The organism is Flavobacterium branchiicola, from assembly GCF_018383905.1.
Taxonomy (GTDB): domain Bacteria; phylum Bacteroidota; class Bacteroidia; order Flavobacteriales; family Flavobacteriaceae; genus Flavobacterium; species Flavobacterium branchiicola.
The window spans coordinates 1-193,252 of the sequence record NZ_JAGYWA010000002.1 but is presented as its reverse complement, the minus strand read 5'-3'; the positions used below and the strand labels follow the sequence as shown (position 1 = coordinate 193,252).

Genomic DNA, 193,252 nt, shown 5'->3' with positions numbered 1-193,252 from the left:
CTCGAAATGACAAAAATAGAGTTTAAAAACATAACGTTTGTCAGGCTGAGCGTCCCGTCCCGACGTTTCGGGATCGGGAGAAGCCCGCGCAAAGTTAAGACACAAAGCATGGCACGCCCAGTTTGTCATTTCGACGTAAGGAGAAATCACACAAGTGAGGACGCACTGTTGTCGAGTTTCGAGTGTGATTTCTCGTTCCTCGAAATGACATACTATGTGGATTTACTTTGCGGGGCTTCGACGGAGTTTATCCTGAGGAACGAAGGGCTCAGCCTGACAAAACCAAGAAATAATTAAAAATAAAAAAAAGCTATAAACAAGCATAGGAAAAGCCTAAAGCTTAAAGCAATAAAAAAAAGCCTAAAGCAATAAAAAAATAATGAAATACTACAGTTTAAACCATAATGCCCCAAAAGTTTCTTTTCAGGAAGCTGTAATACAAGGATTAGCGAGTGACAAAGGATTATATTTCCCAGAAAACATCACGCCTCTTGATCCTTCCTTTTTTGATAAAATCGAAAGTTTAAGCCACGAAGAAATTGCTTATGAAGCAATTAAACAATTCGTTGGCGACGAAATACCTGCAGAAAAATTAAAAGAAATCATCGCTGATACTTTAGTTTTTGATTTTCCTGTGGTGAAAGTAGAAAACGGAATCTACTCGTTAGAGTTATTCCACGGACCGACAATGGCTTTTAAAGACGTTGGAGCGCGATTTATGTCGCGTTGTTTGGGATATTTCAATAAAGACAAAAAAGACGCTAAAAACACCGTTTTAGTGGCAACTTCCGGAGATACGGGAGGCGCAGTTGCAAGCGGATTTCTTGGTGTTGATGGTGTAGATGTTGTTATTTTATATCCATCAGGAAAAGTGAGCGACATTCAGGAAAAACAATTGACGACTTTAGGACAAAACATTAAAGCGCTTGAAGTTGATGGTGTCTTTGATGATTGTCAGGATATGGTGAAAAAAGCGTTTTTAGATGAAACTTTGGCGCACAAAAACCTGACTTCGGCAAATTCTATTAATATTGCGCGTTGGCTGCCACAGATGTTTTATTTCTTCTTTGCTTACAAAGCGTTGAAGAGCCAAAACAAACCTTTGGTTTTCTCTTGTCCAAGCGGAAACTTCGGAAATATCTGTGCTGGAATTATGGCAAAGAAATTAGGTTTACCAATTGAACATTTTGTAGCTTCTACAAACGTAAACGACACCGTGCCAAGATTCTTAGAAAACGGAAAATACGACCCGAAACCTTCTAAAGCGACAATTTCTAACGCAATGGACGTTGGAAACCCAAGTAACTTTATTAGAATTCAGGAATTATACAATAATGATTTAAAGGCTTTTGAAAAAGATTTCTCTTCGTACAGCTACACCGATGAAGAAACGCTAAAAGCCATGAAACAAATTTACAACACCGACGGTTACATCGCAGAACCTCACGGCGCTGTTGGTTATTTAGGTTTAAAAAAAGAGCTTGAAAAACACCCGAACGCCATTGGTATTTTCTTAGAAACCGCTCACCCAATTAAATTCTTAGATGTAGTTGAACCGGTGCTAGGAATCACGCTTCCTATTCCAACACAAATTGAAAGTGTTATTAATGAGGAGAAAGTGAGTGTGAAGATTGGTACTTATGAGGAGTTGAAGAGTTTCTTGGGGTAATCAATTATATCATCATAAACAAAACGACTGGAACTTATTTTCAGTCGTTTTGTTTTTTAAGTCAATATTTATTCAATATCAAATTTAAAAAATCTAGTAAGAAAAAACCATATATTTGAAAAGTAAGAAAAACATAATAAACCTTCGCTTTTCTATCCTCTTTTAGGTGTATATGCGAAAGTTTCTTTTGCCTATTAAATGAGTTATGTAATATTTTATGATAAGTAAGACTGTTGAAATTAATTCTGGAAAAAATATTATTGACATATCATTTGATGATTTAGTATTATGTCTAAGAATTTCTAAAACTATTATAGCTGATTTTTATGATGATAGTTTAGGAACTATGGGGCGTTATTTTGTTCTAAATTCTGATTATGACAGAGATAAATACATTAAAAATCTAAATGATGTATTGATTGATGGAACTGATGAAATTATTCTAGAAAAAATTATCGACTTTTTAAATTTATTTAATTCAGGTATCTATTGCGTTTATACCCGTGAGTCTAACTTAGATTATTACAAAATTCGTTATGATTATTCTAATGTAGAAGGTGCTTTTTATCATTATAATTACACTGTTGATTTTCGCAATCTAATGTTTACACAACCTTCTACAAGTATTTCAAGAGAAAGAGTCGATTATTATAAGGAGCTAATTAAATCTGGTTACAAACCAAGAGTCCTAATTATAAGCCACAATAATTTAGAGGGTATTTCTGGTTATTATATTAATACTGAATTTATACTTGATGGACACCACAAACTATTAGCATATTCTGAATTACGTGTCCCCTGCAATCTCGTTTGCATCGAAAAAGAAAGTATGGAAGATGATATTTATAAAAAAAATCTTTTCAATTCATATTCATATTTTCTAACTGAAGAGCTAAAAGCTGAAATTATTGGTAATAATCCAAAAATGTACATTGAAAATTCTGAGGAATCTGTAAAATATAATATTGAATTTGATAATTATTTAAGAACATTTCAAAAATGCATTTCTGGAGATGTTTACAAATTAATATTTAAATCTATTAATTCACTTAACAATGAAGAGAAAAAATGGGGATTGAGTAAATTAAGAATTATTGAAAAAAAAGATTTTTTAAAAGAAAAATTAATACTGTGGAATGTAATCAACGAACACCTTTCTCTTTCCTATCGTGAAATAAAATCTAAAGAAGAATTTAATTATTTTGTTTTGGAAACTTTTGGAAGATCATTAGATGATATTGAGAAAAACATCACATAACAGCAACTACAAGGGATTTGGGCAATTGGCTTAATGGAAAGTTGGTTTTTGTATTTGGAATGATTTGACAAATCCGAAGAATGGGTTTAATTTAGTACCTGAACTGCCCCCGCTAGCGCGAGCGTCTCGCTCGTGAAGGCAAAGAAATTCAAAAACCAATTGGAAGTGCACGAGCGGGACGCTCGCGCCAGCTGAAGGAAAAGATAAACTACAACTAATATAACAAATCAAATGAATCGAATTATACTTATTGGAAATGGATTTGATTTAGCTCATAATATTAAAACTAGCTACAATCATTTTATTGATGACTACTGGGAAAAAGTAATGCAAAAATTACGCAATGAAGTTAACGGAAACATTACAACGTATCTAAATGTATTCGAAACTGAGGAAATTAGAATTGATAATGTTCCTGGTGGTCCTTATAAAGCTGGAGATTGGGTAAAAGGAAATAGTTTTAATGATTTAGTTGAAATTTTAGAACAAAAAAATCTTACATTAATATTCAAAAACAAATTTCTAGAAATATTAACCCGAAGGAAAAAAGAAAGAGAGTGGGTTGACATCGAAAATGAATATTATGATTTGTTAAAGGATTCATTTAAAAATGAAAAATGTACTTACGCAATAGAAGAATTAAATAAAGATTTGAGACAAATAAAAGATTTACTTGAATTGTATTTAAGAGATGTAGAAGATGAATTTGTTGCAAACTTTGGAAACGAAACAAATGATATTAAATTAAAAAAAAGCATTGGACAGAAAATTTATTCTACATTAAAATTAAGAGATTTTACCGAAACGTCAATTAATAAAAAGGCAGAAATTGAATTTCAAAAAATTCATAAGGATTTAAAAGCCTTAAAAGATGATTTGGTTACATTGTCAGAACTAGATGAAAAAAACCAAAAAATAATTTCAAAAATTGGTGTAAATGCAACTGTCACAGATATTCGAAAACTACTTTTATCAGATAGCGCTATAAATTATTTTGAACTAATACCAGACGAAACATTATTTCTCAGTTTTAATTACACCTCTACAGAAGAATTATATTTAAATCAAAATCAATTTGATTCGTTAAACTTTAACAAAAATACTGCTATAAGCACTATTCATATACACGGAACAACTAACCAGTATGACGGTAATCAAGTTATCTTCGGATTTGGGGATGAGATTGACGAAGATTACAAGTCAATTGAGAATTTGAATAATAATATTTATCTCGAGAACATTAAGTCTATTAAATATCTGGAAACTGAGAATTATAAAAAGCTACTAGAATTTTTAAATACGGGAGAATATCAAATTTTTACTTTTGGTCATTCTTGTGGAATTTCAGATAGGACATTATTAAACACACTTTTTGAGCACAAAAATTGCTCATCAATAAAACCTTTTTATTACAGAAAAGAAAATGGAAATGATAACTATAGTGACATAGTTAGAAATATTTCTAGAAATTTTAATAGCAAAGCAATTATGAGAGATAAGGTGGTAAATAAAAACTATTGCGAAACGTTATCATAAATACTAGTTCTCTCTAGCAATAGAACATAAAAAAGAGACCTCATCAAAGGTCTCTTTTTTGTTTAATATATTTTCAAAAACGTTTATTTCTCATTCAATAATTTTTCCAAATACTCCACTTTATCTTTTTCAGCTTGCCCCCGCTAGCGCGAGCGTCTCGCTCATGAACGCAAAGAAATTTAAAAACCCAATTAGAATGGGCACGAGCGAGACGCTCGCGCTAGCAAAGAGGATAGAAATCTTCTCTTATCAAGTTTTAAACCACAAATTATACTGATTTATTTTTAGTCTAATTGGTGTTTTTTTATTTAGTTATTTATAAGGAAAATTATTATGTTTGAGACTTAATATAATGCAAATTCATACAAAACAAGCCTAAACTATTTAACTGAAAAATATGATCAAAAAGATAGTAAATTTATCATTCTTAATTATCATTTTAATATGCACTCTTTCATGCGAAAAAGACAAACTTAAAATGCAAATAGTTGGAAATAACAAATCAGACACATTGATTTTTGATTCCAAAGACACTTTAATAACACATGGGATTTTAGATAGTATAATGCTTACCTCTTATGCTAGTCATGAATTTACAATAAATAATTCGAAGCCAATAAAATTTAAACTTTCTAATAAAGATGGAATTTTAAATACTAGCAAAAATGAATTTATATTAATGGATATAGAATTTGCTTCTGAAGGAACAGAGATGGATCCTATGGAAATTGGAAAAATAGAATTTAGTTCGTACGTTCTAATTGATTCTTTTTTAATTTGTAAAAAAAGATTTGAAAATGAATTGAAAGATCCAATAAAATTAAATATGATTATTGATACTATTTCTGTTAGCAAAAATGGGAATTATACAACTACTGATTACGAAAGAGATTATTCTTCTCAGTATGACGAAACTATTTCAGCTCCATTTTCAGGATTTAAAAAGATTGGATCACAAAATATTTTTATAGAAAAAGTCTGGGATTATGATCTTAATCAAAAAATTCCTGAAGAAATTTCTGTACAGACTAGAAGTGATGCTGCCAATAATTATGTTCAAAAAAGAAACAAAACAACAATAGTTATTGCTAAAGATTTTTTAAAATATGCAACAATAATGGTTAGCGAATATAGCGTAATTGACATCAAAGAACATCTAAAGGGAAAATCTAAAATAAAGTAAAGGACAAAAAAAGAGACCTCATAAAAGGTCTCTTCTCAATTTAATATATCTTCAAAAAGGATTATTTCCCGTTCAATAATTTCTCCAAATACTCCACCTTATCTTTTTCAGCTTGCACCAAACGTTCATAAAGTTCAACTACTTTATCTAAAGGACTAAAAGTACAATTTGTTGCAAAAATACTTCCTGTTGTAACAACATTATCATGAAAACTATTAAAGTAATTAATAACGCCTTCATCTGAAAAGTTTTTAATGGCTTCAACAGAAACTTCAAGAGCTTTTGCAATTTCTGAAAGTCTTTCTTCGTCTACAGTTTCGCTGTTTTCAATATTCGAAATAGTCTGCTGGGTTATTCCTAAAGCAAGTGCAAGTGCTTCCTGCTTCATATCTTTAAGCTCTCTGATACGGCTTATATTTCTGCCGATATGTTTTGGTTTTATTGCTGTACTCATAATTCAAAGATATTTAAAATTCTTAAACGAAAATAGATTTGGGTAAAAAACAAGCTTCCATTTGTAAGATACTATTTACAATTCTTAAAAAACATATGTTTGGGACGCGGATTATACGGATTCGTTATCACGAAGACGCGGATTGAAACGGATTTTAAAATACATAAACCGTATAAATCCGCTTCCGATAACTCTGGGGACGGATTAATACTGATTTAAAAAAAATCCGTGTTAATCAGCGTTTTTGCGAAAGCAAATCCGTTTAATCCGCGTTCTAATTTACAAAGCCTTACTTCCTCGTTCCCAACAAATACAAAATCTTTGTAGGTCCGGACTTTACTTTCTTTATTTCCCAATTAAAGTTTTCTTTATTGTTTAAATTAGAAACCAAAGCATTCATTTCGTCAACAGAATAGGTTCTTAAAGAAGAAACAACGCCGTCCCAGAGAATCAAAATGGGCACAATCGGAATAAGATACGTAAAAATAATTCTGCCAATATGAAACGGTCTTATAAAAGGTGTTGAAACTAAAACACTAATTGGCGAAAAGATCATTGCCGTAATACTCTGAAAACTTCTCTCCTGCCCTTCAAAAATCGCAATAGAACTGTTGGTATCAATTGCATTTTGCAGAATCTGCTGGGCATCTTTTGGTTTAAAATGATGAAAGGATAAAAACTGCGTTCGAAGCCCTTTTAGGTTTTCGGGCACGTTTCTGGCATCGATTGAAGTTTTTACAAAATCGAAATTGTCGGCTTGTTTTTGTGTATGTTCGAATGCTGGAATATTTGGAAAATAATCCGTGAGGAGAATTTTTAAATCGGGATTGTCTTTTCTCAATTCAGTGTCGAGCCAGATAAGTCCGCCGCCGCCACCCGAAGCGAGATCAATAATTTGATTGGTTTGGCTTTCTTTTAATCCTTTTTGAATTACCGGAACTATGCCTTTGTACATTGCCGTTTTATTAGCCAAAAACTGCAGAAAATCAGTTATATAATTTCTAATAAATTCCGGAAGCCATTGCTGATCTTCAAATTCAAACAGGTGTATTCGGCTCATACTTTTTTGCTTTTTGGTTTTATACAAATTTGAAGAATTTTATTTAAATATTTACGTACATAAATTAAAATTTCAATTGCCTCCAGCTTTAGCTGAAGGTTTTATTTTTACAGCATAAATTCGGCTTTAGCCAAAAAATATAAAAGATTAGGCTAAAGCCAATTTTCTGATGTAATTTTGTTTCTCCAGCTAAAGCTGGAGGCAATTCAAATATTCTTGGCTAAAGCAAGAAACAATTCAAAACATTTTATAAATAACATGATTACAAAAGCATTACTCGAAGATATTCCGGCATTAACCACTTTAATCAACTCGGCTTACAGAGGCGAAACCTCAAAAAAAGGCTGGACAACCGAAGCACATTTACTGGAAGGAAAAAGAACTGACGAACAGGAAATGACCGAAATCTTCCTAGATCCAAAAAATACAATTCTGAAATTTACAGAAAATGATAAAATTATTGGTTCGGTTTTATTGGTGGAGAAAGGACATCAATTATATTTAGGAATGCTTACCGTTTCGCCCGAACTTCAAAATAGTGGAATCGGAAAAAAGCTTTTGGCTGAAGCCGAAAATCATGCTAAATCTTTAGGCTTAAATAGTATTATTATGACGGTTATTTCTGTTCGCGAGGAACTTATTGCCTGGTACAAACGTCACGGTTATGCAGATACCGGTAAAAGAGAAGCTTTTCCTGAAAGCGGTGTTCATGTTACGGTTTCAGAAGAACCTTTGGAGTTTATATATTTTGAGAAGAAGCTGGTTTAGGGTTTATTCCGCAGAGAATTGCGCAGAGGTTCGCTAAGAGTTTTAACCACTTCGTTTGTCATTTCGACTGAAAGGAGAAATCGCACCAGGAATTCCGCAAACAGAATCGCCAATCTTTGTCGAGCTTCTAGTGCGATTTCTCCTTTCAGTCGAAATGACAAAATTGAGATTAAAATCATGGAAAAAACAACAATTTGATTTCATAATAAAACAATAAAAAATGAACATACGCTTTTTGCCTAAAAAAGATAGTAAATCCTCTGTTTGGAGTGGCGGATTGACCTATGAATATATGATTTATCCTGAAACAGCAAACTATGCTGAAAGGGATTTCATTTTTAGGATAAGCAGTGCGACAATAGAGGAAGTTCCGTCATTGTTTACCCAATTTAAAAGCTATCACCGTTACTTGGTTATGCTTGATAACGATTTAAATGTTGAAGTAAATAAAGAGCAAAAAACATACGAGAAATATGAAATCATGGAATTTAATTCAGCTGATGAAGTAACTTCATATACAAAAGGCAATGATTTTAATTGGATGGTTTCTGAAAAAACACCTCATCACAAACTGAAAATAACAAATGGTAATGAGAATTATAATGCTCCAATCATACTATTATTTTCTTTGGGCAAAACAGTTATTAAAATTAATGAGAATTCATACGATCTAAATCCTCATGATTTATTAGTGATTGAAAATCCAGAAAAGGAAATTATAATGCTTCATTTTTCTAATGACTGCCTTTCTGGGATATTGGATTTTTAAGACATACAGTTTGTCATTTCGAACGAAGAGAGAAATCGCACCTGGAATTCCGCAAAGAGAATCGCCAATCTTTGTCGAGTTTCTAGTGCGATTTCTCCTTTCAGTCGAAATGACAAAAATGAGAATAAAACTGCGTGAAATAAAAACTTAGCCCCTTAGCATCTTAGAACCTCAGCCCCTTAAAAACTCCTCTTAATCTTCGAAAGAAACTCATGCGAAACCCCTAAATACGAAGAAAGATTCTTATTATTAATCGTACTTATCTTTTGCGGATAACGCTCTTTAAAATCAAGATAACGCTGTTTGGAGGTTTTATTAAGAACATCCAAAAGCCTTTGCTGAATGGCAATATTGGCACTCTCGATCATTAAAACATGAAATTGCATCAGTTTGGGAATGGCTGCAAATAACTGTACTTTTTGGGTTTTATTAATGACTAGAATTTCGCTGTCTTCTATCGCTTTTATATTGTATGTGGTTGGTTTTTGATGATAGAAACTTTCCAGATCACACATCCATTCGTTTTCAAACGAAAAGAAAATGACGGTTTCTGTTCCGTTTTCATTTAAGATATAGGTTTTAAAAGATCCTTTTAAGATGAATCCTTCATAACTATTATTAGAATCCTGAATTTGCAGAAACTGATTCTTTTTGAGTTTAATAAGTTCTGCTTTTGAAACAATACAATTCCATTCTTCATCTGTAAGCGGAATTTTTCGCTCAATGTTTTTTCGTAGTAGGTTGGACATTTTTGTGGTTTTGATTTTGGAAACTTTTTTCACTATAATCAACTACTTATTAATCACTTAAATAAATGTAATCGATTACGCAAAAGTAAACTATTTATACATTTTTGTAAATTTAGAAGTGTTAAAAAAACACATTCTACAATTTTTTTTACAAAAGTTTGAACTTGTTCAACTTTTTTGATTCAAAATATAAGCAGATTTGTACTGTTAAATTTTTTATTAACTACCAAACTTAAATTATGAAATCAAAATCAGTTTTTTCAATGTTTTTAATGACATTGGCTATCGGTTTTACAGCGTGTAATACCGAAGAAATTGCTTCTCCAACCACAGAAGCAAGTATCGAAACAACAGCAACAGTCAACGCTCCGTCTACAAATAGTATGACTGCCAAGATTGGAAACTGTACCCAAGTTCCGGGATGGGCATCTCAAAACGGAAACACTACCGGAGGTGGATCTTCTGCCGAAACAACTGTAACTACTTATGCACAGCTAAAATCGGCTATTGAAAGCAGTACAGTAAAAGTGATTAAAGTGTCGGGAACTATTACGGTTACGACGAGATTGTCGTTTCAGGATCAAACCGGAAAAACGATTTATGGTGCCAACGGTGCAAAATTGGTTTCAACAAATCAGACTAAAGATGCTTCCGGAATCATCAACATTAAAAGATGTAAAAACATCATTATTAGAAACCTGATTTTTGAAGGTCCGGGTGCTTACGATACAGATGGATGGGACAACGCTATTCTGGACGAATGTACAAACGTTTGGGTGGATCATTGCGAATTTAGAGATGGTGTTGACGGGAACTTCGATATCAAAAACAAATCGGATTATATCTCGGTTACGTATTCTAAATTCCATTATCTAAAACCACCAAAAGCAGGAGGTTCAGGAGGATCTGACGATCACAGATATTCTAATTTAATTGGTTCAAGCGATGGTGCAACGGGTGACCGTGGAAAATTGAGAATCACTTTTGCAAGATGCTGGTGGGCTCCGGGTTGTAAAGAAAGAATGCCAAGAGTTCGTTTTGGACAAGTGCATATTGTAAATAGTTTCTTCAACAGTACGGTTAGCAATAAATGTATTGCAGCAGGTTTTGAAGCAAATATTCGCGTAGAAAGCAATGTTTTTGAAGGTGTAAAAACGCCTATCGATTTAATGACTGGTTATACTGCCGTTACAGCTACAGACAATGTATTTACAAGTACATCAGGAAATCAAGCCGGAAGCGGAACTGCTTTTACTCCACCCTATTCTATTGTAAAACTGGACAAAACTGCTGTTAAAGCAGATGTTTCTGCTAATGCAGGAGCTACTTTAGGTGGTAATGTTTGTGGTTCTTTCTAGTAGATTTTTATTTGCCACTAAGGCACTAAGCCACTAATTTTTTTAATCTCGCGGAGACGCAGAGTCGCAAAGTTTTATATTCTTTGCGCCTTTGTGTCTTTGCGAGAATTTTTTCAGGGTAACAAGCATCTAACTTTTTTATTTCACGCAGATTTCAAAAGATTTAAGCAGATTGAGCAGATGATTTTTAAAATTAATCCGCTATAATCTGCCAAATCTGCGTGAAAAAAAAAACCATTGTAATTTCTAGTTTTTGCCACTAAGGCGCTAAATTTTTTTTATCTCACAGAGTATCAAAGCTTTATATTCTTTGCATCTTCGCTCCCGATAGCTATCGGGATTGCGAGATTTTTTTCAGCGTAACAAGCATCTAACTTTTTTATTTCACGCAGATTTCAAAAGATTTAAGCAGATTGAGCGGATGATTTTTAAAATTAATCCGCTATAATCTGCCAGATCTGCGTGAAACAAAAATCATTGTAATCTTTTAATCTGTGGCAAAAAATTTCAGGCTTTTCGATTTATATATTGTGTTAGACGCACTGCAGTGCGTCTCTACAGAAAATCTTTCCTTTTTAAAGAACCAATTCCTCAAACAATCTTTGAATTGTCTTTTCTAAATCCTGACACAAACCCGGATGAGGTCTTGACGTTTGTATGGCTGAACTTCTAATAGCCGTTAACCATCTAAAACGTTCCGGAATATCAAATTCGGCGATTGGACCGCCGTCTTTGGCACCCTTAGCAATTTTTTCTAATGAAGTTAGGTTACATTCTAATTGCTCGATGTCGAAATCGGCAGAAAGGGCTTGTATTCTTTCTTTATTTAAATGAAAAAGAACCTTTATAAATTTGGCTTTTTTGCAAAACAAAATGATTCCGATATTCAGGAATTCTTCGCGCTCTACCCTTGGCACAACACGAATCACAGCATATTCGTATAAGTGATTATCTTGCATTTTGAGCCTGGTTTACAAATATTTCTGAATTGGCTAATCTTGTCTTTAAAAACTGCAAATACACATTTCGCAAGCCTTCTGGAGTTTCATCTGCATCTTCCCATTGCAACCAGTCTAGTGGAATTGTATTGACAATTTCTTCTAAAATTTCCGGAGTCAAAATCGCTTTAAACTCGGCATCAACTTCTTTTAAAAGCGAAGCTTGAGGCAATAAAACGTGATCTTTTATCAATGCAAACGGACTCTTAGCGTGTTGTTCCCAATTATGCCACGAATGATGAAAGTACAGACAAGCGCCGTGATCGATCAGCCATAATTCTTTATGCCAAATCAGCATATTCGTATTTCTGAACGTTCGGTCTACATTGGTAATGTAAGCATCCAGCCAAACAATCTGCGAAGCTAGTTTTGCATCGACAGTTGTAACAACGGGATCAAAAGTAATTGCTCCAGATAAAAAGTGAAGCGCTAAGTTTAATCCCTGACTTCCTTGCAGTAAATCCTGAATTTCTTCATCACCTTCCGTTCTTCCAAAAGCTTCGTCTAGGTTTGCGAATACCAATTCTGGCAGTTGCAATTTTAAAGCTTTAGCAATTTGTCCGCCTACCAATTCGGCGATTAGGGCTTTTACACCGTGTCCGGCACCTCTAAATTTTAATACGTATTTAAAATCGTCATCGGCTTCTGCGAGTGCTGGTAAAGAACCGCCTTCTCGCAGCGGAGTTATATATCTGGTAACGTTTACCGTTCTAAGATCGAAATTTTTCATAGTACAAACTTAATGATTTTAACTGCAAAGAGCGCAAAGAATTACGCTAAGAACGCAATTTTAAACCATATAAGTTATATAAGAAAATTTAAGTACGGACTAAATAAATCTCGCAAAGTCGCAAAGACGCAAAGAATATAAAACTTTGCGAATCTGCGACTTTGCGAGATTAAAAAATGCTTTGCGAACCCTGCGTAATTCTTTGCGCTCTTTGCGGTTAATTCTCTAAACTCAAAAAAGCTTTTCCAAGATATTTGATAATTGTAGAAGCCGTAAAAGATTCAGAACCTGTTTTTGGCAAAGCTAAATCGGCTGTTAATCCGTGGAGATATACACCAAGTTTTGAGGCGTATTTTGGTTCGTAGCCTTGCGCAAGAAGACTTGTAAGGATTCCTGTTAAGGTGTCGCCGCTTCCGGCGGTTGCGAGTGCGGCGTTTCCGGTGGTGTTTTCGTAGACTGAAGTTCTGTTTATGATGAATGTTGGGGCGCCTTTCATGACGACTATGACTTTGTATTTTTCTGAAAAAGCAATTGTTTTCTGAAATTTTTCAGAATCTGAATTCCATTTTCCGATTAAGCGTTCCAGTTCTTTAGGATGAGGTGTAAGAATGGTATCTTCGGGAACTAATTCCAGCCAAGAAAGATTTTCTGAAATAATGTTTAGAGCGTCGGCATCGAGAACTAAGGGCGTTTTGTTTACTCTTAAAAATTCGAATAAAGCCTTTTGTGTACCAAGCTCCTGCCCTATTCCCGGACCAAATCCTACTGCTTGCGGAATTAATGGAAGATGAATACTGGTTATGAAATTTGTATTTTCATCTGTTAACACCATCACTTCCGGAATGCTGATTTGCAGGATTTGATAGCCACATTTTGGTACAAAGGTTGTTACAAGTCCGCAACCCGATTTTAAGCAGGATTTTGAAGCCAGAACTGCTGCTCCTATTTTGCCGTAGCTTCCGGCAATAATCACGGCATGACCTTGCGTTCCTTTGTGTGCTTTGGGATCTACAGGTTTATATAGTTTTAGAATTTCTTCTTTATTGATTAAATACGGTGATTTCATTCTTTAACTGGTGTTAATTTTTAAACACATAGAATCATAGCTTTTCTTTACGCAAAAAGGCGTTTCACTTGTTTAAATAAACATAGCTAAACTTGAAAAACTTGATTTATATACTAAAGTTACATAAAAAATTGATAACCTGAATCTTCTTTAAAACGGTCATCCCTAGCCCTGATAGAAGCGACATCCTTTTTGTTTTTTCTTTAAAAACAAAAAGATATAGCGGATAGCAGGAAATAGCTCCTAATCATTGCGAAATTTATAATTTAAGGTATCTAAATTTGATATTTTTTAAATAGATTTGCAAAACAATTATATAAACACAACACAATGAAAAATACTGCGCTTACGCACATACATGAGAGTTTGGGAGCGAAAATGCTACCTTTTGCCGGTTACAATATGCCTATTACATACGAAGGCGTTAATGCTGAACACGAAACAGTTCGTAACGCTGTGGGCGTTTTTGACGTTTCGCATATGGGCGAATTTTTGTTAACAGGACCAAATGCTTTGGCTTTGATTCAAAAAGTAACTACAAATGATGCTTCGACACTAACTATTGGTAGAGCGCAATATTCTTGTCTTCCAAACAATGAAGGTGGTATTGTGGATGATTTGATTATTTATAAAATGAAAGAGGAAGAGTATTTACTTGTTGTAAATGCTTCGAATATAGAAAAAGACTGGAACTGGATTTCGTCTCACAATGATTTAGGGGTTGAAATGAAGAATATTTCTGATGATTATTCTTTATTGGCCATTCAGGGACCAAAAGCGGTTGAGGCAATGCAGTCTTTAACTTCTGTTGATTTATCTGCTATTACTTATTACCATTTTGAAGTAGCTGATTTTGCCGGTTTCAGCGATGTTATTATTTCTGCTACTGGTTATACTGGTTCTGGCGGATTTGAAATTTATTGTAAAAACGCCGATGCAGAAGCGATCTGGAATAAAGTTTTTGAAGCAGGTGCTGCTTTTGGTATTAAACCAATCGGTCTTGCTGCACGTGATACTTTACGTTTAGAAATGGGATTCTGCTTGTACGGAAATGATATTAATGATACTACTTCTCCTCTTGAAGCTGGTTTAGGATGGATTACTAAATTTACTAAAGATTTTACTAATTCTGAGGCTCTTAAAAAACAAAAAGAAGAGGGTGTTTCAAGAAAATTAATTGCTTTTGAAATGCAGGAACGCGCAGTACCAAGACACGATTACGAAATTGTAGATAGTTCTGGAGCTGTTATTGGTGTTGTAACTTCGGGTACAATGTCTCCTTCTATGAATAAAGGAATTGGATTAGGATATGTTACGGTTGCAAATAGCGCTGTTGACAGTGACGTTTTTATCCGAATCAGAAAAAATGATGTTCCGGCTAAAGTGGTAAAATTGCCTTTTTATAAAAAATAGTCTTTGACTAAAATATATTTTAAGTGCATTGCAATGTAAAAGTTGTAATGCACTTTTTTTATGCCGAAATAAAAATGGAGACAAATTTAGAATAGCAGGTTTGTCAATTTTATGTCGTTCACAGATAAAATCTTTTTGTTGTCGATATTCTGAAAAAATTGCTGTCTTTTTTCAAAAAATTACCGTAATTTTAGTCTAAACCCAGACTTTTTATTTATGAAAAAGATTTGCCTGTTTTTTTTGTTGACTACGACTTCACTATTTTCTCAAAATAGCGCGGAAACTTGCGGGATATTAAATAAAATAAATGCGCTAGTTCAGTCTGAGCATATTCGGCCAAAACCGGTTGATGATAGTTTGTCTGTTTTTGTTTTTGACAATCTGATCAATGAACTGGATCCTTCCAGAAATATCTTTTTTAAGAGTGAGTATGATGAGATGTCTGCAAAATATCGTCTTAATCTGGACGACCTCATTTTGAGTAATGATTGCAGTTTTATAACTGATATTACTTCTAAATATAAAAACGGACTTATCAGAACCAAGGAAGTTCTGGAGAAAATTCAGGCCGCCCCTATGGATTATAATAAAAAAGATACGATACGTTTTTATAAAAAGTCTTTTCCGTTTTATCTAAAAAAAGAAGATATGGAGAAGGTTTGGTCTAAAAAAATTCGTTACCAAATTTTAGATGAAATTGCTGACTCGAGTGATGATTTGGATTCGATTAAAGCAAATCTACCTTCAATTGAAGCTAAATCTAAAAAACTGATTTTGTCTAATGAAATCTGCCGAATCAGTACGCTTTTGGAAACTAAAATTAATCAGGAGGAAAATCTTTATAATTATTTCTGCACGTACTTTGATCCGCATACGGCTTATTTTAGCGATGATTCAAAATCAAGTTTTGTGGCTTCGTTATCAAAAGAGCATTTATCGTTGGGAATGACAGTAAACCTGAATGAAAAAAACGAGATTATTGTTGAAGAGGTTGATCCTAATGGCCCTGCTTATCAAACCGGACTTATAAAAAAAGGAGATCAGATTGTTTCTATTTCGAATCAAAAAGAGACATTAAAGGTTTCCTGTGCGTCTCTGGAATCTATTTCGACAATGATTCTTTCTGAAGCTAATAAAAGCATCACATTAACGCTGAAAAGAAACTCAGGTAAAAATTTTGAGGTTTTTATCGAAAAGCAGGTTATGAAAGATGAAGATAATTCTGTTTACAGTTTTATAATTGGCAAGGACAGTAAAATTGGTTATATCAAAATTCCGAGTTTTTATGCCGATTTAGATGGCAAAAGCCGAAAAGGCTGTGCTGATGATGTGGCACGCGAGGTTATGAAACTGGAGCGTGATAATATCAAAGGATTGGTAATTGATTTGATCAACAATGGCGGCGGATCTATGGAAGAAGCCATAAAAATGGCCGGAATGTTTATTGATTATGGTCCAATTTCTATTGTTATAGATAATAAACAGGAGAAATCAATTATAAATGATCCTTATAAAGGCTTAATTTATAGAGGCCCTATTGTTATTTTGGTTAATAGCAATACAGCATCTGCAAGCGAGTTTTTCTCTTCTATAATGCAGGATTATAATCGTGCTCTTTTAATGGGAAGCACTACTCTGGGGAAAGCGACCATGCAAACGATTCTTTCGCTTGACGAAAATAAAAACACTGATTTTTTAAAAATTACAATCAATAAATTTTACAGAGTAACCGGGAAAAGTCATCAATATATTGGTGTTAGGCCTGATGTTGTTCTGCCGGAATTTTATGAAGATGTTTACCAAAAGGAAAGTGACTTTCCTACTGCAATAAAAAACGATAGTATTGCGCCGTTAAAATACAGACCGTATTTAAAACGAAATCTTATAGACAAATTGGCTAAAGATTCGGCTATACGTCTTACCGATAACTATTATTTTAATGACATTAAAAAGATAAACCTTAAAATTGATCAAATCGTAAATACACCCAAAGCTGAGGTTCCGATGACTATAGATGCCGTTTTTAAACAAAAAAAGATAGTCAATTCACTTTGGAAAGAAATTAACTCTTTTAATGAAGACAATAATCCCCTGGATGTTTATAATTCTACTGTAAACCAGTTTTTACTTGGCGTATACCCAAATGAGAAAACGACAAATCAATATCAAATTGATAATTTAAAAACGAATCCTTATCTAAACGAGGCGGTAAATGTTATCAATGATTTTAACGCTATGAAATAGGAGTTTCTTTTTGTTTTATTCGTTTCAGGTTTCAGGTTTCACGTTACTCACTTTGAAAAAAAATTGGTCTGAAAAACTTCATCAATTACACAACGCAGCAAACTTGAAACCTGAAACCTGAAACTTGCAGCTCCACAACATTCCATAAAAAAAGAATACGATTGATTTTGGAGAAATAAGGAATAACTGTATTTTTGCATCACAAAACTAAAAATTAGAAATGGGAAGAGCGTTCGAATTTAGAAAAGGAAGAAAAATGAAACGTTGGTCTGCAATGGCCAAAACATTTACCAGAATTGGTAAAGACATCGTTATGGCTGTTAAAGAAGGCGGCCCTAACCCTGACGCCAATTCTAGATTAAGAGCTGTTATACAAAATGCGAAAGCGGCCAACATGCCTAAGGACAATGTGGAGCGCGCGATAAAAAATGCGAGCAATAAAGATACTGCCAACTATAAAGAAATTTTGTTTGAAGGATATGCACCTCACGGAATCGCAATCCTGATTGAAACTGCTTCTGATAATAACAACAGAACGGTAGCAAACATTCGTAGTTATTTTAATAAATGCAACGGTACAATGGGAACTCAGGGTTCTGTTGAATTTATGTTTGACCACACTTGTAACTTTAGAATTGCAAAAGGAAATCTTGATCCGGAAGAATTAGAACTTGAACTAATTGATTTTGGTGCCGAAGAGGTTTTTGAAGATGAAGACGGAATCTTAATCTACGCTCCTTTTGGAAGTTTTGGTGCTTTGCAAAAAGAATTAGAAAACAGAGGTCTTGAAATTTTATCTTCTGGTTTTGAGCGTATTCCTCAAATCACAAAAGAATTGACTGAAGCACAAATCGCTGACGTTGAAAAACTAATAGAAAAAATCGAAGAGGATGATGACGTTATGAACGTTTATCATACTATGAAAGAAGAATAATCTTTTTTTTTAAAGAATATACAAAAGCTCTGAATTTTTCAGGGCTTTTTTGTTTTAACTTACTTTTAGTTTTTAAGTTCAGATAAAAAATTATATTTGCCGACATCAGAAATAAATTAATTTAAATCTTCATTTATGCAATCGTCAAAATTTATGAAATTTGCTGTTATTGCTCTGGTAATTTTATTTATTGTTATCAGCGTAATAAGCTAAACAGAGCCTTCTGAAATTCAGGAGGCTTTTTTTTTTGCATCTTACAAATCAGTTTTTCTTTCTTTCAAATCGTATAAATAATTTAAACTTCAGAGCGCTCTGAAGTTTTTTTTTGCCAAAATGTGGAATCCCGTAAAGAAATGAACTTCAAAATATTTAGATTTGGCAAAATTTTAACAAGTAATATTTGGTTTTTTATAATAAAATTACTACATGTAATTTATAATTATCTTATAACCAATTATTTGTTAAACAGCCCAAATTTGCCCTAACATATAACCAAACCTACTAAAAATTGAAAAAAATTACTTCGAAGTTACCTTCTTTCTTATTATGTTTAGTTTTATTTCTTGTAAGTTTTAATAGTACTGCAGGTACTTACATCGATACTACAAGTAGCCCGAAAAAAAATATTATAACTAAAAATATTTTAGATAATAAGGCACCAATATTTCCAAGTACTTCTACTTATTACAATCAAAATCGAGAAAGCGAATTTACAGATGCTTACCTTACTAAACGCTTTACAGTTTCTGAAGAGACAAATGAAGATTTAAAAAAGGCACAGGCTACTTTTGCGGAAATTGATAAAAACGGTAATCTTACTGATTTTCTCGATCCAAAAAAACTGTCAATGTTACCTTTGGGTATAAAAAAGACCATTGGTGGAGTCCAGTATATGTTAGGTTTAAGCGGTGCCAAGTTTACTCCCGAATATACAGAATTAACTGCTTTTGTCAGGATTATTCTGCCACAGATTGATTCTAATGGAAAAGCCCGACAACTTTTTTTCGGCGCTAATAATATTAGACTTTCTCATAAAGGAGGCTTAGTTGGTGATACCAATTTGGTTTTGCTTGGTGATTTTGCCGTTCCTATTCTAGGCAGTAAAGCAATATTGGTCTTGAAAGGTGGAATGAATATGGCTACCGGAAAAGTTGATAACAAAACATTTGTGACTATCGATTGTAACGGTTTTAAGCAACTTGGAATTTCGGCAGATGTCGAGTTTTCAAGAAGCATGATTGTTCCTGTTGACAATAATAATGTTGCCAGTAAAGATCTTAAAGCAAAAGTAACATCGAGTTTTAAAACTACAGCATCAAACTGGAATGATATCTTAATAGATTTGTCAATTCCAAAATTTCAAATAACCAATTTCCCTGCATTTTGTTTTCAGGTAAAAAATGCAAAAATGGATCTTAGTGATCTTAGAAATCCTGAAAAGACAGTTTGGCCTGCTAATTACCAGAAGAATTATTTGATTCCCGGAAATGAATCTTTGTGGAGAGGTTTTTATGCTTCTACTGTCGAAATCACACTACCCGAAGAATTTAAAATTAGAAAGGAACAAAAAAGAATAGTCTTTTCCGGAAAGGATTTATTAATTGACGGAATGGGAGTTTCCGGTATTTTTTCTGCTACTAATATCATTAGTCTTAGTCAGGGATCAGCCAATGGATGGTCTTTTTCTCTAGACAGTATTATTCTGGGCTTTACAGCAAATAACTTAGTTTCGGGAGGTTTTGGAGGATCGCTTGTTCTTCCTTTAACCAGTAATGCAGGAAATTGCAAAAAAGGTTCTACCGTTGCGCTTGCCTATACTGCGATTATTAATCCTGTTGATAATGAATACCTTTTAAAAGCTGAGGTTGCCAAAAACATTTGTTTTTCGGCATTTAAAGCGACTGCTAATATAGAGAAAGGTTCTTACATTGAATTAAAAGTAAAAGAAGGTAAATTTTTGCCTAAAGCACTATTGAATGGTAACCTTACCTTAAAGACTGCGATTGTAGAAAAAAGTGAAGTTGACCAAAAAGCAGATGAAGCTGCAGAAGAACAGGCTCTAAACAGAACTCCTAAAACCTATTTAGTAACCGATGTTGATGGTTCACTAAAAAATGGTGTTTTTTCTACTAGCGAAGTTCTTAAAGCTGAAAAGCAAAAAGAAGCAGATGCTAAGAAAAAAGCTGAAGAAGAAGAAGCTAAAAGAAAGGAAGAGGCTGGTGAAGTTGATGAATCTAAAAAAATTGTTTTATTTGAAGGGATAACTTTCCAAAACCTTCAATTACAAACGGTCACTCCTGTCATTAAGACCGATTATTTTGGTTATAAAAACAATTATGATGAGGACCCTTCTTCTTCTAAAGTAGCAAATTTCCCCATTACTATACATGAAATTGCTTTAATAGCAGATGATAATTCGGCAACTTTAAGAGTTGATTTATCTGTTAATTTAATGAAAGATCAGTTTAGTGGAAGAACCAAATTTGATCTTGTCGGAAAATTTAATGAAGCAGATGGTATTCAAAAATGGAAATTTGATCATGTAAAATTTGAAAGAATTGATTTAGCCGCCGATATAGGCGGGGCCAAATTTGCAGGAAGTATAATCATCATGGATGATGATCCCGTTTATGGTAAAGGCTTTAAAGGAAATTTAAAGGCTGAATTTAAAGGAGGAATAAAAGTTGAGGCTAGTGCTATTTTTGGAAGAAAAGATTCTTTCAGATATTGGTATGTAGATGCCATGGCCGATGGTCTGAACATTCCGTTTGGTGCCTTTGTAATTAAAGGTTTTGGTGGTGGTGCCTATTACAACATGAAAAAAGAGGGCTTTAGCTCCAGTTTTACAGCATCGGGAGTTAAGTATGTACCAGATGAACCATCATCGTTAGGTATAAAGGCCATGATTCACTTTGCCAATGCAGCAAGACCGGATGCATTTTGGGGTGGTGCCGGTTTCGAAATTGCATTTAATGATAACGGAGGAATCAATAGAATCAGCATTTACGGAGAAGGCCATGTTATGAAGGATTTTGGATTCCCGGTACCTATAAACTCATTGAAAGAGAAATTACAAGTAGTGGTAGAAAAAGAAGGCACTTTTACTAAAGCGGCTTTGGATGCGCTTAAAGAAAGTAACTTAACCGAAGCCTCAAAACAAGTTTATCCTGATGCCGTAGTGGGTCAGGCCGGACTTAATGCCTACGCGGCTATTGAATATGACTTTACTTCAAAAACGCTTCATGGCACATTTGATTTGTATGTAGATGTTGCCGGAGGTTTAATAAAAGGTCGTGCCTCTCAGGGCAGAGCGGGTTGGGCAGTTTTACATTTTGCTCCGGATAAATGGTATATCCGTATGGGTACACCGACTGACAGATTAGGATTAAAAATGGCTCTTGGTTCGATAGAAGTTGAAACCGGAGGCTACTTTATGATTGGAGACGATATCCCTGCAAGTCCGCCTCCACCAGATATTGTTGCCAAATTATTAGGTGTAGATGTTGCAACTCTGGATTATATGAGAGATGAAAACAGTGTTGCTTCTGGTAAAGGTTTTGCTTTTGGTTCCGATTTTAGCATCAAAACGGGAGATCTAAGCTTTTTGATGTTTTATGCCAATTTTCAAGCCGGATTTGGATTTGATATTATGGTAAAAGATTATGGAGAAGCTCAATGTAAAGGATCCGGGCAAATTGGTATTAACGGTTGGTATGCCAACGGTCAGTCCTATGCCTATCTTCAGGGAGAACTTGGAATCAATATAAAACTATTCTTTATTAGAAAGAAAATATCAATTATAAAAGGCGGTGGTGCAGTCTTACTACAAGCAAAATTACCAAATCCTGCATGGATTCGTGGTTATATGGGCGGCTACTTTGATTTATTAGGTGGTGCTGTAAAAGGAAGTTTTAGATTTAAACTCGAATTTGGTAGCCAATGTGAATTTACAACTAATAATCCGCTGGAAGGTTTAAAAGCAATTGCCGATATTACACCTGCAGAGGGTACAAAAGATGTAAATGTTTTTACTGTTCCGCAAGTAGGTTTTAATATGCCTGTAAATAAAAATTTTGTTATTGAAGATGATAAAGGAGTAAGAACATATCGCTTAAAACTAGAAGAATATACTATTAAAAAAGATGGTGTTCCGGTTATAGGATCATTAACATGGAATCAAACTAATGATTTAGTGAGTTTTAACTCTTTTGAAATATTACCTCAAAATTCTGATTTAGTACTAAATGTTAAAGTGAGTTTTCAGGAAAGCGTAAATGGCACCTGGAACACAGTATACGATCAAGGGCAAATTGCAATGGAAAGTGAAACCAGAAAGTTTACAACTGGCACTGCACCAAATAACATTCCTGTAACCAATATTGCTTATTGTTATCCTGTTTTTGATCAGAATTATGTGTATCCTAATGAAAGTAAGAAAGCTTATATCGTTTTAAAGATAGGACAGACTTATTTATTTGATTTAAAACCTGGTCAATCACAAAAAGCATTCTATACAACCGGAAACAAAACAAGTGAAAGTGTAATAACTTACGATTCTTCGCAGAAAAAAGTGAGTACCGACTTCCCTGTTTTACAAAATGTGAAAAAGTATAATCTTACTTTAAAAACATTGGAACCAAAAGCTGATGCCAATAATAATTTATCACAAAGCTATACAAAACAAGAATCAGCAGAAGGTACCGATATTGATGTAAAAAGTAATAAACTTACCGAAACGATTGTTGGCGGTGACGGTGTAGAACTTTTACAATATAATTTCAATACAAGTCAGTATAATACTTTCCAGGAAAAAATGGCTGCAAAAAGACCAAAACAAACATTGGTTGAAATTATATATGCAGATGTACATGCCTTACAGTCTATTAATACAGCAACAGAACCTTTTGATGAAATAGAATTAATTGGTAATGCAAAAAGTTTAAACATACCATTGGTAAAAACTGAAGCAGTATTAGATGATAATTATTATAAAAATGAAATTTATCCATTAATTTATAAAGGGTATCCTTTAGAAGCCGATTTAACATTTAACAGAAACACCGATATATTAGGAATACCTCCTGTAAGAGGAGTAGAAATTCTAACATGGTATCAGGATTATATTATCAATAATCCGACAAGTTTTATGTTGAAGGAGTACCTTCCTTATCGATATAATCTTCCTTTTTATTACAAAACTGACTTCGTGAATCTAAGATATAAGGTGGTAAACAAATATCTAAATACAGTAAATCCAGTTATAGCAACAAAGTATAACTATATAATTAATGGAATATTTCCTTATATAAAAGAAGGCAATTACAATTTAAAATTGAATTATACGCTTCCCGGAGGTCAACCAGGAACAAGTTCAATTTTTACTTTCAATAAAACAAATTAATATGAAATTTCAATTTTTAATTACCTTTCTTTTAGTAATCATTGGTAATTGTCAGGCTCAGGATAAAACTTCTAAAGAACCCGTTTCTACAGAAAAAAAAATAGAAATACAAGTTATATCAAGAGTTCAGAAAGATCGAATCTTATTACGTTGGGCAGTCACTGACCCAATGGCCTGGAAAAAACTGAATAAATATGGCTATACATTAGAAAGATATACGGTAACAAGAGATAATAAAACTTTGGAGAATCCGGAGAAAACCATTCTTGCAAAAATAATACAACCCGAACCACTTGAAGCCTGGGAAAAAATTATAGAAACTAATGATGATGCAGCTATTGTTGCTCAGGCAATTTATGGTGAGGATTTTACCGTAACGGGTGCCGATAATATGCAATCCATTGTAAATATTTCTGAAGAGAACCAACAACGCTTTACGTTTGCCTTATATATGGCTGATAAAGACTATCAGGTTGCAAAAAAAGCAGGTTTAGCATTCGAAGATTTGAGTCCGAAGCAAAACGAAAAATACATTTACAGAGTTTCATCAAACGTTCCAGAAACAGAAATGAGTATTGCATATGGCGGTGTATTTGTGGGGTTAAAAGAATATGAACCTTTGCCAAAACCTGTTGATTTAACTGCCAATTTTACTGACAAAAAAACGATGCTAAGCTGGAATTTTAAAATGCTGGCTCATGCTTATGGAAGTTATTATGTAGAACGTTCTAGTGATAAAGTAAATTTTAAGAGAATAACAGACAAACCTTATACAAGTCTAAGTCAGGGAAATCCAAATAACAGTCAAATTTTTTATATAGATTCTATTGCTAATAATACGCAATATAGCTATCGAATTCAGGGAATTTCTTCATTTGGAGAATTAGGCCCTTACTCTCAGGTGGTTTCCGGAAAAGGAAAATCTATTTTACAATTTGTACCTCATCTTACTGTTAAAGAATTTAAAGATGATACTACGGTAAATCTAATTTGGGAATTTCCTGAAGAAGGAAACAATGAAATTACTGGTTTTGAGCTTCGACGTTCTGACCAGGATGATGACAAATATGTAACTGTTATTAAAAATATTGCTCCAAAAGCCCGAAATGTCGTTTACAACAAACTTTCGGCAACCAATTATTTTACATTAACCGCGATTGGAAAAAACGGAAACAGCAGAACCTCTTTTCCAATGCTTGTGCAACCTGTGGACTCCATTCCACCTGTAAAACCTATTGGCTTAAAAGGTACTATTGACAGCTTAGGAGTAGTCAAAATAACATGGGATCCTAATAAAGAAAAAGACCTGATGGGATATCGTATTTACAAAGCAAATAACCCTAATGAAGAATACAGTCAGATGACTATAAGCCCTAGCGAGCCTAATACATTTGACGATAAAGTAATACTTAAAAGCTTAAACAGTAAAGTGTATTATAAAGTTATTGCTGTAGATAATCATTACAATATGTCCCCTTTTTCAGATCCGTTAATTCTGAAGAAGCCTGATGTAATACCTCCTACCTCACCTGTTTTTGTAAAATATGAAATTACCGATGGGGCTATTTTTCTTGAATGGATAAACAGCCAAAGTGAAGATGCCGTAATTCATCAATTATACAGAAAAGAAAATGATCAAAAAGACTGGACATTAATTTTTGAAACTAAAAATAAAGAAGAAAATTATCAGGACAAAACGGCTCTTGAAGGCAATACGTATCAATATGCCATTTTTGCAAAAGATGAAAGTAACCTTGTTTCAAATCCTTCGCCAATGGTTCATTTATTTGTTCCTAAATATGCTGTTATGCCTTCTGTAAAAGGCTTTTTTGCTCAGGTAAACAAAACAACAAATACTATTGATTTATCATGGGATTACCCAAATACTGAGGTTGACAGTTTTGAAATTTATAAAGCTTCAGATAAAGATGCTTTACAACTAATTCAGGTCGTACAGGGAAAAGTTAAAACTCTGTCTGATCCCACAATTACAATCAACACAACTTATAAATATGGTATCAGGGCTGTTTATAAAGACGGAAGAGCATCAAAAATGGATTTTTTTACTTTAAAATTTTAGCACTTTAAAATTTATCAAATTAAATACATTATAAAAAAACACTCAATACTTACTATAAGAATTCAACTAAATAAATGTGTTGTAATTATTGAACAGGAATAAGCGAATGAAAAAAAAGTATCTTTTATTTTTTATACTTCTTAGTATTAAATTTTATGGTCAAACCTATAATTTTAATATTACGTATGGTCTTTTGTGTAATACATGCTGGCAAGGTCCCACCGGACCTTCCTATAATTCTTATAGTGCAAGCAATTTTCGTTGGACTATAACAAATAATGCAGCTATAATTGCAAAAGATACCGATAATGGCTATGTAGATTATGGCAAAATTGTAAAAAACTATGCCAATGTAAATATAGCAAATGGCAATACAATTAAGGTAGCCATTAATTCCAACGGAATGTTTCATACAGAAGATGGAACCGGGTTTACCTGTAATACCAATACAAGCGTCTCAAAGAAAATCGATGATCTAATTGCAGATGGATCAGTAGGGTTCTCAGACTCTCCTTGTGGACTAACTTCCCGCATTAGTAATTTTATTCCAAACATCGCCATAAAAAATCTGGATACTCAAAATCCAACCACAATATGTGCAGGAGCTCAGCTTAGTTTAAGCGCCTTTTCGACCAATGATACCGGGATTTTTCCTGCGACAGCCTATCACTGGCAATATTCAGTTGATCAAACTACGTGGACAGATCTTCCAGCTAATATAAATAATACCCCTAATCCTGTTTTCTCGATTCAGCAAATCTTAAATCAAAACCATGCTTCCTACCTCAAAAAGAAAATTTATTTTAGATTAGGATATGTGAATCGTCCTTTTACAGCCCCTTTTGAACTTACATATTCACCATGTGCTCCTGTAATAACATCTGTTACATATGAAGGTCCTAAATGTAGTCAGGATCCAATTCAGAGTGTAACGGTTACTTTTGACAGACCTTTAAATACATCTATCGGTGAGAGTTTGGATAGAATTAAAGTTGTACAAGTTCCTTCAGAGATACAAACTAATGAGTATATAGACATCACCTCTTTTGGTCCTAATAACACCTATACTTTTAAGAATTTAACGCAAATAGAAAACGGTAAAACCTATAAAATTGTTTATCAGGCAAAAATTACCAATCCTTTAAATCCTAACGACAAAGGACTTGCAGGTTTTATGGAATCTACCCTTCCAGACGGATATTTTACTTATGCAGATCCTACAAAAGTAGAATTTAAAATAACAGATCAAATTCAACCGAGCTGTGCTGGCGGTAATGATGGAGTGATCGGGATTGAGGTTAAAGGTGGAGCAAAAGACTATAAATTCTATGTTGATGGAACACTCACTACTGCCATTTATAACGCTGCCAATAATAAATATTACATAAATGGATGTAAAGCCAAAACCTATGATATAAAAGTTACAGATAAATTCGATTGTATTGATAAAACAGCTATGTAATAATATGAAAGTACTTATGATGTCTAATTACTCTAAAAAAAATAAATCATGATAAAAACTCTTTTTTTATTATTATTTATAACACTTTCTGTTAAAGGAATTGCCCAAGAACCAACTTACTCCATAAAAGTAAGCTTCACAGGGCGGTTTTTTTGTGAGTATAATAGCTTTAATTGGAATTTAAGCAGTGGCTCTGACTTAATTGCTTATCATAGCGATATAAATGATACACAGGATAAAAATTTCACTAATGTAAAAAATTACAGTTCATTTAATTTTTCTTTAGAAGCCAGTACTTCTGTAGAACCCTGTGCATCAGCTATAGAAGAATGTTTAAGAAATACTACCATTTCAGCTTCAGCCACAGATTTAATAAAATTTTCTTCATTACGATTAGGTGGTTGCGATTTTATGGTAGGTATTTCTGAGTTTACACCTAATGTTTCTATAAAAAATTTAGACTCCACGAATCCAACAACAATTTGTGCTGGTTTTCAATTAGGTTTAGCTGCATTTCCATATGGTTTTCCTAATGAAGCTTACCATTGGCAATTTAGTTTAGACAATATTACATGGAATGATGTTCCCGACCAAATAGTAGGAATTCCAACTAATAATACCCCTACAACAAATTTTACTATACAACAGATTCTGGGAGCAAATCATAAGGATTACTTAAACAAAAACATTTATTTTAGATTAGGTTATTACCAGGACAGAGCCTTTACAACACCACTGGTCTTAACTTATTTGCCATGTGCTCCTGTGGCAGTAAAAACAGAGTATAAAGCTCCCTCATGCAATGGCGACAATATTCAAAAAATTGATGTTTATTTTGAGGAACAATTAAAGCAAAACGAAACCCTCTCTCTTATCTATTTAAAAAATACTGACCCCACAAAGACAACTCCGCTTTTTGCTAATACAGCACCAATAACTTCTTTGGTATATGATAATATATCTGGATTGTACAAATATTCATTTACCAGCCTTGGAAAGTTAGAAGAAGCCAACGAATACATTGTTGAATATCAGGCTAGCATGAATTCAGTCCCTTCAGGAACATTAAAAGCCTTAGATACTTTTACCTATACAGATCCTAAAAAAGTAGAATTTAAAATAAGTGATCAAATTCTACCAAGCTGTTTTGGAGGTAATGATGGAACGATTGAGATTGAGGTTAAAGGCGGAACAAAGGACTATAAATTCTATGTTGATGGAACTCTCTCTACTGCCATTTATAATGCTGTCAATGATAAATATTACATAAACGGTTGTAAAGCCAAAACCTATGATATAAAAGTTACAGATAAATTCGATTGTATTGATAAAACTGCAGACGAGTAGTGACAAATTTTAAAACATTTATCAATGTACAAACAAATAACAAACTCAATTAACGAATACCAAAATATCCTGAATGCGAAATAGTAATAAATATGACGTCTATAAAAAATTAATAGTAGTATTAATCTTTTTATGCTCGATCAATATGGCACAAGCACAAGCAAAAAAGTATATAATGTTCTTTGCTGGTGAAATTTCATACCCTGAGTGTAACTGTAATTATGCTAGATTTCGACTTGAATATAATGGAGTCCATTTAGACCCAATAGGCGGGCAGAAAGTAGAAAGTGGTAGTTTTTTAATTTATGATAAGCGTCCAACATACTATGAAATACTTCTGTATCAACCAGATTCAGAAATGTGCAGTGGTTATTGTCATGATGGCTGGGAGTATCATGTTGGAGGTAATATTACTGCTGATTGTACACCTATGACAGACTATAACGGAATGTACATGATAACCGATCAAGTATTAGTTGATCCTGGCATTAACAATAGTTTTTGTGAAACAATAGCATTAAAAGCTACTGGCTGTACAGGTCCACAACGCTTCTTTTGGGAATACAGAATAGATGGTGGCAGTTTTGTAAAAACAAATATAAGTACTGCATTTGATGAAACATTTCAATTCGTTAAATCAAATTATATAGCATCAACCTACACTGGAAATATAGATTTTCGTGTTGTTATAGATTCAGATCCTACAACAACAGGAGAAAATGTTTATTCAAATATAGTTTCTTATAATGTAATTCCGTGCTCTCCTGATTTAGATAAAAAACCCGAAGCAAGTAAAACTACATGTACTTATAATCAAGACGGAAATGTTATTTTGACATTCAGCAGAGAATTAGTCACTAATGAAAGCTTTAAATTTAACTTTTATAAAACACCTAGTAATGCACTTATTCCTACTCCGAGTTATACAGTTGATGCTACAAAAAAAATATACACTTTTACAGGTTTGGCACAAGGAGACTACTATATAGTATATCAAACCTTTCTTAATTCGCAGTACTCAAGTACAAATAAACTCCCAAACCCTTCCTTTACAATATCTCCTCCAGATGCTGTATACTTTGAAGTGATTGAAAATCAACCACTCTGCAAAGGTGGCAATGGAATGCTTACTATAAAAGCCAAAGGCGGGACTTCGCCCTATTACTGCCAAATAAATTCAGAGTCTGAAATTGAGTTTACTTCAAGCTTAGATATCAATAAGCCAGAAGGCACTTACCTTATAAAAGTTAGAGATAAATATACCTGTATTGATACAACCGCAAATGACTAAAAAGATGAAAAAAATTATATATTTATTAGTGTTAATTACTAGTTCAGTTAGTTATTCTCAAAGTGGAATTAGACAAGCTATACTTTCTGACCCTGCTGCTATTAATACAATTACGGGTAATATTACTAATTCTTCCGGCTATAACCTGTCAAGTGGTAGTATTACACTAGATCCAATAACTGGTGGTAAAACTGCCGGTGCCGGACCTTATACTTATACCTGGGAAAAAGGAACTACTACTTATCCGGGAACATCTAATAGCCTTTTTAATCTTGGGCCAGGAACTTATACTGTAACTGTTACGGAAAATAAAGCTTGTGTTAAAACTGAAAAATTTCTAGTAACTGAGCCAGATGACCTTGTCCCTAAATTTACAGGCGAAACTTTTATTTCCTGTTATGGGGGATCTACTACTTTAACAGCTGATGCTGATGGTGGTTTTCTTACTAAAAATGGATCTTATACTTTTTCATGGAAAATAACATACACTGATAATACAACAGAGACTAAAGCCGGTCCAGTTGTTACGGGTAAAGCCGGTATATATGAGCTTACAGTTTTTGATAATGCCAGTCCTCAAAATGCAAAAAGCAAAACCATTACTGTTACACAAAATCCCGCTTTAGGTATTAGTAATTTAATTAGAACTAATGTAACCTGCAAAGGTCAAAGTGACGGAACAATAGCATTTACGATAATAGGTGGAAGCGGTGCCTATAACATTACATGGACAAATAGCAGCGTTACTATTCCGTCAAGATTTAATTTGCCAAAGGGAATCTATAAATATACAATTACTGATAAAAATTTTGCTACTTGCACCTTTACTGGTGATATTGAAATTAAAGAGCCGACAGCTCCATTAGCTGTAACACCTTCGGTAACACAACCAAGTCTTGCCAATAATGATGGCGAAATTAAACTTACTCCTTCCGGAGGAATTATCGATGGTGAAAATGCAACTTATACTTATAAGTGGTCTAAAGATGGGGATCCTTCATTTCCTTCTGACGATGTAGCTCAAAAACAAAAATTAGGAAACGGTAGTTACCATATTATTGTTACATCTTCTTCAGGATGTCCTTATCAGGTAGATGTAGTATTAGAAGCTTTAAATATAAAATTGATACAACAAACTAATGTAAAATGTCACGGAAATGCAACTGGTTCTTTAACTGTGCAAGGAGCCGGAGGAACAATTACTTCTAATTATGGCTATCAATGGTATAAAAATGGTATAAAAATTACTGGAGCAACTACTAATACAATTACAGGACTAACTGGTACTGCCCCATCTGGAGATATTTACACTGTCGAAGTATCTGACGACAAAACTACAATAAGTGGTTCTTATACAATAACAGAACCTTTGGCCCCACTTACGGCAAAAATTATTATTGCGCAAAAAAAGGACGTTTCTTGTAATGGCGGAAGTGATGGTGCAATTGCAATTAACGTTTCAGATGGTACTCCGGGATATACTTACTTGTGGAGCAATAATAGTATTGTTAAAGATCAAAATAATCTAAAAGCCGGATTTTACTCCGTTACTGTAACTGATTCTAACGGGTGTTCAACTTCAATTACAAACATTGAGATTAAACAACCAGATCCAATAGTTATTCCTAACGCAACTATAACCAAAGTTAATATCTATGGACAAAGTACAGGAGCAATTACATTGCCATTAATCACTGGTGGTAATGGTGGATATACCTATAAATGGACTTATGATCTGGATGCTGCATTTAAAAAAACTACAAAAGATATTTCCGGGCTTGCAGCTGGTTTTTATACCCTTGAAGTTCGAGATGCTAAGGAAAATGCAGCTGACAATGCAGGTTGTATTGCAACCAGAATTTTTGAAGTTGAGCAGAATCCTGATTTAATCGTTTCATTACAAGAAACCAAAAACATTCTATGTTATGGAGATGCAAATGGAGCAATTAAAGTTAATGTAATTGGAGGAGTTACTGATTATACTTATGAATGGTACAAAAACAATGTAAAAATTACCGGAGAAACCCAATCATTCATAGAAAATATTGGATTTGGTTTGTATCATGTAATTGTAAAAGATGCGGTTGGTTCTTCAAAAACTGCTACTGCTTACAATTTAAAACAACCAGATAAATTAATGGTTTCTTTAGATAATAAAACCAATGTTTTATGTTACGGAAATTCAACTGGTGTTATTAATATTAATATTACAGGGGGCACAACAAGCAGCAAACCTTATTCTATTCAATGGAAAAAAGACGGTGTAGATTATTCTACAGACGAAGATTTAGCTTCTCTGGGATTTGGTAAATATAATTTGGTGATCACCGATAATAATTTATGTCAGACCTCTTTTAGCACTGATATAGAAATTACTCAACCTGCCGCTCCATTAAAAATAACAACTTTAGAGGTAAAAAATTTAAGTGGTTTTGAAACTAAAAACGGAAGTATCAAAGTTGAAATTTCTGGAGGAACTGAACCATACATTTATTCCTGGATCAATCAAACTACAAATACAGCAGTTTCTGGAACTACGATGATCGATAAATTAGAAATTGGCACTTACAAACTAACTATTACTGACGCAAATAGCTGTGTAACAGATGCGTCATATACCTTAATTCAACCTGATAAATTACTAATTACCTCAATCACAGAAACAGAATCTATAAAATGTAATGGATACAAAGAAGCTGTTTTAAAAGCGACAATAACCGGTGGAGCACCAATAGGAGTTGCTGATACTGATAAAAACTATATTTATAAATGGTATAATAATCTAAATTCAACAGTAGTAGTTTCAACAACTAATCCTTCAGAAAGTTTGATTGCGGGCACCTATTATTTAGTAGTTGATGACGGATTCGGAAATAGTTATACTTCAAATAAAGTAGTGATCAATGAGCCTACACCAATTAAAATAAATTTTGTTCAAACAAACGTTTCTTGTAAAAATCAACATGATGGAGCAATTTATATTACTACATCCGGAGGTACGGGCACGCATACTGTAACATGGAGTAAAACTTCTGATGCTGATCCTAATTCTATAAGCAATCTGTATGCTGGTAATTATTCAGTTACAGTAAGAGATGCAAATAATTGTAGTACAACTCAAAATTTTGTTATTACAGAGCCGCAAATATTATCGATTAGTAAAGTTGTTAAAACACCTCCATCTGCTGTTGGTGTAGATGATGCTAGTATTGCAGTTACGGTTCAGGGTGGTACTGCTAATTATAATTTTCAGTGGTATGATCAAAATATGAATTTAATTTATACCGATAGTAATAAAGCTTCAAACACAAGTATCTATAACATATACGCGGGTCAATATTTTATTAGTGTTACTGATGCCAATGGCTGTCCTATTATTGCCAGAGATTTAGACAAAGTTGATCCTTTATTTATTGATGTTGTACAAATAAATACAGTACAATGTCAAGGCGCAGCAACGGCCAGTATTAAAGCCTTAACCTCTGGAGGACTTCCGGATTACCGATATAAATGGTATGAAATTAATAATCCTACTATTATTGTTGGTCAAAACGAAACTTTAACAAACGTAAAAGCCGGAACTTATTATGTTATTGCAACAGATTCTTTTGACAAATCTATACAGAGTCAGAATATTACAATTACAGAACCTACTTTATTAACCAATTCTCTTTCTGCCGATTATATTCGCTGTGGAGATGGTAAGGATTGGACCATTGTCTCAAATGCCTCTCAAGGAACAGCTCCATATACTTATTTATGGAATACGGGTGCAAAAACACCTAATCTTGTAGATACTGTTTCCGGTACGTACACCTTAACTGTTACTGACAAAAATGGCTGTACTGTTGTCAATACAATAAATTTAATAACACCGGAACACTTAGATGCATCAGAAAAAATAAAAATACCAACCTGTTATGAAGGTTCTGATGCCACAATTGTGGTAACTCCTATCGCCGGAACTGCACCATTTAAATACTTATGGAACACAGGCGAAAAAACAAATACCTTAAGCAATGCTGCTGCAGGAGAATATACAGTTGAAATTACAGATGCCAGAGGTTGTATTATTTCCAGAACGTATTCAATTGTAAACCCACCAAAAGATGTGATTTATTTAGGTGAAGATGTAACCCTGTGTTTTGATCAGACTTTGACTATCAACGCCACTATCGATGATGATAAAGCAACTTATGCCTGGACATCAGATAAAGGTTTCAAAAGTACTCAGGCAATGATTACGGTTTCTCAACCTGCTAATTATACCGTCGTGGTAACAAATAAACTGGGTTGTACTGCTACTGATACCATTAAAATATCAAGTCAGCAAACTGCCATAAGTGCCGAGTTTGCTGTTTCAAGTCAGGTATTTAGAAACGAAAAAATTATAATTGTTGATATCAGTAATCCTGCCGCAGATAAAATCGAATGGGTATTCCCGGCAAACGCAACTGTAATTTCTAAAAACAGTGATTTTGCTGAAATCAGTTTTAGTGAAGCGGGCGAATATGATATTACACTAAACACCACAAAAGGAGACTGTACAGCCTATCAAACCAAGCAAATTTTGGTTACCGAAGGTGAATTTGAAGAAAATAATCCAGATGAAACAATCAAAAATTTCGATTTGAAAATTTATCCAAATCCGTCAAATGGAATTTTTACAGTAGATGTTACGCTAGATAAAATTATGCCGGCAAATATAAAAGTCTATAACCTGAACAATAATCTGCTTATAGATTCAAAAAGCGATAGTGGCAAAAGTAATTACCTGTTTAATTTCAGTTTAACCGGACTTCCATCAGGAATTTATTTTGTTCTTTTTGAGTCGCAACAGGGAAGTAAACTGCGAAAAATCATTATTCAATAACATTTCATTTATCAAATAAGTAAAATATCAATTTCAAAAAATATTGAAAATCAAATATTCAAGCTGATTTTCAAGTAAGGCAAATAATGATTTTAAATAAACTAAGATTAAATATAATATTGCTCTTCTTCTGTGCTTTTGGTTTTTCGCAAAACTTTAATATACAGGAAGTCGGAAAAGCAAAATTGATAAATGTATCCGGAGGAGCATCTGCCAACAGCGTGTTCTACTCCGGAAATGCAGCCAGAGATCCGTTTAGTTATTTTCTAAACGGAAACATCAATTTCAATGTCGCCGGATTATATAATATTCCATTTTCATTTTCCTATACCAATCAAAAGTTCGGTTATGGCAAACCTGTTTTAATGAATCGTTTAAGCATTCACCCGTCTTATAAATGGATCACGGCGCATATTGGCGATGTCAGTATGACTTTTTCACCATATACATTAGCAGGACATCAGTTTACAGGATTTGGTGTCGATTTAACGCCACAGGGAAAATTTAAGGTAAGTGCCATGTACGGAAGGCTTTTAAAAAGTAACGAATATAATAGTGTATATCCGGATATTCTCCCTGTTTACAAAAGATTCGGCTACGGATTTAAAACTACTTATACTTTAGAAAAAGTCAATTTTGGTTTGATTTTCTTTAAAGCTAAAGACGAAATAAACTCCATATCCAATCCTGTTCCTTTTGAATTGGGTGTTTCTCCAAAAGAAAATGCAACAGTAAGTCTTGAAACTACTTTTAAGCTTTTTCAAAAATTACAAGTTCACACTGAATTTGCGAACAGCAGTATTACCGAAGATACCCGCACAGCTGATGGAACAAAAGCCAAAGGAGTTGCTGCATTATTTTTAAGCCCGAACAATACAACGGCAAGTTACAGCGCTTTCAAAGGTGATTTGGCTTATCCTGCCGGAACAGGAACTTTAGGTTTGGGATACGAACGAATTGACCCAAATTACAGAACATTGGGAGGTTATTATTTTAATAATGATTTAGAAAACATTACCATAAACGCAACACAGACTATCTTTAAAAATAAAGTCTCACTTTCTGCAAACTTTGGACTCCAAAAAGATAATCTGGACAAACAAAAAGAAAGCCAGATGAAACGATTGGTCTCTGCCATAAATGTTGATTACAGAGCCAATGAAAAACTGAATTTTAACGTCAATTATTCCAATTTTCAATCCTATACCAACAGTCGTAACCAGTTTGATTACATCAATCAGGTTTCTAACTATGATTATCTTGATACCTTAAACTTCAGACAAGTCAATCAGAATGCATCGCTTGCCGTAAATTATTTGCTAAAGAATGAAAAGACCATTAAAAAATCTATTAATGCTAACTTTTCTATGCAGGATGCCGTAAACCAACAGCAAGGTCACACCATAGAAGGCGGTAAAACAACCTATTACAACTCTGGAATATCCTACAGTATTGGCTATCCGGCAATAGATCTAAATTTAATTGCCTCATTAAACAATACCTACGGAAAAACAGATTCCGGCAAAAGCCTTATCATTGGGCCTACAATTGGTGCAACAAAACTATTTTATGATAAAAAATTTACCACTTCGGCTTCAACCAGTTACAACACTAGTTATATAGACGGAGACAAACAAAACGATATTCTGAATTTCAGAGTAAACGGATCATACATTTATCTTCAAAAACACAATTTTAGTGCAGGAATTATTTCATTGTTCAGCAATTCAAAAACGCAAAAAAACAATGATTTAACGGCAACCATTACCTACGCCTACTCTTTTGATAAAATAAAATTGCGTCCAAAAAGAGAACCAAAAACCGAAGAAGCACTAGAAGATGTAAAACTGGAACCTGTACTTAAAATAAACTTTAACGGAAGAACTTTTGAAGGTACACGTTACGAAATAACTGATGAATTACAAGAAATGCAACTTGCTCTGCAACCATTACCTGCTGAAGAAAACAGCAAGCTGGAAAACCTTTTAAACAACGCTAGACTGGCCACGGACGAAAAAGATTTTAAAGAAAAAGCTTTAGACTATCTTGATGCCTATGCAATTGAAGCCGAAACAGTAAAAAAATACAATGAGTATTTTATCGAGTCGGCACAAAAACTCGAGAACGACATGAAACGTAAAGATGAAAGTCTCGAAAATGATTATTCGATAGCTATTGGAAGAGTAAACAGTCACGTTTTACACGGTGTTAATGAAGCTGATGTTGCCAATAAAACCGCTTACAAATCATATCAAAAATTAGTTGAAAGAGCTGAAAACAGTCGTAAAAAACTAATCAACCACAGATGGATGTTTAAAGAAATCGAAAAACTGGCAAAAACTTCCACTTCTGAAATTCAGCAAAATCAATATGCTGCTGATTTCAATAAAGAAGAAATTGAAGAAGCCTTTAAATTGATTAAATCTAAAAAGACAGCTGCCGAAATTACAGAGTCAATCGAAGTAAAAATGATTCCGTTCTATCATGATCTTGCCGTAAAAAATGCTGCAAATGATGAAGTCGAGCTAAAACATATTCAGAACTAAAGACATAAATAAGATATCAGAGAAAATAATGGATAAATCTCAACTACCCCAAATGATAAAAAAAATACACTTATACCTGTTATTACTATGTTCCCTTTTAGGCTCAGGTGTTTCTGCACAAACTTATCCTGTTCGAATAACCACACAGCTTATACAGCCCTCACCTATTTATCTGAGCAGTTATGCTGATGCCACAACAATAAACAGTCCGATTAAAATACAATTGGTACTGAACGATTTGACCATATCAAATCGTCAGGTACGATTGAAGATTTATTTTCAGGGTAACGGAATTGCCTTTAATACAAATGATTTTGTTGTAGGCGCAAAACCATTATATCTTGAAGGAGGATTTCCGCTCCAATTAACAAATGTTGATTTAGCACCTTATTTTGAATATCAGAATTTATTAGGTATAAACCCTAATCAATACGCTCAGCCATTACCTGAAGGAATTTATAATATTTATGTTGAGGTTTATGATTTTGCAACCAATAAAAAACTATCCAACAAAACGGGCACTACAACCATTATTTTCCAGAATGAACCACCTTTTCTGAACCTGCCTTTGAACAATGCTTCGATCATGCAGCAAAACATTCAGAACATCGTTTTTGGCTGGACACCAAGAAGTATAAACGTTAGCAATGTTGAGTATGAGTTTTCGTTGGTCGAAATTTGGGACAAATACACTCCAGTTCAGAATGCCTTTGCGTATTCTCCGCCTTTATATACAACCACTACCAGAACAACATCATTACAATATGGCATAAACGAACCTCAGCTAATTCCCGGTAGAAAATATGCGTGGCGCGTAAAAGCAAAAGCATTACTTGGGGCTGAAGAAATTGGCGTTTTTAAAAACAATGGTTACAGCGAAATATTTTCATTTGATTATGAAGTATATTGTACCGCACCTTTAGGAATTAAAACTGAAGGTATTAGCGAAAATCAGGCTAAAGTAAGCTGGAGCGGAAATATTGATAATTTTGATTATCAGGTAAAATATCGTGAAAAAAATTCAGGATCTGAGTGGTATAGTCTTGTAACTCCAAGAGAAAATATCGCCATTAGCAATTTAAAAGCAAATACAACTTACGAATATACTGTTGGTGCATCTTGTGATGCTGGAAAATATACACACAGTACTATTAAAGAGTTTACAACACTTGTTAGAGACGAAATTGCTTTTCAGGGCTGTGGCATAAAGCCGGATCCAAAAGATTTAGCTAACAAAACACCACTAAAAGATTTATTTCCTAATGATGTTGTAACAGCCGGAGATTTTCCAATCGTAGTACTACATGCAACAGGCAATAATGGTACATTCTCTGGTGATGGTTATGTAACATTACCATTTTTAGAAAAATTCAGAAATTTAATTGATGCTGCAGATGCCTTAGCCGGAGAAAATGAAAAAGGCGAGTCAAAAGGAAAAATCGGCGAAAACACTCGTATCCGAATTACGTTTAACAACATAGGAATTAATACCGATTTCAAATTAATTTCCGGAGAAATCATTGCTAGTTACGATCCCAATTGGAGTAGTATGGCAGATTTAGATGGTGTATTTAATGATGTATTTGGTAGTGATGGAAAATCATTAGAAGTTAAGGTTGATTATGAGATAAAATCAGCTGTTTTAAATCCTGATGGTAGCACAACCATAACCGGAACCGATGGACAGATTACAACTGTTCCAAAATCTGTATATAATCAAGTTTATACAGATAATAAAGGAAAAACCGTTACTATTCCTGCAAATGGCAAGGGTGAGCCAATTATTACAGATCCTGCCCCAGGTGGTAAAGCAACTGCCGCAAATACCAATGGAGTATCATCTAGTGGTGAAATAACACAAATATATACTTCTAATGCTAAAATAACCTTTAAAAACAGCACAGATAGTAAATACGCTTTTGATGTTAAACCAAGTTCAGGTTCACAAAAACTAATCGATACTTACGAGAAAATCCCTACCAGTGATGGCGGTGTATATAATGTAAATTATAAGGCTGTATCAGATATAAACGGTCCGGAAACTTTTATCGCTACAGCTGTATTTAAAAACGAAACAACAAAAGATGATATCGTTTTTAAAACTAATGCAGGAACTGTAGTTGATGCTAAGTGGAATAGCGATACTGAAGCAGAAATAACTGTTGAGCAAACTTTAGCCTTCTCTAAAGAAAGTATTATTGCTACAGTAAAAGGCACACCACAGAAAGATCCAAAAGATGCTACTAAAACTATTGAAGGTAAATCTGATATTGCCGGTAAAATAAACGTTTGGCAGCTGGAGAAAAAACCTGTAATAAATGTAACGATCTTAAGCATAAATAAGGCAAGTGTTCCAACCGCTTCGGTAATGCAGGATTCTTTAAACAGTATCTACAATAAAGTCGGAGTAGAATTTAAAGTAACCTCGCAGAATGTCGCCATTAAACCATTACCCGATGTAATTGATTGCGGAGACAGTAATATTGTTAATGTCTATACCAATGCTCAAAATGAAATTAAAAACCAGATAGAATCAAGTTCTACTTTCACTTATAATGACGAAACCTACTACATTATTTATACCGGTAAACTAGGTGGAAGTGGATATGATGGTTTTATGCCTCTGGGAGGTCAGTATGCTTTTGTTTTTGATAACAAACTAAGAACAGCCGCTCACGAATTAGGTCACGGTATTTTTGGCCTTAAACATCCATTTACTGATATAAAAGATTCCAAAAAAACCAATCTTTTAATGGATTATGGAACAGGAACTGTGCTATCTCACAACGACTGGGATATCATTCATAGTGGCGGATGGAAGTTTTATGGTTTCCAGAAGAGTTCTTCGGGGGCGCATGTTGAAGTTGGGAATATGGAACAATTGTACGCTAACTTTAAAAACACAGATGGATCACTTACTTTTTTAACACCAGCCGGAAAACCTTTTACCATTAAAGAACCAATAAGCAGTGTTGGATTCTCATACTTTGATGATAATTGGTCACCCGATAAATCTAACTTTGAAAATACTATTTTCCCTATTGGTACATTAAAAAGGTTCACCCTCGCTAATGGCAAAACATATTCAATTGCCCATCCGATGAAAGATTCCGACATAATAAATTTAGTCGGATATGCTGAAATCGATAATAATGGACAGGTAATTACAAATAAATTTTATATAGATAAAACAAGTTTTGATTTAAAAAATAAAAATATTATCGTAGGTATTCCTGCAATTGAAAAAGGTCAACTTCTCTTTAAAGTTCAAAAAGTAACTAATTATACAGATTTAGATGTAGCTAAGGATAATTATGGCAACGGACCACAGAAAAAAATATTCTTTTTAAAAGATTATATAAAAGAACTAAAAGGAGCAATAAATATTCCGAGTTCAATAAATCCACTAGATGCAAATGAACTTTATTTTTTAAGCGAATTCAGTAGCGATTTATATGGAATAAATGCTCTTCATGCAATTCGTATTGCTTACTTTTTACGAAATAATCCTGATTTAATTAACTGTTTGGGTTATGCAGAAGACCAGATAGGAAAAGATGTTACCTTAAGATTTAATAAAAAGATTAGAGATGGCTTACGTGCATCAATGTCAAAAAATCAAGGAACAACCAGAGTTTCGATCCCTGTTTTTTATGCTGACATATCAAATAATGTTAAAAAAGACATTTTTACTTCGACAGAATATTTAGCAAGTTTAGATGAACTTCTTTATATATACTACAATGATCTTAAAAACAAAGGAAATGTTACCACTGATTTATCATTAGAGGATTTATCAAATGTAATAAATGGTTTAGGTCGAGAATGCTTAATGAGCAATATTCCTATCAAAAAAAGACTAGAATTTCTTAAGCAATATAAGACCTGGAAATTTTCAGATTCAAAAGAAGATATGCTTCTTGAATTATTAATTAATATAAGACCTGATGATATCCCTGAACTACTAAAGGGATTATCAGCGAATGGATATGAAATATTAAGAGGATTATATGGAGATATGAGTGGTGATCAAGAGTATTATTACACATTATTAGCCATAATATCTACTTATGTTGCAGATCAAAAAAAGGATACCCCTGAGGCACGTAACCTAAATGGAGCTTGGAAAACTGGTGAAGATGCAGATAAATACGTATATGTATGCAAAGATGCTGCCCATATTTTAACGTGTAATGTTTTTGTAACAGAATTGGATAAAACTAACGGAAAGATTACAATTACATTCAGAGATTACTCACATTTAGTTAATGATAAACCTTTTCATAGAACAATAAGTGTAGACCCTTTCGAGTTAATTCGAGTTAAATTTGAGAATGATTTTGATATTAAAAATACTAATGGCAAAGATATAAAAGAAGGTGACGATGCTATAGTACCTGCAATTTATCTATACTGGATAATGAAGCAGCAAGAAAATAAAACGTCAGATGTACAACTTAGAATTGCTTTAGATATATTAGCAATAATTCCAGCAGTAACAACTGCAAATCCTGGACTTGTTTTATTAGTCGATGCTGCAGTTGCTGGTGCCGACATTGCTTTTCAACTTTCTCCAGATGCCATTAAAAACATAGACAATCAATATTTAAAAAATCTTGTTAATCTATGGGATGATGCCTATATGACTTATTCACTAGGCAGGCTTTCTGGACAAGTAATTAATGGTGCAAGAGGTGCATCGAAAATAATTTTTAATAAAGAAAACTTAGCAAAAACGATAACCCGTGCTAAAGGTATTCCTGGTGAACTTAAAAATATTAGTAAATCCTTTTATAATATTTATAAAGCAATTATAAATATTGAAAACATCAGCATTGTTGGTACAAAAAAACAAATTTTTGAAAAAGTAGTTTATGGAACTTATGTTGAATTGACCTTAGCTGATAAATGCACTAGTGTTAACGAGTTTAGTTTATTATTACAAAACGATAACGTAATTATAGGTGTTAATGCCAAAATGGCAAATGGAGCAAGTTATGCCCAAGGTGTAAGTGTTGCTAAGGTTGCTGATGTAAGTGGATCTTTAGTTTTATCCGAGTTAAGAACTTTACCTGCCAGTTATACTGGTGCAACCAAGGTTGTACAAATAATTAAAGATATTAGCATTGCAGGAAAAGGAATTCAAACTATTGAAATTATTAGCACTGATGTAGGTCAGTTTTATGCCAGACCGCTTCTAATAGCCTCTTCGGAAACTAACTTTTTGACTTCAGTAGAAAAAAATTATCCGACAATATTTAACAAAATTAAAGCTGATCCTTCATTAAAAAATAAATTTGGAGTCGATTTCAAAGATGCAAATAACGCCATTTTAAACGAAATCGAAGATGTTGCGCATTTTGATGATGATTACGATTCTTTTGTAACATTATGGAAATCTGCCAGTAATAGTGAATTATCAAATGCTTTAAAAGATATTGATAAATTTAAATCTTGGTGGTACCCAAATAAAGCAAAAGTTAACAACGAGTTTTTCATAAATCAAAAAGCTTTTGAACTATCACTAAACTCTGAATATTTAGAAAAATTACATTTAGAAAAATTACCAAGTACTGTCAGAGGTCAATACTGGAATTACTACAAACAAGGCCAATGGGATAAACTTGAAGCTTTGGCAAAAGAATATAAAATAAATTATGATGCGAAAAACAATGCATTATGGCCTCCAGCAAATGGAGGATATGGTCCATTGGTTAAAAGAGCACCATATAAAAATGAGGTATTTGATAGATATGGCGGTTCATTTGGAGATTTACCAGATGGAACCCCAAATTTAGGAGGAGTCTATACAAGTCCGATGTTTAATGGTAAACCTTATGATTTTGATGGAAGAGCATTAAACATGGAAAAAAACGAATACGATTTTTACTATAAAATAACAATCTTAGATCCATCCAAATTTGAAATTGCAACTAACAGAGCAATTCCTTGGTTTGGAAAATTTGGTAAGGCTGAACAAACTTTATTTAAAATTAAAGAAATGGATCCTGTATCCGGATATCCTAAAACATGGTCACAATTAGCGAAAGAAGGGGCTGTCGAAATACAAGTTATAGAATCTCCAAGCGGAAAATTCACATCTTGGGTTGGAAAAGGGAAAACAATAGTCAAAACGACAGCTGCGATCGGAAATACTCGTAGTCGATTAAAAGATTTAGGCTTAACAGATGAACTTGCTGATAAAATTGTGAGCAAAAATAAATCATTAAATTTGTCAGAAGCAGAAGAAAAAATATTATTGGAGGATTTAAAAAACAACACCACTTTAATGGAGGTTGTTACAAAAGATCCCGAAAATGGTATTGAGGGCTGGAAAATATTTACTGATAGTAAAAAAGCATTTTGCGAATAAATTATGATACAACTAAAGCAAATTAAACATTTAAGTTTATTTAAAAATCTAAATAAAAAAATTGAACTTAAATTTACAGGCTGGGAAGAACCTAATAGAGGTCAGGAGCTTTTATATTACTCACTATTCATCAACGGTATTGATAAAACTGAAGAATTATTCTCAGCAAAAAATATTCAATGCTTATTAAATGAAAAAATTGAAATAGAACATCCGACCAAAAACTTTGCTTTTATCCCATCTACTGATTTTTATCTACTTAATACTTTAGATTATACAAAAAAAAGTCTAAAAGTATATTTTAGAGAAAACGGCAATACAACTATAGATAGATTGGTGGGAAGCTTTTTTTATCATGAAAAACACTTATTAATTAATAAAAGGAGTTTAGTTTTAACAGATTTATTAACTCTGGAAATCAAAAAAATAAAATTTGAATTTGATATCAATATTGAATGGGCTTATTTAATTAATTCAAGACAAATTCAAGTTATTCAGTCATTTTCTAATATCTGTTTTATATATGATTTAGACGAAGAAAAAGTTATAGATAAAAAAAACATTGCCGATGAGTTACAATTTCCAAATATATTCAGATGGATATATAGAGGTCAAGACTATAATACAAATCAAGTAGAAATGGAACTACTTCAAAAAACAAATAACGAATTTACAAGTACTTATTTTAAAATAAACTAAATGAAAAATATAATAAAAAGATTCTTTCTTTATTTATTACTATTATCAAGCATAATTGTAAACGCCGGACCTGGAGATCCTTGTCCTCTGGCAACATTAGTAAATGATTTATCTACTTCTAGTGCTGAATTTAAAATTTTAATTAAAGAACATAATAGTTTTGATGCGTGGTTAATTCTAAATAATGAAGCTCCAATTCTTAGAACTAACATTGATGAACTAAAACTGGTCTCAAAGAATTTAGATGAAGTTAAGAATGCTGGTGGATACTTGAAATGGAAGTCTTTAAAAGGTGTTGCTATTGTTTATAACAATTTTGGAAAACCTATAGATTTTGGAGGTGATATTTTAAAAACAGCTGGAATGAAATTAAATATTTTAGGGAGAGTTGGTCCAACTAACAACACAATTGGAACACTACAATTATTTAATGAACTAAAACTAAAAGGTGTTCCAGAAAATGAAATGTCGGGATTATTTCAAAATATACCTAAAGAATGGAATGAGCTACCCGTTATGGAGCAAAATACAAAATATTGGAAAGAGATAAATAAAGTATATATAGATAATATAATTGCAAGTAATGGAGATATTAGATTTATACATGATCCAAGATTACCAGTGAACATATCCAATCTTGTATCAGATATCAAAAACTCTAAATTTAGAGAAAAATGTGAAAAGGAAGGACTTGTTAAAATAAGAACATTTATGAACATGGAGTATGAATACTTACTCTCCAAAGGTTATATTCTTCAAGAAACAGGATTAATGATTAAACCATGATAGAAATAGACTATAACAATTTTGAAAGTGATTGCCATGAAGTTTTCGGCAAATATCTTCTTAAATTTAATTTTAAAGAAATTCATTTTGAGGAATTAGAACTTGAAAAAACATATGAAAATGAATTTTGGAAAATTAAAATATCTATGATTTCTGATTTCCCTCACATTGGAGTTTCATTTGAATTTATGTCAAAAGATGATCATCATATGACAAACAGTTTATTAGAAAAACTAATAAAAGTCGACAGAAAAAAAACTAGAGAAATCTACGACAAACTATTCAATAAAGACTATTATAAGAAATCAGGCAATGAGCAATATAAAATTGAAATGTCATTTTGTGTAGAACTTTTAGAACTATCTTATATTCCGTTAATGAATGGCAGTTTCACATATAATGATTATAAAAAACATATATAATTAAATTCTTTTTTACTTATTATTACAACGATCTATTGAGAACAAAGATAGAGAGAAGGGATACTTAAAGTATGATGCTCTCTAGGCAAGATTTAAATATTCCAAATTTTAATTAATATTCCAGATAGTATTCCGTCTAAATGTTTACAACAATATTTTTATTTGAACTCCTTCTAAACTAAAACCAAAAACATCAAAAAAAACTATTTACTATTATATTTGCATCACCTCAAATTAAAAATTAAATAGAACATGCAAACATCAAAATACACAAAAATAGCCGTAGTAGTACTTGTGCTTTTGTTTTTAATATTAAGCGTAGTCAGCTGTAGTACTCATACACATACTCACACCTATACACCAGCACCATCAGGCAAAAAAATACCGCCTGGACAAGCAAAGAAAATGAATGGAGATAAAAGTGCAAAAGCATATGCTCCGGGACAGCAAAAGAAACACTAACGAGAAAGCCTTCTGAAATTTCAGAAGGCTTTCTTTATTTTAAAAAATTAGGCAAGTTATTTTTTTGCAGAGGCTTTTGTTATCTTCAGCAAATAAGTTCCCTCTGGTAAATCCCCAATATTAGAAGCATTACTTCCTGTTATTTTTCTCCCTTGCGAGAAAACCTCAACCGTTTTAGACTCTTTAACTGTTTCCGTTAAATTTACAGTATTAGAAGCAGCTGTTTTTACAGGCGCAGAAGATGTTGCTGTTACTACTTTTTTTGCAGCATTTGAAGCCTGAGCAATTTCAGTTTTGTTAGTACTAGCTGGTTTCGAACTATTATAAGATTCCAAAACCTGTTCGCCGGTCATCGCAACATTATAAATCTTAAGATCATCAATATCGGCACTAATTGTCACCGTTGTATTGATTTGTCCTAACCTCAAAATATAACCTTTAGTTAAACGCTGAACTCCATCCACAGCCTTCAATAATTCGCCATTACGGTATATTTTAGAATTAGTACCATCATAAGTAAGATTATATTGGTACCAAACTTCTTTTTGAAGCGGAACCGAAACAATAACATTATTACTATCTCCCCAACCCACCAGACTCACATCTGAATTTCCTGAAACTGCCGGTTGCTGCAATAATCCAAAAAACTGTCCATTTACGGCAGTTCCATACCCAAAAATATAATTGGCTGAGGTTATCGAATTAAATCTCACCCAAAAAGAAATTGATCTTGGTTTATTTTCCTGAGGAAGCTCCCCTATTACACCCTGTAAAACTTTGTTTGTAAGTCGTTGCGCTTTCTTAGCCTCTCCCATTCTGTCATTTACAAAATTAGGACTTCCCAAAAGTGAAATTGTATTATCAGTACTGTTTAAAGTTCCGTTGAAAGTAAATTCCTGAACCGGATTTTGAGCATTGGTCGTTAAAAAAGTTACAAACATTATAGTAAGTAATAATTTCTTCATATTTACAATTTTATGGGGTTATAAGGGGTTTTCAACAGTTTTAAACGACACAGGAATAAGCACAAACAAAAAATCACTTCATTATAAATTTCAGCAAACATCAAACATTTATAATTAGTAATTTCAAAAATTTTGTTAAAACTATAAATTTAATTCAAAGCTACCAAACACTTTACATACATAAGTACGATATTCCTATTTAAATTATAAATAAACAGAAAACAAGCAACTTCTGGGCTAACATTTGTAAAAACATTTTTACAAAAATATATTTACGATACATTAGAACTAAAAATCAAAAAGCCCTCTGGCTTTCAGAAGGCTTTTTCAACTATTCAAAATGCTTACTAAACAAAAAAACTAACTAACTATTTTCTACTAACCAAAATCTTATTTAGAAGATACTTTTTTTGCCGGTGTATTTGTTATTTTCAGCAAATAAGTTCCTTCTGGCAGGTCGTTAATGCTCATTGCATTATTACCTATTATCTTTTGTCCTTGTGAGTAAACTTCAATATTTTTTGAGACTGCAATATCACTGGTTGTAATTATTGCGCCTGATGGTTTTGTTGTTGCTTTTGCAGTTTTCGCTGCCGCAACTGTCTTGCCAACTTTTGCTGCTGGCGCCACTGTCTCAGCTACTACAACCACAGTTGGTTTAGATCCTTCATAAAGTGCTGCAATCTGCTCATCTGTCAATGCAACATTATAAATCTTTAAATCGTCAATATCCGCATTTATACCGACAGTTGTATTTATTTCTCCTAATCTAAAGATATTACCTTTGGTAGATCTGGTAATACCGCTTACAGATTTCAGCATTTCACCATTTCTAAATATTTTAGATACTTTTCCGTCGTATGTAATGATATAATTGTACCAGGTTCCTTTTACTAATGGCGTAGAAACAATAACATCGTTACTTGCTCCCCAGCCTGCCAAACTCAAATCTGAATTTGAAGTTGCTGTACCTTGTTGCAATAATCCACAATATTGTGCATTGTAAGCAGTTCCGTAACCCCAAATGTAATTTGCTGAAGCAATATCATTTAGTTTTACCCAAATACTCACAGTTCTTGAACTATTATTTTGAGGAAGATTATCAATCACAGCTTCCAGGCCTTTATTAACCAGTCGCTGAGCTCCATTGACATTTCCCATTCTATCGGCAACAAAATTATTTGTGCCCATGAATGAAGTTGTATTTGCAGTATTATTTAAAGTACCATTGAAGTTAAATTCCTGAATTGGGTTTTGCGCATTAACATTCAAATGACTTACAAACATCAAAGTAAGTAGTAATTTTTTCATAATGATAGATTTAGGGGATTAAAAACAACTGTGTTATTTTAACACTGCTAAACTATATTTTTATGCATTTTAACAGAAATTTTTCCGATAACTAACCTAAATAATCGTTTAAATAACCAAAATTGATAATTTTAAACGCTTAATTGTATTTCCTTATACTTTCAGGAATACTATTAAAATAATAAACATACCTCAATCAACCAATCAGTTTCTTACGTATAAATACGGTATTTTCAATTTATCGTGATTTTTTACTATTGAAAGAATTTTCTGCTTTTTAAGTATTAAGCATAAAAAAACTCCATCGCTTTACGCTGATGGAGTTTCTGTATTTTAAAAAATAGATATCTCTATTTTACAAATTCAATTTTTTGAACTTCTTCTTCATTGATACTATCAAAGAATCCTTGTTCGTTCATCCAGTCGTCACTAAATACTTTACTCATATATCGTGAACCATGATCCGGGAAGATTGCAATAATATTACTGTCTTTTGTAAACTCACCTTCTTCTGCATATTGTTTGATTGCCTGCATTACTGCTCCTGATGTATATCCAACAAATAAACCTTCTTTTCTGGTAATTTCTCTGGCTGAGTGAGCACTTTCTTCATCGGTCACCTTCATGAACTTGTCGATGATGTCAAAATCTGTAGCAGATGGAATTAAATTTTTCCCTAAACCTTCTATACGGTATGGATAAATTTCTTTGTTATCAAATTCTTTTGTTTCGTGGTATTTCTTCAATACTGATCCAAAAGCGTCAACTCCAAGAATTCTGATATTAGGATTTTGCTCTTTTAAGAATTTTGCTGTTCCTGAGATAGTTCCTCCGGTTCCGCTGCAAGCAACAAGGTGGGTGATTTTTCCGTTGGTTTGTTCCCAAATTTCAGGACCTGTAGTGTTATAGTGGGCATCAATATTTAATTGATTGAAATATTGATTAATGTAAACCGAGCCTTTTGTTTCTTCATGCAGACGTTTTGCTACATTATAGTATGATCTTTCATCATCTGCAGAAACGTGAGCGGGACACACATACACTTTGGCTCCCAAACTTCTCAACATGTCAATTTTATCCTTAGATGATTTTGAACTTACTGCCAGGATACAATTATAACCTTTTATAATACTTACCATTGCCAGACTAAAACCTGTATTACCCGATGTGGTCTCAATAATAGTATCGCCTGGAGATAGTATTCCTTTTCTTTCGGCTTCTTCAATAATATATAACGCTATTCTATCTTTTGAGGAATGACCTGGATTAAAAGCTTCTACCTTTGCGTAGAAATTTCCTTCTAACTCTTCGGTGACTTTATTTAGTTTAATAAGTGGGGTGTTACCTATTAACTCTAAAACATTATTATAAGCGTTTATTTCTTCTTTCATAAAAAAATAGTTAATCGAAGGCATTTTAAAATAACCTTGATAGGTTGCAAATTTAACAAAAAATTTCTAATTAGCTTTTAATTTTTTCTAAATCTAATAAAAAACTAAATTCCTTTGCTAAGTCTTTTAAAGCCTCAAAACGTCCTGAAGCCCCACCATGACCCGCATCCATGTTAGTATCTAAAAACAAAAGATTTTCATTTGTTTTTAAATCCCTTAACTTAGCGACCCATTTAGCAGGCTCCCAATACTGTACCTGAGAATCGTGCAATCCCGTTGATACATACATATTAGGATATTTTTGAGCTTTTACATTGTCATAAGGTGAATAAGACAACATATAATCATAATATTCTTTTTTATTTGGGTTCCCCCATTCGTCATACTCTCCGGTAGTTAGCGGAATACTGTCGTCCAGCATTGTTGTAATAACATCTACAAAAGGAACCTGAGCTATAACTCCATTGTATAGTTCTGGTGCTTCATTTACAATCACACCCATCAAAAGTCCTCCTGCAGATCCACCTTCAGCATAAAGATGTTCCGTTGAAGTATATTTCTCGTTTATTACAAATTTAGAGCAATCGATGAAATCTGTAAAGGTATTTTTCTTTTTTAACAGTTTTCCGTCTTCATACCATTGTCTTCCCAAGTCTTCTCCGCCTCTAATATGAGCGATTGCGTAAACAAATCCGCGGTCTAACAAAGAAAGTCGTGTCGAAGAAAAATAGGTATCCATAGTAATTCCGTACGAACCATATGAATAAAGCAACAACGGATTTTTACCATTTCTCTCCAATCCTTTTCTGTAAATCATCGAAATTGGCACTTTTACACCATCTCTGGCCGTTGCCCAAACTCGTTCTTCTACGTAATTTTCTTTATCAAACTTTCCTCCTAAAACCTGTTGTTCTTTTAAGATTTCTTTGGCTTTAGTTTTCATATTAAAATCAATTACTGACGATGGTGTCGCAAGTGATTGATAACTATAACGCAAAATATCGGTATCAAAATCAATATTTGTTGTAGTGAATGCACTATAAGTTTCACTTCCAAAAGGCAAATAATAATCTTCCTCTTCCTTATTCCAAGGCATGATTCTGATATGATTTAAACCATTTGAGCGCTCTTCAACTACTAAATAGTTTTTAAAAATTTCAATATCTTCTAATAAAACATCTTCTCTGTGCGGAATTATATCAACCCAGTTTCTTTTTGCTGTTTTATTTTCAGGCGTTTTCATTAATTTGAAGTTTGTCGCCTTGTCTTTATTGGTCAAAATATAAAACGAATCTTCAAAGTGTGAAATACTGTACTCTAAACCACGAACACGAGTCTGAAAAACCTCAAATTCACCATCAGGATTATCCGAATTCAGGATTCTGTATTCCGTTGTCAATGTACTTCCGGAACCAATTACAATATATTTTCTTGATTTTTCTTTACTTACCGAAACATTAAAAGTATCATCGGTTTCATTAAAAACCAAAACATCATTTTTTGAATCTGAGTTTAATTTATGTCTGAAAATTTTATCTGCTCTTAAAGTAACTTCATCCTGTCTGGTATAAAAAACAGTTTTATTATCATTTGCCCAAACAGATCCGCCTGTAGCATTTTCAATTTTCTCCTCTAAAATCTCGCCTGTTTCAAGGTTTTTAAACTGAATGGTATAGATTCTTCTTCCAACAAGATCTAAACCAAAACTGGCAAATTTGTTATCAGGGCTTATACTTAAACCTCCTAATTTGAAATAAGCATGTCCTTTTGCCATTTCGTTACAGTTGAATAAAATTTCTTCATCTGCCGAAAGGCTTCCTTTTTTTCTGGCAAAAATGGGGTAATCCTGACCAGTTTCAAAACGGGTAATATAAAAGTAACCATTGTAAAAATAAGGAACAGATGAATCGTCTTCCTTAATTCTCGCTTTCATTTCTTCATATAAAGACTCTTGTAAATCTTTAGTATGCGAAGTCATTTTTTGATAATAATCGTTTTCTTTATTCAAATAATCAATAACTTCAGGATTTTCGCGGTCATTCAGCCAAAAGTAATTATCGATTCGGGTTTCTTTGTGTTTTTTAAGTTTTTTAGGAACTTCTTTAGCCTTTGGAGCCTGTATATCGTTTTGCATTGATTTAATTAAGCATTAATTTTTTATTCAGAGAGGCAAAAATACTACAATCACAACAGAACCTAAATTAATATTTTCATAAAATATTCTATTGTTATCAAACAGCAATATAGTAATTTTGTCTGAAATAATTTAAAAATCGACAAAAAATGGACTTAATGGGAATGATGGGTAAACTTAAAGAAACCCAACAAAAAATCGAAGATACAAAGAAACGTCTTGATACCGTGTTAATTGACGAGCAAAGCGCTGACGGATTATTAAAAATTACAATTACGGCAAGCAGAAAAATCAAAACAATCTCTGTTGATGATTCTCTTTTGGAAGATAAAGAACAATTGGAAGATTATTTAATTGTAACGCTAAATAAAGCAATCGAAAAAGCTACAAATATAAACGAAAGAGAACTTGACGCCGTTGCAAAAATGGATATGCCAATGATTCCTGGGATGGATAATTTGTTTAAATAAGATGATAAGGTTCTGAGGTACTAAGGTACTAAGGTTCTAAGGTTCTAAGATTCTAAGGTACTGAGATAAAAAAAGACGCGTAATGCGTCTTTTTTTATCTTATGAAGAAAGCCTAAGTACCTCAGTCCCTTAGTACCTCAGAACCTTTGTCCCTTTGATCAAATTTTCGAAAATATCTCCATCACATACGTATGCATCACTTCTTTATAATCCAGATGTGTTACGATTCTCAGTTTATTATGACCTAGAGAACTTATTAAGATATTCTTTTGTTTCAATTTTTCAATTAAAAGTGTGTCGCTGTAACCTTCTGCTAAAGAAAAAATCAAAATATTCGTTTCTACGGGTTCAACAGCTGAAATCCAGGATTTAGTACTTAAAATTGCACCAATTTCTTTAGCACGTCTATGATCTTCTGCAAGTCGCTCGATATTATTGGCTAAAGCATACAATCCGGCTGCTGCCAAATAACCAACCTGACGCATCCCTCCACCAAGTATCTTTCTGATTCTCAACGCTCTATGAATATCACTTTTACTTCCAAGCAAAACTGAACCAATTGGAGCACCTAATCCTTTTGACAAACAAACCGAAATAGTATCGAAAATTGCTCCAAATTCCTTCGGATTCTGTCTTTTAGCTACCAATGCATTCCAAATTCTCGCTCCATCTAAGTGAAACTTTAAATTATTAGCATCGCAAACTTTTTTTATTTCTCTTAAATCTTCTAATTCATAGCAGGCACCGCCACCTTTATTAGTCGTATTTTCAACACAAACCAAACTTGTTAACGGGCTGTGGTAAAATTCAGGATCGTTTATAGCCGCAGCAACCTGTTTTGCATTTATCATTCCTCTGTGTCCATCAAGTAAACAACAAGACACTCCACTATTAAATGACACCCCTCCTCCTTCATAATGATAAACATGCGCATATTTATCCGCAATTAGCTGCTCCCCAGGCTGAGTATGAAGTTTAATTGCTGTTTGATTTGCCATAGTTCCTGACGGAAAAAAAAGTCCAGCTTCCATACCAAAAAATTCGGCTACCCTAGATTCTAATTCGATAACAGTAGGATCTTGTTTGTATACATCGTCGCCAACCTGTGCGTTAAACATATACTGTAACATTTCGTATGTAGGTTTGGTAATGGTATCGCTAATTAAATTTATTTCCATATATAAAAACTATATCTTTTTTGGACAGCAAAATTACATATTACTGTTAGTTATTGGTCGCAAGTTTTAATAAATTTTAACTTCCGACTTACAATACAACCAAATTAACGTAATATTTATAAAAAACATATAAAATCTTCTCTAATAATTTAAAAAATGATTCCTTATTTTATATCATCACTGTATTCTAATTTTATGCTGTATTCTAAAAACTAAATCTTATTTTTGTATTACGAAATTACGCATTAATTTTTTGAAATAAACTAACGTAATATCTGCAAAAAACATATAAAACTATTTATAAATTTATGACAACAGCCGAACAAGTAAAAGGTATTGTGGAGCGCCTTGGTGCGTTGAGGAGGTATCTTTGACGTTGATGCCAAGCTAATCGAAATTGCAAACGAAGAAGAAAAAACTTTTGCACCTGATTTTTGGAACAACGCCAAAGAAGCAGAAATCATTGTAAAAAACCTTCGAAACAAGAAAAAATGGATTGAAGATTATGACAAAGCAGTTTCTCTTACAGATGAGTTACAGCTTGCTTATGATTTTTATAAAGAAGGAGAACTTACTGCTGAAGAACTAGACGAGCAGTACAACATTACTCAGTCTCATATAGAAAACATCGAGTTCAAAAACATGCTTTCTGACGAAGGCGACAGCTTAAGCGCAGTTCTTCAAATTACTGCCGGAGCAGGCGGAACTGAAAGCTGTGACTGGGCAGGAATGCTAATGCGTATGTACATGATGTGGGGAGAAAGTTATGGTTATAAAATAAAAGAACTAAACTTTCAGGCTGGTGATGTTGCCGGAATCAAAACGGTAACATTAGAATTTGAAGGAGATTATTCTTTTGGTTATTTAAAAGGAGAAAACGGTGTACATCGTTTAGTAAGAATCTCTCCTTTTGACAGTAATGCCAAACGTCATACCTCTTTTGCTTCTGTTTACGTTTATCCGTTGGTAGATGACAGTATCGAAATTGACATTAATCCTGCCGATATCGAAATTACAACTTCACGTTCAAGTGGAGCCGGAGGACAAAACGTGAATAAAGTTGAAACAAAAGTTCAATTAGTGCACAAACCAACCGGAATCCAGATTCAGTGTTCTGAAACGAGATCTCAGCAAGACAACAGACAGCGTGCTATGCAAATGTTACGTTCTCAATTGTATGAAATTGAATTAAAGAAACAACAAGCACAACGTGCCGATATTGAAGCCGGAAAAATGAAGATTGAATGGGGTTCGCAAATACGTAATTACGTTATGCAACCTTATAAATTAGTAAAAGACGTTCGCACAGGCTATGAAACCAGCGATGTTGATGGCGTAATGAACGGAAACATCGATCCGTTCCTGAAAGCATTTTTAATGATGATGGGACAAAAAGAAGAGGAATAGTTTTTTTTAGTAATCAGTTGCAGTTTACAATCTCAATTCAATTGGAAAGCGAACTTGAAACGTGAAACAAAAAAAACGTGAAACAAAAAAAATAAACAGTTATGATAAAATGGGCAGATGTAATTCATTTTACAAATAAAGGAAATCCGGCTCCGGAAAAAAGAGTGGAGAAAACTGAAGAAGAATGGAAACAAATTCTTACTCCTGAAGAATTTCAGGTAACACGTTTAAAAGGAACTGAAAGATCTTTTAGCTCTGAATTATGCAGTTTATTTGATCCTGGAATTTACGAATGTAAATGTTGCGGAACTGTTCTTTTTGATGCCAGCGAAAAGTTTGAATCAGGAACTGGCTGGCCTTCATTTACACAACCAATAAAAGAAAATGTTATTGGTTATCATGCCGATAAATCCCACGGAATGATTCGTGTTGAAGTTGTTTGCAATGTTTGCGATGCACATTTGGGACATATTTTCCCCGATGGCCCTGAACCAAGTGGATTGCGATATTGCATCAATGCACTCTCTCTTTCCAAAATAAAAGAATAAAAACAAAAGCGATTCCTTCTCAAAAGTGAATCGCTTTTTTTTACCACATAAATCACTTCTAAATAAAATTGTAAGACACTGCTTATCAATTAGTAAAATTTCTTTTGCAAGATCATTTTCATTGACATTAAACTCATTTCACTTAACTTATTCAGCAAAAACAGCAAACTCAAATTACAGAACTTACAGTAATTTAATAGGTAAAATGTTAATTTTGTAATATTTAAACTATTATTTTAAATATTTTTCAAAAAACATAAAAAAAACATTAGGTAATTAAAATGTTATTTATTTTATTTGGCAAAAATTAACCTCAAATTCTATTAATACATTAATGAAATCCTATTCAATTCAAGAAATTAATGAAGTGATTAATGGCGTAATCTACGGCACTACTTCTCAAAGCATAACTGCAACAGAGCAACTGGAAAAAGCTACAACTTCAGAAATCTCTTTTATAGGAAACAAAAAATACGAAAAATACTGGTCTGCATCAAATGCATCCATTGCTGTTGTTAACGAAGACATTTCAATTGAACCCGGCGAAAATCGTGCATTTATCAAAGTAAAAAATGCCGACTTAGCAATGTCACAAATTTTAGCCCTTTTTGCCCCACCTACTCCAATCTTTCGTTCTACTATTCACAAAACAGCAACAGTTGATGAAACTGCAATAATTGGCGACGGAGCCAAAATTGGCGCAGGTTGTTATATTGGCCCAAAAGTAGAAATTGGCGCCAATGCAACAATTTACCCTAATGTTACCATTTTAGACGAATGCACGATTGGTAGAAATACCGTAATCTGGTCCGGAACTGTAGTTCGTGAGCGTTGCCATATTGGAAACGATTGCATTATTCATCCAAACGCTACTATTGGTGCTGATGGTTTTGGATTTCGTCCATGTAAAGAAAATGGCTTAGTTAAAATTCCACAAATCGGAAACGTAATTATTGGTAACGGAGTCGAAATTGGTGCTAATACATGCGTAGATCGCGGAAAATTCAGCTCAACAATTCTTGGTGATGGCTGTAAAATTGACAATTTAGTTCAAATCGGACATAACAGTAAATTAGGAAAGTTTTGCATTATGGCTGGTAACAGTGGCTTAGCCGGTTCTGTAACTTTAGGAAATGGCGTTATCATTGGCGGAAGCGCCTCTATAAAAGATCATACTACTATTGGCGACGGTGCTGTAGTTGGAGCTGGTTCAGGCGTAACCTGCGATGTTCCGGCAGGAAAAACCATGCTTGGATATCCCGCAGTTGAAGCTCGTGATGCTTTAAAACAATGGGCCATTTTAAAACGAATGGTTTGCGATTCAAAAAAATAACCTCATTATAATTTAAATACGAAAGCAGAAGTTAATCTTCTGCTTTTTTGTTTTTAGGAAGATGGAGATTATTAGAAATAAAAATTACACATATTTAAAATATTCTGTTTATTTCAACGGATTTTGTAAATTAGCCAACACTATTTTGTAAAATTAATATTATATCATGGATTTAAACTTCAATAAAAACGAAGATCACAATAAACTATTACTTTCAGACCTAAAACATAAATTTGCCAAAGTAAAACTAGGCGGTGGCGAAAAACGTATTGAAAAACTACATGCCGAAGGAAAAATGACGGCTCGTGAACGTATCGCGTATTTATTAGACGAAAATTCAGAAAATATTGAAATTGGCGGTTTTGCCGGTGATGGAATGTACAAAGAACACGGCGGATGTCCTTCGGGCGGCGTAGTGATAAAAATAGGCTATATAAGAGGCAAACAATGTATCGTTGTTGCCAATGATGCAACGGTTAAAGCCGGTGCCTGGTTTCCTATTACAGGGAAGAAAAACCTTCGCGCTCAGGAAATCGCAATGGAAAACAGACTTCCAATTATCTATTTAGTAGATAGTGCAGGAGTTTATCTCCCGATGCAGGATGAAATTTTCCCCGACAAAGAGCATTTCGGACGAATCTTTAGAAACAATGCCCAAATGAGCAGTATGGGAATCACTCAAATTGCTGCCGTTATGGGAAGTTGTGTTGCCGGAGGTGCCTATTTACCCATTATGAGTGACGAAGCGCTAATTGTAGATAAAACAGGCAGTATTTTCCTTGCCGGAAGCTATTTGGTTAAAGCAGCAATTGGAGAAACAATCGACAATGAAACTTTGGGTGGCGCTACAACTCATTGCGAAATCTCTGGTGTTACCGATTATAAAGCTAAAGATGACAAAGATGCTTTAGACAAAATAAAAAATATTGTAGATAAAATTGGTGATTATGACAAAGCTGGATACAGCAGAATTAAAGCCGAAAAACCAGCATTAGAACCAAATGATATTTACGGAATCTTACCCAAAGCCAGAAACGAACAATATGATATGATGGAAATCATCAATCGTTTGGTCGATAATTCTGAATTTGAAGCCTACAAAGAAGGTTATGGCCAATCCTTAATTACCGGTTATGCCAGAATTGATGGTTGGGCCGTAGGAATTGTAGCTAACCAGAGAAAAGTGGTAAAAACTAAAAAAGGCGAAATGCAATTTGGCGGTGTTATCTATTCCGACAGCGCTGATAAAGCAACCCGATTTATTGCCAATTGCAATCAAAAGAAAATTCCATTAGTTTTTTTACAAGACGTTACCGGTTTCATGGTTGGATCAAAATCTGAGCATGGCGGAATTATTAAAGACGGAGCAAAAATGGTAAATGCCGTAAGTAATTCGGTAGTTCCAAAATTCACTGTTATTGTCGGAAATTCTTATGGAGCAGGAAATTATGCTATGTGCGGAAAAGCCTATGATCCTAGACTGATTTTTGCCTGGCCAAGCGCCGAACTTGCTGTAATGGGCGGAACTCAGGCTGCAAAAGTATTGGCACAAATTGAAGCTTCTTCGCTTAAAGCGAAAGGAGAAGTTGTAGATGAAGCTAAAGAAACAGAACTTTTTAATAAAATAAAAGCCCGTTACGACGAACAAACTTCACCTTATTATGCTGCCTCAAGATTGTGGACAGATGCTATTATTGATCCTCTTGATACCAGAAAGTGGATTTCGATGGGAATTGAAGCTGCCAACCACGTTCCTATTCAAAAACCATTTAATTTAGGTATAATTCAGGTTTAATTGATTTCGATATTCGCAAACAAAAGTTAAATTAAAAGTAAAAAACTTATTTTCAGATACTTAAAAATAAATATCTGATTAAAAATTAGTAACTTAGTTAAAAATTTTTAATCACGTAAGTATCATGGAAAATGTAAAAAGTTTGAATAAATGGGCAAATTCGCACACTTATTTACCAGTAGATTTAGTACGTATTGTATTGGGTGTTTTTTTATTTATGAAAGGAGTTTCATTTGTAACGAATGTCCAGTATTTACATGATTTAATTTCTCCTATTGATCAATTCGGTGGTGGTATGTTTCTTTTACATTATATCGCTCCAGCCCATATGATTGGAGGAATAATGATTGTTTTTGGGCTACTCACCCGCTGGGCAATTGCAGCTCAATTACCAATATTATTTGGTGCCGTTCTTGTTAATTTTATGGGACGAATGCATTCTGAAAGCTTAATTCTCGCAATAGTAATTTTATTACTTTGCATATTTTTCCTTTTCTACGGAGGAGGAAAACACTCTGCTGACTATTACTTTAAAATGCAGCAATAAACTTTTTTCTTATCCTCAACTTCATATGTAAAAGTTGAGGATAATTATAAAAAAGCGACTTTTAAGAAGTAATTGGCACTTAAAATTTCTTTTATTGTGTTTTATGAACTAAATTCGCCCACATGAATTGGATTCGTAAAGCCTTATTTTTTGTTTCACTTTTGTTCTTAGCCTTTTTTGCTGTTCAGGCAAACGAGCTTCCTGTGCAAAAAATTGAAACACAAAAAACAGATTCCAATTTCACAAAAGAAACGCCAGATTCTTCTGCTTTCATCCAACCGCAGGCAAGTTATCAATTTGCTGCAAACATCAAAACAAATCACCCGGGTATCGTCAAATGCTTTGATTCTTTATTGCTAGTTGTTCCTCAACATAAAGCGGTAAAATCAAATACTAACTTTGCCAATCAATTTTCGACTCAGAGCAAAAAGATCTTATTAATGCTCTATCCCTTCCATTTTTTTTGGTAGATAGCTGAAATTTCAACGCTGAAGAATTCCTTCTTCACCATTTTTAAACCGTTTTCTATCTGGAAACCGTTTATTATTTCATATTATTTATCAAATTTAAAAACATGGAAACAAGTGTAACCATAATTGGTATTGTGATCGCGATCATAGTAGCCATTCCCGTATATTTCTCAGCACGATCGAGCGCTGCAAACAAAACGAAAATCCTAAATATTAAAAAGAAATTTAATCCGACACATCCGGATGATTTTGATTTAACAGAATCCCAAAGCAATAAAACGCTTACCATCGATCAAAAATTCAGAAGATTTATTTTGATGAATTTTAATCCAAATCAGCAAGAAGCAACCTATTTAGATTTAAAAACGGTTTCTTCCTGCAAATTAGTTTTAACCGAAGATGGAAAATCAGATACAATTTTAAAAATTGATTTTGAATTCCAAGAAAAAGATTCACCTAAAAAAATCACAATACCATTCTATGATTTTGATGATGATCGCATTAAACAAATAAGCGCCTATCAAGATCATATGTTTGCAAAAAAATGGCTTAAAATCATCCAAGATTCTATTTCACGTTAGTTATTTAATTCACTAAAGAGACTCAATTTTGAGTCTCTTTTTTTTATGTATATATGATATTTGTCATTTTATGCCTGAGCCTGAAATAGTAATTTTGATATAAACTTAATCCGTCTTTATGAAAATTTCCTTAACTCAAAAATACAATGTACCGGGACCAAGATATACGAGTTATCCAACGGTACCTTATTGGAATGAAGCTGCTTTTACGGTTGAAGAATGGAAAGAATCTTTTCGAAAATCATTCGCAGAAAGCAATTCTGAAAACGGAATAAGTTTATACATTCATTTACCTTTTTGTGAAAGCATGTGCACCTTTTGCGGCTGCAACAAACGAATTACAAAAAACCATTCGGTTGAGGAAAAATACATTCAGGCCGTTCTTAAAGAATGGAGTTTATATTGCAATTTACTTCCCGAAAAACCACTTATAAAAGAAATACATTTAGGCGGAGGAACTCCTACCTTTTTCTCTTCTGATAATTTAGAGCTTCTTATTAACGGAATCTTTACTTATGCGGGTAAAGCCGAAAATCACGAATTTAGCTTTGAAGGACATCCTAATAATACAACCTACGAACAACTTAAAAAACTTTATGATTTAGGCTTTCGCCGAGTAAGTTTTGGTGTTCAGGATTATGCTGAGAAAGTACAAAAAGCAATTCATAGAATCCAGCCTTTTCATAACGTTGCGAAAGTAACTTTTTGGGCAAAAGAAATTGGTTATAAATCCATTGGTCATGATATTATATTTGGATTACCATTTCAAACCATCGAAAATATCGTTGATACAGTAGAAAAAACAAATTCTTTAAAACCGGATCGTCTGGCTTTTTACAGCTACGCTCATGTACCGTGGATAAAAGGAAACGGACAACGCGGATTCAATGAAGAGAATCTTCCTAAAGACGCTGAAAAGAGAAAACTATACGAGATCGGGAAGCAATTACTTTCTGCAAATGGTTATCATGAAATTGGTATGGATCATTTTGCACTGTCTTCAGATAGCTTGTTTCATGCAGCACACAACAAAAAGATGCATCGTAATTTTATGGGCTACAGTGCTTCAAAAACACAGCTTATGATTGGTTTAGGTGTTTCTTCTATCAGTGACAGCTGGTATAGTTTTGCTCAAAATACAAAAACTCTTGAAGACTATTATCAATTAATAGACGCTGATCAATTACCGGTTGTAAAAGGACATATTTTAAATGATGAGGATTTAATCATCAGAAAGCACATTTTAAATTTAACCTGTGAACTTGAAACTTCCTGGAGCAAAGAATCTTTATATTTTAAAGAACTTCCGGATGTATTGATGGCTTTAAAAGAAATAGAAAACGATGAATTAATCGTAATAGAAGATAATACAATCAAAATTACAGAAGCAGGAAGACCTTTTGTTCGTAATATCTGTATGGCTTTTGATTTGCATTTAAAAAGAAAGTCTCCGGAAACAAACCTGTTCTCAATGACAGTTTAATAACTGCTTAATGACATTCGGGAGTTCCCTGAACAAACAAACTCATGTTTGACGGAGATATATAAGGAATTCCCAATCCTAAACCTCTCAAAATAAAAAGTACACCAATTAGTACTGCAACATAAGGAATTGCTTTTTGAATTTTATTTCGAAATGGCAGTTTTAATAATGAATGAATGTAAACAACGATTGTCATTAAAGGGAGAGTTCCTAATCCGAACAATAACATATACATGACACCCAAACCGGCACTCTGCATCGCTATTGCCCCAAATAAAGCCACGTAAACCATTCCGCAAGGCAAGAAACCATTTAATAAGCCAATTGTAAACAAAGATTTATAGCTTTTCTTTTTAAACTGACTTCCTAAGCTGGATTTTATATTTGAGATTATCTTGTAAACTGGTTTTGAAAAATTATATTTTGAGAATATTTTTTCCGGAATTACAACCACAAGAATCATTGCAATACCAATAAATATAGACATTTTCTGTTGCATTCCGGCAAGAAAGAAGCCTCGACCAAGCAACCCAAAGATTAAACCAATTGTGACATAAGCGGTTAATCTCCCTAAATGATACGTTATAATCTGCGTTACTTTCTTAGCCTGATTCTGATGGTCGACAGGCAACATCATAGCAATAGGTCCGCACATACCAACACAATGCAGACTACTGATAAGACCTAATATGAAAGCAGAAAACAACATTTTATTTAATTTACGTAAATCACTTCTTTCGTTAAGTATTTTTTACCCTCATACTGCCATTCCATATTAACACCCCAGCGTCCTTTAATCAATTTATTCTGCGGAATATGCAACGATGAATTTGTCAGTGCAAGTTTGGTATCAAAATCAAACTTTTTATTTGAGGGTCTGTATAATAAAACATTACCTGTAATTTTATTACTCACAAAAGTTGCAGGAAATGTAACAGTCAAACCTTCTCCATTGTATTTTACAACAGGTTTATGTTGTAAGTCATGGGCATTTTGAATTCTCGCCATTTCTTCCTGAAAATGAGTGTCATGTTTGTAATATTCTTCTACAACCAAATCGTTATCATATTTGCTGTTTGATTGTACTTCAAAAACAAAATATAAAATAAATGTCATAAACAATGCAAATGCAATGACAATTCCGGTTCCCCAATTAATTTTCATGATACTATAATTTTAATTAAAACTTCGTGGTCCTAAGAAATTTGTGGTCGTTGTTTCGAGTAATTCTTCGCCGTTATAAATGCCAATTTTTACATTGGTTTTATCACTTTCTAAAAGTGCTTCATTAATTTTAATAAACAAAGTTCCTTGCGAAATACCTTCTTTAGCTACTTTAAAATGAGTTTTTCCAACATTGCTAATTTCTCCTTTTTGATCAATTAACTCAAAATGGATATCATTGTAGTCTTTCATCGTTTTGTTTACAATTTTATAGGTGTAAACATTACTGATTTTGTCGCCTTCATGTTGAAAAAGTTGCCCCGGCAAGCGTAAAATAACCGCCTGAACATCTGTTCTTAAAAACAACATTCCAACAAAGATACTTAACAGAATAAACAACACCGCTGTATATCCTTTCATTCTTGAAGTAAATTTGAAAGGTTCTTTTTTAGTGATTTCATCTTCTGATGCATAACGAATTAGACCTTTTGGCAATCCAACAGATTCCATTATATGATCACATTCATCGATACAAGCGGTACAATTAGTACATTCCAGTTGTGTACCGTTTCTAATGTCAATTCCCATAGGACAAACATGAACACACTGAAGACAGTCAATACAGTCTCCCTTTCCGGTTAAGACTCTGTCTTCTTTTTTATTAAATTTTGCACGCCCTTTTTCTTTTTCGCCACGCACAAAATCATAAGCAACATTAATCGATTTATTATCTAGCAGTACTCCTTGTAATCTACCGTAAGGACAAGCTATAATACAAACCTGCTCACGAAACCACACAAAAACAAAATAAAAAATACCGGTAAAAATAAGAAGTGCAATAAAATTACTTGACTGTTTAATTGGTCCCTGCTCTATCATTAAGAATAAGGCATCGCTACCAACTAAATAAGCCAGGAAAACATTTGCAATAACAAAAGAGATCACGAAGAAAATCGTCCATTTTATGACTCTTTTTCTAATTTTCTCAGCATTCCATTCCATTCTGGCTAAACGAGACTGAGATCCTCGATCACCATCGATCCAATATTCAATTCGGCGAAAAACCATCTCCAAAAATATGGTCTGAGGGCAAATCCATCCACAAAATATCCTTCCAAAAACAACTGTAAACAAGATTATAAATACAACGCCAACAAGCATTGAAATAACAAACAGGTAAAAATCCTGAGGCCAAAAGGGGAATCCAAATATATTAAAACGACGTTCGATAACATTGAACATCATAAATTGATTTCCGTTTACTTTAATAAACGGGTTTATTAACAAAATAGCCAGCAAAACATAGCTGACAATTTTGCGGTAATTATAAAATTTACCAGACGGTTTCTTAGGGAATATAAATTTCCGATTACCGCCTTCGTCTATAGTTCCTATGGTATCTCTAAAAGCTTCGTCTGGTAAATTTGACATGATATTCTAATTATTTTTTAACTTCAGTGGTATCTTTTTGTGTGCTTGCAGCTGCTGCATCGGTTTTAGGAGCGCTATCGTCTACCCAAACTTCACCTTCTGCTTCTTTTGGATCTTTAGGATTACTTCCCTGTAAAGACAAAATGTAACTTGCTACTTTTTGAATCTCTTTTGGTTTTAAAGTTCCTTTCCAGGCAATCATTCCTTTACCGTCACGTCCTCCGTTTGTAATCGTATGGAAAAGATTTTTAACTCCTCCACCCAAAATCCAACGATCATCTGTAAGGTTTGGTCCAATTTGTCCACCACCGTCAGCACGGTGACAAGCAGCACAATTCGTTGTGAAAATTTCTTTTCCGGCTTCTAAACTTGGAGCATCAGTTAATAAGACTACTGTCTTTTCATCCATTAAATCCGGAGCAGTTTTAAGATATTCATCAACATCTATTTTTGCCTGTGCCATTTCTTTCTTCAACTCCATTTCCTGATCATCACCTCCAAACATCTCATATTTTGCAAAATAGATCACTCCAAAAATGATACAGATATAGAATAAATAAACCCACCATGGCGGTAAATTATTATCTAATTCTTTAATTCCGTCATAATCATGATCCATTAATAAGTCACCTTCTCTTTCCATAGGCTGCGTTTTAGTCAGCTTATGCATTAGATCTTTGTACCAGGTACTTTCTTTAAGACTTAGACTTTCCTCGTAATCAGCTTTTGCTTTTTCTTCCGGCGTCATCAATTGATATAGAACTCGATTGACTGCACTTAAAGTAATTTCTATTGCAATTAAAATAAATAGAAAAACTAGCAAAAAGACAGAAACCATTGGAAACTTAATAAATGCAGGTTTATCTCCTGAATCTATAAAATATTCCATCAAAGCAAAACCGATGAAGAAAATTAACGGTACTCTTATGTATGCTGGGAAAAACTTTTTCATTGTTGTCTATCTTTTGAAATTATACTACTTCCTTCATCCAAAGGTATCTGACTCATTTCCTGAATTTTATCTTTTTTATATGTAAACACCCAAAAGCCAAGTCCTACGAAAAAGAAAAAGAAAATCAAGAGAGAAATAATCGGGTACACTTCAATACCCGATATTGTTTCCATATTGTGTTTTATTTGTTCAAACATAATGCTGTTATTTAGAAGTTTCTTTTACTTTAATATCAGTACCAAGTCTTTGAATATAAGCAATCAGGGCAACGATTTCACGTTCGTTCATCGGAATGAATTTTTCGCCTTTTGCAGCTGCTTTCTTTCTACTGTCTTCATAACTTTTTACAAAGTCAGGATCACTTTCTAAGCTTTTTTCAATTTTTACTGCCTGCTCTCTTAATGTTCGTTGCGCATTTGCAACTTCATCTGCAGAATACGGCACTCCTAAAGTGACCATCACCTGCATTTTTTTCTGAGTAAGTGATATGTCCATTGGCTTGTTATCAAACAACCATTTATAGCCTGGCATGATTGATCCGGCAGATGTACTTTGTGGATTCCACATGTGGTTAAAATGCCAGTTATCATTGTATTTTCCACCTACTCTCAATAAATCAGGACCTGTACGTTTAGATCCCCATAAAAATGGATGATCATAAACAAACTCTCCAGCTTTTGCCTGAGGTCCATAACGTTCTACCTCACTTCTAAAAGGTCTAACGGATTGTGAGTGACAACCCACACAACCTTCTCTGATATATAAGTCACGACCTTCTAATTCAAGAGGTGTATAAGGTTTCACACTTGAAATTGTCGGAATATTTGATTTTACCATAATCGTGGGTACAATCTGAATAACTCCTCCAATTAAAATAGCAATTGTTGCTAAAATGGTTAACTGAATTGGTTTTCTTTCTAACCAAGAATGGAATTTTTCACCATTCAATCTGCTACTTCTTATTGTTTGTAAAGCCGGAGCCTGAGCTAATTCATCTTCAATTGTCTCACCAGCTTTTACCGTCATGATAATATTGTAAACCAGCGTCAACATACCTATTAAGTATAAACTTCCCCCAATAGCTCTCATCCAGTACATTGGCATAATTGCTGTTACGGTTTCAAGGAAATTCCCGTAGGTTAAAGTTCCGTCCGGATTAAATTGTTTCCACATTGAAGCTTGTTGAAAACCTGCCACATACAATGGAATTGTATACACGATAATACCTAAAGTACCAATCCAGAAATGGAAATTTGCCAGTTTCTTAGAGAATAAGTTCGATTTTGTCATTCTTGGAATCAACCAGTAGATAATACCAAATGACATAAATCCGTTCCATGCTAATGCTCCCACGTGTACGTGCGCTACGATCCAGTCAGTATAGTGCGCGATAGCATTTACATTTTTAAGAGAAAGCATTGGCCCTTCAAAAGTTGCCATTCCGTAACCTGTAATTGCTACTACAAAGAATTTTAAAACCGGTTCTTCACGAACTTTATCCCACGCACCTCTCAAGGTTAATAATCCGTTGATCATACCTCCCCAAGATGGAGCAATTAACATTACAGAAAACGCAACACCTAAATTCTGTGCCCAGTTTGGAAGAGCAGAATATAACAAGTGGTGAGGTCCTGCCCAGATGTATATAAAGATTAAAGACCAAAAGTGAATAATTGATAATCTATAAGAGTAGATTGGACGATTTGCTACTTTAGGAATGAAATAATACATTAAACCTAAGAATGGAGTTGTCAAGAAAAATGCAACCGCATTATGCCCATACCACCACTGAACTAAAGCGTCCTGAACTCCGGCATAAACCGAGTAACTTTTTAATCCGGAAACCGGAATCTCAATATTATTAAAGATATGTAAAACGGCAACAGTAACAAAAGTGGCAATGTAGAACCAAATCGCAACATATAAATGGCGTTCTCTGCGTCGAAGCATCGTTCCAATCATATTAATCCCCATTACGACCCAAATAACTGCAATTGCAATATCTATTGGCCATTCAAGCTCTGCATATTCTTTTGAAGAGGTATACCCTAATGGTAATGTAATTGCAGCTGCTACAATAATAAGCTGCCAACCCCAAAAATGCAGGTTACTTAAAAAGCCACTAAACATTCTGGCTTTTAGTAATCTTTGCATCGAATAATACATTCCCGCAAAGAAAGCATTACCCACAAAGGCAAAAATTACAGCATTAGTATGCAACGGTCTTAAACGACCATAACTAAGCCAGGCGATCCCATCTGTTATGTTGGGAAAAAGGTACATGACCGCAAGGGTCAGTCCCACTAACATACCTACTACTCCAAAGAGAATAGTGGCGTAAATGAATTTTTTTACAATTTTGTTGTCGTAATAAAACTGTTCCATTTCCATAATTATACTTGTTTTTCTTCGGTTGGTGAATTATTTTTCTGGGGAGTAATTTTTGTTTCGTCGTCAAAAAGCATTCTGACAGAGGGTGTATAATCATCATCGTATTGACCGGATCTAACCGCGACGATGAAAGCAATAAAGAAGCCTATTGCTACACAAATACTAACTGAAATTAAGAGATAAATTACACTCATACCATAAATTTATGTTAACAAAATTAGCGGGTTACCGGGGTATAAAATATGATAATTATCATAGTCAGAAGACTAATGTTAAATTTAGTAAAAAAACTTTTCAGAATTATTTATAATCGTTATAAATTACTCTTACTGAAATAGTTAGACATAAAAGTAACAAAACTAACAATTGTAATTGTGCTTAACGGCATTATTATAGCAGCTACCAGTGGTAGGAGATTTCCTGTAATTGCAAACCCAAGCCCTACTATATTGTATAGAAGCGACAACCCAAAGCTCATTTTTATAATCAAAATAGACTTATGAGAAAGTCCTAAAAAATAATCTAGTCTTGAAAATTCACTGGCATCTAAAATTGCATCGCAGGCAGGTGAAAAAACATTAACGTTTTCTGAAATAGAAATTCCAACATTACTTTGAGCCAAAGCTCCGGCATCGTTGAGTCCATCCCCTACCATCATTACATTCTGCCCTTTTTCCTGCAGTTTTTTTATGAATTCGAGTTTCTGTTCCGGCTTCTGATTAAAAACCAATTCGGTATTTTTTGGTAAAATAGCTTCCAAAGTAGCTCGTTCTCCATCATTGTCACCAGATAGTACCTTTATCACGTATTTTTCACTCAATGTAGAAAATAACGTTCTTAAGCCATCTCTATACTGATTCTGAAAGTTAAACTCGCCATAATAAACATCATTAATTTTTATATGAAGTGCTGTTTTTTCAATTTCTGAAGCCTCTTTTTCAGGCCCGCCAACAAAACTTGCCGAACCTATTTTAATGGTATTATTTTCTGCTGAAGCTAAAATTCCTTTTCCCGTTATTTCCTGAAAATCATCAATCTTAATTCTTCCTGATTCCGGCAGAAAATCATACAACATACGGCTTAAAGGATGATTTGATGCTCTAAGTACATTTTTTATAAGTACCTGATTTTCATCAGAAATCGTCGTACCTTCATAGATAATATTTGATTTTTTGTTGGTTGTAATTGTCCCTGTTTTGTCAAAAACTATTGTATCAACTTTTGCCAACTGTTCTATTACCAAAGCATTTTTGAGATACATTTTTTGTTTACCCATTATTCTCAGGATATTTCCAAATGTAAACGGAGCAGTAAGTGCCAATGCACAAGGACATGCTACAATTAATACGGCAGTAAAAACATTAAATGCGGTATTGGCATCAATAAATATCCAGTAACCAAATCCTGCAAATGCAATCAATAATAAAAGAGGCGTAAAATAACGGCTGATTTTATCGGTTATCGTTTTGTGTTTTTGATCTACTTTTTTCTGGAAGATTTCATTGCTCCATAATTGTGTCAGGTAACTTTGCGAAACAGAATGTAGTACTTCCATTTCTATTACTTTACCGATTTGTTTTCCTCCGGCAAATACTTTGTCTCCTGATTTTTTGGTAATTGGAACTGCTTCTCCGGTAACAAAACTATAGTCTATTTCTGCTTTATCACTAATCAGTATACCGTCAACCGGAATTAATTCCTGATTTCTGATTAATAATCGGTTTCCTTTTAAGACATCATATATAGGAACGCTTTCTTCGGATGCATCGGTATTAATTCTTGTAACTGCTATAGGAAAATAGGATTTAAAATCTCTTTCGAAACTTAAAAAACTATAGGTTTTAATTTGGAACATTTTCCCTAGCAACATGAAGAAAACCAACCCTGTTAAACTATCAAAAAAGCCTGAACCGTAATTCATAACAATATCAAAAGTACTTCTGATGAACATTACGATAATTCCTAATGCAATTGGAATATCAATATTCAGCATTTTTGATTTGATACTTTTATAAGCCGAAACGTAATAACCGCTTGCAGAATACAAGAAACTTGGCAACGCCAGAACAAAAATCAGAATTCTGAAAAAAGGCTTATAATTATCTAACCAAAATTCTTTAATTTCAAAGTATTCCGGAAAAGACAACAACATGATATTTCCAAAACAAAAGAAAGCAACACCCAATTTATAAGTCAGACTTCTGTCGACATTGTTTTTTCCTGTTTCGTAATTTTCAAGACTTATATAAGGTTCATAACCTATTGAGCTTAATAAGTAAGCGATTTCTTTAAGGGAAACTAAATCTGAATTAAAGGTTATTCGAACTCTTTTTTCAGGAAAATTTACTTGTGATATATTAATTCCATTTTGGATTCGGTTTAAATTTTCAAGAATCCAAATACAAGAACTGCAATGTATGTGTGGGATATTTAAAGAAACTATAGAAGTATTTCCTTCCTGAAATTCAAGTACTTTTGAAAGAATGGTTTCATTGTCCAGAAAGTCATATTTACCGGCAATATCCTGAGGAGTGGCACCAGGTGATTTTTCAAAATCATAATAACAGGTTAAATCGTGAAGACTAAAAATTTCATACACAGTTTTACAACCATTGCAGCAGAATTTTTTTTCATCGAAAGTGATTTCTTCATTTTTTGGAATGGTAAGTCCACAATGAAAACAACCTAACTCACTCATAATTTGTTTCTTTTTTAATGTAACAAATATTCCAAATAAGAAGCGATTATAAATATGACATTTATCATATTAAAATGAAATAGAATTCTAATTTAAGAAATAAAAAGAAGCAAAATACAGGTGTGAAATTTTTCTTCATTTTTTAAGGAATATTACTGGGAAAGAACCCGAATATTGGTTAATTTTGCAGCAAATATTTTTGCTATGAATAAATGTGACCAATGTATTGTAAGACAGCTTTCTTCTCTTAAAGCCCTTAATAAAGAGGAAGTTGTAAAATTGGCTAGTAGCAAAACTACTTATACCATAAAAAAGGGTGAAGCACTTTTTGAAGAAGGTGAAGTTACAAATGGTGTGTTTTGCGTAAAAGATGGTGTAGGAAAACTTTCTAAACTAAGCGCAAACGGAAAAGACCAAATTGTAAAACTGGTAAAATCAGGCGAACTTTTAGGGCAACGCTCTATGATTAGTAATGAACCTGCTAATTTATCTGCAAAAGCAATTGCAGATATGGAGGTTTGTTTTATCCCAAAAGCCGAAATTCTACACTTTTTTAATCACAACAATCAATTTTCACTGAATTTGATGCAATCTGTTTGTGAAGACTTAAAAGAGTCTGAAAACGAAAAAATTGCTTTGGTTCAAAAAACCGTAAAGCAACGTTTAGCAGAAACCTTACTGCATTTGCACGATGCTTTTGGAGAAAATGCAGACAAAACACTTCAGGTACAACTTACAAGAGAAGAACTTGCAGGAATGATTGGAACGGCTACAGAAAGCTGCATCCGATTGTTATCTGATTTTAATAAACTGGAATTGATTGAGCTTGTTGGAAAAAAAATTATGCTTAAAAACATTAAGGCATTAAAGAAAATGGCGGAGTAATCAGAGCTTTTTTGCTTCGTTCCAAAAAACATCCATTTCAGCCAGCGTCATTTCCATTAAAGGCTTTCCTAATTCTCCTGCTTTGCTTTCTAAGTATTGAAAACGCTTAATAAACTTTTTATTGGTTCGCTCTAAAGCATCTTCCGGATTTACATTTAAGAATCGGGCATAATTGATCATTGAGAATAATACATCTCCAAATTCGGCTTCAATTTTATCCTGATCGCCAGCTTTGACTTCAACTTGTAATTCTTGTAATTCCTCTTGCACCTTATCCCAAACCTGATGTGGTTCTTCCCAGTCAAAACCAACACCTTTTACTTTATCCTGAATACGGCTTGCTTTTACTAAAGCAGGAAGACTTCTTGGAACTCCTTCTAAAACTGATTTTTTACCTTCTTTAAGCTTAAGTTTTTCCCAGTTTTGCTTTACTTCTTCTTCGTCTTTTACAACTGTATCACTATAAATATGTGGATGACGGTGAATTAATTTATCGCAAATCTCATTGCAGACATCGGCAATATCAAAATCATTTGTTTCTGAACCAATTTTGGCATAAAAAACAATATGCAACAGCAAATCTCCTAGTTCTTTTTTTACTTCATTTAGATCGTTGTCCAAAATGGCATCACCAAGCTCGTAGGTTTCTTCAATTGTAAGATGTCTCAGCGTTTGTAAAGTTTGTTTCTTATCCCAAGGACACTGCTCGCGCAATTCATCCATGATAATCAATAATCTTTCGAAGGCTTTTAATTGAAGTTCTTTGCTCATTTTTTTATTTTTTATATTTCTGCCGATTCTCTGTAAAAGTAAAAAATCCTGCTAAGAAAAACATCTTAACAGGATTAATATATTTAAAAGTATAGAACTACTATTCTTCTTTTTTAGCTTTTGCTTTCTTAGCTGCCGGAGCTTTTTTTGGTTTCTCTTCTGCAACCGGAGCTTCTTCTGCCGCTTCAACCGGAGCGGGAGCCAAATCAGTAACTAAACCTTTAGCCTGAAGTGTATTGTACCAGTTTAAAACTTTTTTAATGTCTGAAGGATAAACTCTTTCTTCATCATAATCTGGTAAAATTTCTTTAAAATAAGCATTTAGAGTTGCATTATCTTCTTTATGAGAGATCGCCTGACCTTTGTTTTCTTTAGTAGCAATTTTTTGCATTACTTCAGTCAATGGTTTTTCTCCTTCGTATGTATAAATTGAAATTTCTGATAATAAACTTACGTTACTTTTTAAGTTTACTGTAATTTTTTTTCCGTCTAATAATGATTCTGCCACAAAACCTGTACGAGTCTGTACTTTCAATACATATAAACCTGGTTTCCCAGAAATGGCTAAAATTTTGTCTAAATTCATGTTTATTAAATTAGTATTAAGAATTCTTCTATTATATCTTTTGAGTTCTAATTATTTAGAACATTTATCTGCCTTTTTTTGCAGCGGCAAATTTCATTCTGTACTCCTGAAACGTTTTGCCTTCTGTAATGTTTTTTAATTTCTTTTGAATCAAACGCTTTTTCAAAGAAGATATTTTATCGGTAAATAAAACTCCTTCGATATGATCGTATTCATGCTGAATAACTCTGGCAATTAATCCGTCAAAAACTTCTGTTTTCATTACAAAATCTTCTTCACAATATTCGATTGTAACAGTAGGTTTTCTATAAACATCTTCGCGAACATCAGGAATACTTAAACAACCTTCGTTAAAGCTCCACTCTTCACCTTCTTCTTTAACAATTTTAGCATTAATAAAAGTCTTTTTAAAACCTTTTAATTCTTTCTGTTCATCTGAAGCCAAATCGTCATCTTCGCTAAAAGGTGTTGTATCAATAACAAATATACGAATTGCCAGACCCACTTGTGGCGCAGCAAGTCCTACACCGTAAGCGTTGTACATGGTTTCATACATGTTTGCTATAGTTTCTTTTAGGTTTGGATAATCTGGCGTAATTGCCACACCTACTTTTCTTAAAACAGGATCACCATATCCTACAATTGGTAAAATCATTTGTGTTCTTTTATTGCATTATCTACTGAAAAACTGAATTTAGTTTCCCATAATTCAGCTGGCAAAAATAGTAAAAAATAGTCTACGAATAATCCTAAACAATATATAATATCGCATTTTTTGCCAGACTGTTAAAATCTCATCCATAATTATGCCAAATTAATTCGTACAATTCTTACCTTTGTTAGTAAACCTCTTTATATGATTGATCGAATTTCAAAATTTACCAATAGTGCTTATTTTTTAAATGCTTCAAAAGTAACTATTGCTTCTGTTGTTCCTGTATTGATTCTGAACTTTTTAGGACATTTTGAAATAGGTTTTACAATTGCTTTGGGAGCGTTTTACACCTATCCCAGCGACATTCCAAGTTCATTATCTCATAAAATAAAAGGACTTATTGTAGCTTCATTTATTGTTTCCGGAGTTAATTTACTAGTCAATCTTGCTTACCCATATCCTTTTTTATTTTATCCTTTTCTCGGCTTCTTACTCTTTTTATGTTCGATGATTTCGGTTTATGGGCAACGTGCAACATTGGTTTCTTTCTCTGCGTTATTATCAATTTCATTATCATTTGGACATTTACACGAAGGTTCAGAAGCTTTTGAATATTCCGGGTTTATTTTTTTAGGTGGAATTTTATATCTTATCATTGCGCTAATATTCCATTTTATTCAGCCTTATAAATATGTAGAACTTCAAATTGCTGAAGGAATAAAACTGACTGCCAAATATTTAAAACTAAGAGGTGATTTGTGGAATCCGGAAGCCAACAGAGAAACTATCATCGAAAAACAGCTGGCTGTGCAGGTTGAATTGAATTTGATTCATGAAGATTTGAGAAAAATGCTGATTGGCAATCAAAATACCTCCGGAACGACGGCTCAAAACCGTAAAATGTTATTGGTTTTTATTACACTGGTTGAAATTCAGGAACTGGCTTTATATACTTCTTTTGACCACAGTAAGCTTCAGGAAAAGTTCGCCAAGCACCCTGAAGTATTAAGAACGTACCAGAACGTAGCTTATAAATTGGCCTCGACTTTAAAAAAGCTTTCAAAAAATGTGCACCACATTTCTGTGTATGTAGATAAAAATGATTTGAAAAATGAATTAGACGCACTTGAATTTGCCATTTTTGATTACGAAAAGAGCTTAGGAAAAGAAGAAGCCTCCGAAGGTGTTTTAATGTTGACCAACATGCTGAAATATGCAAAAAACCAAGTTGGAAAAATCAAAATTATTCAGCGTGCTTTTTCACTTGCAATGCAGTCTTACAAACTGAAAGACAAAGATAAAGAACTCGAAAAATTCCTGACTCCGCAATATTACCCTTTGCGTACTTTAATAGAAAACTTAACTTTTTCATCTTCTATTTTCAGGCATTCTCTTAGATTGACGATTACCATTATGCTTGGCTTTTTTCTGGGCAAGATCCTTCCGTTTCAAAACGTGTACTGGATTTTACTAACGATCGTCGTAATCATGCGACCGGGTTACGGCTTAACAAAAGAGCGTTCTTACAATAGAATTTTCGGAACTCTTTTGGGTGGATTATTTGCTTTTGGAATTGTTTCGGTAATTCAGAATCATGTTGCTCTGAGTATTTTCTCAATTGTTTGTATGCTTTTAGGAATTTCGTTTACGCAGATAAATTATAAAATAAGTGCAACGTTTGTTACGATGTACGTTGTTTTTATATACGGAATTTTAACTCCAAATGTTGTAGAGGTTATTCAGTTTAGAATTCTGGATTCACTTACCGGAGCCATCTTGGCTTTTATTGCCAATCAATTTTTGTGGCCTGCATGGGAATTCATAAACACACCTATACATATAGAAAACTCAGTTCGGGCAAACAGAAACTATCTTAAAGAAATTGCCGATTTTTATAATAAGAAAGGAGAAGTTCCAACTTCTTATCGTTTAGCAAGAAAGAATGCCTTTGTAGAAGTAGGAAATTTAATGACTTCTTTTCAGCGTATGATGCAGGAGCCAAAATCAAAGCAAAAAACGCTTCCTTTAGTTAATAAACTAGTCGTTTTAAATCATTCGATATTATCAGCTTTAGCTTCATTGTCGACTTATATTCAGTCCCACCAGACAACATCGGCTTCAGAATCGTTTAATTATATTATAAAGACTATTTTATCCAATCTGGATCAGTCGATTTCTGTTTTGCGAAATGAGACTATAATAAATGATACTTTTTTTGATAAAGACGATGTTACACTGCAGTTTGAAGAACTTAAGCGAGTTAACTTTAAACGTCTGGCAGATGATGATGATCTGGACAAGGAAACGCGTCAGGCAAAAATGCAGGAAGCTCAAATGGTTATCGAACAATTAATCTGGATGAGTAATCTTGCTGAAAAGATTTTAAAAACAACGAAAGAACTTAAAACAACAAATCCAGATTAATTCATCTGGATTTGTTGTTTTATATAAGTAAAATTGAGCTTAATTACTAAGTTTCAAAACTTCTGAAGTATGTTTTCTAAGTTCTGCCAAAAGCTCTGGTTTATCATTTAAAGTTTGTCCGTAAGAAGGAATCATGTGTTTTAATTTAGCTTCCCATTCCGGTGTTTTAACCTGATTTGTAAAACATCTGCTAATCAAATCAACCATAATAGCCACTGCAGTCGATGCTCCCGGAGAAGCTCCTAATAAAACTGCCAAAGATCCATCATGTGTATTGATTACTTCTGTACCAAACTCTAATACTCCGCCTTCTTTTTCATCTTTTTTAATAACCTGTACACGTTGTCCTGCTTTTTCTAATTTCCAGTCTTTAGAACGTGCTGAAGGTAAATATTCACGGAGTGCCTGCATTCTGTCTTTTGGGGACTGGCGTACTTGCTCAATTAAATATTTAGTTAAAGGAATATTATGGTATCCCGCTGATAACATTGGGATTAAATTGTTTGCTTTTATTGATAATGGTAAATCTAAATAAGAACCGTTTTTTAAGAAACGCGTTGAGAATCCTGCGAAAGGTCCAAAAAGAAGTGCTTTTTCACCATCAATAACACGTGTATCAATATGAGGAACAGACATTGGAGGTGCTCCAACGCTTGCTTTTCCGTATACTTTTGCCTGGTGTTTTGCAATAACTTCCGGATTGGTACATTTTAACCATTGTCCGCTTACCGGAAAACCACCGTAACCGTTTCCTTCAGGAACATTTGCTTTTTCAAGTAAAGGCAATGAACCGCCTCCTGCTCCAATAAAAACAAATTTTGTATATGCTTTACGCTTTTGTCCTGTCGAAATATCGGTAATTTTAATTCTCCATGATTTATCTTCACGTTGCTTTAATTTTTTAACCTCGTGATTAAAATACAAAGTTACGCCATCCAATTTTTCAAGATAATTAAACATGCTTCTTGTTAATGCTCCAAAATTTACATCGGTACCAATTTCCATGTGAGTTGCAGCCAGTTTATCAGTAGCCGCTCTTCCTTCCATAACAAGTGGCATCCATTCTTTTAGTTTCTCAAAATCTGAACTATATTCCATTTGAGAAAAAATTGGATTGCTTTGTAAAGCTTCAAATCTTTTTTTAAGGTATTCGATATTTTTATCTCCCCATACAAAACTCATATGTGGAACACTTTTAATAAAATTTTCTGGAGATACTACTTTATTTTCTTGCACTAAATAAGACCAAAACTGACGAGAAATCTCAAAAGATTCTGCAATACTTATTGCTTTTTTAGGATCAATACTTCCGTCGGCCTTTTCTGGGGTATAATTTAATTCACAAAAAGCAGAGTGTCCGGTTCCTGCATTATTCCAGGCATCAGAACTTTCGGCAGCTGCCACATCTAATCTTTCGTAAATTTCAATCTTAATATCCGGCTGTAACTCTTTCAAAATTAATCCAAGAGTTGCGCTCATAATTCCAGCTCCAATAAGCACTACTTCACTATTGGAACGTATTGTATTGTCAGGCATAACAGTAATTTGTTTTTAAAGTGCAAAGGTACTTTTTTCAATTGCAAAAAAAAACTAATTTTTACATGATAAAAGTTAGAAAATCATATTTTTTTGTGAAAAAGTAAATTTCGTCAGAAATACACCTAAAAGCGGTTTGAAGAAAGATAATCCTGAAGCATAATCGTTGCAGAAATTTCATCGATCAAGCCTTTATTTTGACGTTGTTTTTTACTTAGTCCGCTGTCGATCATTGTTTGAAACGCCATTTTTGAAGTAAAACGTTCATCTACACGAATAACTTTCATTTCAGGAAAAATATTCGAAAAGTGAGTGACAAAACCTTTTATAATAGACGCGCTTTCAGATGGCTGTCCGTTCATTTGTTTTGGCTCGCCAATTAAAACTGCTTCGACCTTTTCTTTTGCAAAATAATCTTTCAAAAAATCAATCAAAGTATTGGTCGGAATGGTAGTCAAACCCGAAGCAATAATCTGCATTTCATCGGTAATGGCAATTCCGGTACGTTTTTGTCCGTAGTCTATAGAGAGGATTCTTGGCATTTTATAATTTTTATCAAAGATACTTATTTTAGCCTTTCTATTTCTATAGAAATACTTCACAAAAATTATCATCAAAACAAAAGTCCGTCTTGAGAAAACTCAAAACGGACCAGAACCTAAATATGTAAACCTAAAAAACTCTTATTTATCGATTAAATAATCGTCTGAAGAAACCTCTTTCCTCTTCTTCATCTTCCTCTTCTTGTTCTTCGTATTGAGCAAATTTCGCCTGAGATTTCTCGTGTTCAAAAATCAACTCCTTAATATATTCAACATAAGATCTCTTTTTTTCTTCCAGAAAACCTATTAAATATTTCTCACTAAATTCTACTCCGCTTGCGGCTTCAATTTGGAGTAACTTTTTGTACAATGGTTCAATATGCATTGCAATTACTTCTTGCGGAACGGCTTGCCTTCTTCCAAAAAAATTTACAACTGCGCCGTTTTCGTCTTTTGCGATTTCAAAATCGGTAATTACCCAATAGTAACGGCCCGATTTTGCCAGGTTTTTTACAATGGCATGAAAGTTTTTTCCCGCTTTGAGATTTTCCCATAGTACCTTAAAAATAACTTTTGGCATATCCGGATGACGAATAATATTATGAGGCTGTCCCATTAATTCATAATCCTCGTAACCACAAACATCAACAAAAACTTCATTGGCATATTCTATAATACCAAAAGCATTTGTTTTACTCATGATTACTTGTGTTTTATCCCATGAAACTTCTTTATCGATGACGGTGACTGGAGTTCGAAGTTGATTTTCCTGATTCATTTTTTACTGCTTATAATGTTGTTTGGATTGGTAAATTTTAATTCGAATTTCTTAGAATTAATCCGACAAAAATAAAACGAAGAAAAAATTCAAAATCTGATTTTTGTCATATTTTGATAGTAAAAAAACTTATAGTGGCTTTTTAAGTAAAACAGATTCTATATAAGTTGAATTTTTATTTATCAAATTACAAACAAAATGTTACACATATAACACTTTCAAAAGCTTTTACTTTTTTGCTTTTCTACAAATACGCTATCTTTGCCAAAAATTAAAACTTATGAATTCTTTACAGACTATAATAGAACAAGCTTGGGAAAACAGAGCTTTATTACAAGAAACTGCAACAACTGATGCTATCAGAGAAGTTATCGAATTGGTTGATGCTGGAAAATTACGTTGTGCAGAACCAGTTGGAGACAAGTGGCAAGTAAACGAATGGGTAAAGAAAGCTGTTGTAATGTATTTTCCAATTCAAAAAATGGAAACATGGGAATCTGGTATTTTTGAATACCACGATAAAATGTTACTAAAAAGAGGTTATGCTGAAAAAGGAATTCGTGTAGTACCAAATGCTGTTGCACGTTACGGAGCTTATATTTCTAGCGGTGTTATCTTAATGCCGAGTTATGTAAATATTGGTGCTTATGTTGACGAAGGAACTATGGTTGATACCTGGGCAACGGTAGGAAGCTGTGCTCAAATTGGTAAAAATGTTCACTTAAGCGGTGGTGTTGGTATTGGTGGAGTTTTAGAGCCATTACAAGCTGCTCCGGTTATTATTGAAGATGGTGCTTTTATTGGTTCTCGTTGTATTGTTGTAGAAGGTGTACATGTTGGTAAAGAAGCTGTTCTTGGTGCTAACGTTTGTTTGACTGCTTCAACAAAAATTATCGATGTAACTGGTGACGAGCCTGTTGAAATGAAAGGTTTTGTTCCTGCACGTTCTGTTGTAATTCCAGGAAGTTACACTAAAAAATTTGCTGCCGGAGAATTTCAGGTTCCATGCGCTTTAATCATTGGTACTCGTAAACCATCTACAGATTTAAAAACATCTTTAAACAATGCACTTCGTGAATACGACGTTGCTGTATAGATTTTAAAAAATCCAACATAAAAAAAATCCAAACTCCAATTTAACGTTGGAATTTGGATTTTTTTATTTAAAACCTTTTTGTATTTATTGTTTTTTCTGAAGTTTTAAAAGCTTAGCATATTTCATATAAGAGAAAAAACTCTGAATCATTGCAATTGATAATCCGTCGATACCGTTAAAAATTCCTTTCTTAAAAAAGTAACAACGCACAAAAGCTACCGTACCATTTAAAACCGGTTTAAAAGCATTTACTCTTTTTCCCTGATCAAATAATTGCTGAGCATGCCAACCTGAGTACTGGTTCTTTTTGGCAATAATCTGATCTAAAGAATCCCAGCCATAGTGCAAAATATGCACAGCTACTTTCTTCTCATTTTGAGTAATGATTTTCTGATGCACAATAGAATCTGACGGATGAGCTGTCTGTTTATTAAAAAAACGAACTTTGTGATCGGGATACCAGCCTGAAAAATCGATTAATTTATTTCCTAAAAAGTTTTTTACTCTAAAACTAAAAGCGTCGTAATTCCCTTCTAAATACTTTTTATTCAGAATAAATTGCTCTGCATCTTTATCCAGAAATTCATCGGCATCGAGATTTAAAATCCAGTCGTTTTTGCAATAAGGCAAACCATGTGTACGCTGCGGTCCATCACCCAAAAAAGCTTGTTCAACAACTATTGCACCTTTTTCTTTGGCAATTTCAACAGTACGATCTTTACTAAAAGAGTCTACAATAATAACTTCATCGCACACTTTTAATAAAGCATCAATACATTTTCCAATGTTTTTTTCTTCGTTGAAAGTAATAACCAAACCACTAATTCCCATCGTAAATTTTAATTTATTGACCACAAAAATATAACTTTTTACTTTAGTTTAATCTTATTACCGGCATCACTTGTACACTAACTAAAATAGTTTGTATTTTAGCCCCTAAATTGAATTATAAAAAAAATGAGAATATTAGTCATTCAGCAAAAGAGAATCGGAGATGTATTAACAAGTACAATAATCTGTAACAACTTAAAAACTAAGTTTCCGGAGGCTAAGATAGACTATATGTGTTATCCAAATTCTGTAGATGTTTTAAAAGAAAATCCAAACATTGACACTATAATTCCATTAACAAATAAGGTAAGAAAATCTATTCCATCTTTATTTAAGTTTATTTTTCAGATTAGAAAAAGAAAATACGATGCTGTAATTGATGTTTACAGTAAATTAGAAACCAATTTAATTACCTTGTTTTCTGGTGCAAAATATAAAGTTTCGTACCACAAATGGTATTCTAACGTATTTTACAATCATAGTTACGAACGTTTTGATGCCATTAAATCGGAATACGGTTTAGCAATCGAAAACAGATTATTGCTTCTTAAGCCATTTATTTCAGAAAAAATTACGGATGTAAAACCTAAAATCTTTTTAAAAGAATCTGAAATCGAAGAGGCAAAAAAACTTCTGAAAAGCTACAACATCGATACTCAGAAACCATTGATTATGTTTGGTATTTTAGGAAGCGAAGTTTACAAAACCTATCCTTTGGAAGGAATGGCAAAAATTATTGATTTTACTGTGGCTAAAACTAATGCGACTATTATTTTCAATTACATTCCGGATCAAAAAGAACAAGCCTTAGAAGTTTATAATTATTGTTCAGAAGAAACTAAAAAGCATATCGTTTTTGACTTATACTGTACAGAATTACGTCCGTTTTTAGCATTACTTTCACAATGTGAGATGTTGATAGGGAACGAAGGCGGCGCAGTAAATATGGCAAAAGCACTTGAGATTCCAACTTTTTCAATTTTTACTCCATCAGTAAGAAAAGAAACCTGGCAATTATTTGAGAATGAAGCTAAAAATGCTTCAATTCACCTAAAAGATCTTAAACCGGAAATCTACGAACAGCATACAGAACAATATATTAAGGAGCATACTTTTGAATATTATGCAGAATATCCGCTAGAACTTATGCTGGAAAAACTGGAAGCTTATTTTCAAGAATATAAAAATTGAAAAAGTAAATAGCATTCCAATGAATCAAAAGCAAAAATTATCAGTTCTGATTATTACGCTTAACGAAGAACATCGCATAAAATCACTTCTTGAAGATATTGATTTTGCCGATGAAATAATCGTTGTTGATTCTTATAGTACAGATCAAACGGTTAGTATTGTTAAATCATTTCCAGAGGTAAAACTAATCCAGAACACTTTTATCAATTATACTTCACAACGTAATTTTGCTTTAAGTCAGGCTAAAAATTCCTGGATATTATTTATTGATGCTGACGAACAACTAACTCCGGGTTTAAAAGCTGAAATTAACTTGGTCATAAATGATAAAAATGCTGCCAGTGCCTATCTTGTCTACCGTACTTTTATGTTTAAAAATGAGAAACTAAATTTTAGCGGATGGCAAACGGACAAAATTTTCAGACTTTTTAATAAATCGGATTGCAGCTATAATGAAGACCGAATGGTTCATGAAAAACTAGTTGTAAACGGAAGAATTTCTACCCTGAAAAACAAAATAATACATTATTCATATATTTCTTTCGCAGATTATAAAGAAAAAATGTATCAATATGGAATTTTTAAGGCTCGCGAAAAAATAAAAAAAGGACAAAAACCATCTTTTTTATTAATGGTATTTCATCCTTTATATACTTTTTTATATCAATTTATAATTCGTTTAGGCTTTTTGGACGGCGTTAAAGGAATCACGATATGTTATTTAAATGCTTATAGTATCTTTATTCGGTATAAAGAGTTAAAACATATTACTTCTTCCAGAATTTAAGTTTCTTTTTAAGACGCTTTTTTCTATAAAATTGCTCCTGAAAATCTGAGGTATATTTCCATAACGTTTCAAAAATTCTTTGCTCAGACTCTTCTTTGTAGAACTTTGCATATTCATTGCTCATTACCGCCACCATTTCTTTTAGCGGAGTCAGACGACACAAATTTTTCATACGCATTTCAAAAGACATCGACTGATGAAATTCCATACGGTTTAAATCAACCAGAAAGAAATCATAATTTCCTTCGGCATTCTTTTTAATCAAAGTATTCCCTGGCGAATGATCCAAAAATTCAATCCCTTTTTGATGAAGATCAAAACTGAATTTTGTGAATTGTCTTAGTATATTGTCGTGATCCGGAAAATCTGGAATTTCTACAAGTTCCCTGTAGGTTAAATCACAAACCAATTGTTCGCTAACATAAAAACTTTTCTCTAAACCTATAATTGAAGAAAACTCGGCAAATGCTATTGGTTTTGGAGTTCCAACACCAAGTTCTAATAATCGGTTTGCAAACTCGAAAGAACGTTTTGCTTTTGATTTTCGAAAATATTTGTAGGCTATTTTATTTATGAGATGCGGAACCTTAAACGATTTTATATTTATTTTTTGATTGTCTAAATCAAAAAGTTTTATCTGATTACGCTGACCAATGACAAAGTCTTCTCCTTTGGTATTAAAAAACTGAATATACTCCGTTAGAATATTTTCAAATTTTTCATATCCGCGATTTAATCTTAAAATCATAAAAATTGTTTCAGCAAATTTAGCTAGTTTTACCAACTAATAAAAACAATTTCACAGATAATGTATATAACCTTAATAAGTCTTGATAACTGGGGGCTCAACAAACATATTGCGTCAAGTCTGGAAAAACAAGGACATATTGTTCATCATATCGATTTCAATACCTTCAAATACAAATATCCTTCTGTATTGCATAAAGCTTATAACTTTATTTTAAAGGCGTTTTTCAAAACCAACTTAAAACACCTGCATTACGGAAAAGAAATTATAAATCAGTTACAGAAAAACAATCAGATTCAGGATGTTATTTTAACTATAAAAGGAGATTTTATTGATCCTAAAAGTATATTAGAATTTAAAAACTACACTAAAAAGTCTGTTGGATTTTTTAATGATAATATATATCGTTGTCCAAAAATCAAACGTGTTCTGCATTGTTTTGATGAAGTTTTTTCATTTGAAAAAGAGGATTGCGCCAATTTCAACTTAAAATTTGCCTCAAACTGGATTTATACTTCGAAAGCTATAGAAAATAGCGATCAATTTGATTATGATGTTTTCAATATTAGCTCAATAGACAAAAGACTGCCTATTTTAAAACGAATTGCAAACAATCTGGCCTTGCAAAATATAAATTTCAAGTTCATTATCTATGACAAAAAGAAAAATGACGAGGATAAAAACATTACTTATATCCGAAAACATATGCCTTTGTCTGAGGTAAATGATTATATCAGCCGCTCAAAAGTACTTTTAGACATTAACCGACTTGGCCAGGCGGGCTTAACATTCAGAGTTTTTGAAAGCTTAGGTTTGGAGAAAAAACTGATCACAACCAATACAGATATTAAAAACTACGATTTTTACAATCCGAACAACATCTTAATTATCGATGAAAATAATCCGGTGATTCCTGTTGACTTTTTTAAAAATGAATACGAAAAAATCCCGGATTCTATTTTAAAGAAATACACTTTGGAAGGCTGGAGCGAAATTGTTGTTTTAAATAGTTAACGAATCAGAGAGAAAGAAAAACATGGCAATCCATAATGGTTTCCTATGTTTGCAAAAATTTTAACCCAAACATAATCGTCACTATAAAATGTGATTCTATCCCTAAAAAGAAATGAATTTTACTCTTTACATTTATTTAATACCGGTATTAATTGCCCTGATTGTCTCTGTAATACTAACCAATAAAGTTGTAAAAATTGATTTAACCGAAATTCGTTATCCTGAAATTGATGGTTTAAGAGGTTACCTTGCTTTTTTTGTCTTTTTGCACCACAGTTATATCTGGAGATTTTTTCTGCAAACCAATGAGTGGAATGAGCCTGAATCGAATTTATTCAATCAGTTTGGACAAACTACGGTCGCTTTCTTTTTTGTAATTACCGCATTTTTGTTTACCGGAAAATTAATCAATAGTAAAACGAAACAAATCGACTGGACAGAGTACATAAAAGCACGTTTCTACAGACTTTTTCCTATGTACTTTTTCTCTGTTCTTATTATATTTTTCATTGTAGCGTATGTAACTAATTTTACAGCTCAGGTTCCTTTTCTTGAAAATTTAAAAAGCATTCTTTCCTGGATATTTTTCAATGTCCGCAAAGATCTTGACATTAACGGACTGGAAAATAGCCGTATTCTAAATGCCGGTGTAACATGGACATTGCCGTATGAATGGGCTTTTTATTTCTTATTACCGTTAATTGCTTTATTTTTTAAAATTAAAGTAAATTACAAAACCCTTATCGCATTTCTTGCTGCTGCTGCCATTACAATGGTTATTAATAAATCTTCATTAAGACATTTCATTCCGTTTATAGGAGGTATTTGTGTAGCATTAATAGTAGACAGCAAAAAGCTTGAAACGGTTTTAAAACAAAAAAAATATGCCGTTTTATCTATTATTTTATTATTGCTGTCGGTATACTTTTTTCATAGCGGCAGAAAACCAATTCCAATCATCATCACATCGGTTGTGTTTTTAATCGTTGCTTCAGGAAACAATTTTTTCGGACTTTTATCAAGTGCCTTTTCGCGTAAATTCGGGCAGGTAACGTATAGTCTTTACTTAGTACACGGTATTCTTTTATATGTCTTATTTAACTTTGTAGTAGGAATTGAAAAAGCAAAAGAACTAACCGATTGGGAATTCTGGCTTATTATTGCAGCTTCAGTTTTGCCTTTAATTTTTATTTGTCAGCTTACTTTTAAGTACATTGAAATGCCGTTGATGAATTTGGCAAAATCTAAAAAAACAAAACAATAAAATCCATTTTACTTCAATTATTACCTGAGCTTTTAATCTTGGGAAACTAATTGCGATAAATATACAGCGCCCAAAAAGCATTTATTGGCAAAATTCATAACTTTGCATTCCTAATTGAGTCTATTATAATTTACAATATGAACGAAGAAATCATCAAAGCATACGAAGTCATCAAAGAAGGTGGAATTATTCTTTACCCAACTGATACTGTTTGGGGTATTGGTTGCGACGCTACTAATCCTGAAGCCGTTGCAAAAATATACAAGTTGAAACAACGCGCAGAAACTCAAAGTATGATTGTACTGATGAATGGTGAAAAGATGATGTACAATGTATTTAAAAACATTCCTGAAGTTGCGTGGCAATTATTAGATTTATCTGAAAAACCAACCACTTTAATTCTGGACGAACCAAGAAATGTGGCACCAAACATTATTGCAGCCGATAATTCTCTTGGAATACGTATTGTAAAAGAGCCTTTTTGTTTTAAATTATTAGAACGAATGAAAAAACCTCTTGTATCTACTTCTGCCAATATTTCGGGACAACCAACTCCAATTGCTTTTAAAGATATTAGCCCTGAAATTGTAAATGGTGTTGATTATGTTGTGAATTTATATCACGATAAAATAGCCGGAAAACCTTCAACAATCATCAAATTAACGAATGATTCGCAGGTAAAAGTAATACGTAAATAGTATTTTTTTTGTTTCAGGTTTCAGGTTTCACGTTCTGCCGGAAAACCTGAAACCTGAAACTTGAAACCCTTTAAACAGTTTTAAGACTCTCAATCAGCCAGTCAATATCTTCTTTGGTATTATAATGGCTAAATGAAATTCGGAGATTTGGTAATTTCAAATCATCTTCTGAAAGCATTTCTTTTAAAACATGCGAAGGTTTTATACTTCCCGACTGGCAGGCACTTCCTCTTGAAACTGCAATTCCCTTCATATCCAGACTAAACAAAAGCATAGCCGTTTTATCTGAAGAAAAAGGCAGAATAATATTGATAATATTATAAAAATCATCTTTTTTACCATTAATTCTAAAGCCTGGAAAATGATTTTCGAGTTGCTCAATCAGGTATTTTTTTAAGTCCGTAATGTAATTTCTTTCCTCTTCGAGATTCTCATACGAAAGCGACAAAGCTTTTGCCATTCCGGCAATTTGATGAACTGCCTCAGTTCCTGCACGTAAGCCTTTTTCTTGTTCACCTCCAAAAATTAACGGCTGCAATCCTGAATTCTTTCTCACAAAAGCAAAACCAACTCCTTTTGGACCATGAAATTTATGGGCGCTTGCTACAATAAAATCAACGGGCGTTTTTTGAAGATCAATCTCGGTTTTACCCACAGACTGAACAGTATCGGAATGAAATAAAGCATTATACTGTTTACAAATAACACCAACTCTGTCTATATCCAAAACAACTCCTGTTTCGTTATTTACATGCATCAGACTTACGATTGTCTTTTTTTCCTCTGCCAATAAATTAGACAAATGAGTTAAATCTATGCTTCCATCAGCATTTATATTAACATAATCAACCTGAATACCATAATCAGATTCTAAAGCCATACTGGCATATAATACCGCGTGATGTTCGATTTTAGACGTAATAATGCGTTCTACTTTCAAATCTTCGACAGCAGAACGAAGAATCCAGTTATCTGCCTCAGTTCCTCCGGAAACGAAAATAATTTCCTGAGCAGTGCAGTTTAAATGTTTCGCTATGCTTTTTCTTGAAAGTTCTAAAATTGTCTTTCCATTTCGCCCGAAACTGTGCGTAGAAGACGGATTACCAAAATCTTCTGCCATAACTTTTGTCATTTCCTGAATCACTTCAGGCCTCATAGCAGTTGTAGAAGCGTTATCGAGATATACTTTTTTCATTGGTGCAAAGTTATAAAATATCAATTGTCTAATCTTAAATAACGTTTACCAAATTTTCACTATTTTTGACCCAAATAAAACGATGATGAAAAAAATTGCAAGCCTTATATTATTTGCGCTTTTATTAAATGGTTGCGACGACGGTGATCAAACGGTAGAAAATATAGATTTTACAGCCGTTACTGCTACAAGTTGCGATACTACCAACACTTTGATTTACAAACTCAAACCTCAGGAATCTCTGTTGTTGCAGATGGCTGCAAACAGCCTAAAAAACACCCCTACCACCACTGACACTTTAACTTATAATATTGATAATAGTGCATATCGTGTATTTTTCAGAGCGTATGATGGTACGATTTCTAAATCATCAATATGCGATGCAATCCCTCCTGCTTCTCCAAAAATAACTGACGAATGGTACGCAACTGGCGGTCAAATTAGAATTGCTACAAAAGCAGTCTATAAAGATCCCGCACCGGAAGACGGCCATACCGAAATTGTAGGATACAATCATAATATCATTTTTAGAGGAATTACTTTTAATAAACCAGGTCCCGAGCAGACAAACGATGAGTATGTTTTTGGTGACTATAAAACAACTATAAGTAATCCGGTTGTAGTTGCTTTTACAGATGAAGTAGCAAAATTCTGTGATGTACAATTGAAAGTTTACAACAATAATCTTTCAAATTCACTCGTTATTGAGAGCCTTGATAAAGACTTAATCAAAAACGAAAACACTCCGGTTGGAGTTCCAAGAACAAGTTTAATTAACTTAAACGGAACTACAAATAAAGTATTTTACAGAACATACAAGAGCAATATTCCGGAACCAATAAAGGACTATTATTGTACAAATCTTACTCCAACTTCTCCAACTGTAGATCAAACCTGGGTTGGTGTTGCGGGTGTTGAAAATGTAAGTGGAATTATCGAGGTAACAACAACGAGCAGTCTTAAAGTTTTCAAACATAAAGTTGTACTTAGAAATGTAACACTTAGTAAAGACAACAGTACTTTTAAACTTGCAACAGAATTTGTTTTAGGAACCGTAACAACTATTGCTCCTTAATAAAATTCCGAATTCAATCGCGTTTAAATTCGCACAAAAAAACAGCCGTTTTTTATTCTGATTCAACTACGAAATCAGCTTAAAAAACGGCTGTTTTTTTATACCTTAAAAAGAAGCTTTCTAAGACTAAAACATTTTTTATTTATTGTTTTGCCTAAAATAAACTTCGGTTGCACCAAGACCATATTTTTGATAATTGGCGTCCTGAAAATCTATTCCATCGTAACGGCCTAATAAAAAATCAAGTTCAGCTTTTAGAATTCCTTCGCCCACTCCATGAATAAAAACAATTTTTGGAATACGGTTTCTAATCGCAAATTCAATGTGTCTTTTTGCCGTTTCAGTCTGCAAAGTCAAAATATCATAATTTGACATTCCGCGTTTATTTGGAACCAGTTTTTCAATGTGTAAATCAAATTCAGGCGCCGAAACTTCTCGTTTATCTTTGCGTTCTTTAACAAAACTTCGCGGTTTTGGCTCTGTTTTCTCTTTTGAAATCTCATCTAAATTAATTCTTTTAATAGAATTCATTAAATTACTGGAATCATGAATTTTAACCAATTCATTGACAAAAAATGTCATCAAAAATCCATCCTCAGTTTCTATCAAAACTTCCTTGTTTTTTACCGAAACTACCGTTCCGTTAATAGCTTCGTCTAAAACCGAAACCTTATCTCCTTTAGTCAACATCCTGCTCCTCTTTATCTTGATTCTTACTTGGTGTTTTTGCACTCAGCTGCATCATTCCATACATAAAAACTACAATTGCAATTATCATGATATAGATATTTTTTTCTTCAGAAACCTGCTCGTATAATGCTACTCCAATCGCAAGAATCATTATTAAAATTTTAAACGCTTTCATTTTATTTTCATATAAGATTTCAAAAGTATGAAACTTTAAAATAGTAGTTCTTACTTCCTAATTAGTTATCGGATATTTTTTTGTAAAATTGCAAAAAACATTCCCATTGAATTTAGAGAAATATATGATCCCCTGCCTCTTCAAAAAGCTCTTCGGAATAGAGTGTCTTGGCTGTGGTTTTCAACGCTCTTTATTCTTACTTTTTGAAGGTGATTTTTCGGGTGCTTTCAGGATGTTTCCAGCCCTCTTTTCTACCCTTTTATTTTTCGTTTTTGTTGCTTTATATTTTTTAGACAAATCCAGAAATTACAAAAAAGCCGTTTGGAATGTCGCTTTATTCAATCTCATTTTTATGATTGGCGGCTACATTTACAAACACTTTTATATCTAATTTTTGTAAGAATTATTTTTTGATCTGATTGAGAATATCATTCATCATTTCGATTTGTACTTTTTGAATTTCGATTAATTCCTGTTGCTGATGCATGATCAAATGATCGATTTTATCATGAATCATTCTGATCTCTAATTCCGATTTCAGGTTAATCATATAATCCTTTTTTGCGCGATTTCGATCTTTCTCTTCCTGACGATTCTGGCTCATCATAATTACCGGAGCCTGCAATGCAGCAATACACGATAAAATCAAATTGAGCAAAATAAATGGGTACGGATCAAAACCCTTGTTTAGCAAAATATAGACATTTGATAAAATCCAGATCGCAATAAAAACCACAAACGAAATTATAAAAGTCCAGCTTCCTCCAAAATCAGCAACTTTATCGGCTATTTTTTGCCCAAAGCTTCTTTGTTCATTTTCATCTTCAACAATTGTTACGATTGATTTATCTTCTTTTAAGGATGAAATAACACTTTTTTCGAGATCAGAAAGCATTCCAATTTCCGAAGACAAATAATTCGAAATATACTTTTGTCTGTATTCATTTAATTCCTGAACCGAAATACAATCCGTTTCGCAAAAGTCAGGATGATCCTTAATAATCAGGCTTAAAATGGGATCATGAATTGATTTTCCGCAGATTTTTTCAGTTTCTGCAAATTCAAGATTAGAAATAGCGCTCTTAAAAGTTGAATTATTTTTCATTTAATTAAATTTTACAAGCTAATTTACGCAATAAACTTCTTAAGAATTAACCCGTTCGATGTAATTGAACAAAATTTAATTTTAACACATAGTAACATAGCTTTTCTTGTCCATAAAAGGCGTTTCACTTTTTTAAATAAACATAGCTATGTGTGAAAACTAGTTTTTTCTTTTGCCTTTTTTATTTAAAACTAAAATCTATTGTTTCTATGTGTTAAAAAATAATTTCACTCCACGAGGTTAAGAATAGTATAATTTGATCCGTTCCGAGAATTTTTTTTATATCACAAATAGTTGCGGCAACCTAAAATTTCTTTAGTTAATTCATGCCCTTATTTACAAAAAACGCCTTACTTTTAACGTTTCAAATTTCATATTCAATCCTAATAATTGTGACAAAAGATACTATCATACAAAATATCAAAGCTTTAAAAAGCCATTCTAATATAAACTACGGTATTAAAACCAAAACTGAAGATTTTACAGAGAAGCTTTTTTACACCCTTTTTGATTCTAATGCTGCTCTTGCCGAAAGCATAGATGAACTTGAAATTCGTTTTAAAGAAATTGCAGTTTTGGCCTGCAAAAAGCCAGAGAATTTATGCGAATCAATCTGGGATCGTTTCCTGGAAAAACTTCCGGGTGTATTAGAAAAATTAAATCAGGATGCTGAATATATTTTAGAGAATGATCCTGCATCAAACAGCATTGATGAAGTTTATCTTGGCTATCCAGGATTTTACGCCATTGCTATTTACAGATTAAGTCATGAATTGTATCAACTGGATTTATTGTTATTCTCCAGATTAATGAGCGAATATGCACATCGAATTACAGGAACCGATATTCATGCCGGAGCCAAAATTGCCTCGCCATTTTTTATCGATCACGCAACCGGAATTGTAATTGGAGAAACTACCGTTATCGAAAAACACGTCAAAATTTATCAGGGAGTTACTCTGGGTGCTTTGAGTGTGAGCAAAGACATGAAGAATGCAAAACGTCATCCTACCGTAGAAAAAAATGTTTGCATTTATGCCAATGCAACTATTCTGGGAGGCGAAACTACAATTGGAAAAAACAGTATTGTTGGAGGAAATGCCTGGATTACCAAATCTATTCCTGCCGATTCTATCGTTTTAAATACCACTACAACTGAAGTTAAAATAAAAGAAAAAAAATAAAATGGGTCCACAGAAATTGTTAAACCTAATTGGAAATACTCCATTAATGGAAACGGTCAATTTGGTTAAAAATAAAAACGTAAAACTTTTACTGAAACTTGAAGGAAATAATCCGGGAGGAAGCGTAAAAGACAGAGCGGCATACAACATGATTGCTTCGGCATTGGAAAGAGGAGAAATTAAAAAAGGTGATAAACTAATCGAAGCTACCAGCGGAAACACAGGAATAGCTTTAGCAATGATTGCTCAGTTATTCGGAATAGAGATTGAATTGGTATTACCGGAAGATTCTACAAAAGAAAGAACACAAACTATGCGTGCTTATGGCGCTACAGTGATTTTAACGCCTGCTAGCGAAGGAATTATTGGCTCAAGGGATTATGCCGACAAAAAAGTGGCAGAAGGCGGTTATTTGATGCTAAATCAGTTTGCAAATGATGACAACTGGAAAGCGCATTACAAAACAACCGGTCCGGAAATCTGGAACGATACTGACGGAACTGTTACTCATTTTGTTTCGGCAATGGGAACAACCGGAACTATTATTGGGACTTCGACTTATTTAAAAGAAAAAAATCCTGCTGTTCAAATCGTGGGTGCACAACCAAGCGACGGATCTCAGATACCAGGAATTCGTAAATGGCCACAAGAATATTTACCAAAAATATTTGATGCTTCAAAAGTTGACACTGTTGTTGATGTAAGCGAAGAAGAAGCACGAGCAATAACAAAAAGATTAGCACTTGAAGAAGGTGTTTTTGCAGGAATGAGCAGCGGTGGTTCTGTTGCTGTTGCCCTAAAAATTGCCGAACAATTAGAATCTGGCGTAATTGTAGCAGTGATTTGTGACCGCGGAGATCGCTATTTGTCTTCGGATTTATTTGACTAAAAAAAGGGGCTAAGGTTCTGAGATACTAAGATACTAAGATACTAAGATTGGGAAGGTTAAAAAAAGCTTAGAATCTTAGAAACTTAAAAGAAAAAAAACTTAGAAGCTTAGCCTCTCAGAACCTTAGAACCTTAAAAAGAAATGATCTACAGAAAACTAGGAAAAACAAACTTTAATATCTCTGAAATCTCACTGGGAACCTGGCAGGTTGGCGGAAAATGGGGTTCAGGGTTTAATGATAAAACAGCTGATGAACTTATAAACACAGCAATAGATAACGGGGTCAACTTTATTGATACGGCTGATGTTTATGAAAATGGTTTAAGTGAAACTGCTGTTGGAAGAGTGGTGCGCTCGCGTTCTGAGCGTATTTATGTCGCAACAAAATGCGGTCGTTTTATTAATCCGCATGTGAGTGAAGGATATCAGCCAAAAGTACTTCAGAAGTATATTGAAGACAGTTTAAAAAGAATGAAATTAGATACTCTGGATTTAATTCAGTTACACTGTCCTCCTACTGAAGTTTTTTATCGTCCTGAAATCTTTGAAATGTTTGATCGTTTAAAAGAACAAGGCAAAATTCTGAATCTTGGCGTAAGTGTCGAAAAAGTCGAAGAAGCTTTAAAAGCGATTGAATATTCGAATGTTACAACGGTTCAGATTATTTTTAATTTATTCCGTCAGCGTCCTTCACAATTATTTTTCTCTGAAGCCAGAAAAAAAGACGTCGGAATCATTGCGCGTGTCCCGCTCGCAAGTGGACTTTTGACAGGCAAATTCGATTCAAAAACAACTTTCGACACTCAGGATCACCGAAACTTTAATCGCAACGGAGAAGCTTTTGATAAAGGTGAAACTTTTTCAGGTATTGATTATGATTTAGGATTAAAAGCCGTTGAAAAATTAAAAGCTTTATTTCCGGAAGCAACCAATCTTGCTCCAATTGCCCTGCAATGGATATTGAGTTTCGATGATATTAGTTGTATTATTCCGGGCGCTTCAAATGCAAGTCACGTAAAATCTAACTTGTCGATTTACGATTTACCACAATTAAGTAAAGAGAAAATTTCTGAAATGAATGCTATTTACGAAGAGTATATTAAACCTTCGGTGCATCATTTGTGGTGATTCTTTTTTTTTTAAGATGCTAAGGCTCTAAGGTACTAAGATTTTGATATTTAAAAACTTAACAGCTTTACAACTGAATTTCAAAAAAACTCAGACACTTATCTCCTTAGTATCTTAGAACCTTAGCATCTTAGAACCTCAAAAAACTATAGCTCGAATGCAATTTTAAACTCGGCTCCTTTGTTTTTTCCTTCGCTTACTGCACTTAAAGTTCCTTTATTTCTTTCGATGATTTTTTTACACAAGTAAAGACCAATTCCGGTAGATAATTCATTTGCAGTTCCCAAACGGCTCATTTTGGTGAATTTTTTAAACAATTCCTCAATTTGATCTTTATCAAAACCAATTCCTTTATCAGCAACTTTAATAATTAAACAAGAATCAACTTTGTAGATTCTAACTTTGATTTCACTATCAAAATAAGAGAATTTAATGGCATTGCTTATTAAATTTACCAAAACCTGAATAAACAATCCTTCATCAATTTTTAGTTTAGCTTCATCTGTTTCTAAACTCAGATTCATGACAATGTTCTTATCAATCAGCCTTTGCTCTATCTGTTCGTTAATAAACGGCAGAATATTAGCAAAAACAATAGTTTTTGCTTCCTGATTAACCTTTACAATCTGATCTTGCTCTTTTAGCAATTTTATAAAGTTTTCAATATATCGAAATTGAAGATTTGTAGACTCACAAATCAATTCCGCCAAATGAGTTACAGATGGAGATGGATTTTCGCTTAAAATTAATTGCGCCAAACCTTGCGGATTTCCTGCAAAGTTTTTCAAATCGTGCGAAAGCATATAAATTAAATCCTGCTTTTCGTTTATAAAACTTTCAGATTCATAAATAGATTCCTGAATATTACTCATTAACAGACCTGCTTCATCTTCATAATCTGTTGGCAAAACAGATAATTTTCTTTTATTTCTATAATCATCCAATGCTTTTGATGCAATAGATATAGGTTTAATCAAACGGTTTAAAACTAAAAGCGTTACTCCGGTTGCCAACAAAGTCATTATTAAGGAAAAAACCAAAATTGAAGTGGAAGAAACAATATGATCGGAATAAAGTACGAAAAATAAGATTCCGATTAGAGGAATATGAATTCCGATAAAGGCAACAAACAAAAATTTGAAGGCATAACTTCTTTTAAGAAAACTTATCTGAGAGAGATTATGATACAACTTCATAGACAAACAACAATACTTATAGGTTAAAAATGGGACATTTGGGGCTGAATGTCAAAAACAAAGTTAGCTTTTAAAGTGAATTAAACTAGCAAATTCAACATTTTGATAAAATATTTTGAAATTTAAATTTATAAAAGTTTACAAACTCTTATTTTTGCCGTATGGGAAGAAAAAATACAGACAAAGTTGTCTTTCATCAAATTCAGGTTCTTGACGCTGGAGCAAAAGGAGTATCAGTAGCGAAAGCTCCTGACGGAAAAGTAATCTTTATTCCGAATGTGGTACCGGGTGATGTAGTGGACGTACAGACTTTCAAAAAAAGAAAAGCCTATTATGAAGGCAAAGCCGTAAAATTTCACGAATTATCAGAACATCGCATTGAACCAATTTGCGAGCATTTTGGAGTTTGTGGAGGTTGCAAATGGCAAAATATGAAATACAGTCAACAACTGTATTACAAACAAAATGAAGTAAAAAATCACTTACAACGAATAGGAAAAGTTGAACTTCCTGAATTTGAAACTATTTTAGGTTCTGAAAAACAGTTTTTCTACAGAAACAAAATGGAATTCTCATTTTCAAACAGCCGTTGGTTAACTGAAAAAGAAATTGGAAGTACCGAAGATTTAGGAAACAGAAATGCATTAGGTTTTCATATCCCGAAAATGTGGGATAAAATTCTTGATATTCAAAAATGTCATTTACAGGAAGATCCTTCAAACGCCATCAGAAACGAAATCAGAGCATTTGCAAACGAGCATAATTTAGCTTTCTTTAATCCAAGAGAGCATTCTGGTTTATTGCGTACCGTAATGATTCGTACTGTTTCTACCGGAGAAATCATGGTTTTGATTCAGTTTTTTGAAGAAGACAAAGAAAATCGCGAATTACTTTTAGATCATTTATACGAGAAATTTCCACAAATTACATCTTTACAATATGTAGTAAACGGAAAACCAAATGATACTATTTACGATCAAAATGTGATATTATATAAAGGAAGAGATTATATCCTGGAAGAAATGGAAGGTTTAAAATTTAGTATTAATGCTAAATCTTTTTACCAGACCAACTCAGATCAGGCGTATGAACTTTACAAAATAACACGTGATTTTGCCGGACTTACCGGAAATGAAACGGTTTATGATTTATATACAGGAACTGGAACAATTGCACAGTTTGTATCTAAAAAAGCAAAAAAAGTAATTGGTGTAGAAAGTGTACCAGAAGCCATTTTGGATGCTAAAGCAAATGCAGAACGCAATAATATTACCAATTGTGAGTTTTTTGTTGGGGACATGAAAGTAGTTTTCAACGAAGCTTTTATTGCACAACACGGAAAACCGGATGTTATTATTACAGATCCGCCTAGAGACGGAATGCATGCTGCAGTAATCGATCAGATTATGAAAATTGCTCCGCAAAAAGTAGTTTATGTAAGTTGTAATTCGGCAACACAAGCGCGTGATTTGGCTTTAATGGATGAAAAATACAAAGTAACCCGTGTTCGTCCGGTTGATATGTTTCCGCAAACACATCACGTAGAAAATGTTGTACTTTTAGAATTAAGATAATATTGTAAATGAAAAAAATAATTTCTCTTTTATTGGTTTTCGTTTTTGGCTTGTCGAGCTGTGAAAAGGATGATATTTGCGATCCAAATACACCAACCACACCACGATTGGTCATTAAATTTTATGATGCGAATAACCCATCTGTGCTTAAAAACGTTACTAATTTGAAAGTAATTGGTAAAGATCAGCCCGAGGGAATTATTTTTAATGAAACCGGAACTGATATAACAAAGTATTTGGCAAACGGTAATACGATATCTCTTCCATTGAGAACAAATGAAGATTTCAGTACGTTTACTTTTATATTAGATTCTCAAAATGAAAATCCTGCAGCCAGAAACAGTGATGAAGTGAGATTTAATTATACACGTCAGAATGTATATGTCTCAAGAGCTTGCGGATTTAAAACAATTTTCGCACTTAATCCACTATCTGATGGTCCGCCGGTATCTAAACCTTTTATTCAGGTTGACACCGATCAAGACGGATTTTGGATGCAGCAAATTTTTGTAAAAAATTATAACATTGAATCAGAAAATGAAACACACATTGAAATATATTTCTAGTATTTGCTTATTCTTTTCAATGTTTTTAGGTTCTGCTCAGGAAACCTCTACTACACCAACAAAAGAAATTGCTCCGGCAAAAGCGAAAACTGAAACTGCTAAACCAGAAATTCAGCAAGCAAAACCAGACAGCATTAAAACAGATCGTTACGGCCTGCGTGTTGGGGTTGACTTATATAAACTAACTCGTGGATTATACGACAAAGATTATAAAGGAATTGAAGTTGTTGCAGACTGGCGTTTAACAAAAAAGTATTATTTAGCAGCTGAACTTGGTTTTGAAGACAAAACTACAGACGATGACAGATTAAATTCTACTGCAACCGGAACTTACATTAAAGGTGGTTTTGACTATAATTTATACCAAAACTGGCTTGACATGGAAAACTTAATTACAATTGGGTTAAGAGGTGGTTTCAGTACATTTAGCCAGGAATTAAACAGCTATAAAATTTACAATCCAAACCCGTATTGGGGAGAACAACCTCCTATTGTTGCGGGACAAAAATACAATGGTCTTACCGCTGGGTGGATTGAGGTTGCAATGGGATTAAAAGCAAAAGTTTATAACAATCTATTTGTTGGTTTTGGTGTACAGCTAAAAATGCTTGTTGCCAACTCAAAACCAGATGGCTTTGATAACTTATACATTCCCGGATTCAACAGAACTTACGACGGAAGTTTTGGAATTGGTTTTAATTATACTGTTTCTTACTTTATTCCTATTTACAAGAAAAAGACCGTTATTCCGGTAGCACCAGCTAAAAAATAACAGTTCTTTTTAGAAATAAAAAAAGCCACAAATTCATTATAATTTTGAATTTGTGGCTTTTTTATTTTCTTCTAAATTTATGACAATTGAAACTCTATTGCAGCATTGGCATGAATCATCGTGGTATCAAAAATAGGAACCGGTACATCATTTTCTTTAATGATCAACGGAATTTCTGTGCAACCTAAAACAATTCCTTCCGCACCGTCCTTAATCAATTGACTTGAAATTTCAAGATATCTTTTTTTGCTTTCATCAGTTACAATTCCTCTTCCCAATTCTTCAAAAATAGTATAATGAATAAAATCTTTATCTTCTTGTTTTTCCGGAATGATAACTTCGATTCCTTTCGCGATAAGCCTCTCTTTAAAAAAATCAAGTTCCATTGTAAACTTGGTTCCTAAAAGAGCCACTTTTTTAAGTTTTTGCTTTTCAATTTCAACTGCTGTTTCACTTGCAATATGAATAATCGGCACATCAATTGCTTCCTGCAATCTGTCTGCAATTAAATGCATGGTATTGGCGCATAAAATAATCGCTTCTGCCCCGCCCGATTTTAAGAACTGACAACCTTTAAAAAGCAATTCAAAAGTAGCATCCCAATCGTTATTATCGTTATTTCTTTTAATGTCAGCATAATTAAACGAATAAACCAAACATTCTGAGAAGTTAAGACCTCCCATTTTTTTGTTTATTCCTTCATTTATAAGTTTGTAATAATCAGCTGTTGAAACCCAGCTAATACCGCCAATAAGCCCAATTTTCTTCATATTACTTTTCTGTTTTTAAAATTATCCGATTTCTTTAATTCCTTTTATAAAAATCCATTTCATAAAAAGCTTTTCGCCATCTTTAGTTTTGACTGACTGAAATTTAGGTGCAATTAAAGTCGCCACAATAAACGCCGTCATCGGAATCCAAAGTCCCGTTAATTGTGTATAACTCGCAACTAAAAAGCGTCCCAAAATAAACAGAATCGCGAAACATCCTAATTGGTATAAAAAAGCTCTTATTTGTAGTTTTGTCATTTTTTTTTAAAGTTACTAAGGTTCTGAGGTGCTAAGATGCTAAGTTTTTTCTATACTTACCTTAAAACACTCAAAACCTTATTGTTTTTTTATTTTTCTTTCTTAGAATCTTAGTCACTTAGAACCTTAGTAGCTCAGAACCTCAGAAGCTTAAGATTGAAATTTCGTTCTCTTACTTCCTTCGTACATTTCGTATTTAACCAAACGTGCTTCAAGACTTCCGTTAAAAAGTTTGATTTTTCTTGAAGGTTTTAGTCCAACGAACTTTAAAGCTTCGAGATTTGCTGTAATAAACCATGCGTTGGTTCCCGGATAATTTTTCTTTAAAGTATCTCCAATACTAGCATAGAATCGCTCCATCTGAATATCTAAACGCTCATCATATGGCGGGTTGAAAACTACGTGCAGTTTTCCTTCCACTTCTTTTTCGGTATCAAAAAAGTTATTTTCTGAAACCGTTACATAATCTTCAAGATTAGCATTTCTAATGTTATCTTTTGCTTTGCTTACGGCACTTGGTGCTTTATCAAAACCTTTTATAGTGTAATGAAACTCTTTTGTTTTCTTCATTAAACTGTTTACGATCTGATCGAACAAATCGTTATCCCAGTCTTTCCATTTTTCAAAAGCAAATTCTTTTCTGTTGATGTTTGCCGGAATATTGCAGGCAATCATCGCAGCTTCGGCAAGAAAAGTTCCAGAACCACACATTGGGTCTAAAAAGTGACTTTGTCCTTCCCAACCTGACAATAATAAAATTCCTGCTGCTAAAACCTCGTTGATTGGCGCAATATTAGTTGCAGTTCTGTAACCACGCTGATGCAATGAATTTCCGGAAGTATCCAACGCAACCGAAACCTGATCTTTGTCAATATGAACATTGATTCTTAAATCCGGATATTGTTTATCAATACTTGGTCTTTGTCCCGTTCTTTCTCTAAACTGATCTACAATTGCATCTTTACATTTTTGAGAAACAAATTCAGAGTGATTAAAATAAGTCGAGTGAACTGTTGCATCAATAACAAAAGTTTGATTGGCATTTAATAATTTCGACCAGTTAACGCCCGAAATTCCTTTATACAATGCCTGTTCGTTATTTGCCCTAAACGAATAAATAGGTTTTAAAACTTTAAGTGCCGTTCTAAGCGATAAATTGGCTTTGTACATAAAACCTTTATCTCCTTTAAAACTCACCATTCTAACCCCTTTTTCTACATCCTGAGCACCAAGTGCACGCAATTCCTGCTCTAATATTTCTTCAAAACCAAAAAAACATTTGGCAATCATTCTAAAATTTTCTTCCATCTTTATTTTTGTTTAAAAAAACTACTCCAATCACATTTAGATGCTAACGTTTATTTAGGTATCGTCGCGAAATAGTAATTTTTCGGCAAAAATACACTAAATTTGCCGGACTTTGAATTAATTGAAATAGAATAAATGTCTGAATCGCATAACTCATCAACACCAAATCCGGAACGTAATACCGAAAACTGGTTTACTTCATGGTTTGACACACCTTATTATCACATTCTTTATAAGGATAGAAATTATCGTGAAGCTCAGATTTTTATGGATAATTTAACGCATTACCTTAATCTTCCCGAAAAAGCAAAAGTATTGGACCTCGCTTGCGGAAAAGGGCGTCATTCTATTTATCTTAACCAATTAGGTTTTGATGTCCTGGGTGCAGATTTGTCTGAAAACAGTATAGCCGAAGCTAATAAAAACAGCAACGAAACCCTTCATTTTAAAGTTCACGATATGCGTGAACCATTTGAAGAAAAATTTGATGCTATTTTTAATCTTTTTACAAGCTTTGGGTATTTTGAAAGCGACGATGACAACCTTACAACCCTAAAAGCAATTAAGGAAAGTTTATCTGAATATGGTTTTGCCGTAATTGATTTTATGAACGTGAATCAGGTTATTGAAACTTTGGTTCCTGAAGAAGTAAAAACAGTTGAAGGAATCGATTTTAAAATAAAAAGATATGTTGAAGACGGACATATTTTTAAAGAAATTGATTTTGAAGACCAAGGCAGAAAATTTCATTTTACAGAAAAAGTAAAAGCTTTAACTTTGAAAGACTTTCAGGATTTGATGGACGAAGCAGGTATTTATCTGCTGGATATTTTTGGCGATTACAAACTCAAAAAATTCCATAAAACCGAAAGCGAAAGATTAATCATGATTTTTAAGTAAGTTTAATCGTTAAACCGTTAATTTGTTTAATCACTAAACAAACTAACAAAAAACCGATTAAACAATTAAACAAAAAACGATTAAACAAAAAAGATGAACTACCTACTACCCTTATTTTCTGTACTTTTAGGATATGGTGTGGCTTTGTTTATTAAACCCAATAACAAAACCAATTTAAAATTATTACTGGCTTTTAGCGGTTCATTTTTGTTATCATTAACCGTAATGCATCTTTTGCCGGAAGTTTACGAATCACATAATCACAACATTGGTGTATTTATAATGGTCGGGATTTTGTTCCAGATCGTGTTGGAGTTTTTCTCTAAAGGAGCAGAACACGGACACGTACACGGACACGCAAAAATGTCTCAGATTCCTTGGCTTTTATTTATCAGTCTGTGTATTCATGCTTTTTTAGAAGGTTTTCCGGTGAGTCATCATCATGGTTTAGCAATCGGAATTGCCATTCATCATTTGCCAATTGCTGTGATTTTAACGACATTTTTCATCAATGCCGATTTAAATAAAAAAGCCATATTTGCTTTTATGCTGGTTTTTGCAATCATGACTCCGCTTGGTACAATTGCATCCGAATATCTTGTTTTCCTGAATGATTATTACACCGAAATAACCGCAATTGTAATCGGAATTTTATTCCACATTTCATCGACTATTATCTTTGAAAGCAGCGAAGGACATAAATTCAATGTTGCCAAAGTTTCCATGATTGTTCTTGGAATTCTATTAGCATTCTTTTTATAATAAATTAAAAAATGTGTCAATTAGATAATGAGATAATTTTCTAATTGACACATTTTCTAATTATCTAATTTTAATTTGCAGCTCTCTTTCTCTCGTCCTGATTTCCAAAATTACGTTCCTTTACGTTAATTTTTTTGTTTCCAAAATTGTAAACTACAGACAAACGAACAAATCGATTGCTTTCATTACTGCTATAAACCTGTTTCACACCATTTACAACCGAAGTGAAATCTTTTAAATAAGACGTATTAAAAATATCATTGGCTAAAAATGCAATTTGCATGGTTTTATTCAATAAATCATGTTTGAATCCAATGTCAAAACTAGAAGTATATCCTATTTCATACAAACCACTTTTATAAGGCGGAGTATACGAAAAATCAATTTGTAGCTTTGTTGTTTTCCCCAGCACGAAAGTATTATTGGTAGAAAAATCAATTTCTAAACTATTAGATGGCGTTGCATTTATATCTTTAATAAATTCTGTTTTTGCACCTAAAAAATACAATGAATTTTCACTTTGCCACCATTCTGCAAAACTTGCCGAATACGTTTCTCCAATACCATAATTTAAACTTTTAAAATAATTATCACGCGTTACGATTTGCGTATTTGTTTCCGGGTTTGAAGTGAATAAAACGCCATAACCATTTGTAACTAAATTTACGGTAACACTTGTTCTTAAAATTTCTTTATACGAATGTGCAAACTCAAAATTATCACTAAAAGAAGGTTTCAAAAACGGATTCCCTTCAGAATAACTATTACTGCTAATGTAAATTCGGAATGGATTCAGTAAATCAAATCGTGGTCTGTTGATTCTTTTTCCATAATTCAGACTAAAATTATTATTCTCATTCTTTTTGTATGAAGCAAAAACGGTCGGAAAAAGTTTAAAATAATCATTTACTGTTTCCTGATTCAGCGTTTCAGAAAATCCTGTCGTTTGTGTATTTTCAAGTCGCAATCCCAATTGAAAATTCCATTTCTCATTAATCTTTTTATCTCCGTTAATATAAACCGCCTGATTATTTTCGGTGTATTTAAATCTATTCGATTGATTCGGGTCTAATACAGGCGTTCCCGAAATAGTATCGTAAAAAAGCACATCACTTATACTATTTGTAAAACTCATTTTAGCACCATAAGATAAATTCAACGCCTGAAGCGGATGCTCCATATCGGCTTTAAAACTCAAATTATCAATATCCTGATTCGAAATATTTCTTCCAGATTGATTCACATCTACAAAAGTTCCGTCTGGTAAATAGTTATTAGCCATAAACTCACGATCAAATTTTGAATTGTAATTAAAGTAATCTGCATCAAAGGATAATTTTCTATTTAGAGAATCCAGTTTTGTAATCAAATGTGCGTTATAGGTTTGATTACTCGATGCTCTGTCTGCAAAACTAGTATTGATCGTGTAATTCTTCAATTGATTTTGCGTGTCAAATCTATTAATTAGAATATCAGATTGAAAATCAGGATTATTTCTATCATTTATAAATTGAAAACCAACTGTCGTTTTTTCTGAAAAATCATAATCTAAAGCTATTTTTCCCGATAGGTTTTCGTTTTTTAATTTTGTTGTTGCGTTCATGGTCGAAAGTCCATCTTCAAAATAAACATCCGAAACTTCATCTATATTTCTGTACCCTGTTTTTCCGTTAACACTTGCAGAGAAACGGAATTTATTTTTATTGTAAAAGAAATTATCTCTCAAGGTAAAAATGCCATATTTGCTTTGATCGTAAGAAGCTGTCGTAGTATTTTTCCAGGAATCACGAGTTCCTTTTTTCATGATAATATTAATCAGTCCACCAGTTCCTTCAGCTTCATATTTTGCCGGCGGATTACTTATAATTTCAATATTCTTAATATCACTTGCAGAAATTGATTTTAAAAAATTATTCAATTCTTCGCCCGTTAATTCAATCATTCTCCCGTCAATCATCACTCTCGAAGTCCCTTTGCCTAATATATTAATTGTATTATTTTGCACTACAACACCAGGCGCAGTGTTAATCGCACTCAAAGCATCTCCCCCAACATTCGTGACATTATTTTCAAGATTATACACCAAACGATCTGTTTTTTGCTCAATGGTTTTCTTTTTAGACTGAATGACAACTTCAACTAATTTTGTTTCGTTTTCGTTCAAAATAATAATCCCTAAATCTGTATCTTTTTCTACTGAAATTTCTTTTTCATAATCCGTAAAACCCAAAAGGCTGATTCTGATTTTATAAGTACCACTTTTAAGATTGATTTCAAAAGAGCCATCTTGCTTCGTTGTGGTTCCATCAATAATTTTTCCTTCTATATTTGAGATTGAAACATCTACCCATTCTAATGAAGTTGTTTCGCTGGTTACTTTTCCTTTTAATTTTAATGAAGTTTGTGCTAAACAAAATAATGGTACTACTAAAAAAATAAGGAGAATTGCTTTTTTCATGATTTCTAATTTTAACTTGTTCGATTAATTTGAAGCAAAGTTGCCTTAGAAAATCTCCGTATGCGACCGACAAAAAAAAGTCGAACCATTTTCTGTTCAGGAAATTGGTTCGACTTTATTAGACATGAAGTACGACTTTTTACAAACTACTAATTATGAAGCATTTCGATAAGCGGTAGGAGTTAAATTCGTATATTTTTTGAAAGAAGTATTAAATGAAGATTTGGAATTAAAACCTACTTCGTATAAAATTTCCAGTACCGTAAGCTGACTTTTAGCTTTATCTTTCAGGATTTGCATCGCTTTTTGAATGCGATATTCGTTTACAAAATCAAAAAAATGCTGATCGATATGATGATTAATTAAAACCGATAAATCCCGAACCGGAATATTTATCTGATTCCCCAATTCCTGTATAGTAAGTGATGGATCCAGAAATGGTTCTTTTTCCGTCATATATTGTTTTAGTGCAGAAATCTGATTTGAAATTGCTTCACTTTGGATGTCTTTTACTTCTGATATTTCATTTTCTACTTTAGGAAGAATGTCTTTTGTCAGCTTTAAATTAGAATTAATTCCCCTAAAAAGTTCCGGATGATTTAATGCCGTCATAACAAACCAGCATATTACGCATAAAGCCATAATTACCATCAAAACATTTCCCCAAAGAAACACTTCGCGGGAAGCCGTATAACGCAATAAATTTTTTGAAGCTGTAATAGAATGCATCACAACAAAAACACAGTTCATCTGAAAAAGCCATTTGTAGGTTGATGTACTTGGATCGGTGTAATTCTCCTGATATATTTTTTTGTATTTTCTTAAAATTAAAAATATACTAATAATATAAAACCAATATTGAAATTCGAGTAGAATCTGAAAAAAGTAAATTTCAAACATGGTACCGTAATATTCTAAAATATATTGTTTTTCAGCACCAGATGTCAAATAAACTCTCGGCATTAAAACAAAATTCATCACGACAAATGGAAGTGTATAAACTAAATGCTTCCATTTTAACCTAAAATCAGAATAACAAACTGCCAAAACATACAAATAAATCAAAGGCATTTCCAGCAAACACACAGTGCTTCTGAATAAATCTATATTTATATATTCCAGAGGAAAGGAATAATCCATTAGTCCGCTAAAATCAATAGCTGATAAAATAATAAAACAAGCAAATAATCTGTTGGCTAATTTATTTTCCGTTTTTACAGTAAGTAAAAAAAGTGCTAGTAATAAAGAAACAAAGACAGCAATTCGGGCAACACTGTCTAAAAAGCCTAATTTATCCATTCGTTTTTTTGATTATTCAACAAATATAATATTTTACCTCAATTTTTCTAAAGCTTTTAAATAGTGTCTGAACAAATGTATATCAGCAACAAAACGTTTAAAATCTTTAGAAGTTTACGCACTAATTTTTCCCAATTTGAACCAAAAAAAGTTTAATTTTGAACCATAATTATTTTGGATAAAAATGACCTTTACAAAAACGACAGAACAATCTTCAAAGTACGAGCATTTAGAGCAAATGTCAGTTCATGAATTACTTAACAATATTAATGAGGAAGACATAACTGTACCACATGCTGTTAAAAAAGCAATACCGCAAATTGAAGCTTTGGTAGCACAAATTGTTGCAAATTTAAAATTAGGCGGACGTCTTTTTTACATCGGCGCGGGAACATCCGGACGCTTAGGTGTTGTAGACGCTTCTGAATGTCCTCCTACTTTTGGAGTTCCTTTTGATTTGGTAAACGGAATTATTGCCGGTGGCGACACTGCAATTCGTCGTGCGGTTGAAAATGCCGAAGACAATGCAACACAAGCCTGGATTGATTTGCAAAATCATAATATTGGTCAAAATGATGTTGTAATTGGTATTGCTGCTTCAGGAACTACTCCTTATGTAATTGGAGGTCTTGAAACCTGCAATCAAAATAATATTGTTACGGGCTGTATTACAAACAATGCGGGAAGTCCGCTTGCATTAACAGCTAAATTTCCTATTGAAGTTGTTGTGGGTCCGGAATTTATTACCGGAAGCTCGAGAATGAAAGCCGGAACAGCTCAAAAATTGGTACTTAATATGCTTTCGACAGCTGCAATGATTCAGCTTGGAAAAGTAAAAGGAAATAAAATGGTCGATATGCAGTTAAGCAATGTAAAACTGGTTGATCGTGGTGTAAAAATGGTTATGGAGCAAATTGAGGTTTCGTATGAAGAAGCTTCTGAATTATTAAAAAAATACGGCAGCGTGAGAAATGCTGTTGACAATTATATAAAATAAAAAGTTTTTTGGTGAAATGTGAGATGGAAAATTCCTTAGAACATTAACTCAAAAGTTTCATAACCTGAAACAAAGAAAACCTGAACCTTGAAACAAAAATAAAAATGGCAACAAATAAACAACTACTAGGAAAAGGAATTAAGTATTTAACCGGAGCTTTGCCCTTAATGTTTCTTGGACCCTCTTTGATTTATAATGCTTTCATGAATCAGCATACCAATTGGCATTACCTGGTTTTAGGAATTGGAATTGTAGCTTGTTTGAGTTCTATGGTTTTAATTTTTCTTGGATTGAGGATTATAATGAAAGGTATTTTTAATGACTAATTCGTATCTTTACTAAAACTCTTTTACAATGGATATACAAGCAGAAATAAACTGGATTCATCAGGAAATTGATAAAGTAAAAGATCCTTCTTTTGTAGAAAAACTAAAACATCTTTTGCAATCGGTCAATAATACTTCGGTTGATTCAGATGCAGCTTATAATTTAGATATTGAAAATGCCTTAGAAAACATCAAAAAAGGCAATTTTTATACTGAAGAAGAAGCAAAAGACATTGCAAAGAAATGGGGAAGAAAATAATTTGGTCGAAAAATGCCTTGGATCAATTAGAAGACATTCATTTTTACATTTTCTTTGAAAGTAAATCACTTACAATTGCTGATAAAGTAGTCAACAAAATTTTTGAAAGCACAGAGATTTTAAAAACAAAACCTGAAATTTACAAAGTCGATAAACAGAAAATAAAAAACGACGGCAGTTTCAGGGTTTATTCTGTTTACGATTATGGAATATCCTATCAAATAACGGAAGAAATCATTTATATTCTTCGAGTACGTCACAACGCTCAAAAACCACAAAAACATTCATGGAAGGTATAATTCACATTCAGAAAACATTCGAAAAAGTTGTTTACATTGATAAAAAAATAAACAATCGGGAGTTTGAGGATTGTGTTTTTAAAAACTGTGATTTTTCAAACAGCAACTTTGGCAATAATACTTTTTTAGACTGCGAGTTTATTGACTGCAATCTTTCTATGACCAGTTTATTTGGCACCAACTTAAAAAATGTCACTTTTAAAAACTGCAAGCTTTTAGGAATCGCTTTTAACGAATGTGACGATTTTTTATTTCAGGTTTACTTTGAAGAATGTACTTTGGACTACGCCATTTTCTCTAATAAAAAAATGCCTAAAACTAAATTCATCAATTCATCGGTAAGAGAAGTAACTTTTATTGGAACCAATTTAACAGGTTCTCTTTTTGAAAATTGTAATCTTGAAAGTGCTATATTTAATGAAACACAATTGGCTGGCGTTAATTTTAAAACGGCTTATAATTACAAAATCGATCCAGAATTTAATCCGATGCGAAAAGCACAATTTTCAAACGATGGAATAGTGGGACTTTTAGATAAATATGACATTAAAATTGTATAATTATGAATGCAGATACATCTTATTTAGAAAGCGTAAAAAAGCAATTTTTATACTATAAAATGCTTGGTGAAAAAGCCATTGATCAATTGGAACCTGAACAGCTTTTTGTTGCTGTAAATGAAGATACCAATAGCATCGCTACCATTATAAAACATATTTCAGGAAATATGCTTTCGCGCTGGACCGACTTTTTAACTTCAGACGGAGAAAAAGAATGGCGAAACCGCGACGCCGAATTCGAAAATGATTTACAAACAAAAGAAGAAGTTCTGGAACTTTGGAACAAAGGTTGGAATTGTTTTGAAAACGCTTTAGAAAGCCTGCAGCCGGAACAACTTTCAGACATTATTTATATTCGCAATGAAGGTCATACCGTTATTGAAGCTATAAACCGTCAACTGGCACATTATCCTTATCATATTGGGCAGATTGTTTTTTATGCCAAACAACTCAAAAACAGTGAATGGAATAGTTTATCAATCCCGAAGAATAAATCCGGAAATTACAATGCTGAAAAGTTTGCCAAGGAAAAAGAAATCAAGAACTTTACAGACGAAGAATTAAAAAGATTGAAATGATAGAATATTATGCAAATTTTGGCGGAACATGTTGGTGGATCTTTATTAAATTCTGCCAAACAAATTTAACAGAAGAGCAGAGTTTTAAAAATAGAAAACGAAATTTACTTTTTGTAACTTTTTTAACCCTTGTAATTTTCTTTTTATTCTTTAATTAAAAAGAAATTTTGAAAACCAAAGCCCTAGCCCTGATGGAAGCGACATACTTTTATGTTGTAGTTCAACATAAAAGATAAAGCGGACAGCAGGATCAGCTACTAAAAAAAAATTATTTAAAATGAAAAAAATACTATTCTTATTTCCTGTTCTTGCATTAGTATCTTGTTATAATGCAGAACACAATTGTAAAGATTTCAAAAACGGAAAATTCAAATTTGACTTTGAAGTAAATGGCGTTAAAAAAACAACTTTCTTTGAACGTAAAGACAGTATTGAAATCGAAACTTTTGAAGGAAAAACAGATACTTCAACCATTCGCTGGGTAAGTGATTGCGAATATGTATTGCAAAAAAAACACCCAAAAAATATGGCAGAAGAAAAAGCCATAAGTATGAAAATCTTAACGACAGCAAAAGATTCGTACACTTTTGAATTTGGAATGGTCGGTTCTGAAGAAAAGCAACGAGGAACAGTTTATAAAGTTGACTAAACTTAAATTTTAATATTATACAAAGCTCCAATATTGGAGCTTTTTTTATAGAAAATCTATGCGGAGTTACTTTCGGAGCCCCCTCGTTCCTCGGGATGACAGACGCTACAGGTAACACATTTTTTTTAAAACCTTTGTCCCTTTGTTACTTTGTCCCTTTGTAACTAAAAAACAAAGGTGTTTCTTTTACATTTCTATTTAAAATAGTATTTTTAAAATTCTAATCTAACCTCATGAAAAATACCATTTCGCAACGAGTTGCCGACTTTTTAAAAAACTATCCGCCTTTTAGTTTCTTACATCAAAAGGATTTAGAAAAACTATCGGAACAAATTTCGATAGTTTATAAAGAAAAAGATGCTGTAATTTTTGCCGAAAACGATAAAACACATGATTCTTTTTATGTAGTGCATAAAGGGGCAGTTGCCTTGAAAAAAAGCACTAAAAACACCGTTTTGGACATGTGCGATGAAGGTGATATTTTTGGACTTCGTCCGCTTTTGGCACAGGAAAATTATATCATGGAAGCCGTGGCGCATGAGGAAACTATTTTGTATGCCATTCCAATTGCGGTTTTTAAACCTTATGCGCTGGAGAATAGAAATGTTGGTAATTTCCTGATTGAAAGTTACGCTTCAAATACACGGAATCCATATTCAGACATTCACAAAGATAAATTGTATGGCGATGATTTACTGAACGAAAACCTGCATTCCAGCAATCATTCCTTTGATTTAGCCCCAATAAAATATTCCAAAAAAATTGTGACTTGCAGTCCGTCGACCACAGTTAAGGAAATTGCTAAAATTATGGGGAAGAAAAAAGTTGGAGCGATTTTAATTGTTGATGAAATGCTTCCGATTGGTATTTTAACTGATAAAGACCTTAGAAATAAAATTGTTACCGGAGATTATCCTATAACAACGACTGCCGAAACGATAATGACAAAACCGGTTATTACGTATCCTAAAAAAATGACGGTAACAGAGGCGCAAATGGCGATGATGAAAAGCAATATCAGCCATTTATGTTTAACCAAAGACGGGACAGTAAATACCAAAGCTGTTGGAATTTTATCCAAACATGATGTTATGGTGGCGCTTGGAAATAATCCTGCGGTTTTGATAAAAGCTTTAAAACGCACCAAAAAAATCAAGGAAATAAAGCCTATTCGAAACCGAATTATGCAATTGCTTCAGGGCTATCTGGATCAAAACATTCCGATGACTTTAATTACCAAAATCATTACAGAACTTAATGAAGCCTGTACAAATCGGGTTATTGAAATTTGTATTGAAAAAATGAGCAGTCCGCCACCAGTAAAATTTGCGTGGCTGGCGCTCGGAAGTCAGGGACGAGGCGAACAAATGCTGCATACCGATCAGGATAATGCGATTGTTTACGAGAATGTTTCGGATGTTTTTAAAGATGAAACCAGAATTTATTTTTTAAAATTTGCAGGACTTGTTAATAAAGGTCTTTTTGAAATTGGTTATGAATATTGTCCTGCCGAAATGATGGCTTCAAACCCAAAATGGTGCATGAGTCTTGACGAATGGAAAAATCAGGTGCATCACTGGATTACCAATCCGGGTAAAAATGAAGTTTTATTGTCGTTTATATTCTTTGATTATAGTTCCACTTATGGTGATACCGAAATTGTCAGTCAATTATCGGATTATATTTTTGAAACTATAAAAGCAAATCCTATTTTCTATATGCATTTAGTAAGCGGTGCTTTGCAAAGCCCTTCTCCTACTGGTTTCTTTAGACAATTTCTGGTAGAGCAAGATGGCGCCAATAAAGATAATTTTGATATTAAAAGACGAGCTTTAATGCCTTTAACAGATGCTGCCCGTGTTTTAATTTTATCACATTCGGTAAAATCAATAAGTAATACGGCAGAACGTTTTGAAAAATTAGCCGAATTAGAGCCTAACAACAGAGAATTGTATTTATCGTGTTCCTACTCTTTTAAAGCTTTATTAAAATTCAGAACCAAACAAGGACTTTTACATCATGATTCAGGACAGTTTATTGCTTTGGAATCTTTATCAAAAATGGAAAAAATCAAACTGAAACGTACTTTTAAAACCATTAAAGAACTTCAGGAACTGATATCAGTTCGATTTAATATTTCAAATTTAGTATAACAATGAGTTTATTTAATTTTTGGAAAAAAGAAGAAAATCTCTTTGATGAAAATATATCTATAGAAGAAACTCGCTTTGTAGTTTTAGATACTGAAACAACAGGTTTTGATTACGAAAACGACCGTATTTTATGTATTGGTGCACTGGTTCTTCAAAATGGAGTTATTTCGATTCAAAACAGCTTTGAGGTTTATTTAGAACAAGATCATTATGATAAATCAACAGCGCAGATTCATGGTATCCTGAAAGCATTTGTTATTCAGCGACCAACTGAATTAGAAGCTTTACAACAGTTTTTGGATTTTTTAGGCAATTCTATTATCATTGCACACCACACAATTTTCGATGTAACGATGATCAATAAAGCACTGGAAAGAAATCGTCTTCCGCAATTAACTAATAAAACTCTGGATACAGCTTATTTGTACAAAAAAACACTTATCAAATCGCATCTGTTTGAACGAAAAGATCATTATACTTTAGACGATCTCGCAGACAAATTTGATATTTCTAAAAAAGACCGTCATACTGCTTTGGGTGACGCTTACATAACTGCTATTGCTTTTCTTAAGATTGTAAAGAAGCTTAAAGAGAAAAAAGCCATTAATCTGAATGCCTTGTTTAAGTGACCCTTTATTTAGAAAAATCGCTTCCTTCTGCATACAGATAAATTCTGTTATAATTTAAATTTCTCTTTGAAAATTGTCCTAACGAATCGGGTCTTCGTTCTATGCTTTTCGGTAAGTAATCCTCTTTTTTAAATATTATTTTACAGTTTTTGTTTGACATTATATTAATACAAAAAAATCCTGCACTATCTGTTTGAGTATTACCTCCATTACTATTTATAATAACATTTTTGATCGGTTTTTCGGTATCATAATCATATACATAACCATTGAATTTATCTTTATTTATACAACTGCAAAACAGTAATAGCAAAAAATAGAGTTTACTTCTCATGCTTTCATTTAGTTAGTTAATCTTTAGAGAAATACAAATTTAAGTTTGAAGTATCTTATAAAAAGTCACTAATAAATCATAAAAACACAACTATAAGGTTTTTAACTTTTGACAGAAATAAAAATTATCAGGTACAAAAAAAACGCTAAAATATCTCTTAGCGTTTTTCATTTATTTTAGTCTAGAACAAGACCAATCTGGCCATCGTCGTCTAGTTCTGTTTCGACAGGATCATCTTCGGATATTTCTGGTCTTTCAGGAACTTCTTCAACAGGCTCTTCATATGGAAGTGGCTCTAACAAATTAACTTGTTTTAATTTATCTGCCGTTAATTGATTCCCTAAAGCTTTAAATCCTTTTACAGCTATAAAATCCTCAACATCAATATGTAAATCATCTTTCTGAACTCCTTTTACTTTTGCAAAAACCAATTGTGCCATCGGACGATAATCGGTAGATACAATTTCTAACTGCGAATTTGGATGATCTGTAATAAAACTTTCTTCCTTGCCTTCGTTTTCTACAAGGAAACGTTTCAAGAAATAACGTTCTTTTTCTCCATCGTAATAAATTGCTGAAATAGGTTTTTTAGGCTTCCATTTTTCCAAAACAATCATATCTTCTTCAAAATGAGTAGATAATTCCGGAATGATTACTTTAACTTTTCCAGCCTGACTGATTACAAGAATTTTGTCACTTGGTTTAAATTCGCCAAGTAATTCTCCTCTCGCATCAACATTTAAACGTTTTACAGTATCATCAAACCACACTTTTCTTGGTAATAAAGTCGAAATACCTTTTTCTTTTAATTCGATTTTCTTGATCGGATATTTAGTCACTAAATTTCCTTTTGATCCACGACCCTTAATAGCCAGTTTAGCAAAATCAATATCAAATTTCAATTTCTTAATCGTCCCAACCTGACGCAATAAAATCGTTACAACCTCAGCTTCACCATTTGGATTATGCGAGAAGTAAACAACTTGTGAACCGTTTGTTCCGTTTGTCAAATCGTAAGCCTTATCACGCGTTACTCCGGTAACATTGAAACGTTTTATATAAGAAGGTCCCGATTTTCCATCACGATACATCATATTATATATCGTACGTTTATCACTCTTATCAAAAACAGCAACATGTATAATATCTTTTCCAATAAAAGTTTTGGCATCAACTTTTGTTATCATTAATGTTCCGTCTCGCAAAAACACGATAACATCATCAATATCAGAACAATCACCTACATATTCGTCTTTCTTTAAACTCGTTCCTACGAATCCTTCTTCACGGTTTACATATAATTTTGTGTTACGCAGAACTACTTTTGTCGCTTCAACGTTATCAAAAACACGAAGTTCAGTCTGACGTTCACGTCCTTTTCCGTATTTCTCTTTTAATTTGGTAAAATAAGCAATTGCAAAATCGGTAAGATGTTCCAGATTGTATTCTACCTCTTTCATTTCTTCCTCTAACCTTGAAATCAAATCATCAGCTTTATCAGAGTCAAAACGAGTAATACGAATCATCGGAATCTGAGTTAGTCTTTGCAAATCTTCATCGTTGATTTCTCTTACGAATGATTTTTTGAAAGGCTCAAATCTGTCATATAAATATTTATATAAAGATTCTCTATCTCCATATAATTTGAAATCAATGTACATTTCTTCACGAATGAAGATTTTTTCTAAAGTAGAGAAATGCCATTTATTTTTTAATTCTTCTAACTGAATTTCTAATTCCTGACGTAATAAATCAACCGTTCTTTCTGTTGAAATTCTCAACATGTGAGAAACACCAATAAACAATGGTTTATTATCTTCAATCACACATCCTAAAGGTGCCACAGACGTTTCACAGGCAGTAAAAGCAAATAACGCATCAATTGTTTTATCCGGCGAAACTCCAGGGAATAAATGAATTAAAATCTCGACATCTGCAGCCGTATTATCTTCAATTTTCTTGATTTTGATTTTACCTTTTTCATTGGCTTTCAAAATACTATCAATCAAAGTTGTGGTATTGGTCGAAAACGGAATCTGTGTAATTACCAGTGTATTTTTGTCTAACTGAGCAATTTTAGCACGTACACGCACACGCCCGCCACGAAGTCCATCATTATAATTAGACACATCGGCAATACCTTGTGTCATAAAATCAGGATAAAGTGTAAACGGTTTTCCTTTTAAAATTTTAATCGAAGCATCAATTAATTCATTGAAGTTATGAGGTAAAACTTTTGTAGATAAACCAACCGCAATACCTTCTGCTCCCTGTGCCAAAAGCAATGGAAATTTTACAGGAAGATTGTTCGGTTCTGCACGACGTCCGTCGTATGAAACTCCCCAATCGGTAATTTTTGGCGAATACAAAACCTCCAAAGCAAATTTAGATAAACGTGCCTCAATGTAACGCGAAGCTGCTGCACCGTCACCCGTTAATATATTTCCCCAGTTTCCCTGGCAGTCAATCAATAAATCTTTTTGACCAATTTGCACCATGGCATCACCAATACTCGCATCTCCGTGTGGGTGATACTGCATGGTGTGTCCTACTACATTGGCAACTTTATTATAACGACCATCATCCAGCTCTTTTAAAGAGTGCATAATACGACGCTGAACTGGCTTAAACCCATCCTCGATAGCAGGAACAGCACGTTCCAGAATTACGTACGAAGCGTAATCCAAGAACCAATCTTTGTACATTCCGGTTACTTTTGTAATAACGTCTTCGCCTTCTTCTTCCTGATTTTCGTAAAAATGCTGTCCTTCAAAGTTTTTAGCATCTACTTCAATAATCTCATCATCATCTCCATCCTGATTGTCATCAATCTGGTTTTCATCCTGATTATTTTCGTCGTCGTTTGGAATTATGTTATCGTCTTCTTCGTCTTTCATTTAATTATATCTAATTATAATTTTATTTGTTTTCAAGAAGTTCTTTTAGAACCTCAACACTTGGTAAAACGGTTTTGTATTTACTGGCAAAAATCTGTTCATTGTTTTCAGGTAAAGTATATCTAACTACAGCTTCACTTTTATTTTGGCAGAGCACAATTCCGATCGTTTTATTTTCATCTTCCAAGCGCATTTCTCTGTCATAATAATTGACATACATTTGCATTTGACCTAAATCCTGATGTTTTAATTCTCCTATTTTCAAATCAATAAGAACAAACGATTTCAATATCCTATTGTAAAAAACTAAATCAATTCTAAAATGTTTATCATCAAAAGTAATTCTTTGCTGTCTTCCAACAAAAGTAAAACCATGACCTAATTCTAGTAAGAAATGCTCCAGTTTATTGATAATTTCCTCTTCTAATTGAGATTCCGAATATTGATTCAATTCGGGCAATCCTAAAAATTCAAGTATATAAGGATCTTTAATTATATCTTTTGGTTTTTCAATAATTTGGCCTTTTTCTGAAAGTTTTAATATTCCTTCTTTATCTCGACTTAAAGCTAATCTGGTATAAAGTGCTGAATCATATTGGCGTTTTAATTCGCGTACGCTCCAATTGTGTTTCTCAGATTCGATTTTGTAAAAACGTCTTTCTTTTTCATCATCAATTCTCATTAAAAAGACGTAATGAGTAAAAGTCAATTTAAAAAAAGAAGATAATGTTTGACTATCAAATTTCTCAGACACTGTCTGCGTATTTACTGATTTGAATTCCCCAGTCAGTGACTGGGTTTTTTGAATTTGTAAAATACGAGTCAGTGACTCGGAATTTGAGTAAATTAAATAAAACTTTCTAATATTCTCTAAATTAACTACCGAAAAACCTTTTCCAAATTCCTTAGTTAATTGTTGAGAAAGACTTTTCAAAAGCTTTTTTCCATATTCAGCCCTATCTTTTCCATTTTGCTCTTCCTCAACAATTATTCTTCCAATCTCAAAATAAGTAATTGTCATTGTTGAATTTACGGTACGCAAAACCTGTTGTCGGGCATTTTGCAATAACTCGGCAACTTGCTGAAAAATGACTTTATTTTGAAGACCGTCTGGCACTATATTTTCTTTAAAACTTATTAAGCTTCTTCAAGCTCATCAATCTCAACCTTCAGATTCTTGATAATAAACTCTTGTCTATCCGGCGTATTTTTTCCCATATAGAAAGATAACAACTGCTCAATCGAAGTATGTTTATCCATCATAATTGGATCAAGACGAATTGTATCTCCAATAAAGTTCTTAAACTCATCTGGCGAAATCTCTCCTAAACCTTTAAATCGCGTGATTTCCGGCTTTGGTTTTAACTTTTCAATTGCGTCTTTTCTTTCTTCTTCAGAATAACAGTAAATTGTTTCTTTCTTGTTACGAACCCTGAAAAGCGGTGTTTGTAAAATATACAAATGTCCTTCTTTGATTAATTCTGGGAAAAACTGTAAAAAGAAAGTAATCAAAAGCAAACGAATGTGCATTCCGTCGACATCGGCATCGGTTGCGATTACAATGTTATTGTAACGTAATTTTTCTAATCCGTCTTCGATATCCAATGCGGCTTGAAGCAAGTTGAATTCTTCGTTTTCATACACGATTTTTTTAGACATTCCGTATGAATTCAAAGGCTTACCACGCAAACTGAAAACCGCTTGTGTATTTACATCCCGCGATTTAGTAATTGATCCGGAAGCCGAATCTCCCTCGGTAATAAAAAGCGTGCTTTCTAAATTTCTTGGGTTTTTGGTATCTGGAAGATGCGCACGACAATCTCTTAATTTTTTATTGTGAAGATTGGCTTTTTTAGCACGATCTGTCGCCAGTTTTCTAATTCCGGATAATTCTTTACGCTCACGTTCTGCCTGAAGAATTTTACGTAATAAAGCCTCGGCAGTTGTTGGATTTTTATGCAGGTAATTATCTAATTTCGTTTTCACAAAATCATTAACGAAAGTACGAACAGAAACCGCAGGAGTTCCATCATCAGACCCCATATCGGTAGAACCTAATTTAGTTTTGGTCTGAGACTCAAAAACAGGCTCCATAACTTTAATACTAATCGCACTTACAATCGATTTACGAACGTCTGATGCTTCGAAATTCTTATTGTAGAATTCACGAATTGTTTTCACAACCGCCTCACGGTAAGCCGCTAAGTGCGTTCCTCCTTGTGTAGTATTCTGACCGTTTACGAAAGAGTGATATTCTTCACTATATTGCGTTTTACTGTGTGTTAACGCAACCTCGATATCATGGTCTTTTAAATGAATAATCGGATATTCTAAATCTTCTTCGTTAATGGTTTCTTCCAATAAATCACGAAGTCCGTTTTCTGAATAATATTTTTCTCCATTAAAAATAATTGTCAAACCATTGTTTAAGTAACAATAGTTTTTAACCATTTTGATTACGTATTCTAAACGGAATTTATAGTTTTTGAAAATCGTTTCGTCTGGCGTAAAAATTACTTTTGTCCCTTTACGCTTTGTAGTATCGATAACTTCTTCTTCAAGTACTAAATTTCCTGCCGAAAACTCCGCTCCTTTTTGTTTATCATCACGAACCGATTCTACGCGGAAATAATTAGATAAAGCATTAACCGCTTTTGTTCCGACACCGTTCAAACCAACTGATTTCTGGAAAGCTTTAGAATCATACTTTCCACCGGTATTCATTTTCGAAACGACATCGACCACTTTACCTAACGGAATTCCACGTCCGTAATCACGAACAGAAACTGTTTTATCTTTAATACTTACTTCGATAGTTTTTCCGGCACCCATAACGAACTCATCGATACAGTTGTCTAAAACCTCTTTTAAAAGAATATAAATACCATCATCCGGTGATGATCCGTCCCCTAATTTCCCGATGTACATACCCGGACGCATACGAATATGTTCCTTCCAATCGAGTGAACGAATATTATCTTCGTTGTATTGATTTTGCTCTAGCATAAATGAATTTAGGATTTTTTGCTAATGTACCATTTATCGGTAAAAAATAAAAGTGTATTCTTTTTTTGTTATGAATAATAACAGTTTTAAATCTATTTAAATTGATTTTAAAAAAAAATGGGCGCTAAATTTATGTCAAAACTGCTTTTTCGGCAAAAAAATCTATTTGATTCCGAGTACTTCTTTCGCCAAGGCAATCATTTCGGGAGTTCCCGTATTTTTATTTTTTTCGTCAGAAAGTTTCACAACACCTTGCCAATGTGTATTATCAGGCTTCGTATCGGTCAATTTTATTACCATATTCATGGCAGGAAGACCAACATCATTGGTGAAATTCGTTCCAATCCCGAATGACATTTTTATTTTGTCTTTACAAAAATCGACAATTGTTTTTACTTTTTCATAATTGAGCGAATCAGAGAAAACAATTGCTTTCGATTTTGGATCAATTCCCATTTTGACGTAATGCGAAATTACTTTTTGAGCAAACTCTATCGGATCACCGCTATCATGTCTTACACCATCGAAAAGTTTGGAGTATTTTTTATCAAACTGATTAAAAAATATATCAGTGGTATAAGTATCTGTTAAAGCAATTCCGAGATCTCCGCCATAAACCTGTGTCCAGTGTTCAAGACTTATCGAATTTGCCATTTTAAAACCATATTGCGCGGCATGAAACATAAACCATTCATGTGCATGTGTTCCTAACGGGCGTTTGTTGTTAAGCATTGCAAAATGAACATTGCTTGTTCCTATAAAACTTTGCCCGCCAAAAGTCTGTAAAGTTTCATTCACCAAATGATGCACATCGTAAGAATGACGGCGTCTTGTGCCGAATTCTAAAATCGAAACACCCAATTTATTATAATTATCAATTTTATCTTTGGTAAGGTTTTTTATCGCCTCATCATTTAAACGAATTAAATGGCTCGCTTTATAAAAAAGTTCTGAAATTAAAGACATAAGCGGCACTTCCCATAAAATAGTTCTGTACCAAAATCCTTCAATAGTAACTTTAATTTCCGATCCTTCCTGACTAATCTGAACCTCAGACGGATCAAAACTATAACCTTGTAAAAAATCTAAATATGTAGGATCTAAATAAGGACAATGATGTGATAAATAGTGTTTCTCATCTTTAGTCAGCCTCAAATCTGCCATTGCATCGACAGAGCGACGAAGTAAATCGGCAAAACCTTCCGGAAATACATGTTTTCCCCGGTTTATAAAGCCGTACCTGACTTTTGCCTTAGGAAAAAGTCTTATTACAGCATGCTGCATTGTAAATTTATAGAAATCATTATCTAAAATAGATTTCAAAAAAGTAGTTTCCATGGCTATTAAATTCAGATCATTCCTTGCTAAGATACGGTAATTTGACAAAACAGGAAAATTCTATCTGAAGACATTTTTGATTAATTTATTTGGAAATAATTTTAAAAGAAACCACACTATTTGTATTAACAAAAATAGTAATGTACTCCCCCAGATTACCATCATTCAAAATCTGAAATTCTAAAACGCCACGTTTCTCTTTTGAATTCTGAATAATGATCGGTTTATTCTTTTTATTCAAATAAAAAACCTGATCAGATTTTGAAATGTTTTTAATCTCAAAGGCAATCTTTTCACCTTTTTTTGCTTCAATTATTCCGGTATTGGGAGTTTTTATTTTATAATCTTCTTCAATTGTTTTATTATAAATTAAAGGTCCGTTGAGATAATCTTCCTTACTTAATCTGTCTCCAAGAAAAGCTCCCGAATCCGGAAAATGTTTTGCAAAAAAATAATCCGGATTGGTATCAAAATAAATCGGAGTAAAATCATTAACCATTTTTCCTTTATTACTGTCATAATAACCCTGCCCCCAGGTCACATCAACCAAACACCATTTCTTATCTATTAAAACCATATTCCAGGCATGATTTGAAACTGTGTTTTTTCTGCCAATATCAGCTAATCTCGTTTTAGAATCTCCGCGAATTATTTCTGCCTGTAATCCTACCAAAGATGCCAGATGTTGATACAATGCCGTAAAACCTTCACACACGGCCTTCTGAGATTTAAATGCTTTTTGAAGCATTTTATCATTCAGTTCTTTTATTTTTCGCTGTTTTTCAGCTTCAGTAGAATAACTAAAACCCTGCATTTTTGGAGGATTCAAAAAGGTATTAAAATCATATTTAATATTAAAAGCCATCCAGCTGTAAATCGCCCGCGCTTTATCATAATCAGAATTAAAATCATTTTCTATACGCTCCGCTAATTCTTTGGTTGAATCAAAGCTTTTTGGGTATTTTGCAACGATTTTGTCAACTTCGTTTACTTTTTGGGCAGAAACAAAATTGAAAAAAATAATATTCAGTAAAAGGAATAAAAATGAAATCTTTTTTTGTGGCATTTAGAAATTTGATTTGATAATGTCTTTCAATTCTTTGTCTAACTCAACATTAGAAATTTTATTATCAGTTAAATCAAAATTCGCGCCAAATGATGGCAATGAGAAAGTTCCTTTTATTTCGGCTCCATAACGCGGGAAAAGATTTTGAGCAATTCCTAAAACTGATGCCCCTCCTCTTCCGCCTGGCGAAGTAGCCAATAACAACATTGGTCTGTGCTGAAAAACATCTTTTTCGATGCGTGAACTCCAATCGAAAACATTTTTGAAAGCAACAGAATAATTTCCATTATTTTCTGCCATCGAAACTACAAGAATATCAGCTTCTTTCAATTTATCTAAAAATGATTGTGCCATTTTATGCTGACCAACTTCTTTTTCAAGATCAACACTAAAAACCGGCATTGCATAATCGTTTAAATCTAACACTTCGACATCAGCATTTTCAAATAAACCTGCTGCATAAGTTGCCAAACGTTTATTGATTGATTGCTTGCTGTTACTTCCTCCAAAAGCTATAATTTTCATAATGTAGTATTTGTTTTTATTCGGGTTCAATTTCAAAAACTTCTTTTTGTATTTCTACAGAGTAATCATTTGGCGAAATACTTCCTCCGAAAGCTTTTGCATACACTTTAGTAAATTCAGCTCCAAAGTACAATATAATAGCCGAATAATATACCCAAACCAATATTATAACTACAGATCCCGCTGCGCCATAAATACTTGCAATGGTTGAATTTCCTAAATAGAGTCCAATAGCAAATTTACCGATCATAAACAAAATTGCTGTACAGGAAGCGCCAATAAAAGCATCTTTCCATTTGATAACTCCGTCTGGTAAAGTTCGGAATATAATCGCAAAAAGCAATGTGATACTCGCAAAAACGATTATCAAATTTACGACATAAAAAACATAAATTGTTGTATCAGGAAAATACAGTTTTAAACGTGAATTTAAAACATCGAGCGTAGCATTAAGCATTAAACTCACCAGCATTAAAAACCCAACTGAAACAATCATTGAAAATGACATTATTCTGTTTTGGATAAATTTTCGCAAGCCTTTATTTGGCTTTGCACGCAGTCCCCAAATGTAATTGATTGAACTCTGAATTTCTGCAAAAACTCCCGAAGCCCCAATTAACAACATAATGACACCAAATACGGTCACAAAAACATTACTGTCTGATAATTGAACATTTTTGATTGCCTCCTGAATCTGTACCGCTGCATTGTTTCCCACTAACCTGTTGATTTGTCCGTATAACTGTCCTGTAACTGCCTCTTCCCCGAAAAAGACACCACAAATAGTTATAATAATAATCAATAAAGGAGGCAACGCAAAAATGGTATAATAAGATAATGCCGCGCTTAATTTTATGGCATTATCATCATTGAATTCTAAAAATGTAGTCTTGAGTAAATACCATGATTTTGAAAATATATTTCGATTTTTCATTTGCTGATTTTTTGATATTCACTCAAATTTAAGCAATAATAAAAACCTTTTACTTCTTGGATTTTAATCCGTTTTTACATTTTTACCATGTTTATCTAGAGACCTTTTTATATTCGCTGTCGAATCCTAATCCTTTAATTTTAAATATCTTTTTAAATTCTGTTATTGTTGGTTTTATCAAATAAGAAATAGAATCGAGGTTTTTTGCTTTTATTTTAGTGACAGAATCAAGCTTTTTCAGATCTTTTAAATCATAAAGATTTTTGAATTTCAGTATATTTTTATCAATTGAAATAAATTGAGCATTCCAGAATAAGGAATCTTTTCTACTCAAAATTAAATGTCCGTCAATTCGTTTTGCTTTTTCATAGAATGAAAACCTAAACAAGGTGTCAATATGTTTTTGAATTAATTCAATAGAATCGCCTTTTGGAAACATACCAAATGAATCTCTCGTATCCTTTGTTATAAGTTTTCCTTCAACAATCTCATATTCGGCTTTTGTTGAATCTAATGTTAGTTTATGAATTTTAAATTTCCAGAAGTATTCTTTTAAAATTCTATCTTCTTCAATTCTAATAAATGTTGAATCAGTATTCATAAACAATCCTCTAAATTTCTTTGGAAAACGATCTAATTCTGAATCTTTATCTGGTTGTGGATTTTCAAAATAAAAATTCATACAATCTTCACAAGCTGGATAATCTGCCTTTTTGCATGAAATTAAAGCCATAATTGCCATGATTAAAAGAACTTTTTTCATAGTCGTTATTTATAATGACAGAAAATCCCTTTATCATAAACGGTCCATAAACTTGCTTTTTGGTTCGCTGCTTTTAAGGCACTATTTGCCCAGGTATTGCAGGTATAAAAAAGGCTATAACTTCCTTTTGCTTCGTAAAAAGCGTCTTTTTTTCCGTAACTGTGACCTTCAATCCATTGCGGATGAACAGGATCGCTGAAACTATCCGAAATATAAGTTACCAGCTTTTGGTAATTTTCTTTTGAAACTAAAATACGCTTACAATCTTCACCCTCTCTTAATTGTTTGAAAAACGTAGTGTGCATTGCTGATGAACTAACTCCAAATGCCGCTTTGAAGGCTGTACTTGCTTTTAAATCTGACCATTCCGGTGTATCAAGATAAAATCCTTTGTCTCCCCAGCCAAAAGCGACAAAATTCATTAAAGAATCTTTTGATTGTGTCTGACTAAACTGAATTTCACTTCGCCAGTCTTTGATCTCATTTTTTATAGGAACGACAACATCTGTATGAACTCCGTTGGAAAGAATATAGATTGGAATTGCGTTTTGTTCTTCCACTTTTGCTATTTCTGAATTGACTGTGATTTTAGAAATAATTAAAACAGATGAAATGTATAAAGCAAGAAAAGCGAAGATTCCGAAAAGTGTCCAGCCCAGAAATTTGAAAGATTTTTTTAGCATTTTGATTGGTTTATTAGATTAGTAATTGGTTAATTTTTCTGTAACCAAATTTTGAGCCAAAAATTTTGCTTCTTGAAAATAGGACGCGGATTTTACTGATTCGCTTTCGCGAAAGCGTCGATTTAGGCGATTTTTTTCTTTTCCTTTTTTGTCTTCCTGAGCGTCCCGATCCCGATGCCTCGGGACGGGAGAAGGACACGTAAGAAACTTCACAAAGAGAATAACCAATCTTCACGGGGCTTCGACTCCGCTCAGCCTGACAAACTAAACATTTAAATCTTAAGCATAAAAAAACCGCTGAATTTCTCCAACGGTCAAATCTATTTTCTTTCTTCTTTATTCTATTTTCTAAAAGAAAAAAATTAAACGTTAAAACGGAAGTGCATTACATCACCATCTTTAACTACATATTCTTTTCCTTCAACTTTGAATTTTCCAGCTTCTTTTGCTTTTGCTTCAGAACCGTATTGAACGTAATCTTCGTATGAAATAACTTCAGCACGGATGAATCCTTTTTCGAAATCAGTATGAATAACTCCTGCTGCTTGCGGTGCAGTTGCTCCAATGTTGATTGTCCATGCACGAACTTCTTTTACACCAGCTGTAAAGTAAGTTTGTTGTTTAAGTAATTTGTAAGCTGCACGAATTAAAACAGATGCTCCCGGCTCAGTTAACCCCATATCTTCAAGGAAAACCTGACGCTCTTCATAGCTTTCTAATTCTGTAATATCAGCCTCTGCTCCTACTGAAAGAATAATAACCTCAGCTTCTTCATCTTTAACCAATTCACGAACCTGATCTACATATTTATTTCCGTTTACAGCAGAACTTTCGTCAACATTACAAACGTATAAAACCGGTTTTGCAGTAATTAACTGAAAAGATTCCATTAAAACTTCCTCGTCATTACCCTGAGGTACAATTGTACGAGCTGATTTAGCTTGTAACAATGCTTCTCTGATTCTGTCTAAAAGCGCTTTTTCAGTTTGCGCTTCTTTATTTCCAGTTTTAGCAGCACGGTTTACTTTTTCTAAACGTTTTTCAACAGTTTCTAAGTCTTTTAACTGCAACTCGATATCGATCGTTTCTTTATCACGAATTGGATTTACATTTCCGTCAACGTGTACAATATTATCATTATCAAAACAACGTAAAACGTGAATGATTGCATTACACTCTCTAATGTTTCCTAAAAACTGGTTTCCAAGACCCTCACCTTTACTTGCTCCTTTTACCAAACCTGCAATATCTACGATATCTACAGTTGCCATTTGTACGCGCTCTGGTTTTACCAATTCTTCCAATTTATTGATTCTTGGATCCGGAACGTTTACAACACCAATATTAGGTTCGATTGTACAAAACGGAAAGTTCGCACTTTGCGCTTTTGCATTAGATAAACAATTAAATAATGTTGATTTTCCAACATTTGGTAATCCTACAATTCCTGCTTTCATCTGTTGTTTCTGTTTATTTTTATTTGAAGCTGAATATATCAGCTGTAGCCATTTAATGATTTTATTTCCAAACAGCTAATGTTCTTCTGTCTTTTTTTTTTTATTATGCCAAAATGATATTTTTTGGCTTTAAAATTTTGCAAATATAAGATTTAATAGCTCGTAACCGAAGTAAAAATGTGCATTAATATAATATTAAAGCATAAGTTGAAAATTTTTAAACATTATATTAAATTTTTGTTAAAAAATATTACTTTTATAAAACTAATCAATAAAAAACAAACCAAAAAACCAATAACCATGAAAAAGCTTGCTTTATTTTTATTTCTGCTGAATTCAGCATTTCTTTTTGCCCAAAAAGAAGTTTCGGGTGTCGTCAAAGACAAAGCCGGCGCACCGCTTCCTGGTGTAAATATTGTCGAAAAAGGGACTTCAAATGGCGTATCTACCGATTTTGAAGGTAGTTTTAGAATAAAAGTAAAAGAAGGCGCAACTTTAATTTTTAGTTATGTCGGATTTTCTACTGTAGAAAAAACAACTTCAGGCAACACACTAGATGTAGTTCTAGGCGAAAGTGACGGACAAGTTCTGAATGACGTTGTAGTTGTAGGTTCCAGAAATGCCAAAAGAACCGTTGTAAATTCAGCCGTTCCTATTGATGTTATTAATGTAAAAGATGTTACGACACAAAGTGGAAAACTGGAAATCAACGAACTTTTGCAATATGTAGCGCCGTCATTTAATGCCAATAAACAATCTGGTTCTGATGGAGCAGATCACGTTGATCCGGCTTCTTTAAGAGGTATGGGACCTGACCAGACTTTGGTTTTGATTAACGGAAAAAGAAGACATCAATCGTCTCTTATTAACTTATTTGGAACTCGCGGACGTGGAAATACGGGAACCGATTTAAATGCCATTCCTGCAGCGTCTATTAAAAGAATCGAAATTCTGCGTGATGGCGCAGCCGCTCAATATGGCTCTGATGCGATTGCAGGTGTTGTTAACATTGTTACTAATGATAATGTTAATGAACTTACAGGATCTGTAACCTATGGTGTTTTTAATACTCATGCCAAAGGAGAATTTTTACCAGGAACTCCAAATACAAAAGGTTTCAGATTAGACCAAAACGGAAACGGAAATTCTTATGGAAAAAATCAGGATTTTGACGGAGGCTCTGTTAAAGTCGCTGCCAACTACGGTACCAGTATTGGCACTAATGGTGGTTATGTAAATATTACCGGAGAATTTTTAAACAAAAACAAAACACTTCGTCCTAGTTACGATTTTAGAAAAGGTTTTGGAGATGCCGAAATTCAAGGAGTAAATTTATTCGCTAATATCGCCATTCCGATTGCTGAGAAAACTGAATTTTATGCTTTTGGAGGAAGTAATTTCAGAGATACTGATGCCTATGCTTTTACCAGAAATGATGGAGAAAGAGTAGTTGAATCTGTGTATCCTGGCGGATATACACCAAGAATTACTTCAAAAATCAATGACAATTCGATTGCTGCCGGAATCAGAACGGAATCTCCTGGCGGATGGAAATTTGATTTGAGTAATACATTTGGAAAAAACAAATTTCAATATGATATTAAAGGAACTATAAATGCTTCGCTTGAAGAAAAATCACCTCATGAGTTTGACGCCGGAGGTCATAGCTTACTTCAAAATACAACCAATTTTGATGTATCTAAAAATTATGGAGATGTATTAAAAGGCCTGAACGTTGCCTTTGGAGCAGAATTCAGAGTAGAGCAATTCGAAATTTTTGCCGGTGAAGAAGGTTCGTATACTACTTATGATACTAACGGAAAACCAATAACAGATCCTACAACACAAAGCGCCCCTATTGATCCAATTTCCGGAAATCCAAGACCAGGAAGCTCACAAGGTTTCCCTGGATATAGTCCGGCAAATGAGGTTAACGAAGATCGTACCAACTTCTCACTCTATGCTGACGCTGAATTAGATATTAGTGATGCTTTAATGGTAAGTGGTGCCGCTCGTTTTGAAAATTACAGTGATTTTGGAAGTACTTTAAACGGAAAATTAGCTTCGAGACTTAAACTTAATGATCACATCAATATGAGAGGATCTATAAGTACAGGTTTCCGTGCGCCATCATTGGCTCAGGTTTACTATAATTTACGTTTCACGAACTTTAATGCAAGTGGAGCAACTGAGGTTCTTTTAGCTCCAAATGACAGTCCTGTAACAAGAGCTTTTGGTATCCAGAAATTAAATGAAGAAAAAGCGGTTAATGCTTCTTTAGGATTTACTGCAACTTACGGAGATTTTACTGCAACAATTGATGGGTATTATATTAAAGTAAAAGATCGTATCGTTCTTACCGGATATTTTGATGCAACTGCTCTTAATCTTGGTGTTTCTGAGGCTCAGTTTTTTGCCAACGGAGTTGACACAAGTACACATGGTTTAGATTTAGTTTTCTCCTGGAAAAAAGCCTTTGATTTTGGAAACATTGGAGCAACTTTAGTGGGTAACATAAACGATATGAAAATCGATAATGTAAAAAATGGTTCTCTAGATGCAGAAACTTTCTTTGGAAAACGTGAAAAAGCATTTCTATTGGCTTCTGCTCCGGACAGTAAATTTGGTTTAAACCTTACCTACTCAAAAAGTAAATTTGATGCAGGTTTAGCATTTACACGTTTCAGCAAAGTAGTTTTAGTTGATTACGCAGATGAAGATGATGTATACAACCCAAGATTAATTACTGATTTAACATTAGGCTACAGACTTACCAAAAACTTAAAATTAAGTGTTGGTAGCAACAACTTGTTCAATGTTTATCCAACTAAACAAGATGAACAAGGTAATACAGAAGCCGGTGGTTACTGGGATGCTGTACAAATGGGATTCAGCGGAGCTTATTACTACGCAAGACTTGGATTTAATTTCTAGGCTTCAACTTCGCTCAGCCTGACAATAAAAACAAAATCCTGAACAATTACCGTTCAGGATTTTTTTTACACTAATAAGAACTACTTTTCATATTTTACATTAAACAGTCTACATTTTAAAATCTAAAGCTGCAATAATTGCCTTTTCTTCGTCTGTTGCTGTAAATCCGGAGATATCCCAATAATTGGTTAGGATTTTATTTTTTTTATTAAAAAGTGACTTCTCTTTAAAAACATCAATTTCATTATAAGTAAAGTTTTGTCGGTTAAAATGAGTCGTCGTAAAACTGTTTCGAACCTGTATTTTCTTTATCTGCTCTTTCAAAATTAAATTATAGGCTATCTCTTCATTAGAACTTAATAAATAATAATCTTCTTTATCAATTCTATAATTGACTTTTACAAATGATCTTGTGATGTTTTTTGAATCTACTTTTGTCTTCTCTTCAATTTTATCCAGATTGCCCGGAGTTATATCAATAGTAAATTCAACTATAAGTTTTTTTATCGGATCGTAAACTAACTCGAAACTATCAATTGCGTCTTTAGCTTTATCAAGCGGCGTTATAGTCATGATATAATAATCTTTATTATTGGGATGCCCTTTTACTAAAAACTCATATTCTTTTTTTGCTTTTGAATCTAGAATAGGATTAAAATATCTTAGATCAGCATAATTTTGCATGATTTTATTGAGATCATACCCTCTTAAATCTGCACTTACGTCGGTTTCCAGTAATCCATAAGATCTGTTTTGCTCGACCAAAAGTGTTGTAGAAGTTTTCTTTTGATTTCCCGAAAACTGAAAATTCACTAATCCGTCATTATAATACGAATATTTATTATCAAGCATAAAAAACTCTCGCACATAAACTTTTAACCTGTGTGATATTGCTAATTTTTTTCGGGAGTTGTAAACAATTTTTTGAAATATTTTTTGCGGATTTTCCTTTGAGACAACAATTTCATCTAATTTATTTTTCTTGCTTTTCAAATAAACCACGAACTTTTGATCACCATTTAAAGACACCCAGCGAACATTTACAGTCTCATAATCCGTTTCGGAAATTTCAATAGTAGAGCCTCCAGCAAGCATAAAAGTAACTTTACCTTCCTTATTGCTTAATAAAATTTGCTTAGTCTTAAGAACGACTACGGTTGCATTTTCTATCGGCAATTGAGTTTCAATATCCTTAACAATAATAGAATATTCTGTTTTTTGTGCAAAAGCAGTAACACTAAATAATACGATAAATAAAAGTATCAGTCTCCTCATAGGCTGTTTTATTAAATTATTTCGATCAAATTAACAAAATAAATTGTTATGTAACAGCACAATACCCAAAAAACATATTTTATATGAGCAAAAAAAATCCCGAGTACAATGCTCAGGATTTTCAATATCTAAAATTTGAATCTCAGAAATATTATTCATTATGCAAAAACGCTTGTCTGCTTAACAAGGTTTCTTCATCTTCTACGTGGTTATCATCCGGTACACAACAGTCAACAGGACATACAGCAGCACATTGAGGTTCATCATGAAAACCTTTACATTCTGTACATTTTCCAGGAACAATGTAATAAATCTCATCAGAAATTGGAGTTTGAGCATCTTCTGCATCAACCTCAGTTCCATCAGGTAAAATTACTTTCCCGGAAAGACTTGTTCCGTCTTTATATCTCCAATCATCTGCTCCTTCATATATTGCTGTATTTGGGCATTCTGGTTCGCAGGCCCCACAATTAATGCATTCGTCAGTTATAATAATTGCCATCGTTTTTGTAGTCTTAAAGTTAAAAGTCTTAAAAGTTGCAAAGCCGAAAAAAGACATTCACAGCTTTTGACCTGATGACTTTTGACTTTCGACTTATTTATCCTTATTTTTGTGCAAAATTACAATCAAAACAATTCATAAACAAACATTATGACATTAGAAACAAAAAAAAGTGTTTTTGTTGAATTAGGAAAATTTTTAAGTCAATTTTCTGAAAAGGGTTCCGTTAAAAAATCTGACGTATTAAATAACGAAATCTTCTTTGATAAATTTGAAGAACTTATTCATTTATCGCAATCTCATAATGGCTGGTATACACCAGAGCAGGTTTATTTTGCCATAACATCATGGGCCGAAGCTTTAACAGAAGAAAACCTTACAAAATGGCTTTCTGAATATACTTTTAATGAATCTTCTGCCGAAAAAACCGTTGCCCTAATTTTGGCAGGTAATATTCCGCTTGTTGGTTTTCATGATTTTTTAGCTGTTTTGATCAGCGGCAATAAAGCACTTATCAAAACTTCATCAAACGACCAGCATTTATTACCTTTTCTCGCAAAATATTTAATTGCTGCTGATGAAAGTCTAAAAGATAAAATCACTTTTGTAGAAGGTAAATTAGAGAATTTTGATACCGTAATTGCTACCGGAAGTAATAATACAGCGCGTTATTTTGAGTATTATTTTAAAGACAAACCTTCCATCATTAGAAAGAACAGAAATTCTGTTGCAGTTTTGAATGGAAAAGAATCTAAAGAAGATCTGGAAGCTTTAGGAGAAGATATTTTCCGTTATTTTGGATTAGGATGCCGAAATGTTTCTAAACTTTTTGTTCCAAAAGGTTATTCATTTGATGCATTCTTTGAAGCAATGTTCAAATATCAGGACGTCATTCATTATGAAAAATATGCTAATAATTACGATTATAATAAAGCGGTATTTTTAATGAGTAATTTCAAATTATTAGATAATGGTTTCCTTACAATAAAAGAAGACACTAGTTATGCATCGCCAATTTCGAGTGTTTTTTATGAATTTTATGAAAACATCGATGATTTACAAACTCGCCTTGAAGCTGATTCTGAGCAAATTCAATGCATCGTAAGCAATGATCTAATCAAAAACAGCATCTCATTCGGGCAAACTCAAAATCCTCACTTGTGGGATTATGCAGATAACGTTGATACTATAACGTTTTTGTTAACAACAAATTAAAAATATGTTCAATTATTTCGAATAATTTATCGCTTTTTCGCCTCCTATTGTCGAAATTTGCGTCTTTAAAATTTTCGACTATTAACAAAAACCATGAAAAAACACAACTACAGCGCAGGACCAAGTATTTTACCTCAGGAAGTTTTTGAGAAGGCATCAAAAGCAATTTTAAATTTTAATGATTCAGGATTATCTATCCTTGAAATTTCGCACCGAAGCAAAGATTTCGTTGCTGTTATGGAGGAAGCCCGATCACTTGCTTTAGAATTATTAGGACTTCAGGGAAAAGGATACCAGGCCTTATTTTTACAAGGTGGTGCAAGTACAGCATTCTTAATGGCTCCTTACAACCTAATGAAAGAAAACGGAAAAGCAGCATACTTAGATTCGGGAACGTGGGCAACTGCAGCAATCAAAGAAGCTAAACTTTTTGGTGAAACTGTAATCGTAGGATCTTCGAAAGAAGAAAATTATAACCATATTCCAAAAGGATACGAAATACCAAGTGATGCTGATTATTTTCACTGTACTAGTAACAATACCATTTTTGGAACTCAAATGAAAGAATTCCCTGCAACCAGCGTACCTGTTGTTTGCGATATGAGTTCTGATATCTTTTCACGCGAATTAGATTTCTCTAAATTTGATTTAATCTATGCCGGAGCTCAAAAAAATATGGGACCTGCAGGAACTACTTTAGTGGTTATTAAAGAAGAAATTCTGGAGAAAAACGGAAGAACAATTCCTAGTATGTTGGATTACGCTAAACATATCAAAGCAGAAAGTATGTACAATACTCCACCTGTTTTTGCAGTTTACGTTTCATTATTGACTTTACAATGGATTAAAGAAAAAGGCGGAATTGCTGCTGTTGAAAAATTAAACAACGCTAAAGCAGAATTACTTTATGCTGAAATCGACAGAAACCCATTATTTAAAGGTGCTGCAGCTCTAGAAGATCGTTCTAATATGAATGTTACTTTCTTGCTAACAAACGCTGATCATACAGCAACTTTTGATGCTTTATGGAAAGAAGCTGGAATCTCAGGATTGCCAGGACACCGTTCTGTAGGCGGATACAGAGCTTCTATTTACAATGCTATGCCTATCGAAAGTGTTCAGGTATTAGTTGATGTAATGAAAGCTTTAGAAAGCAAAGTTTAATCGGTTATTCGGTTGATCGAAGCTGTTTCTAATTTAAATATCAAAAAAAGAAAAATAATACAGGTTTACCTTCTTTAATCTTTACAATTAAAAAAAGTAAACAACTAAATACTAAACCCGAAATGAAAGTATTAGCAAATGATGGAATTTCTAAAAGTGGAATTCTAGCCTTAGAAAAAGGTGGATTTGAAGTTATAACTACAAAAGTAGCTCAGGAACAAGTAGCTAATTTTGTTAACGAAAATAATGTAAGCGTAGTTTTAGTGCGTAGTGCAACTAAAGTTCGTAAAGATATTATCGATGCTTGTCCTGGTATCAAAATCATCGGTCGTGGTGGTGTTGGTATGGATAATATCGATGTTGATTATGCTAAAAGCAAAGGAATTCATGTAATCAATACTCCAGCTTCATCTTCAGAATCTGTTGCTGAATTGGTTTTTGGACACTTATTTTCTGGTGTTCGTTTTTTACATGATTCAAACAGAAATATGCCTCTTGAAGGCGATTCAAACTTTGACGGTTTGAAAAAAGCTTACGCAAACGGAACTGAATTAAGAGGAAAAACTTTAGGTATTGTTGGTATTGGTCGTATCGGACAAGCTACTGCAAAAATGGCGCTTGGTTTAGGAATGAAAGTTATTGCTGCTGATAGCTTTATCCCTCAGGTTGATGTAAAAGTTGAGTTTTTTGACGGTCAGTCTATCACAACAACAATCGTTTCTCAATCTTTAGAATCTTTATTTAAAGAAGCTGATTTCATTACATTACACGTTCCTGCTCAGGATGGTTACATCATTGGAGAAAAAGAACTTGCAATTATGAAAGACGGAGTTGGAATCGTAAACTGCGCTCGTGGTGGCGTAATTGATGAAGTAGCTTTAGTAAAAGCTTTAGATTCAGGAAAAGTTGCTTTTGCTGGTTTAGATGTTTTCGAAAGCGAACCAAAACCGGAAATGGCAATCTTAATGCACTCTAAAATTTCATTGACTCCTCACATTGGAGCTGCAACTGGAGAAGCACAAGACAGAATTGGAACAGAATTAGCTTCACAAATTATTACTTTGTTGAGCTAAGGAATTAAAAAATAGATTATCTTTAAAGGGATTTGCTACTGTTTTGTAGTAAATCCCTTTCTTTTTTTATTAATTTTGTTGTATAATTTAAAACTCTTAAATCATGTTTGAACAATTAACTCAATTAGTACAGCAATACGGAGGTGATGCTGTTGTGAACAATACTGCTGTTCCAAATGAACATAATGAAGCAGTTATCAACGAAACAAGTTCTTCAATTTTTTCAGGATTGCAAAAAATCGCTTCAGAAGGCGGAACAGAACAATTAGCAGGTTTATTTAACGGAACGTCATCAATAGACAGTTCAAATCCTGTTGTACAACAAATTACACAACAACTAAGCGGAACTCTGGGCGAAAAATTTGGTTTAAGCGGATCTGCTGCTTCAGGCGTTGCTGCAAGTATGATTCCACAAGTTTTAAATTCATTAGTAAACAAAGCAAAAGATCCAAATGATGGTAGTTTTCAAATTTCAGACATCATCAGTTCAATTGCAGGAAACAGCGGGCAAGCGTCAAACATTATGGACACGATCTCTAAATACGGAATGCAATTTGGCTTAGACCAAAATAACGATGGCAAAGTCGACCTGTCAGATGCTGCTGCCCTGACAAAAAGTGGCGGAATTGGCGGCTTACTTGGAAAATTGTTTGGAAAATCTTAAAAGGCTCTAAGTTTCTGAGATACTAAGATACTAAGACTCTAAGATATTATTAAAAGCTGTTTGTCAATCAAACAGCTTTTTTGTTTTTCAACTAAATCTTAGCATCTTAGTATCTTAGCACCTCAGAACCTTTTCCAACAAACTGTTAAATACAAAATCCCTTTGCTGAATTATTCGTAAATTTATAGTCCAAAAGTGTATTTTATGAAAAAGTGTATTTCCATATTAGTCCTTTTACTTACGATAATTGCATGTTCTACAGCTTCTAAAAATGTTGCCAGTACAGATACGGCAAAAAAAACAGCAAATGATACCGTTAGAATCGCAAATGATTCTTTAGAATATGAAGTAATAATAATTGATAACGGCTTTAGCAATTGGTTGCAAACGAGAGCTTATCCCAGAAATTATCATTCCCTTTCGTATTTAGAAAACAAAAACCGTTTTTATGTAACAGAATGGAATATTCGGGTATCACAGCCGCAACGATACAATCCAAACCTATACGAAATGTCTATAGATTACAGACCAGAGATTCATTATGGATACGAAGTAAATTATCTTATTTACAATTATATGATTTATTTTCAAAATACTTACAAACAAAAGCTTTGGGGTTATGTTCCGTCCAGATAATGTTACTATATTTGTAATCATTACAAATAGCAATGAATAGATTAAAGAAACGTTGGGGAATCACCTCAAATTTACAAGCCATTATTATACTTATCGTTTTTGCCATCACCGGATCGGCATCTGCGTGGTTGTCTAAACCTTTTTGTGTTTGGCTGGGTATTACCAAAGAAGATTTTGGCGGATGGTTTACTTTAATTCGTTTAATAATAATCTTCCCTATTTATCAGGTTTTATTGATTGCAATTGGAGCTCTTTTTGGACAATTCCGCTTCTTTTGGAATTTCGAGAAGAAAATGCTTAAAAATATGGGATTAGGATTTTTATTTAAAGACTAAATTTCCTTTTCTTCTTTTTGAAAATAATAAGTGTAAATCCACGTAAGTGTAAATGACGGAATTACATCTGTAAAAGGAATAATTTCTTCTAAGAAAGTCAAAACACTGGCCACTTTCCCTACTCTTCCTTTGTACATTCTTGTCATTATAAAAGCGGCAATTGGAGCCCAGATCACATCTGAGAATTCACCGATCCACGGAATACTGAACGAAATCATACCTATGCCATCCAATAGCAAACCAATTAAAAGTTTTCTGGTTCTATCCTCCTGTTTCATTACTTTAACTTCCTGCATAATAATTCATTTTAGATTATTCTAAATTAAAAATAATTCAGGTAAGTAGTTTTATTTCTTTATTAAATTTAATTTCTAAATTACCACTTTCCTAATTCTTTTTTGTAATAGCAAATAACGCTCCAAAATCTCCATCCAGCTGAAACCAATTTTGAGACGGAAGATACGCACGCGATACAAATCCGTCAAGATAGAGTGCATTTTTACATCCTAAACTTTTAAAATAATTAGCAAAATCATAGAAATTAACTTCTTTCTTAGATAACACAAAAACCACATTGCCGTTAGGTAAAACACCTACTCCATTTCTAATATTTACATTTTTTGCCCCTTCTTTAAAAGTAGAGTGAATCTGACCATCAATAACTAACATTGGACCCGATTGTGTGGCAAATTCTATTTCTTTATTATTCTTAAACATTTCTGTACGGCAAATTACTGCCACTTTTTTAGTCGTAATAAAAAACACACCATTTGGTTTTAAATAAAAATTTCCCTCCGCATTTGTAGTATCTAAAGAAATTAATTGCTTTTGATTTTCTATATAAAGCCCCTGAGGAGAATGATCAGTTTTATACATTCCTGCATTCATCGCAAAGTCTACTGTAAGATTCTTTTTTGCAGCCCAAAATTTGAGGTTTTCTATGCTGCCAAAACGCTTTCCTTTTTCATCTTTCCAGACTAATTTTAAATCCTGTTTTTTAACATCGACTTTATAAGTAAGAAATAAATCTTCGGGATATTTTTCGGCGCTTACAAAAATTATAGAAAGACCCGCAATAAAAAGGAATAGAAATAATTTTATTTTCATTTTTCAATATTGTTTTATTAAAGATAAACTTAAATTACTTCATAAAATTCTGTTACAACCCATTTTTATATCGGTAGATTCTTTGTTTCTTTGTAGAAATGGTTTCTAAAAATGATACACGCAAAAAACATACATAAATTCTACGATCAGCTTGAAGTTTTAAAAGGAGTTGATTTACATATTAAAAAAGGAGAAATCGTTTCTATTGTTGGTGCATCCGGTGCCGGAAAAACGACTTTGCTGCACATTTTAGGAACACTGGATAAACCTTCAAAATTAAATTCAGAGACCTCTCTAACGATTAATGGAGAAAATATCTTAGGATTAAATGATAAAGCTTTATCAAAATTCAGAAACCTGAATTTAGGATTTATTTTTCAGTTTCATCAGCTTTTACCTGAATTTACAGCTCTTGAGAATGTTTGTATTCCTGCTTATATTGCCGGTAAAAAACCTGCCGAAACAGAAGCTGAAGCTAAAAAACTATTGACTTTTCTGGGATTGTCGCATCGTATCGATCATAAACCAAACGAACTTTCGGGCGGAGAACAACAACGTGTGGCAGTTGCAAGGGCTTTAATCAACAAACCCGACGTAATTTTTGCCGATGAACCATCAGGAAATCTAGATACTCATTCTGCCGAAAACCTGCACCAATTATTTTTTCAGCTTCGTGACGAATTCGGACAGACTTTTGTTATTGTAACGCATAACGAAGAATTAGCCAATATGGCCGACAGAAAACTTGTTATGGTTGATGGTCAAATTAGTAATGCAGAAGTCACCATAGATGAATAAATCAGAACTCAAAGAATTTCTAGACGAAAAAGTCATTCAATACAACAATCAGGATTTTATTGAAAGTGATCCTGTGCAGATTCCGCATCTTTTTACTCAAAAAGAAGATATCGAAATTGCCGGATTTTTGAGCGCGACAATTGCTTGGGGAAATCGTAAAATGATTATCAAAAATTCGCATCAAATGATGGAATTAATGGGCAATACTCCTTATGATTTTGTGATGTCTCATTCTGAAGATGATTTGGCTAATCTTGAAACTTTTGTTCACAGAACATTCAACGGAAAAGACCTTGGCGGTTTTATAAAAGGTTTACAACATATTTACCAAAACCATAACGGACTTGAAGCTGTGTTTGCCAAAAATCAGGAAAAAGACAGTTTGCAGAAAAGCATCAGCGAATTCAAAAAGCTATTTTTCGAAATTGATCACTTACCACGAACTCAAAAACACATTTCAGATCCTCTAAATAATTCCGCAGCCAAAAGAATTAACATGTATTTGCGATGGATGGTGCGCCAAGACACGAAAGGAGTCGATTTAGGAATATGGAAAAGTATTTCTCCATCAGCTTTATCATGTCCGCTTGATGTGCATTCCGGAAATGTTGCACGCAAACTTGGAATCCTTTCGCGAAAGCAAAATGATGCCAAAGCTCTATTAGAATTGGATACCAAATTAAGAGAAATGGATGCTTTAGATCCTGTAAAATATGATTTTGCTTTATTTGGGTTAGGGGTTTTTGAGGGGTTTTAAATTTAATTTTAATGATTATTTTAATTGCTCTAAGTGCAAATATTTCTCATCTACAATAATTTCTTGTGCAGAATCACTTCTCCAACCTTCAGAGTTTAAAAATTTATATATAAAGTCATATTCAATCAATAGCGTTTCGTCTCCTAATTTCGAATTTCTAAGTTCTTCAATAGTCGAATCAGCAACTCCAAAATTATCTGCTATATAATTAGATTTTACACTATACTGATCGTTTTCAACAATAACTTCATAAAAATACTTTTCGTAGTAGGATAATTCTAATTGTCCATTTATAAATTTTGCCAATCTGCCTTCATCACTTGTGGACTGATAATAAGCTAACACGATCACAGTATTCAGATTTTTTGAAATTTGCTTTAAAATTTCATCAAAAAAATATAAGCCAAACTGAAAATCAAACTCAACTTCAACCCAATCTTTGGCTAGGTTTTGTGAAACTATTAATGTTAGATTTTCACCATTAAAAGAATTTTCATCGTGCGGTACGTTATAAAACCACCATTTATTAGTACCAAGCCATATTTCTCTACCAATTGGCAAATATCTCTTCAACTCTCCTACTATAGTTTCAATATCGTTGCACTTAATACTCGTCTGCGAAAATGTTCCCATCTTATTTATGATCTGTTCTTTACTCTCCAAAAATATTCAAAATTCCCAAATAGCTTTTCCTTTTCCAAAACACTTTTAAAACATAAATAACAAGAATCTGAAGCTCTATAAAAACTGAAAATCAATTAATTATACCTCTAAATTATTAGCTGATTCGAAAAAATTAGTGCTCTAACCATGAATTTAACGTACATTTGCACAAAATTTAAAGCAAATGAGCACTTTCGAAAAATTCAATCTTCCAAAATCATTACAAAAAGCTGTTGACGAACTGGGATTTGTTACACCAACCCCTATTCAGGAAAAATCCTTTTCTGTAATCATGTCTGGACGTGATATGATGGGAATTGCACAAACCGGTACCGGTAAAACTTTTGCTTACCTACTGCCACTTTTAAAATTATACAAATTTACAAATACCAATACACCAAAGATTGTTGTACTTGTTCCAACCCGTGAATTAGTCGTTCAGGTTGTTGAAGAAGTAGAAAAACTGACCAAATTCATGTCGGTTAAAACACTAGGTATTTATGGTGGTGTAAATATCAATACACAAAAAAAAGCCGTTTACGAGGGTGTTGACATTTTAGTTGGAACTCCGGGACGTACAATGGATTTGGCACTTGATGCTGTTGTTCGTTTTGATGATACTCAGAAATTAGTTATAGATGAGTTTGATGAAATGCTTAATCTTGGTTTCCGCACGCAATTGACTGCTCTTTTGGCGATGATGAAAACCAAACGTCAAAATATATTATTCTCAGCGACAATGACAGATGAAGTTGATGCTGTTTTGAATGACTTTTTTGATTTTCCGGAAGAAGTTACACTTGCCGCTTCTGGAACTCCATTAGAAAAAATTACACAGATTACGTATAATGTTCCGAACTTTAATACAAAAGTAAATCTGCTGAAACATTTATTGCAAACCGACGAAAGTATGAGTCGCGTTTTGGTTTTTGTGAATAATAAAAAGATTTCTGATATGTTACATACCAGAATCGAAGAAGAATTTGAAGGTCAGTTTGGAGTAATTCACTCTAACAAATCTCAAAATTACCGTTTGAGTACAATGGCAGAATTTCAGGAAGGAAATCTTCGCGGATTAATCACAACTGATATTATGGCGAGAGGTTTGGATATTTCTGATATTACACACGTTATCAACTTCGAACTTCCGGAAGAACCTGAATTATACATGCACAGAATTGGTCGTACGGGTCGTGCAGATGCAACAGGTACAGCAATTAGTTTTGTTACTCCAAGAGAAGAAGAATTTAAAATTGAAACCGAACTTTTAATGAATCAGGAACTTGAAATCACTGATTTCCCTGAAGAAGTTGAAGTCTCTATAAAATTGATTGAACCTGAAAAAGACAGACAACCAATTAAGTTTTTAATGAAAAAAGTAAAACTTGAAGGTGATGGGGCTTTTCACGATAAAGCTAAAAAGAATAAAAAAGTCAACCTCGGCGGACCTTCTAAAACAAAAAAGAAAACCCACGGATCTGTCAATCGAAATATGTTAAAAACGAGAGATAAGAAAAGAAAAGATAAGGATAAATAGTTTTTTTTAAGCTACTAAGCTTCTAGGGTTCTAAGGCGCTAAGTTTTATTCCTCATTATAAAAAAGGCTCAAAGTTTAAGTGTTTACACTTTAAACTTTGAGCCTTTTAATCTTAGAACCTTAGCACCTCAGAACCTTATTTCGTAAAAACCAACCCAACCGGAGAACACAACTCGATTCTTTTTCCAGAATCTGTAATCTTTCCTGTCGTTTTATCTCTTTTAAAAATAATGATATCATTAGTATATTGATGCCCTACTAAAAGGTAATTTCCTGTTGGATCAATTACAAAATCCCTTGGGCCTTTTCCTAAAGTACTTTGTTGTTCAACTAATTCAACTTTTCCATCTTTTAGAATTTTAAATACCGAGATAGAGTTTACATCACCACGATCTGAGGCGTATAGAAACTTTCCGTCAGGCGAAATTTTAATAGCCGCCGCACTTGTTGCACCTTTAAAATCTTTTGGCAGAATACTCGTTTCTGCAATTACTTTAAGGTTTCCGCTTTTATCGTAGCTAAAAGTCGTTAACGAAGCATCTAATTCCTGAACTAAATAAACAAATTTACCGTCTTTACTAAAAGTCAAATGTCTTGGGCCACTTCCTGGTTTAACATCAACACTTCCTTTTAAAGTCAAAATTTCATTTTTAGAATTCGGATTGTATTTATAAATAAACACTTTATCCAATCCTAAATCATTTGATAAAACAAACTTTTTATCTGGAGAAAAAACAACCATATGTACATGCGCCTTTTCCTGACGTGCTGCATTAGGTCCTTTTCCTTCGTGCTGAATCAATTGTTGTACTTCAGAAATACTTCCGTCAGCCTTCTTTTTATAAACCACGATATTTCCGCCGGAATAATTGGCAACAATTACATTTTTATCATCATTAATTAAATGGCAAGGATCAGCTCCCAAAGCATCATTTTTATTCAAAAAAGTTAGTTTTCCGCTTGACGAATCATATCCAAAAGCGCTCACGGTACTTTGCGGTCCGTTTTCATTTACCGCATAAACAAATTTATTATCTCCTGAAACCGATAAGTAACTTGGACTAATCACATTTTCAGAAGAATTTTTCATTTTAAAATCTCCTGTTGCAGCATCAAATTCATAAACATAAATTCCGTTGCTTTGGCAGGTATTAGTATAAGTACCAACTAATAAATTAAATTTAGTCTGAGATTGTACATTTGTGATTGCAAAAGCTGAAAAAAGCAGCATATATAATCTTTTCATAGTTTCTTTTAGTTTTTTAATAAAGGCTAAAATACGCATTAATATCTTTTTGAAACGCCATCTTTATTATAAAAGAAATCACAAAAGTTACATTTTTCATGCTTTTTTTTCAAACCATATAAGTCATACAAGTTCATTTATAGTTTTTCTAATTATTTTTTCTTAGACTTTTACTTTGTTTACTTTCTTATAAAGATTAACTTATAATCTCTTACATGAACTTATATGGTTTAAATAATTTAATTTGTATTTTTGACCAATATCTTCGCGAAAAACAAAACGTAGTGAAGTAAATCGAAGCCAGAATGCATTTTAAACATCCCGAAATTCTATACTTTCTGTTTTTGTTGATTGTTCCAATTTTGGTTCACTTATTTCAATTACGTCGTTTTAAAACTTCTTACTTTACCAATGTTCGCTTTTTAAAAGAACTTGCTGTTCAGACCCGCAAAAGTTCTAAAATCAAAAAACGATTATTGCTGGCTACCCGATTATTATTGCTAATCTGCGCTATTTTAGCTTTTGCCCAGCCATTTTTTGAAGCGAAAGACAGTAAAAATGCCTCCAACGAAATGTATATTATTCTGGATAATTCATTTAGTATGCAGGCAAAAGGTAAAAAAGGTGAATTACTAAAGCGTGCTGTTCAGGAATTATTAGAAAACACTCCCGAAAACGCACAGTTTTCACTTTTAACAAACACCGAAAACTACTGGAACACTGATATTAAATCATCAAAAAGTTCCTTACAAAACCTAAAATACAGCGCAACGCCATTTGAGCTTTCCTCTATTTTAGCAAAAGTAAAAGCACATAAATCTGCTCATAAAAAAGATATTGTAATTATTACAGACGCTGTTGGTCTGGCCGAAAAAGATATCAAAAACATTGATCCCGAAGAAAAGCCTTATTTTATAATTCCGGAAGCCGAGCAAAAAAACAACGTTTCTATTGATAGTGTTTATATCAATCAGACTTTAGAGAATTTTTACGAAATAGGCGTTAGTTTATCAGCATACGACGAAGATTTCAAACCGGTTTCAACTGCTTTATACAATCAGAATAAATTAATTGCCAAAACAATTATCAATTTTGATGCAAAGAAAAAGAAAATCAACTTCACGATTCCAAAAGAAGCTTTTCATGGCTACGTTTCGATTGAAGACAATGGTTTAACTTATGACAATAAATTGTATTTCAGCATTTCTAAAGCTAAAAAAACAAACGTAATTAGCATTGGAGAACCTGAAAAAAGCAATTTCCTATCTAGAATTTACACTTCGGCAGAATTTAATTATAATAATTATTCTCTAAGTTCTTTAGACTATAATGGTCTGGAAAAACAAAACACTATAATATTAAATGAATTAGTTGAGATTCCGCAGGCATTGCAAACTACTTTGAAAGCTTTTGTATCAAAAGGCGGAAATCTAGTGGTAATTCCTTCTGAGAAATCTTCTGTTGCGAACTTAAATACATTTTTAGGAAATCTTGGAAAAATCCAATTCAATAACCTACAAACAGAAAGTAAACTAATTACCAAAATCAACTTTGATCATCCTTTGTTCTCGGGAGTTTTTGAAAATAAAATTACCAATTTCCAATATCCGAAAACCAATGCTTCTTTTGCTGTTTCAAGCCCTTATCCGGCTGTTTTGTCTTATGAAGACCAAAGCGCTTTTGTAACAGCAGTTCAGAGTCAGGTTTCAGGAGTTATTGTTTTTTCAGCACCAATAAACGCTGTAAATTCAAACTTTCAGCAATCGCCTTTAATCGTTCCTTTATTTTATAAAATAGCGCAGAACAATCAAAAAACGGGTGTAAACGCTTTAACAATTGGAAATAATCAGCCTTATTTTGTTGATGTATTATTGACAAAAGATGCGATTTTGGAAGTTAGAGGAAACGAAGATTCGTTTATTCCAATTCAGCAGGTATTAAACAATAAAGTAAAATTAACCTTTAATGATTTTCCTGAAACTGCGGGCAATTATAGTGTTTTTGACAAAAAAGAATGGGTTGAGAATTTAAGTTTTAATTACAAACGAACCGAAAGCGATTTAAGTCAGGTAAATACCAATGTAGTTTCTGATTTTAAAACCGCCGATACGATTTCAACCATTTTTAACACCTTACAAACTGAGCGAACAGACAGTCAGATTTGGAAATGGTTTGTTATCTTTGCACTGTTATTTTTAGCATTAGAAATGGCAATTATAAAATTTGTAAAGTAATTTTTTTAGCCTGTTTGTCATTTCGACGAAGGAGAAATCACACAAGCTGAGAACATACTATGCAGAAAATTGGATGCGATTTCTCCTTCGTCGAAATGACAAAACGGAGATTTTAATACAACACAAATATATCTACATATGAAAGTAATCATCAAAAGCGCCAAAATTATCGACTCCAAAAGTCCGTTTCACAATCAGACCGTTGATCTTTTAATTGCAGATGGTTTAATAGAAAAAATAGGCGTTTCTCTTCCAAATAACGATGCAACAATCGTAAGATTCGATGATCTTCATGTTTCTCAGGGTTGGTTTGACAGTAGTGTTTCACTAGGTGAACCGGGTTATGAAGATAGAGAAACTATTGCAAACGGATTAAACGTTGCAGCAAAAAGCGGTTTTACTGCCATTGCACTTCAGCCTAACTCCTTCCCTGTTATTGACAATCAGGCTCAGGTGAATTTTGTAAAAAACAAAGCAAATGGTTTTGCTACAGAACTTTTCCCAATCGGAGCCTTGACAAAAGCCAGCGAAGGAAAAGATATGGCAGAATTATTTGATATGAAAAATGCTGGGGCAGTTGCCTTTGGAGATTATAACAGAAGTATCGACAATGCCAATTTGCTAAAAATCGCTTTACAATATGTACAGGATTTTGATGGTTTGGTAATTACTTATTCACAAGATCCAAATATCAAAGGAAATGGTGTTGCCAACGAGGGAATTGTTTCTACGAGATTAGGATTAAAAGGAATTCCGAATTTAGCTGAAGAACTGCAAATTTCAAGAAACTTATTTTTATTAGAATATACTGGCGGAAAACTTCATATTCCTACGATTTCAACCGCAAAATCGGTTCAGTTAATTAGAGAAGCTAAAGCTAAAGGTTTAAATGTAACTACAAGCGCTTCTGTACATCATTTAGTTTTAACTGATGAAAAATTAGACGGTTTTGATACTCGTTTTAAAGTTACACCACCATTACGCACAGAAGTTGACAGACAGGCTTTATTAAACGGAATCGCTGACGGAACCATCGATATGATTACTTCAGACCATAATCCGATTGATATTGAATTCAAGAAAATGGAATTTGATACTGCTAAAAACGGAACTATTGGTTTAGAAAGTGCGTTTACTGCTTTATTAACTGTTTTACCGGTAGAAACTGTGGTTGCAAAATTAACTTCGGGGAGAGCTATTTTCGGTCTTGAAAGCGACACAATTGAAGAAGGTGCAAAAGCTAATTTCACTTTGTTTACAACTGAAGGAAAATCGACTTTCACTAAAGAAAATATCCTTTCAAAATCTAAAAATTCCGCTTTTTTAGGAACTGAAATAAAAGGTGCTGTGTACGGAATTTTAAATCAAAATCAACTTGTTACAAAATAATAAAATGAACAATACAATCGAAGAAGGAAAATCAATCGCCATTACCAGTTATATTTTAATTATTGGCGTTTTGATTGCTATGAGCATGAATTCTGAAAACAAAAACAGTTTTGCTTCTTTCCATATCCGTCAGGCTTTAGGTTTATCCTTAACTTTTATTTCTTTCGGAGCCATCATCAGTAATTTTGACAGTTTCTTTATCACTTTCCCAATGTGGATCTGCATCTCTATTTTATGGGTATACGGAATTTTTAGTGCTATTCAGGGACAAACAAGACCTTTACCTTTGGTTGGCGGACTTTTTCAAAAATGGTTTCAAAAAATTGGTTAATTTTTTAAATCCCAATTTTTAAAATTCCAAATTCCAATATCGCAACTTGAAAAGCTTTGTCAAAGTTTGAAACTTTGACAAAGCTCATAACTGAAACTTCAACCCTTTCACATTTCACATTTCACAATTAAAAAAAATGAATCTATCATTAGAATATAAAATACAAGAACCAAAAGTTATTTTAGATAAAAATCCGCTTTTGCTTTTATTACACGGATACGGAAGCAATGAAGAGGATTTATTCTCTTTTGCAACTGAGCTTCCTGATAATTATTATGTAATTTCTGCCAGAGCGCCATACGATTTGCAATATGGAGCTTATGCCTGGTATGCGATTAACTTTGATGCCGATCAGAATAAATTTTCAGATAATGAACAAGCAAAAACTTCTCGTGATGCAATTGCTAATTTTATCGATGAATTGGTTGCTAAATATCCAATCGATGCCAATAATGTTACCTTGATTGGTTTCAGTCAGGGATCTATTTTGAGTTATTCTGTTGCACTTTCTTATCCAGAAAAAGTACAACGAGTAGTTGCAATGAGCGGTTATTTTAATGACGAAATCATTAAGGAAGGTTTTGCAAATAACGACTTTAAAGATTTAAAAATATTTGCTTCACACGGAACTGTAGATCAGGTTATTCCAATTGACTGGGCAAGAAAAACTCCTGCAATTTTAGAAAAACTAAATATTCCGGCAACGTACAAAGAATATCCGGTTGGTCACGGTGTTGCGCCACAAAATTTCTTTGATTTTAAGAATTGGCTGGCTTTGTAATTTCACTTACGAAATTTTAAAGAAAGAAAAAACTTACTTTAGTCATTGTTTTTTAAATACAATATTGTATTTTAGTATAATAAATCAAAACAGGTTTATTTTAAATAATCAGAATAATTAAATACCCCAAAGTTTCCTTTTACGGAAACTTTGGGGTATTTTTGCAATATCAAGACATGATGAAAAAACTTTTCGACATAATATTCTTAGAGGATGCTTTCGACTTTCTAAAAATATTAGATTCAAAACATTCAGAAAAAATAATTTACAACATCAGAAAATCACAAAGTAAAAATGATTCTCAACTTTTTAAAAAACTAAATGATGAAATATGGGAATTCAGAACTTTATATAAAGGAAATCAATACAGATTATTAGCATTCTGGGACAAACGAAATTCACAAAACACTCTTGTTATATCCACTCATGGATTTATAAAAAAGCAAAGTAAGGTTCCAGATAAAGAAATAGATAGAGCTACTAAAATTAGATTAAATTATTTTGAGGATAAAGATTAAAAATCAAAATTATAGATAAATGAAAAAATATACTTTAAACGAAGTAACTGATGAAATTGTTGGGAAATTAGGAACTCCAAATAGAGATCGATTTGAATATGATTTGCAAATGGATTTGATAGGAAGTGCAATTAAAGAAACCCGAAAAGAACGTCGTTTAACTCAAGAAGAATTAGGACGACTTGTAGGTGTCCAAAAAGCACAAATTTCGAAACTTGAAAATAACGCGGGAAATATATCTTTAGAGACACTTATTAAAATTTTCACAGCTTTAAAAGCTAAAGTTAAATTTCAAATTGAATTAACTGATTTAAATATTAGTCTAGACAAATAATATTTGAGGAGTAAATTACAGCTAAAAAAAAAGTCGCAGTTCTAAAATTAAAAACTACGACTTTTATAATAGTATAAACTCTATTGTCCAGTATAAAGAATCTTACCCGCTTTTTTCAAAACATATCCTTTCCAGGGAATTAACTGCCAATCGCCATTAACCCACGAATCTCCTTCAGATTTTCTTTCTAAAATGATTGATTCTTTTTGAGTATCTAAAAAAAGTTCTGCTTTATTTCCATCAAAAATTACGAATGAAGCAGTAGTATAGGTTTTTCCGTCATCGTAATGAGACAATTTTGTCCCTTCAAAAACACGGATGCATTCTTTTTTTAATGTAGACCACGTGTAACCGGCAGAACCTTTACAACCGTGAGCATCAGAATCTGCTCCTACAATATGTTCTTTTTGCGGTTCCTTTGCAGGTACTTTTTCCTGCGAAACTTTTTTTGCGCAAGAAAATGCAGCAGTTGCGATAATTGCGAATAAAAACATCTTTTTCATAATCCTGTAGTTTTAAATTAAGCAAAAAAAAAATAGGATTAAAAAATCCTATTTTTGATATAACCAAGTTTGATTTACTTCAAATGTAATACTTTCATCCATATCAACAAAGTATTTTAACAAGACTTCTCCCCACAATTCACCGTTACTGTAATCTGCAATGATCCATCTGTGATTTAATATTTTTACTTTATTGATAACAAACTTCTTTCCGTCGATCATATCCTGTCCTGTATAAGGATTTCCTTTTGGATTTGAATTCAGGTCTAATAATTTTTCTGTTACAGCGGGAATAAGTTTTTCGTATAAAATTACTTTTCCACCAGAAGCACTATTATCAAAGTAATTTTGTGCATTTTCATTGTGCTCCAGAGAAAAATAATCGGCTTCTGCCAGTTTTCCTGAAACCAGATTAATACTGTCTCTTAATTTCTTAGTGGTTTTCTCATATCTTTCTTCTCCAAATTTTACCTCACGGCTATAAAACATGTAGGTAAAAACATTCATTAATATCGCAAGGATAAAAAGATAAAGCATTAAGGATTTTTTCATTTCTGAGGTATAATTAAATTGTAATTTCTAAATTGTCATAAGCCAGGAAAACATTCTCCGGAAGTTGTTTCTGAACTTCTTCGTGAAAGCCTAAAACATGGCTAATGTGCGTTAAGTAAGCTTTCTCAGGTTTTACCAAATTGATAAAATCAAGTGCTTCTTGTAAGTTAAAATGAGTATCATGTGGTTCAACACGCAACGCATTTACCACTAAAACTTTTAAGCCTTTAAGTTTCTCAACTTCTACTGGGTCAATTGTTTTCACATCTGTTAAATAAGCAAAATCATCAATGCGATAACCAAAAACCTGCAAATCGCCATGCATTACGTTTATTGGAATCGCCATTTTATCGCCAACCGTAATAGGGTGATTGTTTACAACCTCGATTGTTTTTACACTTGGTGCTCCCGGATATTTATTCACAGTCTCGAAAACATATTCAAAACGACGTCTTAAATTATCAATTACGCGTTGGTGCGCATAAACGGGAATTTCGCCTTGTCGAAAGTTAAACGGACGAATATCATCAAGACCTGCAGTATGGTCTGAATGTTCGTGGGTAAACAATATAGCATCGAGTTTACGGCAGCCGCAGGAAAGCATTTGCTGTCTGAAATCCGGACCGCAATCAATAACATAAGAATGTTCGTCCCATGTTATCCAGATGGATACACGGAGCCTTTTATCCTTAGCATCAGTGCTTTTACAAACGGGATGATCAACCCCGATAATCGGGATACCTTGAGAAGTACCAGTACCTAAAAAATAGACCTTCAATTGAACTTAATTTTTTTACAAAAATAGGATTATTTCTCTTTCATTAGAACCCTAATTTACTAACTTTGTAACAAATCTATTTAAAATAAAATGGGTACAGAAATAAAACTCAAAGGTGACAAGGTCATCGAACAAATTCCTTCCATAAAAGACAAAGCGTTACGCATCAATTTAAACGAGAATATCTACGGAACATTTGCTGAAATTGGCGCTGGGCAAGAGACAGTTAGACATTTTTTCAGATCCGGAGGTTCATCGGGAACAATTGCAAAAGCGATGTCTGCGTACGATAAAGATTTTAGTGATGCGGTCTATGGAACTGAAAAAGATGGACGATATGTTACCGAAGAGCGATTAAAAAAAATGCTGACTCTCGAAGGGCAGATTATTGAAGAAAGATTAAGTCGAGAGAAACATCCTACGAAACTTTTTTTTAGCTACGCAAACACAGTTGCAACTATAGATTTTGCAAAACAATTTAAAGGCCACGGCTGGGTCGGAATCCGATACCAAATTGAACCAGACGAAGCTTACAACGAAATTATCCTTCATATTCGTTTTAAAGAAACTGACGCGAGATTACAACAGGAAACACTTGGAATCCTGGGAGTAAATTTAATTTACGGCGCGTTTTACAAATACAATGACCCTAAACGCTTACTGCGTTATTTATACGACCACTTAGACAAAGATCAATTAGAGATCGATACTATTAACTTTTCAGGACCACGTTTTGCTGATGTTGATAATCGTTTGATGAGCTTGCAGTTGGTTAAAAACGGAATGACCGATGCCGTAATGTTTAATCCTGAAGGAAAGAACGTTTTACCGGCGGCTGTTTTATACAAAAAAAACCTTCTTGCTTTTAGAGGAAGTTTTCGTCCGGTTACGAATGTAAATCTTGACATGTATGAGAAATCATTAAAGATGTTTCTGGAAGAAAACAAGGTCGAAAAAGACAATACACTAGTTGTTTTTGAAATTACACTTTCGAACTTACGTTCTGATGGTGAAATTGATGAGCGTGATTTTATGGACAGAGCCGAATTACTTTGTTCATTAGGTCAGACTGTTATGATTTCGAATTTCCAGGAATATTATAAAGTTGTTGAATATTTCTCTAATTATACCAAAGCCAGAATGGGATTGGCAATGGGTGTAAATAACCTGGTTGACATATTTGATGAGAAATACTACCGTCATTTAAGTGGAGGTATTCTTGAAGCTTTTGGAAAATTATTCTACCGCGACATGAAGGTATTCTTATACCCAATGTTAGGTGATAATGGAGAAATTATAACTTCAGATAACTTGAAAGTTCATCCTAGAATGAAAGAATTATACAAATTCTTTAAATTCAACGGAAAAGTGGTTGACATTAAGGATTACAACCCGGATATATTAAACGTATTCTCTCGCGAAGTATTAAAAATGATTGGTCAGGGTAAAACGGGCTGGGAACCAATGCTTCCATCCGGAGTTGCAGAAATTATAAAAGAACACCACTTATTTGGATATCATCCTAAGAAAGAATTAGAACAAAATTCATAAAAAAAAGTCCCAATAAAATGGGACTTTTTTTTGTTTAAAGTTTTTCTTGTTTCAGGTTTCAGGTTGCTTGCTTGACGTTTAGTTTTAACGCAAAGTACGCTAAGGTTTTTTATTGTTTAAGCTTAAAAAAAGCAAAGTTCGCAAAGCTTTATATTAATCTAGCTTTGCGAACTTTGCGGTTAAATTATAGCCAAAGTTTGTAATAACTTGAAACCTGAAACAAGAAAAACCTGAAACAAAGATTACTTCAAAATCTGATCTGCGTGTTCTTTTGTTTTTACTTTTTCTATTACTTCTTCGATGATTCCTTTTTCATCAATTACGAAAGTAGTTCTGTGGATTCCGTCATATTCTCTTCCCATGAATTTCTTTGGCCCCCAAACGCCAAAAGCATTGATTACCGATTTATCTTCGTCTGCTAATAACGGAAAAGGCAATTCATATTTCTCTTTAAATTTTATCTGTGCTTTCTGGCTATCGGCACTTACTCCTAAAAGTTCATAATTATTTGCCTGAAAACGATGAAAATTATCTCTTAAATCGCAAGCTTCTGCTGTACAACCAGGCGTACTTGCTTTTGGATAAAAGAAAACTACTAATTTTTTTCCTGCGTAATCTGCCAGTTTATGTGTTTTTCCGTCCTGATCTACTCCAGAGAAATTTGGTGCTTTGTCACCTGCTTTTAATGTTGTCATTTATTTGATTTTTGGATTGTTAGACTTCTTAGATCTTTAAACTTAATTAGATTATAAATAAAAATAACTCATAATTTTTTCTGCCCCAGATTGCAGTGAAAACCCCGGAATTATGGCAGTTTACATTTTTTGTATTTAAAAAGCGACCCCCGACGCTTCGGGATAAGCTCTTTTAAATACTTAAAAATGTTACTGACTTAATGAGGAGTTGAAACGGAAAGCTGGATTAGGCACATCATTAAAATTATTACTATTTTTACGGGATTAAAATTACGGAAATGAATAAAGAAGCTCGCGTACAATTTGTTATAAATACGTTAAAAGAACTCTATCCTACTATACCTGTCCCACTTGATCATAAGGATCCTTATACTTTATTAATTGCTGTTTTGCTTTCGGCGCAATGTACCGATGTTCGCGTGAATCAAATTACACCTTTATTGTTTGCAAAGGCTGATAATCCGTATGATATGGTTAAAATGTCGGTGGAAGAAATTAAAGAAATCATTCGTCCGTGTGGATTGTCTCCGATGAAATCGAAAGGAATTCATGGCTTATCGCATATATTGATTGACAAACATAACGGAGAAGTTCCGCAGAGTTTTGAAGCGCTTGAAGAATTACCGGCTGTTGGACACAAAACGGCAAGTGTTGTAATGTCTCAGGCATTTGGCGTTCCGGCTTTTCCTGTTGATACTCATATTCATCGATTAATGTACCGATGGAATCTTTCGAATGGAAAAAATGTTGTGCAAACCGAAAAAGATGCTAAACGTTTGTTTCCGAAAGAAATATGGAATGATTTACATTTACAGATTATCTGGTACGGTCGTGAATATTCGCCTGCGCGTGGCTGGAGTCTGGAAAAAGATATTATTACCCGAACTGTGGGCAAAAAATCGATTATTGATGAAATGACGGCTTTGGAAATCATAAAAACAAAGGCACAAAGATCATAATCTTTGCGCCTTAACTTTGTTCCTTTGCAACTTTGTACCTTTGCAACTTTTAAACCAACCTACATACTAGCTTTTAAAGCATTGTACTCAGGTGTCATATCAAGTGATCTGTATACTCCTAAAAGTGTTTTTGTTACGTCTTCGTTTTTAGGTTCGATCGTAAGTGCTTTCTTTAGGTACGGAATGGCACTTCTGCTCAATTCATCTTTCTTTGCACTCAATTTATCGTATTCCTGCATTTCTTTTGGAGTCGTTCCCAGAGTTGATATCTGATCAGCTAATTCCTTTTTTAATTGTAGTTTTAAATAAGCAAGATTAATATAGGCATCGATATAATTAGGGTTTAATTCTAAAACATAGTTATAAGTTGCCTCTGCTTTTACAAAATCTTTTCTTTCCAGATAAGAATATGCCAAATTGTTATTTACGTCAATCTTTTTTGAAGGAACAGATTCTGTTCTTGGTTTTTCGTAAAGACCTTCCTGAATAGCTGATTCTCTCGCTTTTGGCGAAATAAAAGCATCTTCTTCCTTTGTTTTCTTATTGGTAGCGTAATAAATAACTGCTTTTCCTGAATAGTTCTTTTTCTTTAATTCTTCATAATATTTCACTGCCGATGCATAGTCTCTGGCATTAATCGATGAAGAAGCAGCATTTAATAGATTTAAAGTATCTTTTTTGTCGAACAAATATACTTTATAACTCTTATCGGCACTTTCCTTGAATTTTCCGGCTTTAAAATCATCCATTGCACCATTTACAAGTTTAGATTTTAAATCTTTTAATGCCATACTTGCTTTTACGGTGTATTTGAATTTCCCGGATTCGTTTTCGTATAAAAACACATCCTGATACGCTTCTGATGCCAGTGTAAAGTTATTGGCTGCATCAACATTTTTGGTAGCTAAATCTTTAAGTACATTTCCTTTTAAGAAATAAAAATCGGATTTATCTTCATCGGGTGCATTAAGAATCAAATACTCTGTTTTCTTTAATATTGCCAATGCCTCGTCAGAGTTTCCTTTTTCAAAAAGGGTCTGCGCTTCTTTTATTTGTGCTTTCTGGGCAAAAACACCCACGTTTATCAATAATATTGATAAAAACATAAATTTTATTTTCATGTGGTTTAGTTTGATGGTTAAGGTAGATTTTGGACTCTTCTTTGCGCAATTTTGAAAATGTGGTTTATTCAACAGAATTGCGCTTTTAATACCCTCATTTTATGGGATATAAAAATTATCAAACTAAAAATTAAATAGTGTAGTTTTTTCTCATATTAAATATTTTAGGGGTTATGGTTTTTTCTTTATTTACAAAAAATATATTTTTTAACAGTATTTACACTATAAATACTCCAATTGTTCTAAATTTTATACAAACAATATATTTTTTTATCTAAAATAGAATTAAAAACTGAATACACAATAAAATACTAATATTTTTTTATTAGAAGGTTAACATTTAGATAAAGTGGTTTTCTAATGCTCTATAATACAGCATTAGATTATTGACATAAAAAAAACTCACTATCTGTATTTAAATACAAATAGTGAGCTTTCAACCAAAACGACCATTTGGTTTTCTTTTGAAACATCCGGCCAAAAGAAGCGGGCTGTCTAATTAGCTATTATTTCGAAACTTTTATCCTCAATTTTCACAATCGTTAAGGCTTGTGAATAATTTAATAAAAAAGAAATTACTTCTTTTTTTGGTTTCAAGTCTTTTGAAGCTAATGCTTTCTTAGAGTAAATTTTTGCCATTTATAAATTAAGTTTATACTTAGTATAACGGCTTAATATTCAAAATAGTATTAGTTGGTTAAAATAATTTGATGTTTGTCAATTATTTTTCTCAAATTCATAAGTGCATAGCGCATTCTACCTAACGCTGTATTGATGCTAACGTCTGTAAGTTCAGAGATTTCCTTGAAACTCATATCCTGATACATACGCATTAATAATACTTCTTTTTGATCATCAGGAAGTTCTTCTATTAACTTTTTTAAGTCAACTTCTACCTGATCGGCGATCATTTTGCTTTCTATTGTAAGGGAATCATCAGACATTATAGAGAATATCGAAAATTCTTCTGTTTCTCTATACATTGGCATTTTTTTGGTTTTGCGAAAGTGATCTACAATTAAATTATGAGAAATACGCATTACCCAAGGCAAAAACTTGCCCTCTTCATTATATGAATTGCTTTTAAGAGTTTTTATTACTTTAATAAAAGTGTCTTGAAAAATATCGTTTGAAATATCTCTATCAGCAATCTTAGAATATATAAAACCATATATCTTAGATTCATGCCTTTTTATTAATGTAGAAAGTGCAACCTCGTTGCCTTCAACATAATTTTTTACTAATAGAGCGTCTGGAATATGCAGATCAGCCATAATACTACTTTTTTAGTTTTTTATAATTTGGAGTAATTTTCTAAAAAGTAATTTTATTGTATAGGCGTCTCTTTTTTTAGTATGTTAATATGTGGTCAAATTTAACAAATAATTATTTTAAAAAGCAAATTAAATGAAGAATAATTGACAACAAAAACTTAATAATAATACGTAATAGCTAATTTTAATCGACAAACGGTGTTAAAACAGTAAAAGTCTTAAATTATTTCAAGTTAAAAAAAAGACATAAATAACTTACAATTAAATACTTACGTCTTTTTTTTTACTTTTATTCTTTATTGATAAACTCTTACATAATCGATGTAATATTTTTGCGGTAATATGGTGTCATCTACTTCAGGGCCACCAAAATTCCCTCCAATTGCCAAATTTACAATGATATAGAATGGTTTATTAAAAGGCCAGGTATCGTCATTTTTATCTTCGGGATTGAATGTGTATACTAAAGTAGTATCTACAAAAAAGTCAATTTTGTCTTTATTCCACTCTATTGCGTAAACGTGATATCCTTCTTCAATATTAGGAAAAGGAGTTCTTTTTGTATTGATTGTATTTCCGTGGCTGTCTTGTGTATGTAAGGTAGTGTAAACCATGTGAGGATCTCTTCCTATATATTCAAGAATATCTATTTCGCCTGTTTTTGGCCATTTCACCTCATCGATATTGGCACCTAACATCCAGAATGCGGGCCATAAACCGTGCCCAACTGGCAATTTTGCTCTGGCTTCAATGCGTCCATAAAGGAATTCTTTTTTGCCTTTTGTGGTAATCTTGGTCGAAGTATACTTTGCTCCTTCTTTTCGTCCTTCAATAACCAGATTACCCTCTTTAAATTCATGGTTCGTTTTTGTATAAATTTGTCTTTCATTATTACCAAAGCCACAAAGTGCAGGACAGCCGTCTCCAACTTCAAAATTCCAGTCTTTTTCGTTTAGTTCTTTTTTATTAAAATTTTCTTCCCAGATGAGTTTCCTTTTTGTTTCCTGGGCATAACAAAAACTGCTAATTAATAGCATTACTAATACCTTTTTCATTGTTCTTTTTTAAAATTACAAAAAATTGAGAAGGCCAGCCTCAACTGACCTTCTCCCTTCATTCTTACTAATTAATTAACAATCTTATTGATATACTTTTACGTAATCAATCTCCATAGAAGACTGCGTGAAAGCCGGATCAATAACTCCTCCGAAATTACCTCCCATTGCTACATTCAATATTAGAAAGAAGTCTTTGTTGAAAGGTAAAGTTGCATCATTAGGAACGGAATGAATTAACTCGTCATCTACATAAATTTTTACCGATTCCGGACTCCAGATGGTTTTATAGATATGGAACTCTGTTGAAACATTTGCAATTGTTTTAGAACCTGTATTGGCATCTCCGCCTGAATGTCCTGGATAATGCAATGTACCATGAATTACGTTTTGTTGATTTCCAACATGTTCCATAATATCAAGTTCTCCACAGGCTGGCCATGCATTTGTCGCATAATTAGCACCAAGCATCCAGATTGCTGGCCATGTTCCTCCACCGATTGGTAATTTGGCGCGAACCTCAACTTTTCCGTAAGTAAAGGCAAATTTCCCTTCTGATTTAAGTCGCGCAGAAGAATAATCAGATCCTCCTGATGCTTCTTTTTTGGCTGTGATTTTTAACGAACCTCCTTGTACAATAACGTTTGTAGCAGAGTTGGTGTAGTTTTGTTTTTCATTATTACCAAAACCACCGTTCCCAAGATCATAGCCCCATTTAGCCGAATCCGGAGCACCATCTGTATTAAATTCATCTGACCAAACTAAATTGGTATAATCTGCCGGTGGGTTTTGAGTTGGTTTTGTAGTGGTAAAAGTATGGTACCAAGCCAAAGAAGAATTTCCTCCCATTACCGCTCTTACCACCATTCTGTTTGCTGTAATCGACAGAATCTCGTAAGAACTTTGTCCGATATAATACCCCATAAATCCGTCATTAGAGAAGTTCATCATTGTACCTCTTGTTTGTGTAGCGTGATCCGGGTTTTTCGTAACAACTGATTCTGAAGGGCTTAACGAAACAATTTTAACTCCACTGGCATCATATGGTACACATGTGTCTTCAGTTAAAGTTGCTCCCGCAACACTTGCAAAATCTTTATTGAAGAAGGTAGCTCCGCCATTGTCTAACTGAAATTTAAGCTGACCTCCATCCAAAGAGAATGTCAATACATTTTCGTATAAACAGCTGCTTGTTGGCGAAGCTGCTTTTTCGAATGGTGCTGCTGCATAATAATTTCCGTAGTAATTTTTAGTCGCATCGCCATCATTTTGACCAACGCCTAAATGTCCTGCTTCAGATGCTGACCAATACCATTTTTTAGAAGCACCGCCTGTTAAGAATTGTACAGCCTCGTCATCATTAAAATCACTTTTAACTGTTACTTCTGTGGTTGTAGTGGCAGTTACCCCGCCTCTTCCTGAAGCAATTACAGTTATAGTATAGGTATTGATTCCGTTTTTAGTGAATCGTTTGGTAATTGTTCCGTTTGGTGCATTATCAGATGTTCCGTCGCTATAAACGTATTTATAGGATATAGCGTGGTCTGCTTTTGCAGTAAACTTTACAGTTCCGGAGCCATCTCCGTTTGGATCGGCAGTTGTTTTACCAACAACCTCAGCAGTAACCTGAAGATTGGCTGGTGAATCTATTGATCCGAAAGTAAAATCGTCTTTCTGACAACCCGTCATCAAGAGAATCGTAAATAAGGATACTATTTTTATGATTATTTTTTTGCTCATGATTTCTTGTTTTAATTGGATTGTTTTATGTCGTCAAAATAATAGGTTTTCCCTGTGCCGTTAACTCCAAAGTCGAAGAACACTACAACTCGCTGAAATTTATTTGCTGTGGTTGCTCCATCAAAATCAAACGTTAGTTCTTCCCATCCGTTTGCCACTGTTGTTGTTGCATCTACCTCTTTATTTATTGAACTATCTGACAGATTTTCGAATTTCATTTTTACAATAATTCCTGCTTGTGGCGACCATACTTTCATTTTCATCTTTTTTAGAGCAGAAAAATTCAATGGGTCAGCCAAATCGATAAATGATCCTGCCCAAGTTTCAGCACCGGTTCCTTTTGTCAATGCTCCCACTTTTTCAGAAGTATTAATTCCTGTTTTATCCGGATTTGCTACTAAAACCGTATTGGCTCCTCCAAAATTTGAGAATGTATAAGTCAATGTTGAAGATTCGAAAGTCAAAGGTGTTTTTACGGTTTCAACGCCTGCAGTCAATTGAATATCATCATAATAATAATCTACTCCAGTTCCGTTGTTTCCAAAATCAAAAAACAATACTACTCTTTGGTAATTATTAGCATTATCAACCGCTGAGAAATCAAACGTTAATTCTTCCCAATCGTTGGCAACTGTATTGGTTACATCAACTTCTGTATTAATATCAGGATTGGATAAGTTTTCTAATTTCATTTTAACCGTAATTCCTGCTTTTGGCGACCAGGCTTTTATTTTGATTTTTTTCAAAGTCGAAAAATCAATTGGTTCTCCTAATTCTAAGAATGAACCTGCCCAAACCTCAGCACCGGCACTTTTAGTTAGTTTAGCTACTTTTCCACTTGGATTTTTTTCACCTACAGCCGGATTATCCGCTACAACTGTATTGGCTCCTCCAAAGTTTGTAAAGGCATAATTAAGTGTAGTAGATTCGAAATCTACAGGCAATAGAAGTGGATTAGAGATCGTAATCGTTTCTTCATGCGTTACGCTGGCTACACCACCACTAAAGGCAATTACTTTTACTTTGTATTCTCCTACACTAGCGTAGGTATGTTTAATGGTTTCTCCTTCCATAAAACTCACCGGAGTTTCATCTTCAGTTTCTCCAAAATATACCTGAAAGAAGGTTTCTAAATTTGCTTTTGCCGAAACTGAAACAGATAAATTCTCGCCCGTTACGTGAGCCAGATTAACCACTAAATTGGTTGGAGCTAAGAACGAAACGGTTACCTGCTGATCCACTTCAGTAGTTTTTCCGGTAACACCCATTGCAATAATTTTCGCTTTGTAAACTCCTTCTTTATACGTGTGGGTTACTGTACTTCCTGCCGGAATAAAATCTGAATCGGGACTGCCATCACCAAATTTTATTTTGTACTGTGTAACGCCATCACCTTTTGGTATAAAAGTTACTTTTCCGGTATTATCCTGTGTAACTGTTGTCAATGCCGAAATATTGGCTGGTGCTGTTACGCTATCCAAATCAACATCCAGATTATCGCTTGCGCAGGCTGTCAGCAAGGCCAAAACGAAAAGATTTATAATTATATATATTTTTTTCATAACGTATGTTTTTTAGTATCCAGGATTTTGTTGCCAGTTTCCGTTTGCAAATTGAATCTCTTCAATTGGCAGTGGAAACAATTCGTTTTTATCAGCTTTAAAGCCAGGAATTTTTCCAACAGCTTGTCCAGTTCTTACCAAATCAAAGAAACGATGTCCTTCTCCAAAAAGCTCTACTCTTCTTTCTGCATAAATAAAATCAGTTAATGCTGCTCCGGAAGCTGAAATATCATGATTATTGTCTCCAAAAGCACGTCTTCTAACTTCATTTAAATAGGTTTTTGCTTTTGCATCGTCAATTCCGCCTCTATTGTAAGCTTCGGCTGCCATTAACAAAACATCGGCATAACGAATTGCTCTGTAGTTATTCGGATTTGTTAAATTCAAATCTCCCGCAGCGTTTTCACTTCTTTTTCTTGGAAGATATTTTCTGTTAAAATAACCTGTATCTTCATTTCCTTTTCCGTAGCTCACTCCTTTTCCGCCATCGTATGAAGCGTTTGCAGCAGCAAATGCCGCGATATCTAAAATAGCAACGTCTTTACGTTTGTCTCCGGCTTCAAAAGCATCTGCGCTTTCTTTTGTTGGAATATTAAAACTAAATCCTGAAGAAAATAATGGGCCTGAAAAATTTCTAACACCGCTAAAACCTACGGCTACGTTTCCTTCACTACATTGCAAACAGCCAAATCCTGCTCCTTCTACATCCGTATACTGAACTTCAAAAACAGATTCGCTTCCGTTTTCTCCTTCCATTTCAAACATCGAATTATAATCTGTTACCAAACTGTATTTCCCTGAAGTGATTACGCCGTCAAGAGCTGTTGCAGCTTGGGCAAATTTATTTTCATACAAATACGCTTTTCCAAGTAATGCTAAGGCTGCACCTTTTGTAACACGTCCTTTTTGAGAAGCAATTGGAGATAAATTAGCAGCTGCAAAAGTTAAATCAGCTTCGATTGAAGCAAAAACTTCTTCTTTTGAGGAACGCGGTACTGTCTTTTCATCTCCAATTTTAAACCTGGCATCGCCTTTCATCGGTATACCACCAAACCACTTTACTAACTCAAACTGGTAGTATGCTCTAAGAAATCTTGCCTCGGCTATAATTTGTGTTTTCTCTGGAAAATCTGTTTTATCTTTAAATTCCAGAATATAATTGGCTCTTTGAACTCCTGCAAACATCCAGTTCCATACATCTCTAAGATTGCTGTTTACCGGTGTGTGAATCATGTCGTCTATTTGCTGAAAACCAATTACGTCTGTTGGGCTTTCTCCTCCGCATAATGTATTATCTGAAGCAATTTCGCCCAATAAAACATTTACGTAAGAGGACTGCAGCAAATCGTAAGCCGCAACTAATGCCTGATCGTAATCTTCTTTTGAATTAAAATAGTTTTCAGAATCGATAGAATATTCTGGTTTAGGATCTACAAACTCATCCGAACATGAAATACATAGGCTCGAAAACAGAGTTAGTGTTATAACGGTTGTATATAAATATTTTTTCATTTTAACTGAAATTAAAAATTAAGGTTAAGTCCCATTAAATAGGTTCTCGGGATTGGATAAAAACCGTAATCGATACCTGAACCAATTGGAGATTGAGAAACATTATCACGATTTTGCGGACCAAATGAAGCGCCAGGATCAAAACCTTTATACTTTGTAAAAGTGTACAAATTGTTTACTCCTACATACAGTCTTAATTTTGTTATTCCTGCTCTTTGAGAAACGTTTGGATTAACGGTATATCCTAACTGAACATTCTGAATTCTGATATAAGAAGCATCTTCTACAAAATAATCAGAGAAAACATTGTTTGCTGTTGCGCCTGTTGTTACTCTAGGTGTAGAATTAGTAGATCCCTCGCCTGTCCATCTGTCTAAAACATAATTTAAACGATTGGCATCAGAAAGTGTTCTTTCGTAATTACGCACCATGTCATTACCTACAGAAGCAAATGTATAGGCTGCAAAATCAAGGTTTTTATAGTTTAACTGAATATTGAAACCCATTGTAGCATCTGCAATCGGATCTCCAATATCGGTTTTATCTTTAGTATCGATTACGCCATCACCATTAACATCAACATAACGTAGATCGCCGGGAGCTGCATTTGCTCCTAAAGCCAATTGAGACGGGTGTGCATCAACTTCTGCCTGATTCTGGAAAACGCCATCTGTTTTATATCCGTAAAAATAGCCCATTGGTTTTCCTACTTCCATACGGGATGGTGCCGGTTGCCCTACACCAAATGCGCCGCCTTCTATAAATCCTGTACCGTTATTTACTTGCTGAACTTCATTTTTAAGGAAAGTAACATTGTAACCGATACTCATATTAAAAGAGTCTGAGAATTTTTCTTTATAATCAATTGCGAATTCAAAACCTGAATTTTTAACCGATCCTGCATTTAATGTTGGCGCGCTTGCACCCGGAGCTCCTGTACCATTAATTCCTGAAACCGGGATATTAGGTACTAATAAATCTTTTCTAACGTCGCTAAAATAATCTGCTACGATGTATACTTTGTCGTTTAGGATTTTCATATCCAGACCCACGTCAAATTTCTTTGCTTCTTCCCATTTTAAATCTGGATTCGGAACTTGACCTGTAGCACTTCCGTTTACGATTGTTCCATCAAAAACATAAGTTGCTTCACCATTTAAAAGTCCTAAATAGCCATAGTTTGGAATCTGGTCATTTCCTAACATTCCGTAACTAGCTCTTAATTTCAGGAAGTTAATTAGTTTTGGTTCTCCAAAAAAGTCTTCTTTAGAAATAATCCATCCACCGGTAACCGATGAAAAGTATCCAACTTTATTTCCTGGTCCAAATTTGGTCGAAGAATCACGACGGGTCATTCCTGATAACAAATATTTCTCTTTATAATCGTACTGAAGTCTTGCATAATACGACAATCTTCTTTGATCGTAATTATAAGAAGTATTGGTAAGTGTTTCTGAAATTCCTTTTGTTAATGCGATATCTGCAAATTCCCATGAATTGTTTGGTACATCAAAACCAGTTGCAGTAAGTCCGTTACCCCATTCTTTAAAAATAGTGGTACCAATAGTTCCTGTAATGTTGTGCGCATCGGCAATTTTTGTTGTGTAAGTTCCAAAAAGGTCAAATGAATAATTATTATCATTTACAGCTCCCTGAGTTACAGAACTTCTTTGTACATCAAATACTTTTCCGCCATAGCTTATTTGTTTCGCAAATGTTTTTGATTCGCTGTTTGATGTATTAAAACCAATAGCACTTGTTAAGGTAAATCCTTTGAAGATTTTATAATCTAATCCAAAATTTCCGTTGATTTTTTTATAATTATAATCGTTGTAGGTATTTTCAATTTGTGCCAATGGATTAATAATTTCGTTTCCTAATCCGGTAGTATTTGGTACAAGAGAATAAGTTCCATCTTCATTGTACGGATTTAAAGTTGCAGGAACGTTTAAGGCATTAAACAATACAGATCCCAGACCATTTTCATTTAATGTTTTTCTGGTGTAATAGGTGTAAATAACATTTGTTCTTAATTTAAATTTAGAACTAAGTTCTGCTCCTAAACTTAATCTTGCGGTGTTTCTTAAATATCCTGATTTATCACCGCCTACAATTCCTTCCTGATCTAAATGCGATCCGCTGACAGCGTAGGTAATTTTATCTGATCCTCCGGAAATAGTTAAATCATTATTAATAATTGGTGCTCCTTTCTGGAAAACTTCATCCTGCCAGTTGGTACCTTTTCCTAATCCGCTTACGTTTGGATATGGAAGCGGTTTTCCGCCATTGGCATAACTTTCATTTAATAAAAGTGCATATTCTGTAGCGTTTAAAGTAGGTAGTTTTCTGGATGTCTCCTGAAATCCTGCATAGCTGTTAAAAGAAACTTTGGTTTTAGTATTCTTTTTACCCGTTTTAGTCGTTACCAAAATGATTCCGTTTGCCGCAATAGTTCCGTAAATAGCAGCTTGTGCATCTTTTAAAACGGTAATGGATTCAATGTCATTCGGATTTAATATACTCAAATCACCTACATATCCATCAATAATGGCAGTTGGAGAGTTTTGTCCGTTTGTGGCAATACCACGAATACGGATATCCAACGGTGCTCCGGGTGCTCCTGACTGAGTAGTTACATTGACCCCTGAAACTGTACCTTGTAAAGCCTGTTCTATTCTTGCTGGTTTCAAGATGTCCAGTGTTTTACTGTCTACAACTGATACTGATCCGGTAATCTCTCTTTTTTTCTGAGTACCGTATCCAATAACAACAACCTCCTCAAGTGATTTTGCATCATCGGACATTTTTACAGTCATTTTAGTTCCTGATACAGCAATTTCCTGTGTTCGGTAACCTATATAACTGAAAACAATTAGAGCTCCTTTTGGAACTCCGGATAACTTAAAAGAGCCATCGAAGTCTGTGGTTGTACTTTGCGATGAACTTTTAACTTTTACATTTACGCCAGGCAGTGATAATCCTGACCCGTCTACTACCGTACCGTTTACATCTAAAGATTGCGCGAACGCAAAAGAGGTACACAGTGATAGTACAATTAGTAATAATTTAGATTTCATAATTAGTTAGTTTTTATTGAAAGATAAATTTATTCGTTCCTATTAGGAATCCAATAATTTTAACCTCAACAAAAAACATACATCCTAAAAAATCTGTTACTAAAATTAATTTATCGTAAAAAATAGCACGTTTTAACTAATAATTAAGAATGTTAATTATTTTAACATTTAGACCACAAAATCTTAACAAAGTCCAAATGTTGTGGTAATGTATAGTTTTTTTTAAGGGATTTTTGCTTTACTATACAGCCAAAATATACTCGACAAGCCCCGTTTCATGCTGTAAATCCATTTTTTTGCGCAGTCGATACCTTTTTATCTCTACACTTCTTACCGAAATGTTAAATAATGGAGCAATCTCTTTTGACGAAAGATTCAGTCGAAGATAAGCGCACAATCGAAGATCATTTGGTGTTAAAGCCGGATGCATTTGTTTGATACGTTTTAGAAAATCTTTATCGGCATTATCAAACGCTTCTTTAAATACATTCCAGGAATCTTCTTCGGTAATATTTTTATTGATTGTACTGATTACGGATTTAATATTCGAACTATCGTTTTGCGCCGTTTTTTTCAAATCGTCTTTTATAAAAGCCAGCAATTCATTTTTGCTGTTTAAACTCATTGTCGAAACTGCCAGTTCGCGATTTTTGTTGTCAACATCTTGTGAGAGTTGTTCGTTGCGCAATTTCATAAGCTGTTGTTCGTTCTCCAGTTCCTGTATTTCCAGTAAAAGATTATTCTCTTCAATTAGTTTCTCTTTTTGTTTCTGATAATAGTTGGTGTACGCTTTATTTATAAAATAAGCCATGACAAGCATTAGAAGAAAATAAACAAAAAACGCCAGATTAGTAAGATACCAGGGCTTTAAAACCACAAAAGTATAAACAGCCGTTTTCTCCAATATGGTATTGGCGTATTTTGCGCGAACTTTAAAAGTATATTTTCCAGGCGCCAGATTTTTAAAATTCGCTGTGGCTTTTGTACTCCATTCGCTCCATTCGTTCTGAAATCCTTCTAAAAGATATTGATATTCTGAATTTATGTACTTATTGTATTCGGGAATGCTATAACTAAAGGTTACATTGTTTTCATTTGAATGGAAATCTCCTTCAGTTTCAAGGTCAACATTTTTTAGGGTTTCGTTTTGTTTGTTTATGGCAATATCTGTAATCAGAACATTGTAATTCTTAAAGCTTAAATCATCGATATTTAGGGTATAATAGCCATCTGTTGTTCCTATCAGGTAATTTGATTTTGAAATTTGAGTGATATTCTCGTATCCCAACATTGAATTGGTCAGAGAAGAAGGAATCGGAATTATGTTTTGCTTTAACTGATTACTGAGTTTACTTGCAGAAAAATAATGAATGTAGTTTCTGGAGAAAAGCCAGATTTTATTCGAATTATCTACAATTAATTTACCGGAAGTATATTCGTCTTTTTCAAAAATTGAACTTAAAAGGCTGTCTTTTTCAAATTGTCTGGTTTTCGGATTTAATCTGAAGATTCCGCCTTTATAAGCATAATAAATAGCACCATTAAACTTGGTTAAACTGGCTCGTTTTCCTTTTAATGGTGATTTATAAGTATAAAATCCGTCTGTTTTTAATAAGGACTGATCGAGTTTTAATCTAAAAATCCCTTTGTATTCATGGCTTACGTAAATATCTAAATTATTAGAGACTTCAAAATAACGCGAAGAATAATCAAAACCCTGAATTTTATTGCGGAATACCCACTGATTATTTTGTTTTTCTAAAACAGAAATTCCATAATAGTTCCCTTGCAGCAATTGATTTTTATTGTTCGGAACGGCTTCAAATTTCCATGTTCCGGAGGCTGCAAAAATATTCCTTGCCGAATCCTTATTAATTACAAAAGTTCCGGAATCATGTCCGCAAAAAAGCGTATTATCATACACAAATAACGACCAGACCTGCCCTTTTGTTCCGTTTATAAATTTAAAATCGGAGTCGCTTTGATCAGGTTTATAAAACAATCCCTGATTGGTTCCTATATACAATAATCCGTTGAAAGAAGCCGAAGCATATACGGTTCCTAAAACTCCGGTATCATCTGTAAAACTATGTATTGGCGACTGGATATTAATGCAATTTATTCCGTTATCGAGTCCTGCCCACAAGTTCTGATCGTTGTCTTCAAAAAGAGACAAAGCGGTATTATTGCTCAGTCCTTTACTTTGTGTAAGATGGTATTTTAGTTTCCCGCTATCCGATAAAACAAAAATTCCATTAGAAACGGTTCCCAAGGCAAAACTTCCATCTTTAAGACACTGACTGCTGTATACAAAACTCGATTTTAGTTCGGCATCAACATCTGTCACAACGCGGGTTAAGGCACTTCCAACCAATTTATAAATACCATCTAACTGAGTTTGAATCAATAATCCATCGTCTGTAGTAAAAACATTAGCAATGGTATTTTTTTTCAGAATCGGATTGTCTGAAACTAATTTTGCTTTTCCGCTTTCAATCTCAAAAAGCCCTTCTTTCATGGTCTGAAAATAGATAGCATTTTTGGGGGCAAACGATTTTACAACACCATTTTTTGGCGCGATAATTTTAAATTTTCCGGTTTTTGCATCATAGATATAAATTCTATTTAGCGACTGAAACAAAATCCACTGATCATATTTCAGAATATTCCAAAATTGTTCGTCGTCTAATATTTTATTTTTAATGGTATCGCTAAGCGAAGTATATTTAAGCTTACCATCGGCTTTTCTGGTCCAGTAACCAAAATTCATATAAGTACCGGTGTAAATTCTGTTTCCGATCACTTTTACAGATCGAATTACAGTTTCATTTGGTGCCGAATACAATTGCCAGGTTGTTCCGTTATATTCTAAAAGTCCGTCATTATTCGCAAAATACAAGAAGTTCTTGTTATCCTGAGAAATCATCCAGCTTTGATTTCCGGCGCCATAAGTGCTTGCCGTATATTTAACAATAGGTGGCAGCTCTTGCGAGAATAGCACGAAATTTATCAGAAGTAGTAAAGCAGAAAGTTTAGTTTTCAAATCTATCTTGGGGTTAATTCATTATTAAAACACTCCTAAAATAGCTTATTTTCAATAGATACAATACGGTTTTTAATAAAATAAAAGATTTATCATAACCCGTTGGGTGAAATTGAACAAAATTTAATTTTAACACATAGAAACAATAGCTTTTCTTATCCGTAAAAGGCGTTTCACTTTTTTAAACAAACATAGCTATGTGTGAAAACTAGTTTTTTCTTTTACCTTTTTTATTTAAAAATAAAATCTATTGTTTCTATGTGTTAAAAAAAAATCACCAAACGGGTTGCATTCATTAGAAAGAATTTAGTTAAGATTTGGAACAATCTCGTTAACTAAACTCAATTCAAAATTGATTACTTTTGTAAAAATTGACTTTTTTTATGCAAATTGATCTTTCTACACTCGACCCAAAGCAAAATATTATCATTAAAGGCGCGCAAGTACATAATTTAAAAAATGTAGATGTTGCTATTCCGCGAAACAAACTTGTTGTAATCACAGGGCTTTCAGGATCAGGAAAGTCGAGTCTGGCATTTGATACTTTGTATGCCGAAGGACAACGTCGTTATGTAGAGAGTTTGTCTTCCTACGCACGTCAGTTTTTAGGACGTTTAGACAAACCAAAAGTAGAATACATTAAAGGTATTGCGCCGGCAATTGCCATTGAGCAAAAGGTAAATACAACCAATGCGCGTTCGACTGTTGGAACATCGACTGAAATTTACGATTACGTTAAACTTTTATACGCCAGAATTGGCCGCACTTATTCTCCGGTTTCCGGACAAGAAGTCAAAAAAAATACCGTTACGGATGTTATTTCCGATGTTAAAACGTTAGAAATAGACAGTAAATGGCTTTTATTGGCGCCGATTCATTTAGAAGAAGGACGCCAACTTGAAGACAAACTAAAAGTACTTTTACAGCAAGGTTTTGCCCGTATTTTAGTCGAAAATGAAATGGTACGTCTGGATGAATTTTCGGCTGAAAATTTACATCAGTTAGACAACAAAGATATTTTACTAATTATCGACCGTATTGTCGTTAAAGAAGAAGAAGAATTTTATAATCGTCTTGCCGATGCTGTACAAACAGCCTTTTTTGAAGGAAAAGGAATTTGTTATCTCCAGGAATTAGGCTCTGATAAGCGTTTTTCTTATTCCAATAATTTTGAATTGGACGGCATTACGTTTCTGGAACCTAATGTTCATTTATTCAGTTTTAATAATCCTTACGGCGCTTGCCCGGTTTGTGAAGGTTACGGAAATATTATTGGTATCGATGCGGATTTAGTGGTTCCAAATACTTCTCTTTCTATTTTTGAAAGTGCGATTTATCCGTGGCGTGGTGAAAGTATGAGCTGGTACAAAGATGAATTGGTAAAACATGCTTATAAATTTGATTTCCCAATTCACAAACCATATTTTCAGTTAACTGAAGAACAAAAAGATTTAATCTGGAACGGAAATCAATATTTTCAGGGTTTAAATGATTTCTTTAAAGAATTGGAAGAAAAAAATTATAAGATACAAAACCGTGTAATGTTGTCACGCTACCGCGGAAAAACAAAATGTCACGTTTGTCGCGGAAAACGCTTGCGCGAAGAAGCTTCTTATGTAAAAATAAACAACAAAACGGTTTCTGAATTGGTTGATTTGCCGATTAGACATTTGGTTACTTTTTTCAAAAACATCGAATTAAATGTTTACGAAGCACAAATAGCCAAACGTTTGATGGTTGAAATCAACAATCGTTTATCGTTCCTGACAGAAGTTGGTTTGGATTATCTTACTTTAAACCGAAATTCTTCAACACTTTCGGGAGGAGAATCGCAGCGTATTAATCTTGCTACGTCATTAGGAAGTAGCTTGGTGGGTTCGATGTATATACTTGATGAACCAAGTATCGGACTTCATCCAAAAGATTCTGAGCGTTTAATAAAAGTGTTGCTTTCGCTTCGTGATTTAGGAAATACCGTAATTGTAGTCGAGCACGATGAAGATATCATGAAAGCGGCTGATATGATTATCGATATTGGCCCTGAAGCAGGAACTTTTGGAGGAAAACTTGTGGCTCAGGGGACTTATGCTGAGATTTTAAAATCAGATTCGCTTACTTCAAAATACCTGAATGGAGATCTAGAAATATCGGTTCCGAAAAAGAGACGAAAATTCAAAAATCATATTGATATTGTTGGTGCCCGCGAGAATAACTTAAAGAATATTAATGTTACTTTTCCGCTGGATGTTTTAACGGTTGTAACTGGAGTCTCAGGAAGTGGAAAAAGTACGCTGATTAAAAAGATCCTGTTTCCTGCAATGCAGAAAAAACTGGAAAACGCTGCCGAAAAAGCAGGACAGTTTACGGAATTAAAAGGTTCATTCTCTCAGATAAAACATATTGAATACGTCGATCAAAACCCGATTGGAAGAAGTTCAAGGTCAAATCCCGTAACTTATATCAAAGCTTATGATGATATTCGTGATTTGTATGCTAAAGAAAAATTATCCAAAATAAGAGGTTATCAGGCCAAACATTTTTCTTTTAATGTTGATGGAGGTCGTTGCGAAACTTGTAAAGGAGAAGGCTCGATAAACGTTGAAATGGTCTTTATGGCCGATGTTTCTTTACCGTGTGAAACTTGTGGGGGAAAACGATTCAAAAAAGAAATTCTCGAAGTTACTTTCGATAATCAAAACATCAATGATATTCTAACGATGACGATTGATGATGCTATTGCTTTTTTCGAAAAGAATAAACAAACAAAAATCACACAGAAACTGCAGCCGTTGCAAGATGTTGGTTTGGGATATGTACAATTAGGACAATCTTCTTCTACTCTTTCCGGTGGTGAAGCTCAGCGTATTAAATTGGCTTCGTTTCTTGTAAAAGGTGCGACAAAAGACAAAGCTTTATTTGTTTTTGATGAACCTACAACGGGTTTGCATTTTCATGATATCAAGAAATTACTGGCTTCATTTGATGCCTTAATTGAAAAAGGACATTCTATTATTGTAATTGAACACAATCTGGATTTAATAAAATGTGCCGACTGGATTATTGATTTAGGTCCGGAAGGTGGAGAAAACGGCGGACATTTATTAGCCGTAGGAACTCCGGAAGATGTTGTTAAAGTAAAAGAATCTGTAACAGGAATTTATTTGAAAGACAAGATTTGAAAAAGCTTTAGGCTTTAAGCTTCACGCAATAAGCTTTAGGCTTTAGGCTTTAGGCTTTTGCCTGATTAATACAAAGCCTTTTTGAAATGTATAAAGCAAAAAAACAGCGATATGGTACCATATCGCTGTTTTTTTAGTTAATTCTGCTTATAGCTTAAGGCTTAAAGCCTATTGCTTCACGCTACTAGACATTTTTCTTCAAAAGGGAAACCATCTTCATCAATGGCAACTAATATCTTTTTTTGCTTTGAGGCCTCCAGAGTAAGGTAAAGCCAGGCGAACGACCACAATCCTAAAGTCAGGCAAAAAATAGTAAAATTCAAACCATGATTTACTACTTTTCCGCCTTTAGAAAGCACGGCAAAAAGTAATTCATCATTTCGCTCTTCCAGTATAAATCCTTTATGAATTTTATTTGATATCATATTAGAGAACACTTGCAAGCTTTGTTCCTGACTAAGTTGATTGTTTTTCATAATCTTCAATTAAAAAATATTAATCTTAATACTACTACAATTACTTAATGCTCTTTATGATTCTAAAAAGCATTCCAATCTCAATAAAACACCAAAATATCAATTTTTATTGCGTTATATACGAACTTTTTTATCATATTTCGCAAACTATTATTGAATTCTCAGCTAAATTTAGTTTTTATAAAATTAAATCCAAAACAACGACTGTTAAATTTCAAAACTAGCTATTTAAAAATCAATAGCTTAACTTTTATTCTTTACATTAAACGAAGGCGTTTCATAATCCTTATCTAAATAATTAGACGGAATTGTTGTTGTATTTCCGTCTCGCAACGCATTGTAATGTGGTGACATGATTTCGATTCCGGCTTCATTAAAAGAATCCTGAATATTTTGATGCAGCGAAGAATAAATTCTGGGCTGCTTAGTTGGTTCTTTCGTGTAAACATTGATTTGATATGAAACATAAAAATCATCTAAACTGGTTTGCAATACAAAAGGTTCCGGTGTTTTTTCGGTTAATTCCGTTTTTGATGCGGCCGTAATCAACGCTTTGTGAATATCTTTCCACGGAACATCATAACCGATTGTTACTGTTGTATGAATTAGCAAACCGTTTGTGGAATGTTTGGTATTGGAAGAAAAATTTGTTGATGTACTCGACAAAACTGTCGCATTCGGAATGGTGATATCTTCAAACTTTGGTGTTCTGATTCTGGTAACCAATGCTGTTTTTTCAATTACTTCTCCGCTCACATCTCCAATCTTGATAAAATCACCAATTTTAAACGGACGCATATAGGTAATAACCAATCCGGCAACCATATTGGCAATTGCATTTGAAGATCCTAATGAAAATAATATACCTACGAAAACAGAAACTCCTTTGAAAATATCAGAATCAGAACCGGGCAAATAAGGAAATATAATTACGAGCATGAAGGCAAACATCAGAAATCGAATGATATTGAACGTAGGCATCGCCCAATCACTGTAAAAGCCATCTATCTTTATGTTTTCCTTTTTTATTTCGTCAAAGAAGAACTTGATTATTTTAATAGTATATCTAAAGATAATGATGATTACAAAAATGGTAACCAAACTAGGCAGGAATCCAACAAAACCCATAACAGCCAATTTTGCAGGAGTAAGTATCCAGCGTAATAAAGTTGTGGTGTAAACTTCTGTTGCGGGAAAAATGCTAAATAGTACCGGCAATGAAAGATAAACAATAAAAATAAGGACAATAATTTTTATGAATCCGAACAGTTTCATGCTTAAAAACTGCTGTTTCTGCGATGTTAGTATATTTATATTATTATAGGCGATTCCTTTAAAATACTTATCGCTCCTTTTCAGGATTCGAAGTTTTATCCAGTTGAAGATCCTGTTTACAACAAACAACATCAATCCGATTAAAAAGATTAATAAAGCTGTGTAACCAAGCCTTTTGGGAAGTTGCGAATAGTTTTCATTCTGATAAATAATAGCTCGTTTTATCAAAGCAGCATTTCGCTTTGCTACAAAAGATTTTGTTTGTTTTTCAACTTTAGCATCATTATCTAAAATAGACATTAAAACAAAATCGCCCTTATACGTGATATCCTCAGAAATATCAGAAGAAACTACTTCTAGTGAATCGGGCTCAAAAAAAGAATCTTCATATAGTTTCTTAATTTTTTCGCTGATTGCATTGGCTCTGTTTTCAGCAGAAAAAGAACCTACGTTGTTATAAACATAAAAAAGGGTGTCTTTAAACGGACTTACAGGATAACCTTTTAATTTTTGATGAACTGTATTAACAGTATCTTTTTGGGCAAAAGTGAATGAAGAAACAAAAAAGAAAAAGAATGAAAAAATACAAATGATTTTACTTTTCATAATCTATTAGAAATAAATTGGTTATCCTTTCTAACAAATATAAAAACAAAAATGATGCAAAATTTAACTTTAGCCTTTAATCTTCAAAAAAATCGTATTAAATCTTGATTCCAACCTTTTTCAAAACAGTATCAATTACTCGATTTATATCTGGCGAGATATTAAATTTATAATTTAGATACACATATACAATGGTTACTAAAACTGATTTTAAGGCGATACTAATCAATTGGAAAAATGGAAATTCCCAGAAATAAAACACTAAAAACAAAGCAAAAGTTAATAGCGCAGAATAAATTGTTTCTTTTGTAAAAGGGTACAAATGAAGCTTCTTCACCACAAAAAGTAATTTTGCCAAGCTATAAAGAGTAATAGATAATAAGGTCGCAAATGCAGAACCGAAAATTCCGAAAATTGGAATAAAAATCATATTCAGAACAATCGTTAAAACAACCAACATTAATCCTAAATACAATACCATTCTATAATATTTAGTATTAAAGATAATTGCATTATTGTTTCCTAAAATTAAGTCAAAGTATTTCGATAATCCGATCATGAAAACAACTGCGATTCCGCCACTGTATTCTTTTGGAACCAATTCATACAATTGATTGATATTTACGAATATACACAGCATAACAAATCCACCAACCATCTGTAAATTAATTGACGTTTTTTTATAAAGCATATCAAGCTCTTCAAATTTATTTTCGTGCATCAGTTTAGCAGTAATCGGATATACAATCTGATGCATGGCACGACTTGGCACTGAAATTACCAAAGCAATGTAAGTGGCAACAGAATAGAATGCAATGTTATCAATAACCATGTATTGATTCAATATCATTTTATCTCCGTCTAAAAGCAGGTTAGCTACGCTTCCTGATAAAATAATATAGAAAGTGTAAACTAATATATCTTTAGTATTTTTTGGCTTTGTAAGCTGAAAATGTGGCTTCTGAACGCTAAAGGCATAAAACATGGTAACCAGAAAGGCCAACAAATAAAGTACCGCAGTGGCATATACAAATCCTTCGACAGTAAGAACCTTAAAATAAACCGCTATCAATAGAAATAATGAAAACAATCTTAAACCGATTTCTTTAATAAAATTACCGAAAACGGAATGCATATGAACACGGGCCCACGCGTAAAAAATTTCAAAATAAGCCATAGTCAAAGCTATAAAAGGTATCAGCCAGATATAACTTTTAACAATCGCATTCTTTTTTGATAAAAAGAACAGAATTTCATCATAGAAACAAAGTCCAATCAATAACAGGGGAATTATTAATAGAATGGGAAACAAAACCGTAAATGATAAAAATTGAGATTTTTCTTCCTCGGTTTTATATTGGGAATAAAATTTTACGAGCGTATTTTGCATTCCAATAGCAAACAATGGCATGATAACATTTGCACTTGAAGTAATATAATTAGTCAATCCGTAAAAAGTTGACCCCAGAAAAATTGGATATAAATAAAGTGTATTAATGGCTCCGATGCCAAAACCAATATATGTAATTACAGTGTTTTTAAAGGACTGGTTTAAGACAATACCCATTTTTGGATTTCTGAATTTAGATTTTAAATTTTAGCTTTTGCCACAATTGATTATTTGTTAATCAATTGTGCTAATTGTTTGGTTAGGCTTTTTCTTGAATACTGCTGTAAACCAACACCATTCGCTTGTAATTTTCCTTCCAAAAACTGATTATAAAAGTCCAAAATTACACTTTTTAATTTCGCTTTTTCAGAATAATCAAAAAATACTCCTGTATTGGTTTCTTTTATAATATCTGCAAAATCAGATCCCTGAGGACCAATAGCAATTATTGGGCGATTTGAAACCATGTATTCAAACAATTTCCCAGGAATTATACTTTTAGTATCTTCAGAATTAATTTCAATTAAAAGTAAAACCTGTGATTTTTTTTGATGTGCGATTGCTTCTTTGTGCGAAACATATCCAAGAAGGTTTAAATAAGCATTCAATTGAAATTCCGCAACAGAATCAAGCACTTCCTGACTTACCGCTCCTATTAATTTGATTTCAAGATGAGATTTAAAATCCTGTATTTCGTTTAATAATTCAACCAGACATTCCCATAAAAATTTAGGGTTTCGGTCTGATAAAAACGAACCAATATGTGCCAGTGTAAATTTAGTATCTAAAGTCTGCTTTTCAACATTCTCAACGTCGTAACCATTTGTAATTACTTCAATTGGTTTATTGGTGATTGCCTGAAATTCTGCTTTTGTAGTTTTACTGGTTACAATAATAGTATCGGCAGAATTAAGCACTTTATGTTCTAATTGTTTGTGCTTTTTATCTGCATAACCAGACAAACGCAAAGCTTTATGATAACCAATAGTTGTCCATGGATCGCGGAAATCAGCAAACCATTTTACATTTAGTTTTTCTTTTAATTCTAATCCGATTAAATGCAAACTATGCGGAGGCCCCGATGTTACAATCGTATCAATATTATTTTCTCTGATGTATTTTTCAAGATAAGAAACAGAGGGTTTTACCCAAAAAACACGTGCATCCGGAATAAAAAGGTTTCCACGAACCCAAAGAAAGGTTTTATCTAAAAAGGTTTGTTTCTTTTTATGTGGAAAAATTCCGGAACTAATTTTCTTGGTTTTATTTTTAGAAAAAATGGAAGCCAATTGGTATGGCTCCCATATTTTATTTTTAAGAACAATTACTTTATCTGATATTTCACTTACCAAACCTTCATCTACAATTGGATAAGTCGGATTCTCCGGAACATAAACAATAGGCTGAATATCAAACTCAGGAAGGTATTTTACAAATTTCAACCAGCGTTGTACCCCTGGCCCTCCTGCTGGCGGGAAGTAATAAGTTATTATTAAAAGTTTTTTTTGTTCCAATTTATTCTTTAATTTCTAAAAAAATCTATGTAAGTTGATTACGTTTTTTCTTTATTCTCGTTGTTCACCTTCTCTAATTCTTCAATATCCAAAACATCTTTCGGCCTATTGGCAGCTTTTTTTGCAACAATCAAACTTTCATAATCAATAAAATAAACTGGAGTTTCACCTATTTTTACGATTGTAGCATCTTCTAATAATGATGCAAAAGTTTTATCTTCCAAACCTTTTACTGCTGTCATTATATCCAGTCTTAATCCATAACTTAATGTAAAGTCTGTCCAACCTGGAATAAATTGCATGGTTTCTATTGTTTCAAAATCACCTAAATTTATTTCTCTTAGCGCCTTTCTTAAATTTACTCTATTTTCAAGTGTATCTTCAAGATAAATATCAATATCTCCAGTATTTCTATTATAGCCATAAATATTTACTGCAAACCCACCAATAGTTATGTATTTAACTTTGTTTTCGAAAAAACTGTTCCAAATGGCAATTATTTGCTCATTCATCGTTTTTTAGATTGAATTATTTTTGCCGTTTTTAAAGTATATGAAACTTCCATTATAACCATCAATCTTTCTAATCTTTCTAAATAAGAAAGCGATTTAATTTCAGCAATTCTTTTAGCTTCCAATTCCTTTGGAGTACCAAAATTTAATAAAACATCTTTCATTGCTTAGCTTTTAAAATACGTCAAACAAAGATACAAAATGATATAACAGTAAATTATTTAAAAAAACGATCTTTATTTTTCAGTTTTTGTCTTCTTACTCTCAAAATAAACCCCACCAATTAAAAGCAGCAACATTGCAATTGAACTTATTAAAGTTATAGTTCCACCGGTTTTAATAACCTGCGGTTCAAATTTAAATTCAATAGTATGTTTTCCACCTGGAACTTCCATTGCTCTTAACACATAATCAACAGGAAAATGATCTGTTAACTGTCCGTCGATATATGCATTCCAGCCATTTTTATAGTACATTTCAGAGAATACGGCTAAACCATCTTTTCCATTATCAGATTTGTATTTAATGTAATTTGGCTTGTATTCAACAACTTTAATCGTTCCGGTTGTATCCCATTGCTTTTTCATTCGGGCATTTTTAAATTTACCCTCATGCTCATGAACGTTAAAAACGGCCACTTTTTTAGTATCGATATGATCTAATGCTTTCATTACATCATCTGGCTTATTTACCAGTTTTACAGAGCTTACAAACCATGCATTTCCGTTTACTTCAGGATTTATTGTCGGAATTTCATTTCCTTCTTTATCCGTTTGAATCACATACTTAACATTCAACATATTAAGTATTTCAAGATTACCTTTACTAATTTGGTAATCGTAAAGTTGTTGCATTCTTCTAGGTCTTACAGCACTGTAACCTCCAATTGTTTTATGGAAATAAGATGATCTTCCCTGTAATTGTCCTTGCGGATCAAATACACGATAAATAGAAGTATCTTGTAAAATTTTAGCATCTGCCGGTGTTTCCTGAAATGGCGCCGCAATCTGAACCGGACTTACGAAATCTTTTGCAGAAACGTATTTTTTATCTACAAAAAATAAATCAAAAATCATTAAAACAGCAACAATTATTAAAGCTGTTGTCTGAGAGAATTTGTTTTTGATGAACAACCATAAAACTCCAAAAGTTACTACGATAAAAAATCCTGAACGAAGTAAATCTGCAGAGTATAAAGACATTCTGTCTTCTTTTAATGCATCGACAAAACCTGGTCCGTAACTTTCTAAATAAGCTTTATCGCTCATTCCTGTAAAGTGGAAGAAACCTTTTGCAAAAACTAAAATCAATAAAACTCCAAGTCCAAAAACTCCTGTTTGTATCAAAGCTTTTTGCTGTAATTTAGGTTCATCTTTGGCTTTAAAAAACGATTGTAATCCCATAACTGCAAGCACAGGGAAACATAATTCTAAAATAACCTGAATAGAAGATACGGCTCTAAACTTATCGTACATCGGAACATATTCAATAAAGAAATCTGTTAATAACGAAAAGTTTTTACCCCATGAAAGCATCAGAGTAAATAATGCCCCTGAAAGAAATACATATTTGATTTTTCTTTCATCAATAAACAGGGCTAAAACTGCCAAAAAGAAAACTACAACCCCAATATATGCCGGTGCAGAAACAATTGGCTGGTCTCCCCAATACGTTGGCATACCAGAAACAAAATCTTCTGCCTGAGTTGAAGGAACGCCTTGTTCTACCATAAAAGCATACATACGACTGTCTGTACCTACATTTTCATGGCTTGATCCTCCAAAAATTCTTGGAGCAATTAAGTTTAAACTTTCAGCAATTCCATAACTATATTCTGTAATATAGTCTGTCGTCATTGCAGCTGTTGTTTGATTTTTTGATCCGTCAGGATTAAATGTTAACTCACTTTTATCACGAATACTGTATTTAGCATATTCACTTGTTGCTAATAAATTCCCGGCGTTTGCACCAAGAGCCAGAATTCCTGCTCCTGCCAAAACTCCAATCGAAATTAAAAGCGGTTTGTATTCTTTATCTTTTATAAAATTGAAAGCAAAATAACCTGAAAGAATCAATAAGAAAATCAATAAATAATAAGTCATTTGAAAGTGGTTTGCATTAAGTTCTAATGCAACCGCAAACATGGTGAGCAATCCTCCCCAAACGTATTTTTTCTGAAAAACTAGTATAAATCCAGCAATAACCAACGGCATATAAGCAATGGCGTGCGCTTTTGCATTATGTCCAACACCCAGAATGATAATTAAATAGGTAGAAAAACCGAAGGCAATTGCTCCTATAAATGCTTTTAACGGATCTGTTTTTAAGACTAATAATAAACCGTAAAAACCTAAGAAGTATAGAAATAAATAATCTGCAGGGCGTGGTAAGAAACGTAAAACATCATCTATTTTACCAATAAAATCGTTTGGATAATTGGCTCCTAACTGATAAGTTGGCATACCACCAAAAGCAGAATTGGTCCAGTATGGTTCTGTTTTTTCAGCTGCACGGAAGTCATTTTGCTCCTTTGCCATTCCTGTATATTGCGCAATATCAGACTGAAAGATTTGCTTTCCTTGCAGAACAGGATAAAAATAAATTAATGATATGAGGATAAAGCCCAGGATTACAAGGGCATGCGGATAAAACTTATTTACTATTTTCAATTTAGGCTGGTTTGGGTTAAATGATGAATCCTATTATTTTAGGACACAAACTTAATCTATTTCTTCGTAATCAACATACTCCCCAACTTTTTTGGTTTCACGAGGATTTTTTTCATTGGCCGTATTAATAATTATTTCATCATTATTTCTACGTGTATTTTGTTGCCATGAATTATCCTGACTGTATTGTTGTTGTCTGGAAAAATTTTCTCCTGCCTTTTCAACCGCTTTCTTAACCAGTACCGGTAAAAAAATTCGAGCCAAAAATTTAAAAATGTAATAAAAAGCTATAACCCACATAATGGTTCTAAGCAAACCTGAAAATGACGCTTCTTGCATAACTATATAATTTTTGCCAAAATTAATAAATCCGTTGTTTAAAATTAAATTAACAATCTTAAATAAATAATAAAATATCTTACATTTGAAATGCGTTATAGCTTTTTAATAAAAAAATACATTTATGTTGAAAATTAAAAACTTACTCTTTACCACTCTATTTTTTATTCCACAACTTTTTTTCGCACAATACACAGATGTGATTAATTCGAATCGTCCGGGCGAAACTATGTCTGCTTATGCCGTTGGAAAATCGGTAATTCAGGCTGAATTTGGCATTTATGGCATCAAAGAAAAACATGATTTATTAGATTATGATGCCAGCGGTTTCGGAACCGATTTAACCCTTAGATATGGTGCTTTTCTGGAACAATTGGAGTTTATTGTAGATCTTCAATATCAAATGGAAAACTTTGACACCCCATATACCAGTTACAAAAAAAACAATTTCAAGCAAACTGTACTGGGAGCCAAATATTTAATTTACGATCCTTATAAAAACTATAAAAAAGAAGCTAATATTTACAGTTACAAAGCCAATCATAGTTTTAACTGGCGCGAATTAATTCCGGCTGTCTCTATATTTGCAGGGGCTAATTTTGTTGGCGCTGATAATCCTTATTATTTTTCTCCAGACGGAGCGATTTCTCCTAAAGTAGCTTTGGTTACTCAAAATTTATTCGGAGGCGGCAGATGGGTTTTTGTAACTAATATTATTGCCGATTATATTGGAACAGATTACCCAAGTTACGGATATGTATTAACTTTGACGCACGGATTTAATGAAAAATGGTCTGGATTTATAGAAAACCAAGGCTACAAAAGCGATTTTTACAGTGATGCAATTGTTCGTGGGGGCGCTGCTTACCTCCTTTCACCAAATATGCAAGTTGATGCTTCAATAAGTACCAATTTCAAAAATACACCATCGTTATTATACGGCGGAGTTGGTATATCATGGCGCTACGACGGTTGGTATAAAGAAAAACAAATCGCAGCTAAAAATAATGATAAGGCCAAAAAGAATCCTGAAAACGAAAAAGAAATTGATTATCAGGAAAAAGAAAGAAAACGTAAATCGAAATACGAATAAAATTACAATCAAAGCGCTCTAAATAAGAGACACTTATAATACCATTTGAATGATTACAATTAAAGAAGCCAAAACCAAAAAAGAATTAACTGATTATATCAAGTTTCCGTTTTCACTTTATAAAGACAATCCATATTGGGTACCACCTATTATTGCTGATGAACTGGAATCTTTTAATAAAACAAAAAATCCCGCTTTTGATAATGCCGAAGCTTATTTTTATATGGCATATAAAGGTGATCAGATCGTTGGAAGAATTACTGCGATTATCAACTGGGCAGAAGTAAATAATCAACATAAAAGAAAAGTTCGTTTTGGTTGGTTTGATGTAATTGATGATATTGAAGTAACAAAAGCATTGCTTGAAAAAGTATACGAATTAGGCCGAAAACATAATCTGGAGCACGCCGAAGGTCCGATGGGATTTTCTAATCTGGACAAAGTAGGTGTACTTACAGAAGGTTACGATCAAATGGGAACTATGATTACATGGTACAACCATCCTTATTATGTAACGCACTTTGAACAATTAGGCTTTCAGGTTGAGAAACAATATATTGAAAGTATTTTTCCATTTTCAAATGTTAAACCTGAATTTTTCCTTAAAGCACAGGAATTAATCAAAAAACGATACGGTTTACGATCACTTACTTTCACCAAAACAAAAGACATTATGCCTCACGTAGACAAAATGTTTGATTTGTTTAATGAATCGTATGAAAAACTAGCTTCTTTCGTTGCTATTTCTGATGTTCAAAAAGAGTATTTTAAAAAGAAGTACATCAGCTTTATCAATCCGGAATACATCAAATTTGTAGTGGATAAAGACGATAAACTGGTAGCTTTTAGTATTGTGATGCCTAGTTTTTCTGAGGCTTTACAAAAAGCAAAAGGAAAGTTATTTCCGTTTGGATTTATTCATTTATTGAGAGCCAGAAAAAAGAGTAAAGACGTGGTTTTTTACTTAATCGGAGTTCATCCTGATTACCAAAACAAAGGTGTTACTGCTATTATTTTCGATGAGTATTACAAAACTTTTTCAGAGAAAGGAATTCAAACCTGCATCAGAACTCCTGAATTATTAGAAAATAATGCCATCCATTTACTTTGGAAAAACTTTGATCCGAAAATTCACTGTCAAAGAAAAACTTATTTAAAAAACTTGTAAAAAGTAAAATGTGAAATAATTTACATTGTTATTTTAGAAACATAAAAAAATCCATTCGTCCCCAAAACGAATGGATTTTTTATTAAAATAAAAACTCTGTTTACTCTACTTTGCAATCTACTTTGGTTAAAGTATTTTTCTGGTCAAATTTCAATTTTGTTTTATCTTTAAAAGTAACTTTATCGTTTGCTGATGCTACATCGCCATAACCTTCGATTAAAGCGCCATCTTTTTGAAGGAAAACAACTTCTCTAACAGAAGAAACTCCTTCTGACATAAAAGTATAATCAGCAATAAGTGTGTCGCCTTTCATATTCCCTATCAAAGTACCTTCGTTTTTGTCTTTTACAACCAAATTATAGCTTAATTTTCCATTTACTTCCTGATGAGAATTCACATTAAAACTCATTGCGATAACGCTTCCATTTGATTTCCACTCATAGCACTGATCGCCTGCTGGCTCAATGATTTCAGCTTCTTTTGGAGCTTTCGGTTCAATTTGTACAGGTTCGGTCTCAGTTGCTTTTTTACATGAAATAAGGACTGTTAAAATAAGGGTTGTTATAATTACTGCTTTTTTCATAATTCTTTATTTTTATTTTGTTGATTATGATATAAAGTTACCTTAAATAAAAAAAATCCATTCGCATAACGAATGGATTTTTTTACATAATTCCCACTAAAGGAATTTATTTTTATATTCAATTACGAAACGTCAACAGTTGTACGTTCTGCAATTTCTTTATAAGTTCCGTTAACTAATTTCTCACGAATTGCTTCGAAAGCAGTTAATGTTTCATCAATATCAGCCAAAGTATGAGAAGCTGTTGGAATCATTCTCAACAAGATAATTCCTTTTGGAATAACCGGATAAACAACAATAGAAAGGAAAATACCGTAGTTTTCTCTTAAATCATTTACCATTACCATTGCTTCAGGAATACTTCCTTCTAAGTAAACCGGAGTAATACAAGTGTTTGTATCTCCAATATTAAATCCTTTTTCTTTAAGACCGTTTTGCAATGCATTTACGTTTTCCCAAAGTTTATCTTTAATAGCTGATGATTTACGTAATAACTCTAAACGTTTCAAAGAACCAATTGTTTGAATCATTGGTAATGCTTTAGCAAACATTTGAGAACGTAAATTGTATTTTAAATAATCAATAACTGATTTATCAGCTGCTACAAAAGCTCCAATATTAGCCATAGATTTTGCAAAAGTAGAGAAGTAAACATCAATATCTGCCTGAACTCCCTGCTCCTCACCTGCTCCGGCACCAGTTTTACCTAATGTACCAAAACCATGTGCATCATCAACCAATAAACGGAAATTGTATTTTTGCTTTAATGCAACAATTTCTTTCAATTTCCCTTGCTGTCCACGCATTCCAAAAACACCTTCGGTAATAAATAAAATACCTCCGCCAGTTTCTTCTGCCATTTTAGTGGCACGCTGCAGGTTTTTCTCCATACTTTCAAGATCATTGTGTTTGTATGTGAAACGCTTACCCATGTGTAAACGAACACCATCAATGATACAAGCATGTGAATCTACATCATAAACAATAATGTCATTTTTAGTAACCAAAGCATCAATAATAGACACCATTCCCTGGTAACCAAAATTCAATAAATAAGCAGATTCTTTCATTACGAACTCTGCTAATTCATTTTCTAATTGTTCGTGGTAAGTAGTGTGTCCAGACATCATACGAGCTCCCATTGGATAAGCTGCACCAAACTGAATTGCTGCATCTGTATCTGCCTGACGAACTTCTGGATGATTTGCTAAACCTAAATAATCATTTAAACTCCAGTTTAAAATATTTTTTCCGTGAAAAGTCATTCGAGGACCCAACTCTCCTTCTAACTTTGGGAAAACATAATAGCCTTCTGCCTGAGAAGCCCATTTTCCTAAAGGTCCTTTATTGTCCTGAATTCTTTCGAATAAATCTTTTACCATAATATAGTGTAGTAATTTTTTTAACTTAAATCAGCGAGCAAAAATAATCATTATTAATTTAAAATGAAGACCCTCATTTACTTTTATTAAAAATAATTCACGTTTAAATTATTAACAGGATTAAACTTAACTAATTATTTTTGCTATTTCGAATTTAATGATATACTTATCTCTAAACCATGATTTTTATCATAATAAAAGATAAAATTGTCTTTTATTTTTGATCTAGATTTAAACGAAAACAAAACCACAATATCATGACAAGGAATTACACAATTACGAGTAAAATGGGCATTCTTATATGTTCGTTTTTTATGCTGCTATTATTAGGCAGTTGCAAAAAAAATGAAGCTGCAAATTACGCAGACATTATGACCGAAGGAGAAATGGAAGCCGAGCTTACCGCACCACCCCATGTTCCAAAACCGGTTGGAAACAGAACCGCCATGAAGTTGAAATTAAACATGGAAATAAAAGAACAAGAAGGTACAATGACCGATGGTGTAAAATATACTTATTGGACATTTGGAGGTTCTGTTCCGGGAAGTTTCATCAGAACTCGTGTAGGTGATGAAGTTGAATTTCACTTAAAAAACCATCCTGATAACAAATTACCACACAATATAGATTTACATGCTGTAACCGGCCCAGGTGGTGGAGCAACTTCTTCACTTGTAGCACCAGGACATGAAAAAGTATTCAGTTTTAAAGTAATCAATCCTGGATTATATGTATATCATTGTGCCACAGCTCCTGTTGGAATGCATATTGCAAACGGTATGTACGGATTGATTTTGGTTGAACCGGAAGGCGGACTTCCTCCTGTAGACAAAGAATACTATGTTATGCAGGGAGACTTTTATACTCAGGGAGAATATGGAGCAAAAGGGCTTCAGGCATTTGACATGAATAAAGCGGTAAAAGAAACACCTGATTATGTAGTATTTAATGGTAAAGTTGGAGCTTTAACCAATGGAAATGAATTGACTGCAAAAGTAGGTGAAACGGTTCGTTTGTATGTTGGAAATGGCGGACCAAATCTGGTTTCTTCTTTCCACGTGATTGGTGAAATATTTGACAGTGTACATGTTGAAGGCGGAAGCACAATTAATAAAAATGTGCAAACTACTTTAATTCCTGCCGGCGGCGCTGCCATTGTAGATTTTAAAGTAGAAACTCCGGGAACTTTTATTCTGGTGGATCACTCGATTTTCAGAGCATTTAATAAAGGTGCACTTGGAATGTTGAAAGTGGAAGGAAATGAAAATAAAAACATTTATTCAGGAACTATTCAGGAAGGTATTTATTTACCTGAAGGCGGAACAATTCAGAAAATGCCGGGAGAATCTACTGCAAAAGTTGCAATTCCGAAACGTATTGTTGAAGAAAAAGTAAAAATCGGTAAGGAAATTTTTGGAACAACTTGTTTCGCTTGTCACCAATCTGAGGGACAAGGTATTCCGAGTACTTTCCCTCCTTTGGCAAAATCAGATTATTTAAACGCCGATTCTAAACGTGCAATTAAAACGATCCTGCACGGTCTAACCGGAGAAGTTACTGTTAATGGTAAAAAATACAACAATGTAATGCCTTCTCAGAATTTATCTGACGATGAAATCGCAAATGTGCTGACTTACATTTACAGCAGTTGGGGAAATAATAAAACAGAAATTACACCAGAAATGGTAAAAGCGCTAAGATAACAGCAAAACTAACAGCATGAAAAAATACGTTTTCATACTAACAACTATCTTTTTCTTTATGCTTACTGTTGCAGCAAAGGCGCAGGAAGCAGGAATGGTTCTCATAAAAGAGGGATCTTTTGTCCCTCTTTATGGGGCCACTTCTAAAAAACCTGTCGTTGTAAAATCTTTTTACATCGACATTTATCCGGTAACAAATCGGGAGTTTTTAGCATTCGTCAAAAAAAATCCTTCTTATAGTAAATCAAAAATTAAAGGCATTTTTGCCGATAAAAGCTATTTATCCTACTGGAAAACTGATTCTGATTTTGGAGAAGCAAATCCTAATTCGCCCGTAACAAGTGTTTCTTGGTTTGCAGCAAAAAAATACTGCGAATGCGAAGGAAAACGCCTGGCCACAATGGATGAATGGGAATATGTTGCAATGGCTGATGAAAAGAAAATCGATGCCCGGACAAAAAAAGAGTTCAACCAGTATATTTTATCGTGGTACGAAAAATCAAAAGCGTATGAAAATGAAATTGGAAAAACGTTCAAAAATTATTGGGGAGTTTATGACATGCACGGTTTAGTCTGGGAATGGACTTCTGACTTCAACAGTATTTTTTTATCTGGAGAATCCCGAAAAGATAAGAGTAGTGACAAAAACCTGTTTTGCGGAAGTGCGTCGGTAAATGCTACCGATTTAATGGATTATGCCGCCTTTATGCGATATGCCTTTAGAGGTAGCTTAAAAGCGCAGTATTCTACCCGAAATCTTAGTTTTAGATGTGCCAGTACAACAAAACCGAAAATCTAACCTTAATTAATTACAATGAAAAAAATAATACTTGCTTTTATTCTCATCTTCTCTTTTTACAGCTGTAAAGAAGCGGATAAAAAAGAGGCTAAAGCAGAAACAAAAAAAGAAATTAGTGATTTATCCATTTATAATCTGCCTTCTAAATGGAATACTCAAGATGGAAAAGACATTGAATTAAAATCGCTTAGAGGAAATGTTGTGGTAATGGTGATGATTTATACAAGTTGCAAAGCCGCCTGCCCAAGACTGGTTGCCGATATGCGCGATATTGAATCAAAACTGGATAAAAAAACAAAACAACATGTAAAATTGATTTTAGTCAGTATTGATCCGAAAACCGATACTCCTGAAAGATTAAAATCGTTTGCAATTGCTAATAAAATGAATCAGTATCCCTGGATTTTCCTTCGCTCATCTGAAGAAAATACTCGCGAGTTTGCAGCAGTTTTAGCTGTTAATTATAAGCAGATTTCTCCAATCGATTTTTCACACTCCAACATTATAAGTGTTTTTAATCCGGAAGGAGAATTGATTTTTCAGCAAGAAGGTTTGGGGGTAAACAATGAAAAAACAATCACAACAATAAATCAGGAAGCAGGAAAAATATAGATATTTAAATAGGTTGATTAGTGTAAAAACAAGAGTAGATTTTAGGAATGAATCAACTCTTGTTTTTTGTTTATAATGGATACCATAATTAAAGTTAATCCTGTAACGAGAAGTATACTGAATATCAAAATACTTTGAAAATACCCAGGAAGGGCTCCTTCCCCAAAAAAGAAAAGCCAGCCTTGAAGAAACAATAAAACTTCTGTAGCAATATACCCTAAAATAAAACACTTCACTCCTATTCTTAATGTTGAAGAATTAGCAGAAAGCATTTTATTCTGAAGCAGAATTCCAAACAAAAATCCAGTTATGATTCCCAACGTTGTTAAGTGGATAAACCCAATTACAAAATTTCTAATTTGATGTGAAACAGCAGCCAGATTTGGAAAAATAGTCAACAATTGAATTCCGACTTTCAAAAACAAAGAACATAAAGCCAAACCATATACTATTTTAGTCGTTTTGTCTAAAGTAGCTCTAAATTGACCGATTTGAGGTTTCAGCATTTTATAGAAATAAATAAAAGCACCCAATTGAATCAAAACTCCGAAAGCATTGATATAGCTTAAAAAATCATTATCGATAAACCAGCGTATCGGAAAACAAATCGTTAAAAGGGTAGAAACAATTATAAAAACATAAAACCTTTTAAACTTTACCTCATCGATTTTATTCTGGAACTGTTTTAAAAACAAAGCTAAAATCGCCAATATAAACCAGCCATTAAACTGAAAATGAAGGAAAAACTGAATCGCAATCTGATAAAAAGCACTTTGTTTCCCTAACGTACTTACGGCTGGTCCAAGACACCAAACGCCAAAAGTTGATAAAATCATAAATAAAACCGAAACTAACAAAAGTCTTTGTGAGGGCGATTTATCTCTGGAACAATCTTTCCAGACCAGACGGCAAAAAATATAACTCAATAAAATATGCATGGTCGAAAACACAATCGAAAACAACGCATATCCCTGAATTGGAAAAGCAATCATCATTCCGATTACCGAAAACTCTGTCAACCAGAATAAACGGTTGTAAATTGGTTTCTCTCTTTTTTCTTTTGGAATAAAAAAATGAACTACCAAAACATAAACGATCAGATAAACCCAACCTAACATAGCAACATGAGAATGCGCATGAAGCAGAAAACTATAGTTTAAAAAATCTAGTGGAAACAGATACATAAACCGCATTAATAATCCGAAAACGCAGGCAATCAGAAAATTAAAAAAACAGCAAAGTATCCAACTTTTTTGAGCATTCATTTTATTTAGTTTTTAAAAACACATAAAAATAATTTAACCATATAAGTGATATAAGAAATTATAAGGCTTGCTGAAATGAACTTATATTACTTATATGGTTTAAAATTTAAGCAAAATTCAATCCGTTAAAAATAAGGTTTCTTGAAATAAAAAACACCGATAATTATCCTGTTTAGATATTTTTACCGGTGCTTTTCGAACTATTAAAATTAACCTTTATTCAACTTCAATAAAGTCTTTTTCTAACAAAACAGCTTTCGGGAATAAAATATTATTCTCCAAATGAATGTGTTTATGTAAATCTTCTTCAAACTCTTTAAGCATTGCAAATGTTACTCTGTAAGTTGTACAAGCATCTGCAGGCGGAGTGTAATTATTTGTTAATTCTGCAATTTCTCTAAAGCGTTCTCCTTCATTATCGTGTTCGTGCATCATCATCGCAATTGGATTTGAAACGGTTCCGAAAGACGGCTGAGATAAAATACCATCCGATTCTTTCGTTTTTACCATTCTTTTTACAAACGGAAATAAAACTAACTCTTCTTTTTTCATGTGTTGTGATAATTCGCCTGCGCAACCAATAAATAATTCATTAATTCTGAATAATTCCGGATGGGCAGCACCATGAACTTTGCATAATTTATCTAAAAATGGAAGTAACACATTTGTTTTTTCCTGAACATAACGGTGATGCGTTTTCTCAATATAATCTGCCAATAAATCTAAAGGCCATGAATTAAAATCGATATTTCCGCCATTTTCTGATTGTAAAACCTGAAGCACATTTTCTAATAAAGTATCCGCATCAATGCTTTGTTTTTCGCATACTTCTGTGACAGTTCTATTTCCTTTACAGCAAAAATCAATTCTGTATTTAGAAAATACTGCAGCTGTTCTAAAATCCTCAGCCACAAAAGATCCTATTGTTTTGTTTTTTAAGTTTTCCATGATAATCATTTTAAAATTTTGTTTTGTTTTTATTTTTTGTTTTTTAATGTCAGATCAAATACAAACCATGCCATTGTAATAAATCCAATTCCGAAAATAGAATCACCAATTGCACGAAGCCATTTTAAGGTAATCATTGTTGGCTGTTGCATTAATTCTGATGAACGTGCGTACCACATTCCGTGATTAATGCTTTCAATTGCCTGCCAAACTCCAATTGGAAGCAAACTCAAGATCGCCATCAGGAATAAACCAATATTTAAAGACCAAAAAGTAATTTTAAGCAGTTTGGTATTCCAGCTTACATTTCTGTACAAACTTCTCAGTACAAACAATACCAAACCAATTCCAAGCATTCCATAAACTCCAAATAAAGCAGTATGTCCGTGCAAAGGCGTTGTGTTTAATCCCTGCACATAATACAATGCAATTGGCGGATTAATAATGAATCCGAAGATTCCGGCTCCAAGGAAATTCCAAAAGGCTACAGAAATCATAAAATAAATAGGCCATTTATAATCGGCAATCCATTGTGTTGATTTTGAGATTTTATAGTTTTGATACGCCTCAAATCCGATTAAAGTTAAAGGCACAACTTCTAATGCGCTAAACGTAGCTCCCAAAGCCATAATTGCAGTTGGTGTTCCGGAAAAATATAGGTGATGGAATGTTCCCAAAATACCTCCTGACATAAAAATAATGGTTGCAAACAACACATTTAATGTTGCTGTTTTGGTTTTTAATAATCCCAATCGAACAAATAAGAACGCAATTACAACTGTTGCAAATACTTCGAAGAAACCTTCAACCCAAAGATGAACAACCCACCATCTCCAATATTCGGCAATCGCCAGATTGGTTTGTCTTCCCCACATTAATCCAGCTCCGTAAAACATAGCAATTGCAGTACAAGAAATTAAGAACAAGATGATCAGATTTTTTTCTTCTGTTTTTTTCTTTAAAACCGGAAGCAACGGACGAATCATTAAAGCCAGCCATAAAAACAATCCTACTAAAAGGAAAATTTGCCAGAAACGACCTAAATCAACATATTCGTAACCTTGATGACCAAACCAGAAATTTTGAACCAAATTCAATTTTTGCATTACGCCAAACCATTGCCCTGCCATTGAACCTAAAACAATAATTAATAAAGCAATGAACAAGAAATTGACACCAAAACACTGAAATTTAGGATCTTTACCTGAAACTGCCGGAGCAATATACAATCCTGTTGCCAGCCATGCCGTTGCAATCCAGAAAATAGCCAACTGTGTATGCCATGTTCTTGTTACCGCATAAGGTAAAATCTGATCGATCGGAATTCCGTACAAACCGTTTCCTTCAACTCCATAATGCGCTGTAATAATTCCGAAAACCATTTGCAGCACCATCAGCAAACTCACAATCCAGAAATATTTCGTCACCAAACCCATCGATGGTGTTTTTCCTTGTTTGATAATTGGATCTTCTTTTGGAAGTGGAAATTCTTCTTCCTCACCCGATTTTGCGTGATAGAAAACTAAAATTCCAACGCTCAAAATCAACAGAATAATACTTACTCCCGACCAGGCCAAAAGTTCTGTTGTCGCTTTATTTCCAACTAATTCATCAGATGGCCAGTTATGCGTATACGATATATCAGAATCAGGACGATTGGTAACCGTTGCCCAGGTTGCCCAGAAGAAAAATGCATTCATTTTATGCATTTTCTCTACCTCTTTAATCGAGTTTTTCGGAATTGCATATTCTCCTCTTAATTTATCAAACTTTGGATCATTCGTAAAAAGACCTTTGTAATATTCACTTAGACTTTCTATCGCTGCAACCCGATTTTCAGAGATTGTTAAAATTCCTGTGTCGGCATTGTATCGATTGGCTCTCAAATCTTTTTGTAACCTAATTTTTAAGGCTGATTGTTTTTCTTCATCTAAATCTTCATAATTTTTATTAAAATCTTTTTGAGCATAAATATCCAGTATAAAAACTGCTTCTCTGTGCAGCCAGTCTGCAGTCCAATCCGGAGCCACATAGGCGCCGTGTCCCCAGATTGATCCTACTTCCTGACCTCCTATACTCTGCCAGATATTTTGTCCGTCTTTAATTTCGGCTTCAGAAAAAATAACCTTTCCTGAATCTGAAACAATTTCTTTTGGTACAGGTGGTGCCTGCTGATAAATTTCATATCCGTAATAACCTAATACTGCAAATGATATCGTCATCACTAAAGCAAAGACAATCCATAATTTTTTTTCTCTTTTCATTTTAACCGAATTCAATAAAAGACATTTTTATCTTTTATTAGTTTTTAAAAAAACTCCAAACCTATTTTCAGCATTTGGAGTCTTTGTTATTTACTCAACAATTAATACGCCTTTCATCATGGCAACGTGGCCAGGGAAAGAACAGATAAATGGATATGATCCTTTTTTATCAATTGTAAATTCGATCGTGTCTTCTTCTCCTCCTCCAATTAATTTGGTATGAGCAACAATTGAAGCTTTTTCAGATTCGGGAATATAATCAGTTGCTTTTGCATCATTAGCTTTCAAAGCAAACGCTGCCTGATCTGTTCCTTCTTGTAAAATCACTAAGTTATGTCCCATTGCTTCTTTTGGAATTTTACCAACATGTTTTAATGTTAATTTGATTGGCTTTCCTGCAACAGCTTTCAATTCATTTGTACTAAACTGCATTTGGTCATTTCCTTCAATAACTAAAACATTTTCTTCAGCTGCTGGTGTTACTGGTGCTGCTTCTCCTTCGGTAGATGGTTCAGTTGTTTCTGTTTGATCAGCAGGAACTGCTTCTTTTTTTCCGCAAGAAGTAACTGCTAAAAATCCCATTAGGATCAATATTGAAATTTTGGTTTTTGTATTCATTTTTGTGGTAATTATTTAATGTTAATCGTTTTATATTAAAATTTTATTTAATCTAAGTTTAATGTTTTTAGAAAAGAATCTCCTTTTTTAACCCCCGAAGCAAGTTGTTCTAAGGTTGTTTTTGTAAGCATTTCATGAAGAAGCCCTCTAATTTTTTTAAATTCGAAATGAACCGGACAAGGATGATCTTCTGAGCATTCTTTTAACCCAATACCACATCCTCTGTAAATTTTATCACCATCTATTGCATCTACAATCTGAATTAGTTTGATTGATTTTAATGCTTCCGCTGAAACTTCAAAACCGCCTCCCACTCCTTTTGCTGAATGAATAATTCCACTCTTAGTTAGAATTTGCATAATCTTGGCAGTAAAAGGTTCCGGAGAATCAATTTCTTTAGCAACATCTTTTATCCCGACCCTAATTCCTTTTGAAGATTTAGTCGCAATAAATATTGAAGCTCTAATTCCGTACTCGCACGCTTTTGAAAACATATCCTGGTTATTAATTCTATACAAAGATATATTATTTTTTAAATAAAAGACAAATTTATCTTTAATTAATTTTCACTGCAGAAATCTTATTTATAATGAAAATAATTAGTGTTAATAAAAGTACTAATTATACCATAGATTCTTATAAAAACCAATTTTAAGTTTAACTTTGAGTTACTTAATTTTCTAATAGTGAAATAATGCCTTTAAGTAACTCAAAAGATTTAAAACTGGCTGTTCTTATAGACGCAGACAACGTACCCTACAGCAATGTGAAAGGTATGATGGAAGAAATTGCCAAATTAGGAACTCCTACTACAAAACGTATTTATGCAGACTGGACAAAGCCAAATGCAAACGGATGGAAAGGTGTTTTATTAGAACATGCCATTACCCCAATTCAGCAATATAGTTATACCGTTGGAAAAAACTCTTCAGATTCTGCTTTGATTATAGATGCCATGGATTTGCTGTATTCAGGAAAATTGGATGGTTTTTGTATTGTATCGAGTGACAGTGATTTTACCCGTCTGGCAATTCGACTTCGTGAATCGGGAATGAAAGTAATTGGTATTGGAGAAAAGAAAACCCCTAATTCTTTTATTGTTGCCTGTGACCGATTTATATATATTGAAGTTTTAGACGGAGCCATTCAGAAGAAAAAACCAAAAACTACAGCTGTAGCGGGCGCAAAGAAACCTGTTGAGAAACCTGCTGAAAAAGCGCTACATAAAATCGATCCATCCACTATTGATTTAATTGAAGCTACAATTGAAGATATTGAAGATGATGATGGCTGGGCATTTTTAGGAGATGTCGGAAATTTAATTGTCAAGAAAAAACCGGAATTTGATCCCCGAAATTATGGTTTTTCTAAACTTACACCAATGCTGAAATCGCTGACCGATATTCTGGAGATTGACGAAAGAGAATCGGACAAAAAAGGAATCAAACACGTATACGTACGTTTACGATTCAACTAATTATTTTATTTATTACCCATTTAATTTTTTAAAAACATGAGAAAAAAATTCTTTATTTACGGATTCTTATTGTTTCTAATTGTTGCTGCAATTTATTATTACACCGGACGCGGCTTTTTGTTAGTTATTATACTTCCCATTTTATTAATTATCGGACTTTATAATGCTTCTCAAAAAAAACATGCTATTTTAAGAAACTTTCCTGTTCTGGGTTATTTCAGGTATTTATTTGAAATGATTGCGCCGGAAATTCAACAGTATTTTATAGAACGATCTACAGACGGAAAACCTTTCTCAAGAAACCAGCGTTCATTGGTTTATCAAAGAGCTAAAAATATTGACTCGAGCACTCCTTTTGGAACACAACAAAATTTAAATCACGATAGTTACGAAGGAATAAAACATTCGATGTTCCCGGCGAAAGTTAATGAGGAATTGCCTCGTGTACTTGTTGGCGGAAAAGATTGCAAACAACCTTATTCAGCATCTTTATTTAATGTTTCGGCAATGAGCTTTGGTTCATTGAGCGAAAATGCTGTTCGTGCTATTAATATAGGTGCACAAAAAGGAAATTTTTATCAAAATACAGGTGAAGGTGGTTTAACTGAATTTCATCTTGCCGGTGGCGGAGATATTACCTGGCAAATTGGTACAGGATATTTTGGCTGTCGTGATGCTGAAGGAAATTTTAGTCCTGAGAATTTTGCCGAAAAAGCCAATCTTCCGAATGTAAAAATGATCGAAATTAAACTTTCTCAAGGTGCAAAACCTGGTCATGGAGGCGTGCTTCCAGCGGCTAAAAATACAGAACAAATTGCTAAGATTAGAGGTGTGCAACCGCATACTATGATTCTTTCTCCTCCGGGTCACCGTGCTTTTTCAGACAATAAAGGACTTGTTCACTTCATTAAAAAATTACGAGATCTATCTAACGGAAAACCAATCGGATTTAAATTGTGTATTGGAAATACACATGAATTTGAACAGCTTTGTCTTGAAATGATTTCCGAAGATATTTTCCCTGATTTTATTACGGTTGATGGCGCAGAAGGCGGAACCGGAGCTGCTCCTTTGGAATTTGCTGACGGAGTTGGAATGCCTTTTGAACCGGCATTAATTTTCGTTAATAAAACCTTGGTTCGTTTAGGGATACGTGATAAAATGCGTATTATTGGAAGCGGAAAAGTTATTTCCGGATATTCTATTCTGCATGCAGTTGCATTGGGTGCGGATATGTGTAATAGTGCCCGAGGATTTATGTTTTCATTAGGCTGTATCCAGGCGCTTCGTTGTCACAATAACGAATGCCCTACCGGAGTTGCTACTCAAAACAAAATGCTTATGAAAGGTTTAGTCGTTACCGATAAATCTGATCGTGTATATCATTTCCACAAAAACACTTTACACTCTGCTAATGAACTTCTGGCTGCTGCCGGCAAGAACAGTTTTGGCGATGTAGATATTAATATTTTTATGCGTGGCGATGAATTTGGCAATTTATCAGATAATTATTTCCCTGATATTTTAACAAATGTCACCAAACATTAAAAAACCTAAAGGCCGCTCTGCATTCGCAAAGCGGCTTTTTTATGAAGTGTCTCGTCCTGAAAAAAGTTGACTATAATAGATGTAATTATGTCAACAGAAAGAAAACATTCTAAAAATCCATTGCCTCCCCAAACTTTCAGTGAGGTCTTTAAAAGGAAGGTCGTAAAAGAATTT

General features: G+C 33.4%; 166 protein-coding genes. 84 read left to right on the top strand and 82 right to left on the bottom strand.

The genetic code is table 11. The annotated features are described in order from the left end of the window. Positions 1 to 379 precede the first annotated feature (379 nt). The 4 genes from thrC (at position 380) to KHA98_RS04410 (ending at position 5,646) form a co-directional block, all read left to right on the top strand. On the top strand, positions 380 to 1,669 hold the full coding sequence (gene thrC / locus KHA98_RS04425) for a threonine synthase (RefSeq protein ID WP_213255718.1): 1,290 nt from the start codon (positions 380 to 382) through the stop codon (positions 1,667 to 1,669). 217 nt (positions 1,670 to 1,886) lie between these two features. After that, entirely contained in the window at positions 1,887 to 2,927 is a 1,041-nt protein-coding gene (locus KHA98_RS04420; protein ID WP_213255716.1) for a ParB N-terminal domain-containing protein, read from the top strand. A 231-nt stretch (positions 2,928 to 3,158) separates the two neighbouring features. Then, a complete protein-coding gene (locus KHA98_RS04415) occupies positions 3,159 to 4,463 on the top strand; it encodes an AbiH family protein (RefSeq protein ID WP_213255713.1) in 1,305 nt (434 codons plus the stop codon). Between the two features lie 397 nt (positions 4,464 to 4,860). Then, positions 4,861 to 5,646: a hypothetical protein gene (locus KHA98_RS04410; RefSeq protein WP_213255711.1), complete on the top strand. Its 786-nt coding sequence runs from the start codon at positions 4,861 to 4,863 to the stop codon at positions 5,644 to 5,646. Positions 5,647 to 5,707: 61 nt separating this feature from the next. Here the strand turns inward: KHA98_RS04410 and KHA98_RS04405 are convergent, their stop codons facing one another. Both KHA98_RS04405 and KHA98_RS04400 read right to left on the bottom strand, forming a co-directional pair. After that, positions 5,708 to 6,100 (bottom strand): helix-turn-helix domain-containing protein, encoded by a 393-nt coding sequence (locus KHA98_RS04405; RefSeq protein WP_213255709.1) that lies wholly within the window; start codon positions 6,098 to 6,100, stop codon positions 5,708 to 5,710. Between the two features lie 289 nt (positions 6,101 to 6,389). Then, positions 6,390 to 7,160 carry a hypothetical protein gene (locus tag KHA98_RS04400; RefSeq protein ID WP_213255707.1) on the bottom strand — a complete coding sequence of 257 codons (771 nt, stop codon included), beginning with the start codon at positions 7,158 to 7,160 and terminating at the stop codon, positions 6,390 to 6,392. Positions 7,161 to 7,418: 258 nt separating this feature from the next. Here KHA98_RS04400 and KHA98_RS04395 point away from each other — a divergent pair, with 258 nt between their 5' ends. Beyond that, positions 7,419 to 7,928 (top strand): GNAT family N-acetyltransferase, encoded by a 510-nt coding sequence (locus tag KHA98_RS04395; RefSeq protein ID WP_213255705.1) that lies wholly within the window; start codon positions 7,419 to 7,421, stop codon positions 7,926 to 7,928. A gap of 220 nt (positions 7,929 to 8,148) precedes the next feature. Next, the gene (locus KHA98_RS04390) at positions 8,149 to 8,697 is read left to right on the top strand and encodes a HutD family protein (RefSeq protein ID WP_213255703.1); all 549 of its coding nucleotides are present in this window, start codon (positions 8,149 to 8,151) and stop codon (positions 8,695 to 8,697) included. Positions 8,698 to 8,876: 179 nt separating this feature from the next. Here KHA98_RS04390 and KHA98_RS04385 read toward each other — a convergent pair whose 3' ends face one another. Then, positions 8,877 to 9,446, bottom strand: coding sequence for a Crp/Fnr family transcriptional regulator (locus KHA98_RS04385; protein ID WP_213255700.1), 570 nt, complete (start codon positions 9,444 to 9,446; stop codon positions 8,877 to 8,879). 239 nt (positions 9,447 to 9,685) lie between these two features. Between KHA98_RS04385 and KHA98_RS04380 the strand changes: the two genes are divergently transcribed. Next, the gene (locus KHA98_RS04380) at positions 9,686 to 10,804 is read left to right on the top strand and encodes a pectate lyase family protein (RefSeq protein ID WP_213255698.1); all 1,119 of its coding nucleotides are present in this window, start codon (positions 9,686 to 9,688) and stop codon (positions 10,802 to 10,804) included. 575 nt (positions 10,805 to 11,379) lie between these two features. Here KHA98_RS04380 and KHA98_RS04375 read toward each other — a convergent pair. The 3 genes from KHA98_RS04375 to KHA98_RS04365 form a co-directional block, all read right to left on the bottom strand. Next, complete coding sequence (locus KHA98_RS04375; protein WP_213255696.1) at positions 11,380 to 11,763, bottom strand: DUF3037 domain-containing protein; 384 nt, start codon at positions 11,761 to 11,763, stop codon at positions 11,380 to 11,382. Continuing rightward, positions 11,753 to 12,532: a HipA family kinase gene (locus KHA98_RS04370; RefSeq protein ID WP_213255694.1), complete on the bottom strand. Its 780-nt coding sequence runs from the start codon at positions 12,530 to 12,532 to the stop codon at positions 11,753 to 11,755. The genes KHA98_RS04375 and KHA98_RS04370 overlap by 11 nt, the downstream gene beginning before the upstream one ends. Before the next feature lie 217 nt (positions 12,533 to 12,749). After that, positions 12,750 to 13,598, bottom strand: a complete 849-nt coding sequence (locus tag KHA98_RS04365; RefSeq protein ID WP_213255692.1) for an NAD(P)H-hydrate dehydratase — start codon at positions 13,596 to 13,598, stop codon at positions 12,750 to 12,752. Between the two features lie 330 nt (positions 13,599 to 13,928). On the opposite strand from KHA98_RS04365, the gene gcvT reads away from it, so the two are divergent. The 15 genes from gcvT to KHA98_RS04290 all read left to right on the top strand — a co-directional run bounded on the left by gcvT (position 13,929) and on the right by KHA98_RS04290 (position 45,931). Next, a complete protein-coding gene (gene gcvT / locus KHA98_RS04360) occupies positions 13,929 to 15,011 on the top strand; it encodes a glycine cleavage system aminomethyltransferase GcvT (RefSeq protein ID WP_213255690.1) in 1,083 nt (360 codons plus the stop codon). A 216-nt stretch (positions 15,012 to 15,227) separates the two neighbouring features. Beyond that, complete coding sequence (locus KHA98_RS04355; RefSeq protein ID WP_213255688.1) at positions 15,228 to 17,255, top strand: carboxy terminal-processing peptidase; 2,028 nt, start codon at positions 15,228 to 15,230, stop codon at positions 17,253 to 17,255. A 220-nt stretch (positions 17,256 to 17,475) separates the two neighbouring features. Then, the gene (locus tag KHA98_RS04350) at positions 17,476 to 18,189 is read left to right on the top strand and encodes a YebC/PmpR family DNA-binding transcriptional regulator (RefSeq protein ID WP_007811539.1); all 714 of its coding nucleotides are present in this window, start codon (positions 17,476 to 17,478) and stop codon (positions 18,187 to 18,189) included. Between the two features lie 508 nt (positions 18,190 to 18,697). Next, a complete protein-coding gene (locus tag KHA98_RS04345) occupies positions 18,698 to 23,590 on the top strand; it encodes a hypothetical protein (RefSeq protein WP_213255686.1) in 4,893 nt (1,630 codons plus the stop codon). 1 nt (position 23,591) lies between these two features. Next, positions 23,592 to 25,670 carry a fibronectin type III domain-containing protein gene (locus KHA98_RS04340; RefSeq protein WP_213255685.1) on the top strand — a complete coding sequence of 693 codons (2,079 nt, stop codon included), beginning with the start codon at positions 23,592 to 23,594 and terminating at the stop codon, positions 25,668 to 25,670. 106 nt (positions 25,671 to 25,776) lie between these two features. After that, a complete protein-coding gene (locus KHA98_RS04335) occupies positions 25,777 to 27,132 on the top strand; it encodes a hypothetical protein (protein ID WP_213255683.1) in 1,356 nt (451 codons plus the stop codon). A gap of 48 nt (positions 27,133 to 27,180) precedes the next feature. Continuing rightward, positions 27,181 to 28,479, top strand: coding sequence for a SprB repeat-containing protein (locus KHA98_RS04330; protein WP_213255681.1), 1,299 nt, complete (start codon positions 27,181 to 27,183; stop codon positions 28,477 to 28,479). 73 nt (positions 28,480 to 28,552) lie between these two features. Continuing rightward, entirely contained in the window at positions 28,553 to 29,770 is a 1,218-nt protein-coding gene (locus tag KHA98_RS04325; protein ID WP_213255679.1) for a hypothetical protein, read from the top strand. A 4-nt stretch (positions 29,771 to 29,774) separates the two neighbouring features. Next, positions 29,775 to 34,643, top strand: a complete 4,869-nt coding sequence (locus tag KHA98_RS04320; protein ID WP_213255677.1) for a T9SS type A sorting domain-containing protein — start codon at positions 29,775 to 29,777, stop codon at positions 34,641 to 34,643. Between the two features lie 86 nt (positions 34,644 to 34,729). After that, the gene (locus KHA98_RS04315; protein WP_213255675.1) at positions 34,730 to 37,189 is read left to right on the top strand and encodes a hypothetical protein; all 2,460 of its coding nucleotides are present in this window, start codon (positions 34,730 to 34,732) and stop codon (positions 37,187 to 37,189) included. 52 nt (positions 37,190 to 37,241) lie between these two features. Continuing rightward, positions 37,242 to 43,562, top strand: coding sequence for a fibronectin type III domain-containing protein (locus KHA98_RS04310; protein ID WP_213255674.1), 6,321 nt, complete (start codon positions 37,242 to 37,244; stop codon positions 43,560 to 43,562). Between the two features lie 3 nt (positions 43,563 to 43,565). After that, complete coding sequence (locus tag KHA98_RS04305) at positions 43,566 to 44,261, top strand: hypothetical protein (RefSeq protein ID WP_213255673.1); 696 nt, start codon at positions 43,566 to 43,568, stop codon at positions 44,259 to 44,261. Further along, the gene (locus tag KHA98_RS04300; RefSeq protein WP_213255672.1) at positions 44,262 to 45,047 is read left to right on the top strand and encodes a hypothetical protein; all 786 of its coding nucleotides are present in this window, start codon (positions 44,262 to 44,264) and stop codon (positions 45,045 to 45,047) included. It begins immediately after the preceding gene. Continuing rightward, complete coding sequence (locus KHA98_RS04295) at positions 45,044 to 45,469, top strand: hypothetical protein (protein ID WP_213255671.1); 426 nt, start codon at positions 45,044 to 45,046, stop codon at positions 45,467 to 45,469. Before KHA98_RS04300 ends, KHA98_RS04295 begins: the two co-directional genes overlap by 4 nt. A 252-nt stretch (positions 45,470 to 45,721) precedes the next feature. Beyond that, positions 45,722 to 45,931 (top strand): hypothetical protein, encoded by a 210-nt coding sequence (locus tag KHA98_RS04290; RefSeq protein WP_213255670.1) that lies wholly within the window; start codon positions 45,722 to 45,724, stop codon positions 45,929 to 45,931. Positions 45,932 to 45,987: 56 nt separating this feature from the next. On the opposite strand, the gene KHA98_RS04285 is transcribed toward KHA98_RS04290, so the two are convergent. The 4 genes from KHA98_RS04285 to KHA98_RS04270 all read right to left on the bottom strand — a co-directional run bounded on the left by KHA98_RS04285 (position 45,988) and on the right by KHA98_RS04270 (position 51,732). Then, positions 45,988 to 46,896, bottom strand: coding sequence for a LamG domain-containing protein (locus KHA98_RS04285; protein WP_213255669.1), 909 nt, complete (start codon positions 46,894 to 46,896; stop codon positions 45,988 to 45,990). Positions 46,897 to 47,286: 390 nt separating this feature from the next. Next, positions 47,287 to 48,207: a LamG domain-containing protein gene (locus KHA98_RS04280; RefSeq protein WP_213255667.1), complete on the bottom strand. Its 921-nt coding sequence runs from the start codon at positions 48,205 to 48,207 to the stop codon at positions 47,287 to 47,289. Positions 48,208 to 48,557: 350 nt separating this feature from the next. Further along, the gene (locus KHA98_RS04275; protein WP_213255665.1) at positions 48,558 to 49,598 is read right to left on the bottom strand and encodes a PLP-dependent cysteine synthase family protein; all 1,041 of its coding nucleotides are present in this window, start codon (positions 49,596 to 49,598) and stop codon (positions 48,558 to 48,560) included. A 70-nt stretch (positions 49,599 to 49,668) separates the two neighbouring features. Continuing rightward, entirely contained in the window at positions 49,669 to 51,732 is a 2,064-nt protein-coding gene (locus KHA98_RS04270; RefSeq protein ID WP_213255663.1) for a S9 family peptidase, read from the bottom strand. Positions 51,733 to 51,881: 149 nt separating this feature from the next. Here KHA98_RS04270 and KHA98_RS04265 point away from each other — a divergent pair, with 149 nt between their 5' ends. Further along, complete coding sequence (locus tag KHA98_RS04265) at positions 51,882 to 52,202, top strand: YbaB/EbfC family nucleoid-associated protein (protein ID WP_035648504.1); 321 nt, start codon at positions 51,882 to 51,884, stop codon at positions 52,200 to 52,202. A 158-nt stretch (positions 52,203 to 52,360) separates the two neighbouring features. On the opposite strand, the gene KHA98_RS04260 is transcribed toward KHA98_RS04265, so the two are convergent. Next, a complete protein-coding gene (locus KHA98_RS04260; protein ID WP_213255661.1) occupies positions 52,361 to 53,380 on the bottom strand; it encodes a threonine aldolase family protein in 1,020 nt (339 codons plus the stop codon). Between the two features lie 308 nt (positions 53,381 to 53,688). Here KHA98_RS04260 and prfB point away from each other — a divergent pair. From prfB to hemN, 8 genes are all read left to right on the top strand, one after another. Beyond that, positions 53,689 to 54,787, top strand: a protein-coding gene (gene prfB / locus KHA98_RS04255; protein WP_213255659.1) for a peptide chain release factor 2 whose coding sequence is annotated in 2 segments (ribosomal slippage) — positions 53,689 to 53,751 and positions 53,753 to 54,787 — 1,098 coding nt in all. Because the reading frame shifts where the segments join, the coding sequence is not laid out codon by codon here. Between the two features lie 101 nt (positions 54,788 to 54,888). Then, the gene (msrB, locus tag KHA98_RS04250; RefSeq protein WP_213255657.1) at positions 54,889 to 55,335 is read left to right on the top strand and encodes a peptide-methionine (R)-S-oxide reductase MsrB; all 447 of its coding nucleotides are present in this window, start codon (positions 54,889 to 54,891) and stop codon (positions 55,333 to 55,335) included. Between the two features lie 334 nt (positions 55,336 to 55,669). Continuing rightward, positions 55,670 to 56,668: a UDP-3-O-(3-hydroxymyristoyl)glucosamine N-acyltransferase gene (lpxD, locus tag KHA98_RS04245; protein WP_213255655.1), complete on the top strand. Its 999-nt coding sequence runs from the start codon at positions 55,670 to 55,672 to the stop codon at positions 56,666 to 56,668. 166 nt (positions 56,669 to 56,834) lie between these two features. Further along, entirely contained in the window at positions 56,835 to 58,463 is a 1,629-nt protein-coding gene (locus KHA98_RS04240) for an acyl-CoA carboxylase subunit beta (protein WP_213255653.1), read from the top strand. A gap of 124 nt (positions 58,464 to 58,587) precedes the next feature. Beyond that, the gene (locus KHA98_RS04235; RefSeq protein ID WP_213255651.1) at positions 58,588 to 59,010 is read left to right on the top strand and encodes a DoxX family protein; all 423 of its coding nucleotides are present in this window, start codon (positions 58,588 to 58,590) and stop codon (positions 59,008 to 59,010) included. A gap of 122 nt (positions 59,011 to 59,132) precedes the next feature. Then, the gene (locus KHA98_RS04230) at positions 59,133 to 59,480 is read left to right on the top strand and encodes a hypothetical protein (RefSeq protein WP_213255649.1); all 348 of its coding nucleotides are present in this window, start codon (positions 59,133 to 59,135) and stop codon (positions 59,478 to 59,480) included. A gap of 104 nt (positions 59,481 to 59,584) precedes the next feature. Then, entirely contained in the window at positions 59,585 to 60,061 is a 477-nt protein-coding gene (locus tag KHA98_RS04225; protein WP_213255647.1) for a hypothetical protein, read from the top strand. Between the two features lie 118 nt (positions 60,062 to 60,179). After that, positions 60,180 to 61,544, top strand: coding sequence for an oxygen-independent coproporphyrinogen III oxidase (gene hemN / locus KHA98_RS04220; protein ID WP_213255645.1), 1,365 nt, complete (start codon positions 60,180 to 60,182; stop codon positions 61,542 to 61,544). A 7-nt stretch (positions 61,545 to 61,551) separates the two neighbouring features. Here the strand turns inward: hemN and KHA98_RS04215 are convergent, their stop codons facing one another. From KHA98_RS04215 to KHA98_RS04180, 8 genes are all read right to left on the bottom strand, one after another. Then, positions 61,552 to 62,253, bottom strand: a complete 702-nt coding sequence (locus KHA98_RS04215) for a sulfite exporter TauE/SafE family protein (RefSeq protein WP_213255643.1) — start codon at positions 62,251 to 62,253, stop codon at positions 61,552 to 61,554. 5 nt (positions 62,254 to 62,258) lie between these two features. Further along, positions 62,259 to 62,708, bottom strand: a complete 450-nt coding sequence (locus KHA98_RS04210) for a FixH family protein (RefSeq protein WP_213255641.1) — start codon at positions 62,706 to 62,708, stop codon at positions 62,259 to 62,261. Between the two features lie 12 nt (positions 62,709 to 62,720). Then, positions 62,721 to 64,139: a cytochrome c oxidase accessory protein CcoG gene (ccoG, locus tag KHA98_RS04205; RefSeq protein WP_213255639.1), complete on the bottom strand. Its 1,419-nt coding sequence runs from the start codon at positions 64,137 to 64,139 to the stop codon at positions 62,721 to 62,723. Positions 64,140 to 64,149: 10 nt separating this feature from the next. After that, a complete protein-coding gene (locus KHA98_RS04200) occupies positions 64,150 to 65,091 on the bottom strand; it encodes a cbb3-type cytochrome c oxidase N-terminal domain-containing protein (protein WP_213255637.1) in 942 nt (313 codons plus the stop codon). Then, positions 65,088 to 65,288, bottom strand: a complete 201-nt coding sequence (locus tag KHA98_RS04195; protein WP_213255635.1) for a CcoQ/FixQ family Cbb3-type cytochrome c oxidase assembly chaperone — start codon at positions 65,286 to 65,288, stop codon at positions 65,088 to 65,090. Before KHA98_RS04195 ends, KHA98_RS04200 begins: the two co-directional genes overlap by 4 nt. A 7-nt stretch (positions 65,289 to 65,295) precedes the next feature. Then, positions 65,296 to 67,482: a cytochrome-c oxidase, cbb3-type subunit I gene (gene ccoN, locus KHA98_RS04190; protein ID WP_213255633.1), complete on the bottom strand. Its 2,187-nt coding sequence runs from the start codon at positions 67,480 to 67,482 to the stop codon at positions 65,296 to 65,298. 2 nt (positions 67,483 to 67,484) lie between these two features. After that, positions 67,485 to 67,676 carry a cbb3-type cytochrome oxidase assembly protein CcoS gene (gene ccoS / locus KHA98_RS04185; protein ID WP_213255631.1) on the bottom strand — a complete coding sequence of 64 codons (192 nt, stop codon included), beginning with the start codon at positions 67,674 to 67,676 and terminating at the stop codon, positions 67,485 to 67,487. A gap of 119 nt (positions 67,677 to 67,795) precedes the next feature. Next, positions 67,796 to 70,180 carry a heavy metal translocating P-type ATPase gene (locus KHA98_RS04180; RefSeq protein WP_213255629.1) on the bottom strand — a complete coding sequence of 795 codons (2,385 nt, stop codon included), beginning with the start codon at positions 70,178 to 70,180 and terminating at the stop codon, positions 67,796 to 67,798. Between the two features lie 204 nt (positions 70,181 to 70,384). On the opposite strand from KHA98_RS04180, the gene KHA98_RS04175 reads away from it, so the two are divergent. Next, positions 70,385 to 71,065 carry a Crp/Fnr family transcriptional regulator gene (locus KHA98_RS04175; protein ID WP_213255627.1) on the top strand — a complete coding sequence of 227 codons (681 nt, stop codon included), beginning with the start codon at positions 70,385 to 70,387 and terminating at the stop codon, positions 71,063 to 71,065. Here KHA98_RS04175 and mazG read toward each other — a convergent pair whose 3' ends face one another. The 3 genes from mazG to def form a co-directional block, all read right to left on the bottom strand. Further along, the gene (mazG, locus tag KHA98_RS04170; RefSeq protein ID WP_213255625.1) at positions 71,066 to 71,836 is read right to left on the bottom strand and encodes a nucleoside triphosphate pyrophosphohydrolase; all 771 of its coding nucleotides are present in this window, start codon (positions 71,834 to 71,836) and stop codon (positions 71,066 to 71,068) included. It abuts the gene before it with no gap. 100 nt (positions 71,837 to 71,936) lie between these two features. Then, positions 71,937 to 72,422, bottom strand: coding sequence for a DUF5606 family protein (locus KHA98_RS04165; RefSeq protein ID WP_213255623.1), 486 nt, complete (start codon positions 72,420 to 72,422; stop codon positions 71,937 to 71,939). Between the two features lie 64 nt (positions 72,423 to 72,486). Beyond that, the gene (gene def, locus KHA98_RS04160) at positions 72,487 to 73,077 is read right to left on the bottom strand and encodes a peptide deformylase (protein WP_213255621.1); all 591 of its coding nucleotides are present in this window, start codon (positions 73,075 to 73,077) and stop codon (positions 72,487 to 72,489) included. Positions 73,078 to 73,278: 201 nt separating this feature from the next. On the opposite strand from def, the gene KHA98_RS04155 reads away from it, so the two are divergent. Next, a complete protein-coding gene (locus KHA98_RS04155) occupies positions 73,279 to 75,501 on the top strand; it encodes an FUSC family protein (protein WP_213255619.1) in 2,223 nt (740 codons plus the stop codon). A gap of 39 nt (positions 75,502 to 75,540) precedes the next feature. Here the strand turns inward: KHA98_RS04155 and KHA98_RS04150 are convergent, their stop codons facing one another. From KHA98_RS04150 to KHA98_RS04140, 3 genes are all read right to left on the bottom strand, one after another. After that, complete coding sequence (locus tag KHA98_RS04150; protein ID WP_213255617.1) at positions 75,541 to 77,037, bottom strand: malate:quinone oxidoreductase; 1,497 nt, start codon at positions 77,035 to 77,037, stop codon at positions 75,541 to 75,543. Positions 77,038 to 77,162: 125 nt separating this feature from the next. Further along, positions 77,163 to 77,579: a Holliday junction resolvase RuvX gene (ruvX, locus tag KHA98_RS04145; protein ID WP_213255614.1), complete on the bottom strand. Its 417-nt coding sequence runs from the start codon at positions 77,577 to 77,579 to the stop codon at positions 77,163 to 77,165. A 145-nt stretch (positions 77,580 to 77,724) separates the two neighbouring features. Further along, complete coding sequence (locus KHA98_RS04140) at positions 77,725 to 78,357, bottom strand: PAS domain-containing protein (protein WP_213255612.1); 633 nt, start codon at positions 78,355 to 78,357, stop codon at positions 77,725 to 77,727. Positions 78,358 to 78,637: 280 nt separating this feature from the next. Here KHA98_RS04140 and KHA98_RS04135 point away from each other — a divergent pair, with 280 nt between their 5' ends. Further along, positions 78,638 to 79,453 carry a 2,3,4,5-tetrahydropyridine-2,6-dicarboxylate N-succinyltransferase gene (locus KHA98_RS04135; RefSeq protein ID WP_035683702.1) on the top strand — a complete coding sequence of 272 codons (816 nt, stop codon included), beginning with the start codon at positions 78,638 to 78,640 and terminating at the stop codon, positions 79,451 to 79,453. A gap of 84 nt (positions 79,454 to 79,537) precedes the next feature. Here KHA98_RS04135 and KHA98_RS04130 read toward each other — a convergent pair whose 3' ends face one another. Further along, on the bottom strand, positions 79,538 to 80,284 hold the full coding sequence (locus tag KHA98_RS04130; protein ID WP_213256676.1) for a glycosyltransferase family 2 protein: 747 nt from the start codon (positions 80,282 to 80,284) through the stop codon (positions 79,538 to 79,540). Positions 80,285 to 80,410: 126 nt separating this feature from the next. On the opposite strand from KHA98_RS04130, the gene KHA98_RS04125 reads away from it, so the two are divergent. Together KHA98_RS04125 and KHA98_RS04120 are read left to right on the top strand one after the other, a co-directional pair. Continuing rightward, on the top strand, positions 80,411 to 81,475 hold the full coding sequence (locus tag KHA98_RS04125) for a glycosyltransferase family 9 protein (protein WP_213255611.1): 1,065 nt from the start codon (positions 80,411 to 80,413) through the stop codon (positions 81,473 to 81,475). Positions 81,476 to 81,494: 19 nt separating this feature from the next. Continuing rightward, positions 81,495 to 82,262, top strand: coding sequence for a glycosyltransferase family 2 protein (locus tag KHA98_RS04120; RefSeq protein ID WP_213255609.1), 768 nt, complete (start codon positions 81,495 to 81,497; stop codon positions 82,260 to 82,262). Here KHA98_RS04120 and KHA98_RS04115 read toward each other — a convergent pair. Further along, positions 82,243 to 83,010, bottom strand: a complete 768-nt coding sequence (locus KHA98_RS04115; RefSeq protein WP_213255607.1) for a lipopolysaccharide kinase InaA family protein — start codon at positions 83,008 to 83,010, stop codon at positions 82,243 to 82,245. The genes KHA98_RS04120 and KHA98_RS04115 overlap by 20 nt on opposite strands. 60 nt (positions 83,011 to 83,070) lie before the next feature. On the opposite strand from KHA98_RS04115, the gene KHA98_RS04110 reads away from it, so the two are divergent. The 3 genes from KHA98_RS04110 to KHA98_RS04100 all read left to right on the top strand — a co-directional run bounded on the left by KHA98_RS04110 (position 83,071) and on the right by KHA98_RS04100 (position 85,986). Beyond that, positions 83,071 to 84,024, top strand: a complete 954-nt coding sequence (locus KHA98_RS04110) for a CgeB family protein (protein ID WP_213255605.1) — start codon at positions 83,071 to 83,073, stop codon at positions 84,022 to 84,024. Between the two features lie 112 nt (positions 84,025 to 84,136). Continuing rightward, entirely contained in the window at positions 84,137 to 85,288 is a 1,152-nt protein-coding gene (locus KHA98_RS04105) for an acyltransferase family protein (protein WP_213255603.1), read from the top strand. 137 nt (positions 85,289 to 85,425) lie between these two features. Then, positions 85,426 to 85,986 (top strand): L-threonylcarbamoyladenylate synthase, encoded by a 561-nt coding sequence (locus tag KHA98_RS04100; protein ID WP_213255601.1) that lies wholly within the window; start codon positions 85,426 to 85,428, stop codon positions 85,984 to 85,986. 70 nt (positions 85,987 to 86,056) lie between these two features. Here the strand turns inward: KHA98_RS04100 and KHA98_RS04095 are convergent, their stop codons facing one another. Beyond that, positions 86,057 to 87,181: a cysteine desulfurase family protein gene (locus KHA98_RS04095; protein WP_213255599.1), complete on the bottom strand. Its 1,125-nt coding sequence runs from the start codon at positions 87,179 to 87,181 to the stop codon at positions 86,057 to 86,059. Between the two features lie 82 nt (positions 87,182 to 87,263). Here KHA98_RS04095 and KHA98_RS04090 point away from each other — a divergent pair, with 82 nt between their 5' ends. Then, complete coding sequence (locus KHA98_RS04090) at positions 87,264 to 88,256, top strand: hypothetical protein (RefSeq protein ID WP_213255597.1); 993 nt, start codon at positions 87,264 to 87,266, stop codon at positions 88,254 to 88,256. Positions 88,257 to 88,394: 138 nt separating this feature from the next. Here KHA98_RS04090 and KHA98_RS04085 read toward each other — a convergent pair whose 3' ends face one another. Further along, positions 88,395 to 88,946 (bottom strand): Smr/MutS family protein, encoded by a 552-nt coding sequence (locus tag KHA98_RS04085; RefSeq protein WP_213255595.1) that lies wholly within the window; start codon positions 88,944 to 88,946, stop codon positions 88,395 to 88,397. Next, complete coding sequence (locus KHA98_RS04080; protein ID WP_213255593.1) at positions 88,936 to 89,121, bottom strand: hypothetical protein; 186 nt, start codon at positions 89,119 to 89,121, stop codon at positions 88,936 to 88,938. The genes KHA98_RS04085 and KHA98_RS04080 overlap by 11 nt, the downstream gene beginning before the upstream one ends. Before the next feature lie 106 nt (positions 89,122 to 89,227). Here KHA98_RS04080 and KHA98_RS04075 point away from each other — a divergent pair, with 106 nt between their 5' ends. Beyond that, positions 89,228 to 89,512 carry a DUF2752 domain-containing protein gene (locus KHA98_RS04075; protein WP_213255591.1) on the top strand — a complete coding sequence of 95 codons (285 nt, stop codon included), beginning with the start codon at positions 89,228 to 89,230 and terminating at the stop codon, positions 89,510 to 89,512. Positions 89,513 to 89,524: 12 nt separating this feature from the next. Here the strand turns inward: KHA98_RS04075 and KHA98_RS04070 are convergent, their stop codons facing one another. After that, a complete protein-coding gene (locus KHA98_RS04070; protein WP_213255589.1) occupies positions 89,525 to 90,226 on the bottom strand; it encodes a DUF1003 domain-containing protein in 702 nt (233 codons plus the stop codon). A gap of 392 nt (positions 90,227 to 90,618) precedes the next feature. Between KHA98_RS04070 and epsC the strand changes: the two genes are divergently transcribed. The 3 genes from epsC to KHA98_RS04055 all read left to right on the top strand — a co-directional run bounded on the left by epsC (position 90,619) and on the right by KHA98_RS04055 (position 93,427). Then, positions 90,619 to 91,410, top strand: a complete 792-nt coding sequence (epsC, locus tag KHA98_RS04065; RefSeq protein WP_213255587.1) for a serine O-acetyltransferase EpsC — start codon at positions 90,619 to 90,621, stop codon at positions 91,408 to 91,410. Position 91,411: 1 nt separating this feature from the next. Next, positions 91,412 to 92,299 (top strand): cysteine synthase CysM, encoded by an 888-nt coding sequence (gene cysM, locus KHA98_RS04060; RefSeq protein WP_213255585.1) that lies wholly within the window; start codon positions 91,412 to 91,414, stop codon positions 92,297 to 92,299. A 141-nt stretch (positions 92,300 to 92,440) separates the two neighbouring features. Beyond that, positions 92,441 to 93,427 carry an aldo/keto reductase gene (locus KHA98_RS04055; protein ID WP_213255583.1) on the top strand — a complete coding sequence of 329 codons (987 nt, stop codon included), beginning with the start codon at positions 92,441 to 92,443 and terminating at the stop codon, positions 93,425 to 93,427. A gap of 146 nt (positions 93,428 to 93,573) precedes the next feature. Here KHA98_RS04055 and KHA98_RS04050 read toward each other — a convergent pair whose 3' ends face one another. Then, positions 93,574 to 94,623 (bottom strand): sensor histidine kinase, encoded by a 1,050-nt coding sequence (locus KHA98_RS04050; protein ID WP_213255581.1) that lies wholly within the window; start codon positions 94,621 to 94,623, stop codon positions 93,574 to 93,576. 161 nt (positions 94,624 to 94,784) lie between these two features. Between KHA98_RS04050 and rlmD the strand changes: the two genes are divergently transcribed. The 3 genes from rlmD to KHA98_RS04035 are packed head-to-tail and all read left to right on the top strand — an operon-like array spanning position 94,785 to position 97,535. Next, a complete protein-coding gene (rlmD, locus tag KHA98_RS04045; RefSeq protein WP_213255579.1) occupies positions 94,785 to 96,197 on the top strand; it encodes a 23S rRNA (uracil(1939)-C(5))-methyltransferase RlmD in 1,413 nt (470 codons plus the stop codon). Between the two features lie 8 nt (positions 96,198 to 96,205). Then, positions 96,206 to 96,763 (top strand): DUF6452 family protein, encoded by a 558-nt coding sequence (locus tag KHA98_RS04040; RefSeq protein WP_213255577.1) that lies wholly within the window; start codon positions 96,206 to 96,208, stop codon positions 96,761 to 96,763. After that, positions 96,735 to 97,535: a DUF6048 family protein gene (locus tag KHA98_RS04035; RefSeq protein WP_213255575.1), complete on the top strand. Its 801-nt coding sequence runs from the start codon at positions 96,735 to 96,737 to the stop codon at positions 97,533 to 97,535. Before KHA98_RS04040 ends, KHA98_RS04035 begins: the two co-directional genes overlap by 29 nt. A gap of 77 nt (positions 97,536 to 97,612) precedes the next feature. Here KHA98_RS04035 and KHA98_RS04030 read toward each other — a convergent pair whose 3' ends face one another. The 3 genes from KHA98_RS04030 to KHA98_RS04020 all read right to left on the bottom strand — a co-directional run bounded on the left by KHA98_RS04030 (position 97,613) and on the right by KHA98_RS04020 (position 99,871). Beyond that, positions 97,613 to 98,305: an aspartate/glutamate racemase family protein gene (locus KHA98_RS04030; RefSeq protein WP_213255573.1), complete on the bottom strand. Its 693-nt coding sequence runs from the start codon at positions 98,303 to 98,305 to the stop codon at positions 97,613 to 97,615. A 21-nt stretch (positions 98,306 to 98,326) separates the two neighbouring features. Continuing rightward, entirely contained in the window at positions 98,327 to 98,563 is a 237-nt protein-coding gene (locus KHA98_RS04025) for a hypothetical protein (protein WP_213255571.1), read from the bottom strand. A 150-nt stretch (positions 98,564 to 98,713) separates the two neighbouring features. Next, on the bottom strand, positions 98,714 to 99,871 hold the full coding sequence (locus KHA98_RS04020) for a THUMP domain-containing class I SAM-dependent RNA methyltransferase (RefSeq protein WP_213255569.1): 1,158 nt from the start codon (positions 99,869 to 99,871) through the stop codon (positions 98,714 to 98,716). Positions 99,872 to 100,006: 135 nt separating this feature from the next. Between KHA98_RS04020 and KHA98_RS04015 the strand changes: the two genes are divergently transcribed. Together KHA98_RS04015 and KHA98_RS04010 are read left to right on the top strand one after the other, a co-directional pair. Continuing rightward, positions 100,007 to 100,771, top strand: coding sequence for a class I SAM-dependent methyltransferase (locus tag KHA98_RS04015; RefSeq protein WP_213255567.1), 765 nt, complete (start codon positions 100,007 to 100,009; stop codon positions 100,769 to 100,771). Positions 100,772 to 100,864: 93 nt separating this feature from the next. Continuing rightward, entirely contained in the window at positions 100,865 to 101,533 is a 669-nt protein-coding gene (locus KHA98_RS04010) for a ZIP family metal transporter (protein WP_213255566.1), read from the top strand. Positions 101,534 to 101,603: 70 nt separating this feature from the next. On the opposite strand, the gene KHA98_RS04005 is transcribed toward KHA98_RS04010, so the two are convergent. Both KHA98_RS04005 and KHA98_RS04000 read right to left on the bottom strand, forming a co-directional pair. Then, positions 101,604 to 103,991 carry a TonB-dependent receptor domain-containing protein gene (locus KHA98_RS04005; RefSeq protein WP_213255563.1) on the bottom strand — a complete coding sequence of 796 codons (2,388 nt, stop codon included), beginning with the start codon at positions 103,989 to 103,991 and terminating at the stop codon, positions 101,604 to 101,606. Positions 103,992 to 104,144: 153 nt separating this feature from the next. Further along, on the bottom strand, positions 104,145 to 105,290 hold the full coding sequence (locus tag KHA98_RS04000) for a helix-turn-helix domain-containing protein (RefSeq protein WP_213255561.1): 1,146 nt from the start codon (positions 105,288 to 105,290) through the stop codon (positions 104,145 to 104,147). A 184-nt stretch (positions 105,291 to 105,474) separates the two neighbouring features. Between KHA98_RS04000 and murQ the strand changes: the two genes are divergently transcribed. From murQ to KHA98_RS03955, 9 genes are all read left to right on the top strand, one after another. After that, positions 105,475 to 106,287 (top strand): N-acetylmuramic acid 6-phosphate etherase, encoded by an 813-nt coding sequence (gene murQ / locus KHA98_RS03995; RefSeq protein WP_213255560.1) that lies wholly within the window; start codon positions 105,475 to 105,477, stop codon positions 106,285 to 106,287. A 104-nt stretch (positions 106,288 to 106,391) separates the two neighbouring features. Beyond that, the gene (locus tag KHA98_RS03990; RefSeq protein ID WP_213255558.1) at positions 106,392 to 106,613 is read left to right on the top strand and encodes a DUF6095 family protein; all 222 of its coding nucleotides are present in this window, start codon (positions 106,392 to 106,394) and stop codon (positions 106,611 to 106,613) included. Positions 106,614 to 106,641: 28 nt separating this feature from the next. After that, positions 106,642 to 106,872 (top strand): hypothetical protein, encoded by a 231-nt coding sequence (locus tag KHA98_RS03985; protein WP_213255556.1) that lies wholly within the window; start codon positions 106,642 to 106,644, stop codon positions 106,870 to 106,872. Continuing rightward, on the top strand, positions 106,857 to 107,171 hold the full coding sequence (locus KHA98_RS03980; RefSeq protein WP_213255554.1) for a type II toxin-antitoxin system RelE/ParE family toxin: 315 nt from the start codon (positions 106,857 to 106,859) through the stop codon (positions 107,169 to 107,171). Before KHA98_RS03985 ends, KHA98_RS03980 begins: the two co-directional genes overlap by 16 nt. Further along, positions 107,159 to 107,731: a pentapeptide repeat-containing protein gene (locus tag KHA98_RS03975; protein ID WP_213255552.1), complete on the top strand. Its 573-nt coding sequence runs from the start codon at positions 107,159 to 107,161 to the stop codon at positions 107,729 to 107,731. Before KHA98_RS03980 ends, KHA98_RS03975 begins: the two co-directional genes overlap by 13 nt. A 2-nt stretch (positions 107,732 to 107,733) precedes the next feature. Next, positions 107,734 to 108,309 carry a DUF1572 family protein gene (locus tag KHA98_RS03970; protein WP_213255550.1) on the top strand — a complete coding sequence of 192 codons (576 nt, stop codon included), beginning with the start codon at positions 107,734 to 107,736 and terminating at the stop codon, positions 108,307 to 108,309. Between the two features lie 277 nt (positions 108,310 to 108,586). Continuing rightward, a complete protein-coding gene (locus KHA98_RS03965) occupies positions 108,587 to 108,958 on the top strand; it encodes a DNA topoisomerase IV (protein WP_213255548.1) in 372 nt (123 codons plus the stop codon). Positions 108,959 to 109,191: 233 nt separating this feature from the next. Continuing rightward, positions 109,192 to 111,111 (top strand): DUF294 nucleotidyltransferase-like domain-containing protein, encoded by a 1,920-nt coding sequence (locus KHA98_RS03960; protein ID WP_213255546.1) that lies wholly within the window; start codon positions 109,192 to 109,194, stop codon positions 111,109 to 111,111. Positions 111,112 to 111,113: 2 nt separating this feature from the next. Beyond that, positions 111,114 to 111,740: a 3'-5' exonuclease gene (locus KHA98_RS03955; RefSeq protein ID WP_213255544.1), complete on the top strand. Its 627-nt coding sequence runs from the start codon at positions 111,114 to 111,116 to the stop codon at positions 111,738 to 111,740. A 4-nt stretch (positions 111,741 to 111,744) separates the two neighbouring features. Here KHA98_RS03955 and KHA98_RS03950 read toward each other — a convergent pair whose 3' ends face one another. The 11 genes from KHA98_RS03950 to ychF form a co-directional block, all read right to left on the bottom strand. Beyond that, positions 111,745 to 112,074, bottom strand: coding sequence for a peptidase associated/transthyretin-like domain-containing protein (locus tag KHA98_RS03950; protein ID WP_213255542.1), 330 nt, complete (start codon positions 112,072 to 112,074; stop codon positions 111,745 to 111,747). 176 nt (positions 112,075 to 112,250) lie between these two features. Then, entirely contained in the window at positions 112,251 to 114,971 is a 2,721-nt protein-coding gene (locus tag KHA98_RS03945; protein ID WP_213255540.1) for a DNA gyrase/topoisomerase IV subunit A, read from the bottom strand. Between the two features lie 22 nt (positions 114,972 to 114,993). Further along, positions 114,994 to 116,088, bottom strand: a complete 1,095-nt coding sequence (locus tag KHA98_RS03940; protein ID WP_213255538.1) for a PDDEXK nuclease domain-containing protein — start codon at positions 116,086 to 116,088, stop codon at positions 114,994 to 114,996. A gap of 20 nt (positions 116,089 to 116,108) precedes the next feature. Further along, a complete protein-coding gene (locus tag KHA98_RS03935; protein WP_213255536.1) occupies positions 116,109 to 117,977 on the bottom strand; it encodes a DNA topoisomerase IV subunit B in 1,869 nt (622 codons plus the stop codon). A gap of 162 nt (positions 117,978 to 118,139) precedes the next feature. Next, positions 118,140 to 119,315, bottom strand: coding sequence for a nicotinate phosphoribosyltransferase (pncB, locus tag KHA98_RS03930; protein ID WP_213255534.1), 1,176 nt, complete (start codon positions 119,313 to 119,315; stop codon positions 118,140 to 118,142). A gap of 85 nt (positions 119,316 to 119,400) precedes the next feature. Continuing rightward, positions 119,401 to 120,381, bottom strand: coding sequence for a transglutaminase domain-containing protein (locus KHA98_RS03925; protein WP_213255533.1), 981 nt, complete (start codon positions 120,379 to 120,381; stop codon positions 119,401 to 119,403). After that, positions 120,382 to 120,906: an NADPH-dependent FMN reductase gene (locus tag KHA98_RS03920; protein ID WP_213255531.1), complete on the bottom strand. Its 525-nt coding sequence runs from the start codon at positions 120,904 to 120,906 to the stop codon at positions 120,382 to 120,384. Positions 120,907 to 120,922: 16 nt separating this feature from the next. After that, the gene (locus tag KHA98_RS03915) at positions 120,923 to 121,840 is read right to left on the bottom strand and encodes a YihY/virulence factor BrkB family protein (RefSeq protein WP_213255528.1); all 918 of its coding nucleotides are present in this window, start codon (positions 121,838 to 121,840) and stop codon (positions 120,923 to 120,925) included. A gap of 91 nt (positions 121,841 to 121,931) precedes the next feature. Continuing rightward, positions 121,932 to 122,603: a hypothetical protein gene (locus tag KHA98_RS03910; protein ID WP_213255526.1), complete on the bottom strand. Its 672-nt coding sequence runs from the start codon at positions 122,601 to 122,603 to the stop codon at positions 121,932 to 121,934. 5 nt (positions 122,604 to 122,608) lie between these two features. Further along, positions 122,609 to 123,286 carry a TIGR02117 family protein gene (locus KHA98_RS03905; protein WP_213255524.1) on the bottom strand — a complete coding sequence of 226 codons (678 nt, stop codon included), beginning with the start codon at positions 123,284 to 123,286 and terminating at the stop codon, positions 122,609 to 122,611. Positions 123,287 to 123,648: 362 nt separating this feature from the next. After that, on the bottom strand, positions 123,649 to 124,743 hold the full coding sequence (ychF, locus tag KHA98_RS03900) for a redox-regulated ATPase YchF (protein ID WP_213255522.1): 1,095 nt from the start codon (positions 124,741 to 124,743) through the stop codon (positions 123,649 to 123,651). 300 nt (positions 124,744 to 125,043) lie between these two features. On the opposite strand from ychF, the gene KHA98_RS03895 reads away from it, so the two are divergent. Continuing rightward, positions 125,044 to 127,677, top strand: a complete 2,634-nt coding sequence (locus KHA98_RS03895) for a TonB-dependent receptor (RefSeq protein WP_213255520.1) — start codon at positions 125,044 to 125,046, stop codon at positions 127,675 to 127,677. A 108-nt stretch (positions 127,678 to 127,785) separates the two neighbouring features. Here KHA98_RS03895 and KHA98_RS03890 read toward each other — a convergent pair whose 3' ends face one another. Together KHA98_RS03890 and KHA98_RS03885 are read right to left on the bottom strand one after the other, a co-directional pair. Beyond that, positions 127,786 to 128,952, bottom strand: a complete 1,167-nt coding sequence (locus KHA98_RS03890) for a peptidase associated/transthyretin-like domain-containing protein (RefSeq protein ID WP_213255518.1) — start codon at positions 128,950 to 128,952, stop codon at positions 127,786 to 127,788. Positions 128,953 to 129,103: 151 nt separating this feature from the next. Continuing rightward, positions 129,104 to 129,454 (bottom strand): 4Fe-4S dicluster domain-containing protein, encoded by a 351-nt coding sequence (locus KHA98_RS03885; protein ID WP_213255516.1) that lies wholly within the window; start codon positions 129,452 to 129,454, stop codon positions 129,104 to 129,106. A gap of 150 nt (positions 129,455 to 129,604) precedes the next feature. On the opposite strand from KHA98_RS03885, the gene KHA98_RS03880 reads away from it, so the two are divergent. The 6 genes from KHA98_RS03880 (at position 129,605) to KHA98_RS03855 (ending at position 134,541) form a co-directional block, all read left to right on the top strand. Next, positions 129,605 to 130,669 (top strand): acyl-CoA reductase, encoded by a 1,065-nt coding sequence (locus tag KHA98_RS03880; RefSeq protein ID WP_213255514.1) that lies wholly within the window; start codon positions 129,605 to 129,607, stop codon positions 130,667 to 130,669. A 93-nt stretch (positions 130,670 to 130,762) separates the two neighbouring features. Further along, positions 130,763 to 131,833 (top strand): 3-phosphoserine/phosphohydroxythreonine transaminase, encoded by a 1,071-nt coding sequence (gene serC / locus KHA98_RS03875; RefSeq protein ID WP_213255512.1) that lies wholly within the window; start codon positions 130,763 to 130,765, stop codon positions 131,831 to 131,833. Between the two features lie 122 nt (positions 131,834 to 131,955). Next, entirely contained in the window at positions 131,956 to 132,906 is a 951-nt protein-coding gene (locus tag KHA98_RS03870; protein WP_213255510.1) for a D-2-hydroxyacid dehydrogenase, read from the top strand. 103 nt (positions 132,907 to 133,009) lie between these two features. Then, a complete protein-coding gene (locus KHA98_RS03865) occupies positions 133,010 to 133,570 on the top strand; it encodes a tautomerase family protein (RefSeq protein ID WP_213255508.1) in 561 nt (186 codons plus the stop codon). Positions 133,571 to 133,774: 204 nt separating this feature from the next. Next, positions 133,775 to 134,206 (top strand): DUF6146 family protein, encoded by a 432-nt coding sequence (locus tag KHA98_RS03860; RefSeq protein ID WP_213255506.1) that lies wholly within the window; start codon positions 133,775 to 133,777, stop codon positions 134,204 to 134,206. Between the two features lie 32 nt (positions 134,207 to 134,238). Continuing rightward, on the top strand, positions 134,239 to 134,541 hold the full coding sequence (locus KHA98_RS03855; RefSeq protein WP_213255504.1) for a DUF6787 family protein: 303 nt from the start codon (positions 134,239 to 134,241) through the stop codon (positions 134,539 to 134,541). Here the strand turns inward: KHA98_RS03855 and KHA98_RS03850 are convergent. Beyond that, positions 134,538 to 134,837 carry a hypothetical protein gene (locus KHA98_RS03850; protein WP_213255502.1) on the bottom strand — a complete coding sequence of 100 codons (300 nt, stop codon included), beginning with the start codon at positions 134,835 to 134,837 and terminating at the stop codon, positions 134,538 to 134,540. The two genes, KHA98_RS03855 and KHA98_RS03850, sit on opposite strands and share 4 nt — an antisense overlap. A gap of 91 nt (positions 134,838 to 134,928) precedes the next feature. Next, complete coding sequence (locus KHA98_RS03845; RefSeq protein WP_213255500.1) at positions 134,929 to 135,648, bottom strand: phosphodiester glycosidase family protein; 720 nt, start codon at positions 135,646 to 135,648, stop codon at positions 134,929 to 134,931. Between the two features lie 111 nt (positions 135,649 to 135,759). Here KHA98_RS03845 and KHA98_RS03840 point away from each other — a divergent pair, with 111 nt between their 5' ends. Further along, entirely contained in the window at positions 135,760 to 136,446 is a 687-nt protein-coding gene (locus KHA98_RS03840) for an ABC transporter ATP-binding protein (RefSeq protein WP_213255498.1), read from the top strand. Further along, on the top strand, positions 136,439 to 137,203 hold the full coding sequence (locus KHA98_RS03835) for a TIGR02757 family protein (protein WP_213255496.1): 765 nt from the start codon (positions 136,439 to 136,441) through the stop codon (positions 137,201 to 137,203). The genes KHA98_RS03840 and KHA98_RS03835 overlap by 8 nt, the downstream gene beginning before the upstream one ends. Positions 137,204 to 137,218: 15 nt before the next feature. On the opposite strand, the gene KHA98_RS03830 is transcribed toward KHA98_RS03835, so the two are convergent. Continuing rightward, positions 137,219 to 137,836, bottom strand: a complete 618-nt coding sequence (locus tag KHA98_RS03830) for a hypothetical protein (RefSeq protein ID WP_213255494.1) — start codon at positions 137,834 to 137,836, stop codon at positions 137,219 to 137,221. A 214-nt stretch (positions 137,837 to 138,050) separates the two neighbouring features. Here KHA98_RS03830 and KHA98_RS03825 point away from each other — a divergent pair, with 214 nt between their 5' ends. Then, positions 138,051 to 139,403 (top strand): DEAD/DEAH box helicase, encoded by a 1,353-nt coding sequence (locus tag KHA98_RS03825; RefSeq protein WP_213255492.1) that lies wholly within the window; start codon positions 138,051 to 138,053, stop codon positions 139,401 to 139,403. A 136-nt stretch (positions 139,404 to 139,539) separates the two neighbouring features. Here KHA98_RS03825 and KHA98_RS03820 read toward each other — a convergent pair whose 3' ends face one another. After that, the gene (locus tag KHA98_RS03820) at positions 139,540 to 140,649 is read right to left on the bottom strand and encodes a lactonase family protein (RefSeq protein ID WP_213255490.1); all 1,110 of its coding nucleotides are present in this window, start codon (positions 140,647 to 140,649) and stop codon (positions 139,540 to 139,542) included. 305 nt (positions 140,650 to 140,954) lie between these two features. Between KHA98_RS03820 and KHA98_RS03815 the strand changes: the two genes are divergently transcribed. The 6 genes from KHA98_RS03815 (at position 140,955) to KHA98_RS03790 (ending at position 146,236) form a co-directional block, all read left to right on the top strand. Continuing rightward, a complete protein-coding gene (locus tag KHA98_RS03815) occupies positions 140,955 to 142,883 on the top strand; it encodes a vWA domain-containing protein (RefSeq protein ID WP_213255488.1) in 1,929 nt (642 codons plus the stop codon). Positions 142,884 to 143,021: 138 nt separating this feature from the next. Beyond that, entirely contained in the window at positions 143,022 to 144,272 is a 1,251-nt protein-coding gene (locus KHA98_RS03810) for a dihydroorotase (protein ID WP_213255486.1), read from the top strand. A gap of 4 nt (positions 144,273 to 144,276) precedes the next feature. After that, on the top strand, positions 144,277 to 144,603 hold the full coding sequence (locus KHA98_RS03805; RefSeq protein ID WP_213255484.1) for a hypothetical protein: 327 nt from the start codon (positions 144,277 to 144,279) through the stop codon (positions 144,601 to 144,603). Positions 144,604 to 144,739: 136 nt separating this feature from the next. Continuing rightward, a complete protein-coding gene (locus KHA98_RS03800; RefSeq protein WP_213255482.1) occupies positions 144,740 to 145,384 on the top strand; it encodes an alpha/beta hydrolase in 645 nt (214 codons plus the stop codon). Between the two features lie 176 nt (positions 145,385 to 145,560). Beyond that, positions 145,561 to 145,902 carry a type II toxin-antitoxin system RelE/ParE family toxin gene (locus KHA98_RS03795; protein WP_379731505.1) on the top strand — a complete coding sequence of 114 codons (342 nt, stop codon included), beginning with the start codon at positions 145,561 to 145,563 and terminating at the stop codon, positions 145,900 to 145,902. A 19-nt stretch (positions 145,903 to 145,921) separates the two neighbouring features. Next, a complete protein-coding gene (locus KHA98_RS03790) occupies positions 145,922 to 146,236 on the top strand; it encodes a helix-turn-helix domain-containing protein (protein WP_213255480.1) in 315 nt (104 codons plus the stop codon). Positions 146,237 to 146,316: 80 nt separating this feature from the next. Here the strand turns inward: KHA98_RS03790 and KHA98_RS03785 are convergent, their stop codons facing one another. The 3 genes from KHA98_RS03785 to KHA98_RS03775 are packed head-to-tail and all read right to left on the bottom strand — an operon-like array spanning position 146,317 to position 148,069. Beyond that, positions 146,317 to 146,739, bottom strand: coding sequence for a hypothetical protein (locus KHA98_RS03785; RefSeq protein WP_246522149.1), 423 nt, complete (start codon positions 146,737 to 146,739; stop codon positions 146,317 to 146,319). Positions 146,740 to 146,787: 48 nt separating this feature from the next. Continuing rightward, complete coding sequence (locus tag KHA98_RS03780; RefSeq protein ID WP_213255478.1) at positions 146,788 to 147,291, bottom strand: hypothetical protein; 504 nt, start codon at positions 147,289 to 147,291, stop codon at positions 146,788 to 146,790. A gap of 13 nt (positions 147,292 to 147,304) precedes the next feature. After that, positions 147,305 to 148,069, bottom strand: a complete 765-nt coding sequence (locus KHA98_RS03775) for an MBL fold metallo-hydrolase (RefSeq protein WP_213255475.1) — start codon at positions 148,067 to 148,069, stop codon at positions 147,305 to 147,307. A gap of 90 nt (positions 148,070 to 148,159) precedes the next feature. On the opposite strand from KHA98_RS03775, the gene KHA98_RS03770 reads away from it, so the two are divergent. After that, positions 148,160 to 149,620 carry a TonB-dependent receptor gene (locus KHA98_RS03770; protein WP_213255473.1) on the top strand — a complete coding sequence of 487 codons (1,461 nt, stop codon included), beginning with the start codon at positions 148,160 to 148,162 and terminating at the stop codon, positions 149,618 to 149,620. Between the two features lie 242 nt (positions 149,621 to 149,862). Here the strand turns inward: KHA98_RS03770 and bcp are convergent, their stop codons facing one another. Beyond that, on the bottom strand, positions 149,863 to 150,315 hold the full coding sequence (gene bcp, locus KHA98_RS03765; protein ID WP_213255471.1) for a thioredoxin-dependent thiol peroxidase: 453 nt from the start codon (positions 150,313 to 150,315) through the stop codon (positions 149,863 to 149,865). A gap of 278 nt (positions 150,316 to 150,593) precedes the next feature. Between bcp and KHA98_RS03760 the strand changes: the two genes are divergently transcribed. Continuing rightward, positions 150,594 to 151,274: an endonuclease III domain-containing protein gene (locus KHA98_RS03760; RefSeq protein WP_213255469.1), complete on the top strand. Its 681-nt coding sequence runs from the start codon at positions 150,594 to 150,596 to the stop codon at positions 151,272 to 151,274. 59 nt (positions 151,275 to 151,333) lie between these two features. Here the strand turns inward: KHA98_RS03760 and KHA98_RS03755 are convergent, their stop codons facing one another. From KHA98_RS03755 to KHA98_RS03715, 9 genes are all read right to left on the bottom strand, one after another. Next, the gene (locus KHA98_RS03755; RefSeq protein WP_213255467.1) at positions 151,334 to 152,395 is read right to left on the bottom strand and encodes a tetratricopeptide repeat protein; all 1,062 of its coding nucleotides are present in this window, start codon (positions 152,393 to 152,395) and stop codon (positions 151,334 to 151,336) included. A gap of 495 nt (positions 152,396 to 152,890) precedes the next feature. Beyond that, a complete protein-coding gene (locus tag KHA98_RS03750; RefSeq protein WP_213255465.1) occupies positions 152,891 to 153,034 on the bottom strand; it encodes a hypothetical protein in 144 nt (47 codons plus the stop codon). Between the two features lie 50 nt (positions 153,035 to 153,084). After that, on the bottom strand, positions 153,085 to 153,669 hold the full coding sequence (locus KHA98_RS03745; RefSeq protein ID WP_213255463.1) for an RNA polymerase sigma factor: 585 nt from the start codon (positions 153,667 to 153,669) through the stop codon (positions 153,085 to 153,087). A 296-nt stretch (positions 153,670 to 153,965) separates the two neighbouring features. Then, positions 153,966 to 154,724, bottom strand: a complete 759-nt coding sequence (locus KHA98_RS03740) for a glycoside hydrolase family 16 protein (protein ID WP_213255461.1) — start codon at positions 154,722 to 154,724, stop codon at positions 153,966 to 153,968. 84 nt (positions 154,725 to 154,808) lie between these two features. Then, entirely contained in the window at positions 154,809 to 156,464 is a 1,656-nt protein-coding gene (locus KHA98_RS03735) for a glycoside hydrolase family 16 protein (protein WP_213255458.1), read from the bottom strand. Between the two features lie 11 nt (positions 156,465 to 156,475). Continuing rightward, the gene (locus KHA98_RS03730; RefSeq protein ID WP_213255456.1) at positions 156,476 to 158,026 is read right to left on the bottom strand and encodes a hypothetical protein; all 1,551 of its coding nucleotides are present in this window, start codon (positions 158,024 to 158,026) and stop codon (positions 156,476 to 156,478) included. 12 nt (positions 158,027 to 158,038) lie between these two features. Further along, a complete protein-coding gene (locus KHA98_RS03725; RefSeq protein ID WP_213255454.1) occupies positions 158,039 to 159,538 on the bottom strand; it encodes a RagB/SusD family nutrient uptake outer membrane protein in 1,500 nt (499 codons plus the stop codon). An 11-nt stretch (positions 159,539 to 159,549) separates the two neighbouring features. Next, a complete protein-coding gene (locus KHA98_RS03720; RefSeq protein WP_213255452.1) occupies positions 159,550 to 162,615 on the bottom strand; it encodes a SusC/RagA family TonB-linked outer membrane protein in 3,066 nt (1,021 codons plus the stop codon). A 241-nt stretch (positions 162,616 to 162,856) separates the two neighbouring features. Next, positions 162,857 to 165,658, bottom strand: a complete 2,802-nt coding sequence (locus KHA98_RS03715; RefSeq protein WP_213255450.1) for a helix-turn-helix and ligand-binding sensor domain-containing protein — start codon at positions 165,656 to 165,658, stop codon at positions 162,857 to 162,859. A gap of 383 nt (positions 165,659 to 166,041) precedes the next feature. Between KHA98_RS03715 and uvrA the strand changes: the two genes are divergently transcribed. Then, complete coding sequence (uvrA, locus tag KHA98_RS03710; RefSeq protein ID WP_213255448.1) at positions 166,042 to 168,837, top strand: excinuclease ABC subunit UvrA; 2,796 nt, start codon at positions 166,042 to 166,044, stop codon at positions 168,835 to 168,837. A gap of 176 nt (positions 168,838 to 169,013) precedes the next feature. Here the strand turns inward: uvrA and KHA98_RS03705 are convergent, their stop codons facing one another. The 8 genes from KHA98_RS03705 to KHA98_RS03670 form a co-directional block, all read right to left on the bottom strand. Next, on the bottom strand, positions 169,014 to 169,313 hold the full coding sequence (locus tag KHA98_RS03705) for a hypothetical protein (RefSeq protein WP_213255446.1): 300 nt from the start codon (positions 169,311 to 169,313) through the stop codon (positions 169,014 to 169,016). A gap of 243 nt (positions 169,314 to 169,556) precedes the next feature. Then, positions 169,557 to 171,194 carry a mechanosensitive ion channel family protein gene (locus tag KHA98_RS03700; protein WP_213255444.1) on the bottom strand — a complete coding sequence of 546 codons (1,638 nt, stop codon included), beginning with the start codon at positions 171,192 to 171,194 and terminating at the stop codon, positions 169,557 to 169,559. 97 nt (positions 171,195 to 171,291) lie between these two features. Beyond that, a complete protein-coding gene (locus tag KHA98_RS03695) occupies positions 171,292 to 172,761 on the bottom strand; it encodes a lipopolysaccharide biosynthesis protein (protein ID WP_213255442.1) in 1,470 nt (489 codons plus the stop codon). 50 nt (positions 172,762 to 172,811) lie between these two features. Continuing rightward, positions 172,812 to 174,098 (bottom strand): glycosyltransferase family 4 protein, encoded by a 1,287-nt coding sequence (locus KHA98_RS03690; RefSeq protein WP_213255440.1) that lies wholly within the window; start codon positions 174,096 to 174,098, stop codon positions 172,812 to 172,814. A 38-nt stretch (positions 174,099 to 174,136) separates the two neighbouring features. Continuing rightward, a complete protein-coding gene (locus KHA98_RS03685) occupies positions 174,137 to 174,610 on the bottom strand; it encodes a nucleotidyltransferase (protein WP_213255438.1) in 474 nt (157 codons plus the stop codon). After that, complete coding sequence (locus KHA98_RS03680) at positions 174,607 to 174,774, bottom strand: hypothetical protein (protein WP_213255436.1); 168 nt, start codon at positions 174,772 to 174,774, stop codon at positions 174,607 to 174,609. Before KHA98_RS03680 ends, KHA98_RS03685 begins: the two co-directional genes overlap by 4 nt. Positions 174,775 to 174,846: 72 nt before the next feature. Then, the gene (locus KHA98_RS03675) at positions 174,847 to 177,279 is read right to left on the bottom strand and encodes a YfhO family protein (RefSeq protein WP_213255434.1); all 2,433 of its coding nucleotides are present in this window, start codon (positions 177,277 to 177,279) and stop codon (positions 174,847 to 174,849) included. Positions 177,280 to 177,330: 51 nt separating this feature from the next. Beyond that, on the bottom strand, positions 177,331 to 177,618 hold the full coding sequence (locus tag KHA98_RS03670) for a DUF4834 family protein (RefSeq protein ID WP_213255432.1): 288 nt from the start codon (positions 177,616 to 177,618) through the stop codon (positions 177,331 to 177,333). Positions 177,619 to 177,742: 124 nt separating this feature from the next. Between KHA98_RS03670 and KHA98_RS03665 the strand changes: the two genes are divergently transcribed. Together KHA98_RS03665 and KHA98_RS03660 are read left to right on the top strand one after the other, a co-directional pair. Next, the gene (locus KHA98_RS03665; protein ID WP_213255430.1) at positions 177,743 to 178,711 is read left to right on the top strand and encodes a transporter; all 969 of its coding nucleotides are present in this window, start codon (positions 177,743 to 177,745) and stop codon (positions 178,709 to 178,711) included. A 49-nt stretch (positions 178,712 to 178,760) separates the two neighbouring features. Beyond that, the gene (locus KHA98_RS03660; RefSeq protein ID WP_213255428.1) at positions 178,761 to 179,879 is read left to right on the top strand and encodes a GTP cyclohydrolase; all 1,119 of its coding nucleotides are present in this window, start codon (positions 178,761 to 178,763) and stop codon (positions 179,877 to 179,879) included. A 100-nt stretch (positions 179,880 to 179,979) separates the two neighbouring features. Here KHA98_RS03660 and KHA98_RS03655 read toward each other — a convergent pair whose 3' ends face one another. Further along, positions 179,980 to 180,462 carry a hypothetical protein gene (locus tag KHA98_RS03655; protein ID WP_213255427.1) on the bottom strand — a complete coding sequence of 161 codons (483 nt, stop codon included), beginning with the start codon at positions 180,460 to 180,462 and terminating at the stop codon, positions 179,980 to 179,982. A gap of 122 nt (positions 180,463 to 180,584) precedes the next feature. Next, positions 180,585 to 181,844 (bottom strand): aminotransferase class I/II-fold pyridoxal phosphate-dependent enzyme, encoded by a 1,260-nt coding sequence (locus KHA98_RS03650; RefSeq protein WP_213255425.1) that lies wholly within the window; start codon positions 181,842 to 181,844, stop codon positions 180,585 to 180,587. Positions 181,845 to 182,131: 287 nt separating this feature from the next. Here KHA98_RS03650 and nirK point away from each other — a divergent pair, with 287 nt between their 5' ends. Genes nirK through KHA98_RS03635 form a run of 3 tightly spaced genes read left to right on the top strand, consistent with a single transcriptional unit; the run spans position 182,132 to position 184,958 of the window. Further along, positions 182,132 to 183,547, top strand: a complete 1,416-nt coding sequence (nirK, locus tag KHA98_RS03645; RefSeq protein ID WP_379731522.1) for a copper-containing nitrite reductase — start codon at positions 182,132 to 182,134, stop codon at positions 183,545 to 183,547. A gap of 16 nt (positions 183,548 to 183,563) precedes the next feature. Further along, positions 183,564 to 184,346, top strand: coding sequence for a formylglycine-generating enzyme family protein (locus KHA98_RS03640; RefSeq protein WP_213255421.1), 783 nt, complete (start codon positions 183,564 to 183,566; stop codon positions 184,344 to 184,346). Between the two features lie 15 nt (positions 184,347 to 184,361). Further along, positions 184,362 to 184,958, top strand: coding sequence for an SCO family protein (locus KHA98_RS03635; protein ID WP_213255418.1), 597 nt, complete (start codon positions 184,362 to 184,364; stop codon positions 184,956 to 184,958). 41 nt (positions 184,959 to 184,999) lie between these two features. On the opposite strand, the gene KHA98_RS03630 is transcribed toward KHA98_RS03635, so the two are convergent. The 5 genes from KHA98_RS03630 to KHA98_RS03610 all read right to left on the bottom strand — a co-directional run bounded on the left by KHA98_RS03630 (position 185,000) and on the right by KHA98_RS03610 (position 190,547). Next, on the bottom strand, positions 185,000 to 186,223 hold the full coding sequence (locus KHA98_RS03630) for a hypothetical protein (protein WP_213255416.1): 1,224 nt from the start codon (positions 186,221 to 186,223) through the stop codon (positions 185,000 to 185,002). A 216-nt stretch (positions 186,224 to 186,439) separates the two neighbouring features. Beyond that, on the bottom strand, positions 186,440 to 187,171 hold the full coding sequence (ric, locus tag KHA98_RS03625; protein ID WP_213255414.1) for an iron-sulfur cluster repair di-iron protein: 732 nt from the start codon (positions 187,169 to 187,171) through the stop codon (positions 186,440 to 186,442). 29 nt (positions 187,172 to 187,200) lie between these two features. After that, positions 187,201 to 189,435, bottom strand: coding sequence for a nitric-oxide reductase large subunit (locus KHA98_RS03620; RefSeq protein ID WP_213255412.1), 2,235 nt, complete (start codon positions 189,433 to 189,435; stop codon positions 187,201 to 187,203). Positions 189,436 to 189,525: 90 nt separating this feature from the next. Continuing rightward, the gene (azu, locus tag KHA98_RS03615) at positions 189,526 to 190,053 is read right to left on the bottom strand and encodes an azurin (RefSeq protein WP_213255410.1); all 528 of its coding nucleotides are present in this window, start codon (positions 190,051 to 190,053) and stop codon (positions 189,526 to 189,528) included. 47 nt (positions 190,054 to 190,100) lie between these two features. Beyond that, positions 190,101 to 190,547 (bottom strand): RrF2 family transcriptional regulator, encoded by a 447-nt coding sequence (locus tag KHA98_RS03610; protein ID WP_213255408.1) that lies wholly within the window; start codon positions 190,545 to 190,547, stop codon positions 190,101 to 190,103. Positions 190,548 to 190,747: 200 nt separating this feature from the next. Between KHA98_RS03610 and KHA98_RS03605 the strand changes: the two genes are divergently transcribed. Then, the gene (locus KHA98_RS03605) at positions 190,748 to 191,530 is read left to right on the top strand and encodes an NYN domain-containing protein (RefSeq protein WP_213255406.1); all 783 of its coding nucleotides are present in this window, start codon (positions 190,748 to 190,750) and stop codon (positions 191,528 to 191,530) included. A 36-nt stretch (positions 191,531 to 191,566) separates the two neighbouring features. Beyond that, the gene (locus tag KHA98_RS03600) at positions 191,567 to 193,078 is read left to right on the top strand and encodes an FMN-binding glutamate synthase family protein (protein ID WP_213255404.1); all 1,512 of its coding nucleotides are present in this window, start codon (positions 191,567 to 191,569) and stop codon (positions 193,076 to 193,078) included. Positions 193,079 to 193,252: the final 174 nt, after the last annotated feature.

Bases quoted from the DNA above. Each gene is read 5' to 3' on its own strand.
- KHA98_RS04085 (WP_213255595.1), bottom strand. From the start codon at position 88,946: ATGTTGACTAAAGGAGATAAGGTTTCGGTTTTAGACGAAGCTATTAAC.
- KHA98_RS03850 (WP_213255502.1), bottom strand. From the start codon at position 134,837: ATGCAGGAAGTTAAAGTAATGAAACAGGAGGATAGAACCAGAAAACTT.
- KHA98_RS03840 (WP_213255498.1), top strand. From the start codon at position 135,760: ATGATACACGCAAAAAACATACATAAATTCTACGATCAGCTTGAAGTT.
- KHA98_RS03820 (WP_213255490.1), bottom strand. From the start codon at position 140,649: ATGAAAAGATTATATATGCTGCTTTTTTCAGCTTTTGCAATCACAAAT.
- msrB (WP_213255657.1), top strand. From the start codon at position 54,889: ATGATAAAATGGGCAGATGTAATTCATTTTACAAATAAAGGAAATCCG.
- KHA98_RS03745 (WP_213255463.1), bottom strand. From the start codon at position 153,669: ATGGCTGATCTGCATATTCCAGACGCTCTATTAGTAAAAAATTATGTT.
- KHA98_RS03835 (WP_213255496.1), top strand. From the start codon at position 136,439: ATGAATAAATCAGAACTCAAAGAATTTCTAGACGAAAAAGTCATTCAA.
- hemN (WP_213255645.1), top strand. From the start codon at position 60,180: ATGAAAATTTCCTTAACTCAAAAATACAATGTACCGGGACCAAGATAT.
- KHA98_RS04180 (WP_213255629.1), bottom strand. From the start codon at position 70,180: ATGAGTGAGTTAGGTTGTTTTCATTGTGGACTTACCATTCCAAAAAAT.
- ccoG (WP_213255639.1), bottom strand. From the start codon at position 64,139: ATGTCAAATTTACCAGACGAAGCTTTTAGAGATACCATAGGAACTATA.
- KHA98_RS04290 (WP_213255670.1), top strand. From the start codon at position 45,722: ATGCAAACATCAAAATACACAAAAATAGCCGTAGTAGTACTTGTGCTT.
- KHA98_RS04395 (WP_213255705.1), top strand. From the start codon at position 7,419: ATGATTACAAAAGCATTACTCGAAGATATTCCGGCATTAACCACTTTA.
- KHA98_RS03955 (WP_213255544.1), top strand. From the start codon at position 111,114: ATGAGTTTATTTAATTTTTGGAAAAAAGAAGAAAATCTCTTTGATGAA.
- KHA98_RS03935 (WP_213255536.1), bottom strand. From the start codon at position 117,977: ATGCTAGAGCAAAATCAATACAACGAAGATAATATTCGTTCACTCGAT.
- KHA98_RS03630 (WP_213255416.1), bottom strand. From the start codon at position 186,223: ATGAATGCTCAAAAAAGTTGGATACTTTGCTGTTTTTTTAATTTTCTG.
- def (WP_213255621.1), bottom strand. From the start codon at position 73,077: ATGATTTTACCAATTGTAGGATATGGTGATCCTGTTTTAAGAAAAGTA.
- KHA98_RS04325 (WP_213255679.1), top strand. From the start codon at position 28,553: ATGCGAAATAGTAATAAATATGACGTCTATAAAAAATTAATAGTAGTA.
- KHA98_RS04240 (WP_213255653.1), top strand. From the start codon at position 56,835: ATGGATTTAAACTTCAATAAAAACGAAGATCACAATAAACTATTACTT.
- KHA98_RS04050 (WP_213255581.1), bottom strand. From the start codon at position 94,623: ATGAAGTTGTATCATAATCTCTCTCAGATAAGTTTTCTTAAAAGAAGT.
- KHA98_RS04015 (WP_213255567.1), top strand. From the start codon at position 100,007: ATGTCTGAATCGCATAACTCATCAACACCAAATCCGGAACGTAATACC.
- KHA98_RS03945 (WP_213255540.1), bottom strand. From the start codon at position 114,971: ATGAAAGACGAAGAAGACGATAACATAATTCCAAACGACGACGAAAAT.
- KHA98_RS03800 (WP_213255482.1), top strand. From the start codon at position 144,740: ATGAATCTATCATTAGAATATAAAATACAAGAACCAAAAGTTATTTTA.
- KHA98_RS03960 (WP_213255546.1), top strand. From the start codon at position 109,192: ATGAAAAATACCATTTCGCAACGAGTTGCCGACTTTTTAAAAAACTAT.
- KHA98_RS04300 (WP_213255672.1), top strand. From the start codon at position 44,262: ATGAAAAATATAATAAAAAGATTCTTTCTTTATTTATTACTATTATCA.
- KHA98_RS03810 (WP_213255486.1), top strand. From the start codon at position 143,022: ATGAAAGTAATCATCAAAAGCGCCAAAATTATCGACTCCAAAAGTCCG.
- KHA98_RS04375 (WP_213255696.1), bottom strand. From the start codon at position 11,763: ATGCAAGATAATCACTTATACGAATATGCTGTGATTCGTGTTGTGCCA.
- KHA98_RS03890 (WP_213255518.1), bottom strand. From the start codon at position 128,952: ATGAGGAGACTGATACTTTTATTTATCGTATTATTTAGTGTTACTGCT.
- KHA98_RS03725 (WP_213255454.1), bottom strand. From the start codon at position 159,538: ATGAAAAAATATTTATATACAACCGTTATAACACTAACTCTGTTTTCG.
- KHA98_RS03865 (WP_213255508.1), top strand. From the start codon at position 133,010: ATGTTTGAACAATTAACTCAATTAGTACAGCAATACGGAGGTGATGCT.
- KHA98_RS04010 (WP_213255566.1), top strand. From the start codon at position 100,865: ATGAACTACCTACTACCCTTATTTTCTGTACTTTTAGGATATGGTGTG.
- KHA98_RS03975 (WP_213255552.1), top strand. From the start codon at position 107,159: ATGGAAGGTATAATTCACATTCAGAAAACATTCGAAAAAGTTGTTTAC.
- KHA98_RS04175 (WP_213255627.1), top strand. From the start codon at position 70,385: ATGAATAAATGTGACCAATGTATTGTAAGACAGCTTTCTTCTCTTAAA.
- KHA98_RS04095 (WP_213255599.1), bottom strand. From the start codon at position 87,181: ATGAAAAAAGTATATCTCGATAACGCTTCTACAACTGCTATGAGGCCT.
- KHA98_RS03750 (WP_213255465.1), bottom strand. From the start codon at position 153,034: ATGGCAAAAATTTACTCTAAGAAAGCATTAGCTTCAAAAGACTTGAAA.
- KHA98_RS04370 (WP_213255694.1), bottom strand. From the start codon at position 12,532: ATGAAAAATTTCGATCTTAGAACGGTAAACGTTACCAGATATATAACT.
- KHA98_RS04280 (WP_213255667.1), bottom strand. From the start codon at position 48,207: ATGAAAAAATTACTACTTACTTTGATGTTTGTAAGTCATTTGAATGTT.
- KHA98_RS03620 (WP_213255412.1), bottom strand. From the start codon at position 189,435: ATGAAAAGAGAAAAAAAATTATGGATTGTCTTTGCTTTAGTGATGACG.
- KHA98_RS04090 (WP_213255597.1), top strand. From the start codon at position 87,264: ATGATGAAAAAAATTGCAAGCCTTATATTATTTGCGCTTTTATTAAAT.
- ychF (WP_213255522.1), bottom strand. From the start codon at position 124,743: ATGAAAGCAGGAATTGTAGGATTACCAAATGTTGGAAAATCAACATTA.
- KHA98_RS03825 (WP_213255492.1), top strand. From the start codon at position 138,051: ATGAGCACTTTCGAAAAATTCAATCTTCCAAAATCATTACAAAAAGCT.
- KHA98_RS03895 (WP_213255520.1), top strand. From the start codon at position 125,044: ATGAAAAAGCTTGCTTTATTTTTATTTCTGCTGAATTCAGCATTTCTT.
- KHA98_RS04040 (WP_213255577.1), top strand. From the start codon at position 96,206: ATGAAAAAAATAATTTCTCTTTTATTGGTTTTCGTTTTTGGCTTGTCG.
- KHA98_RS04135 (WP_035683702.1), top strand. From the start codon at position 78,638: ATGAATTCTTTACAGACTATAATAGAACAAGCTTGGGAAAACAGAGCT.
- KHA98_RS03795 (WP_379731505.1), top strand. From the start codon at position 145,561: ATGATGAAAAAACTTTTCGACATAATATTCTTAGAGGATGCTTTCGAC.
- KHA98_RS04120 (WP_213255609.1), top strand. From the start codon at position 81,495: ATGAATCAAAAGCAAAAATTATCAGTTCTGATTATTACGCTTAACGAA.
- KHA98_RS03970 (WP_213255550.1), top strand. From the start codon at position 107,734: ATGAATGCAGATACATCTTATTTAGAAAGCGTAAAAAAGCAATTTTTA.
- ruvX (WP_213255614.1), bottom strand. From the start codon at position 77,579: ATGCCAAGAATCCTCTCTATAGACTACGGACAAAAACGTACCGGAATT.
- KHA98_RS03885 (WP_213255516.1), bottom strand. From the start codon at position 129,454: ATGGCAATTATTATAACTGACGAATGCATTAATTGTGGGGCCTGCGAA.
- KHA98_RS04200 (WP_213255637.1), bottom strand. From the start codon at position 65,091: ATGAAAAAGTTTTTCCCAGCATACATAAGAGTACCGTTAATTTTCTTC.
- KHA98_RS03805 (WP_213255484.1), top strand. From the start codon at position 144,277: ATGAACAATACAATCGAAGAAGGAAAATCAATCGCCATTACCAGTTAT.
- KHA98_RS04005 (WP_213255563.1), bottom strand. From the start codon at position 103,991: ATGAAAAAAGCAATTCTCCTTATTTTTTTAGTAGTACCATTATTTTGT.
- KHA98_RS03915 (WP_213255528.1), bottom strand. From the start codon at position 121,840: ATGAAAAATCGAAATATATTTTCAAAATCATGGTATTTACTCAAGACT.
- nirK (WP_379731522.1), top strand. From the start codon at position 182,132: ATGGGCATTCTTATATGTTCGTTTTTTATGCTGCTATTATTAGGCAGT.
- KHA98_RS04150 (WP_213255617.1), bottom strand. From the start codon at position 77,037: ATGCCTGACAATACAATACGTTCCAATAGTGAAGTAGTGCTTATTGGA.
- KHA98_RS04340 (WP_213255685.1), top strand. From the start codon at position 23,592: ATGAAATTTCAATTTTTAATTACCTTTCTTTTAGTAATCATTGGTAAT.
- KHA98_RS03640 (WP_213255421.1), top strand. From the start codon at position 183,564: ATGAAAAAATACGTTTTCATACTAACAACTATCTTTTTCTTTATGCTT.
- KHA98_RS04235 (WP_213255651.1), top strand. From the start codon at position 58,588: ATGGAAAATGTAAAAAGTTTGAATAAATGGGCAAATTCGCACACTTAT.
- ccoS (WP_213255631.1), bottom strand. From the start codon at position 67,676: ATGAGTGTAATTTATCTCTTAATTTCAGTTAGTATTTGTGTAGCAATA.
- KHA98_RS03950 (WP_213255542.1), bottom strand. From the start codon at position 112,074: ATGAGAAGTAAACTCTATTTTTTGCTATTACTGTTTTGCAGTTGTATA.
- KHA98_RS04320 (WP_213255677.1), top strand. From the start codon at position 29,775: ATGAAAAAAATTATATATTTATTAGTGTTAATTACTAGTTCAGTTAGT.
- KHA98_RS04140 (WP_213255612.1), bottom strand. From the start codon at position 78,357: ATGAATCAGGAAAATCAACTTCGAACTCCAGTCACCGTCATCGATAAA.
- KHA98_RS04070 (WP_213255589.1), bottom strand. From the start codon at position 90,226: ATGAAAAATAATTCAACTTTTAAGAGCGCTATTTCTAATCTTGAATTT.
- KHA98_RS04295 (WP_213255671.1), top strand. From the start codon at position 45,044: ATGATAGAAATAGACTATAACAATTTTGAAAGTGATTGCCATGAAGTT.
- gcvT (WP_213255690.1), top strand. From the start codon at position 13,929: ATGAAAAATACTGCGCTTACGCACATACATGAGAGTTTGGGAGCGAAA.
- KHA98_RS04230 (WP_213255649.1), top strand. From the start codon at position 59,133: ATGAATTGGATTCGTAAAGCCTTATTTTTTGTTTCACTTTTGTTCTTA.
- KHA98_RS03985 (WP_213255556.1), top strand. From the start codon at position 106,642: ATGGATATACAAGCAGAAATAAACTGGATTCATCAGGAAATTGATAAA.
- KHA98_RS04305 (WP_213255673.1), top strand. From the start codon at position 43,566: ATGATACAACTAAAGCAAATTAAACATTTAAGTTTATTTAAAAATCTA.
- KHA98_RS04225 (WP_213255647.1), top strand. From the start codon at position 59,585: ATGGAAACAAGTGTAACCATAATTGGTATTGTGATCGCGATCATAGTA.
- KHA98_RS04215 (WP_213255643.1), bottom strand. From the start codon at position 62,253: ATGTTGTTTTCTGCTTTCATATTAGGTCTTATCAGTAGTCTGCATTGT.
- KHA98_RS03730 (WP_213255456.1), bottom strand. From the start codon at position 158,026: ATGAAAAAAATATATATAATTATAAATCTTTTCGTTTTGGCCTTGCTG.
- lpxD (WP_213255655.1), top strand. From the start codon at position 55,670: ATGAAATCCTATTCAATTCAAGAAATTAATGAAGTGATTAATGGCGTA.
- ric (WP_213255414.1), bottom strand. From the start codon at position 187,171: ATGGAAAACTTAAAAAACAAAACAATAGGATCTTTTGTGGCTGAGGAT.
- KHA98_RS03670 (WP_213255432.1), bottom strand. From the start codon at position 177,618: ATGCAAGAAGCGTCATTTTCAGGTTTGCTTAGAACCATTATGTGGGTT.
- azu (WP_213255410.1), bottom strand. From the start codon at position 190,053: ATGAATACAAAAACCAAAATTTCAATATTGATCCTAATGGGATTTTTA.
- KHA98_RS04415 (WP_213255713.1), top strand. From the start codon at position 3,159: ATGAATCGAATTATACTTATTGGAAATGGATTTGATTTAGCTCATAAT.
- KHA98_RS03705 (WP_213255446.1), bottom strand. From the start codon at position 169,313: ATGAAAAACAATCAACTTAGTCAGGAACAAAGCTTGCAAGTGTTCTCT.
- KHA98_RS03695 (WP_213255442.1), bottom strand. From the start codon at position 172,761: ATGGGTATTGTCTTAAACCAGTCCTTTAAAAACACTGTAATTACATAT.
- KHA98_RS03910 (WP_213255526.1), bottom strand. From the start codon at position 122,603: ATGAAAAAAGTTCTTTTAATCATGGCAATTATGGCTTTAATTTCATGC.
- KHA98_RS03600 (WP_213255404.1), top strand. From the start codon at position 191,567: ATGAGAAAAAAATTCTTTATTTACGGATTCTTATTGTTTCTAATTGTT.
- KHA98_RS03650 (WP_213255425.1), bottom strand. From the start codon at position 181,844: ATGGTAAAAGATTTATTCGAAAGAATTCAGGACAATAAAGGACCTTTA.
- KHA98_RS04385 (WP_213255700.1), bottom strand. From the start codon at position 9,446: ATGTCCAACCTACTACGAAAAAACATTGAGCGAAAAATTCCGCTTACA.
- KHA98_RS03965 (WP_213255548.1), top strand. From the start codon at position 108,587: ATGAAAAAAATACTATTCTTATTTCCTGTTCTTGCATTAGTATCTTGT.
- KHA98_RS04105 (WP_213255603.1), top strand. From the start codon at position 84,137: ATGAATTTTACTCTTTACATTTATTTAATACCGGTATTAATTGCCCTG.
- KHA98_RS03685 (WP_213255438.1), bottom strand. From the start codon at position 174,610: ATGAATGAGCAAATAATTGCCATTTGGAACAGTTTTTTCGAAAACAAA.
- murQ (WP_213255560.1), top strand. From the start codon at position 105,475: ATGACCTTTACAAAAACGACAGAACAATCTTCAAAGTACGAGCATTTA.
- KHA98_RS04285 (WP_213255669.1), bottom strand. From the start codon at position 46,896: ATGAAGAAATTATTACTTACTATAATGTTTGTAACTTTTTTAACGACC.
- KHA98_RS03735 (WP_213255458.1), bottom strand. From the start codon at position 156,464: ATGAGCAAAAAAATAATCATAAAAATAGTATCCTTATTTACGATTCTC.
- KHA98_RS04035 (WP_213255575.1), top strand. From the start codon at position 96,735: ATGAAACACACATTGAAATATATTTCTAGTATTTGCTTATTCTTTTCA.
- cysM (WP_213255585.1), top strand. From the start codon at position 91,412: ATGGGTCCACAGAAATTGTTAAACCTAATTGGAAATACTCCATTAATG.
- KHA98_RS04315 (WP_213255675.1), top strand. From the start codon at position 34,730: ATGATTTTAAATAAACTAAGATTAAATATAATATTGCTCTTCTTCTGT.
- KHA98_RS03780 (WP_213255478.1), bottom strand. From the start codon at position 147,291: ATGAAAAAATCCTTAATGCTTTATCTTTTTATCCTTGCGATATTAATG.
- KHA98_RS04115 (WP_213255607.1), bottom strand. From the start codon at position 83,010: ATGATTTTAAGATTAAATCGCGGATATGAAAAATTTGAAAATATTCTA.
- KHA98_RS04165 (WP_213255623.1), bottom strand. From the start codon at position 72,422: ATGAATTTAGACAAAATTTTAGCCATTTCTGGGAAACCAGGTTTATAT.
- KHA98_RS03740 (WP_213255461.1), bottom strand. From the start codon at position 154,724: ATGAAAAAGGTATTAGTAATGCTATTAATTAGCAGTTTTTGTTATGCC.
- KHA98_RS04125 (WP_213255611.1), top strand. From the start codon at position 80,411: ATGAGAATATTAGTCATTCAGCAAAAGAGAATCGGAGATGTATTAACA.
- thrC (WP_213255718.1), top strand. From the start codon at position 380: ATGAAATACTACAGTTTAAACCATAATGCCCCAAAAGTTTCTTTTCAG.
- KHA98_RS03880 (WP_213255514.1), top strand. From the start codon at position 129,605: ATGACATTAGAAACAAAAAAAAGTGTTTTTGTTGAATTAGGAAAATTT.
- KHA98_RS04155 (WP_213255619.1), top strand. From the start codon at position 73,279: ATGATTGATCGAATTTCAAAATTTACCAATAGTGCTTATTTTTTAAAT.
- KHA98_RS03680 (WP_213255436.1), bottom strand. From the start codon at position 174,774: ATGAAAGATGTTTTATTAAATTTTGGTACTCCAAAGGAATTGGAAGCT.
- ccoN (WP_213255633.1), bottom strand. From the start codon at position 67,482: ATGGAAATGGAACAGTTTTATTACGACAACAAAATTGTAAAAAAATTC.
- KHA98_RS04380 (WP_213255698.1), top strand. From the start codon at position 9,686: ATGAAATCAAAATCAGTTTTTTCAATGTTTTTAATGACATTGGCTATC.
- KHA98_RS04000 (WP_213255561.1), bottom strand. From the start codon at position 105,290: ATGGATAAATTAGGCTTTTTAGACAGTGTTGCCCGAATTGCTGTCTTT.
- KHA98_RS03635 (WP_213255418.1), top strand. From the start codon at position 184,362: ATGAAAAAAATAATACTTGCTTTTATTCTCATCTTCTCTTTTTACAGC.
- KHA98_RS04330 (WP_213255681.1), top strand. From the start codon at position 27,181: ATGATAAAAACTCTTTTTTTATTATTATTTATAACACTTTCTGTTAAA.
- KHA98_RS03720 (WP_213255452.1), bottom strand. From the start codon at position 162,615: ATGAAATCTAAATTATTACTAATTGTACTATCACTGTGTACCTCTTTT.
- KHA98_RS03760 (WP_213255469.1), top strand. From the start codon at position 150,594: ATGAATAAAGAAGCTCGCGTACAATTTGTTATAAATACGTTAAAAGAA.
- KHA98_RS03665 (WP_213255430.1), top strand. From the start codon at position 177,743: ATGTTGAAAATTAAAAACTTACTCTTTACCACTCTATTTTTTATTCCA.
- KHA98_RS04270 (WP_213255663.1), bottom strand. From the start codon at position 51,732: ATGCAAAACGATATACAGGCTCCAAAGGCTAAAGAAGTTCCTAAAAAA.
- KHA98_RS03855 (WP_213255504.1), top strand. From the start codon at position 134,239: ATGAATAGATTAAAGAAACGTTGGGGAATCACCTCAAATTTACAAGCC.
- KHA98_RS04365 (WP_213255692.1), bottom strand. From the start codon at position 13,598: ATGAAATCACCGTATTTAATCAATAAAGAAGAAATTCTAAAACTATAT.
- KHA98_RS03830 (WP_213255494.1), bottom strand. From the start codon at position 137,836: ATGGGAACATTTTCGCAGACGAGTATTAAGTGCAACGATATTGAAACT.
- bcp (WP_213255471.1), bottom strand. From the start codon at position 150,315: ATGACAACATTAAAAGCAGGTGACAAAGCACCAAATTTCTCTGGAGTA.
- KHA98_RS03815 (WP_213255488.1), top strand. From the start codon at position 140,955: ATGCATTTTAAACATCCCGAAATTCTATACTTTCTGTTTTTGTTGATT.
- KHA98_RS04265 (WP_035648504.1), top strand. From the start codon at position 51,882: ATGGACTTAATGGGAATGATGGGTAAACTTAAAGAAACCCAACAAAAA.
- KHA98_RS04025 (WP_213255571.1), bottom strand. From the start codon at position 98,563: ATGACAAAACTACAAATAAGAGCTTTTTTATACCAATTAGGATGTTTC.
- KHA98_RS04400 (WP_213255707.1), bottom strand. From the start codon at position 7,160: ATGAGCCGAATACACCTGTTTGAATTTGAAGATCAGCAATGGCTTCCG.
- KHA98_RS04055 (WP_213255583.1), top strand. From the start codon at position 92,441: ATGATCTACAGAAAACTAGGAAAAACAAACTTTAATATCTCTGAAATC.
- KHA98_RS04260 (WP_213255661.1), bottom strand. From the start codon at position 53,380: ATGGAAATAAATTTAATTAGCGATACCATTACCAAACCTACATACGAA.
- KHA98_RS03755 (WP_213255467.1), bottom strand. From the start codon at position 152,395: ATGAAAATAAAATTTATGTTTTTATCAATATTATTGATAAACGTGGGT.
- KHA98_RS03905 (WP_213255524.1), bottom strand. From the start codon at position 123,286: ATGCTAAAAAAATCTTTCAAATTTCTGGGCTGGACACTTTTCGGAATC.
- KHA98_RS04110 (WP_213255605.1), top strand. From the start codon at position 83,071: ATGTATATAACCTTAATAAGTCTTGATAACTGGGGGCTCAACAAACAT.
- KHA98_RS04020 (WP_213255569.1), bottom strand. From the start codon at position 99,871: ATGGAAGAAAATTTTAGAATGATTGCCAAATGTTTTTTTGGTTTTGAA.
- KHA98_RS03610 (WP_213255408.1), bottom strand. From the start codon at position 190,547: ATGTTTTCAAAAGCGTGCGAGTACGGAATTAGAGCTTCAATATTTATT.
- rlmD (WP_213255579.1), top strand. From the start codon at position 94,785: ATGGGAAGAAAAAATACAGACAAAGTTGTCTTTCATCAAATTCAGGTT.
- mazG (WP_213255625.1), bottom strand. From the start codon at position 71,836: ATGAGCAAAGAACTTCAATTAAAAGCCTTCGAAAGATTATTGATTATC.
- KHA98_RS03990 (WP_213255558.1), top strand. From the start codon at position 106,392: ATGGCAACAAATAAACAACTACTAGGAAAAGGAATTAAGTATTTAACC.
- KHA98_RS03980 (WP_213255554.1), top strand. From the start codon at position 106,857: ATGGGGAAGAAAATAATTTGGTCGAAAAATGCCTTGGATCAATTAGAA.
- KHA98_RS04355 (WP_213255688.1), top strand. From the start codon at position 15,228: ATGAAAAAGATTTGCCTGTTTTTTTTGTTGACTACGACTTCACTATTT.
- KHA98_RS03870 (WP_213255510.1), top strand. From the start codon at position 131,956: ATGAAAGTATTAGCAAATGATGGAATTTCTAAAAGTGGAATTCTAGCC.
- KHA98_RS04275 (WP_213255665.1), bottom strand. From the start codon at position 49,598: ATGAAAGAAGAAATAAACGCTTATAATAATGTTTTAGAGTTAATAGGT.
- KHA98_RS03785 (WP_246522149.1), bottom strand. From the start codon at position 146,739: ATGAAAAAGATGTTTTTATTCGCAATTATCGCAACTGCTGCATTTTCT.
- KHA98_RS03655 (WP_213255427.1), bottom strand. From the start codon at position 180,462: ATGAAAAAAGCAGTAATTATAACAACCCTTATTTTAACAGTCCTTATT.
- KHA98_RS04030 (WP_213255573.1), bottom strand. From the start codon at position 98,305: ATGAAGAAAATTGGGCTTATTGGCGGTATTAGCTGGGTTTCAACAGCT.
- KHA98_RS04410 (WP_213255711.1), top strand. From the start codon at position 4,861: ATGATCAAAAAGATAGTAAATTTATCATTCTTAATTATCATTTTAATA.
- KHA98_RS04390 (WP_213255703.1), top strand. From the start codon at position 8,149: ATGAACATACGCTTTTTGCCTAAAAAAGATAGTAAATCCTCTGTTTGG.
- uvrA (WP_213255448.1), top strand. From the start codon at position 166,042: ATGCAAATTGATCTTTCTACACTCGACCCAAAGCAAAATATTATCATT.
- KHA98_RS04405 (WP_213255709.1), bottom strand. From the start codon at position 6,100: ATGAGTACAGCAATAAAACCAAAACATATCGGCAGAAATATAAGCCGT.
- KHA98_RS04335 (WP_213255683.1), top strand. From the start codon at position 25,777: ATGAAAAAAAAGTATCTTTTATTTTTTATACTTCTTAGTATTAAATTT.
- KHA98_RS04195 (WP_213255635.1), bottom strand. From the start codon at position 65,288: ATGTTTGAACAAATAAAACACAATATGGAAACAATATCGGGTATTGAA.
- KHA98_RS04100 (WP_213255601.1), top strand. From the start codon at position 85,426: ATGAACGAAGAAATCATCAAAGCATACGAAGTCATCAAAGAAGGTGGA.
- serC (WP_213255512.1), top strand. From the start codon at position 130,763: ATGAAAAAACACAACTACAGCGCAGGACCAAGTATTTTACCTCAGGAA.
- KHA98_RS03790 (WP_213255480.1), top strand. From the start codon at position 145,922: ATGAAAAAATATACTTTAAACGAAGTAACTGATGAAATTGTTGGGAAA.
- KHA98_RS04130 (WP_213256676.1), bottom strand. From the start codon at position 80,284: ATGGGAATTAGTGGTTTGGTTATTACTTTCAACGAAGAAAAAAACATT.
- KHA98_RS03770 (WP_213255473.1), top strand. From the start codon at position 148,160: ATGGGTACAGAAATAAAACTCAAAGGTGACAAGGTCATCGAACAAATT.
- KHA98_RS04310 (WP_213255674.1), top strand. From the start codon at position 37,242: ATGATAAAAAAAATACACTTATACCTGTTATTACTATGTTCCCTTTTA.
- KHA98_RS03605 (WP_213255406.1), top strand. From the start codon at position 190,748: ATGCCTTTAAGTAACTCAAAAGATTTAAAACTGGCTGTTCTTATAGAC.
- pncB (WP_213255534.1), bottom strand. From the start codon at position 119,315: ATGGAAACTACTTTTTTGAAATCTATTTTAGATAATGATTTCTATAAA.
- KHA98_RS04420 (WP_213255716.1), top strand. From the start codon at position 1,887: ATGATAAGTAAGACTGTTGAAATTAATTCTGGAAAAAATATTATTGAC.
- KHA98_RS03860 (WP_213255506.1), top strand. From the start codon at position 133,775: ATGAAAAAGTGTATTTCCATATTAGTCCTTTTACTTACGATAATTGCA.
- KHA98_RS04350 (WP_007811539.1), top strand. From the start codon at position 17,476: ATGGGAAGAGCGTTCGAATTTAGAAAAGGAAGAAAAATGAAACGTTGG.
- KHA98_RS04080 (WP_213255593.1), bottom strand. From the start codon at position 89,121: ATGAAAGCGTTTAAAATTTTAATAATGATTCTTGCGATTGGAGTAGCA.
- KHA98_RS03925 (WP_213255533.1), bottom strand. From the start codon at position 120,381: ATGCCACAAAAAAAGATTTCATTTTTATTCCTTTTACTGAATATTATT.
- KHA98_RS03845 (WP_213255500.1), bottom strand. From the start codon at position 135,648: ATGAAAATAAAATTATTTCTATTCCTTTTTATTGCGGGTCTTTCTATA.
- KHA98_RS03660 (WP_213255428.1), top strand. From the start codon at position 178,761: ATGATTACAATTAAAGAAGCCAAAACCAAAAAAGAATTAACTGATTAT.
- KHA98_RS03920 (WP_213255531.1), bottom strand. From the start codon at position 120,906: ATGAAAATTATAGCTTTTGGAGGAAGTAACAGCAAGCAATCAATCAAT.
- KHA98_RS04210 (WP_213255641.1), bottom strand. From the start codon at position 62,708: ATGAAAATTAATTGGGGAACCGGAATTGTCATTGCATTTGCATTGTTT.
- KHA98_RS03700 (WP_213255444.1), bottom strand. From the start codon at position 171,194: ATGAAAAGTAAAATCATTTGTATTTTTTCATTCTTTTTCTTTTTTGTT.